At 40.6% G+C, this 230,686-nt stretch carries 223 protein-coding genes, 8 tRNA genes and 2 pseudogenes (2 of these 233 running past the window's edge); 135 read left to right on the forward strand and 98 right to left on the reverse strand.

Going from position 1 to position 230,686, the window contains the following annotated elements:
• Together LBC_RS01595 and LBC_RS01600 are read left to right on the forward strand one after the other, a co-directional pair.
• A protein-coding gene (locus tag LBC_RS01595; protein WP_221254381.1) for a cytochrome-c peroxidase crosses the window boundary here: on the forward strand, positions 1-210 show its final stretch. 813 nt of this gene lie to the left of the window's left edge; only the last 210 of its 1,023 coding nucleotides appear in the window; the start codon falls outside the window, past its left edge; its stop codon occupies positions 208-210.
• Positions 207-2,639 carry an EAL domain-containing protein gene (locus tag LBC_RS01600; protein WP_260173420.1) on the forward strand — a complete coding sequence of 811 codons (2,433 nt, stop codon included), beginning with the start codon at positions 207-209 and terminating at the stop codon, positions 2,637-2,639. Before LBC_RS01595 ends, LBC_RS01600 begins: the two co-directional genes overlap by 4 nt.
• A gap of 826 nt (positions 2,640-3,465) precedes the next feature.
• Here the strand turns inward: LBC_RS01600 and LBC_RS01605 are convergent.
• Positions 3,466-3,540, reverse strand: a tRNA-Glu gene (locus LBC_RS01605).
• Positions 3,541-3,687: 147 nt separating this feature from the next.
• Here LBC_RS01605 and LBC_RS01610 point away from each other — a divergent pair.
• From LBC_RS01610 to LBC_RS01630, 5 genes are read left to right on the forward strand one after another with little or no spacing between them, the layout of a single operon-like run.
• Positions 3,688-4,164, forward strand: a complete 477-nt coding sequence (locus LBC_RS01610) for a hypothetical protein (protein ID WP_221254382.1) — start codon at positions 3,688-3,690, stop codon at positions 4,162-4,164.
• Positions 4,161-5,009 (forward strand): deoxyribonuclease IV, encoded by an 849-nt coding sequence (gene nfo / locus LBC_RS01615; RefSeq protein ID WP_221254383.1) that lies wholly within the window; start codon positions 4,161-4,163, stop codon positions 5,007-5,009. Before LBC_RS01610 ends, nfo begins: the two co-directional genes overlap by 4 nt.
• On the forward strand, positions 5,009-6,298 hold the full coding sequence (locus LBC_RS01620) for an OmpP1/FadL family transporter (RefSeq protein WP_221254384.1): 1,290 nt from the start codon (positions 5,009-5,011) through the stop codon (positions 6,296-6,298). Before nfo ends, LBC_RS01620 begins: the two co-directional genes overlap by 1 nt.
• An 8-nt stretch (positions 6,299-6,306) precedes the next feature.
• On the forward strand, positions 6,307-7,926 hold the full coding sequence (locus tag LBC_RS01625) for a long-chain-fatty-acid--CoA ligase (protein ID WP_221254385.1): 1,620 nt from the start codon (positions 6,307-6,309) through the stop codon (positions 7,924-7,926).
• Positions 7,926-9,635, forward strand: a complete 1,710-nt coding sequence (locus LBC_RS01630) for an ATP-binding protein (protein WP_221254386.1) — start codon at positions 7,926-7,928, stop codon at positions 9,633-9,635. Before LBC_RS01625 ends, LBC_RS01630 begins: the two co-directional genes overlap by 1 nt.
• A 150-nt stretch (positions 9,636-9,785) precedes the next feature.
• Here LBC_RS01630 and LBC_RS01635 read toward each other — a convergent pair whose 3' ends face one another.
• On the reverse strand, positions 9,786-13,124 hold the full coding sequence (locus LBC_RS01635; protein ID WP_221254387.1) for a hypothetical protein: 3,339 nt from the start codon (positions 13,122-13,124) through the stop codon (positions 9,786-9,788).
• Between the two features lie 82 nt (positions 13,125-13,206).
• Between LBC_RS01635 and LBC_RS01640 the strand changes: the two genes are divergently transcribed.
• On the forward strand, positions 13,207-13,398 hold the full coding sequence (locus LBC_RS01640; RefSeq protein ID WP_221254388.1) for a hypothetical protein: 192 nt from the start codon (positions 13,207-13,209) through the stop codon (positions 13,396-13,398).
• 357 nt (positions 13,399-13,755) lie between these two features.
• Here the strand turns inward: LBC_RS01640 and LBC_RS01645 are convergent, their stop codons facing one another.
• Together LBC_RS01645 and LBC_RS01650 are read right to left on the reverse strand one after the other, a co-directional pair.
• Positions 13,756-13,902, reverse strand: a complete 147-nt coding sequence (locus LBC_RS01645) for a hypothetical protein (protein WP_221254389.1) — start codon at positions 13,900-13,902, stop codon at positions 13,756-13,758.
• 130 nt (positions 13,903-14,032) lie between these two features.
• Entirely contained in the window at positions 14,033-14,578 is a 546-nt protein-coding gene (locus LBC_RS01650; RefSeq protein ID WP_221254390.1) for a BON domain-containing protein, read from the reverse strand.
• Between the two features lie 120 nt (positions 14,579-14,698).
• On the opposite strand from LBC_RS01650, the gene LBC_RS01655 reads away from it, so the two are divergent.
• The 3 genes from LBC_RS01655 (at position 14,699) to LBC_RS01665 (ending at position 15,684) form a co-directional block, all read left to right on the forward strand.
• Positions 14,699-14,797, forward strand: a tRNA-Sec gene (locus LBC_RS01655).
• A 92-nt stretch (positions 14,798-14,889) separates the two neighbouring features.
• Positions 14,890-15,399 (forward strand): hypothetical protein, encoded by a 510-nt coding sequence (locus LBC_RS01660; protein WP_221254391.1) that lies wholly within the window; start codon positions 14,890-14,892, stop codon positions 15,397-15,399.
• Between the two features lie 135 nt (positions 15,400-15,534).
• The gene (locus LBC_RS01665) at positions 15,535-15,684 is read left to right on the forward strand and encodes a hypothetical protein (RefSeq protein WP_221254392.1); all 150 of its coding nucleotides are present in this window, start codon (positions 15,535-15,537) and stop codon (positions 15,682-15,684) included.
• Between the two features lie 357 nt (positions 15,685-16,041).
• On the opposite strand, the gene LBC_RS01670 is transcribed toward LBC_RS01665, so the two are convergent.
• The gene (locus tag LBC_RS01670; protein WP_221254388.1) at positions 16,042-16,233 is read right to left on the reverse strand and encodes a hypothetical protein; all 192 of its coding nucleotides are present in this window, start codon (positions 16,231-16,233) and stop codon (positions 16,042-16,044) included.
• Between the two features lie 82 nt (positions 16,234-16,315).
• On the opposite strand from LBC_RS01670, the gene LBC_RS01675 reads away from it, so the two are divergent.
• Positions 16,316-18,991, forward strand: a complete 2,676-nt coding sequence (locus LBC_RS01675) for a hypothetical protein (RefSeq protein WP_221254393.1) — start codon at positions 16,316-16,318, stop codon at positions 18,989-18,991.
• A gap of 551 nt (positions 18,992-19,542) precedes the next feature.
• Here LBC_RS01675 and LBC_RS01680 read toward each other — a convergent pair.
• Positions 19,543-20,814: an aminotransferase class V-fold PLP-dependent enzyme gene (locus LBC_RS01680; RefSeq protein ID WP_260173451.1), complete on the reverse strand. Its 1,272-nt coding sequence runs from the start codon at positions 20,812-20,814 to the stop codon at positions 19,543-19,545.
• Between the two features lie 52 nt (positions 20,815-20,866).
• Between LBC_RS01680 and LBC_RS01685 the strand changes: the two genes are divergently transcribed.
• From LBC_RS01685 to LBC_RS01695, 3 genes are all read left to right on the forward strand, one after another.
• Positions 20,867-21,757, forward strand: coding sequence for a DUF234 domain-containing protein (locus LBC_RS01685; RefSeq protein ID WP_221254395.1), 891 nt, complete (start codon positions 20,867-20,869; stop codon positions 21,755-21,757).
• Positions 21,754-22,755 carry a PAS domain-containing sensor histidine kinase gene (locus LBC_RS01690; RefSeq protein WP_221254396.1) on the forward strand — a complete coding sequence of 334 codons (1,002 nt, stop codon included), beginning with the start codon at positions 21,754-21,756 and terminating at the stop codon, positions 22,753-22,755. The genes LBC_RS01685 and LBC_RS01690 overlap by 4 nt, the downstream gene beginning before the upstream one ends.
• A 186-nt stretch (positions 22,756-22,941) precedes the next feature.
• Complete coding sequence (locus LBC_RS01695) at positions 22,942-24,627, forward strand: methyl-accepting chemotaxis protein (RefSeq protein WP_221254397.1); 1,686 nt, start codon at positions 22,942-22,944, stop codon at positions 24,625-24,627.
• Between the two features lie 261 nt (positions 24,628-24,888).
• On the opposite strand, the gene LBC_RS01700 is transcribed toward LBC_RS01695, so the two are convergent.
• From LBC_RS01700 to gltX (LBC_RS01725), 6 genes are all read right to left on the reverse strand, one after another.
• A complete protein-coding gene (locus tag LBC_RS01700) occupies positions 24,889-26,574 on the reverse strand; it encodes a methyl-accepting chemotaxis protein (protein ID WP_221254398.1) in 1,686 nt (561 codons plus the stop codon).
• 314 nt (positions 26,575-26,888) lie between these two features.
• Positions 26,889-27,572 (reverse strand): MqnA/MqnD/SBP family protein, encoded by a 684-nt coding sequence (locus LBC_RS01705; protein ID WP_221254399.1) that lies wholly within the window; start codon positions 27,570-27,572, stop codon positions 26,889-26,891.
• 2 nt (positions 27,573-27,574) lie between these two features.
• Positions 27,575-28,108 (reverse strand): NAD(P)H-dependent oxidoreductase, encoded by a 534-nt coding sequence (locus LBC_RS01710; RefSeq protein WP_221254400.1) that lies wholly within the window; start codon positions 28,106-28,108, stop codon positions 27,575-27,577.
• A 10-nt stretch (positions 28,109-28,118) separates the two neighbouring features.
• On the reverse strand, positions 28,119-28,748 hold the full coding sequence (gene upp, locus LBC_RS01715; RefSeq protein WP_221254401.1) for a uracil phosphoribosyltransferase: 630 nt from the start codon (positions 28,746-28,748) through the stop codon (positions 28,119-28,121).
• Entirely contained in the window at positions 28,745-30,004 is a 1,260-nt protein-coding gene (locus tag LBC_RS01720) for a malic enzyme-like NAD(P)-binding protein (RefSeq protein ID WP_221254402.1), read from the reverse strand. Before LBC_RS01720 ends, upp begins: the two co-directional genes overlap by 4 nt.
• 2 nt (positions 30,005-30,006) lie before the next feature.
• A complete protein-coding gene (gltX, locus tag LBC_RS01725) occupies positions 30,007-31,389 on the reverse strand; it encodes a glutamate--tRNA ligase (RefSeq protein ID WP_221254403.1) in 1,383 nt (460 codons plus the stop codon).
• A 62-nt stretch (positions 31,390-31,451) separates the two neighbouring features.
• Here gltX (LBC_RS01725) and LBC_RS01730 point away from each other — a divergent pair, with 62 nt between their 5' ends.
• Positions 31,452-32,282, forward strand: a complete 831-nt coding sequence (locus LBC_RS01730) for a peptidyl-prolyl cis-trans isomerase (protein WP_221254404.1) — start codon at positions 31,452-31,454, stop codon at positions 32,280-32,282.
• A gap of 1,201 nt (positions 32,283-33,483) precedes the next feature.
• Here the strand turns inward: LBC_RS01730 and mnmA are convergent.
• From mnmA to aroQ, 11 genes are read right to left on the reverse strand one after another with little or no spacing between them, the layout of a single operon-like run.
• Complete coding sequence (mnmA, locus tag LBC_RS01735; RefSeq protein ID WP_260173452.1) at positions 33,484-34,539, reverse strand: tRNA 2-thiouridine(34) synthase MnmA; 1,056 nt, start codon at positions 34,537-34,539, stop codon at positions 33,484-33,486.
• 17 nt (positions 34,540-34,556) lie between these two features.
• Positions 34,557-35,096 carry a TIGR00730 family Rossman fold protein gene (locus LBC_RS01740; RefSeq protein ID WP_221254921.1) on the reverse strand — a complete coding sequence of 180 codons (540 nt, stop codon included), beginning with the start codon at positions 35,094-35,096 and terminating at the stop codon, positions 34,557-34,559.
• 58 nt (positions 35,097-35,154) lie between these two features.
• Positions 35,155-35,997: a flagellar motor switch protein FliY gene (gene fliY / locus LBC_RS01745; protein WP_221254922.1), complete on the reverse strand. Its 843-nt coding sequence runs from the start codon at positions 35,995-35,997 to the stop codon at positions 35,155-35,157.
• Positions 35,978-37,084 carry a flagellar motor switch protein FliM gene (fliM, locus tag LBC_RS01750; RefSeq protein ID WP_221254406.1) on the reverse strand — a complete coding sequence of 369 codons (1,107 nt, stop codon included), beginning with the start codon at positions 37,082-37,084 and terminating at the stop codon, positions 35,978-35,980. The genes fliY and fliM overlap by 20 nt, the downstream gene beginning before the upstream one ends.
• Positions 37,084-37,785, reverse strand: a complete 702-nt coding sequence (locus LBC_RS01755; protein WP_221254407.1) for an RNA polymerase sigma factor FliA — start codon at positions 37,783-37,785, stop codon at positions 37,084-37,086. The genes fliM and LBC_RS01755 overlap by 1 nt, the downstream gene beginning before the upstream one ends.
• Positions 37,760-38,113 carry a hypothetical protein gene (locus LBC_RS01760; protein ID WP_221254408.1) on the reverse strand — a complete coding sequence of 118 codons (354 nt, stop codon included), beginning with the start codon at positions 38,111-38,113 and terminating at the stop codon, positions 37,760-37,762. The genes LBC_RS01755 and LBC_RS01760 overlap by 26 nt, the downstream gene beginning before the upstream one ends.
• 13 nt (positions 38,114-38,126) lie before the next feature.
• Complete coding sequence (locus LBC_RS01765) at positions 38,127-39,002, reverse strand: P-loop NTPase (RefSeq protein WP_221254409.1); 876 nt, start codon at positions 39,000-39,002, stop codon at positions 38,127-38,129.
• Positions 38,999-40,318 carry a flagellar biosynthesis protein FlhF gene (gene flhF / locus LBC_RS01770; protein ID WP_221254410.1) on the reverse strand — a complete coding sequence of 440 codons (1,320 nt, stop codon included), beginning with the start codon at positions 40,316-40,318 and terminating at the stop codon, positions 38,999-39,001. The genes LBC_RS01765 and flhF overlap by 4 nt, the downstream gene beginning before the upstream one ends.
• A 2-nt stretch (positions 40,319-40,320) precedes the next feature.
• Complete coding sequence (gene folK / locus LBC_RS01775; protein ID WP_221254411.1) at positions 40,321-40,797, reverse strand: 2-amino-4-hydroxy-6-hydroxymethyldihydropteridine diphosphokinase; 477 nt, start codon at positions 40,795-40,797, stop codon at positions 40,321-40,323.
• Positions 40,798-41,823: an aminopeptidase P family protein gene (locus LBC_RS01780; protein WP_221254412.1), complete on the reverse strand. Its 1,026-nt coding sequence runs from the start codon at positions 41,821-41,823 to the stop codon at positions 40,798-40,800.
• A complete protein-coding gene (gene aroQ / locus LBC_RS01785; protein WP_221254413.1) occupies positions 41,816-42,286 on the reverse strand; it encodes a type II 3-dehydroquinate dehydratase in 471 nt (156 codons plus the stop codon). Before aroQ ends, LBC_RS01780 begins: the two co-directional genes overlap by 8 nt.
• Positions 42,287-42,371: 85 nt before the next feature.
• Here aroQ and LBC_RS01790 point away from each other — a divergent pair, with 85 nt between their 5' ends.
• A complete protein-coding gene (locus LBC_RS01790) occupies positions 42,372-43,580 on the forward strand; it encodes an aminofutalosine deaminase family hydrolase (RefSeq protein WP_221254414.1) in 1,209 nt (402 codons plus the stop codon).
• Positions 43,581-44,884: 1,304 nt separating this feature from the next.
• On the opposite strand, the gene LBC_RS01795 is transcribed toward LBC_RS01790, so the two are convergent.
• Positions 44,885-45,622 (reverse strand): DUF3944 domain-containing protein, encoded by a 738-nt coding sequence (locus LBC_RS01795; RefSeq protein ID WP_221254923.1) that lies wholly within the window; start codon positions 45,620-45,622, stop codon positions 44,885-44,887.
• A gap of 529 nt (positions 45,623-46,151) precedes the next feature.
• Here LBC_RS01795 and LBC_RS01800 point away from each other — a divergent pair.
• Entirely contained in the window at positions 46,152-47,054 is a 903-nt protein-coding gene (locus LBC_RS01800; RefSeq protein ID WP_260173422.1) for a methylenetetrahydrofolate reductase, read from the forward strand.
• Here the strand turns inward: LBC_RS01800 and LBC_RS01805 are convergent, their stop codons facing one another.
• From LBC_RS01805 to LBC_RS01840, 9 genes are all read right to left on the reverse strand, one after another.
• Entirely contained in the window at positions 47,055-47,765 is a 711-nt protein-coding gene (locus LBC_RS01805) for a histidine kinase (RefSeq protein ID WP_221254415.1), read from the reverse strand.
• Positions 47,766-47,836: 71 nt separating this feature from the next.
• The gene (gene selB / locus LBC_RS01810; protein ID WP_221254416.1) at positions 47,837-49,651 is read right to left on the reverse strand and encodes a selenocysteine-specific translation elongation factor; all 1,815 of its coding nucleotides are present in this window, start codon (positions 49,649-49,651) and stop codon (positions 47,837-47,839) included.
• Complete coding sequence (selA, locus tag LBC_RS01815; RefSeq protein ID WP_221254417.1) at positions 49,648-50,976, reverse strand: L-seryl-tRNA(Sec) selenium transferase; 1,329 nt, start codon at positions 50,974-50,976, stop codon at positions 49,648-49,650. Before selA ends, selB begins: the two co-directional genes overlap by 4 nt.
• A gap of 144 nt (positions 50,977-51,120) precedes the next feature.
• Positions 51,121-51,312, reverse strand: coding sequence for a CrcB family protein (locus LBC_RS01820; RefSeq protein ID WP_221254418.1), 192 nt, complete (start codon positions 51,310-51,312; stop codon positions 51,121-51,123).
• A gap of 34 nt (positions 51,313-51,346) precedes the next feature.
• Positions 51,347-51,799 (reverse strand): helix-hairpin-helix domain-containing protein, encoded by a 453-nt coding sequence (locus tag LBC_RS09160; RefSeq protein WP_221254419.1) that lies wholly within the window; start codon positions 51,797-51,799, stop codon positions 51,347-51,349.
• Positions 51,800-51,810: 11 nt separating this feature from the next.
• Positions 51,811-52,098, reverse strand: a complete 288-nt coding sequence (locus tag LBC_RS09100) for a nitroreductase family protein (protein ID WP_311721254.1) — start codon at positions 52,096-52,098, stop codon at positions 51,811-51,813.
• Positions 52,082-52,438, reverse strand: a complete 357-nt coding sequence (locus tag LBC_RS09105; RefSeq protein ID WP_311721042.1) for a nitroreductase family protein — start codon at positions 52,436-52,438, stop codon at positions 52,082-52,084. The genes LBC_RS09100 and LBC_RS09105 overlap by 17 nt, the downstream gene beginning before the upstream one ends.
• 119 nt (positions 52,439-52,557) lie before the next feature.
• Positions 52,558-52,989: a hypothetical protein gene (locus LBC_RS01835; protein WP_221254420.1), complete on the reverse strand. Its 432-nt coding sequence runs from the start codon at positions 52,987-52,989 to the stop codon at positions 52,558-52,560.
• 17 nt (positions 52,990-53,006) lie between these two features.
• Entirely contained in the window at positions 53,007-54,245 is a 1,239-nt protein-coding gene (locus LBC_RS01840; RefSeq protein ID WP_221254421.1) for a saccharopine dehydrogenase family protein, read from the reverse strand.
• A gap of 160 nt (positions 54,246-54,405) precedes the next feature.
• Between LBC_RS01840 and LBC_RS01845 the strand changes: the two genes are divergently transcribed.
• Positions 54,406-54,816 carry a hypothetical protein gene (locus LBC_RS01845; protein ID WP_221254422.1) on the forward strand — a complete coding sequence of 137 codons (411 nt, stop codon included), beginning with the start codon at positions 54,406-54,408 and terminating at the stop codon, positions 54,814-54,816.
• A 490-nt stretch (positions 54,817-55,306) separates the two neighbouring features.
• On the opposite strand, the gene LBC_RS01850 is transcribed toward LBC_RS01845, so the two are convergent.
• The 6 genes from LBC_RS01850 to LBC_RS01875 form a co-directional block, all read right to left on the reverse strand.
• Complete coding sequence (locus tag LBC_RS01850; RefSeq protein ID WP_221254423.1) at positions 55,307-56,299, reverse strand: beta-ketoacyl-ACP synthase III; 993 nt, start codon at positions 56,297-56,299, stop codon at positions 55,307-55,309.
• Positions 56,292-57,293, reverse strand: a complete 1,002-nt coding sequence (gene plsX, locus LBC_RS01855; protein WP_221254424.1) for a phosphate acyltransferase PlsX — start codon at positions 57,291-57,293, stop codon at positions 56,292-56,294. The genes LBC_RS01850 and plsX overlap by 8 nt, the downstream gene beginning before the upstream one ends.
• 5 nt (positions 57,294-57,298) lie before the next feature.
• Positions 57,299-57,445: a 50S ribosomal protein L32 gene (rpmF, locus tag LBC_RS01860; RefSeq protein WP_221254425.1), complete on the reverse strand. Its 147-nt coding sequence runs from the start codon at positions 57,443-57,445 to the stop codon at positions 57,299-57,301.
• Between the two features lie 10 nt (positions 57,446-57,455).
• Positions 57,456-57,818, reverse strand: a complete 363-nt coding sequence (locus LBC_RS01865; protein ID WP_221254426.1) for a DUF177 domain-containing protein — start codon at positions 57,816-57,818, stop codon at positions 57,456-57,458.
• Between the two features lie 3 nt (positions 57,819-57,821).
• A complete protein-coding gene (gene ndk, locus LBC_RS01870) occupies positions 57,822-58,235 on the reverse strand; it encodes a nucleoside-diphosphate kinase (RefSeq protein ID WP_221254427.1) in 414 nt (137 codons plus the stop codon).
• A 101-nt stretch (positions 58,236-58,336) separates the two neighbouring features.
• Positions 58,337-58,621, reverse strand: a complete 285-nt coding sequence (locus LBC_RS01875; protein ID WP_221254428.1) for an NADH-quinone oxidoreductase subunit I — start codon at positions 58,619-58,621, stop codon at positions 58,337-58,339.
• Between the two features lie 111 nt (positions 58,622-58,732).
• Between LBC_RS01875 and ybaK the strand changes: the two genes are divergently transcribed.
• Positions 58,733-59,218: a Cys-tRNA(Pro) deacylase gene (ybaK, locus tag LBC_RS01880; RefSeq protein WP_221254429.1), complete on the forward strand. Its 486-nt coding sequence runs from the start codon at positions 58,733-58,735 to the stop codon at positions 59,216-59,218.
• Here ybaK and modB read toward each other — a convergent pair.
• The 4 genes from modB to LBC_RS01900 all read right to left on the reverse strand — a co-directional run bounded on the left by modB (position 59,211) and on the right by LBC_RS01900 (position 63,512).
• Complete coding sequence (gene modB, locus LBC_RS01885; RefSeq protein ID WP_260173423.1) at positions 59,211-59,891, reverse strand: molybdate ABC transporter permease subunit; 681 nt, start codon at positions 59,889-59,891, stop codon at positions 59,211-59,213. The genes ybaK and modB overlap by 8 nt on opposite strands.
• A gap of 63 nt (positions 59,892-59,954) precedes the next feature.
• The gene (locus LBC_RS01890; protein ID WP_260173424.1) at positions 59,955-62,213 is read right to left on the reverse strand and encodes an RND family transporter; all 2,259 of its coding nucleotides are present in this window, start codon (positions 62,211-62,213) and stop codon (positions 59,955-59,957) included.
• Positions 62,214-62,254: 41 nt separating this feature from the next.
• The gene (locus tag LBC_RS01895) at positions 62,255-62,821 is read right to left on the reverse strand and encodes a phospholipid-binding protein MlaC (RefSeq protein WP_221254430.1); all 567 of its coding nucleotides are present in this window, start codon (positions 62,819-62,821) and stop codon (positions 62,255-62,257) included.
• Between the two features lies 1 nt (position 62,822).
• On the reverse strand, positions 62,823-63,512 hold the full coding sequence (locus LBC_RS01900) for a VacJ family lipoprotein (protein WP_221254431.1): 690 nt from the start codon (positions 63,510-63,512) through the stop codon (positions 62,823-62,825).
• Positions 63,513-63,685: 173 nt separating this feature from the next.
• Between LBC_RS01900 and LBC_RS01905 the strand changes: the two genes are divergently transcribed.
• The 4 genes from LBC_RS01905 to LBC_RS01920 are packed head-to-tail and all read left to right on the forward strand — an operon-like array spanning position 63,686 to position 66,447.
• Positions 63,686-64,450 carry a TOBE domain-containing protein gene (locus LBC_RS01905; RefSeq protein ID WP_221254432.1) on the forward strand — a complete coding sequence of 255 codons (765 nt, stop codon included), beginning with the start codon at positions 63,686-63,688 and terminating at the stop codon, positions 64,448-64,450.
• A gap of 1 nt (position 64,451) precedes the next feature.
• Complete coding sequence (modA, locus tag LBC_RS01910) at positions 64,452-65,201, forward strand: molybdate ABC transporter substrate-binding protein (RefSeq protein ID WP_221254433.1); 750 nt, start codon at positions 64,452-64,454, stop codon at positions 65,199-65,201.
• The gene (locus LBC_RS01915; protein WP_221254434.1) at positions 65,201-65,590 is read left to right on the forward strand and encodes a molybdopterin-binding protein; all 390 of its coding nucleotides are present in this window, start codon (positions 65,201-65,203) and stop codon (positions 65,588-65,590) included. The genes modA and LBC_RS01915 overlap by 1 nt, the downstream gene beginning before the upstream one ends.
• Entirely contained in the window at positions 65,587-66,447 is an 861-nt protein-coding gene (locus tag LBC_RS01920; RefSeq protein ID WP_221254435.1) for an ATP-binding cassette domain-containing protein, read from the forward strand. Before LBC_RS01915 ends, LBC_RS01920 begins: the two co-directional genes overlap by 4 nt.
• A gap of 775 nt (positions 66,448-67,222) precedes the next feature.
• On the opposite strand, the gene LBC_RS01925 is transcribed toward LBC_RS01920, so the two are convergent.
• The 5 genes from LBC_RS01925 to LBC_RS01945 form a co-directional block, all read right to left on the reverse strand.
• Positions 67,223-68,260: a cytochrome-c peroxidase gene (locus LBC_RS01925; RefSeq protein ID WP_221254436.1), complete on the reverse strand. Its 1,038-nt coding sequence runs from the start codon at positions 68,258-68,260 to the stop codon at positions 67,223-67,225.
• Positions 68,261-68,635: 375 nt separating this feature from the next.
• Complete coding sequence (locus LBC_RS01930; RefSeq protein ID WP_221254437.1) at positions 68,636-69,469, reverse strand: cysteine ABC transporter substrate-binding protein; 834 nt, start codon at positions 69,467-69,469, stop codon at positions 68,636-68,638.
• A 96-nt stretch (positions 69,470-69,565) separates the two neighbouring features.
• A complete protein-coding gene (locus LBC_RS01935; protein WP_260173425.1) occupies positions 69,566-70,306 on the reverse strand; it encodes an amino acid ABC transporter ATP-binding protein in 741 nt (246 codons plus the stop codon).
• Positions 70,306-70,968 carry an amino acid ABC transporter permease gene (locus LBC_RS01940; protein ID WP_221254438.1) on the reverse strand — a complete coding sequence of 221 codons (663 nt, stop codon included), beginning with the start codon at positions 70,966-70,968 and terminating at the stop codon, positions 70,306-70,308. Before LBC_RS01940 ends, LBC_RS01935 begins: the two co-directional genes overlap by 1 nt.
• Entirely contained in the window at positions 70,955-71,608 is a 654-nt protein-coding gene (locus LBC_RS01945) for an amino acid ABC transporter permease (protein ID WP_221254439.1), read from the reverse strand. Before LBC_RS01945 ends, LBC_RS01940 begins: the two co-directional genes overlap by 14 nt.
• A gap of 116 nt (positions 71,609-71,724) precedes the next feature.
• Here LBC_RS01945 and nadC point away from each other — a divergent pair, with 116 nt between their 5' ends.
• Genes nadC through LBC_RS01960 form a run of 3 tightly spaced genes read left to right on the forward strand, consistent with a single transcriptional unit; the run spans position 71,725 to position 74,777 of the window.
• Complete coding sequence (nadC, locus tag LBC_RS01950) at positions 71,725-72,540, forward strand: carboxylating nicotinate-nucleotide diphosphorylase (protein ID WP_221254440.1); 816 nt, start codon at positions 71,725-71,727, stop codon at positions 72,538-72,540.
• Between the two features lie 9 nt (positions 72,541-72,549).
• A complete protein-coding gene (flhB, locus tag LBC_RS01955; protein ID WP_221254441.1) occupies positions 72,550-73,623 on the forward strand; it encodes a flagellar biosynthesis protein FlhB in 1,074 nt (357 codons plus the stop codon).
• Positions 73,624-73,649: 26 nt separating this feature from the next.
• Complete coding sequence (locus LBC_RS01960) at positions 73,650-74,777, forward strand: hypothetical protein (RefSeq protein WP_221254442.1); 1,128 nt, start codon at positions 73,650-73,652, stop codon at positions 74,775-74,777.
• Between the two features lie 456 nt (positions 74,778-75,233).
• Here the strand turns inward: LBC_RS01960 and ggt are convergent, their stop codons facing one another.
• Positions 75,234-76,958 (reverse strand): gamma-glutamyltransferase, encoded by a 1,725-nt coding sequence (gene ggt, locus LBC_RS01965; RefSeq protein WP_221254443.1) that lies wholly within the window; start codon positions 76,956-76,958, stop codon positions 75,234-75,236.
• 531 nt (positions 76,959-77,489) lie between these two features.
• On the opposite strand from ggt, the gene LBC_RS01970 reads away from it, so the two are divergent.
• On the forward strand, positions 77,490-81,212 hold the full coding sequence (locus LBC_RS01970; protein ID WP_221254444.1) for a hypothetical protein: 3,723 nt from the start codon (positions 77,490-77,492) through the stop codon (positions 81,210-81,212).
• Positions 81,213-81,545: 333 nt separating this feature from the next.
• Here the strand turns inward: LBC_RS01970 and LBC_RS01975 are convergent, their stop codons facing one another.
• Complete coding sequence (locus tag LBC_RS01975) at positions 81,546-82,238, reverse strand: Sir2 family NAD-dependent protein deacetylase (RefSeq protein ID WP_221254445.1); 693 nt, start codon at positions 82,236-82,238, stop codon at positions 81,546-81,548.
• Between the two features lie 355 nt (positions 82,239-82,593).
• Here LBC_RS01975 and LBC_RS01980 point away from each other — a divergent pair, with 355 nt between their 5' ends.
• From LBC_RS01980 to LBC_RS01995, 4 genes are read left to right on the forward strand one after another with little or no spacing between them, the layout of a single operon-like run.
• The gene (locus tag LBC_RS01980) at positions 82,594-83,523 is read left to right on the forward strand and encodes a CsgG/HfaB family protein (RefSeq protein ID WP_221254446.1); all 930 of its coding nucleotides are present in this window, start codon (positions 82,594-82,596) and stop codon (positions 83,521-83,523) included.
• Positions 83,498-83,809 (forward strand): hypothetical protein, encoded by a 312-nt coding sequence (locus LBC_RS01985; RefSeq protein ID WP_221254447.1) that lies wholly within the window; start codon positions 83,498-83,500, stop codon positions 83,807-83,809. Before LBC_RS01980 ends, LBC_RS01985 begins: the two co-directional genes overlap by 26 nt.
• Positions 83,810-83,811: 2 nt before the next feature.
• Complete coding sequence (locus tag LBC_RS01990) at positions 83,812-84,147, forward strand: DUF4810 domain-containing protein (protein ID WP_221254448.1); 336 nt, start codon at positions 83,812-83,814, stop codon at positions 84,145-84,147.
• Positions 84,144-84,989 (forward strand): GNA1162 family protein, encoded by an 846-nt coding sequence (locus LBC_RS01995; RefSeq protein WP_221254449.1) that lies wholly within the window; start codon positions 84,144-84,146, stop codon positions 84,987-84,989. The genes LBC_RS01990 and LBC_RS01995 overlap by 4 nt, the downstream gene beginning before the upstream one ends.
• A 119-nt stretch (positions 84,990-85,108) precedes the next feature.
• Here LBC_RS01995 and LBC_RS02000 read toward each other — a convergent pair whose 3' ends face one another.
• Positions 85,109-85,534 carry a DUF302 domain-containing protein gene (locus tag LBC_RS02000; protein WP_221254450.1) on the reverse strand — a complete coding sequence of 142 codons (426 nt, stop codon included), beginning with the start codon at positions 85,532-85,534 and terminating at the stop codon, positions 85,109-85,111.
• 48 nt (positions 85,535-85,582) lie between these two features.
• Between LBC_RS02000 and LBC_RS02005 the strand changes: the two genes are divergently transcribed.
• The 33 genes from LBC_RS02005 to LBC_RS02165 all read left to right on the forward strand — a co-directional run bounded on the left by LBC_RS02005 (position 85,583) and on the right by LBC_RS02165 (position 113,845).
• A complete protein-coding gene (locus tag LBC_RS02005; protein WP_221254451.1) occupies positions 85,583-87,163 on the forward strand; it encodes an ABC transporter permease/substrate-binding protein in 1,581 nt (526 codons plus the stop codon).
• On the forward strand, positions 87,156-87,872 hold the full coding sequence (locus LBC_RS02010) for an ATP-binding cassette domain-containing protein (protein ID WP_260173453.1): 717 nt from the start codon (positions 87,156-87,158) through the stop codon (positions 87,870-87,872). Before LBC_RS02005 ends, LBC_RS02010 begins: the two co-directional genes overlap by 8 nt.
• Before the next feature lie 108 nt (positions 87,873-87,980).
• Positions 87,981-88,295 carry a 50S ribosomal protein L21 gene (rplU, locus tag LBC_RS02015; protein ID WP_221254453.1) on the forward strand — a complete coding sequence of 105 codons (315 nt, stop codon included), beginning with the start codon at positions 87,981-87,983 and terminating at the stop codon, positions 88,293-88,295.
• Between the two features lie 10 nt (positions 88,296-88,305).
• Entirely contained in the window at positions 88,306-88,560 is a 255-nt protein-coding gene (gene rpmA, locus LBC_RS02020; protein ID WP_221254454.1) for a 50S ribosomal protein L27, read from the forward strand.
• 751 nt (positions 88,561-89,311) lie between these two features.
• Positions 89,312-90,355 carry a GTPase ObgE gene (gene obgE / locus LBC_RS02025; protein WP_221254455.1) on the forward strand — a complete coding sequence of 348 codons (1,044 nt, stop codon included), beginning with the start codon at positions 89,312-89,314 and terminating at the stop codon, positions 90,353-90,355.
• Entirely contained in the window at positions 90,352-91,314 is a 963-nt protein-coding gene (fmt, locus tag LBC_RS02030; RefSeq protein ID WP_221254456.1) for a methionyl-tRNA formyltransferase, read from the forward strand. Before obgE ends, fmt begins: the two co-directional genes overlap by 4 nt.
• Entirely contained in the window at positions 91,295-91,930 is a 636-nt protein-coding gene (locus LBC_RS02035; RefSeq protein ID WP_221254457.1) for a biotin--[acetyl-CoA-carboxylase] ligase, read from the forward strand. Before fmt ends, LBC_RS02035 begins: the two co-directional genes overlap by 20 nt.
• Positions 91,931-91,933: 3 nt before the next feature.
• Entirely contained in the window at positions 91,934-93,070 is a 1,137-nt protein-coding gene (locus tag LBC_RS02040; protein WP_221254458.1) for a GGDEF domain-containing protein, read from the forward strand.
• Positions 93,067-94,167: a diguanylate cyclase gene (locus LBC_RS02045; protein ID WP_221254459.1), complete on the forward strand. Its 1,101-nt coding sequence runs from the start codon at positions 93,067-93,069 to the stop codon at positions 94,165-94,167. The genes LBC_RS02040 and LBC_RS02045 overlap by 4 nt, the downstream gene beginning before the upstream one ends.
• A 57-nt stretch (positions 94,168-94,224) precedes the next feature.
• On the forward strand, positions 94,225-95,007 hold the full coding sequence (locus LBC_RS02050) for a ParA family protein (RefSeq protein ID WP_221254460.1): 783 nt from the start codon (positions 94,225-94,227) through the stop codon (positions 95,005-95,007).
• Positions 95,008-95,009: 2 nt separating this feature from the next.
• A complete protein-coding gene (locus LBC_RS02055; protein ID WP_221254461.1) occupies positions 95,010-95,873 on the forward strand; it encodes a ParB/RepB/Spo0J family partition protein in 864 nt (287 codons plus the stop codon).
• A gap of 75 nt (positions 95,874-95,948) precedes the next feature.
• Positions 95,949-96,371, forward strand: a complete 423-nt coding sequence (locus tag LBC_RS02060) for a FoF1 ATP synthase subunit B' (RefSeq protein WP_221254462.1) — start codon at positions 95,949-95,951, stop codon at positions 96,369-96,371.
• A 9-nt stretch (positions 96,372-96,380) separates the two neighbouring features.
• Positions 96,381-96,899 carry a F0F1 ATP synthase subunit B gene (locus tag LBC_RS02065; RefSeq protein ID WP_221254463.1) on the forward strand — a complete coding sequence of 173 codons (519 nt, stop codon included), beginning with the start codon at positions 96,381-96,383 and terminating at the stop codon, positions 96,897-96,899.
• Entirely contained in the window at positions 96,899-97,429 is a 531-nt protein-coding gene (locus tag LBC_RS02070) for a F0F1 ATP synthase subunit delta (RefSeq protein ID WP_221254464.1), read from the forward strand. The genes LBC_RS02065 and LBC_RS02070 overlap by 1 nt, the downstream gene beginning before the upstream one ends.
• A 10-nt stretch (positions 97,430-97,439) precedes the next feature.
• Positions 97,440-98,954, forward strand: a complete 1,515-nt coding sequence (gene atpA / locus LBC_RS02075) for a F0F1 ATP synthase subunit alpha (RefSeq protein ID WP_221254465.1) — start codon at positions 97,440-97,442, stop codon at positions 98,952-98,954.
• A gap of 10 nt (positions 98,955-98,964) precedes the next feature.
• Positions 98,965-99,855, forward strand: a complete 891-nt coding sequence (atpG, locus tag LBC_RS02080; RefSeq protein ID WP_221254466.1) for an ATP synthase F1 subunit gamma — start codon at positions 98,965-98,967, stop codon at positions 99,853-99,855.
• A 10-nt stretch (positions 99,856-99,865) separates the two neighbouring features.
• Positions 99,866-101,263, forward strand: coding sequence for a F0F1 ATP synthase subunit beta (gene atpD, locus LBC_RS02085; RefSeq protein WP_221254467.1), 1,398 nt, complete (start codon positions 99,866-99,868; stop codon positions 101,261-101,263).
• A gap of 10 nt (positions 101,264-101,273) precedes the next feature.
• Complete coding sequence (atpC, locus tag LBC_RS02090) at positions 101,274-101,666, forward strand: ATP synthase F1 subunit epsilon (protein WP_221254468.1); 393 nt, start codon at positions 101,274-101,276, stop codon at positions 101,664-101,666.
• A 2-nt stretch (positions 101,667-101,668) separates the two neighbouring features.
• Complete coding sequence (locus tag LBC_RS02095) at positions 101,669-102,259, forward strand: MotA/TolQ/ExbB proton channel family protein (protein ID WP_221254469.1); 591 nt, start codon at positions 101,669-101,671, stop codon at positions 102,257-102,259.
• A complete protein-coding gene (locus tag LBC_RS02100; RefSeq protein ID WP_221254470.1) occupies positions 102,252-102,647 on the forward strand; it encodes a biopolymer transporter ExbD in 396 nt (131 codons plus the stop codon). Before LBC_RS02095 ends, LBC_RS02100 begins: the two co-directional genes overlap by 8 nt.
• Positions 102,647-103,462, forward strand: a complete 816-nt coding sequence (locus tag LBC_RS02105; protein ID WP_221254471.1) for a TonB C-terminal domain-containing protein — start codon at positions 102,647-102,649, stop codon at positions 103,460-103,462. Before LBC_RS02100 ends, LBC_RS02105 begins: the two co-directional genes overlap by 1 nt.
• Positions 103,463-103,484: 22 nt before the next feature.
• Positions 103,485-104,705: a Tol-Pal system protein TolB gene (gene tolB, locus LBC_RS02110; RefSeq protein ID WP_221254472.1), complete on the forward strand. Its 1,221-nt coding sequence runs from the start codon at positions 103,485-103,487 to the stop codon at positions 104,703-104,705.
• Positions 104,706-104,756: 51 nt separating this feature from the next.
• Positions 104,757-105,266 (forward strand): OmpA family protein, encoded by a 510-nt coding sequence (locus LBC_RS02115; protein ID WP_221254473.1) that lies wholly within the window; start codon positions 104,757-104,759, stop codon positions 105,264-105,266.
• A gap of 3 nt (positions 105,267-105,269) precedes the next feature.
• Complete coding sequence (locus LBC_RS02120) at positions 105,270-106,097, forward strand: tol-pal system YbgF family protein (RefSeq protein WP_221254474.1); 828 nt, start codon at positions 105,270-105,272, stop codon at positions 106,095-106,097.
• 175 nt (positions 106,098-106,272) lie between these two features.
• Positions 106,273-106,872 (forward strand): peptidylprolyl isomerase, encoded by a 600-nt coding sequence (locus LBC_RS02125; protein ID WP_221254475.1) that lies wholly within the window; start codon positions 106,273-106,275, stop codon positions 106,870-106,872.
• A gap of 9 nt (positions 106,873-106,881) precedes the next feature.
• Complete coding sequence (gene fabD / locus LBC_RS02130; RefSeq protein WP_221254476.1) at positions 106,882-107,808, forward strand: ACP S-malonyltransferase; 927 nt, start codon at positions 106,882-106,884, stop codon at positions 107,806-107,808.
• A complete protein-coding gene (locus LBC_RS02135) occupies positions 107,805-108,488 on the forward strand; it encodes a 5'-methylthioadenosine/adenosylhomocysteine nucleosidase (RefSeq protein ID WP_221254477.1) in 684 nt (227 codons plus the stop codon). Before fabD ends, LBC_RS02135 begins: the two co-directional genes overlap by 4 nt.
• On the forward strand, positions 108,485-109,270 hold the full coding sequence (locus LBC_RS02140) for a tRNA 2-thiocytidine biosynthesis TtcA family protein (protein ID WP_221254478.1): 786 nt from the start codon (positions 108,485-108,487) through the stop codon (positions 109,268-109,270). The genes LBC_RS02135 and LBC_RS02140 overlap by 4 nt, the downstream gene beginning before the upstream one ends.
• Positions 109,267-109,881 (forward strand): glycerol-3-phosphate 1-O-acyltransferase PlsY, encoded by a 615-nt coding sequence (gene plsY / locus LBC_RS02145; protein WP_221254479.1) that lies wholly within the window; start codon positions 109,267-109,269, stop codon positions 109,879-109,881. The genes LBC_RS02140 and plsY overlap by 4 nt, the downstream gene beginning before the upstream one ends.
• Positions 109,878-110,201 (forward strand): dihydroneopterin aldolase, encoded by a 324-nt coding sequence (locus LBC_RS02150; RefSeq protein ID WP_221254480.1) that lies wholly within the window; start codon positions 109,878-109,880, stop codon positions 110,199-110,201. Before plsY ends, LBC_RS02150 begins: the two co-directional genes overlap by 4 nt.
• A 211-nt stretch (positions 110,202-110,412) precedes the next feature.
• Positions 110,413-111,084, forward strand: a complete 672-nt coding sequence (gene hsrA / locus LBC_RS02155; RefSeq protein ID WP_221254481.1) for a homeostatic response regulator transcription factor HsrA — start codon at positions 110,413-110,415, stop codon at positions 111,082-111,084.
• A 38-nt stretch (positions 111,085-111,122) separates the two neighbouring features.
• Positions 111,123-112,349 carry a HAMP domain-containing sensor histidine kinase gene (locus LBC_RS02160; RefSeq protein WP_221254928.1) on the forward strand — a complete coding sequence of 409 codons (1,227 nt, stop codon included), beginning with the start codon at positions 111,123-111,125 and terminating at the stop codon, positions 112,347-112,349.
• Positions 112,349-113,845, forward strand: a complete 1,497-nt coding sequence (locus LBC_RS02165; RefSeq protein WP_221254482.1) for a Ppx/GppA phosphatase family protein — start codon at positions 112,349-112,351, stop codon at positions 113,843-113,845. Before LBC_RS02160 ends, LBC_RS02165 begins: the two co-directional genes overlap by 1 nt.
• On the opposite strand, the pseudogene LBC_RS09165 reads toward LBC_RS02165, so the two are convergent.
• From LBC_RS09165 to LBC_RS02180, 3 genes and pseudogenes are all read right to left on the reverse strand, one after another.
• Positions 113,829-114,038: pseudogene (locus tag LBC_RS09165) on the reverse strand (phenylalanine--tRNA ligase subunit alpha); the annotation flags it as partial. The gene LBC_RS02165 and the pseudogene LBC_RS09165 sit on opposite strands and share 17 nt — an antisense overlap.
• Before the next feature lie 561 nt (positions 114,039-114,599).
• Positions 114,600-115,874 (reverse strand): amidohydrolase, encoded by a 1,275-nt coding sequence (locus LBC_RS02175; protein ID WP_221254483.1) that lies wholly within the window; start codon positions 115,872-115,874, stop codon positions 114,600-114,602.
• A complete protein-coding gene (locus LBC_RS02180; protein WP_221254484.1) occupies positions 115,843-117,165 on the reverse strand; it encodes a dicarboxylate/amino acid:cation symporter in 1,323 nt (440 codons plus the stop codon). Before LBC_RS02180 ends, LBC_RS02175 begins: the two co-directional genes overlap by 32 nt.
• A 139-nt stretch (positions 117,166-117,304) precedes the next feature.
• Here LBC_RS02180 and argH point away from each other — a divergent pair, with 139 nt between their 5' ends.
• The gene (gene argH / locus LBC_RS02185; protein WP_221254485.1) at positions 117,305-118,705 is read left to right on the forward strand and encodes an argininosuccinate lyase; all 1,401 of its coding nucleotides are present in this window, start codon (positions 117,305-117,307) and stop codon (positions 118,703-118,705) included.
• On the opposite strand, the gene LBC_RS02190 is transcribed toward argH, so the two are convergent.
• Together LBC_RS02190 and LBC_RS02195 are read right to left on the reverse strand one after the other, a co-directional pair.
• The gene (locus LBC_RS02190; RefSeq protein ID WP_221254486.1) at positions 118,686-118,823 is read right to left on the reverse strand and encodes a hypothetical protein; all 138 of its coding nucleotides are present in this window, start codon (positions 118,821-118,823) and stop codon (positions 118,686-118,688) included. The genes argH and LBC_RS02190 overlap by 20 nt on opposite strands.
• Before the next feature lie 326 nt (positions 118,824-119,149).
• Positions 119,150-119,395, reverse strand: a complete 246-nt coding sequence (locus LBC_RS02195; protein WP_260173426.1) for a SelT/SelW/SelH family (seleno)protein — start codon at positions 119,393-119,395, stop codon at positions 119,150-119,152.
• Positions 119,396-119,502: 107 nt separating this feature from the next.
• Here LBC_RS02195 and LBC_RS02200 point away from each other — a divergent pair, with 107 nt between their 5' ends.
• The 3 genes from LBC_RS02200 (at position 119,503) to LBC_RS02210 (ending at position 121,146) form a co-directional block, all read left to right on the forward strand.
• Positions 119,503-120,051 (forward strand): DJ-1 family glyoxalase III, encoded by a 549-nt coding sequence (locus LBC_RS02200; protein ID WP_221254487.1) that lies wholly within the window; start codon positions 119,503-119,505, stop codon positions 120,049-120,051.
• 132 nt (positions 120,052-120,183) lie between these two features.
• The gene (locus tag LBC_RS02205; protein WP_221254488.1) at positions 120,184-120,660 is read left to right on the forward strand and encodes a hypothetical protein; all 477 of its coding nucleotides are present in this window, start codon (positions 120,184-120,186) and stop codon (positions 120,658-120,660) included.
• A 15-nt stretch (positions 120,661-120,675) separates the two neighbouring features.
• Positions 120,676-121,146 carry a hypothetical protein gene (locus LBC_RS02210; protein WP_221254489.1) on the forward strand — a complete coding sequence of 157 codons (471 nt, stop codon included), beginning with the start codon at positions 120,676-120,678 and terminating at the stop codon, positions 121,144-121,146.
• A gap of 861 nt (positions 121,147-122,007) precedes the next feature.
• Here LBC_RS02210 and lepA read toward each other — a convergent pair.
• From lepA to pheS, 12 genes are all read right to left on the reverse strand, one after another.
• Positions 122,008-123,798, reverse strand: coding sequence for a translation elongation factor 4 (gene lepA / locus LBC_RS02215; protein ID WP_221254490.1), 1,791 nt, complete (start codon positions 123,796-123,798; stop codon positions 122,008-122,010).
• Positions 123,799-123,937: 139 nt separating this feature from the next.
• Entirely contained in the window at positions 123,938-124,921 is a 984-nt protein-coding gene (locus LBC_RS02220) for an alpha/beta hydrolase (RefSeq protein WP_221254491.1), read from the reverse strand.
• Between the two features lie 368 nt (positions 124,922-125,289).
• The gene (gene efp / locus LBC_RS02225) at positions 125,290-125,856 is read right to left on the reverse strand and encodes an elongation factor P (RefSeq protein WP_221254492.1); all 567 of its coding nucleotides are present in this window, start codon (positions 125,854-125,856) and stop codon (positions 125,290-125,292) included.
• An 87-nt stretch (positions 125,857-125,943) separates the two neighbouring features.
• Entirely contained in the window at positions 125,944-127,521 is a 1,578-nt protein-coding gene (gene serA / locus LBC_RS02230; protein ID WP_221254493.1) for a phosphoglycerate dehydrogenase, read from the reverse strand.
• Complete coding sequence (locus LBC_RS02235; RefSeq protein WP_221254494.1) at positions 127,518-128,003, reverse strand: hypothetical protein; 486 nt, start codon at positions 128,001-128,003, stop codon at positions 127,518-127,520. The genes serA and LBC_RS02235 overlap by 4 nt, the downstream gene beginning before the upstream one ends.
• Positions 128,004-128,010: 7 nt before the next feature.
• Positions 128,011-129,678: a 30S ribosomal protein S1 gene (locus LBC_RS02240; protein ID WP_221254495.1), complete on the reverse strand. Its 1,668-nt coding sequence runs from the start codon at positions 129,676-129,678 to the stop codon at positions 128,011-128,013.
• 106 nt (positions 129,679-129,784) lie between these two features.
• Entirely contained in the window at positions 129,785-130,078 is a 294-nt protein-coding gene (locus LBC_RS02245; RefSeq protein WP_221254496.1) for a hypothetical protein, read from the reverse strand.
• Positions 130,079-130,088: 10 nt separating this feature from the next.
• Positions 130,089-131,333 carry a hypothetical protein gene (locus LBC_RS02250; protein ID WP_221254497.1) on the reverse strand — a complete coding sequence of 415 codons (1,245 nt, stop codon included), beginning with the start codon at positions 131,331-131,333 and terminating at the stop codon, positions 130,089-130,091.
• 274 nt (positions 131,334-131,607) lie between these two features.
• A complete protein-coding gene (locus LBC_RS02255) occupies positions 131,608-132,435 on the reverse strand; it encodes a 4-hydroxy-3-methylbut-2-enyl diphosphate reductase (protein ID WP_221254498.1) in 828 nt (275 codons plus the stop codon).
• On the reverse strand, positions 132,425-133,762 hold the full coding sequence (aroA, locus tag LBC_RS02260; RefSeq protein WP_221254499.1) for a 3-phosphoshikimate 1-carboxyvinyltransferase: 1,338 nt from the start codon (positions 133,760-133,762) through the stop codon (positions 132,425-132,427). Before aroA ends, LBC_RS02255 begins: the two co-directional genes overlap by 11 nt.
• Positions 133,759-136,083 carry a phenylalanine--tRNA ligase subunit beta gene (gene pheT, locus LBC_RS02265; protein WP_221254500.1) on the reverse strand — a complete coding sequence of 775 codons (2,325 nt, stop codon included), beginning with the start codon at positions 136,081-136,083 and terminating at the stop codon, positions 133,759-133,761. Before pheT ends, aroA begins: the two co-directional genes overlap by 4 nt.
• A complete protein-coding gene (gene pheS, locus LBC_RS02270) occupies positions 136,080-137,072 on the reverse strand; it encodes a phenylalanine--tRNA ligase subunit alpha (protein WP_260173427.1) in 993 nt (330 codons plus the stop codon). Before pheS ends, pheT begins: the two co-directional genes overlap by 4 nt.
• A gap of 95 nt (positions 137,073-137,167) precedes the next feature.
• Between pheS and LBC_RS02275 the strand changes: the two genes are divergently transcribed.
• The gene (locus LBC_RS02275; RefSeq protein WP_221254501.1) at positions 137,168-137,530 is read left to right on the forward strand and encodes a histidine triad nucleotide-binding protein; all 363 of its coding nucleotides are present in this window, start codon (positions 137,168-137,170) and stop codon (positions 137,528-137,530) included.
• 30 nt (positions 137,531-137,560) lie between these two features.
• Here LBC_RS02275 and LBC_RS02280 read toward each other — a convergent pair whose 3' ends face one another.
• The 5 genes from LBC_RS02280 to dcuC form a co-directional block, all read right to left on the reverse strand.
• Entirely contained in the window at positions 137,561-138,124 is a 564-nt protein-coding gene (locus LBC_RS02280; protein ID WP_221254502.1) for a hypothetical protein, read from the reverse strand.
• A gap of 2 nt (positions 138,125-138,126) precedes the next feature.
• On the reverse strand, positions 138,127-139,050 hold the full coding sequence (locus tag LBC_RS02285; protein ID WP_221254503.1) for an MlaD family protein: 924 nt from the start codon (positions 139,048-139,050) through the stop codon (positions 138,127-138,129).
• Positions 139,043-139,786 carry an ABC transporter ATP-binding protein gene (locus LBC_RS02290; protein ID WP_221254504.1) on the reverse strand — a complete coding sequence of 248 codons (744 nt, stop codon included), beginning with the start codon at positions 139,784-139,786 and terminating at the stop codon, positions 139,043-139,045. The genes LBC_RS02285 and LBC_RS02290 overlap by 8 nt, the downstream gene beginning before the upstream one ends.
• Complete coding sequence (locus LBC_RS02295) at positions 139,783-140,853, reverse strand: ABC transporter permease (protein ID WP_221254505.1); 1,071 nt, start codon at positions 140,851-140,853, stop codon at positions 139,783-139,785. Before LBC_RS02295 ends, LBC_RS02290 begins: the two co-directional genes overlap by 4 nt.
• Before the next feature lie 94 nt (positions 140,854-140,947).
• Complete coding sequence (dcuC, locus tag LBC_RS02300; protein ID WP_221254506.1) at positions 140,948-142,258, reverse strand: C4-dicarboxylate transporter DcuC; 1,311 nt, start codon at positions 142,256-142,258, stop codon at positions 140,948-140,950.
• A gap of 190 nt (positions 142,259-142,448) precedes the next feature.
• Between dcuC and LBC_RS02305 the strand changes: the two genes are divergently transcribed.
• Positions 142,449-143,378, forward strand: coding sequence for a ribose-phosphate pyrophosphokinase (locus LBC_RS02305; RefSeq protein ID WP_221254507.1), 930 nt, complete (start codon positions 142,449-142,451; stop codon positions 143,376-143,378).
• A 184-nt stretch (positions 143,379-143,562) separates the two neighbouring features.
• Here LBC_RS02305 and LBC_RS02310 read toward each other — a convergent pair whose 3' ends face one another.
• A complete protein-coding gene (locus LBC_RS02310) occupies positions 143,563-143,997 on the reverse strand; it encodes a DNA starvation/stationary phase protection protein (protein ID WP_221254508.1) in 435 nt (144 codons plus the stop codon).
• Between the two features lie 369 nt (positions 143,998-144,366).
• Here LBC_RS02310 and LBC_RS02315 point away from each other — a divergent pair, with 369 nt between their 5' ends.
• On the forward strand, positions 144,367-145,296 hold the full coding sequence (locus tag LBC_RS02315) for a Dyp-type peroxidase (protein WP_221254509.1): 930 nt from the start codon (positions 144,367-144,369) through the stop codon (positions 145,294-145,296).
• Between the two features lie 9 nt (positions 145,297-145,305).
• Positions 145,306-145,857, forward strand: coding sequence for an isochorismatase family protein (locus LBC_RS02320; RefSeq protein ID WP_221254510.1), 552 nt, complete (start codon positions 145,306-145,308; stop codon positions 145,855-145,857).
• Positions 145,858-146,301: 444 nt separating this feature from the next.
• Here the strand turns inward: LBC_RS02320 and LBC_RS02325 are convergent.
• The 6 genes and pseudogenes from LBC_RS02325 to ribA all read right to left on the reverse strand — a co-directional run.
• Positions 146,302-146,526: pseudogene (locus LBC_RS02325) on the reverse strand (50S ribosomal protein L11); the annotation flags it as partial.
• A gap of 549 nt (positions 146,527-147,075) precedes the next feature.
• On the reverse strand, positions 147,076-147,501 hold the full coding sequence (locus tag LBC_RS02330) for a hypothetical protein (RefSeq protein WP_221254511.1): 426 nt from the start codon (positions 147,499-147,501) through the stop codon (positions 147,076-147,078).
• Positions 147,502-147,510: 9 nt separating this feature from the next.
• On the reverse strand, positions 147,511-147,957 hold the full coding sequence (locus tag LBC_RS02335; RefSeq protein ID WP_221254512.1) for a hypothetical protein: 447 nt from the start codon (positions 147,955-147,957) through the stop codon (positions 147,511-147,513).
• Positions 147,954-148,148 carry a hypothetical protein gene (locus tag LBC_RS02340; protein ID WP_221254513.1) on the reverse strand — a complete coding sequence of 65 codons (195 nt, stop codon included), beginning with the start codon at positions 148,146-148,148 and terminating at the stop codon, positions 147,954-147,956. The genes LBC_RS02335 and LBC_RS02340 overlap by 4 nt, the downstream gene beginning before the upstream one ends.
• Positions 148,145-148,711 carry a 16S rRNA (guanine(527)-N(7))-methyltransferase RsmG gene (gene rsmG, locus LBC_RS02345; protein WP_221254514.1) on the reverse strand — a complete coding sequence of 189 codons (567 nt, stop codon included), beginning with the start codon at positions 148,709-148,711 and terminating at the stop codon, positions 148,145-148,147. The genes LBC_RS02340 and rsmG overlap by 4 nt, the downstream gene beginning before the upstream one ends.
• Positions 148,704-149,270, reverse strand: coding sequence for a GTP cyclohydrolase II (ribA, locus tag LBC_RS02350; protein ID WP_221254515.1), 567 nt, complete (start codon positions 149,268-149,270; stop codon positions 148,704-148,706). Before ribA ends, rsmG begins: the two co-directional genes overlap by 8 nt.
• 58 nt (positions 149,271-149,328) lie before the next feature.
• Here ribA and hemB point away from each other — a divergent pair, with 58 nt between their 5' ends.
• The 27 genes from hemB (at position 149,329) to rpoC (ending at position 177,573) form a co-directional block, all read left to right on the forward strand.
• Positions 149,329-150,300 (forward strand): porphobilinogen synthase, encoded by a 972-nt coding sequence (hemB, locus tag LBC_RS02355; RefSeq protein WP_221254516.1) that lies wholly within the window; start codon positions 149,329-149,331, stop codon positions 150,298-150,300.
• Positions 150,297-151,220 carry an ornithine carbamoyltransferase gene (gene argF, locus LBC_RS02360; RefSeq protein ID WP_221254517.1) on the forward strand — a complete coding sequence of 308 codons (924 nt, stop codon included), beginning with the start codon at positions 150,297-150,299 and terminating at the stop codon, positions 151,218-151,220. The genes hemB and argF overlap by 4 nt, the downstream gene beginning before the upstream one ends.
• On the forward strand, positions 151,213-151,665 hold the full coding sequence (locus LBC_RS02365; protein WP_221254518.1) for a DUF2603 domain-containing protein: 453 nt from the start codon (positions 151,213-151,215) through the stop codon (positions 151,663-151,665). Before argF ends, LBC_RS02365 begins: the two co-directional genes overlap by 8 nt.
• A 2-nt stretch (positions 151,666-151,667) precedes the next feature.
• A complete protein-coding gene (gene hemN, locus LBC_RS02370) occupies positions 151,668-153,029 on the forward strand; it encodes an oxygen-independent coproporphyrinogen III oxidase (RefSeq protein WP_221254519.1) in 1,362 nt (453 codons plus the stop codon).
• Positions 153,030-153,039: 10 nt separating this feature from the next.
• The gene (locus LBC_RS02375) at positions 153,040-154,317 is read left to right on the forward strand and encodes a (Fe-S)-binding protein (RefSeq protein WP_221254520.1); all 1,278 of its coding nucleotides are present in this window, start codon (positions 153,040-153,042) and stop codon (positions 154,315-154,317) included.
• A 113-nt stretch (positions 154,318-154,430) separates the two neighbouring features.
• Positions 154,431-156,200: a TolC family outer membrane protein gene (locus LBC_RS02380; RefSeq protein ID WP_221254521.1), complete on the forward strand. Its 1,770-nt coding sequence runs from the start codon at positions 154,431-154,433 to the stop codon at positions 156,198-156,200.
• Between the two features lie 7 nt (positions 156,201-156,207).
• Positions 156,208-156,870 carry a transglutaminase-like cysteine peptidase gene (locus tag LBC_RS02385; protein ID WP_221254522.1) on the forward strand — a complete coding sequence of 221 codons (663 nt, stop codon included), beginning with the start codon at positions 156,208-156,210 and terminating at the stop codon, positions 156,868-156,870.
• On the forward strand, positions 156,867-158,813 hold the full coding sequence (locus LBC_RS02390) for a LapD/MoxY N-terminal periplasmic domain-containing protein (protein ID WP_221254523.1): 1,947 nt from the start codon (positions 156,867-156,869) through the stop codon (positions 158,811-158,813). Before LBC_RS02385 ends, LBC_RS02390 begins: the two co-directional genes overlap by 4 nt.
• A gap of 4 nt (positions 158,814-158,817) precedes the next feature.
• A complete protein-coding gene (locus LBC_RS02395) occupies positions 158,818-160,962 on the forward strand; it encodes a type I secretion system permease/ATPase (RefSeq protein WP_221254524.1) in 2,145 nt (714 codons plus the stop codon).
• 8 nt (positions 160,963-160,970) lie between these two features.
• Entirely contained in the window at positions 160,971-162,431 is a 1,461-nt protein-coding gene (locus tag LBC_RS02400; RefSeq protein WP_221254525.1) for an HlyD family type I secretion periplasmic adaptor subunit, read from the forward strand.
• Entirely contained in the window at positions 162,431-163,030 is a 600-nt protein-coding gene (locus tag LBC_RS02405; RefSeq protein ID WP_221254526.1) for a hypothetical protein, read from the forward strand. Before LBC_RS02400 ends, LBC_RS02405 begins: the two co-directional genes overlap by 1 nt.
• The gene (locus tag LBC_RS02410; protein WP_221254527.1) at positions 163,031-163,648 is read left to right on the forward strand and encodes a response regulator transcription factor; all 618 of its coding nucleotides are present in this window, start codon (positions 163,031-163,033) and stop codon (positions 163,646-163,648) included.
• 183 nt (positions 163,649-163,831) lie between these two features.
• Positions 163,832-163,907, forward strand: a tRNA-Thr gene (locus tag LBC_RS02415).
• A gap of 54 nt (positions 163,908-163,961) precedes the next feature.
• Positions 163,962-164,046 (forward strand) — tRNA-Tyr (locus tag LBC_RS02420).
• Between the two features lie 9 nt (positions 164,047-164,055).
• Positions 164,056-164,132 (forward strand) — tRNA-Gly (locus tag LBC_RS02425).
• Between the two features lie 104 nt (positions 164,133-164,236).
• Positions 164,237-164,311: transfer RNA gene (locus tag LBC_RS02430), tRNA-Thr, on the forward strand.
• A gap of 59 nt (positions 164,312-164,370) precedes the next feature.
• Positions 164,371-165,570, forward strand: a complete 1,200-nt coding sequence (tuf, locus tag LBC_RS02435) for an elongation factor Tu (RefSeq protein ID WP_221254528.1) — start codon at positions 164,371-164,373, stop codon at positions 165,568-165,570.
• A gap of 65 nt (positions 165,571-165,635) precedes the next feature.
• Complete coding sequence (gene rpmG / locus LBC_RS02440) at positions 165,636-165,794, forward strand: 50S ribosomal protein L33 (protein ID WP_221254529.1); 159 nt, start codon at positions 165,636-165,638, stop codon at positions 165,792-165,794.
• 12 nt (positions 165,795-165,806) lie between these two features.
• Positions 165,807-165,882, forward strand: a tRNA-Trp gene (locus LBC_RS02445).
• A gap of 15 nt (positions 165,883-165,897) precedes the next feature.
• Entirely contained in the window at positions 165,898-166,077 is a 180-nt protein-coding gene (gene secE / locus LBC_RS02450; protein ID WP_221254530.1) for a preprotein translocase subunit SecE, read from the forward strand.
• 9 nt (positions 166,078-166,086) lie between these two features.
• On the forward strand, positions 166,087-166,617 hold the full coding sequence (gene nusG / locus LBC_RS02455) for a transcription termination/antitermination protein NusG (protein ID WP_221254531.1): 531 nt from the start codon (positions 166,087-166,089) through the stop codon (positions 166,615-166,617).
• A gap of 11 nt (positions 166,618-166,628) precedes the next feature.
• On the forward strand, positions 166,629-167,054 hold the full coding sequence (gene rplK, locus LBC_RS02460) for a 50S ribosomal protein L11 (RefSeq protein WP_221254532.1): 426 nt from the start codon (positions 166,629-166,631) through the stop codon (positions 167,052-167,054).
• Positions 167,055-167,115: 61 nt separating this feature from the next.
• Complete coding sequence (gene rplA, locus LBC_RS02465) at positions 167,116-167,817, forward strand: 50S ribosomal protein L1 (RefSeq protein WP_221254533.1); 702 nt, start codon at positions 167,116-167,118, stop codon at positions 167,815-167,817.
• Positions 167,818-167,931: 114 nt separating this feature from the next.
• Entirely contained in the window at positions 167,932-168,417 is a 486-nt protein-coding gene (rplJ, locus tag LBC_RS02470) for a 50S ribosomal protein L10 (protein ID WP_221254534.1), read from the forward strand.
• 24 nt (positions 168,418-168,441) lie between these two features.
• Positions 168,442-168,816 carry a 50S ribosomal protein L7/L12 gene (rplL, locus tag LBC_RS02475; RefSeq protein ID WP_221254535.1) on the forward strand — a complete coding sequence of 125 codons (375 nt, stop codon included), beginning with the start codon at positions 168,442-168,444 and terminating at the stop codon, positions 168,814-168,816.
• A 119-nt stretch (positions 168,817-168,935) separates the two neighbouring features.
• Entirely contained in the window at positions 168,936-173,075 is a 4,140-nt protein-coding gene (gene rpoB, locus LBC_RS02480) for a DNA-directed RNA polymerase subunit beta (protein ID WP_221254536.1), read from the forward strand.
• On the forward strand, positions 173,068-177,573 hold the full coding sequence (gene rpoC / locus LBC_RS02485; RefSeq protein ID WP_221254537.1) for a DNA-directed RNA polymerase subunit beta': 4,506 nt from the start codon (positions 173,068-173,070) through the stop codon (positions 177,571-177,573). Before rpoB ends, rpoC begins: the two co-directional genes overlap by 8 nt.
• A 452-nt stretch (positions 177,574-178,025) precedes the next feature.
• Here rpoC and LBC_RS02490 read toward each other — a convergent pair whose 3' ends face one another.
• Both LBC_RS02490 and LBC_RS02495 read right to left on the reverse strand, forming a co-directional pair.
• Positions 178,026-178,223 (reverse strand): hypothetical protein, encoded by a 198-nt coding sequence (locus tag LBC_RS02490; RefSeq protein WP_221254538.1) that lies wholly within the window; start codon positions 178,221-178,223, stop codon positions 178,026-178,028.
• Between the two features lie 314 nt (positions 178,224-178,537).
• Positions 178,538-178,726, reverse strand: a complete 189-nt coding sequence (locus LBC_RS02495) for a hypothetical protein (RefSeq protein ID WP_221254539.1) — start codon at positions 178,724-178,726, stop codon at positions 178,538-178,540.
• Between the two features lie 373 nt (positions 178,727-179,099).
• On the opposite strand from LBC_RS02495, the gene LBC_RS02500 reads away from it, so the two are divergent.
• Genes LBC_RS02500 through LBC_RS02540 form a run of 9 tightly spaced genes read left to right on the forward strand, consistent with a single transcriptional unit; the run spans position 179,100 to position 189,034 of the window.
• The gene (locus LBC_RS02500) at positions 179,100-181,925 is read left to right on the forward strand and encodes an FAD-binding and (Fe-S)-binding domain-containing protein (RefSeq protein ID WP_221254540.1); all 2,826 of its coding nucleotides are present in this window, start codon (positions 179,100-179,102) and stop codon (positions 181,923-181,925) included.
• Between the two features lie 58 nt (positions 181,926-181,983).
• Complete coding sequence (locus LBC_RS02505) at positions 181,984-183,519, forward strand: amino acid adenylation domain-containing protein (RefSeq protein ID WP_221254541.1); 1,536 nt, start codon at positions 181,984-181,986, stop codon at positions 183,517-183,519.
• Complete coding sequence (locus LBC_RS02510; protein WP_221254542.1) at positions 183,512-184,318, forward strand: formyltransferase family protein; 807 nt, start codon at positions 183,512-183,514, stop codon at positions 184,316-184,318. The genes LBC_RS02505 and LBC_RS02510 overlap by 8 nt, the downstream gene beginning before the upstream one ends.
• Entirely contained in the window at positions 184,290-185,297 is a 1,008-nt protein-coding gene (locus LBC_RS02515; protein ID WP_221254543.1) for a hypothetical protein, read from the forward strand. Before LBC_RS02510 ends, LBC_RS02515 begins: the two co-directional genes overlap by 29 nt.
• 27 nt (positions 185,298-185,324) lie before the next feature.
• A complete protein-coding gene (locus LBC_RS02520; RefSeq protein ID WP_221254544.1) occupies positions 185,325-186,665 on the forward strand; it encodes a DUF4910 domain-containing protein in 1,341 nt (446 codons plus the stop codon).
• Complete coding sequence (locus LBC_RS02525; protein ID WP_221254545.1) at positions 186,662-186,886, forward strand: phosphopantetheine-binding protein; 225 nt, start codon at positions 186,662-186,664, stop codon at positions 186,884-186,886. The genes LBC_RS02520 and LBC_RS02525 overlap by 4 nt, the downstream gene beginning before the upstream one ends.
• Positions 186,886-187,674, forward strand: a complete 789-nt coding sequence (locus tag LBC_RS02530) for an AAC(3) family N-acetyltransferase (RefSeq protein ID WP_221254546.1) — start codon at positions 186,886-186,888, stop codon at positions 187,672-187,674. Before LBC_RS02525 ends, LBC_RS02530 begins: the two co-directional genes overlap by 1 nt.
• A 52-nt stretch (positions 187,675-187,726) precedes the next feature.
• Positions 187,727-188,425 carry a hypothetical protein gene (locus tag LBC_RS02535; protein ID WP_221254547.1) on the forward strand — a complete coding sequence of 233 codons (699 nt, stop codon included), beginning with the start codon at positions 187,727-187,729 and terminating at the stop codon, positions 188,423-188,425.
• On the forward strand, positions 188,426-189,034 hold the full coding sequence (locus LBC_RS02540; protein WP_221254548.1) for a ComF family protein: 609 nt from the start codon (positions 188,426-188,428) through the stop codon (positions 189,032-189,034). It begins immediately after the preceding gene.
• Between the two features lie 482 nt (positions 189,035-189,516).
• Here LBC_RS02540 and LBC_RS02545 read toward each other — a convergent pair whose 3' ends face one another.
• The 5 genes from LBC_RS02545 to mobB are packed head-to-tail and all read right to left on the reverse strand — an operon-like array spanning position 189,517 to position 194,034.
• A complete protein-coding gene (locus LBC_RS02545; protein WP_221254549.1) occupies positions 189,517-190,596 on the reverse strand; it encodes a hypothetical protein in 1,080 nt (359 codons plus the stop codon).
• On the reverse strand, positions 190,597-192,507 hold the full coding sequence (metG, locus tag LBC_RS02550; protein ID WP_221254550.1) for a methionine--tRNA ligase: 1,911 nt from the start codon (positions 192,505-192,507) through the stop codon (positions 190,597-190,599).
• Positions 192,508-192,521: 14 nt separating this feature from the next.
• Positions 192,522-192,716 (reverse strand): hypothetical protein, encoded by a 195-nt coding sequence (locus LBC_RS02555; protein ID WP_221254551.1) that lies wholly within the window; start codon positions 192,714-192,716, stop codon positions 192,522-192,524.
• Entirely contained in the window at positions 192,713-193,555 is an 843-nt protein-coding gene (locus tag LBC_RS02560) for a class 1 fructose-bisphosphatase (protein WP_221254552.1), read from the reverse strand. The genes LBC_RS02555 and LBC_RS02560 overlap by 4 nt, the downstream gene beginning before the upstream one ends.
• On the reverse strand, positions 193,555-194,034 hold the full coding sequence (mobB, locus tag LBC_RS02565; RefSeq protein WP_221254553.1) for a molybdopterin-guanine dinucleotide biosynthesis protein B: 480 nt from the start codon (positions 194,032-194,034) through the stop codon (positions 193,555-193,557). Before mobB ends, LBC_RS02560 begins: the two co-directional genes overlap by 1 nt.
• A 115-nt stretch (positions 194,035-194,149) precedes the next feature.
• On the opposite strand from mobB, the gene LBC_RS02570 reads away from it, so the two are divergent.
• Complete coding sequence (locus LBC_RS02570; protein ID WP_221254554.1) at positions 194,150-194,608, forward strand: hypothetical protein; 459 nt, start codon at positions 194,150-194,152, stop codon at positions 194,606-194,608.
• Here LBC_RS02570 and LBC_RS02575 read toward each other — a convergent pair.
• Genes LBC_RS02575 through gltX (LBC_RS02585) form a run of 3 tightly spaced genes read right to left on the reverse strand, consistent with a single transcriptional unit; the run spans position 194,553 to position 197,772 of the window.
• Positions 194,553-196,166, reverse strand: coding sequence for a transglycosylase SLT domain-containing protein (locus tag LBC_RS02575; RefSeq protein ID WP_221254555.1), 1,614 nt, complete (start codon positions 196,164-196,166; stop codon positions 194,553-194,555). The two genes, LBC_RS02570 and LBC_RS02575, sit on opposite strands and share 56 nt — an antisense overlap.
• On the reverse strand, positions 196,163-196,456 hold the full coding sequence (locus LBC_RS02580) for a YggT family protein (protein ID WP_221254556.1): 294 nt from the start codon (positions 196,454-196,456) through the stop codon (positions 196,163-196,165). The genes LBC_RS02575 and LBC_RS02580 overlap by 4 nt, the downstream gene beginning before the upstream one ends.
• Positions 196,453-197,772, reverse strand: a complete 1,320-nt coding sequence (gene gltX, locus LBC_RS02585; RefSeq protein ID WP_221254557.1) for a glutamate--tRNA ligase — start codon at positions 197,770-197,772, stop codon at positions 196,453-196,455. The genes LBC_RS02580 and gltX (LBC_RS02585) overlap by 4 nt, the downstream gene beginning before the upstream one ends.
• 134 nt (positions 197,773-197,906) lie before the next feature.
• Here gltX (LBC_RS02585) and mscL point away from each other — a divergent pair, with 134 nt between their 5' ends.
• The 4 genes from mscL to LBC_RS02605 all read left to right on the forward strand — a co-directional run bounded on the left by mscL (position 197,907) and on the right by LBC_RS02605 (position 201,030).
• A complete protein-coding gene (mscL, locus tag LBC_RS02590) occupies positions 197,907-198,308 on the forward strand; it encodes a large-conductance mechanosensitive channel protein MscL (protein ID WP_221254558.1) in 402 nt (133 codons plus the stop codon).
• Entirely contained in the window at positions 198,308-198,946 is a 639-nt protein-coding gene (locus LBC_RS02595) for a Crp/Fnr family transcriptional regulator (RefSeq protein ID WP_221254559.1), read from the forward strand. The genes mscL and LBC_RS02595 overlap by 1 nt, the downstream gene beginning before the upstream one ends.
• Positions 198,947-199,074: 128 nt before the next feature.
• Positions 199,075-199,644, forward strand: coding sequence for a NapC/NirT family cytochrome c (locus LBC_RS02600; RefSeq protein WP_221254560.1), 570 nt, complete (start codon positions 199,075-199,077; stop codon positions 199,642-199,644).
• A 9-nt stretch (positions 199,645-199,653) separates the two neighbouring features.
• Positions 199,654-201,030, forward strand: coding sequence for a multiheme c-type cytochrome (locus LBC_RS02605; protein WP_221254561.1), 1,377 nt, complete (start codon positions 199,654-199,656; stop codon positions 201,028-201,030).
• Positions 201,031-202,089: 1,059 nt separating this feature from the next.
• Here the strand turns inward: LBC_RS02605 and LBC_RS02610 are convergent.
• On the reverse strand, positions 202,090-202,737 hold the full coding sequence (locus LBC_RS02610; protein ID WP_221254562.1) for a hypothetical protein: 648 nt from the start codon (positions 202,735-202,737) through the stop codon (positions 202,090-202,092).
• Positions 202,738-203,260: 523 nt separating this feature from the next.
• The gene (rho, locus tag LBC_RS02615) at positions 203,261-204,583 is read right to left on the reverse strand and encodes a transcription termination factor Rho (RefSeq protein ID WP_221254563.1); all 1,323 of its coding nucleotides are present in this window, start codon (positions 204,581-204,583) and stop codon (positions 203,261-203,263) included.
• Between the two features lie 147 nt (positions 204,584-204,730).
• Here rho and LBC_RS02620 point away from each other — a divergent pair, with 147 nt between their 5' ends.
• From LBC_RS02620 to LBC_RS02660, 9 genes are all read left to right on the forward strand, one after another.
• The gene (locus LBC_RS02620; RefSeq protein WP_221254564.1) at positions 204,731-205,777 is read left to right on the forward strand and encodes a TRAP transporter substrate-binding protein; all 1,047 of its coding nucleotides are present in this window, start codon (positions 204,731-204,733) and stop codon (positions 205,775-205,777) included.
• Positions 205,778-205,883: 106 nt separating this feature from the next.
• Complete coding sequence (gyrA, locus tag LBC_RS02625; protein ID WP_221254565.1) at positions 205,884-208,490, forward strand: DNA gyrase subunit A; 2,607 nt, start codon at positions 205,884-205,886, stop codon at positions 208,488-208,490.
• Positions 208,491-208,542: 52 nt separating this feature from the next.
• On the forward strand, positions 208,543-209,031 hold the full coding sequence (locus LBC_RS02630) for a lipoprotein required for motility (protein WP_221254566.1): 489 nt from the start codon (positions 208,543-208,545) through the stop codon (positions 209,029-209,031).
• Positions 209,007-209,450, forward strand: a complete 444-nt coding sequence (locus tag LBC_RS02635; protein ID WP_221254567.1) for a hypothetical protein — start codon at positions 209,007-209,009, stop codon at positions 209,448-209,450. Before LBC_RS02630 ends, LBC_RS02635 begins: the two co-directional genes overlap by 25 nt.
• A gap of 10 nt (positions 209,451-209,460) precedes the next feature.
• Positions 209,461-210,642: a sigma-54 dependent transcriptional regulator gene (locus LBC_RS02640; RefSeq protein WP_221254568.1), complete on the forward strand. Its 1,182-nt coding sequence runs from the start codon at positions 209,461-209,463 to the stop codon at positions 210,640-210,642.
• 76 nt (positions 210,643-210,718) lie between these two features.
• Entirely contained in the window at positions 210,719-211,747 is a 1,029-nt protein-coding gene (locus LBC_RS02645) for an aspartate-semialdehyde dehydrogenase (protein WP_221254569.1), read from the forward strand.
• Between the two features lies 1 nt (position 211,748).
• Positions 211,749-214,439 carry an N-6 DNA methylase gene (locus LBC_RS02650; protein ID WP_221254931.1) on the forward strand — a complete coding sequence of 897 codons (2,691 nt, stop codon included), beginning with the start codon at positions 211,749-211,751 and terminating at the stop codon, positions 214,437-214,439.
• A gap of 47 nt (positions 214,440-214,486) precedes the next feature.
• Positions 214,487-214,870, forward strand: coding sequence for a restriction endonuclease subunit S (locus LBC_RS02655; protein ID WP_260173455.1), 384 nt, complete (start codon positions 214,487-214,489; stop codon positions 214,868-214,870).
• A gap of 133 nt (positions 214,871-215,003) precedes the next feature.
• Positions 215,004-215,510: a YqhA family protein gene (locus tag LBC_RS02660; protein ID WP_221254570.1), complete on the forward strand. Its 507-nt coding sequence runs from the start codon at positions 215,004-215,006 to the stop codon at positions 215,508-215,510.
• Between the two features lie 104 nt (positions 215,511-215,614).
• On the opposite strand, the gene LBC_RS02665 is transcribed toward LBC_RS02660, so the two are convergent.
• Positions 215,615-215,689 (reverse strand) — tRNA-Asn (locus LBC_RS02665).
• A gap of 153 nt (positions 215,690-215,842) precedes the next feature.
• On the opposite strand from LBC_RS02665, the gene LBC_RS02670 reads away from it, so the two are divergent.
• The 3 genes from LBC_RS02670 to LBC_RS02680 are packed head-to-tail and all read left to right on the forward strand — an operon-like array spanning position 215,843 to position 218,175.
• A complete protein-coding gene (locus LBC_RS02670; protein WP_221254571.1) occupies positions 215,843-216,976 on the forward strand; it encodes a metallophosphoesterase in 1,134 nt (377 codons plus the stop codon).
• Positions 216,977-217,768: a phosphatidylserine decarboxylase gene (locus LBC_RS02675; RefSeq protein WP_221254572.1), complete on the forward strand. Its 792-nt coding sequence runs from the start codon at positions 216,977-216,979 to the stop codon at positions 217,766-217,768.
• On the forward strand, positions 217,765-218,175 hold the full coding sequence (locus LBC_RS02680) for a hypothetical protein (RefSeq protein ID WP_221254573.1): 411 nt from the start codon (positions 217,765-217,767) through the stop codon (positions 218,173-218,175). Before LBC_RS02675 ends, LBC_RS02680 begins: the two co-directional genes overlap by 4 nt.
• Before the next feature lie 536 nt (positions 218,176-218,711).
• Here the strand turns inward: LBC_RS02680 and ppa are convergent.
• From ppa to aspS, 5 genes are all read right to left on the reverse strand, one after another.
• The gene (gene ppa / locus LBC_RS02685; RefSeq protein ID WP_221254574.1) at positions 218,712-219,230 is read right to left on the reverse strand and encodes an inorganic diphosphatase; all 519 of its coding nucleotides are present in this window, start codon (positions 219,228-219,230) and stop codon (positions 218,712-218,714) included.
• Entirely contained in the window at positions 219,221-219,619 is a 399-nt protein-coding gene (locus LBC_RS02690) for a hypothetical protein (protein WP_221254575.1), read from the reverse strand. The genes ppa and LBC_RS02690 overlap by 10 nt, the downstream gene beginning before the upstream one ends.
• Positions 219,616-220,062, reverse strand: a complete 447-nt coding sequence (locus LBC_RS02695; protein ID WP_221254576.1) for a low molecular weight protein-tyrosine-phosphatase — start codon at positions 220,060-220,062, stop codon at positions 219,616-219,618. Before LBC_RS02695 ends, LBC_RS02690 begins: the two co-directional genes overlap by 4 nt.
• A gap of 271 nt (positions 220,063-220,333) precedes the next feature.
• Positions 220,334-220,900: an adenylate kinase gene (locus tag LBC_RS02700; RefSeq protein WP_221254577.1), complete on the reverse strand. Its 567-nt coding sequence runs from the start codon at positions 220,898-220,900 to the stop codon at positions 220,334-220,336.
• Between the two features lie 5 nt (positions 220,901-220,905).
• The gene (aspS, locus tag LBC_RS02705; protein WP_221254578.1) at positions 220,906-222,660 is read right to left on the reverse strand and encodes an aspartate--tRNA ligase; all 1,755 of its coding nucleotides are present in this window, start codon (positions 222,658-222,660) and stop codon (positions 220,906-220,908) included.
• A 92-nt stretch (positions 222,661-222,752) separates the two neighbouring features.
• Between aspS and LBC_RS02710 the strand changes: the two genes are divergently transcribed.
• The 9 genes from LBC_RS02710 to LBC_RS02750 form a co-directional block, all read left to right on the forward strand.
• The gene (locus tag LBC_RS02710) at positions 222,753-223,622 is read left to right on the forward strand and encodes an NAD(+) kinase (protein ID WP_221254579.1); all 870 of its coding nucleotides are present in this window, start codon (positions 222,753-222,755) and stop codon (positions 223,620-223,622) included.
• Positions 223,619-225,145 (forward strand): AAA family ATPase, encoded by a 1,527-nt coding sequence (locus tag LBC_RS02715; RefSeq protein ID WP_221254580.1) that lies wholly within the window; start codon positions 223,619-223,621, stop codon positions 225,143-225,145. The genes LBC_RS02710 and LBC_RS02715 overlap by 4 nt, the downstream gene beginning before the upstream one ends.
• A gap of 70 nt (positions 225,146-225,215) precedes the next feature.
• Complete coding sequence (locus LBC_RS02720; RefSeq protein ID WP_221254581.1) at positions 225,216-226,481, forward strand: diguanylate cyclase; 1,266 nt, start codon at positions 225,216-225,218, stop codon at positions 226,479-226,481.
• Positions 226,478-227,269, forward strand: a complete 792-nt coding sequence (locus LBC_RS02725) for a TatD family hydrolase (protein ID WP_221254582.1) — start codon at positions 226,478-226,480, stop codon at positions 227,267-227,269. The genes LBC_RS02720 and LBC_RS02725 overlap by 4 nt, the downstream gene beginning before the upstream one ends.
• Positions 227,266-228,417 (forward strand): lytic transglycosylase domain-containing protein, encoded by a 1,152-nt coding sequence (locus tag LBC_RS02730; RefSeq protein WP_221254583.1) that lies wholly within the window; start codon positions 227,266-227,268, stop codon positions 228,415-228,417. The genes LBC_RS02725 and LBC_RS02730 overlap by 4 nt, the downstream gene beginning before the upstream one ends.
• A gap of 82 nt (positions 228,418-228,499) precedes the next feature.
• Entirely contained in the window at positions 228,500-229,270 is a 771-nt protein-coding gene (locus LBC_RS02735; RefSeq protein WP_409240989.1) for a septal ring lytic transglycosylase RlpA family protein, read from the forward strand.
• A 2-nt stretch (positions 229,271-229,272) separates the two neighbouring features.
• The gene (gene hisB / locus LBC_RS02740) at positions 229,273-229,848 is read left to right on the forward strand and encodes an imidazoleglycerol-phosphate dehydratase HisB (RefSeq protein ID WP_221254584.1); all 576 of its coding nucleotides are present in this window, start codon (positions 229,273-229,275) and stop codon (positions 229,846-229,848) included.
• The gene (locus tag LBC_RS02745) at positions 229,845-230,333 is read left to right on the forward strand and encodes an HAD family hydrolase (RefSeq protein WP_221254585.1); all 489 of its coding nucleotides are present in this window, start codon (positions 229,845-229,847) and stop codon (positions 230,331-230,333) included. The genes hisB and LBC_RS02745 overlap by 4 nt, the downstream gene beginning before the upstream one ends.
• Positions 230,324-230,686, forward strand: the 5' portion of a protein-coding gene (locus tag LBC_RS02750; RefSeq protein WP_221254586.1) for an LPS export ABC transporter periplasmic protein LptC. It continues 153 nt past the right edge of the window; only the first 363 of its 516 coding nucleotides appear in the window; it begins with the start codon at positions 230,324-230,326; its stop codon lies off the right edge, out of view. Before LBC_RS02745 ends, LBC_RS02750 begins: the two co-directional genes overlap by 10 nt.

The following is a 230,686-nucleotide window of genomic DNA, read 5'->3' on the forward strand; positions in this document are numbered from 1 at the left end:
CCAAGACTTGATTTTATGCGAATACCGCCTTTAAGAAATATAGCACGCACTAGACCATATTATCGCTGCGGTAAAAAAACGAGCCTGCAGCAGACTATACAAGATATGAGTAAGATACAGTTAAATTATGATTTAAGTGATGATGATGCGGAGCTTATATATAAATTTTTACTCTCTCTTGATGGTGAGATTCCTAGGATATTAAAATGATGAAATTAACCAGCGTAAAGGTTTTGTCGCTACTTTTTGGGCTTGGACTGATGTTTGGGCTTTTTTTGGTAGGGCAGCTAAATAGCGTAATGCTAAAAAGCAGTGAATCAAGCAACGCTATAATAAATTTAAAGCTTTTAAATAAAGAGATAGCTTTTGATTTTAAGGATAATCTTTTTAATATAAATTATGATCGTACTTATAAAACACTTGATGAGTTTCAGAAAAATCTCGATGTATTAAGGCAACTTCAAGGCTCTTCAATAATCTCAAATATATACTCAAAAGGGTTAAATATAAGCAAGGTTGAGGAGATTTTTGAGCAAAAAAGACGATTGATTGATTATTTTAATTTTATAAGCTCTGGTGCTATTACATTTTTAATAGAGAGTGAATATAAAACTAAAAATATGAAAGGCATAGATGATATAAAAGATCTACTTTTACGTATTAGGGGGACAAATTTCTTAGATAAAGATGCTATTGCTAGCGTGGAAGAGGAACTTGCAAAGCTTGCTTTAAAGTATTCAAAGCAAGGTAGCGAAGCCTATGCTCTACTTCAAAAATCGGCATATGTAGTAAGAGCATATACACAGATGCAACAGACGTATTATGAAAATATGCAGCTAAATTTAAAGGACGTCCTAGACGATCTGTCTAAAAACTACGAGGATAAATATGATGATATTATAAGCTTTTTACAAAGAGTGTCTGTGCTTACTATATTTATCTTTATCTGTTTGCTTGCTTTTATAATATACCAAAGTAAAAAAAGCCTCGCTGATAAAAAGGAGATAGCTCAGCTTCGTCTAGCGCTTGATAATGACTTTAGCTCTATTATATTTACTGATAATAATAATTTAATAACATATGTTAACAAATCCTTTGAGTATACTACAGGATATAAATTTGAGGATATTGTTGGTAAATCCCCTAGCTTTTTAAAATCTTACGCTCACAGCAATAGCTTTTATGAGGAGATAGGTGAGTATGTCAAAAATCGCAAAGAGTGGTGTACGCAAGAGATAGTTAGCAAAAGCGCTGATGATAAGTTTATCTATGAAAGGGCAAATTTTATTCCATTTGATTTTGACGGCGAGTCTGCTGGATATATTGGTATAAAGCTAAATCGCACAAGCGAAAACGTAATGCTAAATGAGTTAAAAATCAAAAATAATCAGATAAAAACCCAGTCTATCACAGATAAACTTACAGGCTTTGGTAACTATTTTGCGATGACTGAGAGACTTGATGCAAATGATTATGGCACAATTATTTGCATCACTATTAAAAACTTTGTAAATTTAAACTTTTTTTATCAGACAAAAATAATCGAAGCCATACTAAAATCTTTCGCCTCTACGCTTAAGCTTTACGTTGACACCTATAATATACGTGCAGAGCTTTTTAGATTTCAAGACGATAGCTTTTATATATGGTATAGCGGACAGTCGCTAGAGGCAGACATCGCACACATTAGGGATTATTTTAACTTTAGCTCGCTTAAAATCACAGTCGACGGTAAGGAGGATACTTTCCCAGGGCTTAAAATTTTAATCGGTGTAAGTCTGTCAAACGACACCCCACAAACTAGCCGTTTAATGCAGTCAGTCCTAGCAAATCAAGAAGCAGCAAACACTGGGCTTGGAATTTATTATTACAAAGAAAATGACGCCATAGAGGGTAAATATTACAACAATCAATCAGTTACCCAACTCATTGAGTACGCCCTAGAAAACGATACTGTCATAGTTGAGTGTCAGGGGATTTTTAACATCGAGGAGGATGAAAAAGAGGCGAAAATTTATGAAGTACTTGTGCGCTTAATAGACCAAAACGGTAAAATCCGCTACCCAGGCGAGTTTTTAGACATTGCGGTAAAAGCCCAGCTTTACACCCAGATAACCAAAAAAGTCATTGAGCGCGCCTTCTCGCTTGTTGAGCATTATACGGATTATACATTCTCTGTTAACCTCTCAAGCCTTGATATGAGCGATATTTCGGTGCGCGAGCTGCTTGAGACAAAGCTTGCAAACTGCTCATCGCCTGAGAGAGTAATATTTGAGATGCTAGAAAGCGCTGATATAAACGATTATGATTTAGTCAACAGCTTTATTAAGCGCATCAAAAGCTACGGCTCAAAAATCTCCATAGATGACTTTGGCTCTGGCTACTCAAACTACTATCGAATCCTAGAACTTGATATAGATAATATAAAAATTGACGGCTCAATCATCAAAAAGCTACCAACCGATCAAAACGCTCGTGATATGGTGGACATGATTACGCGTTTTGCAGCTAAGAAAAACTATAAAATAGTGGCTGAATTTGTAAGCTCGCCTGAGATTTTAGAGCAGGTTAAGCACTTTGGGATCCGCTACGGACAAGGCTTTTTGCTAGGCAAGCCAAAGAGCATGGATATACTTTAATATTGACTTTGCTTTATTTAAGCCAGCTTGTCTCGTGAGCCTTTTTTTTACAAACTTCGGGGCTCACATACTATTAGTATGCTTCTCCCATCACCGCCGCAAAGCGTCGGCTCTTAGTTTGCAAAAAATCATCTCACGATACTTCGTATTCTCCGCTCGATCATACAGAACAAAATTTAAAACATTAGAAAAAGATAGAGCTTTTGCAGTTTGCTTGTATCTTAGAGTAACATATTCGCTTGCTTATGGCATATGAACGTACTCAAGCCACACACTGGCTTATCAGGGCAACTTTTTGTTGTGTGCATCAAACGAAGTGCGGTTTCTTTAAAACAATGTGTAGTGGTAGTTTTTAAAGAAATATCGTTTTATTTAGGGCTCTATTTTCTACGCTACTTTGCGTTATAAACTCATCAAAAGCCTAGCAAACTATATCGTAAGTGATATAATCCATATAAAAGCAGTAGGCTTTCTAAACTTTAACATTGGAGTAAATTAGCAGTCTTACAAGGGGGCTTAAATTTAAAATACTATTCTTTTAAAGAGCTAAATTTTAAGCATAGTGCGTGGAGGAGGTATGTGATGACTGTATGTAGCTTTGCTTTGCCAAAGAAAGTTTTATTTATTTGCCGTTTTTTGGATTAAAACTGCTTAGCCTCGGTGTAGTGAGCTACTTGTAATATGGATGGCGTCATGTCTGTAAAAAGGGATTTTTAGCAAAGTAATACCGGAAAGAAAAATATTGCATAAGAAATTTAAATTAATAAATAGTTTTGCAAAGTTAGCAAATAAAAAATGAAATTTTAAAAAAGAGATAATAAAAGGATGGTGACCCATACGAGACTCGAACTCGTGTTACCGCCGTGAAAGGGCGATGTCCTAACCGCTAGACGAATGGGCCATCTGCGTTGTTGAGCTCGAATTATAATATGTAGTTACTTAAAATATACTTAAAATTTAAAAAAATAATAAAAATACCCATTTTTTGCTAAATTTGCATAAAATATATTATAATGCAGGCTTTTAAAAACGACAAAAAGAGTATGCAATGTATAAATTTATCCGTGTGCTTTTGCTAGGCGCGTTTGCTTTTTTGCTGGCTAGCTGTACCATATCTCCTGCGCCAAATGAGAGCCTCCGCCCCATAAAAGCGACTATCGTTTCGCCGTTACTTAGATTAAGTGATGCTGGGTTTGTTCATAGTTATAAGCGTTTTAGCGTGCTTCAAATTTACTCTAGCGGCGTGGCTATTGCGCAGCTAAAAACTGGCAAAAATATCTGCATAAATGGCGCTTGCTATACTCCAAGCGCATTTAATGAAAAATTTTTTAAAAATGCCTACTACGATGGCTTGCTTGATGATATATTAAATGCAAGGCAAATATTTAATGGCATAAATTTAACAAAAAATGAATGTGGATTTTACCAAGATGTAAGCAAGTTTTCAATACGATATTTAGTTTGTAACGATACGGTTGAATTTAAAGATAAGACAACAAAAATAATAATTAAAGAGTTAAGATGAAATATGTCGGAGCACACACAAGTGCGAGTGGCGGCGTGCAAAATGCGCCCATAAATGCCCAAAATATAGGCGCAAATGCCTTTGCATTATTTGTCAAAAATCAAAGGCAGTGGAGCGCAAAGCCACTTGATGATAACGTGATAGCGCAGTTTAAGGCAAATTGCGAAAAAGCTGGTATTTTGCCTCGTCATATCCTGCCTCATGATAGCTATTTGATAAATTTAGGACACCCTGATAAAGACGCTAGGGAAAAATCATACGTAGCGTTTTTGGATGAGATTAATAGGGTATCAGCGCTGGGGCTTGAGCTATTAAACTTTCACCCTGGTTCGCATTTAAATCAAATAAGCGAAACTGAATGCTTAGATAACATAGCTGATTGTATAAACGCCGCTTTAAAAGCCACAAGTGGCGTAAAGCTCGTAATAGAAAACACCGCAGGGCAGGGCAGCAATCTAGGCTATAAATTCGAACATCTTGCCTATTTAATACAAAAGTGCGAGGATAAAAGCAGAATAGGCGTTTGTATAGATACTTGTCACCTCTTTGCCGCTGGATATGACATCAGGGATAAGACCGCGTATTTGCGTACTATGAAAGAATTTGATGAGGTAGTGGGGTATAAATTCTTAGCTGGAATGCACCTAAATGATAGCAAAAACGAGCTAGGAAGTCGTAAAGACCGCCACGAGTGCATAGGGCGTGGCAGTATCGGCGAAGAGGGTTTTAGGTGTATTATGCAAGACCCAAATATCAGCGATATACCTATGATTTTAGAGACGATTGATGAAAGTATTTGGGCTAGCGAAATAATAATGCTAAAGAATATGCAAAAGGAAGGATAATGAATAAAATTTTAATTTCGTCTATGCTAGCAGCGACGCTGGCATTTGGGGCTGGTTATAAGATACCAGAGCAGAGTACGGACTCCATAGGGCTAGCTGCTTCAAACGTGGCTAAGAGTTTTGGCGCAGACGCGGCTTATTTTAACCCAGCAAATATGCCTTTTTTAGAGGATAGGATCTACCTTGAGAGCATGGTAAGCTATTTTAAAACCAGCCAAGCTACCTTTAACGGCGATGGCAGCAGCACCTACCGCTCAGAGCCTTATAGCACTGCCGGAGGTACTTTTCATGCAGTTTCAAATGATTTAGGCGGCTTTAGGCTTGGCTTTAGTGCGTATGTACCAGCTGGGCTTGAAATGCGTTGGAATGACGCTCCACAGGATATATCTAGGCATTTTAACCTTAATATAATAGGACTAAATCCAAGTATAGCTTATGCTATAAACGACCAGCTTTCAGTTGCTTTTGGGCTAAACGCCTACTATATAAGGGGCGAAACTAGTGGAGAGTTTTACCGCTTTTCTCGCCAGGGCTTGCCTGTCGTACCAAGCCGTCATATGAAAGGGCATGGTTGGGCTTTTGGCTATAATCTAGCACTTGCTTATAAACCGCTTGAAAATCTCTCATTTGGGCTTACTTACAGAAGCCGAGTAAACTTTAACATCAAAGGACATGCCGAGATAAAAGGCTTTCCTGATTTAAGCGCAGCAGGGCAGCCAAATTTTGCAAATTTATTAAACTATAGTGGCAAGGCAAAGGTAACGGGGCTTATTGTGCCAGCTTCTTTGGTAGTAGGCACTGCGTGGGACGTTACGCCTGATACTACGCTGCTTTTTGCGGTTGAGCGGACGTTTTGGTCTAAGCTAAAGGGTTATGATTTTGAATTTGGCGACGCTAGTGCAAGGCATAATAATCCAGCATTTTTAAATAGCTTTGATGCGCCAACAAAGAGAAGCTTTAAAGACTCAAACGTCTATCGTGTAGGAGTTCATCATAAATTTAATCAAAAGTGGCGAGGAATGCTGGGCTTTGCCTACGATGAGGGCGCGGCGGCTGATTTAGAGACTGTAAGCTTTGAAATACCTGATACAAAGGCTTATGTTTACTCTGTGGGGCTAGCGTATGCTCCAAGCCAAAATCTTGAGTTTGGGCTAGGGTATATCTATCAAGACAGAAAAAGTGCTAGAGCAAAAGTCGAAGTTGCAGGTGGGGCTAGCACGCACGAGACTGGCGGCTTTAAAAGGGCTAGCATACAGATAATGGGTGCGTCTGTAAAGTATAAATTCTAAGGTAAAATATGGGGCAGGGGCAGTATAATTTATATGAAATTCTAAGCCAAATCGCTAGTACAAATGGCTCAAGAATCGCCATTTTTGACGATAAGGCTCGCATAAGCTATAAGGGGCTTTTTAATAGCGTAGGGACTTTGGCTGGGCATTTGCAAGCTATGGGTGTGAGCAAGGGCGATAGAGTGGCTATGGTGGTGGCAAACTCAAGCGAGTTTGTAATCTCCTATCTAGCCATCACAGCTACAGCAGCGGTGGCAGTGCCTATAAATACCTTTTTAAAATCCGAAGAGATAGCCTATATCCTAAAAGACTGCGAGGCTAGGGTGCTATTTGCTTCAGCGTCTTTGCGTACAGAGATAGTAAAAGCCTCTAAAAGCTTAAATTTAGAGCATATCATCTACATAGGCGCAAATGACGAGGTGGCAAGCACTACAGCAAGCGTGGATCAAATGGGCGCAGTGGGCGAGAGCATGTATCTAGATATGCCTGAGGATGTGTATGCAAAGGTGCTAAGCTATGAATCGCTCTTAACCTCCCCCTCAAAGCTCATTCCGCCTATTGCGATGAGTAAAGAGGATTTAGTGCATATTATCTACACTTCAGGTACGACTGGCAAGCCAAAGGGTGCTATGATAAGCTATCGTAATATAATCTCAAATATAAACGGCGCTCACGAGCAGTTTGTGGTTAGGGGTAGCGATAGATTTTTGGTATTTTTGCCTATGTTTCACAGCTTTACTCTTACAGCCATGGTGCTTTTGCCGCTGGTTTGTGGGGCGAGTATTATTATCATGCGCTCTATTTTTCCATTCTCAAATGTCCTAAAGCAAGCCCTTTTAAAGCGAGCTACCATATTTTTAGGCGTGCCAGCTATTTATACAGCCATAGGCAAGGCAAAAATTCCATGGTATTTTAGCTGGTTTAATAAAATTCGTCTTTTTATCTGTGGAGGCGCACCTTTGGCTAAGCAGACTATTGATGATTTTAAGCTTAAATTTCCACGAGCAAAGCTTATCGAGGGCTATGGACTAAGCGAATGCTCACCTATCGTATCTGCAAATCCACTTAAAAAGCAAAAGCCCCTAAGCGTAGGCGTACCTCTAGCTGGATATAGCGTGAAAATAGTCGATGATGAGATGATAGAGCGTGCTAGGGGCGAGATAGGCGAGATTATAGTTAGCGGAGATTGCGTGATGCAGGGGTATTTGGGTATGCCAGCAGCAAGCGATGAGACCATTATAAACGGCTGGCTTCGCACGGGTGATTTAGGTTATATGGATGATGAAGGCTATATCTACATCGTCGATCGTAAAAAAGACCTAATAATCTCAAAAGGCATAAATATCTACCCTCGTGAGATAGAGGAGGCGATTTTAAAGATAGACGAAGTCGAAGCCGCTGCGGTTATTGGGGTAAGAGACGAGCATGCTGATGAGGAGGTTGTGGCTTTTATTCAGCTTAAAGATGAAGCAAATATAAGCGAGGCTATGATAAGGAAGTTTTTAAAACAGCACCTAGCAAATTTTAAAATTCCAAAGAGCATACACTTTCGCAACGACTTACCTAAAAACGCTACTGGCAAGGTGCTAAAGCGTGTACTAAAAGACGAGATAAACTCAGATAAATAATGCAAAAATTTATAGAATTCATAGAAAAAAATCTAAAAGGCGAGGGGATAAAGTCCCCTGTAAAAGCCTCTGCTAGCGAGGCTTTGATACTGCAAAACTTAGCACGCAGTTATGCGCAAGGCTCGCCGTCTATGGGTGTGTATGAGCTTTTAGCTAGCCATTATGACACGGCAAGTTATGAGCATTTGGCGCATTTAAACGACATCGCACTTCTTATTCGAGCAGGCTGGGTGGTGCAGACTTTGGGCGCCTTTAAGAGCGATTTAAAAGAGAGTGGGCTTTTGGGGCTTTTGCATAGTGAAGTAAGCCTATCGTCCAGCTTTTTGGGGCTTTTAGAGTATGGCGAAAGACCGCTAGTGCTACCAAATTTATCCGCATATGAGGATCATCTTGAGTATTTGCAAGATCAGTTTGGGCGGGTTGAAATTTACAAAGAGCTTTCATTTTTAGAAGCTGGTAGCGAGGCAAAAGAGCGATTAAGCGCAAGCTTAAGTGAGCTTGAAAATCGCATAAAAGATCGTATAAATCTGAGCAAACAGCCCATAAAAATAGAGCAAATTTTTAAAGAAAACTCTCTAAATAGCGCAGAGCAGATTATATTTTTAGCTCTACTTAAGGAGGAGTATGCTGGCGATTTTGATGGCGGACGAGATTTAAATGCGCTTATAAACTTAACAAGCTCCTCAGAGCTTGAACGAATAAAAAACCGCTCACTTTTAGAGGAGGGTGGTAGGCTGCTTGAGGCCGGATTAATCGATTATGACGAGGTTTTAAACGCATTTGGTAGTATAAGTCGCAACTTTTTTATCACGGAGGACGTCCTTCATTCTATCATGCACCCAAAGGATAAAGCTGGCAAAAAAAGCCTGCTTGCTTCTGTGATTAAAGAGCAAGAAATTTTTGAGCTAATTGAGCCAAGCACGAGTATGGATGATGTGGTGCTAAATGCCGCTACAAAGGAGCTTTTGGATACGATTTTAAAGCAAACAAGCAAAAAAGTCATAGACCGCCTTTCTAGTTGGGGGATAAAGCGTAGGCGAGGCGTGGACGCAAAGGTGCTATTTTACGGAGAGGCTGGTACTGGCAAGACCATGAGTGCGGTAAGCCTAGCTAAAAGCCTAAAAAAGCAGGTTTTAAGCTTTGATTGCTCTAAAATTCTAAGCAAATATGTGGGCGAAAGCGAGCAAAATGTCAGGAAAATTTTTGACGTTTATAAGGATATTTGTGCTCGCACAAAAAGTGAACCAGTGCTACTTTTAAACGAGGCAGATCAGTTTTTAAGCACCCGCGTGCAGGGCTTTAGTGGCAGTGAGAAAATGCACAATCAAATGCAAAATATCTTTTTAGAGCAGATTGAGAAATTTAGTGGCGTGCTGGTGGCTACGACAAATTTTATGGAAAGTCTTGATCCTGCGTTTTCTAGGCGGTTTGATTATAAGATCGAGTTTAAACGCCCTGGCTTTAGCGAACGACTTGCCATTTGGCGGCGCGTGCTACCTGAAAATGCGGTCTATGAGGATGGCTTTAGCATAGAAAGTCTAGCCGAGTACGCCCTAAGTGGCGCACAAATTGTGCTCGTGATGAAAAACACAGCCTTAAAGGTTGCGCTTCGCGAGGAGGCTATTTTTAGCTTAGAGGATTTTAGGGCAAGCATCACTAGAGAGCTAAATAGCTCATTTGGCGAGAGTAAAAAAGTAGGGCTTTTGTAGCGATATTTTGGGTGTTTTGACGCTTAAATTTAAACCACGAAAGCTTTAGTTTATTTTTACGCTATAACTTTTCTAACAATCTTAAAAAGTTTAAATTTATCATAAAGCACAGGCTTTGGGCGAGTTAGCCCCAAGCCTATTTGCGTTTAATTAGTAGCTGTTTAGAAGTTGATCCTCCAATATTATGCGTACGTTTTGGTTATCGTTTGTAGTGGTGCTGTACTCATTTATAGCGCTATGATCAAATTCTGCGCTTGGCGATACGCTATTTGGATCACCATTTACGGTTAGGCTATTGCGACTATCAGTCATACCTATGACATCATTTACACTTAAATTTAGATGAGAGCCATCATCGTTACTAACTTCTAGGGTTTCTATATTTTTTACCGCGCTTAGGTCTATTTGCTGGTTAACTAGGCTTAGCTTATCATTATCTGGCACACTTGTGTCGTTTCCATCGCCGTCTATTTTGCCTGTGATAGTTGAGCTGTTTAAGGTAATGCTATCTTGCCCCGCTCCACCAGAAACATCTCCTCTTACCGTTGAGCTTGATACACTTATCGTATCATTGCCTTCAAGACCTCGGACGTTTTTATTTACTATTGAGTCTGATATATTAATCTTATCAACGCCAGTGCTACCCAAAACTTCACCGACGTTTGATTCATCTAAGACGTTAATAGTATTTTCATTGCCATATCCAGTTTGAATTCTTTCAGTTACTGTAGAGTGCGAAATAGAAATGGTATCACTACCATTACTACCGTCAACAACGGAAGCACTTGAGTCTGAGACGGCAATAATATCATTACCAGAATTGCCTTGAACCAATTTTACATTTGAATTTGCTACGGTTATAATATCGTTCCCTGCGCTACCATCGATATTTTTAATGATAGACCCATCATCAGGTATATTATTAAGCACTTTAATAATGTCATTTCCAACACCACCAACAATACTAGCTGCCTTTGAGTTATCCTTGACAGTTATGCTATCATTTCCCTTTTCGCCATCAATTAAAACGGATACTTTTGAGCTTGATACAGTGATAGTGTCATCACCCTCTTTACCTAATATATTACTAACAGTTGAGTTTAAGACGTTTATTTTATCATCACCCTCATCGCCGACAATAATATTTGTATTTGATTTTTGAATGTCGATAATGTCATTATCGTTACCGCCAGAAACTTTCCCTACGTTTGAGCCGTTTTTTATACTGATATTGTCAATACCATCCGCGCCAGCGACCTCTCCAATCGTTCCGGTTATATTTGAGCCGTCTACGATTATAGTATCGTCTCCTGCTTCGCCGTTTATTCTATCTAGGCTTGAGTCATTTTCTACCATGATAGTGTCATTGTCGCCACCGCCTTGGATATTATTGGCTTGTGTGTTTGATAGAGTGATAGTATCGTTGCCAGTATCACCTCTGACATCTTGGCTTATGTGTGAGTTTGATATATTTATATAATCATCACCTCCACTACCAAAAACACTTTTATTTACGGTTGAGTCTGATATGTTAATCCTATCAACTACATTGCTACCAATAACTTCACCGACATTTGAGTTATTTGAGATGTTGATAGTATGTTCATTGCCGCCATCAACGTTAATTCTTTCAATTATCGTAGAGTGTGAAACAGAGATGGTGTTATTACCATTAAAGCCGTCAATTGTATAAGCCCTTGAGTCTGAGACAGTGATAGTATTGTCGCCAGAAGCGTCTTGAACTAAATTTACATTTGAATTTGTTACTGTTATATTATCATTTCCTTTATTACCATAGATATTATTAACGGTTGTCTTATTAGACCCATCATCAGGCATATTATTAAGCACCTTGATAGTGTCATTTCCATCACCGCCTGAAATTTGATTATTTACCCTTGAATTATCTTTAACAGTTATTGTATCGTTGCCTGCACCTGCATCTACACTTCCTACAGTTGATTTTTCAGTTATAGATATTGTATCATCACCCCTGCTACCAGCGACACTATTAGCGGTTGAATTTATCAAGCTAATATTATGACCTTCGCCCCCAGCACCATTAACAGCGGCTACCGTTGAATCTGAGACTACTACGGTATCACTACCGCCGTCAGTCTGAAGTGCTTCAGTGATATTTGAGCCGTTTGAGACATTAATTGTATCATCACCTATTCCGCCGTGAACAAATTCTGCTTGCGATTTTGATACAGTGATATTGTCATTGCCGTGATTACCACCAATTGTGTAAACGTTTGATTCTGATACCCTGATGGCGTCATCACCTTTGCCGTCATCAATCGCTGATACTTGTTGCGTTTTTGAGACAGATATATTATCATCTCCATCGCCACCTTTTACCGTCATTATTTTTAAGTTGTATGATGGATTAAGATTATCATCATCTGATACACTGATATTGTCATTATCAGCACCACCATCGACAATAGAAATTTGCGAGTTTAATGCGGTTATTTTATCAGCACCTGCCTCACCTAAAATAGAGTTGAGGGTAGATGAATTATTAATATTTAACTCATCATCTCCCTCCCCTAAAAGCACAGCTCTTTTTAAATTTGAGCCTTCTATATTTACCTTGTCATTTCCTGCGCCTGCGTTTATGTTATAAATTTCTTGTCCACTATCCGCTAAAGCATCGTGCGGATCTTTAAAATCACTATTTTTAGCGTTAAGCTTATCATCACCATCACCTAGATTCACAAAGCCTATACCACCCATGCCTAGCTCATCTATCTTGGCTTCGTCTATACTTACAGTGTCGTTGCCAGCTTCTGTGTAGATACCAACCACAGAAGCACCGCCATTTAATACCACACTATCATCGCCATCACCCAGATATACACCACCAGCTTGAGTGCCACCTAAAATTTCTACTCTATCATCACCAGCTTCTGAGAATACAAGCTCACTCACGGCATTTTTATCCAACACCACAGCATCATCACCACTTCCAGTATCTATCACAACTGCACCAGAAGGCATTTCGCCGTTTTCGTCGCCGATGACTTTTACATCATCATCTCCCTTTCCAGTTAATAAATTTGCCACAACTACGCCATCTATTAGTATTTCAGTATTGCCGTTGCCGCCGTAAATGCTATCTATTATTCCTCCACCTCTTGGGTCATCTGCTTGACTAGTTATGACAAATGCGTCTGGCTCGCTTTGAATATAGCTATCAACCTTATCAGCCGAGGTTACAATTAGCTTTGCCGAACTATCAGTGCCTATATATATGCCACTATCTGCGTTATAAAACCAACCTTTGTTATACTCAAAAAATCCGCTTGAGTTATCTACCTCAGTTACTCCAGGAGCAGTTGTATTTAGCGCTATGCCATTATTATCAAATAGGCTTTTTGAATTTTCAAAGGCTTGATTAAAGCTGTTTAAATCATCGCCATTTCTGTGATTTTCTTCGACTCTTAAGCCTAGATTGATACCACCATAGGCCTCTTTATTATACACTGAATCAGGTAGTATAAATTTAGTCGTATCCACAACAACTGGCGGAGTTACAGGGGCTGGGTCAACTGGCGGATTTGTCGGAGTGGTTGGATTTGTATTATTAGGCTCGTTTGTATTACCAGGCTGTTCTGGTGTGCTTGGCTCTGGAGTATTAGGGTCTGTTGGCGTGCTTGGATTATCAGACTCATTTGGATTATTTGGCTCACTTGGCTGGCTAGGCTGGTTTGTATTATCAGGCTGGGCTGGATTACTTGGCTGGCTAGGAGTAGCTTGATTATCCGTAGTATCAGCTGTTGTTGGATTTCCTGCAGTTACATTTGTGGCTGTTACGTTTGAAGTATCAGTAGAGCTTAGATTTCTAGTATTGGCATTTACATTGCTTTCGTGTCCGCCCTCATCAAAGCCAGCAGCTCCTAGGCTTATGCCGTCTCCACCTGCACCAGGTGCTCCACCACCAGCTGCGGTAGCTTGTAAATCGCTTAGGTCTTCGCCGTTTAGTATGGCTTGTTGGAGTGAGTTTGCGTCTGCTATGTTTGTTACGTCAGGGTCGAATGAATTTGTTTGTAGTGTGCTTAAATCAAGCTTTAAAGTATCGTTTGATAGGAGGGTTATATCTTTGCCGTTTTCTAGCTCAAGTGTGGCTGCGCCCCCCCCCTATGGCTGTTTTTACGATTTCACCATTATCTAGGCTATCGCCTACTTTTAGTTCTCGTCTTTGTCCGTTTTTGTCTATTGCGTAAGCTTTTATGCTTAAGCTTTTAACTGTCGCTGATGACATTTAGTCTCCTTTGGATTGAATTAGTGTGGAGCAATTTTATCTAAATATTATGATTTTTTATATTGTACCAAGGGGCAAAGTTGATTACACTTTTAAATTTAAATCAAAATAAGCAAAAATGCCTTTAAGATTAGTTAATGACCTGTAAAAATGAGTAGACATTATCCACGCCGTCTATGTGCTTAGCAAACCATATGGCGCTGCTTTCTTGATTTTTGCTAGCCACCACGCCAGTAAAGACTACATCGCACCCCACTATGCTTACTCTCACAGCCGTACCCTCTACGTTGCTAGCACCGAATAAATCCGCCTTTAACTGGCTAAAAATAGCAGCGTGTGAGCAGTTATAGTTTGGCTGTTTTATCTTTATGTAGGTATGAATTTTGCCATTTTTTATCTCATTTTTTGCTAGCGATAGGAGTTTTTTATATGCCTTTTTATCCTCTACTAACCCCACTAAATACACCTGCGAGTAAAACACGCCCACGTCTATGTCCCAGTTGCTTATGCCCTTGCTTTTTAGGATTGCGGATTGAATTTTTAGCTTTTTTATCTTATCGGAGGCTATTGTGATGATACCTCTTTTATCGCGCGATATGGAGTAGATGTCGTATACTGTTAGCGCGTTTGAAATAGGAGAGATGACGCTAATGCAGCCTGAGAACAAAATAGCCATTATTACCCAAGATATAAGCCTATTTATCGGTGTTTCCTTGACTTTTGTGCTTTTGGGATTTTAGTTAAGTTTTGCTAAAATTAAGATAAATTTGATTATAATTTGCCCCTGCTTTATTTTGGAGGGTATGGCGTTCTGGTGGCGCTCGCGGGCTTCAAACCCGAATGGTGGGGCGGTTGACCGTCTCGCGGGGAGTTCGATTCTCTCACCCTCTCGCCAAATTTATATTTTACCCTAAAGTACAATATCCTTTACCCCATATTTTTGCTATAATCTACATAAAAATAATAAAAAATAATTAGGAGCAGTAAATGCCAGTGGCAACGGTATCTGAAATAAACTCAAAAGCCTTTTTAGTAGATGAAAATGGAGATAAAAAAGAGCTAAGCTTAGGTGATAATCTAGAGGCTAATGAGCTTATAATAACAGCCAGTAGCGATGAGGTTGCGGCGCTTAAGCTTTTGCTAAGCAATGGTAAAGGTCTCACGCTTCAAGGCGATGATATGTTAAGGTTGGATAGTAGCGTAACGCAAGATAGCTCTTTTGACACTGATGAGAGCGTGGTGCATAGTGCGGTTGATTTGAGTGCGCTTTTATCCCATGAGCTTGATTTAGCTATGCCTGATTTTGCTAGTTTTTATGATATTAGGGTTGATGAGGAAGTAAGCGCTAATAATACAGAGGAATTAAAACTCAGTACAGATGATGTATTAAGTGTAAAGGATATAATGGGCGAAAAAGATAGCGCAAGTAGCGAATATAGCGTAAGTGAGCATAGTCACAATATGTCTACTTTTATCATCGAGCCAGAGCAGGTGTAGGCTTAGCGCTTACCTTGCCTGATAGTTTAAATTTTAAAATTTGTAATATAATAAATTTACCCTTTAGTACAATATCCAAACCCACTTTATCTTGATATAATCACTCCGATACAAAAAACAAACTAAGGAGACTAAATGTCATCAGCGACAGTTAAAAGCTTAAGCATAAAAGCTTACGCAATAGACAAAAACGGACAAAGACGAGAACTAAAAGTAGGCGATAGCCTAGATAATGGTGAAATCGTAAAAACAGCCATAGGGGGGGGGGGGCGCAGCCACACTTGAGCTAGAAAACGGCAAAGATATAACCCTCCTATCAAACGATACTTTAAAGCTTGATTTAAGCACACTACAAACAAATTCATTCGACCCTGACGTAACAAACATAGCAGACGCAAACTCACTCCAACAAGCCATACTAAACGGCGAAGACCTAAGCGATTTACAAGCTACCGCAGCTGGTGGTGGAGCACCTGGTGCAGGTGGAGACGGCATAAGCCTAGGAGCTGCTGGCTTTGATGAGGGCGGACACGAAAGCAATGTAAATGCCAATACTAGAAATCTAAGCTCTACTGATACTTCAAACGTAACAGCCACAAATGTAACTGCAGGAAATCCAACAACAGCTGATACTACGGATAATCAAGCTACTCCTAGCCAGCCAAGTAATCCAGCCCAGCCTGATAATACAAACCAGCCTAGCCAGCCAAGTGAGCCAAATAATCCAAATGAGTCTGATAATCCAAGCACGCCAACAGACCCTAATACTCCAGAGCCAAGCACACCAGAACAGCCTGGTAATACAAACGAGCCTAATAATACAAATCCAACCACTCCGACAAATCCGCCAGTTGACCCAGCCCCTGTAACTCCGCCAGTTGTTGTGGATACGACTAAATTTATACTACCTGATTCAGTGTATAATAAAGAGGCCTATGGTGGTATCAATCTAGGCTTAAGAGTCGAAGAAAATCACAGAAATGGCGATGATTTAAACAGCTTTAATCAAGCCTTTGAAAATTCAAAAAGCCTATTTGATAATAATGGCATAGCGCTAAATACAACTGCTCCTGGAGTAACTGAGGTAGATAACTCAAGCGGATTTTTTGAGTATAACAAAGGTTGGTTTTATAACGCAGATAGTGGCATATATATAGGCACTGATAGTTCGGCAAAGCTAATTGTAACCTCGGCTGATAAGGTTGATAGCTATATTCAAAGCGAGCCAGACGCATTTGTCATAACTAGTCAAGCAGATGACCCAAGAGGTGGAGGAATAATAGATAGCATTTACGGCGGCAACGGCAATACTGAAATACTAATAGATGGCGTAGTTGTGGCAAATTTATTAACTGGAAAGGGAGATGATGATGTAAAAGTCATCGGCGACGAAAACGGCGAAATGCCTTCTGGTGCAGTTGTGATAGATACTGGAAGTGGTGATGATGCTGTGGTGTTGGATAAAAATGCCGTGAGTGAGCTTGTATTCTCAGAAGCTGGTGATGATAGAGTAGAAATTTTAGGTGGCACTCAAGCTGGTGGTGTATATCTGGGTGATGGCGATGATAGTGTGGTATTAAATGGCGGTGCTTCTGTGGTTGGTATCTACACAGAAGCTGGCAACGACACTGTAAGTATAGACGAAGCCAAGATAGATGAGCTAGGCATGGGTGGTATAGGCTTTGTGAATCTAGGTGATGGTGATGATAAGCTTAACGCTAAAAATAGTGATTTTAAAGATCCGCACGATGCTTTAGCGGATAGTGGACAAGAAATTTATAACATAAACGCAGGCGCAGGAAATGACAAGGTAAATATAGAAGGCTCAAATTTAAAAAGAGCTGTACTTTTAGGGGAGGGAGATGATGAGTTAAATGTCAAAAACTCTACGTCTCTACACCCAGAAGCTGAGAGAAACCCAAATGAGAGTGATGTGTTGTTTAAATTTCAAAATGCCATAGGAGCTGGTGCTGGAGATGATGATATAACTCTGGAAAACTTTAATACAGATAGATACGTTGCTTTAGGGGAAGGCAACGATAGCTTGTGGGTTACAAATAACTCTGCAGTAAATGCTATCTTTGGCGAAGCTGGAGATGATACTATCGATATTAGCAATGCTTCAAAAGTGCAAAATATTGCAGCCGGCGTAGGTGATGATACCATAAATGTAACTGACGCAGGTACTGTGGTGAGCGGCGTGATAAAAGGAGGTAATGCTGCTGATGACGGTGCTGAAAGTGGAGCTGATACATTTAGAATAGAAAATGGAGCTAATGTAAATGTTATAAAAAGCAGTGCTGGCGCCATGAATAATTACGTATATGTCGGCGGTGCTGAAGTAGGCTCTATACATATGGGTAGTACTCAAGAAGCAAGCACTGGAGAGAATATGATAACTGTAACAAACGAGGCTATCGTTATAGGGGACATACTGGCTGGTCGTGGTGTGGATAATATCGAAATAAGCGAAGGCGCAAGGGTAGTAGGCATAGTCGCTGGAGAGGGCTATGAGGACGTAAGGGCTAATCTAGGTGCAAATGATGTAATCACGGTAAGAAATGCAGAGGCTGGCTTTGTCCAAGGTGGCGCAGGCGATGACACCTTAACAATCAGTTATGGCGCGCATATAAATGGTAGTGTAACACTATCTGATGGCACAGTTATAAAAGGTTACGTCTCAGGACAGCAAGGAAACGATACCATAGTAATAACTGGTAAAGAGACCATTGTAGACGGTGTTGTTAGGGGTGCTGAAGAAGCTTCTGTGCAAAGCGACACTATAACAGTATCTAATGAGGCAACCGTAAAAGGCAATGTAACCGGAAGTGCTGGAAATGATGATATAACTATAAATAACGCAAACGTTGAGAGTTTTATTAGAGGCTATGCAGGAGATGATGATATCACGGTAGAAAATGGCGCAAATGTAAGTGGTGCCATAAATGCTGACGTGGGTAATGATACCGTGTCTATACAAAACTCCAGCGTGGGTGGCTTTGTGTCTGGGTATACTGGAAATGATGAGATAAATATATCAGGCTCTAGCATTAGCGGTATAATCGAGGGTGGCGACGGAAATGACAGTATATCTATAAATGAAAGCTCAAACGTACAAAACGTAAATGCAGGCAATGGCAATGACGCTATATCTATAGAAAACTCAACAGCTAGCGGCTGGATTTGGGGTTTTGGTGGCGATAATGAAATTAGTGTGTCAAACTCAAGCGTAAATCAAATTTTTGGTGGGGATGGCAATGATGATATTACGCTAGAAAATTCAAGTGCAAATTTAATTGACACACAGGCTGGTAATGACAAACTAACCCTAAATAACGAGCCAAATATAAATTTAAATACGGTAAAAAATATAGAAACGCTAGAAGTGCGTAACAATGACGGCGCTAAGCTAGAACTAAGCGCAAAAGACGTTATAGATATGACTGATAATCGCAATAGCCTAAATATCGTGGGTGAAAAAGATAGCTCAGGCGTAGAGTTAAGCCATGAATTTACCCAAAAAGATGGCTCGCAGGAGTACAGTGCTACAGATAGCTCTGTAACATTTATAATCGAACCAGATCAGCAGTAAGGGCTACTTGGTTAAACGCAAATAGGCTTTGGGTGGCTTAATCCAAAGCCTGCGCTTTAGTGTAAATTTAAACTTCTTAAACATAGCTCGTATCGTAGCGGTATACTCGCTCCACCTTTACTTGTGGCAAAGTAGTGCATGCAAGCCAAAAGCGGCTTAGCAGAGCAAATGCTTGTCAACGTTTATTTTTGGTTTTTTATTTCAAGTTGCGCAAGACGCTAAAATCGTGCCGACAATATAAAGTAGCTACGCCTACACTTAAGAGTACTAGCGCAAATTAGCGGCGTGTGGTCATTGGCTGGGTGCCGCTAGTGTGTATAAAATTTGTATTAGCGCTCTTAAGACACAAGCCTAGCAGTAGGGCTAAGCTTGTCCTTCCTGAGTGAATTTAGTAATTTTGTAAAACTGGCGTTAGCTAGTACCGCCCAAAGATACTATCGATTAATCAGTCGCTCATATATGCGGCTTTTAAATTTGCAATCAATAGCATTGTTTAAAAAGCAACAATCAAACAAAATAAATTTTTGCGGTTTAATGATTTGCCTTTAAATTTAAACAAAGTCTTTAATGCACTCTTTTAAGCTTTCTATAAAATAATCAATATCAGCCTTTGTGTGCGTATAATGCACGCTTGCTCTAAGCCAGCCTGGTTTTTGCTCTAGCGGTGCGTCGTCTACTAATCCCAAAAGCTCATGCCCATATGGTCCAGCGCACGCACATCCTGCCCTAGTTTGTATGCCGTATCGCTCTGATAGAGCATTTGCTAGCTCATAAGGGCTAATGCCAGCTATGTTAAAGGCAAAAATTCCAAGTCGGCGTTGATTGCGTGGGCAGTAGTTGATTAAATTTGGCACTTTTTCAAGCCTAGCTGTAAAGTACTGCTTTAGCTCGGTTTCAGTCCGCTCTATACGCTCAAGCCCCACCTCCTCACGCAGTGCATACGCTAGCCACGCACGCACTAGCTGGGTAATAGGCGGAGTGCCACCCTCCTCAAGCCTCTCAGGCTGGGCTATAAATTTATGCGAGTTTCTGCTTACGTAGCTTACTGTCCCTCCAGCTGCAAATGTTGGCTTTTCAAATCCAAAAAGCCCCTTTCTTACAGCGAGCAATCCGCAGCTGCCTACACCACCAAGGAGCTTGTGTGGACTTAGATAAAGTGCGTCAAAATAGCGTGCAGCAATTTGCATATACGGACTTGCAGCGGCTGCGTCGTATGCCATTATCCCGCCTGCTTCACGCACGAGTGCTGAGATTTTGGCGTATTCGGCGATGACGCCTGTTACGTTTGAGGCTAGGCTAAAGCTAGCGATTATTTCACGATTTTGCGCTTTTGCTGCGCTTAGTACGCTTTTTAGCTCGTTTAAATTTATCCCTCCTCTGTCGTTTAGTCCTATTCGCACGACCTCGCAAAGCCCACTGCGCCAGCTTACTTCATTTGAGTGATGCTCAAACGCTCCGACTATGACTAGGGGCAGATTTTCTGGGCGCACCATGCCTAGGCGACGCCTTGTAGCTGGAGGGATATAAATGCCAAGGAGTTCTTGAAACTTCTTTATCGCCGCGCTTGAGCCATGCCCTGTAGCCATGAGATAAAACTCATCTCCTAGCCCAAGCAGTCGCTTTAGCTCGCTTTTGGCATGTTCATATAGCTTTTGAGTTTTTATGGAGTTTGAGGAGCTTTCAGAGTGGGTGTTTGCATACTCGGGTAGCATATCTGCTATGCGCTTTTCTATGGGTGCATAGGCTAAGCCAGAGGCGGTAAAGTCAAAATAATGCACGCCCTGCTTTAGTATGATATTTTCCCTTATTTGCGATAAGCTTATCACTTTTACTCCTTAAATTTAGCCCATTATTATACCTATTTTGGCTAAAAATATGCTACAATCACGCACAAATCACATACAAAAAAGGCATAATATCTATACTCTAAGTAGCTTTTATAAGCGTATGCCGCACCTTGATATAGGCGAGCTTATACGTTTTTATTTTGTATTTGACGCTCTTATGATAAAGGGCGCTTATTATGATATTTTTGAGGCGATTTATGAGGAGATTTTACCTAGGGCTGGGGAGATTTCGATAGCTTTAAATTTATCCCAAGATGAGCGTGCTGTCTTATGCAAACTAGCAAGGGGTGATAGACGTTATTTTAGTGCTTATAAACTCATGCTAAAGCAAGACGCCGCAAGGGCTTATGCTTCGCTTTTAGGGGGAGAGTATCTTTTTATCGAGCCAACCTTTGAAGTCCGTCCAAAGCGTGATAAACGCCAAAAACTCCCACGCTATCAAAGGCGCAGACTCATACAAAATAAGCTTCATTTTTGCACCCATTTTCTGCGCTTTTTCTTTTATTTTATTGAGCCAAATTTAAAGCTTTTAATGGCTGGCAAAAAAGATGAAGTAATGGCTATGATAAAGCGTGAGTTTGATGTATTTTGTTCTTTGGGCTTTGAGAGGTTAAGTTGCGAGCTAGTGGCTAAAAAGCTAGGCGCAAAATGCACGCTTCAAAGCCTTTGGGTGGATAAGACTGAGATTGATATATTTGGATTTTGCGAGCAGGGTGCTGTGGCTGCGGAGGCAAAATACAGAGGCAAAAAGGTCTGCAAAAGCGTGCTAAGCCAGCTAGAAAATAAATGCAAAGCTTTAGGTGTTTTGCCATATCATTTGGGCATAGTCTCGGCTTGCGGCTTTAGCAATGAGCTTTTAAGGCTTAAAAGCGAGCGTGTGGGGCTTTATGATTTGGAGGATTTTAAGGAGCTTTTATGAGTGATTTAAGCATACAAGACGGCTTAAAAAGCCTGATAGAAAAGACCTATATAATAGAGGCAGAATACGAGCGGTTAAATGCCTCGTATGCGTCTTTGCGCCAGATGATAGGGGGCGTAATAGACGCAATACCTGATGCGCTTTGGGTATTAAATTCTAACAAGAGCCTTTTTTTATCAAATTCAAAAGCCTCAAATAAAGATGAGCTTTTACGTGCAGTAATCGCTGGGCTTGGTGAGGAGAGTAACAGCACTGAGGTTGAGTTTAATGGAGGAGTATATCTAGCAAAACTCGTAAAAAGTGGCGATAAAATTATCATCACGGCCACAGATATAACAGTACAAAAGCGCACAGAAAGGCTTGTGTCAATGGGACAAGTCGCAGCTCATCTAGCGCATGAGATACGAAATCCCATAGGCTCGCTCTCTCTCCTAGCTAGCTCATTGCCTCGCTATGTAAGTGGCAAGGGAGAAATCCTAGCCCAGCAGATGCAAAAAGCCATATGGCGTGTGGAGCGGATTATAAAGGCGACTTTGCTATTTACTAAAGGGGTAAAAACTACGCCGAAGCAGTTTAAATTTAGCTCTCTTGCAAAGGAGTGCACAGAGGCGATAGAGTATTATGAGTATTCAAAGCAGATTGAATTTAATCTAGATTTTGGTGATATGAGCTATGTTGGGGATGCGGATTTAATCGCCATGGTATTTGATAATTTAATCTTTAATGCAATAGATGCGATTGAGGAGAGTGATGATGATGAGGGCGAGGTAAGGCTTTGGCATGAAAAAGAGGGTGATGAGCTTAAGTTTTATATTTATGATAGTGGAGTGAGCATAGCTGACACTGGAGCTATATTTGAACCTTTTAAGACAAGTAAGCTAAAGGGCAATGGGCTAGGGCTTGCCCTATGTGTACAAATCATAGCTGCACATGGCGGAAGCATAGAAATAGCGTTAAATCCAAAAACTTTTTGTGTGAGTTTGCCTTTGGCTAGATAGAGTCTTAAAGCCGGATAAAGATTTGTGTTATCAATTAGGGTAGTTTTTGCTTAATTTAAAATAAATTTTAAATTAAAATATAACTATTGATTTAATATATTAAATAAATTTATTGTATTTTAATTTACACTTTTGTAATAGACTATTAAATATAGTTTAAATTTATACCAAAACTAGGAGTTTATTATGAAGATTTCTTCTAAAATCGTGTCTATGCTAGTGATATCTTTGGGTTTATTGCTTACTGCTGTAGTTGTTGTAAACTCATTTATTAGCAAAGATACTACAAATTTCACTAAAAATAACATAGTGGATATTGTGCAAAAAGAGCGAGAGGATGCTCTTGTAGATCAGGTTAAGATACTTCGTTCTGTAGCAGATGCAATGTATACTGATGGCTTAAATGAGCAGATGAGCGATGAGGAAATACGAAGCTGGATGGCAGAGTATTTTTCTAAAATTAAGTGGGGTGAAAATGGCAGCGAATACGCTTACGTTATTGATTCAAAGGGAACTTTGATTTATCATCCTAGAGATGAGTTCATGGGTAAAAATAAGCTTGATTTTAAAGATCCAAACGGAGTGGAGCTTTATAAAGATATTATAAATAATGCCATGTCTGGCAAAAATGAATTTACTCGCTATACTCTTAAGCTAGATGGAAAAGACATACCTAGGCTTGGCTTCGGTCTTAAGATGAAGGATATAGACTGGATAGTTGCCTCTAAGGTGGATACTGATGATGTCCTTACTAAGGCGACTAAAAAAGCAGATGAATTAGATGACTTTATCTCCAAAGAAGAGAGCATATTCCTCCTTATCGCATCAGCTATAGTTATTGTATCTTTAATAGTTAGCATACTTTATACTAAAGCAAGTATCACTAAGCCACTTAACACCTTAATCGAAAGAGCTAAGAACTTAAGTAGTGGAGATGGCGATTTAACACGTAAGCTAGAAGTAAGTGGTAAAGATGAGACAGCCCTAGCAAGTGCAGCCATAAATGATTTTATAGAAAAGGTAAGAGTATTAATAAGTGATGCTAAGCACCTAAGTACTGAAAACTCAAGTGTAGCAAATGAGCTAAGCTCAACATCTTTACAAACTGGAAAGCGTGTAGAGGATAGTACAGCAATAGTAAATCGTGTAAATCAAAACTGCTCTGATATAGAGGAGAGCATGAAAGAATCAATTGCTAGAGCTCAAAGCGGCAAAGAGGATTTACAAAAGGCAACCACATATATAAATGAAGCCACTATGGCTATAGGAAACCTAGCTAATCAAATCTCACACTCAGCTCACACAGAGGCTGAAATGGCTAATAAAATAGAGCAGCTTAGCAAAGATGCAGAGCAGGTAAAATCAGTACTTGTTGTAATAAATGATATAGCAGATCAGACAAATTTACTTGCCCTTAATGCAGCTATTGAGGCAGCACGTGCTGGAGAGCATGGCAGGGGATTTGCAGTGGTTGCTGATGAGGTAAGAAATCTAGCAGAGCGTACTCAAAAATCTCTAACAGAGATAAATGCTACAATTAATGTAATAGTACAAGCCATAACTGAAAGTAGTGAGCAGATGAATGCAAACTCTAAGCAAATAGGCGAATTAAACGAAGTAGCTAGCAATGTAAGAAATACAATTGATGTAATGAGCGATGCAATAGGTAATGCTATAAGATTAAGTGATAGTACAGTAGAGGATTATATCCAAACTGGTAAAAATATCCAAAACATAACCAAAGGCATAGGTAGTATAAGCGAGCTATCAAGTGAAAATGCTAGAAGTGTAGAGGAGATTGCCTCTGCGGCTGAGCATCTAAATAAGATGACTGATACGTTAAATTCTAAACTAGGTGAGTTTAGGACGTAAGCGCAGTATCTATTAGCTTTTAAAAATAATTACTTCATTAACTGCTGGGCTTGATTTAAAATTTGGCTCAGCGGTACTTCAAATTTAATCAAATCATAAATTTTTATTTTATTAGCGTGTGTAAGTTAAGAGCCAAATACGTATGGCAACTGACGCAGATTTTTTGAATAAATACAAAAAAGAGAGAGGGGTGCTTTGATTTATTTAAATTTCTTGCAGCCTAGTCCGCACCCCAAAATCTAGACTAAATTTAAAACGACCTTACGTTCTAAACTCTCCAAGTTTAGAATTTAACGTATCAGTCATCTTATTTAGATGCTCAGCCGCAGAGGCAATCTCCTCTACACTTCTAGCATTTTCACTTGATAGCTCGCTTATACTACCTATGCCTTTGGTTATGTTTTGGATATTTTTACCAGTTTGGATATAATCCTCTACTGTACTATCACTTAATCTTATAGCATTACCTATTGCATCGCTCATTACATCAATTGTATTTCTTACATTGCTAGCTACTTCGTTTAATTCGCCTATTTGCTTAGAGTTTGCATTCATCTGCTCACTACTTTCAGTTATGGCTTGTACTATTACATTAATTGTAGCATTTATCTCTGTTAGAGATTTTTGAGTACGCTCTGCTAGATTTCTTACCTCATCAGCAACCACTGCAAATCCCCTGCCATGCTCTCCAGCACGTGCTGCCTCAATAGCTGCATTAAGGGCAAGTAAATTTGTCTGATCTGCTATATCATTTATTACAACAAGTACTGATTTTACCTGCTCTGCATCTTTGCTAAGCTGCTCTATTTTATTAGCCATTTCAGCCTCTGTGTGAGCTGAGTGTGAGATTTGATTAGCTAGGTTTCCTATAGCCATAGTGGCTTCATTTATATATGTGGTTGCCTTTTGTAAATCCTCTTTGCCGCTTTGAGCTCTAGCAATTGATTCTTTCATGCTCTCCTCTATATCAGAGCAGTTTTGATTTACACGATTTACTATTGCTGTACTATCCTCTACACGCTTTCCAGTTTGTAAAGATGTTGAGCTTAGCTCATTTGCTACACTTGAGTTTTCAGTACTTAGGTGCTTAGCATCACTTATTAATACTCTTACCTTTTCTATAAAATCATTTATGGCTGCACTTGCTAGGGCTGTCTCATCTTTACCACTTACTTCTAGCTTACGTGTTAAATCGCCATCTCCACTACTTAAGTTCTTAGCTCTTTCGATTAAGGTGTTAAGTGGCTTAGTGATACTTGCTTTAGTATAAAGTATGCTAACTATTAAAGATACAATAACTATAGCTGATGCGATAAGGAGGAATATGCTCTCTTCTTTGGAGATAAAGTCATCAAGCTCTGATGCTTTTTTACTTGATTGTACTGCTATGTCGTCGGTATCTATTTTGGATGCAACTATCCAGTCAACATTTTTCATTTTTAAACCAAAACCCAGTCTAGGTATCTCATGACCGTCAACCTTTAGGATATAGTGTGTAAAATCATTTTTATTTGATGTAGCATTTTTTATAATTTCTTGATAAATTTTTACCCCATTTGCATCTTGTAGGTCTATTTTATTATGCCCCATAAAGTCTTTTCTAGGGTGATAGATCAGGTTGCCTTTTGAGTCTAAGATATAAGCGTAGTTTGATTCGTTATCGCCCCAGCCTATCTTAGAGAAATACTCCGCCATCCATACTCTTATCATATTTTCACTCATATGCTCTTTAATTCCATCTGCATACATCGCATCAGCTACGGCACGAAGAATTTTTACTTCATTTATGAGTTCGGCTTCTCTTTCTTTTTGCATGATATTTATTATGCTATCTTTCGTAAAGCTTGTAGTCTCTTTGCTTATGAAAGAGTTTACAACCACAACAGATGTTAGCAGTAGCCCTAGGGAAACAACTAACATTAGGACAATCTTAGAAGAAATCTTCATTTCTTGTAGCTCCTTTTTAATTTTGAAATTTAAAATTTAGTTGAAGATTATCAGAATAGTATAAATTGAAAAATAACAAAAAAAAAAAAAAACGGTAAACAAGAAAAAATAGTTGTAAGCATATTAGATTGGGGATTTTGTAGCTATTGATTTTATTATTTATTATATTTAATTATTATTAAAAATATATTTATAAATTTATTTTTTAATTTATGGCTTGTTGTAAATTACACCAAGATAAGCTTAAATATTTAAACTTAATTAAAAATTTATTTTTATTTTGCATGTTATGTTATTTTTGGTTAAAATATAAATTATTTTTTTAAATTTTTTACTTGTTTTAGGAAAAGTTTTAGAGCTTTTTTCTCTTTCTTTCCTATGTGGTAGCTTATGAGTTTTAGATACTCTAGGATATCTTTTTGGCTGATTTGTCTGCTCTTTGAGTAGTTTTGCAGGATATATCTAGGGATTTTTATGCTGGCATTTTTTTGAGTTTTTAAAAAGCCTCTTACAAGGCGCTTGCAGGCTGATTTGTGCGATGTGTAGCAAAATCTAGCAAATACAAAACAAAGTCCGTTAGTGCGTTCGTGCCAAAGCTTTGCTAAGTCGATAAATTTATCCGCTCCCTCATTTATATAAGCCCTAAGTGCTCTATCACCTATTATGACCTCGCCATTTAGTCCAAGTACGGCGGCTAGGGCATTTGAGCTAGCACTTGCGGCGTCTTTTTGCGGAGGGCTATTTTTGCGTACTAGGACGCTTTTTACTTCGTGTTTTGCAACTATTCCAAAATCTAGACTCTTGTAGTTTTTGCGAGAGCTTTGCACGCTTGAGATTATAGCGGCGTCGACGCTTTTACGGCGTAGGGCTGTGTTTTGGCGGCTAGGTACGCCCTTTTTGTACTCTATCGCCGCCTTTTTGTAGCTACTAAGTGCACTACGCTTTAAATACACGTGAAAAGGCAATAAATTTAAATAATCAATCTTGCCAAACTTCACTTTCACTCCGAGTCTGTAAGCAGTGTTTTATACTCATCGCAAGCTAGCGTAAGCTCCTCGTCGCTCATGTTTAGCGCACCGCCTATAAATTTTATCTTATTAAATACCATGCCGCAGTAAGTTGCAGTAGAGTGAAATCCTAGTAAAATTTGCTCAATGCTTGATTTTACTGAGCCTTGTGGAGAATACTCAGCCTCGCCAGCCCCAGCGGTAACAACAAGTTGAAGCTCTTTGCCAATAAGCGCAGTGCCAGTACTTCCGTATGCCCAGCCACGTGTGAAAACAGCGTCTATGTAGGCTTTTAGCATGGCAGGCGAGTAAAACCAATAAAGTAGAAACTGAAGTACCACTCTATCAACACCCTCTATTAGAGCTTGCTCTGTTTTAGCGTCTATTTTGCTAGTATCTAAGCCATAAACCGCCTCTATGTGGCGCACTGATATATCGCCTCCTATGCTTGATGCGGTGCTAAAAAGAGCCTTGTTTACTCTTGAGTTTGCATAATTTGGATGTGAAAGTAGGACTAGGGTTTTCATAATTTTCTCCTTAATTTGTGGTGTTAAACACTCTATCGCCAGCATCTCCTAGACCTGGGACTATGTAATTTTTTTCATTTAGTCTCTCATCTATGCTGGCGGTAAAGACCTCTACATCTGGGTAGACCTCGCTAAATCTAGCAAGCCCTTCAGGTGCAGCTATGATGGCTATAAATTTTATATCCTTTACGCCTTTTTGTTTTAGGAATTTAACCGCATCGATTGCAGTTCCGCCAGTGGCAAACATGGGATCTATTATTATCGCAGTGCGCTCGCTTGCGTCATTTGGCAGCTTTGCGTAGAAAAACTCAGCCTGAGCTGTCTTTTCATCTCGTTGAAATCCTAAGAATCCAACACTCGCATCTGGAATTAGCTTGAAAACGCTATCAAGCATACCAAGCGCAGCTCGCAAAATAGGGCATATCATAAGCTTTGTGCCTAGCTTTTGCGCCTTTGTGCTAGCTACTGGGGTTTTGACCTCTATCTCACGTAGAGTTAGATCTCTAGTTGCTTCAAACATCATAAGATAGCTTATCTCATCAATTAGCATACGAAACTGAAATGGCTGGGTGCGCTCATCGCGCAGTATGGCTAGTTTGTGAGAGATTAGGGGATGCTCGATGAGCTTTATGTTTTTCATAAATTTGCCTCCTTTTCTAGCTTGCTTTTGTAGGCTTGCTCGTCAAATTCGCTCACTCTGGCTACGCCGTCTTTTACGGCGGCTTTTGCTACAGCTAGGCTCACCCATACAAAGGCACGGCGATCAAATGGCTTTGGTATGATGTAGTGCTGACCAAATTTTAGCTCGCTTACTCCGCTAGCGAGTAGTACATCATCTGGTACTGGCTCTTTTGCTAGCGCAGCAAGTGCTTCAGCTGCTGCTTTTTTCATATTTTCGGTGATTTTTTTAGCTCTCACGTCAAGTGCGCCACGGAAAATAAATGGAAAGCAAAGGACGTTGTTTACTTGATTGTTAAAGTCGCTTCTACCAGTGCCGACCATGGCGTGAGGGCGCACGCTTAGCACCTCATCTGGATAAATTTCAGGCACAGGGTTTGCTAGAGCAAATACGATAGGATAGGGCTTCATGGAGGCTATCATCTCCTTAGTTACTAGCCCTGGGCGCGAAAGCCCTAAAAACATATCCGCATCTTTTAGTGCATCAGCTAAGGTACGTTCATTGGTCGTAATTGCAAACTCTCTTTTTTGCTCGTTTAAATCATCTCTACCGCTATGCACTACGCCTCGACTATCGACCATTATTATGTTTTTTGCTCCCACGCTTTTATACATCTTAGCGCAGGCTATACCAGCAGCTCCAGCTCCGCTTACGACAATTTTCATATCTGGTATGTTTTTGCCTGCTATTTGGGCAGCATTTAGTAGTCCAGCTGTCGTGATGATAGCTGTGCCGTGCTGATCGTCATGCATTACTGGAATGTCGACGGCTTCTTGTAAGGCCGGCTCTATCTCAAAGCATTCAGGAGCTTTAATATCCTCTAAATTTATCCCACCAAAGCTAGGGGCTATCGCACGACAAATCTCAACTATCTTTGCTGGGTCAGTCTCGTCTATTTCTATATCCACCGCATCAACGCCAGCAAATTTTTTAAATAGCACTGCTTTGCCTTCCATTACAGGCTTAGACGCAAGTGCGCCTATATTACCAAGCCCAAGCACCGCAGTACCATTAGATATGACTGCTACTAGGTTTGATTTATTTGTGTATTTATAGGCCAGCCCTGCGTCTTCGGCTATTACCTTGCACGGCTCTGCGACACCTGGGCTATAGGCTAGGCTTAGGTCTTTAGATGAGGCTACTGGCACTTTTATGTGTGTGCCTATTTTACCACCTTCGTGGTATTTTAATGCTTCTTGTTGTAGTTCTTTGCTCACTTTTATCCTTTTATAAGTTTATTTATTCTATTTATTACTTCATTTTTACCGATTACTTGCATCACTTCAAATATCCCAGGACTCACGCTAGTGCCAGTCATTGCGATACGTAGCGGCTGGGCTAGGTCTTTTAGCTTCTTCTCACTCTGGCTTAAAAACTCATTCGTTAGCTCTTCAAACTCCTGTGCACTTGCTGCGTCGCTAGCACTCTCCAAAGCCACTTTAAACTTAGCTAAAAGCGCAAGTGCTTCATCGTTTATAAATTTATTTACCGCCTTTTCATCGTAGCTATTTGGTGCATTTACTATGCTCTTTGCGCTTGCTATCATATCTAAAAGCGTCTTGCTTCGCTCTCTTAAAATATCTAAAAGCAGCTCTTTATTTGGCACGCCTTCAAAGCTAAAGCCAAGCTCATCGCAAGCCGCCGCAAGCCTCTTATAAGGTAGAGTTTTGATGTAGTGAGCGTTTAGCCACTCAAGCTTGCTTGTATTATAGGTGCTTGCGCTTTTGCTGATGTGGGCTGGGTCAAAAAGACGCACCATATCGCTAAGGCTAAATATCTCATCATCGCCGTGGCTCCAGCCAAGCCGCACGAGAAAATTTAAAAGCGCCTCAGGCAGGTAGCCCATAGCCTTATACTCCATTACGTCTGTTGCGCTGTGGCGTTTGCTTAGCTTTTTGCCGTCCTCGCCGTTTATCATCGCAACGTGGTAAAACTTTGGCACGCTAAAGCCAAGCGCCTGGTAAAGGACTATCTGCTTTGGCGTGTTGCTTAGGTGATCATCGCCCCTGATTACGTCCGTTACGCCCATTAGTGCGTCATCAACCACGACGACGAAGTTATACGTAGGCGTGCCGTCGCTGCGAGCTATGATAAAATCATCAAGAATATCAGCGGCATTAAATTTGATCTCGCCCTTTATGCCATCATTAAATTTAATCTCCCCGCTAAGTGGCGCTTTAATGCGAATAACTGGCTCTATCCCAGCTGGTGGCGTGCCTGTAAAATCCCTATAACGCCCGTCATACCTAGCTCGCTCGCCACGTGCTTCTTGCTCAGCTCTAAGTGCGTCAAGCTCATCTTTACTCATATAGCAGCGATAGGCTAGCCCCCGCTCTAGCAGTGCGGCGATGTATTTTTTATAAATTTCAAACCGCTTTGACTGATACTCGACCTCTCCGTCATAATCCAGCCCACACCAAGCAAAGGCCTCGTGTATGGCACGCACCGCATCTTCGCTGTTTCGTTTTAAATCCGTATCCTCAATGCGCAGTAAAAACTTTCCGCCATTTTTACGTGCGTAAAGGTAGCTATAAAGCGCCGTCCTAAGCCCACCTATATGCAAATATCCAGTAGGAGAAGGGGCAAATCTGGTAACTATCATTATAAAGCCCTTAAATTTTTATGTTATAATGTTTGAAATTATACTTTATCAAAGGTTTTATTATGCTAAAACGCACTATTTTCATAGCGATTTTACTTTTATGCTTGTTTAATCCCCTAAAAGCCGAGACTGTAAACGCAATAGCGGCTATCGTGGATAACGAGCCTATTACGCTTTTTGACGTGGCGCAAACTAAGGCAAAGCTTAATCTAACAGATGCGGAGGCTTTGAATTTGCTCATAAAAGACCGTTTAGAGCAGGCTCAGATTAAAGCGATGGGGCTTAGCACATCTCAGTTTGAGATTAATGAGCGCATAGCTCAGTTAGCTGGTAAAAACGGCATGACTCCAGCGCAGTTTAGAAGCTTTATGGCTCAAAAAGGCGTAAATGCGGCTGATTTAAGCGAGGATGTAAGAAATGCAATACTGCAGGAAAAGCTTTACCGTGCGATAGCAGCAGGCAGTAGAAGTGTGAGTGAAGAGCGAGCAAAGGCTTATTATGAGGCTAATAAGAGCGAGTTTGAGGGGTATGCAAATGTCAAGGTGAGGGTTTTTCGTAGTACCGACGCTAGGGCTCTTGAGGCTAGGATAAATGGCGAAAATAGCCTCGCAAACGTTAGCGTAGCGGAGGAGGATATAGCAATAAGTGGGGCTAGACCCGAGCTAGTGGCTGTGCTAATGCAAACTTCTGATGGTGCTTACACGCCTATAATGCGCGCTCCAAGCGGCTTTGAGGTGATGCAGGTGCTTTCTAAATATGGGCGCGCGACACTGCCTTTTGATAGCGTAAAAGACGCACTTTTAACTCAGATGTTTAACGCTGAGAGAAATAAAACCTTAAATGATTATTTTGAAAAATTAAGAGCCAAGGCAAAAATAGAGATAATAAGATAGGCTCTGCTATTGACTTGGCTTTGCCTTAAAGCTAGCTGCCTCACTCTTTCTTTTTTTTTGGAGGCTTTGCTGGCTTTAGGCTAGCTTATTTGACGTGCTTTTTATGGGCTAGCTTTTGCAAAAACTTCGCTTATTTTAAAGTTCATGCGCTATATGCACACTCCGTTTTAAAATAGCTCACAACTATACCAAACGTATGCAAGCTATGAAAATGGTGCAAGCAAAAATCATCTTGCAATATTTTGTAATTTAACGCTTTTTCTTTTAGCGACCAGCTCATCTTGCTTTTCTACGCATCGTTGGATTTAAATTTTTACTCTTTTATTTATCTATATGAATGCTCAGTCGTAAGAATTTAAATCGTGATACTGCTGGCGTCGTTTTAAAGCGCTATAAGGACGCAGACTTAGCAAGCAATGGATAAATAAAATGGGGAAGGGCGTAAAATAAATTTAAATCAAAACCAAAGTTTTTTGGTTTAAAAATTAACTCAGGCAAATTAAAATATTGGCAACATCGTATGAGTGAATGGGTGTTGGTGAGTGAAATTTGGGATGACGATTGCTTATTGCGCACTAAGTAAGCGACTTTTTAAAACAAGCAATGAAGTTCAAAAACTCAGATAGCGTAAGCGATAAGCAAGGGCGAATATATTGCACGCAGAGGATTGAGGGTATAGCAAAGTAAAAAGTAAGTTTATTTAAATTAAGTCGTACGCTCGGTATAGCTGATGTTTACTAAAAAGTTTTGCAATCGATTGATAAACTATTAATTTGTTGTATTTTGGTTTGCTATGGAGAGCTTTTAGAGGTTAAATGGCTTAAAATTTATAGCGTAGCAGGAATGGAGGATTCGAATTATCACGTAGCTGGACAAGGCGTAGGAGTAAGCCACAAGAAGTATACGCCAAGTTTACAACCTCAGTGGCTGCAAACTTTGGCGTTGTAAGGTAAAGCAGGCTAAGTGGTTTAAAATAAAATGGCTTTATTTAAAGAGTGTTTCTTAGCTACAAGTCAAACACCTTTAATCCGTGCTAGAGGCTTTAGTATTACTGTATCGCTTTGCAGTGTTGGCATGATTTTGGCGGGTTGGCTTTCGTGCGCCCTTAAAATCGATGCTAAGCCACTCATCTCGCGGCACTGGCTTGGCAAAACTAAATTAAGCTTTAAAAAGCAATATTTTACAAAACAGAGCTAGTAAATTAAACTATAAAGCCGCTTGCAATTACCTGCGCCCCATCGCTACTATTTCGGTACGCCACGCAAAGTTGTCCACGCGCCACGCCATAAGCTGGCTCGCTTAACACGACCTTTGCTTGCTCGCCGTTTACTATTATTTTAGCTGGTAGAGCGTGGCTGCGGTAGCGGATTTTTACCTCTGCGTCAAATTCGCTCTCGTTTATGTATGAGTTTAGGCTGCTTAGTTCTATCTCGCTTTTTGCAAGGCTCTCTTTTTCTCCTACTATTATGCGGTTTTTGCTGGCTTCTATGTCAAGGACAAAGTGCGGCTCGTGTGCACCACGTACCTCAAAGCCACGTCGCTTGCCTACGGTGTAGTGCATGTAGCCTTGATGTTTGCCTACGACTTTGCCGCTTTCGTCTACGACTTCGCCTGGTAAATCAGTGTTGTAGTGTTTTTTTAGTACGTCAATGTAAGTAGTCTCAACAAAGCATATTTCACTGCTTTCAGCCTGCGTTCCAAACTCCGCTAGTACTGGTATTGCCTTTGCGGCTTCTTTTATGTCGGCTTTAAATTTATCCCCCAGCGGAAATATCATATCGCTTAGGATGTGCTTTGGGATTTGGGCGATAAAGTAGCTTTGATCTTTGCTAGGGTCGGTTGCAGTGGTGATAAGTCCATTTACAATCCGCACGTAATGCCCTGTGGCTAATTTTTCACAGCCGTTTTGCTTTGCAAAATCAAGCAGAGCGCCGAATTTAATAAAGCGATTGCAAAGTGCACATGGATTTGGCGTAAGCCCCTGTTTATAGCTATTTACAAATGGCATATAAACCATCTCGTTAAATTTGTCTCGCAAATCCAAAATATGCACCTTTATGCCCAAATAATCCGCCACTTTGTTTACTTTTCTGATATTTTCCTCGTGATAGCCGGGCTTATCGTGTAGTTTCATGTAGCAGCCCACTATCTCATGTCCTGCCTCTTTTAGCATTTTAGCGGTCATAGTACTATCCACGCCGCCGCTCATCGCTACCATTATTTTCATAATAACCTTTTCTTGAAGTAATAATAATATTATTATAGCTATTAAATTTAAATATGAGAAATTTTATCTTTTATAAATTCCAAATTATCTGTTACGCAGTAAAGCTCTAAATCCTCTTTGCTAATTAAGCCTTGGGCTTGTAAAGTATTTTTAATAAAGCTATCAAGCCCAGCCCAAAACTGCTCTCCATATAGGAAAATTGGAGATTTTTTAAAGCCAGTCTGAGTAAGCGTAAGCACCTCAAAAAGCTCATCAAGTGTACCAAAGCCACCCGGAAAAACTACAAAGGCAAGCGAGCTATCAATAAGCGCAAATTTACGCGAGGAGAAGCTTTTAAAGGTAAATTTATGAGAGACAAACTCATTTGTATCTTGCTCAAAAGGCAGCTTTATATTAAGCCCTATGCTGTGCGTATTTTTGCCTGCTGCGCCCTCATTTGCGGCCTTCATTATGCCGCCGCCTCCGCCGCTTAGTATGGAGTAGCCGCTACTTGCAAGCATGCTTGATAGCTCTTTTGCTTTTGCGTAGTAGGGGCTATTTTCGCTAAGCCTAGCTGAGCCAAATATACACACTAGCTTTTGTGGCATTTTAAAGCTAGAAAAGCCCTCTAAATCGCTTATGATGTCTTTCAAATTTGTCCTTTATCTATCTAAGCTGCTCAAGGCGCTCTTTTTTGCTGCCGATTTGCGTGATTTGTATGCCAAAATTTCCATCCACAATTACGACTTCGCCCATAGCTACGACCTTATCGCCGATTAAAATTTCAAGTGGATCGTTTGCTAGCTGATTTAGCTCTATAACTGAGCCTATATCCATGCTTAGCACGTCTTTTAGCAGCATTGATTTTGAGCCGATACGCACACGAATAGCAAGGCGCACATCCATGATAAGCCCAATATTTCGTATCTCCTCGGCGCTTAAATTATTCGCGCTAGCTCCAGCGCTTGCACTTGCCTCCTCAGCGCTTTCATCGCCTAGTCCTAGTATCGCAAGAAATGCGCTATCAACGGCGATTGCGATTTGTGAGCTTATAATATCTGGTATCTCAAGCGAAAATGAGTAAAGCTTGCTAAAGCTATTAAGCTCTATTGCACTATCAGGAGCTACAAAGCTTATGCCAGCTATATCAAAAGCAAGCTTTGGCAGGTGCTTTTGTGCGCCTAGAGTAGTGCTTAGTGCGCCTAGGATATTTGAGGTTATCTCCTTTGAGGAGTCTAGCTCGTCATCTCCTATATCCTCTTTGCCGCTTAACTCCTCCTCGCCTAACATGAGATCAAATAACCCGCTTGCAAGAAGCGCAGGCAGGATAAAGACCATCTTTGCATTTTGATTTACGCTTATGTTTGCTACGACGGCTGGAGCGTTTATGGCGGTTTGGCTTTGGGCTTCGTACTCGTTTGCCTCGCCTACTTTTGGGGCGTGTCCTATCAGTCCCTCTATTACCGCTTTTGTCTCTTGTGTGAATAGATTAAAAAACTCTTTCATCATCATCAAAATCCTCTTCTTTTTCTTTTTCAGCCTCTTCGTACGCCATCAATCTTGCCTTGCGCTCCTCCTCGTATCGCTCTAGTATCGATTTTGTCTCGTCACGATCTGAGCGTATGAGCTGTTCTATTTTTATAGATTTTCTAAAACGATGAAGTCCGACCTCGGCTAGGTAAAGCTCTTTTTTATCGATTGAAACAAGCGCTCTATCATCAGCAGCCCTATCAAGCCTTAAAATATCCCCCTCTTTAAGCTCTAAAAATTCATTCACGCTTATGTTTGCCTTGCCTAAAATCGCCTCAAATAGCACCTCTGCGCGACCTATTAGCGTCTTTAGCTCTTTGTTGCGACTTTTTTTAGCGCTCGTTTCGCCTAGCATTATGTCGCGGTTTGCTAGACGGCTTAGGATAGGCTCTAGATAGATGACTGGGTAGCAGATGTTTATCATGCCGCTTGAGTTTCCTACTATTATCTCCATTACAACCATTATTACGATTTCGTTTTGACTTACGATTTGTACGACGTTTGGGCTGCTCTCTTTGGCTTCGACATTTGGGTACATGTCTGTTATCATCGCCCAGGACTCTTTTAAGCGGCTCATTATCATTCTAAGTACCGCATCAAGTAAATTTATCTCAATGTCCGTTAATTCGCGGTTTGCCTCAAATCCATCGCCATTTCCGCCAAGGAGGCGGTCTATCATAGGAAAGGCTATACTAGGATTTATCTCAAGTACGCAGTTGCCATCAAGGGGCTTTATACTAAATACGTTAAAGCTAGTGGGGCTTGGCAGGGACATCAAAAACTCGCCATATGTCATCTGATCTACGCTATGTAGGCGTATCTCGACTATGCTGCGCATGACGCTTGAGATTTGGCTGGCTAGGTTGCGAGCTAGTTTATCGTGTATGCCTTTTATGGCACGCAGCTGCTCTTTGCTGACGCGGTTTGGACGCTTAAAATCATAAATGATAATCTGACGCTGCTCGCTCTCACTACCTTTATCAGAACCTATAGCAGAGGTGTCGCCATCCTCGTCCACTACTTCAAGTAGCGCATCGATTTCTTCTTGAGATAAAATATCAGCCATTATGCCCCCAAGCTTTCTTTAAGCTTATCTATTAGTTTTTTATGAATTTGCGAGACCCTGCTCTCTGAGATTTGCATAATCTCGCCTATCTCTTTTAGGCTAAGCTCCTCATAATAATAAAGCTGCATTAAAAGCTGATCTCTTTGCTTTAGCCCATTAAGTAGTTGCGTTATATGCTCTAATAAATCCTCTTGTTCAATCTGCATAAGTGTGTCATTTTCATCAAAGGCGGTAAGCTGTTCGTTAAGTGGAAGCACAGAGATGATAGCACCTGAGTTTCTAGCCTCTGCTATGCGCTCCTCATCCTCGCCTAAAAGCTTTGCCAAATAGGCATTATCGGGCTCTTCCTCGTGCTTATTAAAATATTCATCAACGGCTAAATTTATAGCTTTTATTAGCGTTCTATTTGCTCTACTTAGCACGTCCAAACTTCGTAAAAAGTCGAGCATCGCGCCATTTACGCGCTTTTTGGCAAAGCCCCAGAAATTATCATTTACCTCCCTGTCCCATCGCCTGCTTTGCTTTATCATCTCCTCAGCCCCAGCACTTATTAAATCATTTACGTCTATGCTAGCTGGCAGACGCTCTTTAAGCCTAAAAGCCATAGCTCTAAGCGCTGGCATATAGCTTATGACTATGTCGTCTTGTTCCTTTTTTTGGGCTTTGGCGTATGGGTTAGGCTGCTTTTGCTTTTCTTGCATTTTTCTTACCTAAGACTTGTGTGAGTTTTTCATTTTCGCTGGCTACTTGTAGCATTAAATTTTCCATTCTCTTTTCGCGTACGGCTAGTTCGCTTATGAGCTTGTCTCCTACAAATTCGTGATGTTCTTTATCAAATAGATCTTTGGCATCTTTTTTGGTGTCAATATAATTCATTATAATAATGTGCGAAATAAGGTAAAAAAAGAAGGTAACCAAAAGCGAAAAGACAAGCATTTCAAGCGGCGTGGAGGACTTAAACATACTAAAAACCATTCCTACAAAAAATCCACACACTGTAAAAAATGCTATAAAATTTTCCGCTCTCACCCTGCTGTCCTTGCTAAAATTGATCTATCAGTCTTTTGAAAAAACTGCTAAAACTATTCCTGTTTTGACCTATAAGCACTTTTTGTTCCATTTTGCGTAAAAGCACATTTGCTATCTCTGTTATCTGCACTGATGGTAGGCTAGCTGGTGTGTCAATGCTAAAAAGTGTGCGAGTTTTAATGCTTCTGCTAACTGCCTTATCGTGCGAAAGCGCGCCTATTAGCTCTAGCTTTAATCCAGAGCCTATATTACTGGCTGCGACCCTTTTTATGTTATTAAAAATTCTCTCTGCTTCGCTTTCGTTTTTTACCATGTTTAAAAGCATAAATTGCTCACTTTTAAAGCGTGAGGCTATCTTTATAACCGCATATGCGTCTGTAATAGCAGCAGGGTCTGGCACAGTTACAACTATAATCTCATCGGCTGCTTCTAGGAAAAGCTGAGTGTGTCCTCCTATGCCAGCACCAGTATCAATGATGATAAAATCAAGCCCATCAAGGATACTCGCCTCGCTTAAAAACCGCTCGTAGATAAATTTATCGTTAAATTTAAGTATCTCATCTCCGCTATCGCCTGGGATTAGGGTTAGATTTGGCGATATTTGTATGAGTATATCGCTTAGACTGCACTCGCCCTTTAGTACGTGCAGGAGATTTTTTCGCATTTTTACGTTTAGGATTACGTCTAGGTTTGCAAGTCCGATGTCTGCATCAAGTAGCCCCACCTTATATCCGCCTCGTGCTAGGACGCTGGCTAGATTTGCGCTTATAGTGCTTTTACCTACGCCGCCTTTGCCGCTTGTTATGGCTATAAAGTGCGTATTTTTCTCGCTATTTAGGCTTATGCTTTGAGCAGCTAGCTTGCGTAAATTTGCTGCTTGATCGTTCATTTACTATCTCCGCTAAAGCCGTCTAGTACGCATTTTGCCAAAAAATCACTCCTTGCTTCCATTATATCATCAGGAACATCCTGTCCCACGCAAAAGTAACTCACCGGAGTTTTTGTTTCATAAATAAGCGAAAATACATTGCCAAACATTCGTGTCTCATCAAATTTAGTGATTATTAGCGTATCTATATCTAAGAATGAAAAATTATTATATGTATCTATTAAATCCTCAACCTTTGCCACAGCTGAAAGCACAAGTGTAACATCTATATTTGCGCCGCTTTGTTTTAGAAATTTATCAAGTCGCAAAAGCTTTTCCTTATCGTGCTGACTGCTTCCGGTTGTGTCTATGAGTACGACATCGCAGTAGCTAAAGCTCTTTAATGCACTTTTAAAATCTTCAACCTCAAAAACATCTATCATCTCAACGTGCATTATGCGTGTATATTGTGCTAGTTGCTCGACTGCGCCTATGCGGTATGTATCTAGCGTTATAACGCCTGTTTTATAGCGCTTATCACTGTCTTGTCCGTGAGCAAATCTCCACGCAAGCTTTGCCAATGTCGTAGTCTTTCCCACTCCAGTAGGACCAACTAACATAATAATGCGCTGCTTTTGATTTTGTGCTGCTTTGCGACATGGTAGCATATTTCGCAAAAGTGAGTAAAAATACCTGCGCACAGCTGTTGGATTTGCTTTCATGCTGCTTGGCATATTTTCTATGGTTGCTCGCATTATAGCCTCTAAATGCTCGCTTTTCATTCCGCTTGCTTTGCTTGCTTTATAAATGCTTGCAAACTCAGGCGGTATAGGGAGATTATTTCTATTTGCAGCTAGGCTTTCCCACGTGATGTCTGAGATTATGTCGATTTGCTCTTTTATCTGCTTTATCTGCTTTGATAGGGTGTCAATATTTTGGGTGTTTGCGTTTACTGCAGTGGCTGCGGCTGAGATATTTGTGTGCGTGCTTAATTGATCATAAGCTCTGTTTATTAGGCTCTCAACGCCCTCGTCTGCTTCCTCAACTATAAATTTTTCACTCTGTTTGGAATTTTGAGAAAGTGAGGTGTAGGCTTTTAGCTTTGCGGCTGCGGCTGCGTGGGATTTGCTAAAAGCTTCATCTAGGCTTACTTTGGATTTTGGAGTATTGTTGACTTCGCCCTCAATAGCAAAAAGCACCTCATATTCAGCACTTTCTTTATTTGTTGCTGCTTTTATTTGCTTTGTGGTTACTACTATTATGTCCTCGCCATATTCAGCCATGGCCTTTTGCATGGCTTCTTGCGGAGTGCTGCCTGTAAAAGATACGTGAGCCATTGCTATCCTTTCATAATCCCTAATGGTACTATGACGCTTATTCTTCTGTCTGCGCCTTGATGAGGTAGTGTGAGTTTTTTGCTGTTTCTTGAGCGCCCACTGTAATAAAGCATATCAAGGTCAAGTGTCCTAGGGGCATTTTTAAAGCTTCTTTTGCGTTTAAATTTAATCTCATAATGCTGTAATATTTTTAATAAATTTAGTGCGCTTAAATTTGTCTTTATGCTTGTAACCGCATTTGTAAAATCAGCTTGATTAGTGTAGCCAAACGCCGCATTTATAAATAGCGGCGAAGTCTCTGCTACGCTTATGCGTCTGTCATCTTGCCACATTCGTAAAAGCCGTTTAAATATCACCGCACTATCTCCTATATTTCCGCCAAGTCCTATAATAGCACTGTATCGCCCATTAGAGCTTTTTATAAGTGGGAAAAATCGCGTCCTACTTAGAGCTTTTGCGCCTTTTAATTTTATAAACATTTATAGTATTTCGCACCCTGTTTTAGTTACCACTACGACGTCTTCTATCCTCACGCCAAATTCACCCTCGATATACACTCCAGGCTCCACGCTAAATACCATACCCTCTTTAAGCACCGTATTGCTTGCTTTGCTAATTCGTGGTAGCTCGTGAATGTCAAGTCCTACGCCATGTCCTGTTGAGTGGAAAAACTGCCTATCATAGCCAGCCTTTGCTATGACATTTCGTGCTACCGCGTCTACTTCGCTTGCTTTTATACCGGGTTTTATAGCTTCTATAGCAGCTTTTTGTGCGCTTAGGACTAGATTATAAATTTCTTGCTTTTTAGGGTCTTTAAAGCTTTGAGCCTTATCAAAGCTAAAACTCTCATTAAACTCCGCTGTACGAGTGCAATCAGAGCAGTATCCATCTATCCTAACCCCAGCATCAAGCAGCACCAAATCGCCCATTTTAAGCCGCTCATTACTAGGCAGAGCATGGGCTTTAGCTGCGTTTTTATTTATAGCTAAAATTGGGTTAAAGCTAAGCTCTCTGTCGCCATAATCACTAAAAATTTCAACCGCCTTTTTGTGTAGCTCTTTTTCTGTTTTACCATCGCCTTGAAGGCTTATATACTCAGCCATTTGCCTAAAGCACTCTTTGCCAACTTTAGCTGAGTGTTTTAGCTTAAGAAGCGCAAAAGCGTCCTTTACTTCTCGCATTTTTTGGGATAAATTTATAACAGGCTTAAAGCTCGCTTTACTTTTTTTGCTAAGTGCCTCAAAGCTAGCCACACTAAAGCTAGCGGGGTCAAACTCAAGTCTTTTTATTTTAAGCTTTCTTAAAAGCCCCCTCGCTGCGCTTTGCAAATCACTTGCGCAAATAACGCTAACGCCCCCATTTACTAGCTCTCTAGCCTCTATGTCATATCTTGCGTCTGTGATGAGATAGCCTGCGCCATTAAGCCTTAAAAATAGGGCATTATCGCAGGTATATCCGCACTCGTAAAGTATGGCGTTTTCGTTATTTAGTATGTAGTTAGGCATTTTGTTTTTGCGCTTCTTGAAGTGCCTTTATCTGCTCAAAAATTTGAAGCATGCCTATCATGGCTAGATGGTAGCCCACAGGCCCAAAGCCTACTATCTGTCCTGCTGTAACTGGCGCGATTAGGCTCTTTTGGCGAAACTCCTCACGTCTGTGAATGTTGCTAATATGCACTTCAATGGCTGGTATGCCAACTGCGCTTAGCGCATCGCGAATGGCGATTGAGGTGTGCGTGTATGCGGCTGGATTTATGATTATGCCGTTGCTATCGCCTAGGCATTCTTGAATTTTATCGACTATCTCGCCCTCTAAATTTGACTGGAAAAACTCTATATCCACTCCGTGCTGATCTGCTACTAACTTCATTTGTGCGTGGATTTCCTCCATTTTCATGGTGCCGTAAATGGCTGGGTCGCGAACCCCTAGCATATTTATATTTGGACCTTGAATTACCATTATTTTCATCTTTTTCCCTTTTGCGTAAAATATCGCAGATTATACATTTTTATACCTAAATTTTTGCTACAATTAGCCTAAAAAAGGACGAAAAATGCAAATTTTAAAACCAAAGCGGATACTAACTTGCGATGATGATTTTACTATTTTAAAGGACGTTTGCATTGCATTTAGCGACCAAATAGTAAAAATAGCGCCACTTAATGAGCTTAAAAAGCTATATCCTAATGCAAAATTCATCGATTTTAGCGATTGCGTGCTAGCTCCTGCTTTTGTAAATACGCACATACATTTTGAGTTTAGCTCTCATAAAGGACAGCTAAAATATGGCGATTTTCTGCCGTGGCTTGGTAGCATTATGGAGCATGGAAGCGAGGTTAGGGCGGACGAGGAGCGTGTAAAAAGTGCGATAAATTCGGTTTTAAAAAGTGGTACCGCTAGTGTTGGGGCGGTGTCTAGCTTTGGCGCAGAGCTTAATGCGCTTGTCGCCTCGCCACTAAGGAGCGTGATTTTTACCGAGGCTATCGGCTCAAGTGCTGAAAAAATTGAGCAGTCGTGGGGGTGGTTTATGTCCAGATTTGACGCTGTAAATGCGCTTAAAAGCGATAAATTTATCCCAGCCCTTAGCGTGCATTCGCCCTATTCGGTACATAAAGAGCTAGCAAAAAGGGTGATTAAACTAGCCAAAGAGTGCGATTTAATCTGCTGCTCGCATTTTATGGAAAGCCTAGCTGAAAGGCGCTGGCTAGAGCAGGCAAAGGGCGGCTTTGAGGCGCATTTAAAGCGATTTTCGCTAAACACCAAGCCACTTTATAGTGTAGATGAGTTTAAGTCCCTTTTTGACGGACTTCACACGCTTTTTACGCACTGCGTTTTTGTTAGGGATTTTAAAGAATTTGATAAAAGTCTGCATTTTATTACTCACTGTCCTGTCTCAAATAGACTGCTTGGTAAAAGAAGCTTAAGCTTAAATAAAATCGCACGTGCTGGGCTTTGTTTAAATATCGGCACAGACGGGCTTAGTTCAAACTTTAGCCTAAGTATGCTCGATGAGCTTCGCGCGGCTTTATTTATCCATTCTAGCACCGAGCTTAATACGCTTGCTAGGACGCTATTTCGCGCGGCGACAAGTGGCGGCGCTAGGGCGCTTAGGATAGACGCTGGAGAGATAGCACCTGCTAAGCTAGCTGATTTTGCACTTTTTAATGCGCCACTTTGTGAGGATTTCGAGCTAGCAGCAAAAATAATCCTAAATGAAAAAGAGGCTAGGGCGCTTTTTATAGGCGGAAGTAGGGTGTTTTAGGGGGTTTGCCGGCAGTATTATCGTCTTAAAACTCAGATAAAATTTTAAAAAACAATGCAGATTTTTACTTTGTCGTAGCTCTAATACTCTTTAAATATGCAAAGCATTAAAAATGGATTTAAATTTTTAATTTACTATTTTTGCTCGGAAAAGAGAGCTAAGGTCTTACTTTATCTATTTTATGGAATCCTTTTTATTATCGACATCGCCTAATTTCGCTTTACTTAGAGGCTTTATGGCGCAGTTACCACGCATTTAAGTAAAAAGATGTTTTAGATGTGGCATAGCAAAACTGTATATTTGAGCATTGTGATGTAATACAAGCCTCATAAAAGTAACGGCTTGCTAGGGCTTGTTTACTGATAAGGTTAAAATTGAATTTATTTATTTTTTAAATTTGTTTTGTTGATTTAAGGGTAACGCTATCTTTGTAAAATAAAATTAAAATGGCGTTTACCATGCCGTGGGGAGGGGCGAATTGCTAGACTTGGCAAGTTTTTACTCTAGTATAAGCGATAAATAAGAGCCAAAAGGCTTTAAAAGAGGCGATATTTTTAAGTTTTCTTTTTGATATCGCTTAAAATTAAGGAGTTTTAATTTTTGTTTTTAAAGCTTTTTAAAGCAAAAAGCTATCCTGTAAATTTGATAATAAGTACCATAAAATAGCTTAAAAACTGTGCCAAAACAGAGCATTAATTAGCAAAGTTTTGCTGTTTTTCAAAGGCTTTTTTAAAGCATAATTACAAATTTAAACCGCAGTACAAGCCTGACTCGGCATTACCGCTATTACTTTGCAATGCTTGTGTGATTTTTGACGCTTTTGCAAGGGCTTAGCGCAAAAGTCATCACTAACTACTTATGTACGTTGCTAGGACTTGTCTTTGAAATTTGCAAAGTAATACTATTGCTTAAAATAGCCTTTTTAATAGCATGCGCGGCTAGTTTTACTTGCTGCGAGATAAATTTAAGTGCAATATTTTGGCTTAAATTAGGTCAAAATTCACGTTTTGCACGATAAAATAAAAATCAAGCTTCTAAATGCAAAAAGTACACAATAGATACAAAGGTTTGCTTAGTCTGCTAGCTAATAACGCTTTTGCGGGCGCAACTGAGGTTTTGCTTTTTAAGGTTAGGTGTGGGAAGTTTTATAAATTTAGTCATATTTAAGTTTTCGTGGTTTTTGGTGGCATTATATCGCATTTGGCGCTGGCTGCTGTTAGGCGAGCTGGGTAAAATGGCATAAGATTAATCGCAGGTTTAAGTTAAATTTTAGCAAGTGTCATTGCTATATGGCATTTAACCCATTAAGCTACTGCGTCAATTGAAAACTTGCTCCTTAAAAGCGCTATTTGAAACACCGCTGGCACCGTAACTCTGTAGGCTGGTCCAGTTATATTTATGGCTTTTTGAGGGGAGGTTAGCATCCAGTTTATTGGTACGATGATTCCATCGAGTGCTTGGACTGGGTGAGTGTTGTCTACTATACTTAGACTGTGCCTAAAAATGGCAATCCAAACAGCATTTACCACAGCAAGAGTTAGGCAGTATGAGATTATTCCGCCGCGATTTAGTATCTCGTTGCTACCATTTGCATCAAGCTTTTCATAGGGTATGGCTATGTTTTGACTTTTAAATTCGATGTTTAGCTCTTTTACCTGTGTTTTATCAGCATTTAAAATTGCATTTGAAAGTACAAAGGCAACAAGCCTGCGTTCAATGGTTTGTACGCTTTCATTTTGTGAGTAACCAACGCCAATACTATCGCATATGTCTTTTAAGATTTCCTCGTATCTTACGCCCATGCCACCACGCAAAAATGAGACCAAAGAGTCTGCGCCAAACGTCTGTAATTCCTGTGCTATGCGCTTCCAGTATTTTGCATAATCATCGCCGTATCTGCGGTATTCAGCACTTACATTTAATGACTGTGTTAGGCGTAGGTTTCCATCTTTATTATACATTAAGCAACGCACTAAATCTGCAAGATCAACAGAGTTCATAGAGCCTAGAAATTCCAAATCATCGTCTTTGCGATATGGCATAGATATCCTTTTGTTTACTTTTGTTAAAAGTATAGCCCTCTTAAGTAAATAAAAGATAAATAATATTAATTTTTATTAAATATAAAATAAATATTATTACTAAATAAAATCTATGTTTTAGTATAGTTTAAACTTTTATTTATATTAAATTTAATATATTATTAGGATAGTTAATAATAAAAGGTTCTTTTAAACAATAGTATTGTTTTATAAATTTCAAAGGCGGTGCTTAGCTATGTGCATGAGTGGTTTAGTGGGATAAACTGCTTACTGTACGTGCATTAGGCTATTAAAATGAATGAAGTATAAGGTATCTAAGTGAAGCAAAGCTGTGTATCTCTTGTGGTGCTAGCCGTGTAAAAACAGCTGGGCTGATATTTTAAAATGGTTAAAAATCGTGCCAACATTGCTAGATAATGGCTGTGATGTCTTTCATTGCCAGTGGCTTTGGTCTAGTGCCTAGATTAAAATTTGCAACTAAAAAACAATACTATGATTTAAAAGAGCCTAATAAAATCAAAGGATAAAAGTGGGACTAAGTGAAAAAATAAGGGCAAATCAGGCTGGAATTTTACTCTATGGCATGACTCCGCCAAAGTCCACAAATGAACCAGCTAGGATAGATGAGATAGCAAAAAGGGCACTTGTACGGATAAAAAATGCTCCAATAGATGGCATCGTGCTTTATGATTTACAGGACGAATCAGCGCGCAATAGCGAGGAGCGGACTTTTGAATTTATTAAAACAATCTCGCCACAGGAGTATTACCGTAAATATTTTGCACTTGAGACGGATGCTGTGATTTATCAGGCGGTAGGTCAGTATGATAAGGAGGAGCTTGAGGGATTTTTTGACACGATTAGTTCGCGTGAGAGCGTGGTACTAGTGGGCGCTAGTAGTAAAAACTCAAGGGTAAAAACAAGACTCGGAGAGGCTTATGATATTTACCGTAAAAGTGGGGCTAAGAGCGCACTTGGCGGCATTTGCATACCAGAGCGACACACCTTAAAGCATGATGAGCACTTAAAAGTCGCCGCAAAAGTCGCCGCTGGATGCAGATTTTTTATATCTCAGGCGGTTTATGATTTAGCGGCGGCTAAGAAATTTATAGATGATTATGCCTCTTTGGGCTGCGAGCGGGTGCCGCTTATTTTTACATTTACGCCATGTGGTAGCGAGCGTACGTTAGAATTTATGCGCTGGCTTGGTATTTGCGTGCCTGATTTTTTGGCTAATAGGCTAAAAAATAGCGATGATATGCTTAGCGCATCTTGCGAGCTTTGTCTGGAGATGTTTAAATTTTTATTTGTCTATGGTAGATTAAAGGGCATAAGCGTGGGGGCAAACGTAGAGAGCGTGTCGACTAGGCTTGTGGAGATTGAGGCTGCAAATGAGCTTTTAAAAAACATCGCAGCCTATCTTGGGCGGTGATTACTCCGCCATTATCTTATAAGGTACGCTTTTTAACCCAGCTTGGAAATACTTGCTCCTTAGCTCCTCAAGGCGTGCTACTTCAGCATCGCTAACGCTACCTTTTTCTACCTTTGCTGATGGGGCGTAGTATTTTCTCATTATTTTTACCTTTTCGCTATCGCTTTTTGCTTTTGCTACCTCTTTGTATATTAGGGCCGCTTTTTCAAGAGCTGAGCGGTCATGCACTGGAGTAAGTACCATTTTTAGGTTTTTATCCTTAAGCTCTTGCTCAATTCTAGCTAGCTCAGCACGGCAGTAAGGGCATTCTGGATCTGTAAACATATACTCAGTTGGTTTTTTAGGATCATTTCCTACGCTTATGATATACTCTTTTTTCTCGGCTTTTAAAAGTGGAAGCAGGCTCTGGCTTGATAGAGCCTTTTGGGCTTGATCTTTTAGTGAGCTGCCATCTTTTAGGCTTATTATATCAGGAGCAAAAAAGTCGCCATTTGTAAAGATTATATCTTTTTGGCTTACCTCTTTACCGTCCATTTGCCCTTTTATTTCAAAGGTAACCTGCTCAAAACCGTTACCGACATCTTTTTTAGAGATGATATTAAAGCTCGCATCTGGTGGGAGAATTTTGCTGAAAAAGTCTGCTATTTGTGCGTCTGTTGCGCCAAAGGCTAGGCTTGTGAATGCCGCTATTGATAGTAAGGTTTTTTTCATTTTTTATCCTTTTAAAAATTTTTTATTATTATAGTAGCAAATTATACTTTAAATTTTCTGTTGTTTTGCATTTATTTTTCACTTTTTAGAACTCTTTTATCAGATAGTTTTATTATATCAGGCTCTAAGTCCAGCCTTTCAAGGTAGGCTATGGCGTATTTTCGGCTTAGATTAAGCTCCTCCTTGACCTCTTGCACTCCCACGCCAGCCTCTTTTTTGGCTAGGGTTTTTAGTGTATTTAGGGCTTTTTCAAGCTCGGTTTTAGCTACAAAAAGATTATGTGCTAGGCGTATTACTTGATTGTTTTTGGTTAGCTTTTTTAAAGCGTTATCGCCGCTTACTCTATCTATTTCTAGTTCATCATATATATTATATGGTGCTCGCGGAGTTAGTCCTGCATCTTTTATGATTGAATAAATTTCATTTTCTAGCTTGATTTTTATCTGGCTAAAATCAGCCCCTCGCTTAAAATACACGCCATTTTCGCACTCTAAAATTTTATTGCTTTCTAGCTCGTCTATGGCTTTTTGGGCTAAAAGCGCACTTGCCCAACCAAGTTTTAAGGCTACGCTTGTAGCCGAGAGTAGTGCGTTTTGGTTTTTGGAGATTATAAAACTTATAAATTCTTTAACCCTGCTTACTGTACTTAGTGGATAGATATTAAGCATCTTTTCATCGACAAAGCTATCATCTAGCGTGTTTGCGATTTGCAGTGCTTTTGTGTGGGTTAGCCCAAATCTTTGATATGAGCTTATTATCCCAAAGCCATTTTTATGAGCATTTTTTAAAATTTCAAATGCGGATTTAAGGTCGTCTTTGGCAAGTGCTTTTAAAAGTTCGATTTTAAGTGGCTTTTTAAGAGGTTCTATGATAGGATTTAGCACTCGTCCGCCCCCTATTAGCCTGCCGTTTCTTAGTACGATAAAAGGATCTTTAAATTTTAAAAATAGCTGAGATTTAAATTTAAAACTTACTAGCTTTTGCCCGTCTTTATCGCTTAGGATAAAGGCTTTTGCTCCTACTTGCCTACTTCCCACACAAAAAAGCACGTCCGATAGGTGGCTAATCTCGCCTAAAAATAGGCAATCAGCCTCATAAAATCCCCGCAGTAGCCCCTTTTTGCTTAATAGCATTCCCTTGCTTAGTCCGCTTACTCCGACTAAATTTAATGCCGCCCTCTCTCCAGCTAGCGCCCTAGTTATCTCACGCTCATGGGTTTGTACCTGCCTTACGTTTGCGTCCTTTCCTAAATCACACACCCACACTCTATCGCCTGCGCCAACGCTACCCTCAAGCACCGTCCCAGCCACTATCTGCCCTACGCCTTTTATGCTAAAGCAGCGATCTATATAGCAGCGAAACATATCATTTATCTGCTTTGGTTTTGGCTGTAGCTTTAGCAGGTATTCTTTAAGCTCGCTTATGCTTTGTTCTGTTTTTGTGCTGGTAAAAAATGTACTTAATAGCCTTAGTCCAAGCGTACTAAGCTCATCATGCACGCTTTTTGCTACCTCTTGCGCTCGCTCTTTGCTTGTTAAATCGCACTTATTTACAGCTAGGATTACATCTTTTAGCCCAAGCAGGCTAAGCACTCTCATATGCTCCTTGCTTTGAGGCATTATGCCATCATCTGCTGCTACGACTAATAGTGCCGCATCAAAGCCAAATGCACCAGAGACCATGGTTTTTACCAGGCTTTCATGTCCTGGGACGTCTATAAAGCTTACCTCGTTTTCGCCCTGTTTTAAATTTGAAAAGCTTAACTCTATCGTAATGCCGCGACTTTTCTCAGCCTCAGTGCTATCGCCATCAAAGCCATTCATTGCCCTCACAAGTGAAGTCTTGCCGTGATCTACGTGTCCTATTATGCCTAGTATGACGCTCATTTTTCCTCTTTTTGGATTAAATTTATAGCCATTATTAGCTCATCTATCTCTTTGTGTGAGACCGCTTTTAAATCGAGCAAAAACTCACCATTTTCTATTCGCCCTATGACGCCTAGGGTTCTAAATTTATCCTGCAATCTCTCTGCATCGCCTTGTAGGGCTAGAGCTATGGTTTTTATTGCTTTATTTGGCAGGCTTCCGCCCCCAGCGTAGGTGCTGGTGCGCCTTAGCTTTAGCTTTTGCAAAAGTCCTTCATTTATCTTATTAGCCATAGCTATAAGCTCCTTGTCTTTGCGGTGTAAAAACTCAAGCGCAGGCAGGGCTTTATAGTCTTTTTCTAAGTAGGCCTCTAAACTTAGAGCGAGGAGGTTTAGCGTGATTTTATCGACCCTTAACATTCTTAAAAGCTGGTTTTTGCGGAGTTTATCTATGAGGGCTTTATCGCCTAGGATTATGCCACACTGCACGCTTCCAAAGAGCTTATCGCCGCTAAAGCTTAATAAATTTACCCCACTAAGCAGTAGCTCCTGTACGCTTGGTTCGTCCTTTTCTAGATGCTCTGGTAGCCTGCTTGCGTAGCCGCTACCTAAATCGTAATAGCTAATTATGCCATGCTCTTTTGCTAGGTTTGCTATGCTTTTTATATCGACACTTTGGCTAAAGCCGACTATGTCAAAATTTGATCTATGCACCTTTAGGATTAGCCTTGTATCCTCTGTGATGGCGTCTTTGTAATCTTGTAAATTTGTCCTATTTGTTGTGCCTACTTCGACTAATTCTGTGCCAGCTTCTTTCATCACTTCAGGCACTCTAAAGCTGCCTCCTATCTCGACTAGCTCGCCCCTGCTTACTATGCTTTTAAAATTTTTAGCTAGGGTGTTTAGCACTAAAAATACAGCAGCTGCATTATTATTTACCACTAGCGCATCATCGCAGCCGCTTAGGCTTTGAAAGAGGCTTTTTACATATGCGTATCTATCGCCTCGTCTGCCAGTTTGAGTATCAAACTCTAAATCCGAATATCCACAAATATTTTCCTTTGCAAGCTCATAAATTTTTTCAGATAGAGGTGCCCTGCCTAGGTTTGTGTGTAGGATTACGCCTGTGGCATTGATTAGCTTTTTTGGCTTTTTTTGGCTTTTTTCATACTCTTGTGTGATTTTTTTGATTATTTCATCCTCGCTTGAGGCGGTTGCACCATTTGCTATATTTTCTCTTTCATTTTGTATTACTTTACTAGCGATTTGTGATAGAAGTTTTTTATTTGGGTAGGGCAGAATTTGTGTGATTTTGCCTATTTGTGGTAGCTTTTGATATTCGTTCATAAAATCTCCAAGTAAGTTGTTTTACTGGGCTTGATTTTATCATATTTGGCTTAAAATGACGCTATTTTAGCCCCAATCGCACAAGCTATAAATGAGCCTACTACACAAATTATGGTATTTATTGCTGCATTTATGTATCTGCCGTCATTTACTAAAGCTAGAAAATGTCGTAAGACCACCGAGTAATCCTGTAATAATAAGAGCTTTAAGTTGTGGATTGTTATTTGGGATTATGACTATGGCAATGCCAGCTAAAAATGAGCCTATTAAATTTACGACAAGCACATATTGCTGTGATAAAACAAGCGAGAGAGCGTATCTAACGCCCGCTCCCACACCACCTCCAAAGTTGCAGCCAAAAGCTCGAGCATTATTTACTAGTAGCTTTATCCAGCTTTTGCTTTAGCTTATCTTTGTCCTTGCTTGCCTTTTTTTCTAAGTCTAGTTTTGTCTTTTCTTTTTTGCTTTCTATTTTTGAGCTTATCTCTTTTTTGCTCTCTTTTGCTGTACTACTTGCTTTATCTTTTAGCTCGCTAGTTTTTGCGCTTAGTTTTTCTTTTGCACTTTGGCTTATGCTAGTAGTTCCAGTTGTGCTTAGCTCGCTTTTAAAGCTATCAAAGTTTTTATCGCCTATGCCAGGGACGTTTTTAAGGTCATCTATACTTTTAAATTTATTGTTTTTTCTGTATTCTATGATAGCCTCAGCCTTTGCCTTACCTATGCCTTTTAAGCTCATAAGTTCCTCTTTTGTTGCTGTGTTTATATTTATAGACGCCATTGCAAATCCAGCAAATATCGCACTAAGAAGTAGTTTTTTAAACATTATTTTTCCTTTTATTTTATATATTCTACGATTTGGTTAAGCTCGTGTCTTGATTTTACACTAGCCTCACGCACTCTATAACCAAATGGCAACACGAGTGCTACTTTATAAAGTGCCTTATCTATGCCTAAAATTTCAAGCACCTTATCCTCCTCAAAGCCCTCAATAGGGCAACTATCAATGCCAAGAAGTGCTGCTTGCGTCATCATATTTTGCGCCGCTAAAAAGCATTGTGCCTTGCTCCAGCCAAAAAGCTTGTCTTTATTATTAGCTATATTTGCGTCAAAAAAAGCCCTTATATCTAGCTAGATAAGCCTCATGTTGCTCTTTTGTTTTGTCGCCTTTTGCGGTCGTTTTTAGTATGTACTCGCTATTTGGCATAAGCTCATTTATGCGCGCTAGGACTATGACTAGCTTTGAGGCAGTTGTGATTTGCGCTTGATTCCAGCACACCGCTCTTAGCTTGCTTCTAAGCTCTGGATTTTCTACTACTAAAAGCTTCCAATGTTGCAAACCAAACGAGCTAGGCGAAAGTCTAGCCGCCTCTAATATGTCGTTAAAATCAGCCTCGCTTATGCTTTTGCTTTCATCAAATACTTTACAAGCGTGGCGAAAGGTTAAGCTCTCTTTAAACGTCATTGCTATCCTTTAAATTTATCATCTACGCTTAAAAAGCCAGCCAGTATAGCGTTGGCTTAATTAAGAGTAGTGTTTGGTTTATTCTATCCCTAGAGTGTAAATTTAATTACAATATCTTTTTAATATTTGCCTTTTAGGGTTTTGCCGTCAAATTCGTAGTAAATGTTTACCTTGCCTGAGATTTGGCGGTTTTTTCTTATTACATTTGCTGAAAATGTCCCTATTTGGCTTAGCTCTTTTTTAGTGATGGCGCGAGTCCCAGTTAAAATCGCCTCTATCCCCCTTGAAAAGGCAGAAACCTCCACGCTTGTGATTAGATTTTTAAACTTAGCCTTTATCTCATCTGCGTCTTTTTTAGACTGCAAATCCTGCTCGTCTAGGTAATTTTTTAAATCACTAGGGATGCTTTGTTCTATTTTTTGCTGTACTTGCTCTGTGCTTTGGGCTTGAGCTTGTTCTGTTTTTGTTTGAGCCTGCTCTTTTGTTGGGGTTTGCGTACTAGCGCAACCTACAATAAATAAAGCCGCTATTATTAGTGCAAATTTTTTCATTTTTTATCCTTTGATTTTTAATACCCCGCCACTCTATCCACGTCGCCACGCTCATATCGCTCGCCTGGGGTCATTTCTATTATCTTGTAAGGCAAGCCCTGGCTCATTAGCTCATCCATAAATGGCTTAGCGTCAAATTCTTCCATATTAAACACGCCCTTGCCGTCCCAAATGCCCTTTGCCACGAGCTTTGCGCCTATCATTGCAGGCACGCCTGTGGTGTAGCTTACCGCCTGCGCACCAGTTTCGGCGTAGCATTTTTCGTGGTCGCAGACATTATAGATATACACTTGCCGCTCCTTGCCGTCCTTTTTCCCACGTATGACGCAGCCGATATTCGTTAGCCCCTTTGTGCGAGCCCCAAGGCTAGCTGGGTCTGGCAGCAGGGTCTTTAAAAACTGAATAGGCACGATTTTATTGCCCTGATGCTCTACTTCATCGATGCGTAGTAGCCCCACGTTTTCTAGGCACTTCATATGCGTTAAATAGCTCGCCCCAAAGGTCATAAAAAAGCGAATTCGCTTTAGCCCTTTTATGTTTTTAACCAGGCTTTCAAGCTCCTCGTGATAAAGCAGGTAGCTATCCTTTACGCCCACTTCTGGATACTCCCATTTAAAGCCAATCTGCATAGGGCGGGTCTCTATCCACTCGCCATCCTGCCAGTATCTGCCCTTGCTGCTTACTTCTCGCAGGTTGATTTCTGGGTTAAAATTCGTCGCAAATGCGTATCCGTGGTCGCCCGCGTTACAATCAAGTATGTCAATCTCGTTTATTTCATCGAATAAATTCTGCTGTGCGTAGGCGCAAAATACGTTGGTAACGCCTGGGTCAAAGCCGCTGCCAAGAAGTGCCATAGTGCCAGCTTTTTTAAACGCTTCGTCCTTTGCCCACTGAAGCTTGTATTCAAACTTAGCCGTGTCTGGGTGTTCGTAGTTTGCGGTGTCGATGTATGGTATGCCAGCACGGACGCAAGCGTCCATTAGCGTTAGGTCTTGATAGGGCAGAGCGACGTTTAGCAGTAAATCTGCGCCAGTTTTTTTAATTAGTGCCACGACTGCGTCCGTATCGTCTGCGTCGATAGCGGCGGTATCTATCGCTACTCCCAAGCGGTCTTTTATAAAGGCTGCTATCTCGTCGCACTTACTTTTGGTGCGGCTTGCTAGGGTGATGTGGGTAAATGTGTCTGCGTTCATTGCGCATTTTGTGGTCGCCACACGGCTGACTCCACCTGCGCCGATGATTAGGATATGTGCCATTTTTGTCCTTTTTAAGCTTAAATTTAATGTGCGATTATAACAAAAAAGTGAATAATTTTAGCTTTATTAGGGGCTAGCTTTAGGTGGTAAAGGTTTTAAAATTTATTTAAATTTATATGATGTTGGGCTGATTTGGAGCGATTTTTGCTTTTTGACTTTTATGAAATATTTTTTTATTTTACTTTTAGCTATAGCACCTCTAAGTAGTCAAAATCCTCCGCCAATTTCGCCAGCAGCTAAGTATGCAGATTATTATCATAAACGCCTGCCTTATAGGATTGATGAATATACAGAGCTTGTGGACTTGTTAGATATTAGCAATAGGCTTTTTTACCGCTATCATATCAACGACACAAAGCGCTCCGCCCCAAGTCGCTTTAATAACGAGGAGCTAAAGCAGTACTCGCAAAAGCTGTACCAAAGTGCGTTAACGCAGGTGTGTGCTGATGGCGAGGTGTGGCAGATGTTTGAGCAAGGTGTGTTGCTTTGGCATGGGTTTTATACGCAAAATGGCAGGTTGCTTTTTGATTTTAAAATAAGTAAGCTTGAGTGCGAAAAGTATAGAAAATAGCTTTTTTATAATATAGTACTGTTTATAAAACATTATATTGCTAGCTTGATAATTTCTTAACAAACATTTTATTGAAAGCGCAAAACCTATGAATAGTTTTCCTTATTGGTAGCTACGCTGTGCTGGCTAAAACACGCTAAACAAGCAAGCAACTAATTTTTATGCTACGTGCATAGCTTGCGTGGCACATGCAATATTTTAAGTGCAAATTTATAGCATGCTTTAAATCCAAATGGCTTTATCTGAATTTTTAAATTTAAAAAAGCTATTTTTGTGATTAAAATTTAAAGGCTTTAAGATGGATAAAAAGTATTTTTTGGCTTAGTTTAATTTACGATAAGTCAGATTAAACCAGTCTAAGGAGCCGCGACAAACAATATCTGCTATACTTATTATTTTGTGGAATATTTGAGTGTATGAAAGATTAATAGTGTAGAATTTATTATTGTTTGTTTTAGGGATTGAAGCTTCTGGGATTTTAGGCTTAAGTCTATTTTCCACCAAATTTAAGTAAAGCAGACCCCCACGTAAAGCCACCGCCAAAGGCATCAAGTAGCATTAGTGAGCCATTTTTTAATTTACCGCTTTCATAGGCTTCATTTATTGCCATGGGTATTGATGCACTGCTTGTATTACCGTATTTATCGACCGTTAACACGCACTGTTCGCTTGTGAAATTTAGTCTTTGCTTGACTGCATCAATGATTCTTAAATTTGCCTGATGAGGTATGAAAAGATCGATTTGCTCGCTTGAGATTTTGTTTTTTTGCATTATCTCAACTACATCACGCGTTAGTGTTTGTACGGCTATTTTGAATACTTCGTTGCCAGACATGTGTAGGTAGTTAAGGCGTTTTTCAAAGGTAAGCGGATCGCTTGATGGATAGACGCTACCGCAACCTGGAGTGATTAGTAAATCTCCGTATTTGCCGTCGCTTGCTGTATGTACGTCGATTATCTCGTTTTCTTCGTTTGCGCCTATTACTGCCGCGCCTGCGCCATCACCAAATAATACGCAAGTACTTCTGTCGGTGTAGTCTATTATGGAGCTTAATTTTTCTGCGCCTACTATTAGGACATATTTTTTTGCACCGCTTTCAACCAAGCTTTTAGCTAGCTCTAATAGGTAGATAAAGCCAGTACAAGCCGCACTTATATCAAATGCTGTTATGCCGCTTTTTAACCCTATACGATGGGCTATTGCGGTTGCAGTTGATGGCATACAGAAAAAATCAGGCGAAATACTAGCGCAGATAATGGCGTCTATTTGCTCTTTTTGTATGCCTGCTCTTAGGATAGCCTGCTCGGCTGCTTTTGCGCCTAGTTCACTGGTTACTTCATTTTCGGCTATTCTACGTTCTTTTATTCCTGTGCGCTTTAATATCCACTCATCGCTTGTATCTACTAGCTTTTCAAGATCTGCATTTGTAAGAATTTTTGGTGGAGCGTATGCTCCTATTGATAGCATTGAGGCTTTAGGCATTTTGGCTCTTAAAGTCTTTGAGTTCTTGCTCGATAGTCTTATTTATATCAGAGCTTGCAAAATTTATAGCCTGAAATATAGCATTTTTTATCGCTTTGGCGTTGCTTTTGCCGTGGCTTATTATCACATAGCCATTGACCCCTAAAAGTGGAGCACCGCCGTATTCATCGTAGCTTATCTGCTTTTTAAGCCCTTTAAATACACTTCTCATTAGTAACGCACCAAGTGTTGCAATAAGAGATGACTTCACGCTTTTTTTGATTATGGTGCTTATGGCCTCTGCCACACCCTCGCTAGTTTTTAGTAAGATATTGCCTATAAAACCATCGCAAACCACGACATCAACGCTACCGTCAAATACCTGTCCGCCCTCAGCATTGCCTGTGAAGTTTTGTATTTTTTTAAGTAACTCAAACGCCTCTTTACTTACGTCGTTTCCTTTGCTACTTTCTTCACCATTTGACAAAAGACCGACTTTAGGTTTTTGTCTGGCCATTACGCATTTAGCATAGGCATTTCCCATTACGCCAAACTGAAATAGATGCTCAGCTTTACAGTCTACATTTGCCCCTACATCAAGCACAAGTGAGGTGCTAGCATTAGAAGTAGGCATGAGTGTGGCTATCGCAGGGCGCAAAACCCCATCTATTCTACCTATTTTAAGTGTGGCTAGGCTCATGGTAGCTCCGCTGTGTCCAGCCGAAACCACTGCGTCAGCTTCGCCATTTTTAGCTAGTTCTATTGCTTTATATATAGTGCTATCTTTGCGTTTTAGTGCGTCTGTTGCACCTTCGTGCATCTGTATAACGTCGCTAGTTTTTACAAATTTAACCCTATCTTTAAATTTATCCCCTATTAAGGGTTTTAGCACATCGCTATCTCCAACTAAAATAGCCTCAAAATCGGCTCTCTCGCTTAATGCTTTAAGGGCACCGTCTATAATAGGCTCGGCACCAAAGTCGCCACCCATAGCGTCAATAGCGATACGCAACATAGTTTTTAGTATTGACCTGTTGTTTTGTTAACGCGGTGAGGCATCTTCCAAGAGCCGTCTTTATCTTTTACTGGTATAGGTAGAGTAACTTTGTAGTGTGTTCTTCTCTTTGCTGCACGTGTGTGGCTCACTCTTCGCTTAGGTACTGCCATTTTATATCCTTTATATTAAATTTGATTTGCATTTATCACAATAAAAATAATCGCTTTTGTATGACTCAATCTCGCTTAAAAGTACTTCGTCAAGATCTATAAAGCCGTTAAAAAACTCTATTACATCCGCTAGTTCTCCCTCGCTATCTTGGTACTCGCCATCGCTTAGTAATAGTGATATTTGCTCGTTTAAATCAAGCATTATATCAGCACCACACCTATCACAGCTGTGCTCTATCTTGCCTTGTATCTTTCCGTAGCATTTTATTAAAGAGTGATTTTTGCGTGATAAAGTCCCTATAAATTTAACGCCATCTTTTTCTATCTCAAAAGGGGTAGGAGTTGGAGCTATTTTTAAAAAGGCTATCTTCAAGGCTTAAAAAATCTCTCTTTTTGCAAAGAAAAATGCAATTTCTATCTTAGCATTTTCATCGCTATCACTTCCGTGTACGGCATTAGCGTCTATGCTATCAGCAAAATCAGCTCTTATCGTGCCAGCGGCAGCTTCTTTTGGATTAGTCGCACCCATTAATTCGCGATTTTTTACTACCGCATTTTCACCCTCAAGCACCATGACTACGACCTCTCCGCTACTCATAAATTCGACTAAATCCTTAAAAAACGGTCTATCTTTATGTACTTCATAAAATTTAGCCGCATCGTCCTTGCTTAGGCGAAGTTTTTTCATAGCTGCTATACGTAGTCCATTGCATTCAAATCTGTCTATTATTTTACCTATAACACCTTTTTTGACTGCGTCAGGTTTTATGATAGATAGTGTTTGTTGCATTTAATGTCCTTAAAGAGGTTTAAAAGTGGTTTGAATATGCGATTATAATAAAAAAAATAAAAAAAGTCAAAAGTAGGCTAAAGATAGCCTACTTTCAGTGATTAGCCGATTACTGGAGTTGAGCCAGTTCTCATATCAGCGCCGATTTCATCGCGTGATGGCTGACCTGCATATGGAGCATCCCATACTATACAGCCATCGGTAGGACAGGCTGAAGCACAGGCTGGCTCGTCGTTATAGCCAACGCACTCTACGCATTTGTCTGCATATACATAATATGCGTCTGCACCTGTTGGGTTATCGCTATCGTCTACGATTGCGCTTACTGGGCATTCATCTATGCATGAGCCACAGGCTATGCAAATATCTGTGATTTTTACTGACATTGAAGTCTCCTTTTATCAAAATAGAGCTTAAGCTTATCAAATTTTATCTTAAAAGTTCGATAAATTTTATCTGATTTTGATAAAATTACAAAAAAATTTTAAGGAAAAATTATGTCAAAAAGGCAAAATATACAAAAAACAAACGCTGCACGCGAGCTAGATAGGCTAAAAATCGTGTATGAAATGCACGAATATGAAGTCGATGAGAGCGATTTAAGCGCGGTGCATGTGGCTAGCGTTGTGGGCAAGGATATAGCTATGGTTTATAAAACCATCGTGTGCCAATCTGATGATAAGTATGTGGTGGCATGCTTGCGGGGGGATTTGGAGCTTGATTTAAAGGCTTTAGCTGTGGCGGCTGGTTTAAAGCGTTGTTCGCTTCTTGCTTTGAAGGATTTAGAGAGAGTTACTGGCTATATTAGGGGTGGCTGCTCGCCGCTAGCGATGAAAAAACATTTTAGCACTTTTATTGATGAGCGTGCTCTTAAAATGGATAAAATTCTAATAAGTGCTGGAGTTAGGGGTAAGCAGATAGAGCTTTGTGTAAAGGATTTGGCTCTTGCGACTAGGGCGAGCTTTGCTGGTATAGCTAGATAGCTTTAGTGTTTTTTGTTAGATACATGGTAAAAAGCACTAAAAAACTAATAGCTAGCAGTATAAATGAGTAAAAGTGTGCCGTTTTAAAATCAAGCATCTCGACCGCTTCAAATATAGCAATGCTGGCGACTTTTGTCTGATTTTCCACGCTACCACCTATTAGCAAAACCACTCCAAATTCGCCCATAGTATGCGCAAAAGTAATAACGAGGGCAGATAAAATACTAGGCTTTATGCTGGGTAGGGCTACGTGTATTAGGGTGTTTAGGCGGCTTTTGCCTAGTGAGTAGCTAGCTTCAAAAAGGCTCTTTGGTAGGCTTTGAAAGCCTGCTATTAGAGGCTGAAGCATAAATGGCAGTGAGTATATGCAGCTAGCCACCACTAGACCAGAAAAGCTAAAGACTAATCTAATATTAAAAGCGCCTTCTAAAAATGCGCCAAGTGCCGAGTAGGGCGAAAAGATAATGAGCAAGTAAAAGCCAAGCACTGAAGGCGGCATGACTATGGGCAGGGATAATAGCGCAAGAACTATGCTTTTGCCTTTAAAATTTGTTCTAGCTAGAGCGTATGATGGTATTATAAGGATTAAAAAAAGCATCACAGTTGTGATAAAAGATAACTTTATAGATAGATAAAATGGCTCTAAATTTATACCCAAAAGCGGCTCTAGCACGAGGTTTCCTTAGTATAGACTTTTATATTTAGCAAAAGTATATCTAAAAGTGCTTAAGCCACCCTAAGCTTTAAATTTATAAAGCATGGCGGGCAATAAAGTAAGGGCTGAGACTAGCATGACTACCATAACAAGACATATAAGTCCACCAAAGTAAACAGTCGGCACAAACTCACTACTCATCATCACGCCAAACCCCACGAAAATAGCCGCAGAGGTGTAAAACATGGCACTTCCTATGCCTTTACTTGCTCTTTTTATGGAGGTTTTAATATCGTGGCTAGCACGCTCGCTTAGGTATCTGTGTATGTAGTGGATTATGTCATCTACGCCTATTCCGTAAGCGATGGCGGCTATGGTAATACTCATCACATCAAGCGGTATATCAAGCGCCCCCATAATGCCAAACACAAGCACGAGTGGAATTAGGTTGCTGATTATGGCTATTATGGCTATTTTAAGCGATTTAAACACAAAAATAAATAGAACAAATAGCGCCAATATGGTTATTAAAATAGTCTCTAGTTGGCTTTTTACAAGGCTTTGCAGGACGTTATTATAAAGTATCATTGCGCCAAGTACTTCTATTTTTACATTCTCTTTTTGCGCTATCTCGTCTAGTCCTAGTTTTAGGTTTTTTATAAATTCATTTCGTCTTAGACTAGGGTCACTGTCCTTTACTCTTACGCTAAATCTAAGCTCGCCTTTATCAATATTTACGTAGGGGTCTAGTAGGATTTTTGCGTAATTTTGCGGCATATTTTCTTTCATCGCAGCCAGGATAAATCCACTAGCCTTGCCCTCAAGCTCGATAATTATATTTACGATTGTATTAAGCGATAGCACAGAGCCTATAAATTTATTAAAAGCTAGATATTCATGCACCTCTTTTGCTACTCTTACACGTTTTGCGTTAAACCAGTATTTATCGTCGTTATCGCTAAACTCATCTTCAAATTCATTCTCGCTTTGGCTTGTATTTTTACTATCTTGCTTAAATTTAACAACCACATCAAGTGGTATTGTCCCACCTAAATCATTATCTATTATTAGCATTCCTTTTGAGATTTCAGTGTCTTTTGAAAAATACGAGATAAAGCTATTTTCAGCCCTTAACTGGCTAATACCCCATGCGCTAAAAGCCAGCGTAAAAAAGCATATCATAAAGATAAAAGTCGGACTTTTAATAGCTATGCTTGAGGCTTTTTGGGTAAAGTTTTGTAGGGATAATCCACTGCTTGTCCTAGCTTTTAAAGTTGGCAAAAGCGCACAAATCGCCCCAAAAAGCAAAAAAGATAGTACAAGCGACATAGCTACGCTTAAACTCATCATAACCCCAAGCATCATCACAGGCTTTATATCTGAAATGCAAAGCGAAGCAAATCCTACAACGGTGGTGAATATCGCCCAAAATGACGGACTTGCCTTTTTTTGCAGGGTTAGGTAGGTTAGGGCTTTTGCGCTTAGGCTAGGGTGCAGGCGGGAGATCTCGTTGTAGGTGCAGATTAGATGGATTATTATTGAGATTGTAATGATTAATTCAATTGCGATAAAATTTGAGCTAACAGCTGTTATTTGCCAGCCAGCCATAGCAAATGCCCCAGCCGAGAAAATTACCGAAGCTGTGCAGATAAATATAGCCAGCCACACCCAGCGTATTCGTTTAAAAAATAGCCACAAACAAATAGCCAAAAGCACGCTTAACGCGATAGCATAGACCTTTAAATCGCGGCTAATAAACTCTATCATATCGTTTGCTATCATGCTAGCCCCACCTAGATAAAGCTTATCTTGAGGGTTAAAATTTGCTAGCACGGCTCTTACATTTGATATTAGGTTTGCCTGTTCTTGCCTGCTTAGATTTGGCTTTAAATTTAAAATAATAGCGGTGGTTTTTAAATCTTTGCTTACTATATTATTTGTATAAATAGGACTATTTTCTAGCTCAAGTCTTGCTTGTTGTTTATTTATGTCTTTATCTTTTAGGCTTTTTATGCCATTTAAAAGCCCACTTACTCCGCCTTTTACGCTTTTTAAAAGTGGGACTGTAAGTATCGAGGTTACGCCTTTGGTGCCGTCTATTTTTGATAATTCATCACTTATTTGAGCTATTGTGTTTAGGCTCTCATTACTTAATAAGTCTGATTTTGGTGAGTAGGCTATGACTAAAAAGTCATTTAGCGTATAGTGCTTACTCATCTCCTGCCAAGCTTTTAAGTCTGGGTCTGCCTCTTTTAGGAGTGTCTGGCTTGAGGCGTCTATACCAAGGCGTGTGGCATAAAACGCCATTACTGCGCCAATTATCGCAAAAGCTATAAGCACTATCGCAGCTTTTGAGACAATAAATTTAAAGATATTTTTAATCACTGAGCTTTTAGGGCTTCAATTACTGCGTTTATGCCGCCGTTTTTTAGCACATCTGCAAACTGTCCTTTATAGGTTTGCACAATAGAGACACCAACAATCTCAACATCATACACCAGCCAACCTCGCTCGTTTGCGTTGTAATATTTATACGTGACGTCATAGCGCTTGCCCTTGCTTTGTAGGTGCGCATTTAGCACTGCTCTTTGAGGCTTTGGCTGTTCGAGTGAGTCTATGATAAACTCCTCATCTGTGTAATCTTTTAGCCTTGAGGCATATATGCGCTTTAGCATTTGGCTGAAATTTTTTACGTATGCACTTTGCTCCTCTTTATTTAGTGCATCGTAATTTTTAAACCCAAGGCTAATTTTGGCCATTAATTCATAGTCAAATATAGGGTCAAACTGCGCTACCACCGCATTTTGCTTTGCGTTTTCATCTAGGCTTTTATCATTTAAAATTTTTATGCTATTTTCTACTCTTTTTGCTACATCGTCTTTTATCTCGTTTATTTCTACTCCAAAAGCTAGCGAAAAAGCCAGTAGGATAGATAGTATAATTTTCATTTTATTCCTTTATTTTATGGGCTCTGTTTTGCTCGTAAGCATCCCTTATCATAGGGTATAAAGATACGCTATCTTTTTTAAATTTATCATACTCGTTTGGATTTAGGCTTAGGTTGTTAAAATCTCTATAAACAGCCGCTCCTAAGCCAGCTTCGCTAGGGTCTACATAATATAGCGGAGAGGTAAACATATCTCCCACAAAGCCCACCATATCTCTTAAATTTGAAGGCCCTAAAATAGGCAAGACTACGTGAAATCCACTGCCTATGCCCCAAGCCCCCAGTGTCTGTCCAAAATCCTCATCGTGGCGTGGTATGTGATAGTACGAGGTTGCCACGTCTGTAAAGCCAGCAAAGCCTATTATGGTATTTGCTATAAAGCGCCTAGTCTCATCCCAAGCGCCTTGAAATTTAAACTGAAGTAGGTTATTTATTAGTCTTATAGGGAATTTTAAATTGTCAAAAAAATTACTTATTACATTTCGTCCAGTCTCTGGCACGACTGCTGCATAGCCCTTTGCAGTGGGAATAAATATGTTTGTATACATAAAATCATTAAAGCTTGTCATCATTTTATTATAACCACTAAGAGGGTCAAATACGCTTTGAGGCTGCTTAAATTCGCTCTCAAAATCATTTGTGCTTGCAAATCCTATACTAATAGCAAAAAATAGAGCTAAAAAAATTCTCAACATATAGCCTTTTTAATGAAAATGCAAAGGTTATATTATATGTTTTAAAGCTTTAAAATTTATTAAAAATATATATTAATTATTATGACGGAATAGCCTAATTTTAAGCAAACTTATATATATAACACAATATACTTCATAAATTAAATTTATTATATTTAAGGTGAAATTTCGTGAAAGCTGATGTGAGTTTGGGTATATTTTTAAAGGATAAAGCAAAGCTGTTTTCAAAGCATGTAAAGCTGTTAAAAGCCGTAGATGAGACTAGATCTATTACAAAAGCGGCAGAAAAAATAGGCGTATCGTATAAAACGGCGTGGGATACTTTAGACATGTTAAATAATAAAAGCCCGCTTCCGCTGTTAGAACGGGCGGAGGGGAGTAAGAAAAATAGTGGCACGAGGCTTAGTGAGTATGCGCTTGAGCTTATAGATACCTTTGAAAAGCTCCTAATTGTGCAACAAAGCTTCCTTGAAAGAGTGCTTGAAAGCGGCATAGATGCAAAAAAGCTAGCAGCACTAAGTGGGCTAAATATCGCCCTAAGCGCTAGAAATCAGCTAAGTGGCGTAATCGAACAAATAGCAGAGCTTGAGCTTTTAAGCTTAATTAGTGTAAGGCTAAGTAGTGGCGATATGCTAAGGGCTAAAATCACAGCAAGCAGCCAAAAGGCGCTAAATTTACAAATCGGTTCAAACGTCGTAATGATATTTAAATCTCCAGTCGTAAGTCTAAGCAAGAAGGCGAATGAGGGTGAAAATATCATAGGCGGCACACTATCACAGCTAATGATAAATAAAACTCAAGCTGAGGTGCTTTTGCATGTGTCAGATGGTTTAAATTTAACAGCTACAGTAAGCGCGGACGAGGCTAGTGCGCTAAAAGTGGGCGATACGGTGTATGCTAAAATAGATGAAAATGACATTATAATAGGGGTATAAAATGAATAAATTTATTTTTAAGGCGGCTTTTGCGGCTTTAATGGCGCTTAGCTTGCAGGCTAAAGAGGTGGTGGTTTACGCAGCGGCAAATACGACGTATGCTTTTCCTGAGCTTATAAAGAAATTTAATACTCATCACAAAGATACACAAATAAAGCTCACTCTAGGTTCAAGCGGTGCGCTTAGTACGCAGATAAGAAACGGTGCAAATGCCGATATATTCCTAGCGGCTAATATGGATTTTGTAAATAAACTAGCAGATGATGGCTTTAGTGAAACTAAGCCTGTGGTGTATGCTAGGGGTAAGCTTGCGCTTTTTAGTCTTGAGCGGATTGCACTTAATGATGGCATAAAATCCGTGTTAAACGCAAAAAGCATAAGCATAGCAAACCCAAAAACAGCCCCATACGGAACAGCCAGCATAGAGGCGCTTAAAAATGCTAAAATTTTAACAAAAGTAGAGCCTAAAATAATCTATGCGCAAAAAATTTCTGAGACTTTATCGCAGGCTCTAAGCGCTGCTGATGTCGGATTTATCGCGGCTAGCGCACTATATAGCCCAAAAATGACACAGTATAAAGAGGGGGTAAATTATATCTTTATAAACTCAGAACTTTACTCGCCTATAGACCAAGGCATTGTGCTTTTAAACCACGCCAAAGATAGCAAAGAAGCGCGCGAGTTTTATGAGTTTTTGCTAGGCGATGAGGCTAGGGCTATATTTGCTAAGTTTGGCTACGATTTGCCATAATGCTAGCCACTGTAAAAAGCGTAAAAAGCACCAAAGGGGCGAGCTTTTACGAGCTTATTGGTGCTAATGCAAAGCTAAAAATGCTAATCATAGGCGATAATGGCGCCTTAATCCCAAATGAGCGCATAAGGATTAGCGTAAAAAGTAGCGACGTAGCCGTAGCCTTATCGCCTATTTGTGATATATCCATTTCAAATTGCCTAAAATGCGAGGTTGTAGGTTTAAATGTGGGTGAGATTTTGGCTACAGTTACGCTTAGATTAGATGATGAAAGCTTGATTGAGAGCATTATTACGGCTAGTTCTGCGAGGGGTTTAAATTTGAGCATAGGGCTTAGGGTATATGCGCTTATAAAGGCCACAAGTCTTTTTGTGAAAGAGAGAATTTGATAAATTTAGAGTGCGAAAAACGGCTAAATGGCGGTGATGGTAGCTTTTTGCTTGAAGCAAATATGAGCGTCAATGAGGGCGAGATAGTCGCGCTTTATGGGCGTTCTGGAAGTGGAAAGACCACTATTTTGCGCCTTTTAGCAGGCTTTGAAACCCCTGATAGTGGGCGTATTAGTGTGGGTGGGGAGGTGTTTTATGATAGCAAGGCTGGTATTAATATCCCTCCGCAAAGGAGAAATATAGGCTTTTTGTTTCAAAATTATGCCCTTTTTGATAATATGAATGTCGAGCAAAACCTTCTTTACGCACAAAATGATAAAAAGCTCTGCTCCTATTTGCTTGAAATTTTAGAGCTTAAAGATCTAGCACGTGCTAGTATAGAGAGCCTAAGCGGTGGACAAAAGCAGCGCGTAGCAATAGCTAGGGCTTTGATGCGCCACCCTAGGATTTTGCTACTTGATGAGCCGCTTTCTGCGCTTGATAACGCCATGAGGGAGAAATTGCAGGATTTCTTGCTCACTCTTTATGAGGAGTTTAAATTTACCTGCATACTGATAAGCCATGATATAGGCGAGATTTATAGGCTTTGTGGTCGAGTTTTTAGCGTGGATTGTGGCAAGATTAGCCAAGCGAGTGTGCAGCAGAAATTTTTAGGTTTTAATGAAGGGTTAAATTTAAACCTTCACGCAAAGATTGTCGATATTAGCGAGATTGATGGGGCTTTTGTGGTGGTTTTTAGTTTAGGACAACAGCTTTCTAGGGTGCTTTTAAGCAAAAGTGAAGTCTTTGGATTGAAAGTGGGCGATAGGATTAGACTAAGCACAGAGGCATTTAGCCTAAGGGTAAACAAGGCTTGAAATTCGCTTTTTAAGCCTTGTTTGGATAGAAATTATAAAAACTTAAACAAAAGTTTTTGGGCTTTGATTGTTTTGCAAAAGTGCTATAAATAAATCTCAAATATATTTTGTAAAGTTTTTGTTTATCGCTTTGCTAAGTCATGTAAAGAATTTGCGTTAGCTATGAAATGCCATAACGTAATATTACTCGCATAAGTGGCTTTTTGCGGTTTTTATAGGCTAGTACTTTCATTTTGAAGTTGTTGAAATAAATTTAAATCCTAAAAACTTTGATTTTATTTTATCGGTGTTTTAAATTTATCATCCCTTTTAAACAATAACAATCTTAAGGCAAGCTCTAGCCACGTATGAGCGACTTATTAATCGCTCGTGCATGGTAAGACTTGCACTACGAGGAGTTTGTTATAAAGTGCTAAAATCCGCTGGTAAAAAGGCTTTATTACGAAGCCATCCCCTTAGCTTTATCAATGTCGACACTTTAGTTTAAAACCTACTTTGACACAACAAAGCTATATCAAAGGAGTGTATGTGGACTACGGTATCTTTGCGGCAACTACTTGCCGTGTGCCAATAAATCACACTGGTAAATTATTTTATGCCTTGCATTAAATTTAAAAGTCTAAGTCGTAATAGCATTTTTGATAATACTTTTAAAAAAAGTCAAATTTAAATCCAAGTCCATCTTATTACGCTAGGTAATTGTGCGCTATTTTATAGTGTTAAATTTGCGCCATTTGGCTTCTTAAATCAAGAAGCCAAAATGTCTGTAAAACACTCAGTAGTCAAGCTCTGGCTTTGGAGTGGCATCTGTGCTAACTGGCAGCATAGGGTAGCTTATATTTTCAAGTTTGCCTGTTAGAGATTTTAAAAATGCCACTATATCAGCTGCTTCTTTGTCGTTTATGTCTACGCCAAGCTGCACGCTTCCCATGGTTTTTACAGCCTCTGCTAATGACCAAATCACGCCATTGTGAAAATACGGCGCAGTAAGCTCTACGTTGCGCAAAGTAGGGGCTTTTACCATGCCATTTGCGTCGCCCTTAAAGTCACCGACACTGGCAAATTTATACTTATTTGCCACCTCAAACGGAGCTAGAGTGCCGCCTAGATTTATTCCGCCGTGGCAGGTTACACAGCCTTTGTCTAAAAATAGCTTAAGCCCAGCTTTTTCTTGCGTATTTAGGGCGCTTTCTTTGCCTTCTAAAAACTCATCAAACCTACTAGGAGTTACAAGTGTTCGCTCAAATATTCCTATCGTCGTAGCTACAAGCGCAAAATCGATCTTTACATTTTCGCCGTAAGCTTTTTTAAAGAGTTTGGCGTATTCTGGCATGCTTTTTACCCTAGCTTCGACCAAATCAGGGGTTGCCGCCATTTCTGGGCTTGCTTGAATTGGGCCTTGAGCTTGATCTGCTAGGTGGGCTGCTCTGCCGTCCCAAAACTGCGCAGAGTTAAAGACTGAGTTTAGCACGGTTGGGGCGTTTAGATGGTGTGGATTTGGTGTCCATTTATGCCCTGTGCTAGCTGGTACACCGTCGCTGCCGCCAAGACCCAGGTTATGACAGGTGTTGCAGCTTATTATTCCGCTTCTTGATATTCTAGGATCAAAATAAAGCGCCTTGCCAAGCTCTACTCGTTCGGTGGTTGTGGGGTACTTTAGCGAGTCTGGTGCTGCTTCGTTTATTAGCTTTGCAAGCTCTTTTTTATCCGTTGGTATGGGTGTTAGTCCAGCCTCTTTTGCCTCATCTATTAGCTTGCTGGCTGATAAAGAGCTAATAAGTACAGCCGAGAGTGCTATACTGCGAAGTTTCATTTTATCTCCTTTTTTTGTAAATACAAATTGAATGATATGCTTTTTTTAATTAAAAAGAGATAAAATTTATTAAATTATTATTTTTATATAATTTTAAGATATATTAGTTAAGAAATGCTATACCTTTATGGATTAAATTTATTAGTCTAAGTGTTAAATTTGGCTATATTATAAAATAGTTCTAGCTTTATAAAATGCCTTTTTTACGGAGGAATGTTTGCGATAAAAGTATAGTTAGCTTGTGCTGTGCTGTTTATATTTATTAGTTGTTTTGGTAAATTTATAAGGCTTTTGTGGTTAAATTAAAGTTCCCCCTGCTTTTTTATAGCTTAAAGGCTAAAAGCAGGGGATATACCACAAAAATTGGGGCTAAATTTACTCGCTATAAACCACGGTCTCAGGCTTTACGCTATCGCCGTAAAATGGCTTAAGCGTAGCCTCATAATCATCATAGAAAAACTTCTCGCTATAAAGCTTTTTCATCTCGTCATTTAGCCATGATAAAAGTTCAGGCTTACCCTTTTTTACGGCTGGTGCGATAACGTCTATGTTGCCTAGTTCTGCCATGCCAACCTCAAAGCCAGGATTTTCTCTAACCCAAGCAAAAAGTAGGGCGTTATCATGGCTTAGCGCAGCTCCGCGACCGTCCAATAAGGCGTTAAAAGTCTCTGTATTTTGGTCGTATTTTAAAAGGCTGATATTTGGATAGTTTTTGGTAAAAAACGCATCAGCTGTTGTGCCTTTATTTACGATTAAAAGCTTGTCTTTTAGCTCATCGATATTTGTAATTAGCGCATTTTTAGGGCTTACTATACCAAGGGCTACTTTCATATAAGGCAGCGCAAAGTCCACAACTTCGGCTCTTTCAGGAGTTTTTGTGAAATTTGCTAGTATTATATCTACCTTATCGGCTAGCAAAAACTCAACACGGCTTGCCGCCTCGACAATTACGTACTCTACTTTATTTTCATCGCCTAGTAGGTCTTTTGCAAGACGCTTTGCTAGGTAGATGTCATAGCCTTGATTTACGCCATTTTTATCGACATATCCAAATGGAGGCTTATCTCCAAATACGCCTATTCTAACGACGCCTCGCGCTTTTATCTCATCAAGTGAGTTTGTGCTTTTAGGGTTTTCCGCTTCACCGCAACCAGCGACAAATGCCGCAAGCGCAAAAGCACCTATAAATTTAAGAAAGCCTCTTCTCATTTTTATCCTTTTAATAAAATATTATTAGTATAATATTAAATTTATCATAAAAATTTAATATTATACTTTTATTAATCTTATAATTTAAGTTAAAATTTAAGCTTTAAATTCAAACATATTTAAAAACTTCTTAGCCCTTTCGCTCTTTGGCGAGGTAAAAAACTCCTCAGGCTCAGAAATTTCGACTATCTCACCCTTATCCATGAAAACTATCCTATCAGCCACCGCCCTAGCAAATGCCATTTCGTGTGTAACGATTAGCATGGTTCTGCCCTCTTTGGCAAGCTCGAGCATGACATCAAGAACCTCTCTTACAATCTCAGGGTCAAGTGCAGCCGTAACCTCATCAAATAGCATAATTTCAGGATTTATGCAAAGCGCTCTTACTATGGCTATGCGCTGTTTTTGCCCTCCGCTTAGCTCTTTTGGGTAGGCGTCTTTTTTGTCAGCTAGCCCAACTCTCTCAAGCCATAAAAGCGCCTCTGCTTCGGCTTTTGTTCTATCTTGGTGCTGCACTTTTATGGGGGCTAGAAGGATATTTTGCATTACACTTAAGTGGTCGAAAAGTTCATAGTGCTGAAAGACCATACCTACCTTAGCACCCCTTACTTGTTGCCAGTCTTTAAAGTCTTTATCGATTTTAAGGCTATCTATTATAATCTCTCCGCTTGCTATTTTCTCAAGCCCATTTATACAGCGCAAAGTCGTGCTTTTACCGCATCCAGATGGTCCTAAAAGAACGACGACTTCGCCTTTTTGCACACTTAAATTTATATCTTTTAGCGCGTGCATGTTAGAGTAGAATTTATTTATATTTTTAAGCTCTAAAATAGCCATTATCCCCACTTCCTTTCGAGTGTTTTTGAGTATAGCGATACAGGGTAGCATATCGCAAAATAGATTAAAAATATACTACCATATACAAAAAATGGAGTATAGTTATATTCAAAAAGATTGCTCTCAATTACCATCTGTCCTACTTTTAAAAGCTCCACAACACCGATTAGTACGACAATAGGCGTGGTTTTTACGATACGGCTGAATAAATTTATAGCTCCTGGTACTAGCCTTCTAGTAGCAAGTGGCAAAATGATATAAATATAAATTTGAAATTTGCTAAAGCCAAGTGCGGCAGCTGATTCAAATTGTGATTTTGGAATGCTCTCGATGGCTCCGCGCACTAAATCCATCATCTCAAACACACCCCAAATACTAAAGACTATCACACTGGCACTAAAGGCTGAGATGTGGATATTTAGGGCTTTTGAAAGTCCAAAATAGACGATAAAAAGCCAGACAAGCTGAGGCATGACGCGCACGATTTCAAGTCCTAGTTTTAAAGTTAGCTTTATAAATTTATTCCCCGCATTCATAGCTACCCCCAGCATTAGCCCGCCAAAAAGCGAGATAATCATAGATAAAAATGAAATTTCAAGCGTTACTAAAAGCCCCTGCGCTAGTCTAGGTAGAGACTGGGATAAAATTTCAAGCCCTTGCATAATTTAGCCTTTTTTCTAAATATGAAAGCCCAAGTGATACAGGCAAAATGATAATAAGATACGACGCCACTAGCAAAAATAGAGCCTCGTTTGTGCGGTAATAAAGCCCTATTATGTCCTTTGTTGCGTAGACTAAATCAGCCAGTGCGATGACGCTTACGACTGAGGTTTCTTTTATTAAAAATATCACATTTGCCGATATTGATGGCAGGCTTATACGTAGGGCTTGTGGGAGTATGACGTATCGTAGAGCACTTGCTTTGCTAAGCCCTAGCGAGAGCGCTGACTCATACTGTGCGCACCTAATGGCTTCAAGTCCTAGCCTAAAGCTCTCAGCCATGTAGCCTCCGCCTAAAAATATAAGCGCGATTAAGGCGCATGTAAATGAACTTATGTGTATGCCTATCTTTGGTAGACCATAATATAAAAAGAAAAGCTGTATTAAAAGCGGCGTGTTGCGAGAAAGCTCTATATAGCAGCTTACTATCTTACTTAGTATTGGGCGGTTAAAATAGTAGCTTATCGCACAAGCTAGCCCTAAAGCTAGCGAGGCTATGATACCAAGTGTTGCTAGCTTTATGGTAAGCCAGCCCGCCTGCGCATACATAGGCACAAATCTCAAAATAAAATCAAAATCCATAAAATACCTAAAAATTTTCTTTAAAAGTTCTAATTATACTTTGCAAATTTTAAACAATACTTAGATATAATCTATGAATAAAATTTACAAAATAATATGAATAAAAGGATTTAAATTTGTTTGAGAGTTTGATTAAAAAAGCGTATGATGAGGATATAGGGCGGGGGGATCTTTTTTCATTAGTCTCGTCTGGCAGCGTAAAAGAGGCAAGTATAAAGGCAAAGCAAGATGGCGTTTTTGCTGGAGAAGTGGCGCTAAGAGAAGCCTGCGAGATGGCGCAAATTGAGCTTAGTGTGTTTAAATTTGATGGCGATGGGATAAAAAGTGGCGACGAGATAGCTAGACTAAGGGCTGATGAGCGTGTGCTTTTACGCTGGGAGAGGACTATTTTAAATTTTATCCAGCACGCAAGCGGAATAGCCACGATGACGGCTAAGTTTGTAAAGCAAATTAGTGGCAGTGGCGCTGGACTGCTTGATACTAGAAAGACGCGTCCAGGGCTTAGAGTGTATGAAAAATACGCCGTACGCTGTGGTGGTGGGAGTAATCACAGACTAGGGCTTGATGATGCTTTAATGCTAAAGGATAGCCATTTAGATGGCGTGGCTGACTGGGCTTTATTTTTTAGCGAGGCTAGGAAAAAGATGCCATTTACCACAAAAATCGAAGTCGAGTGTGATAATTTCGAGCAAGCAAGCAAGGCTATGGCAGCGGGAGCTGATATAATAATGTGCGATAATATGGGCTTTGATGAGATAGCTAGGATTAAAAAGCTGCGTGATGAGAGCTATCCTGCGGTACTGCTTGAAGCTAGTGGAAATATCTCACTAGCTACCGCAAGAGATTATGCCTTTAGCGGAGTGGATGCTATTAGCACAGGAAGCACCATCCATCAGGCGGTTTGGCTTGATTTTTCCATGAGGCTTGCGTAAGGATAAAGCGTGGCTGACGATCAGGAAAAGACCGAAGAGCCCTCGTCTAAGAAAATAGACGACGCCAAAAAGGATGGAAACGTCCCTAAAAGCCAGGATATTAGCGGCTTTTTCACGCTTAGTGTGGGGATTGCATTGCTTCTTGCTATGCTTGGCTTTATGAAAGAGGAGGTTATTAGACTTTACCATTTTTATCAGAGCTTTATAGGCGTAGAGCTAACCGTAAGTGTGGCTCATCAAATAGTTATAAATACCCTTTTTCGTGGGCTATTAATGATACTTCCTATTTGCATTTGTGTGGCTATTGCTGGGGTGATTGCAAATGTTATGCAGTTTGGTTTTATTTTTACGACTAAGCCTATTACACCAGATTTAAATAAAATAAACCCCCTAAAAGGGCTTAAAAATTTATTCTCAATGAAAAAGCTAATTGATAGCGTAAAAATAGTGGCAAAAGTTGCCATTGTTTTTGGCGTGGCGTTTATCTTTTTTCTTAAATTTATTACTGAGCTTCCACACGTGCTGCTTTTTAGTATGTTTGACCAGCTTGAGTGGCTCGAGCGAAAAATGCTAATCCTTGTTGCTGTCATGCTTGCTATTTTATTTGTCATAGCCATAATTGATCTGCTTTTAGTGCGATTTCAGTATTTTAAGGGGCTTAGAATGAGCAAACAAGAGCTAAAAGACGAATACAAGCAAATGGAGGGCGATCCTCAGGTAAAAGGGCGCATACGCCAGCTACAAATGCAAGCAGCCAAAAAGCGTATGATGTCCGCAGTTCCACAAGCTGATGTGGTAATCACTAACCCAACCCACTACGCAGTAGCCCTGCGCTATGATAAGGAGGCTGAGGGCGTACCAGTAGTACTAGCAAAGGGTGTGGATAATCTAGCCATGCAAATTAGAAAAATAGCCACCGCCCATGAGATAGAAATAGTGGAAAATCCGCCCCTTGCAAGGCAGCTTTATCGTATGTGCGAGGCTGGAGACACGATACCTTCAAATATGTTTAAAGCAGTCGCAGACGTGCTTCGCTTTGTTTATACAAATAACAAAGAAAAATTCAAAAATAAACTAAAGTAAAATAAATTCTAACCGATATTGTAAGTATGGTAATCTCAAACTATACTATAAATATGGGTGCTACTTCTATAAAGACGCTATCTTTAAAATCGACTCAGCAAGAAGAGCAAAGTAGCACAAAAGAACAAGCAAGCCTAAGTGCAGTAAGAAGTACTGAGCTAAGAGAGGCTAAAGGCAACTGGGAGGCGCTAAAAAAGAGCCTTACAAAGGAGGTTATAGTGCATATAGCTAGAAAAACCGACCCAGTGCTTAACGGCTTTGAGGAGTTTTATAGCGCAAGCGAGCTAAGCTATCAAATGCAAGCAAAAGTGCAGACTGATGAGGGTATGATTGAGCTAAGCCTTGAGATAAATTTAAAATCAAGCTTTACAAGACGTCGCTTATTAAGCTCTAGATTTACAGACCCTCTTGCCATATCATTTAATGGCTCAGCAGTTGGTTTAAGCGGTAAAAAGATAAGCTTTGATATAGACGCAGACGGCAGAGTCGATGAGATAAGTGCGTTAAAGCGAGGGCAGGGCTATTTAGCACTTGATAAAAACGAAAACGGCAAGATAGACGACGCGAGCGAGCTTTTTGGCGCTTTTAGTGGGGACGGCTTTTCTGATTTGGCTAAATTTGACGATGATAAAAATGGCTTTATCGATAAAAATGACAGCATTTTTTCTAAGCTTAGGGTATGGGAAAACGACGGCGAGCGTTCTCGGCTTTTAGCTCTTGGCGAGGTGGGCGTGGGAGCCATTTATCTAGGTAGCATAAAGAGTGATTATGAGTTTAGAAATAGCTTTAATAACGAGCTTTTAGGGGCGGTTAGATCAAGCGGCTTTGCCATTAGCGAGCGTGGCGAGACTATGCATGTGGCGCAGGTTGATTTGGCTAAATTTCCGCCTTCTACGAGTATAGAATTTGTCGCCAAAAAGCTTAATGAGCGCCTATCGGGTGGCATTAAAAATTTAAAAATAAAACGTACGTCGTTTGAGGAGTTTGCTCTTAATGTCTTTGGTAAGGATGATGCGCGTAATAAGCTGCTTCGTGAGATAGCAAAGCACAATCAAAAGCTGGCTCAAACCACAGATGGTGTGCAAAAGCAGGAGATTAAAGCGCGGATTTCTGCGGCTAAATTAAAGCTTGCTGAGCTAAATATAATGGTCTGATTTTACTTTTATGGTACGGTAATCGCTAAACTGTGTGGTATTTTTTTATGTTTAAATTTGGATATTTTTTAGCTTTGCTTCAAGCTTCAAAAATTAAGCAAGTCATATACAGAGAAAATATGCACTAAGTACCTTTGTTGCCTAGAAAACGTCTTGTAAATTTTATTTAGAAATATAAAGGGTTTTAAGCTTTATATTTTGCCAAAGTTAAAAACTTTACAGATATTAGTCAAAATTCTACGTTGCCATTTTTTGCATGCTTTTTAAATTCAAAAATTTTTTGATTTAAATTTAAGCTTAATATGTGCATTTGTTTTTTGTCTGTTAAATTTACGATATGCAATTTTTGCTTAGACAAAAAGGGTTTTGCAAAAGGAGTTAACGTTTAGGTTTTGCGTTATTCTAAAACAAAACTCCACCAATACTAGCTACAAACCCTTTTTATTCAGTTTACAATCAATCTCCAAGCACCACGCCCTCTCTGCGTGGATCGGCTCCGCCCTCAAGCACGCCGTCTTTTATTAAAATAGCCTGCACGCCTGAGTTTAGCTCCCTGATTTGGGTTTTAAAGCCAAGCCCAGCCAGTTCACTCTCGTGCTTGCTAGCTGCTGTGCCGACTTCTAGCTCGTAAGTGCCAAAGCGGTTTAGCACATTTGGGTAGCTAATTGCCGCTTGCACGTCTAGCCCCCAGTCTACGTGGGCGATTATGGTTTTGGCTACGTAGCCTATTATGCGACTTCCGCCCGGAGAGCCTACGCTCATATATGGCTTGCCATTAAGCAGCACTATAGTTGGTGCCATAGACGAGCGGGGGCGTTTGTGTGGGGCTGGGCTGTTTGCCACTATGCCAGCCTCATTTCTAGGCACAAATGAAAAATCGGTCAGCTCATTATTTAGCAAGTAGCCGTTTGCCATTAGGGTTGAGCCAAATGCGTTTTCAATCGATGTTGTCATAGATAGGACGTTGCCATAGCTATCTACTATGCTAATATGGCTGGTTGATGGCAGCTCAAGTGCGGTGCTGGGCGCATAGGCAAGCCCCGCTATCTCGCCAGCTGGAGCGTCTGCTAGGGCCTGCTTGCTACCTGCTAGCTTTGCACGCTCGTCTAGGTAGCTGCTTGATAGTAGGGCTTGGTATGGCACATTGATAAAGTCCGGATCGCCCATAAATTTATTCCTATCGGCAAATGCCAGCCTTGAGGCATCTCCTAGGAGCTTTAGCCCCCTTAGTTCTCCTGCTTGGCTTGGCTCAAATCGCCCCATAATGCCTAAAATCTGCCCCACAGCCACACCGCCGCTACTTGCTCCGCCCATACCGCAGACTTCAAATTCCCTATACTGCGCACAAACCGGCTCACGCTCGATCACTTTGTAGCTTGCAAAGTCATTTTGGCTTATTTTGGCCTTGTGATTGCTTGCTTGGGCTACGGATGTGCTGATATTTTGGGCTAGCTTGCCGCTATAAAATGGCTCTGCGCCCTCTTTGGCTAGGGTTTTTAGGGCGTTTGCGTATGCTTTGTTTTTTAGAATTTGTCCTTCACGCAGCCCCTTGCCATTTGGCATAAAATATTCGGCCGCTGTTTTGTTTTTGGCTAGATTTTCTGCGTTTTGCTCTATGCTTTTTGCTAGGCGGTTTGATACTTTAAAGCCGTTTTGGGCTAAATTTATTGGATATTTTAAGATCTTTTCTAGCTTTAAGCTGCCATATCTTTTATGAAGGTATTCAATCATTCTAGGCACGCCCGGCACTCCTACCGATATGCCGCCAACGACTGCGTCCATAAACTCAAGCTCCTTGCCTCTAGCGTCCAAAAATCGCTCAGGCGTGGTGCTGGCCGGGGCTATCTCTCTAGCGTCAAAGCTTGTTAGCTTTTTGCTTTTTGAGTCATAATAAAGCACAAAAGCCCCGCCTCCAAGCCCAGATGACTGCGGTTCGGTAAGCCCAAGTGTGGCTTGCGCTGCTATCATCGCATCTATGGCGTTTCCGCCGGCTTTTAGCACCTCATAGCCTGCCTGGCTTGCGTGAGGATTTGCCGTGGCTATCATAAATTTATTTGCCTTTACTAGGCTTTGCTTGCTTAGTCCGCTCGCCCTTTCTGGGGCTGTGGCGTCTGCGCCAGTTGGCTGGCTTTGGGCTATGGCTAGACTTGCTGCTAGTGCTAGGTAGATTAGCTTTTTCATACTTTATCCTTTAATATTTGTTTAGTAATATTATCATTTATTAATGAAAATAAAATTTTAAAAAAATAGTAATTTTGTGGTTTAAATTTTTATCTGTATTTGTTGATGGTAAATAGTTGCTAGAAATGATGATTAAAAATGGCAGAATTTAACTAAGATTATAAGCACCGCAAGGGTGATTCGCCATTTTTGCATAAGATTACCAATATTATAAAATTTGTTTAGTATTTTTAAATTTGGATTTAAATGGGTTATTAATGAACATTTTATACATATAGATATGTTTTGTTATTTTAATAACCATCTATCGATTATTATCCTTTTTAGCTAATTTTTGATGTTAACTGATATATACATGTGTGCTACTCCAAATTTTATTTTTGATTTTGGGTTGGCTATTTTTAATCAAAAACTAGTATAAAAAATACAGCAAAAATTAATATTTATCCAATTTATAATAAAATTACCTTTTATTAATAAACTTTTATTACTATAACAAAAAATTCAAAAAGCCAATCCAAGGAGGCAAAGATGAAAACGATAGAGCTGATAAGAAAATATGAAAACGCTCAAAAGCAGTTTGAAGACAGCCTAAGTGCAGCTAGCTCAGCCAGCGTGCAACGAGCTAAGCAGGCTTTTGACGCAGCTTATGACGCGACTAAATTTTCTTTAGTGGGCGTGTCAAAGTATAAGCAGAGCCTTGAGTCTTTGCTAAAAAGCTACACCCAAAAGGCGAGCAAGGGCGAGCTAAGCCCAGCCGAGCGTGGCGAGCTAAAAGCGGTGCTAGAGCCTAAGATTTATGACTTTTACGACAAGGCTTATACCAAGCTTTCAAGCAAGCTTTATAACGGCGTAAATGCCGATGAAAAGGCGGTCTTTTCGCAGACGAAGATGCTAAATGATATGGGCGTGCTAGATCATGGCGGACGCTGTTTGCCACTAGCAAAGATGTACCTAGTCGCCGTTGCAAACGACAAACTACCGCAGCTTTTTTCAAATTTGGAGTTTGAATCACAAAGGCACCCAGCCGAGCTAGCCCACACCCTGCACGAGCTACACGCCAAAACTCCGCACGCTACGACGCTTTCGGGTAGCTATGGCTTTGAGGAGATAGCCCAGCTTTTAGCCAGCGGCGACGATGCGGGCTATTTGCTAAACACACCTACCCACTCTATGGCGGTGGCGAAAAAGGGCGGGGAGTATTACTTTTTTGATCCAAATTCAATATCGGCTAAATTTTCAAGCGTGGATAAGCTAAAGGTAGCTTTAAGCAAGTATCTTGGCGGCGAGTATGGCGAGATTTTGGGTCTTAGTGGAGTCAAAAATGCGAGCTTTAACGACGTGCTAAAGCTAGATACCGCAGCTTATAGCGGCGAGAAGATCGCCACTTTGCCAAATGGGGCTAGTGTGAAATTTGACGATATACTAAGCGATGATGGCATAGTCGCTTCGGCTGCTAAAAACGGCTATGAGCTAGCTACAAATTTGCCAGAACACGCCCTAAGCAACACCAACAACAACGCAGTCGATGAGCTACCAGCGCTTCGCATTAGCCCTGCTAGTCTGCTTAGCGACGATGATGTGCCTGTTTTGTCAAACAAAATTTCAAGCCGTCAGGATGCCGTAAAGATGATAGACGTAATCAAAAATGCCCTATCAAACGAGAGCGATGGCGGCTACTGGCTAAGCCAAATAAACGGCGTGAATGTGCTTTTAAGCGATAGTGAGATCGGCTCTGATTTGGCCAAATTTAGCACCTTTGTGCAAAGCCACAAGGAAAGCGGGGTGGATGATTTTATCTACGTGCTAAAAAGCAAGGGCGAGGTAAAGCTTTTAAGCTTTGGGGTTAATGAGGCCTTGGGGCTAGATTTGGACGATACTTCTAGCCTTAGCTCGGCCTTTTCTGACGATGGGAGTATAAATTCTCTCTTAAGCAAGGCTGGTGTGAGCGATGATAGCTTTAGCCTAAGTGGGGTCAGTCTAAATTTAGATGAGCCAGATGGGCTTGGGGCATTTTTAGACGGCGAAGATGGCTATATTTTTCGCTTGCAGGGCGACGATGATGGGGTGAAATTGCTTGGTGCGCTTGGCAAGTATAAAGTCGCCGATTTGGGTGCTGGGCTAGTGGGCGTGGCTAGATACATAGCAGCCGCCGCTACAGGTGATACTTCAAGCGACGAGGGCAGGGCAGGCGTGGCGAGCTCGTCAGTTTCAGCCATAAGCTCTGGCACAGACGTGGCGAGCATAGCTTTAAATTTAGCTGGCGTAAATGGCAAGGGCGTCATAGCTCTGGGCTCATCAAGTGGCGTGCTAAATGCGATAAGCAACTTTATCACCATAGGGGTGATGTCGGCTCAGTTTAAAGACCTAGATCAAAAGTCGCAAATAGCCGCTGGCGTGGAGCTGGGGCTAAAAGTGGCTGGTAGTCTTGGTATGGCTAGTGCTGGGGTGAGTGCTGGGGTACTAGCGGCAAAACAGGTAGTCTCGTCTTTGCCTGGGCTAGCCACAGCAGCTGCGGCAGTAAGCCTAGCTATAAGCCCGCTTACGATAATGGAGATACTAAATCAGCAAGATAGAGCTAATGCTATAAGGGATTTAGCGGATGTGATGAAAAAGGCTGGCTACGCAGGCGATAGCGTGCTAGCTGAGCTTTTGGGCGATAAGCTGGGCTTAGATGCTAGCTACGCTGGGCTAGGTATGGGCTTTGGAGTGGCTGGTGCTGCTGTTTCAGCTGCGGCTGCAGCTAGCGTGGTGGGAGCACCAGTGGCTGCGGTAGCTGGGCTAACCACTGGAGTGATACTGGGTATGCTAGAAGCGACAAAGCAGCCCATACTAGAAGGCATAGCGGCTAAATATAAAGCCAAAATCGATCAGCTAGGCGGAGCCGAAAAGCTCTTTGAAAGCGGACTTAAGGCTGAGTTTAAAATCGAGATAGAGGCTATGAAAGCCGAGCTTAAGGGCTTAGAGCAGACTTATGGGGCGGATTATGTCGTCGCTGCTAGCGGAGTAAAGGCGAGCGAAAGCATGATAGAACTAGCCGCCATAACCAAAACCACAGCCGATATGCAAACGGCTACAAATCTGGCTACTAAGGTAAAAGATGGCGTTGCTTTAGATGAGCAAAAAGTTTTGCTAGATAATGAAAAAGGCACCTTGCAAATTCAAAGCCAAAATGGCGATACGGCCTTGGTTTCATTTACCACGCCACTTTTTGCCCCTGGAGTGGAGCAAAGCGCACGCACGCAAACAGGCAAAAACTCCTACTACACCAAGCTCGTGCTAAACGCTCCAAAAGACGGCTATAAGCTAATAGGCGATGCTGGAGCTGAGATATTTAGGCTAGAGGATAAATACGCCAGCGTGCTAATAAGCGGCGATAAGGTCGAGCACAAAATCGAGCTAAGCATAGACGCAAAGGGCGGCGATGATAAACTAATCGCAGATGGGGGCTTTTTTAAATTTGACGGCGGAGACGGAGTGGATGCGGCTATTTATGGCAACGAGACAATCTCAAAAGTCATCGTCATAGGCAAAGATAGCGGTAGTGGCGAATACAGCGTCATAAAGCAGCTAGACAACGCTCCAGTCGCCACTGATACCACAGGCGTAAAAGACGTGCAGTACGGCAAGCGAAGCGAGAGCGTGGAGTATCGTGATATAAAGATTAAGCCAAGCACCTACACCGCTGTTGATGAGCTAAAAAATGTCGAGAGCATAGTGGGCAGCAAGGGCGATGACGATATGAGCGGCACTAGCGGGGCTGATGTGTTTATCGGGCTTGGGGGCGATGATATGCTTGAGGGTAGAGATGGCGATGATGTGTTAGTAGGTGGCGCTGGCAATGATACTTTAAGGGGTGGCGCTGGCAATGACATATTAATCGGCGGCAGCGGCTTTAATACCTTAGAAGGTGGCGACGGCGATGATACCTATGTCGTGGGTGCTGGTGGGGCAAATTTGATCTTTGACACGCACGGAGATAATAAAATATTAATCAATGATGATAAGTCTAGCTTTTTATTGTCTCGTACGAGCGATGATATGATATTTATGCAGTTTGGCGATGGTAGCTACACTATCGCTAGCCCAAATACGCAAGTGTATGCTATGCTATCGCCAAATCAGAGCGAGCAAGTCAGCCAAAATGGCATCTACGTCCATCAAGACGACGGCTTGTATCGCATCGCCACCGATGATACGCCTGTTGATTTGGAGCTTTTAGGCTTTAATCCCTTTAGCCCAGACATAGCCTAGCTGCATAGCCTAGCCTGGCAAATTTACTTTGCTAGGCTAGCTGTTGTGATGGGCTTGTGTTTTATGATACAAAATGCTATTTATGACGGCCAATAAGCTTTGTTTGGCAGATATGCCTATGCTCCAGTATGGCTCATTAAAGCTCTATTGTCGTTTCAAAGCAGCATTTAACAGCTCCTTTGAAGTGGATTTTACCATTTTTTAGAGCATGCTTAGATATTTTGGCTTCTTTTTATCTGAGCATTAAATTGTTTTAATAATGTCCAGTGCTCTAGGTTAAAATTAATTGTACTTATCATAAAATTTATTATTCTTTGCTATAGTTTATTATGCTTAATCCTTTCTTAAAAACTCCTCTATATCACGAGCGATTTTATCCACTGCATTCACTGCTGACTCTATGTAAAGTGTGTCGAAGTGCCGATCTAGACGGCTTTTCTCAAGATTATTTAGTATAGAATACGGCGCACGCTTTGCAAAGCTGGCTATGTCGATTACCTCGCCACTTGTGCCTATGGCGATAAATAGCGTACACTCACTTGCCTCACGATACATTCTCTCATATTCAGGCGCCATCTCGCCAAACATCACAACATCGTGGCGTAGTCTGCTACTAGCGCATTTTGGGCATATTTTATCCCTTATGCTATCATATCCCACTCGCCAAATTTCCCCACAGCTTTCGCAGCGTAAATTTGGTAAAAATCCGTGCAAGTGCACCACATCAGCGCACCCAGCTCGTTCTAATAAATCATCGATATTTTGCGTGATCACTACTATTTGCTCACCGTATTTTGCCTTTAGCTCGGCGATTTTTATGTGTGCGTAATTTGGAGTGGCAGCGGCAAGCTCTGCGCGTCTAGCGTCATAAAAATCAAGTACTTTTTGTCTATTTCTCATAAAGCCCTCAGTTGAACAAATCTCCATTACATCGTGATTTTCCCAAAGTCCGTCGCTATCTCTAAATGTCTTTATTCCACTTGCTGCGCTTAGTCCAGCACCGCTTATGATTAGCACTTTTTTCACTTTTGTTCCTCTGAAATTTTATTTTTACGTCAAGGAAAAGAGCTTTTGTTACGAAGTCGCCCCCCCTTCTATTCCATTTACTCATTGCTTGCATTGCAGAGTGATATGCTCACTCGCTTACGGCAAGGTCAACGAGCAGTCGTCGTCCTAGGCTTTGTCTCGCACGTATGCGGTGTCTCTATCCTTTAAACAGTATGCTAAGCCTTAGTTTGTGCTTGATATTTAAATTTAAAAACTACAAACCACAAAACCAAACTAAATTATGCCATAAAACCTACCATAAAAATTGCACTTGATTTTTTTTTTTTTTTTTCTGTTATAATTTTATTTTAATTTTTAATCTTAAGGAGAAAGCATGAAAAAATACCTAGGCATTGCGGCTACTTCTGTGCTGCTTGCTGGGTGTGCTGGGGTTGTGATTGAACCAAGTGTGAAAAGCACCCCATCAAGCAAAGCTCAAAACATCGCGCCAGAGTATCACGGACTAAAGCGAAAAGTTGCAATTGCGCGCTTTGGCACAGAGAGCAAGTACGGCAACAGCTCACTTTTTGGCGTAAGTTATGATGTGAGCAAACAGGCTACGGATATTCTTTCGGCTAAGCTAAGCGAGAGTGGGAAGTTTATTTTGCTTGAAAGAAGCGATTTAAGCTTAATTCAAAATGAACAAAGTTATAGCGGTATAAATCCAGCTACGATAGGGGCTGATTATCTGCTAGTTGGCTCAATTACGGAGTTTGGTAGGAAGGAAAAATCAGATGTGGCGATTTTTTCACGTACAAGATATCAAACTGCCTACGCCGGAGTATCTGTGCGTATAGTCGACACTGCCACAGGTCAGGTGATATATGGCACGCAGGGGCAGGGTGAAGCTACAAGCGAAGCAGGCTCAACTTTTGGCGTGGGTACTCATCAAGGCTATGACGCTACGCTAAATGATAAGGCAATATCGGCAGCATTTGATAACGTGATAAATAAAATCATGCAAAATCTACTTGATAAGCCATGGAAAAGCTACGTCCTAAGTGTAGAAGGCGATAGTATAGTAATGGGTGGCGGCGCTAGGCAGAATGTAAAAATCGGTGATGAGTTTGGTGTGTATAAAAAGGGAAAAATGGTAAAAAATCCACAAACTGGAGCTATGATAGAACTACCTGGCACAAAGATAGCAAGCGTGAGAGTCATATCGCAATTTGGTAGCAACTACACCGATGAAGGCTCGGTAGCTAGCGTGATAAGTGGAAGTATAAAGGGGATAAAAAATGATGAAATTTACATCGCTAAGTAAATTTATAGCAGGCATTTTGGCTAGCTTAGCACTTGTTGGGTGCTCTTATAAAACGAGTGTGGATAGCAATGCTGGGGATTTTGCATATTTGAAATTTATTACTAAAAGCACACTGGATGTTAGTGTTGATGGGGCTGAGAGCTTTAAGGCAAGTGGGGGAAATTATCGTTTGTATAAGATAAAAAGCGGCAAAAGCCACGTAAAAGCCTACGCAAATGGCGAACTGGTGATAGATAAAGACATATATGTAGGCGCAAATAGTACGTATACTTTTGATGTGAGGTGAGAATGAAAAAGGTAGCGATATTTCTTGTAACAGTGCTATTTTTAGCAGGGTGCGGTGGGGCTAGCAAGAGCCTTTATGCGATGCGCTCGCATGACGTTAAGCTTTATGAGTACTCAAAAACAGCTGACACAAAGGCGACTTTGGCCGAGCTTGATGCGGTGATAAAGGCTAATCCTAAGCGCGTCCCACCTGGAGTATATGCGGAGTATGGCTATTTGCTTTTAAAGCAAAAAGAAGCAGCAAGTGCGGTGGAGTATTTTAAAAAAGAGATGGCACTTTATCCAGAGAGCGCTAAATTTATGCAACGTATGATAGCTATAGCAGGGGGCGAGAGATGAGAAGGTTTGGCTATTTTTTGATTGTGGCGTTTGGGCTTATTCTAGCAGGTTGTGGTAGTAGTACATATTTTTCTACTCCAGCCGACAGGTATCCAAATTTAAAAAACTATGCACCAAATACGATTTTAGTACTTCCTCCTGTTAATAAAACAAGTGCAGCCGATGCGCCACTTTATGCTATGGCGGCATTTTCTGAGCCATTTATCCAGCAAGGATACTATCTCATACCTCCTAGCCTTAGTACTGCGTTTTTCGCTAGCGAAAACCTAAGCGACCCAGCCCAAATCGCTACAATAGCTCCAGAAAAGCTAGGCGATATATTTGGCGCTGATATTATAGTTTATCCTGTGATTTGGGCTTGGGATACGGATTATAGCGTGCTTAGTAGCAGAGTTGGGGTAGGGCTAAGCCTAAAGCTAGTGCATGCAAAAATGGGGCATATTTTATATCAAGATAGTGGATATTACGCCAAAGAAAATGCAAAATCAAATAACGGTGGCTTGCTCGACTTAGTCGCAAACGCCATAACTGCGGCAATAAATACAGCGAGCGATTATTTTCCTATTGCGCAAAATGCGACAAATCAGATTATTTTATCAAAGCCAGTTGGCAAATATCATCCAGACTACACCACACAGTGGAGTACAAAGGGTGAGTTTATAAGTTTATTTAGTCTTGAAGGCGATAAGCTTTATACTCAACAAGAGTATGCGCCATATTATGACGGAGCTAAGCCATTTTTCCTAAATGACGGAAAAAGGGTTTATATCATAGATGAGCTTAAAAAAGATGGCAAACGATACTATTACCCCGTGCTTTCAGTGGTAGATTTGGGGAGATAAGCTTAAAAATTAAATTAAACCTTGAAAGACTTGATATTACTTTAATAAAATCGCCAAAACTCAATATTAAATTCCGTGTTTTGGCGACTGTTTAAATTTATTAATTAATTTTTGCTACTTTACTTGCTGGTTGCAATAGTGGCTATTTTTTTAAGCATTTCGCTCATTTTCCCTAGTATTGGTGTGCTATTTTTTAGCTCATATTTATACTCGTTTGGATCTTCATAACTTATATATGTTTTGCTATTTTGATTAAAAATGGCTAATTTTAGTGGTAGCTTTAGTGAGATTTTTGCGTCATCGACCATTAGGTTTGTTCCAACCTTTGGCTTACCAAAGACTATAACGCTAGCCTCACTCATTTTTAGTCCCACGTCTGTTGCTTCCGCTTTGTGGTCAAACTCGGCAAAAATTTTATTTCCATTTGCAACTATGGCTGTTTTTGCTTTTTCTAATGTCGTGCTAAAGTCATTTTGGCTAGGTAGCGTTATTTGTTCAGCTATCACAACAGAGGCTAGGAGTGCAAAAAGTGCTAATTTTTTCATATTTTTCCTTTAAATTTTTTATATTATGGTAGATATTTTACCATTATTTTGATAAAATTTTTGCATTATTTGGGGGTAAATTTATCAAATTTATGCTACCCTAGTGGGATGTTTAAAGAAATTTATGAGCTTTTTATAAGCCGCGGTGAGTTTTTTGCTTGCCTTATTATCCAGCATCTATTTTTATCGCTGCTTAGTATTATTATCGCCTCTATTTTGGGGCTTGTTTTAGCAGTGCTTGCCTTTGGTGTGTCTAGACTGCGCCCTTATATTTTAGGCTTTGCTAGCCTTATTTATGTAGTGCCATCAATCTCGCTTTTAGGACTTTTAATACCATTTAGCGGAGTTGGGGACACGACCGCTTTAATAGCCCTTAGCCTATATGCACTCCTGCCTATGATACGCACGACATATACGGCAATATCTAGCACCGAAAAAAGCCTAATCGAAGCCGCTACCGCACTTGGGGCTAGCTGGGCGAATACGCTATTTTTAGTTAGGCTTCCGCTTGGGCTAGTTCAGATAATATCAGCCATTAAAACTATGAGCGTGATGACTATCTCGCTAGCTGGCATTGCCGCATTTATCGGCGCTGGTGGGCTTGGCGTGGCGATATATCGTGGCATTAGCACAAACAATCAAGCCCTAATCATCGCAGGTAGCCTGCTAATAGCTCTGCTTGCACTGTTTTTTGAGGGTTTTGTGGGCTTGCTTGGCTGGCTTATCCGCACAAAAAGGCAGACTTTGGCGTTTGTGCTTGCTTTTGTCGTATCTGTGTCTGTTTTGGGCGCAAAACTATACGAGCCAAAAGATAGGGGCATAGTCATAGCAAGCAAGCCTATGAGTGAGCAGTTTATCATAGCAAACGCCATTGCGCTACTTATCGAACAAGACCTTGGCGAGAGAGTAAGCCTAGTGCTTGGTGTGGGTGGAGGCACGTCAAATATCCAGCCAGCTATGCTAAGCGGGGAGTTTGACATCTATCCCGAATACACGGGTACGGCGTGGTCGGCTGTACTGGGTAAAAAAGAGCCTTATAAGGATGATAAATTTAACGAGCTTTTAAGTGAGTATGCTAATAAATTTGACTTTTCTTTGTTGGCTCCGCTTGGCTTTAATAATACCTTTTCGCTTGCTATTAGACAAGATGTAGCAAACAAATATAGGCTTAAGACTTTTAGTGATTTGGCTAGGGTTTCTCCACTTTTAAGTCTGGGTGCAGAGCCTGATTTTTACGAGAGGGATGACGGATATAGGGGGCTTAAGTGGGCTTATGGTATGCGCTTTAGAGCCAAGAAAGAGATCGATATAGGGCTAAAGTATAGTGCCATAATTGCTGGTAAAATAGATGCTATAAATACTTTTAGTACCGACGCTAGGCTTGCAAGTGATAGTCTCGTGCGATTAAGGGATGATTTGGGTTTTTATCCTTCTTATAAGGCTATTTTGATTGTTAGAAACGAAACGCTTAAAAGGTACAAAGGATTAGAAAATAGCCTTAAGAAGCTAGAAAATTTAATTGATGATAAAACAATGAGTGCGCTAAATGCCAAAGTCGAACTAGATGGGCAGAGTCCAAAAGATGTGGCGGCGGAGTTTTTAAGGCAAAAGGGGCTGCTTGATGATTGAGATAACCCAAATTTATAAAAGCTATGAAAAAGCGGTGCTAAAAAACGTAAGCCTAAGCGTGAAAAAGGGCGATTTTGTCGCTCTTTTGGGACGTTCAGGAAGTGGCAAAAGTACGCTTTTAAAGATGATAAATGCTCTTGTTTATCCAGACGGCGGCGAGATTAGGGTGTTTGGTAAAAATTTAAGCGATTTAAGCGGACGTGAGTTAATGTTTTTAAGGCGTAAAATAGGCTATGTTATGCAAGATGCTGGGCTTTTTCCACACTTAAAAGTGGGTGAGAATATAGCTTTTGTTTCAAAGCTTACAAGGGTACAACATGCAAAGCAAAAGGTGCGCAAGCTATCTTGTATGCTTGGCATCGAGGCTTTGCTAGATAGATACCCAGATGAGTTAAGCGGCGGGCAGCGCCAAAGGGTCGGCATTGCTAGGGCTTTGTTTAACGAGCCTGAGATTTTGCTATTTGATGAGCCTTTTTCGGCGCTTGATAGCGTGCTAAAGCGTGAGTTGCAAAGCGAGATAAAAGGACTTGCAAGTCACAAGGCTTGCGTGTTTGTAACGCACGATGTAAGCGAGGCTATGTTTTTGGCTAACCGTATCGTGGTGCTTGAAAAGGGAGAGATAGTTTTTGACGATAGCGCCGATAAAATCGCACTTAGTGAGGATAAATTTATCCGAGGGCTTTTTAGGGATCATTCAAGGCGTGATTAAATTTAGCTTATTTTTATAAATTTATGGCTATAATCACAGCCTTTTAACCAAAAAGTTCCGTAAGTCTTTTTAAAGCACTTTTTGGGATCTTACCAACAAGGACAAAATATGTCAAAATATGCTATTATCAAGCATTCTGGCAAGCAGTATAAAGTGAGCGAGGGCGAGTTTTTAAAGCTTGACCGCTTTGAAGCTGAGCCAAAATCACAAGTCGAAGTTACCGAAGTGCTAGCACTTGGTGGCGATGAAACAAAGGTAGGTGCGCCGTTTGTAAGTGGTGCAAAAGTCGTCTTAGAAGTAGTAAATCTAGGTAAAGATAAAAAAATCGTTATCTACAAAAAGCGAAGAAGAAAAGACTCAAAGCTTAAGCGAGGCTTTAGAAGACAATTCACTCGCGTAAAAGTCGTAAGCATACAAGGTTAAGGAGTAAGATATGGCACACAAGAAAGGTCAAGGTTCAACCCAGAATAACCGAGATTCTATCGGACGACGCTTAGGCGTTAAGAAATTTGGTGGCGAGTTCGTAAGAGCTGGTAATATCATAATCCGCCAGCGTGGCACTGCTACTCACGCAGGAAACGGCGTGGGAATGGGAAAAGATCACACTATCTTTGCTCTTATTGACGGCTACGTGAAATTTGAAAGAAAAGACAAAAACCGCAAGAAAGTTTCTGTCTATCCAGCGTAATTTCGCTGGGCTTTATGGTGGATTGCCTGCGTAAAATGGGTGGCTAATCCACGTTTTTATCTTTTGCAAGCCTACTAAAAGCTTGCTTTTTAAATCCTACTTTGAGCCTTTGTAAAGCAAATTTACAAGCGGTCTTAAAATCCAAAATAAATTTAAAGGCATTTTATGGGTAGTGCGATTTTAACCATACTCATAATAGGCGTCATTGTCTATATTATGAAAAAGCGAGGCTGACTATCTTGCTAGGTGCTAGGCTAGCACAAATTTGATGTATTTTGGGTTTTGTCTTTATTTTTGATGAGTATTTTTTTGCTATTAGCGTTTTAAAGTAATTGTGCCGCACTAAGATATTTTGTATTTATAATGTGTAATAAATTATGATTTTGGATTATTTGGTTATTTTTTAATGCAAGATGGGTTAGAAAAAGTCATAAAATAATCACCAAAAATGTCTCTAGACCATGCAAGTAAAAGGGATTATTTCCAGCTTGGGTTATCTAGTAGGAATAGAGCATAAATCAGTGAGCCTGATTTTGCTTGTTAAGATAAATTTAAAAGGCATGTATTTTAACATACTACATTTACTTTTAATTTCAAAATTCTAAACGCAAAAATCTCTAATTTTTTTGTTGGATTTGATGGGACTAAAGGCTAACAAGTACCTTTTTTATACAAGCTAGGATCAGACTACAATTTAAATTTAATAATTATTTAGATATAATCTAGCAAAAACTAAATTTGGACTTAAAGTATGTTTATAGATAGCGTGAGTTTTAGGGTCTCATCAGGGCACGGCGGTGCTGGTGCGGTGAGCTTTCGGCGTGAGAAGCACGTCATAATGGGCGGACCAGACGGCGGTGACGGCGGTGACGGCGGTGATGTGTATTTTTTAGTGGATAATAACACCCACACCCTAGCCGCATACAAGGGCAAACGCCACCTAAAGGCTCAGAATGGCGAAGCTGGTATGCCAAAGCGAATGACTGGTAAAAAGGGCGAGAGCCTAACGCTCGTCGTCCCACCTGGTACGGCTGTGTATGACGCTGATAGCGGCGAGCTTTTGGCGGATTTGACCCAGCAGGGGCAAAGAGTGCTATTTTTAAAAGGTGGCAAGGGTGGGCTAGGCAACACCCACTTTAAAACTTCGGTTAATCAAGCCCCCCAGCACGCTCAGCCAGGCCTGCCTGAGGAGAGCGTAAATGTCAGGCTTGAATTAAAGCTAATTGCTGATGTGGGGCTTGTGGGCTTTCCAAATGTGGGCAAAAGCACGCTCATTTCGACTATTTCAAATGCCAAGCCGCAGATTGCAAATTATGAATTTACCACGCTCACGCCAAAGCTGGGGCTTGTCGAAGTCGATGAGTATAGTGGCTTTATTATGGCGGACATTCCTGGTATTATCGAGGGTGCGAGCGACGGCAGGGGGCTTGGAATTCAGTTTTTAAAGCATATCGAACGCACTAAAGTGCTGCTTTATATGATAGATTTGGCTAATTACAGAGAGCTGGGTGAGCAGTATGCGACGCTAAAAAGCGAAGTGCAGAAATTTTCACCCCTGCTTGCCACTCGTCGCTACGCCATAGCCCTTACTAGGGCTGATGCCTGCGATGATATGGGCAAGGTGGCGGAGTTTATCGCTGGCTTGGGGCTTGGCGATGGTGGTGAGTATTTGCAGGATATTTATGAGTATGATGAGAGCTTGCCGTTTTTTGTGCTGCCTATCTCATCGGCGACTGGCGAGAATATTTCTAGGCTTAAATTTGAGCTTTTAAAGCTGGTTAAGGACGAGCAGTGAGAGTCGTTTTTATGGGCACGCCTGAGTATGCCACGAGCGTGCTAAAGGCGTTAAATGAGTGCGAGCAGGTCGAGCTTGTGGGCGTTTTTACCCGCCCTGATAAGCCAGTCGGACGCAAGCAAATCCTAACCCCACCGCACGTTAAGGCGTGGGTTTTAAATAGCGGGCTAAACGTGCCTATTTTTCAGCCACGCACGCTAAAGGATGAGAGCGTCCAAGCCGAGATTAGTGGGCTAAAGCCTGATTTTATCGTCGTGGCGGCTTATGGGCAGATTTTACCGCAGGCCGTGCTTGACATCGCACCTTGTATAAATTTACACGCTAGCATTTTGCCAAAATATCGTGGCGCAAGCCCCATTCAGGCTGCGATAATGGCTGGCGAGAGCGAGACTGGCGTAACGGCTATGCTAATGGACGCTGGGCTTGACACTGGCGATATGCTGGGCTTTGTGCGGACTGGCTGCGTGGATAAAATGGCGGCTGAGCTTTTTGGCGAGCTGGCTAGTTTGGCTGGCAGGCTGGCTGTGGATACGCTTTTAAGCTTTAAATCCATCACGCCTATTGCTCAGGACAATGCCGCCGCGTCGCATTGTGCGAAGATAAAAAAGGAGCTGGGGCTTGTTAGCTTTAGCGAGAGTGCAAAGGTGATTTGGGATAAATTTAGAGCGCTCACGCCTTGGCCTGGGCTGTTTTTGGGTAGTGGGCTAAAGCTGCTTGAGCTTGAGCTAGCTAGCAGCGGGGAAGGCGGAGTGGCTAGCGATAGCGACACAAGCGAGCCTAACGCAAAAAGCACGGCAAAGCCTGGCGAGATAGTGGCGGCTCAAAATGACGGCGTCATCGTGGCTTGTGGCAGTGGCGAGCTAAGGCTAAAAGTGGTGCAAGCCGCTGGTAAAAAGCCTGTGAGTGCGAAAGATTATATAAACGGCAAAAGGCTAGGCGTTGGAAATCAAATTTATTGATGAGTGCAGCTCAACGCACCTTTGCCTAATAGACGCGCTGAAGCAGGGCGAGATCGTAGTGCCTGTGGCACTTTGTGCGAAGTCGCAAACAAATGGGGTTGGAAGTCGAGGAAATAGCTGGCAAAGCTTGGCTGGAGGGCTATTTTTGTCTATGGCGGTAGATAAAAATAGCCTACCAAAGGATCTGCCTATGGTTTCTATAGCGATTTATTTTGCTATGGTGATTAAGCAAATTTTATCGAGCCACGGTTCGCTTGTATGGGTGAAATGGCCAAATGATCTTTATGTTAATGATAAAAAGGTTGGTGGGCTTATCAGCACTTTTGTGGGAGATTATTGCGTTATAAGCGTTGGTATAAATTTATGCCTTGCTCCAAACGACGCCTCGTCACTTGATATAGATATGGATGCTGATTTATTGGCTTTAAAGATATGTGGTAGTTTTGATTTTCTTCCTAGCTGGGGGGATATTTTTACTCTTTTTAAGGCCGAATTTGAAAAAAGCCGTGCGTTTTGTTCGCATGCTAAGAGTAGGGTGTATGACCTTTCTTGTGCGGAGTTGTTAAATGACGGTTCGTTAAAAATAGGAGATGAGCGAATCTATTCGCTAAGATAAATTATGAAAAAAATAGAACAATTACGACACAATATGACATCGCTAAAATCAGAGTTATCTCATATAATATCTACAAATAAGCTTTTTAGCATAAAGCAGGGTGTTACTGTTTTTATGCTATTTTTCTCTTTTTTGATACTTTTATTTACGATTTTATATATTAAATTTAATGAGTACGACTCAGCAATCGTCTCTGGAGTATCATTCTTTCTTACATATTATCTAATCATAAGCAGATATAATAGCCCAAACTACGCTAAAGTCTTAGTAGGATGGTTTTATATTTTTATATTTTCTCTTAGTGTTGTGCTTATTATGCTTTTTGGTTGGCAGAGCGGAGGTGCTCTTTTTATTATTACATTGATGAGCTTTAATTACTTTTTAAGTATTAATAATAAATATAGAGTTATTGCTATAGCATTAGCTGAGGTGCTATTTTATGTGCCATTTTTTTATTTTTGTTTTGAGTATTTGCCAAATGGAATATACACTCCAAGCAGTGATTTTCTTACATTTTTATTTTTACTTATTTGTTTTTCAAATTTTGCAGGGCTTATGTTTTGTGTATTTTTATATTCTTGTATAGTTTCAAATTCTATTAAAAAGTTAGAAAGCGAGAACGAAGACCTAGCAAACAGAGCAAAGTATGACTATCTCACAGGACTGCTTAATAGACGCACTATAGAGGAGCTTATTGCTCTTGAAAATCTCCAAAAACGTGGAGTAAACTCATTTGCTTTAATCATCGGCGATGTTGACCATTTTAAACAGATAAATGATACATATAGCCATGATTGTGGGGATTTGGTGCTTAAGCAAATAGCTAAGAATTTGTTAAAAACTTTTAGAGTAAGTGATAAAGTCTGTCGCTGGGGTGGAGAGGAGTTTATGGTTTTTTGCGAAAATGTAACATTTGAGCATGCCCATATTCTGCTAGAACGTACTAGAAAAAATATCCTGTCTCAAAAGATAAGCTATGAAGAGGAGTTTGTGCAAGTATCTATAACATTTGGTGCGGTCTTTTGTGATGATTTGTCAAAATATAATAAAGCAGAGCTTATAAAGCAGGCTGATTTGCTCCTTTATGAGGGTAAAAAGCAAGGTAGAAATCGCGTAGTATTTAAAAGGGCAAATCTATGAACTACATAGCAACGCATAGCTTTGGCGCTCGAAACGCTAGAAAAACTCATGTTATAGCCACTATGGTTTTAATGCTCATTCATATTGTTTTTGTGGTTTTATTTGCCTTTACGGGGATTAAATTTTTAGCCAACGTAAATCTAGTCTTAATAGTCATTTATGCGCTTGTAGCTGTTTTAGTGCATTTTGGGTATCTTGCGCTATCAGCTAGTATTTCTCATATTTTAATTATAGTTTACTCTTTTTTAAGCGTGCTGGTATTTGGCTGGGGGTATGGATTTGAATATTATATTTTTGGGCTATTTTTATTATTGTTTTTTGATTCTAAAAGTATAACAAAAGCCGCATATTTAGTTAGCTTTTTTGAATTTTTACTATTTATAGGTCTTTATTTTTATACTAAGTTTTGTACTTTTGAGTTTGCAAAAGATATACTGCCTTATGATGTTGAGCATTGGCAAGGCTTGATGCTTGCTTTAAATTTATTTATAGTTTGCCTATTTTTGACTGTGTATCAGCACCTTTTTAATATAGATGCAGATGTTAGGCTGATAGAGCTAAATACACAGAGAAATTATTATGAAAAGCTGGCGAATTATGACTCATTAACAGGCGTATTAAATAGACACTCTTTTTCTCAAATTATCAAAAAAAGATACGAGAGTGATTATCCGCTAAAGACAGCAGTACTTGTAATAGATATAGACTTTTTTAAGCAGATTAACGATCGTTTTGGTCATGATAGAGGCGATAGTGTACTTATGCAGGTAGCAAATATCTTAAGTAGTATAGGCGGAGAGTCAAATTTAGTCTGTCGTTGGGGCGGAGAGGAGTTTGTTATGGATGTTTATGATGTCTTTAGCTCCGTACAACTACAAAAATATGCAGATTTTATCATATCATCGGTTTTGGAGCATAACTTTGAAGGAATTTTAGAGCCTATAAGCGTAAGCATAGGTGGCTGTTTTAGTGCACGTACAAATTTAAGCGAGAACGATTATTTTAATATGCTTCACATGGCAGATTTAAATTTATACGAATGCAAGACTTCTGGTAGAGGTATGGCAAAGGCGACTGATTTTACTAAACCAGAGTAAACTTTTATAAAGTAATTTTTTTGTAAAATACACTCTAATAAAACTTTAGGGAAAATTATGTGTGAAGTCATAACGATAGCAAATCAAAAAGGCGGTGTAGGAAAAACAACCACTGCTGTAAATCTAGCCGCATCTCTTGCTGTTGCTGAAAAACGGGTACTTTTAATCGATATTGATCCACAGGCAAATGCAACCACTGGAATGGGTTTTAACAGAAGCGATTATGAGTACAACATCTACCACGTTTTAACAGGCAGAAAAAAGCTCTCTGATATAGTTTTAAAAACCGATATACCCACCCTTTTTCTAGCGCCTTCAAATTTGGGCTTAGTAGGCATAGAACAAGAACTAAGCGACAGAGGAAAAGAGCAAAAACTAATATTAAAGAACAAAATAAAAGAGGTTTTAAGCGATTATGACTTTATTATTATAGATAGTCCTCCAGCCCTAGGTTCAATCACTATTAACGCCCTAGGTGCAAGCGATAGCGTGATAATACCTATTCAATGCGAGTTTTACGCCCTTGAGGGACTTGCGTTAATCCTCAATACAGTAAAAGTAATAAAAAAGACCATTAATCCAAAGCTAAATATAAAAGGCTTTTTACCAACTATGTATAGCTCGCAAAATAATCTAGCTAAAGAGACCGTGGCAAATTTACGTCAGCATTTTAAACAAAAACTCTTTACAAGTAAGGGCAACAGCGATGACTTAGTCATCATACCGCGCAATGTAAAGCTTGCCGAAAGCCCTAGCTTTGGTAAACCCGTGATACTTTATGATATAAAATCTCCTGGCTCAATAGCCTATCAAAATTTAGCGCATTCAATTTTGGGGTAATTATGGCTAAGAAATCTTTAGGAAAAATGCTAGATAGCGTATTAAATGACGTCGAGCAAGAATATGAAAGGCAGTTTGATATATTAGGTATAGATATGGACGTGGTTAAGGAGATAGATATAGATGAGATCTCTGCAAATCCATACCAACCAAGAAAGCACTTTGACCCAGAGGCACTAGAGGAGCTAAGTCAAAGCATTAAAAAGCATGGGCTTATTCAGCCTATTATTGTAATTGCAAAGGATAATGGCTTTGTTCTAATAGCTGGAGAGAGGCGCTTAAGGGCTGCTAAAATGGCTGGGCTTGAGCGAATTCGTGCGGTTATAATGGAGGTTGGCGAGCAGAATATGCGCGAGCTGGCTCTTATTGAAAATATCCAAAGAGCCGATTTAAATCCTATAGAGCTTGCAAATTCGTACAAAGAGCTAATAAACGAGCATCAAATCACCCAAGAGGAACTTGCTGGTATAATACACAAATCACGCGCACAAATTACAAACACAATGCGTCTTTTAAGCCTGAGTAAAAATACACAACGCCTAATAGAGGAAGGTAGGCTTACGCAAGGGCATGCAAAGGTAATGGTTGGTTTAAACGCAAGCGATGAAAATGTAGTAGTGGATACCATATTGGGACAGAAGTTAAATGTAAGAGACACAGAGGCTCTTATAAAAAAGCTAAAATCCAATCCTAGTGAGAAAAAATCTCTAAATTTAATAGTAGATGAAAAATACTCAAAAAACTTAAACTTATTAAAAGATAAACTTAATGAATTAAAAATAAATTCTAAGCTAAAAGGTAAAAAAATCGTCTTAGAATTTGAAAATTCGGATATTATTCTTACTTTTTTGAAAAAAATAAGTTAAATTTATTTTAAATTTTTATTTTTTATTGTACAATCCAAAGACAAATGACATTAATTTTTTTCAAAAGGAGAGTAGATGCTAGAAATACATACCGATTTGATGGTATTTACGGCTATTGTCTTCCTAGCTCTTATCTATCTTTTAAACACGATGCTTTATAAGCCTATGCTTAAATTTATGGACGATAGAGAGCACTCTATAAGATCTAGTGAAAAAAGCATAGCGTCTACGGCGGGTGATTTAAGCATTACCGAGTCCGAGATAGAAGCAGTCTTGTCAAAAGCTAGAGAAGAGGCGGCGAGAATAAAGTCTGATGCTTTAAATCTTGCTAAGGAAGAAGCAGACAAACAGATAGCTGCTAAAAGGGCTGAGTTGGAGGCAAAATATAGTGAGTTTAGCGCCCAACTAGCCACTAAAAGAACCGAGCTAAAGTCTAGCTTAGAGTCTCAAGCGCCAGAGTTTAAATCTGCTTTACTTGTCAAACTGGCAAAAATTTAAGGAGAGATAATGAGAGGTATTTTACTGTTTCTTATCCCAGCTTTTGCGATTGCGTCTACTTCCGCGGATGCTGCGCACAATCCAGACTATGATATAGTCGAGAGGATTATAAACTTTGTTATATTTTTCTCTATACTTTATTATTTAGCGGCAAAACCGTTAAAGGCGCTTTATCAGTCTAGGATAGACTCTATTGCTGGCAGGCTTAAAAGTACAGAGGAAAAGCTAAAGGCTTCAAATTCTAAAAAAGAGGAGGCTCTGCGTCGTTTGCAAAATGCAAAAACCTCTGCAGCTGAGCTTGTTGAGATGGCTAAAAAAGAGACGGAACTTATCCGCGATAAAGTAGCCAAAGAGACGCAGGCTGAGATAGAGAGTATGCAAAGAAGCTTTGACGCTTCCTGTGAATTTGAGACTAGAAGAATGTCAAAAACCGTTGTTAGCGAGGTGTTAGATGACGTGTTAGACCCTAAAAATTTGCAAATCGAACAAAAAGAGCTTATAAATATAATACTTAAGAAGGTTAGCTAATGAGTTTGGCAATATCTAAAAAATATGTAAAAGCCATTATAGCAAGTAGTGATGATGCCGAGCTTGAGGTCTTATCGTCTTGTTTGCTTGATTTGGCTGGTTGTTTTAAGAGCCAAAAGCTAAAAAACATCATATCATTTCCAGGGGTTAAACCTGAGGAAAAAGTCGGTTTTTTACTGAGTTTGATTGATTGTAAAAATGACAAGGTAAAAAATTTAATAAATTTGCTAGCTCAGAATAAAAGATTAGGGCTAATCCCAGAGATAGCAAAGTCTCTTTTAGATCAGATAAGTGCCAAAAAAGGTGAATATATCGGCAATGTCTATACTCAAAAATCACTTAGTGAAGCTGAGTTAAACGACCTTGCTAAGAAGTTTTCGCAGCATTTTAAATCTGATATAAAGTTATCTGGTGCGACTGATAAATTTAATGGAGCAAAGGTCGAGCTAGATGGACTTGGTGTGGAAGTTAGCTTTAGCGTAGATAGATTTAAATCGCAGCTTAGTGAATATATTTTAAAAGCAATTTAAAGGAGATAGAGTGAGTGCAAAAATCAGAGCTGATGAAATCAGCGCTATCATAAAAGAGCGAATCGAGGGCTTTGAGCTAAAAGTCGATATAGAAGAGACTGGCAAGGTCATATCAGTAGCCGACGGCGTTGCAAACGTCTATGGGCTTAAAAACGTTATGGCTGGTGAGATGGTTGAGTTTGAAAGTGGTGAAAAGGGTATGGCGCTAAACCTAGAAGAGAGCAGCGTCGGTATCGTTATCCTTGGCAAGACCGATAAAATCACAGAAGGCAGCTCCGTAAAACGCCTAGGCAAGCTTTTGCGAGTGCCTGTTGGGGACGCTATGATAGGCAGGGTTGTAAATTCACTCGGCGAGCCGCTTGATGGCAAGGGCGCGATAAACGCCACTGAAACACGCTTTGTCGAAGAAAAGGCAAAGGGCATAATGGCTAGAAAGAGCGTGCACGAGCCACTTCAGACTGGACTAAAGGCGATTGACTCCCTAGTGCCAATCGGCAGGGGACAGCGTGAGCTAATCATCGGCGACCGCCAAACAGGTAAAACCACTGTTGCAATCGATACCATAATAAACCAAAAAGGGCAAGACGTCGTCTGTATTTACGTTGCTATCGGGCAGAAGCAATCAACCGTCGCTCAGGTGGTAAAAAAGCTAGAAGAATTTGGAGCGATGGAGTATACCATAGTCGTAAATGCTGGTGCTAGCGACGCAGCCGCACTTCAGTATCTAGCCCCATACGCTGGCGTAACAATGGGCGAGTATTTCCGTGATAACTCACGACACGCCCTAATCATCTATGATGATCTAAGCAAGCACGCCGTGGCATATCGTGAGATGAGCCTCATCCTTCGCCGTCCGCCAGGTCGTGAGGCGTATCCAGGCGACGTATTTTACCTACACTCAAGACTTCTTGAAAGAGCGAGCAAGCTAAATGACAAGCTAGGCGGCGGCTCACTTACGGCTCTGCCTATTATCGAGACGCAAGCGGGCGACGTTTCAGCCTATATCCCGACAAACGTCATCTCAATTACCGACGGACAAATTTTCCTAGAAAGCGACCTATTTAACTCAGGTATCCGCCCAGCGATAAACGTGGGTCTATCGGTATCTCGTGTGGGTGGTGCGGCTCAGATTAAGGCTATTAAGCAAGTCTCTGGAAATCTCCGTCTAGACCTAGCGCAGTATCGTGAGCTTCAGGCCTTTGCTCAGTTTGCCTCAGATCTTGATGAGAGTAGCCGAAAGCAGCTAGAGCGTGGGCAAAAAATGGTCGAAGTCCTAAAGCAGCCTCCATACTCTCCGCTTGCGATTGAAAAGCAAGTCGTGATTATCTTTGCTGGCACAAAGGGCTATTTAGACGATGTCCCAACAGCTAGCGTGGGTAAATTTGAAAACGAGCTTTATCCTTTTATAGAAGTAAAATACCCTGAAATTTACGAGCAAATCAGGACAGCTAAAGCTTTGGGCGAAGACAGCGAAAGTCTGCTGCATAAAGCACTTAAGGACTTTAAGGCAACCTTTGTTGCATAAAGGCTAGACTATGTCAAATTTAAAAGATATAAAAAGAAAGATAAAAAGCGTCCAAAACACCCAAAAGACGACACGGGCGATGAAGCTAGTCTCGACTGCAAAGCTACGCAAAGCAGAAGAGGCAGCCCGCCAGTCAAGGGTGTATGCGCTTAAGATAAACGAGGTGCTAAGCGAAATTGCGTTTAAAATAAACCAATACGCATCAGTGGCTACGCAGAGTAAATTTTTTGACACCAAAGCGCCTGTAAAAGTGGTCGATATTATTTTCGTTACCGCTGATAAGGGGCTTTGTGGCGGCTTTAACGTCCAGACTATCAAGGTCGTGCGTAATATGATAAACAAATACGCCACCCAAGATATAAAAGTCAGGCTAAGGGCAGTCGGCAAAAAGGGAATGGAGTTTTTTACTTTTCAAAATCTTGAAATTCTAAAAAGCTACACAGGCGTTAGCTCATCGCCAAGCTACGAAAAGGCTAGCGAGCTTATAAGAGACGCGATAGAGGACTTTAAAGCTGGCGTTACGGATAAAGTCGTCGTCGTGCATAATGGCTATAAAAATATGATCTCTCAGGAGATTAGGGTAAATGACGTCGTCCCAGTCGAGCCGCCAAAAGCAGAAGAGACGATAGATAGCACCTCTATGATGGAGTTTGAGCCAAGCGATGATGATACAAAGATACTTGAAGAGCTACTTAGCAAGTATTTTGAGTATAGTATGTATTATTCGCTTGTCGATAGCCTAGCAGCCGAGCATAGTGCGAGAATGCAAGCTATGGATAATGCCACAAACAACGCAAAAGAGAGAGTCAGAGAGCTAAACCTAGCCTACAACAAAGCAAGACAAGAATCAATCACCACAGAGCTAATCGAAATCATAAGTGGTGTCGAGTCAATGAAATAAAGGAGAGTATATGAAAGGCATAATATCTCAGGTAATGGGACCGGTAGTCGATGTCGATTTTGCCGAGTATCTACCAAAAATCAACGAAGCTATTGAAGTAAATTTTGAAGTCGAAGGCGTAAAAAACAGACTAATCCTAGAAGTCGCCGCCCACCTAGGCGATGGCAGGGTGCGAACGATTGCTATGGATATGAGTGAGGGGCTTACTAGGGGGCTTAGTGCGACTGCGTTAGGAAGCCCGATAAAAGTGCCTGTGGGCGAAAAGGTGCTGGGACGAATTTTTAACGTCGTGGGCGATTTGATAGACGAGGGCGAGGGCGTTGATTTTGACAAGCACTGGTCTATCCACAGAGATCCGCCACCATTTGAAGAGCAAAGCACAAAAAGCGAAGTCTTTGAAACTGGAATTAAGGTAGTCGATCTGCTTGCCCCATACGCAAAGGGCGGTAAAGTCGGACTATTCGGCGGTGCTGGCGTTGGTAAGACGGTTGTTATTATGGAGCTAATCCACAACGTCGCCTTTAAGCACAGCGGCTACTCAGTATTTGCTGGTGTTGGTGAAAGGACAAGGGAGGGTAATGACCTTTATCACGAGATGAAAGAGAGTAACGTCCTTGACAAAGTCGCCCTATGCTACGGACAGATGAACGAGCCACCAGGGGCGAGAAACAGGATTGCGCTTACTGGTCTTACTATGGCTGAGTACTTCCGTGATGAGATGGGGCTAGACGTGCTTATGTTTATCGATAACATTTTCCGTTTCTCTCAAAGTGGTGCGGAGATGTCAGCGCTTTTAGGACGTATCCCAAGTGCCGTGGGCTATCAGCCGACTCTTGCTAGCGAGATGGGTAAATTCCAAGAGCGTATCACATCGACTAAAAAGGGCTCTATTACATCAGTTCAGGCTGTTTATGTGCCAGCTGATGACCTTACAGACCCAGCGCCTGCGACCGTTTTTGCTCACCTTGACGCTACAACGGTTCTAAACAGAGCCATTGCTGAGAAGGGAATTTATCCAGCCGTTGATCCACTCGATAGCACATCAAGAATGCTTGATCCAAACATACTAGGCGAAGAGCATTATAAGATAGCTCGTGGCGTGCAAGCCGTGCTTCAAAAATACAAAGACTTGCAAGATATTATCGCCATTTTGGGTATGGACGAGCTAAGCGAAGAGGATAAACTAGTAGTCGATAGAGCTAGAAAGATAGAAAAATTCCTATCTCAGCCGTTTTTCGTCGCCGAAGTCTTTACTGGCGTTAAGGGCAAGTATGTAAGCCTAGAAGAGAGCATCGCTGGCTTTAAAGGCATACTTGAAGGCAAATACGACCACCTGCCAGAAGCGGCGTTTTATATGGTGGGCGGCATAGACGAGGCGATAGCAAAAGCTGAGAAACTAAAAGCCTAAAGGAGCTAAAATGGATAAGCTTCACTTAGAGATAGTAACACCTGAGGGGCTTGTTTTCTCAGGCGATGTTGCTAGCGTGGTTTTGCCTGGTAGTGATGGGGAGTTTGGCGTTTTACCACGCCACGCTGCTCTTATATCGCTGCTGCAAGCTGGCGTTATTGACATCACTGGGCTTGAGAATAAGCGAGACGTAGTCGCCATAAACTGGGGCTATGCCGAAGTAGATGAGCATAAAGTAACCGTTTTAGCTGATGGTGCAGTCTATTTGCATGGTTCGGACGATAGCGAATTAGCTATTAATTTAACAAAAGCAAAAGAGCTAATTAGCGCCGCAAGTAGTGAGACTACCGCTTTTGCTGCTACGATAGCAAAGCTTGATGACATGGCAAGATCTAGGCGATAGTAGTGGGCGCAGTTGATATTATTTTAAACTACTTTTCAAGAAGTAGTATAGTAAGCATAGTAGTCCTTGGCTGGCTATCTTTATATTTTATATTAAGTTTTAGCATATTGCTTTCACGCATGAGTGGCTTATCTTTATGGTATAAAGCAGAAAGGGATTCGCTTGAGAGCCTTGTAAGAGGCTCTATACGCCCTAGCATTGGCTCTTCACTTTCAAAGTGCGCAAATAGTGGCGAAAACATAAATGAAAAAAAACTTAGAATTTGTCTTTTAATGGCTCAAAAGCGCGCCACAAGTGGACTTGCGTGGCTTTCAGTTATAGCCTCCACTTCGCCTTTTATTGGTCTTTTTGGCACGGTTGTATCCATACTTGAGACCTTTGCTGGGCTTGGAAATGGAGCAAATTCATCATTATCTGTGATAGCGCCAGCTATTTCTGAGGCTTTAGTTGCTACGGCTGCTGGTATTTTGGTGGCTATTCCAGCCTATAGCTTTAATATACTCTTAAAGCGCCGATCATATGAGCTAGTAAGTGTTATTGAGCAACAAGTAGACCTTTTAAGTGTGCGCGGAAAAAGTGAGTTAGATGCTTAAATTTGACGATGATGCACCTGAGCTAAATATCACCCCATTAGTCGATATTATGCTTGTTTTGCTTGCTATTTTAATGGTAACAGCACCAGCTATAACATACGATGAGGATATAGCCTTACCTAGTGGTTCGCAAAGTAAGGCTACAGCAGTAAAACTTGAGGATTTAGTCGTATTTATAAACAAAGAGCGAAAGGTGCGTGTGGGGCAGAGCCTTTTTGATATAAATGAATTTCCTGATAATATGATACTTTTAGCTCCTAAATTTAATAAATCATCGACCGTTTATCTACGAGCTGATAAGAGCTTAAGATACGAGGATGTTATGTTTGTGCTTAAAAGTATCAAAAACGCTGGATTTACAAAAGTCGCCTTACAGACGGACGCCTAATGCCTCGTTTTCCAACGATTAGCTCGTTTTTTGTAGCTATTTTTATATACATTGCTTTGGTTTTTGGAATATTTTTCGCACTATTAGATTCTAATGAGCGTGCTAAAAAATATACAGATGACAAAGACGCTTTTATGGATGTTATTATAGACTTGCCAGAGGTCTCGCCTGAGATAACTCAATCTAAAAAATCAGAGGAGCTAAAGGATGAGATAAAGCAGGACACATCACAAAAAGAGCCTGAAATTTTAAAAGACGAGCCAAAGCCAGAGCTTGAAATTCCAAAACTAGAGCCATTGCCGCCTAAGCCGCAAGAACAGCCAAAACCCCAAGAAATACCAGAGCCAAAATTAGAGGAGCCAAAAGAGCAAAAGCCTGATTTAAAGGAGCTTTTTGGCAGTATTGATACTACTAAATTTAAGCCAGAACCAAAGCCAAAGCCCCAGCCGAAAGAAAAGCCTCAAAAGCCAAGCAATGAAGCTAGTAAGATAGTAAACAGCCTAAAGCTGGATAAAAGTGCAAAGGCTCCAAAATCTCAAAAAACTGGCATCTATAATCCACTTTATGGAGCCATCGAAAAGCAAATCCAGCGCAAGTGGCAAAGCTATAAGGCTGATTCAAACAATGAGGCTAAAGTGCGCGTTAGCATAGATGCAAATGGGCGGTTTAGCTATGAAATTATCGCCCTACCTTATGATGAGACATTTAATTCAAAGGTCAAAGAGTGTTTGCAAGCCCTTACTTTAGAGACTTTTGCTCATGGAAGTAGCGTAATTACTTTAGATTTAACTTTAGTTGATAAACTTTTCAGATGAGAAAAATTTTAAGGAGAAAAAGTTGAAAAAACTAATTCTAGCCGCTCTGCTTTGCGTTTATTCGTTTGCAGCAGATGCGACCATTTCTGTTATAAATCAGGCCATTGCGCTACCTCGTATAGCCATAGAGGACATCTCAAGCATACAAGATAGCACACTAAAAGCTAAATTTGCAAAAATTATGCAAGGTGATGTTAGGGTAAGCTCTGATTTTGAGATAGTAGATGGCGAGGGTGCCAAGGAGCGTTCCGAGCTTGTATTAAGGTATGCTCTAAGTGAGCAAGCGGGTGTTTTAAGCCTTGATACTTGGCTTATAAACTCAGCCACTGGGGTTATAAAATCTCAGCATCAATACAGCATAAATGATAGGGCGAAATATCCATTTTTAGCCCACAAAAGCGTGGTTGATTTAGTAGTGGAGCTAGGACTTCCTCCAGTTGGCTGGATGGATAAATTTATAGTCTTTTCTAGATATACTGCGCCTCATAAAAGTGAGATTGTAGTAGGAGATTATACTTTAACATATCAAAAAGTAGTTGTTAGTGGAGATTTAAATATTTTCCCAAAATGGGCGGGGGCTAGCCAGCAGGATTTTTACTATACTCACATAAAAGATGGAAGCGACCCTGTACTTTATAAATTTAATTTATCTAGCGGTAAAAAGAGTAAGGTTATATCCGGACGTGGTATGCTTGTAGCTTCTGATGTGAGCCTTGATGGAGCTAAAATCCTCCTAACAATGGCGCCAAAAGACCAGCCAGACATATTCATATATGATACTCGCTCAAAGCAGCTTTCTCAGGTTACTAATTATGCCGGTATAGATGTAAATGCAAACTTTGTCGATGATGATACTAAGGTGGTTTTTGTCTCAGATCGTATGGGCTATCCAAATGTTTTTTCAACAAGCATAAATGGCGGTGCAGTAGAGCAGCTTGTATTTAGCGGTAAAAATAATAGCTCTGTTAGCACTTTTGGCAACTATATAGTCTACTCAAGCCGTGAAGATAGTAGCTTTGGCAGAGCTTTTAATATATATCTAATCTCAACAAAGACAGATTTCATAAGGCAGCTTACAGCAAGTGGGAAAAATACTTATCCTAGATTTTCAAGTGATGGCGGAAGCGTCGTCTTTATCAAAGAAGTGGGTGCACAAACAAGCCTTGGTGTTATTAGACTAAATGAAAATAGAAGCTTTCAATTTCCTCTAAAAGTAGGAAAAATTCAGTCGATTGACTGGTAAATTAATTAAATTTGTGGTATAATCCGCACAATTTTTTACAAAGGAATAAAAATGAATAAAGTTCTACTTGGCTCATTAGTTGCTGGCGCTTTAGTTATCGCTGGTTGTGGCTCTAAAACCCCTGAAGCTTCGACTGAAACTGTAGTCGTTGATGAGGTTGTAGCTCCTGTTATTGGGCCTAGCGATGCAGAAGTCCTAGCTGCTTTAATTTCAAGCATAAACGGTAGTTTAGGTAGCGTACATTTTGACTTTGATAAATTTAATATCAAAGCAGATCAGCAAGGCATAGTAAGTCAAAATGCTAGTATATTAAATGGCAAAGACGCAAGCGCATTTAATATTAAAGTAGAGGGCAACTGTGATGAGTGGGGTAGCGATGAGTACAACTATGCTCTAGGACTTAAGCGTGCAAAAAGTGCAAAAGACGCCCTAGTAAGCCGTGGTATAGCTGCTGAGCGTGTCTCTGTAGTTAGCTATGGCGAGAGCAACCCAGTATGTACAGAACACAGCAAAGCTTGCGATGCTCAAAATCGTCGCGCTGATTTTAAAGTGCTTCAGTAATTTATGCTAAAAAAAGCCATTTTACTAGCGGGGGCTATGACCCTCGCTTTAAATTCTGCTGAAACTTCAGTATTTGAGGCTGGGAATTTAGAAAATGCAAACCCTTATGGACTAACAGATAGCGAAAAGGCAGTCCTTAAAAATCGTCGTAATGTCCAAAATGTTGAGTCAAATTTAAGTGTATTAACAGAGCAAGTACAGGGACTTTCTAGTATAGTCGAGGGGTTAAGTGCTAGAATGCAAAAAATAGAGCAAAGGCTAAATGAGTTAGAAGCTAGGGTAAATGGCGATACAGACTCCACAACTTTAAGCCTAACATCTATAAAAGAGTACTCAGAAGAGACTAGACGATTACAGGAAAAGAACTTTGATAAGATAAATAAAGCTTTAAACAAGCTTGGTGCTTTAATAGATAAGGGTGGCGCAAAAGCGCAAAGTGCATCTAATCAAGAGGCAAGTTCGGCTGATAAATTTAAAGGTAAAAATAAAGCAGATTTACTATCTCAAGCTAAAGATATGCTTTCAAAAGATAGCAAAGGCGCAATAGAGAGACTTGAGTATTTAATATCTCAAAATTACAAGCCTGCAATGTCAAATTTTTACCTAGGTGAGAGTTATTATTTTTCAAAATCATATCAAAGTGCTATAAAGTATTATCAAAAATCAATAGAGCTTTATGATAAAGCCGATTATATACCAAAGCTACTATACCATACTGCTATTAGCTTTGATAAAATAGGCGATACAGCAAGTGCTAATAAATTCTATAAGGCTTTAAAAGTTGGCTATCCAGACTCAAAAGAGGCTCAAGCTGCTCCAAGTAGAGAGTAGTTTGACTCTTTATTATTTTAAATTCATTAAATTTAACAATTTCTATACATCTTAACTGTATTTACGTTTTAACAGCCCTTAAGTAGCTTTTTGTATTTAAAATTTATCCAAAAATCGGAGTAGTTTAAACTTTATTTCGCTATAATCTACCTTATTTTTTAATAAGGAGAATTACGTGAGAAAAGATCAAGTCATAACTATGTTTTATGAGTTAAAAGATGCAAAAACTGGTGAGGTTTTAGAATCAAATATGGCTTCAGGTGAGCCTGTGGCGTTTATAACTGGTAAAAATCAGGTGTTAAATAAGCTAGAAGAGGCTCTAAGCGAGCTAGAAACTGGCGCAAAGACAAAAGTAGAGATACCTTGCGCTGACGCATTAGGGGAATATGACGCTAACGCCATTCAACAAGTGCATATTGAGCAGTTTGCTGGTATTGAGCTAAAAGAAGGAATGGAGCTATTCGGACAGGGCGAGGACGGCGCTACCGTAAGAGTAACTGTAAAAGCTATTGGTGAAAATGAGGTAATGGTGGATTTTAACCACCCATATGCTGGTAAAGATCTGCTTTTTGACGTAGACATAATGGAGTCAAGACCTGCTACTGATGACGAGCTTTTAAGTGGTATGGTAGGCGGTGGACATAGCTGCGGTTGCGGTGGCGGCGGACATCACCATCACGATCACGACCATCATCATGGTGGAGGTGGCTGCTGCGGAGGCGGTGGCAAGCACAAGCATGGCGGTGGCGGCTGCTGCGGCGGACATCACCACTAAGAGGCATTTATGAGATATGCACTGATATTTGCAGGGCAGGGCTCTCAAAGTGTAGGAATGGGAAAGGAGTTTTATGACTCTATCCCAGCTGCTAAGGCGCTGCTTGATGATGCGAGCTTACGACTCGGCATAGATTTTAAAAGCCTGCTTTTTGAGCCAAATGATGATCTTAGTAAGAGCGAGTTTACCCAGCCAGCTATAGTGTTAAATTCTTTAATGGCTTATGAGGCACTGCGTTCTCGCATGAGCCTAAATCCTGTTTTTGCCTTGGGGCATTCTTTGGGTGAGTTTTCTGCGCTTGCTGTAAGCGGAGCTTTTGGCTTTGTTGATGCTATTGGGCTAGTAAATTTACGTGGAAAACTAATGCAAAAAGACTGCGACGGCAAAGGTGCTGGCATGATGGTGGTGCTTGGATTAGATGATCAAAGCGTAAGCAGAATATGTGAACAAGCCAGAGGTGAGGGTAAGCAGGTATATGCTGCAAATTTTAACTGCGATGGACAGGTTGTTATAGCGGGGCTTAGAGATGATTTAGCAAGTTGCGAGAGTGTCTTTAAGCAATCTGGAGCAAAGCGTGCTATGCTACTTGATATGAGCGTGGCTAGCCACTGTCCATTATTAGATACCGCTAGTAAGACTCTTGTAGGTGAGCTTGAAAAAGTCATGGCTGGCGAGTTTTCGCCTGTGATTTCAAATGTAACCGCATGCGCTTACAGTGATAAGGCAAAAGCCCTTGAGTTACTAAAAGCTCAGCTAGTAAGCCCTGTGCTTTATAAGCAGAGCATTCAAAACGTACAAGATGAAGTTGATGTATTTATAGAACTAGGCGCAAGTGTGCTAAAAGGTATAAATAAAAAAATCACAAATAAGCCAACGTTAAGCATAACAGATATCGCAAGCCTTGATGCGGCACTTGTTGAGTTGGAGGGTGCATGATAGCTATACTAGGGGCTATGCAGGAGGAGATTGAGCCGATACTTAAAAGCGTAAAAGAGTATAAAGAGATAGAGTATGCTAAGAATAAATTCTATCTAGCTAATTACGCTAGCAATGAGCTTGTTATAGCTTATTCAAAAATCGGTAAGGTAAACGCGGCCATAACAGCCACTGTGATGATTGAGAAATTTAATGCTAGTAGACTTCTTTTTACAGGTGTGGCTGGGGCTTTAAGCCATGGGCTTAAGATAGGGGATTTGATGTTTGCTACCTCTTTGCTTCAGCATGATTTAGATATTACTGCTTTTGGACATCCACACGGCTATGTTCCAGGTATTGAAATTTTTACAAAAACAGATAGTGATTTAAACGATATAGCTAAACAAACAGCTGAGCAAAAAGGCTTGATCCTAAAAAGTGGCATAATAGCAACTGGAGATATTTTTGTCTGCGAAGCTAGCAAAAAAGAGTGGATAAAAGATACTTTTAAAGCCGATGTCGTCGAGATGGAGGGTGCTAGTGTGGCTCAGGTGTGCAGTCAGCTTGGCGTGCCATTTTTTGTACTTCGTGCTATTAGCGATGAGGCTGGCGGTGGAGCTGAGTTTGATTTTGATGAGTTTTTGGCTAGCTCGGCTAAGGTAAGTGCTGATTTTGTGCTAAGCATGGTTGAAAAACTATGATAGATTTAAGCAAAAAGCTCCTAAGCACCGTAGGCAGGACAAACGCTAAATATAAAATGATTCAAGGCGGAGACAGGATACTTTTAGGGCTTAGTGGTGGCAAAGATAGCCTAGCGCTAGCTCACGTGCTAAAGCATATGCAGCGAGTAACCCCTGAAAAGTTTGAATTTAAAGCAGTGACTCTAAGCTACGGAATGGGCGAGGATTTTAGCTACCTTAGAGACCACTGCGATGAGCATGGCATAGACTGGGAGGGGATAGATAGTACGATATTTGAGACATCAAAGGAAAAAATACGTAAAAACTCCAGCTTTTGCAGCTTTTTTAGCCGTATGCGTAGAGGCTATCTTTATACGTACGCCTTAGAGCATGGCTATAATAAACTAGCCATAGGGCACCATTTAGATGACGCAGTTGAGAGCTTTTTTATGAACTTTACTTACAATGGTGCACTCCGTACCCTAGCTCCAAAATATCGAGCTAAAAACGGTATAGAAGTCATTCGTCCTTTTATATTTGTGCGAGAGCGACAATTACGTGAGAATGCTGTACGAAACGGGCTAAGCGTAGTGGGTGATGAGGCGTGTCCTGCAATGAGATTTGATGTTAAAATGCCTCATGCACGAGCTGAGACAAAAGAGCTTTTAAGTGAACTAGAAAAGCAAAATCCAAAGCTTTTTATATCACTAAAAGCCGCTTTTGAAAATATCCACTTGGGTACGTTTTTTGCACCTGAGTATCTAAATAAAAACATAGACGGAATGAGCGAGGAGGAGCTTTGAGTACGAATTTAATCTTATACGCGGTTGCTTACCTGCTGGGGGCTATACCGTTTGGGCTTATTTTGGCTAGGGTTTTTGCTAAAGTTGATATAAAAAATAGCGGTAGCAAGAGCATAGGGGCAACAAATGTCCTTCGAGTGGTAAAGCAGGAAAATCCTCGACTTGCTAAAATTTTATCAGTTATGACCGTTGTGCTTGACGCTTTAAAAGGTGTTGCACCTATACTGGTGGCTAGATATATGGGCTTTGATGATAGCGTGCAGTGGGCTATGGCGGTACTTGCGGTTCTTGGACACTGTTACTCTCCGTACCTTGGCTTTGAGGGTGGCAAAGGCATAGCCACAGGCGCTGGCGTACTAGCATGCTTTTTGCCGCTTTGTGTTGGTATTGCGCTTATTGCTTGGTTTTTGGTGGGTAGGCTTTTAAAGGTAAGCTCTCTTGCTAGTCTTACCGCTTTGACCACACTTTTGGTTTCGTCTTTTTTGCTAAATCCTAGCCTTAGTGGATTAAACACGCAAGCTCCAGTATTAATAATAGCGTTTTTAGTCGTTTATAAGCACATACCAAATATAAAACGGCTCTTTTGCGGAGAAGAAAAAGCTGTAATATGATAACAGTTTTTATAAAAGAGCTTAAATTTAAAGCCATTATCGGACTTTTGGATTTTGAGCGAGTAGACGAGCAAGAAGTCGTAATGTCGGCAAATATGAGCTCTTTTAACGGCGAGTTTATAGATTACGCTATTGCTTGTGAGATTATTAAAAAAACTGTGCAAAATGGGCGGTTTGAGACAGTTGAAGAGGCACTTAGCGAGTGTGCTAAAAATTTAAAATCAAGCTTTAGTTTTCTTAAAAGCTTAAGGCTTGAAATTTCAAAGCCAAATATACTGCCAAATACCGTTGTGGGCGCAAAAATAGAGCTTGAGTTTTAAAAGCCTATTTTAGCCTGTTTTTTAATTTTTAAATAACTAATCTTATTTTTAGAATTTCGTCCTCTGTTTTTAGTCTTTGTCGTTTATCTTTCCCATAGTTTGCCACTTTTGTTAATGTGCAGATATTTTATTTTAAAAAAACATTAAAATATCTTGAAATATTGCTTAAACTATGCTATAATCCGCCTTAAATTTTTAAAAGGATATTAAAATGCGAATCTTGATAGTCGAGGACGAAACAACACTTGGCAAGACGATAGCTGAAGGACTTGGGGAGTTTGGCTACCAAACTGATAGCTCAGAAAATTTTAAAGACGCTGAGTATTATATAGGTATACGAAATTATGATCTAGTTTTAACTGACTGGATGCTTCCTGATGGGGATGGAGTTGATTTAATTAATACAATAAAGCAAAAATCTCCTCGCACAGCTGTTGTAGTAATCTCTGCAAAAGATGACAGGGATAGTGAAATAAAGGCACTTCGTGCTGGAGCTGATGATTATATTAAAAAGCCATTTGATTTTGATGTATTAGTGGCTCGCATAGAGGCTAGGCTTCGCTTTGGTGGCACAAATACCATTAAAATTGATGATCTAATTATCGACCCAGATGAGGAGAAAATCACCTATAAAGGGCAAGATATAGAGCTAAAAGGTAAGCCGTTTGAGGTGCTTACACACTTAGCTCGCCACTCAGATCAAATAGTGAGCAAAGAGCAGCTTCTTGATGCGATTTGGGAGGAGCCAGAGCTTGTAACTCCAAATGTAATCGAAGTTGCTATCAATCAAATTCGCCAAAAAATGGATAAGCCTCTAGGCATATCTACAATCGAAACGGTAAGAAGACGCGGATATAGATTTTGCTTTCCGAAAAAAGCCTAAGACTTAGATTTATTCTCCAGCTAGCCTCAGCTTCTATGATGCTGGTGGCTATCATAACGGTAATGCTTTATTATTATATTCGCGTTACCATTTATGAAAGTGTGGTGCAGGAGCTTAAATTTAATGCTGAAATTTTAACCAAGCAGATAAATCTAGAGCCTCCTATGGCTGGGCATTTTACCCTTAGTACTCTAAGTGATGGTAGCACTGATGTTGAGATTGTTGCTGGAGTGCTGGCCCAGTCTAAGCCACACTATAAATTTTATGAATCAGGTGGGCGCAATTACCTCGTGCTTTACCACCCTTATGTAAGTGGTAAATACTTAAGACTAAGCAGAGACGCTACTTTGCAAAAACGCCTAATAGATCAAATTCTTGTAGATATTATTATAGTTAGTGCGTCTGCGCTTTTTCTTATTGTATTTTACGCTCTATTTTTATCCAGGATGCTGCTCGTGCCAGTTAGGCTTTTATCTGCTAGAATAGTAAATATAAACGAGCATTTTTTACAAGAAATAGACCTAAAGGGGCTTCCTGTAGAATTTAAACCTCTTGGCAAAAGCATAAATAAGCTAATCGGCAGGATTAAGACATTTGTCGGCTATCAAAAAGAGCTTTTTATAGGTGTTGCGCATGAGCTAAAGACGCCGCTAGCTGTAATGAAAACCAAAAACGAAGTAACGCTAATAAAGCCACGCGAAAGCGAAAAATACATAGAGGCTTTGCGTGCAAATAACGAGGCTATAAATTCGATGAATGCCATGATAGGCTCGATTTTAGAGATAGGGAGGCAAGAGGGCGCACAGTTTGAGGAGCCTAGAGAGATTGATATAGTTGCATTTTTAACAGAAATGGCAAATAATTTTAAAATCCTAGCTCATCAGGAAAAAAAGCATATCAAACTAGAGCTAATGCCTTCTAAATTAAAGGTGCTGATTCAGCCGACACTCTTAATGCATATAATACAAAATTTCGTCCAAAATGCTATTAAATTTTCCCCAGAACAAAGCGATATAATCATAAAAAGCTCTTTAGTGGGTGATGAGTTTAGGGTAATGGTGCTTGATAATGGTAAGGGGATAGATGAGAGTGCGGATTTATTTGCGCCGTTTAAAAGATACGGCAACAAGCCTGGTGCTGGGCTTGGGCTTTTTTTGGCTAAGGGTGCAGCTGATGCGCTAGGTGCCACGGTGTCTTTGAAAAATAGAAAAGATAGTAATGGTGCAGAGGCAACATTAATCATAAATATACAAAGGGCAAATTAATGGCAAAACGCACGGCGGTGATAGATTTAGGCTCAAATTCAATGCGACTTGCGATTTATGAGCGTACGAGTCGTTGGGCGTTTTTTACCCTTGCTGAGTTTAAGACAAAGGTGCGTTTAGCGTCTGGTGGATATAATAGCGCTGGGGAAATTTCAAAGGCGAGCATGCAGCGTGCGATTGATGGTTTTTGCGAGTTTGCCCAAATAGCTAAGGCTCATAAATGCCATAAAATTTATGCAGTCGGCACTTCTGCTTTGCGTGATGCTCCAAATTCAAGTGAGCTTATATCAGCAGTAAAGCGCGAATGCAATATAAATTTAAAGGTAATAGACGGCAAAATGGAGGCTATACTTGGCGCGACGGCTGCGGCAAATTTATTAGCACCATTTAAAAAGGGCGTTACCATAGATATAGGTGGTGGTAGTACCGAGCTTGCTCTTGTTGAAAACGGACGAATATGCAAGGCAATATCTTTAAATTTAGGCACGGTTCGCCTAAAAGAGCTATTTTTTGACAATAAAAACACAGCAAATTTAAAATCATTTTTAGCAGACGCGATAAAGGGCGTGATAGATGATTTTCGCTGTGAAAACATCATAGCCATAGGTGGCAGCCTACGTGCGCTTAGTAGCGCTATAATCTCAAGAGAACGCTACCCTATAAGTACGCTTCATAATTTTGAATATAAGCTTAGCGTGCATGAGGAGTATCTAAGTTCGGTTGCAAATTCTACAGTTTTGGGGCTTGAGCGACTGAGCATTAAAAAAGAGCGCTTTGACACTATTAGAGAGGGGGCACATATATTTTTAGCTGTAGCTAAAGCCCTTGGAGTAAAAAGAGTAATAACCAGCGGCGTGGGCGTGCGCGAGGGCGTGTTTTTAAATGATTTTTTAGGGCTTTATCTTAATAAAAGAGCTGAGGTAAAAAGTGGTGAACTTGGGTTAATGCTCGCTAAGTTTGCAAATGGGTTAAATCCTGGACTAAAATCCCTAATAGACCGTTTTAACGTAAATCCTAATAGAAATATCAAAAACTACGCAAAAGCGATTTTTGAGGCACTTTCGCCAGTGCATAAGCTCGAAAATTGCTATATTCAAGAGCTTTTAACTGCGTCAAAGCTCATAAACATAGGCTCAAATATAGGCTTTTATAATGATCACAAAAACTCAGCTTATATAGTTTTAAATTCCTTAAACTACGGCTATACTCACGAGCAAAAAGCTCTCATAGCCGCGATAATCGGCACAAACGGCAAAAAAAGCGTATACGAATATGATAAGCTAGAAAAGCTCCTGCCCCCTGCTTATGTGGTGCGATGGCTTAGCTTTATGCTCTATTTGGCTCGTGCGCTTGATATATCTTGCGCTGGGGCAAAGCTCGAGTTTACCTACGAAAATCAAGCTCTTAGCATCATAGGTGGCAGAGGGCTAAGCCTAGCTAAAGATGAGATAAAAAAGCTAGCAAAGCCAGATACTTTTGCTATTTCGTTTGTGTAGTTAAATTTATTCTAAACATACTTACATCTACTGCACTTGCCCTCATGGCAGCGTCTATTTCAGCCTGTTCTAGCTGCGATTTTTTCTCCTCTATAAGCTCAGAGAGAGTATCTCTAAGAGCGTTTAGCTTTGCTGCTTGCTCTTTTTTCTTGTCCCCTTCTAGGCTTTTTAGTTGCGCAAAAGTAGTGGTTAAAAAGCCCTTTTTTACATCTTTACAATATAGTTACTATTTTTAGCTATTGCAAAGCTTGATATAAAATTTGGAAAATACTCTAAATAAAGCCTGCTAGTTTTTATGCGGCTAATTGCAGGCGGATATATTTGTCTACTCCATTTTGCTAGGCTTTGTCTGATACTTTTAATAAACATCGACTACGCTGACCGTATACGCTCGTTTTAAATAAACTGCACTTCGTTTGTTTTTGTAGAAGCTACGTCTTAAAGAAGCTCGCTTTAGCTTTATGTGTGCAAGCGCAGCTACCCTGCTAGGGTAATATAATACGTAGTATTTTTGTAAACTAAAGAGTAGCTTTATTAAATAAGCGAAACCAGACATCGTGCTGCAATATGAGCGATTAATAAGCCACTTATATGCACGGCGCATAGCCTATAAATTTCATAATCGCACGCATGAGGCAGATTTTGCGTGAGTTAAGTTTATCATATTTAGCCTGGTTAGGTTAGGTTGTTATTAGAATTTAATAAAGCAGCTAAAGCCCTCTGGGGCGAGCGCTAGATTAAAGCCTATCATAGTCTAAGTCAAAAGCTTTAAAAGTAGCTTTTGATACAGCATTACCCCGCTTTCTAAAACCCCCTCGTCAAAGTCAAAATCGCTGCTATGATGCCCTGCTTTTATATCAGCCCCTAGGATAAAATAGCATGCCTTGCCTCCGCATTCTTGTACTCGGCGGATAAGCAGTGTAGCGTCCTCGCTAGCGTTAAATTCTCTCGTTTTAATTACAGTGCTAAAGCGATTTTTAAGCTCCTTGTCATCTTTTAAAACCCCATCTAAAAGCTCTGTCAACTCTTTTGAGTTTTCTAATTCGCACGCTTCGCCTACGATTTGTATGTCGCACTCCACATCCCACGCCTGCGCGCTAGAAAGAGCGATTGCGCGCACCCTTTCTAGCATATAGGCGTTTATTTGACTTGTCTCACCCCTTACTTCTATTTCTAGTTTTGCACTATCTGCTATGACGTTTCGTCCGCTTCCAGCCTCAATGCGTCCCACATTTATGCGACTCATTCCAGCGCCGTGCCTTGAGATTGCGTGCATTTGTGTTACAGCAAAGCAAGCAGCCAGTAGGGCGTTTTTGCCCTCATTTGGGCTTGCGCCAGCATGCGATGCCAAGCCTTTAAATTTAACGTCAACCTTGCTCGTGCATAAGAAATTTGTCGGATTTATCACTATCTCGCCACTTTTTGCACAAAATCCAATATGACATGCCATAAGATAGTCTAAATCATCTAGCACGCCGCTATTCGCCACTGCTGCCCCGCCTCTTACGCCCTCTTCGGCTGGTTGAAAAATGAGCTTTATTTTGCCGTTTAGCAGGTGCTTATTTTGGCTTATAAATTTCGCCACCCCAAGCCCTATACTAATATGCCCATCATGTCCGCATGAGTGCATTCTGCCTTCGTTTTTAGAGGCAAATCCAAGCTTTTGTGGTGCGTGCGACGGGTTTTTACTCTCGCTTACACACACGCAGTCTATATCAAATCTAAGCCCAATACTAGCCCCAGCTCTACCACTGTCAAAGACGCACACACAGCCAGTTATCTCTCCTAGTGCGTCAATAATTTCCTCTTTTGCTCCGTTTTTAAGCGCCATTTGCCTGCTTGCCTTTACGGCGTCTACGTCTCGTCCACGTAAAAAGCTCTCGTTTATGCACTCTTTTTGGGTTAGAATTTCAAAGCAGTCAAGCTCTTTTACGTATTCAATAATCTTTGCTGTAGTGTAAAACTCCTCCCATCCTGCCTCAGGATAAGCATGAAATTCACGCCTGAGCCTGCTTAAGCACTCTTTCATTTTCATCACTCCATTTTGACATATCTATGCTATTTTGGCTCTTTGCTATAGCCAAAGTCCCCATTATATCGCCTGTTACATTCATGCTTGTTCGTCCCATATCAAGAAGTGCGTCAATGCCTAGTATCATGCCATAAGCCACCGCTATTGTGCTATTTGCTTCTACCTTTAGCCCTATACTCTCAAGCACCATAATAAGCATTATAGCCCCAGCCCCTGGTACTCCAGCTGTACCTATGGAGGCGAGTAGGGAGGTTAGGATTATGCTTATATATGCGCTTGCATTTAGTTCTATGCCAGCTAAATTTGCTATAAATGTTACGCAAACTCCTAAACATATGGTGGTTCCGTCCATGTTTATTGTAGCCCCAAGTGGTAGGGTGAAGCTCGAAAGATGGCGTGAGATACCCATTCGTTCTTGCGCTGTTTGAATTGATATGGGTATGCTAGTGGCTGATGAGCGCGTGATAAAGGCTGTAAGCATGGGTAGTCTTACTTTTTTGATAAATTTAATCGGATTTAGCTTAAGAAAAAGACAGATGCCAAAATAGACTATGGCTATTTGGGCTATAAAACCAGCATACACAGTCATAGTCATATCAGCAAGAGTACCAAATGCCTCTTTTCCATTTTTGGCAAATACTACAAAAATAAGCGAAAATACCCCTATGGGCGCATACTGCATGACCCATCCCACTATTTTAAAAATAACTGCGCTTATGCCTTCAAAGAATTTAAAAACCAGCCCAGACGCCTCTTTTATACTCGCATCCTTGCTGTTTTTACAAAATGCCAGCGCTATGCCAAAAATTGCACAGAAAAATACGCTAGGCAGGACTTCTTGGTGGGCTATGGTGTTAAAGGGGTTTGTTGGGATTAGGCTTAAAAGCACGGAAAGGAGGTTTGGCATTTGAGGGTTTGGACTCGGAGCTTCGTGGATTTGCAAGTCTACGTTAGCGCCTGTTGCTAGTAGCGCTGATATACCAAGCCCTATGATTATGGCGCATATTGATGTAAGTGTATAAAAGGCTATGATTTTTATGCCTATTTTGCCTATATTAGAGGGCAAAATGCTTGCCATTCCTACTATCAAAGAGCAGGAAACTACGGGCATTACGAGCATTTTTAAAAGCCTGATAAAGATATCTCCTAGTGTTGAGAATATATCAAGAGCCATACTTATGCCCTGCTGATTTGGGAAAATAAGCCCACAAATGAGCCCTAGTACAAGTGCTATGAGAATTCTTAAAAGTAAATTTGTCCTGATATAGATTTTAAAAATTTCACTCATGGGATTTTATATCTTTCATTTAGGCTTTATTTTTTATTTATAATATTACATTAACTAAAATTAAACAAGACTTATCTATTTGCCTGTTTTAAGCACAAACTCGCTAAAATGGTGCTTTAAATTTAAAAAAGGAATACATATGTCAAAGATGTGGGCGGGTAGATTTAGCCAAGCAAGCGATGCGCTGCTTGAGGAGTTTAATGCCTCGATTAAATTTGATAAAAGGCTTTATAAAGAGGATATAGCTGGCAGTATCGCCCATAGCGCTATGCTAGCAAGTTGTGGCATTATAAGCCAAGCTGAGGCGGCATCTATGAAAGCTGGGCTAGAGCAGATTTTGGGCGAGATTGAGCGAGGGGAGTTTAGCTTTTTAATAGCTGATGAGGATATACATATGGCAGTTGAGAAGCGTTTGGGGCAGATAGTGGGGGTTGATATTGCAGGTAGGCTTCACACCGCAAGAAGCAGAAACGACCAAGTCGCACTCGATTTTCGTCTTTATACCCAAAAGTCAAATTTAAGCATTAGAGGGCGGCTTTATACGTTAATTCACACCCTTTTTGAGATAGCGCGCGAGCATACCCTTAGTCTTATGCCGGGATTTACACATCTTCAGCACGCTCAGCCAGTTAGCCTAGCGTATCACCTTTGTGCTTATATTTTTATGTTTATGCGAGATTTTGACAGGCTAAAATCAAGCTATGATAGAGCCAACCTCTGCCCCCTTGGCTCAGCAGCACTAGCAGGTACTCCGCACCCCATTGATAGAGCGCAGACCGCTGCGGCTTTGGGCTTTAGCGCGCCTACATTTAATGCCATGGATAGCGTGAGCGATCGTGATTTTGCGCTTGAGATGCTTTTTAATATAGCGACCATTTTTACGCACACTTCTAGGCTTTGTGAAGAGATCGTGCTGTGGTGCTCTAGCGAGTTTGGATTTATGAAGCTAAGTGATAAATTCTCCACCGGCAGCTCCATAATGCCGCAAAAGAAAAATCCAGACGTAGCCGAGCTAATACGTGGCAAAACTGGGCGTGTGTATGGGAATCTAATCGCACTTTTGACGACTCTAAAATCCCTACCGCTAGCTTATAATAAAGACATGCAAGAGGATAAAGAGGGGCTTTTTGATAGCGTTGATACGGCGCTTATCTCGCTTGAGATATTAGCAAAAATGCTAAAAAGCTCAAGCTTTGATAAGGGCGCAATGATGAATGCTTGCAAAAAAGGACATTTAAGCGCAACTGATTTGGCTGATTATTTGGTTAAAAGCTGCGGCGTGCCATTTAGGCAGGCTCATCACATCACTGGGCGGGCTGTGGCACTAGCTGAGAGCCTTGGCAAGGACCTAAGTGAGCTAAGCAAGACCGAGCTATCAAGCGTCGATGAGGTACTAAATAGTGACGAGGCTTTAAGCGCGTTAAGTCTTGCGGCGTCTATGCAGGCTAGGCGCTCATATGGCGGAACGTCCGAAACAAGCGTGCAGTCTCAGCTTGATATGATAAGTGCATGGTTGGACACTAATTTTTCTTTGTCTTAAATCCAGCCCGTCTTGTTTTGCTATGTTTCGTTGGATTTAAATTTTTGCTCTCACGCTGTCTGTATACTTGGTCGTAAAAATTTAAATCCGCCTTGCCAAGACGAGCGATACTTCGCATTCTCTGCTTAATGCCGCAGAATAAATTCTAAACGTCGAGATTTAAAAATTTGACGCAGACAAATTTTAAATAATAGCGACCCTGTTGGGTTAGAAAAAAAGGGGGAGGGGTGCTACTTTCGTAATTCAAGCTTCTTTCCCCCTGGCGTAAAAAAGAAAAACTATGTGCGTAAAATAAAAACATAAAAATAAATGCAATTCACAAACCAAAATAATCCAAAGTTTCTGCGGTTTTGTAGCGGTAGCTCGTTTCTTGATAAAAATAAAAGTATTATTTGCGTATTAAATTTAAAAGTAGGGGAGCAAAATGCAACCCCTATGCTTGAATTAAGCTTTCGCTTCGTTTATTAAGCGAGTAATCTCGCCGCCAGTTGGAAATCTAGGCTCGCTTGTGCCTATTAAATCCTTTTTTGAAAAAACGACTTTGCCGTCAACCTCAACGATGAAGTTTCCTCCACTGCCTATTACTTTCTCAACACTTGCACCATCGAAGTTTTGCTTTATCTCATCCTCTACCCTAGAGGCTACTGGTCGATAGTTTCAAGAGTTGCAGTATGTGATTTTTACACGCATTGCAATGCTCCTTTGTTTGATTTGGATTTTGATTTTATCGTAAAAAGATTAAATTTATATTATTATTACGCTATATTTTTGATAAAAGCTGCAAAAAAGGAGATTTTATGAAAGTGGCTGTGATTTTGGCTGAAGGGTTTGAGGAGATAGAGGCGATAAGCTGCGTAGATGTGCTGCGTCGTGCTGGGATAGAGGTGAGCGTGGCAGGGCTTGCTAGCGCTGAGGTATCAGGCGCTCACGGTGTAAGGGTGGTGGCTGATACCACGCTAGGAGAGCTTAGGGCGGAGGATTTAAGTGCAGTTGTTTTACCAGGTGGCTTGCCAGGGGCGGAGCATTTAGCAAACTCAAGTGCTTTAAAAAGCCTGCTGGTAAAAATGAAAAATGCGGGCAAAATAGTAGCCGCAATCTGCGCCGCGCCCATGGCACTTGAAGCAGCTGGCGTGCTTAGTGAGAGCTTTGTGTGCTATCCTGGCTTTGAGGAGAATGTGCGTGCTAGTGCAAGCGGATACGTGCCTAATTGCGATGTTTTGGTCTCTAATGGCGTCATAACTGGTAAGGGGCCTGCGCTTTCAATGAAATTTGCACTGGAGATAGTGTGCGCCCTAAAAGGCGATGAGTGCGCGCGCGAAGTGGCAGCTGGCTTGCTTTTTGCTTAACCCACTATCCTTATTCTGGCGTTATTTAGTAGGGCGTCAAAACTACATTTTCTAGCTTTTGCCTCTCTTTAATCGAAAATTAAGGGGGGGGGGTAGAATATCGGCGTTTTTATTTTATTTTAAGGAGACGCTATGACTGATTATGCTAAGTCAGTTTTTTCTAACCGTGAGCTTCTAGAGCAAAAGCTAGCCATCTACCTAGATGACGCAAACGACGCTAAAAAGCTAGCCCCGACATTTGAGAAATTTTTCAAAGCAGGCGGTGGGGTAAGGCTAAAATTTAAGCCTTCTTGGACTTGGTGGGGGCTTTTTACCTTTGGGTTTTTATTTAGATACAAGCTTTATTTTGATTTTTCAGTAGTGTTTATAGCGTGGATTATATCTTTATTTGTCAATGACGCTCTAAACTCTGCTATTTCTACTGCTATTTTGTTTACAACAATGTATACTTCTAAATTTAATATGGCAAAACGCTTTGAAAAAGCCCTAGATAGCGGCGATGACGCTGCTTTAAAAGGCGGCAAAAACCCTATGTGGCTAAGCGTGGTGGTGTTTTTTGCTGTAAATATAGTGCTAAATACTATATTTGGTCTTATGTTAAAAAGATAAAACTAGGAGCGCAAAATGAAAAAATTTGCTTTTAGTATGGCGGCTGGGTTTGCTCTATTTTTGACTGGTTGTAGTGATGATTATGACTGCGCTAGCAATGATATGTTTTTTAGCGCAATGGCGATAAAAGGCGGATATAGTGCCGATGAAAACGGCTTTTATGAGTACATAGATTTACTTGAGAAAAATATAGATAATATAAAAATAGACCTAACCAAAATGGACGATACCAACAAACGTTCCTACTGTACTGCCTATTATAGCTACAAAAAAGATATGAGCGAAGAGGATTTTATTAAAATCTCAAAAACAATAACTAACACACAGTCGCCATTGGCTGACGCTATCTTTAGACGGGCGTTATCCGAGCTTAAAGAAGTGGCAAGGCAGAAAAATACGACGTGGCAAGAAACCATAAACCAGCAAAAACTAACATACTCTGCGTATGATAACGGCAGAGGTGAAATTTATATCGAAGTAGAATAAATTTACGCAAGATTTTACCGCTAAAATACGCTAAAAAGCCAAATTTAGCGGTAAATTTGACTGGATAAAAGCTAGGGCGAGTTTATTTCGCAGTAAATAGCATTGTGCCCTTTCTTGTTGGTAGGACTATTTATAAAATTTTTTCGCACTCATAATTCGCAGCAATCCTGACGCTATCTCCATAATCTAGCGTACTAAGCCTATTATCTGTGAGGCTTTTTAGATTTTTTGCGTGTATGCGGCGTAGTATCCGCGATTTATTTTGGCTGTCTCGCTTGCGCCATTCATAAACAAAGATAGCACGCCCAAAATGACGCTCTGCTATATTGCGCCATATTTTGGTGGTATAATTTGGCGCTTTGTTCCAGCCATAAAGCCTACATTTACCCTTATTTACGCTAATTTTTGAGTACTCTATCTTAAGCGTGTATTTATCCCCCCCCCTTTTTTTGGCTAGGTGTGGTAGATTGATAGGCTTATATTTTGGGGCTTAAATTATCGGAGTATGGGGCAAAACCGCAGAAACTTTGGATTATTTTGGTTTGTGGCTTGAATTTAAATTTATTTTTATATTTATGATTTTTCTTTTTACGTTAAGGGCTAAGTTTGCTTAACGCTACAGCTTTCTTTTTGCGCTAAGGGAAAATGGGATGAGTTACGAAGTCGATCCCCCTAGTAACCCTCTAGCCCAAACGACGTTAGAAAGGTTACTATTATTTAAAAATTTGTCTGTGTCAAATTTTTAAATCGCAATGGCTGGAGATTGCTTCGCAAGGACTAGCTGTATGCAAAGTATCGTGAGATAGTCGGAATAGGGCGAAGTCAAGCGAAAGTGAGATGAGTTGGTTTCTAGAGTTAAGCCTAATCAATCTTCAGTACGCTTAAAAATGCTTCTTGTGGTAGATGTACCTTGCCTATGGCTTTCATTCGCTTTTTACCCTCTTTTTGCTTTTCTAGGAGCTTTCGTTTTCTGGTGATGTCGCCGCCGTAGCATTTGGCTGTTACGTTTTTACCCATTGATTTTACATTTTCGCGGGCGATGACCTTATTTCCTATGCTGGCCTGTATGGCTACTTCAAAAAGCTGGCGAGGGACGATTTCCTTCATGGCCTTTACTAGCTCCCTGCCACGGCTTGCAGCTTTGGCTTCTGGCACTATGATTGAGAGAGCATCTACTGCCTCACCAGCTACTTTTATATCGAGCTTTACAAGCTCTCCAGCCCTGTAATCGCTAGGCTCATAATCAAAGCTAGCGTAGCCCTTTGTGGCTGATTTTAGCTTATCGTAAAAGTCCATCACTATTTCATTTAGCGGCACGTCATATTCTAGCAGCACCCGCTCTGGCGTGATGTAGTCCATCTTAGTTTGCACGGCTCGGCGGTTATTTAAAAGCGTGATAATGTTACCTAAATACTCACTTGGAGTGATTATGGTGGCTTTTACGTATGGCTCTTTTATCACCTCTATCTTATTTACAGGTGGTAACTCGCTAGGATTTGTTACGTTTATTGCCGTTCCATCGGTTTGAATGACTTTATAGGTAACACTCGGAGCTGTGGCGATTAGGTCAAGATTAAACTCTCGCTCGAGCCGCTCTTTTATCACTTCCATATGCAGTAAGCCCAAAAAGCCCACCCTAAAGCCAAAGCCAAGTGCTGCCGAAGTCTCAGGCTCGTAGCTAATCGAGCTATCATTTAGCCGCAGCTTATCAAGCGCATCTCGCAGCTCTTCAAACCTATCCGTCTCAATCGGATAAAGCCCAGCAAAGACAAAGGGCTTAGCCCGCTCAAAGCCACCCACAGGCTCACTCGCTCTATTTTTAGCTAGCGTTATCGTATCACCCACGCTCACATCGCTTACGTTTTTTAGCCCAAGCACAATTATGCCCACTTCGCCGCTTTTTAGGCTAGCAGTCTTTATGGGTGCAAGCGGATTTGGATACATCAGATCAAGCACCATATGACGCTTATCAGTCCCCATTACCAGTACTTCATCACCCTTTTTCACCGCCCCATCATATAGGCGCACCAGAGCAAGCGCCCCCAGATAGTTATCAAACCAGCTATCATAAATGAGCGCTTTTAGGGGCTTTGCTTCGTTAGTTTTTGGTGCTGGCACTCGCTCGATTATGGCTTCAATGAGCTCCTTTATGCCCACACCAGTCTTTGCGCTTACTTCGATCGCACCGCTACAATCGATGCCGATGATATGCTCTATCTCGTCCTTTACCCGCTGCGGATCAGCTGATGGCAGGTCGATTTTATTTATCACTGGTATTATCTCAAGATTATGCTCAAGCGCGATATAGACGTTTGCGATGGTCTGCGCTTCCACGCCTTGAGTGGCATCGACTACTAGCAGCGCGCCCTCGCAGCTGGCTAGACTGCGACTTACTTCGTAGCTAAAATCCACGTGCCCTGGGGTGTCTATTAAATTTAACACATAAGGCGCGCCGTTAAGCGTATAATCAAGCCGCACGGACTGCGCTTTTATCGTTATTCCACGCTCTTGTTCTATCTCCATAGTATCCATCATCTGCTTTTTCATCAGGCGTTCTTCGATTGCGCCGCACTCGCTTATTATGCGGTCAGCCAAGGTGCTTTTGCCGTGGTCTATGTGGGCTATAATGCTAAAGTTTCGTATATTATTCATCTTTTGCTTTCGTTTAAATTTAAAGGCTTGATTTTATCAAAAAAGAGTTAAAAACTTAATAAACATGTAAGATTGCAGGTAGTTTGTGCCATTTAGCCACGCATAAATACATAGTCTTGCGCGGCTTGACGCAAAAAAGTTAGTTTAAAATTTTATCTATCGCCTTATCCCTTGTGCGGATAAACTCGGCACTTAGTGGACTATTTGGCATAATGTGCTCGTATGCGTGCAAAAAGTTAGGTAAGACAAAAAGCTGCGTTTGCACGCCGCTAGCTAAGAGCCTTCTAGCGTATTCTATGTCTTCATCAGCAAATAGATCAAGCCCGCCGACCATTATAAGCGCACGTGGCAAGCCATGTAAATCGCTGGCGTATGATGGAGAGAAATAGCCAAGCTCTTTTTGTGATAAATTCTTGCCACCCTTTAAAACCTCCCATGCAAAGCGATTTGAGCCAGCAGTCCAGATAAACTCCCCAGCTAGCGGCGATTTAGGCGCAGCTGTGGTGTAATCAAGCATAGGATAGATGAGTATCTGCGCAAGTGGGCTAAACTCACCCATATCTCTAGCGTATAGCGCAAGTGCGGCGGCTAGATTGCCCCCAGCGCTCTCGCCCATAATGGCTATGCGGCTGCTGTCTATGCCAAGCAGGGCAGCGTGGGTAAAGACATAGCTAAGCCCAGCATAAGCGTCATCTAGTTGCGCTGGAAAGGGCGCAGTAGTAGATAGGCGGTACTCCAGGCTGATGATGACGGCATTTACGCTATTTGCCAGTGCGTAAAATGCGTCACCACCACTGAGTGCTGAGCCTACTAAATATCCGCCGCCGTGGATAAAGAAAATGGCTGGCAGGGGCTTGTCACTTTTTGCGCTAGGCAGGTAAAAGTATAAGCTTACATCAGGCGCACCTGCTAGCTTTGCCTTGCGTGCAAAGTCTGGCTTGCGTGCGCTTTTTGCTTGCTCTAGCATGTAGTTTTGCCACTCTTTGACCTGTTCTAGACTTGATATGTCGCTAGCCCAGTCTTTTGCGATTGGCTTAAATTCCTGCGGGAGATACTTGAAGCTTTTAAATTCTGACGCATTTAAAAGTAGGCTAAAAAGGGCTAAAAGTAGGAGCTTTTTCATATTTTATCCTTATCTTGTGAAAATGTAAAATCAGGGGTGGGGTGGGTAAGTCCCCCATTTGATTATTAAAAGGCTCTGTTTTTGTCGGTGTCGGCTTTGCTTATATTATGCGCACAAAGGTAAAGCTTTTGTAAAATTTATTGCTATAGATCACACACTGCAAAATCAAAAGCAAGCCTTAAACTATGCTTAAACATTAACAATCCCTGCTAAAAATACCTTTGGGTGGCAGGGATAAATTTAAAGTGTGTTAAAGCTTAATCAAGCCCAAATAGCCGCGCAGCTTGCGTTTTTAGTTTGATTAAACTTCTAGCTAAAACAGGCGCAAATTTATCAAATCATTAAATATATGCGCCTGTTTAAATTTATTATTTGCTTGCGCGCTCGATATACTCCCCACGCTGTGTATCCACACGGATAACTTCGCCTTCAAGGACGTGAAATGGAATCTGCACCACTGCACCACTTTCAAGCGTGGCTGGCTTCTTGCCGCCTTGGCTGTCACCTTTGAAATTTGGCGGAGTCTCGACGATTTTTAGCTCGACAACTTGTGGGACTTCAACGCCGATGGCCTTGCCGTTGTGAAACAAAATATCCACCATCATTCCATCAATCATCCATTTTTTAACGTCCCCCACGTCCTCATCAGCAATTGCGACTTGCTCGTAGGTAACGGTGTCCATAAACTGGCAGTACTCGCCATCATCATAAAGGTATTGCATCTGCTTTTCTTCTAGATTTGGCTGTTCGCACTTATCGCCCGCGTGAAATGTCTTTTCAAGTACCTTGCCGTCTACGAATGATTTGATTTTAGCACGCACAAACGCTGCTCCCTTACCTGGTTTTACGTGCTGGTACTCCACGATTTTATACGGCACACCGTCGATTTCGATTTTTAGACCCTTTTTAAGGTCGCCCATTGAATATGAAGCCATTTTTTCTCCTTTGTTAAATTTAAAATCTGCCAAAAGCCCAAAAAGACAGTTGGCTGTTTTGCGACTTGTATTTTATAAAATCAAGCCTTAAATTACTGCGTATTTTGCCCAAATACAAGTCTCAAGTGCATTTAATGCCTCAAGTGTATGCTTATCTACGCTTTCATCGACTAGAATAACTGCAAGCGCACTACCGCCCTCGCCACGCCCTAGTCTAAAATCTGCTATGTTGATGTTTGCTTTTGCTAGTATGCTTGCAACTTGGGCGATGACGCCTGGGACGTCGTTATTTTTGAAAAATATCATCTTGCCTTTTGGCTTAAAGTCTGTTTTAAAGCCGTTTATATCGACTATACGCTGTTCTCGTTCATCAAAGACTGTTCCGCCTATGCTAATGACGTCTGTTTCGGTTGCGACTTTTACTGTGATTTTGCTTTTATAGCCGCTTTCTGGGGCGCTGTGGGCTTCTGTGATGATGCCTTTTTCATCGGCTAGAAATTTGGCATTTACATAGTTGATTTTCTCGCCTGCTATCTCTTTTAAAGCCCCAACAATGGCAAAGGTGATGAGCGAGTCTTTGTGCTCATTTATCTCTCCCTCACACTCAAGCCTGACTGATTTTATTACGCCTTTATTTAGCTGCGCAGCTAGGAAGGATATCTTGCTAGTAAGCTCTATGTAAGGCTCAAGATACGGTGGCAGGTCGTCTGCTTTGATAGGTAAATTTAAGGCATTTGGATAGGTTATACCACGAGCCGCGCTTATGGCTGCCTCCACTGCTTGTATGGCTATGTTTTTTTGTGATTCTAAGGTGTTTGCGCCAAGGTGTGGTGTAACGCTTACGTTATCTAGGTCTAAAAGGGGGTGATTAGTGGCTGGTTCTTTATTAAACACATCTATTCCAGCAAAGGCGACTTTGCCACTTTTTAGCGCCGCTTCAAGAGCTGCTTCGTTATAAAGTCCTCCACGCGCGCAGTTTATAAGCCTCACTCCATCTTTCATTTTTGCTATTTGAGCTTCGTCTATCATGTTGATAGTTTCGCTATTTTTTGGGGTGTGAATGGTGATAAAATCACAAGCCAAAATATCATCAAAATTTTTAGTGTACTCTCCGCCCATATCGATGACTTTGGCTGGGTTTATGTATGGGTCGTAGGCTATAATCTCCATGCCAAACGCCTTTGCACGGGCGGCGACTCTTGAGCCGATATTTCCAAAGCCTATAACGCCTAGCTTTTTGCCAAAAAGCTCCACGCCGTACCATTTTTCACGCTTCCAAATTCTATCTTGTTTTAAGTCGTTGTGTGCATAAACGAAGCTTCTAGCGGCAGTTAAAAGGTGTGCCATGGTAAGCTCAACGGCGGCTATGGTATTAGCTGTTGGCACATTCATCACTATAATGCCTCTGCGAGAGCATTCATTTATGTCTACATTATCCACGCCAACACCTGCGCGTACGATAGCTTTTATTTTTTTGGCTGAGTGGATAAATTTATCATCCACATCGGTTGAGCTTCTTGTGATTGCAACATCAGCATCAGCCAAAAGCGGCAAAAGCTCATTTTTTGGTACTTTTATGGCATTTATGACATTTATATCGCTCTCTTTGGCTAGTAGTTCTAGCCCTGCTTCATGTATAGCGTCGCAAACTATTATGGTTTTCACAGTCTAACCTCCCTCACTTTTGAATGTATATCGTAGTTTTTAAGCTCCTGTATTACGCGCTTTAAGAGCTTGTCATCTTTTGTATTTAGGTATATTTGGCTTTTAAGTATATCTTTAACTATTGTAAAATCCACTCCAGCTCCATTTAAAACCTCTCTTATGCAAAATAGTGAGTATATGTCATTTTTATCTATTAAAAGCAGATATGCTTCACGAGTTGTTTGTGCTTTTGGTGTGCGAATAAATTCGATAAAGATTTCATTAACAGGTAGAGTGAGGTTCGGTTTTTTGACATTTGCTAGCTGCGATACCCAGTCTGAGCTATCGCTATTTTGTTGCTGTATAAGGATTGGGGTCTCGTTGGATATGCTTTGACTAGTCTCAAATATACCTATATTTGCGTATTTATATAAGGCAAAGCCACACGCCCCAAGTATAATAAGTAGAGTGATTATTATAGCTAAGAGTATGTGGCGCCCCATAGACGTCTTACTTTAGTTGCTCTTTTATAAGATCGCCTAAAGTCATCTTGTCATCGCCGTTTATCTCGTTTAGAGTTTCTCTCTCTTTTTGGCGAGCTAGGCGGCGTACGCTTAGGCGTATGCGATTTTTCTTTTCATCTATAAAAGCAATGGCAGCTTCTATATCGTCACCTACTTTTAAGCTAGCCTCATCAGTTTCGCCTAGATCCTCTTTGCGAATTAATGCATCTATGCCTCCATCAAGCTCGACAAATACACCAAAGTCTTTGATGTCGCGGATTTTGCCTTTTACTATATCGCCTACTTTAAAATTCTGGGCAAACTCCCCAGCCGGGCTTTGTTGTAGGTCTTTTAGACTAAGGCTAAATTTCTGTTCTTTTGAGTCTATTTTTATGATTTTTGCCTCTACTATATCGCCTACTTTAAAGCTATCTTTGCAACGTACCGCTCTATCCCAAGAGGCGTCCTCATTGTGCAAAAGCCCTTCTACTGCGCCAACTTTTACAAATGCACCAAAATTTGTGATAGTCGTTATTTCGCCTTTTACCACATCGCCTTCTTTGTATTTTGCGCTAAATTCATCAAATGGCTTTGGCAGTAAGCTTTTTAGACTTACTCTTAGTCTGCGAGCTTTTGCATCTATTTCGATGACTTCGACATCTATCTCATCACCCTCGTTTATATGCTCTTTTGGATTTTTGATATTTTTATCCCAGCTTATTTCACTAATATGCAAAAAGCCCTCTATGTCGTTGCCAAGGTCGACAAAAGCACCGTATGGCTCGACATTGCTTACTACGACTTTTATCGTATCGCCCACATCTAGTCCGTCTTTTATCTCTTCCCAAGGATCAGGCATTGCTGCTTTAATCGATAGTGATAAGTGTCTTTTTTCATTGTCATAGTTTATGACTTTAACAGCTACTGTATCGCCCTCTTTGTATATATTTCCTGGGTTTACTGGTCCTTTGTAGCTTATCTCACTATAATGCACAAGTCCATCAATGCCACCAACATCTACAAACATACCATAGGTTGTGATTTTTTTAATTACGCCCTCTATAATCTCTTCGCTACCTACTACGCTTGCTAGAGCCTCTTTTCTCTTGCGGCGTTCATCGTCTAGTATGCGTTTTCTTGAGACTATTACGCTTTGTTCGTCTGCGTCTACTTTTATGACTTTTACTTTGTATGTTTTACCGACTATATCATTTGAGTTTTTAAACCCAGACTGAGTTTTTGGTAGGAAAAATTCCACACCATTTTCATCAAGCCCCACAAAGCCACCTCTATTTTTACCGACTATTTTAATGTCAAACGGCTCATTTGCCGCCTCTGGATCATAGGCTGCGATATAGGCTTTTACCTTCTCTTTTTGCAGTGCCTTTTTATGAGATAACGTAGGTCTACCGCCTCTTGAGCCAGTGATGACTACTTTGATGTTGTCGCCTATTTTGTAGGTTGCATTGCCGTTTGCGTCTAAAATTTCTTCTAGTGGCAGTATGCCTTCTGATTTTTTGCCAACATCGACAAATACCTCATCGCCCTCGATTTTTACGATAGCACCTTCGCTGTCTTCTTCAGTTTTTTTGAAAGACTCCTCGAGCAATGCAGCAAAATCTACATCTTCTATCTCGTCTATTTTGTTTAGTGAAACGCCCTTGTTCACAGCCATCTGATGGTCCTTTTTTATTTTTATTAAGCTCTTTTTAGAGTAAAGCCCCAAATTATACTTAAATACTGCTTAATATAAGCTTCAAATTTTATAATGAATTTTAAATTTAATCCTTATCTTTTTTATTCTTGGCTATTTTACTGCCTAAAAATGCCCCAGCTATACCAACTGCTGCCATACCAAAAATAGAGCCTAAAGAGGAGTAATTTGTGCTACTGTTTTCCTCTTTATATTCGGCTACCTTTACACAAGATATTATTTTAGCTTTGCCGTTGTGTCTGGCTTTTATTTTGTTTTTCGCTTCTAAAACTCCAGTTGCTAAAACTCTCCTATCTGTGTAAAAATGCCCATTGGCACTTCCTTGTAGAGTGTATTTAACCTCAAAATAGTATTTTTTCATTTTACATCCTTTATTTTAGTTTTTCTATTAGCCAGTATCTATTTTCTAGTAAAAAATTTTCGACCGTTGAAAGATTGACAAAAATTCTAATCGGTGCAGGCAATATGCCGTGGATAATGCTAGCAACCCTTAGGATAACTGCGTCGTTGTTTAATGCCGCTGCTGTTACCATAATGCCGTTATCTTTTAGTTTAGAAAGCACCCCATCTTTATTAGTGGATATGAAATTATTTAAAGCTGCTAGCATTTTGCTTTCGCTTTTTGGCTTATCTGCTTTCGCTTTTTGAAGATTTATGGCTTGGGTTTTTAAAATATCTAGCTCGCTATCATCTATGACTGGTAGTATTATTGCATTTTGCAAAAAGCCAGCTATGGTGCTGTCATCTAGGGGTTTATCTTCGTCGTCTGCGCTAAATTCTTCTATGATTTTTTCCACAGTTATTTCTGTATCAAATATCTCATTTAGTAGTCTTAAAAACTCATCTTTTAAACAAGAATATGGCTTAATAAAGGCTTTAAATTTATCAAGGCTTTTAGCGTCTAGCTCATTGTCTAATTCCGCATTAGCAATTTTATCCATCAAGCTTTCCAGTTCATTATTTAGTCTTAAATATAACGCTAAGTAATTTTCTTTATCATATTTGAATGGCTCCCAAAATATACCACTTTTCATAGAGTATAAAATAACCATAATTGCCATTGCAGAATTTTTCAAATATTCTGCGCATTCTATAAGCTCATCTATGCAGGTGCTTTCTTGCTCTGTGGTTTCATCTATCTCTTGCCCTATTTCTTGCTCTTGGGCTTTTAGCTCCTCTTCTTTTTTGTCTTCGGATATTGCATTTATGAGTTTATTTACATAATCAGCAAGTTTTGTGAAGTCATCTTTATTACCTAAGGTTAGCTTAAATTTATAATCTTTAATAAAACCATCGCTATATTTTTCGCTTAATATAATCCCACTATCAGTAAAGGATTTTTCAAATTTTATGCCACAAAAATCATCAAAATAAAAAGCCACTCCACCAGTTCCAAAAATACCATCAAGAACAAAAAACATACCATCTTTTGCGCTTCCAAAAACTGTATCATCAACTAACATCATAATCTGGCTTGGCTTTACATCTGTGTCTTTTGCGTAGCTTGCTATTGCATTTTTTGCCTTATTTTCTGGTATATTTGGCCAGATATAAACAGACATATCTGAAAACTTAGGAGGGTTTTTTAAAAGCTCGGTTGTTCTAGGAAACTCCATCTTAAATCCTTAGAAAATAAATTTAAAACAGGAGCAATTTTACAAAAAAAAAAAAAAACGCAAGGGCAGGGCGGGTTATGGTAAATAGCCCTGCTTGTGGTAGGATTTTTTAGTTTAGTGGAGCAGTTTTGGTTAATTTGTTTAGCATAAATTTACTGAATTCTAAAATACGTGCAAATATTTCGCTTCTTAAAAGGTTTTGCAGAGAGCTATTGGATATGTTTTAAGTATTAATATTATCTTTTAAACAATGTTTATAAAATAGAGCTTAAATTTAAAATGTTTTTATCTTATCAATTACTTTTTGGATAATCCAATCGGGTGTGCTAGCCCCAGCGCTTATGCCGCACAGCTTTTTTTCATTAAACCAGCTAGCGTCAAGCTCGCTTTCGCTTTCTATTAGATAGCTGTGGGTGCAGTTTGCCTTGCTGATTAGATAAAGTTGCTTTGTATTTGAGCTATTTTTGCCGCCTATTATTACCATCACATCGGCTCGTTTTGATAGCTCGGCGACGGCCTCTTGATTTTCAAAAGTGGCATTGCAAATAGTGTTAAAAACCCTCACCTCTTTTACGCGAAGCATGAGGTTCGAGGCGATTTGCATAAATTTATCTACTTTTTTAGTAGTTTGGCTTACTAAGGCTACCTTTTGTCCTAGTTTTAATCCGTCTAGTTCGCTTGTCTCTTGCACGACGTGGACTTTGCCATCTTTGGCGTAGGATTTTACCCCTTTTACCTCAGGGTGATTTTCATCTCCAAATATCACTATCGTGTATCCCTCGTCGCTCATTTGCTCGCAAATTTGCTGAGGTTTTGTTACAAATGGGCAGGTTGCGTCTATGACGTCAATGCCTGTGGATTTTAGCTTTGCTAAGTCGCCTTTTGTAATGCCGTGAGTACGGATTATGGCTTGTTTTTCGTTGCTTAGTTCGCTTATGTTTTGTAGGGTCTTTACGTTAAAGTTCTCTTTTAGGCGATTTATTTCTTCGTTGTTGTGTATTAATGGCCCTATCGTCGAGCCCCCTGGGGTATTTTCAGCGATTTTTATGGCGCGCTTTACCCCAAAACAAAAGCCATAACTACTAGCTAACTCAATCTTCAACACTTGCTCCTAAGTCTCGTAAAATCTCACTAAAGTTTGGAAAAGAGGTGGCTATAAACTCACTCTTTTTAATCTCCATGCCGCATAAAAGCCCAAGAATGGCAAAGCTCATGGCTATGCGATGATCTCCGTGGCTGTCTATTATACTCTGTTTTGGGCGCCCACCAGTTACCATAAAACCGTCCTCTAGCTCGCTAGCTTCTATCCCACAAGCCCTAAGTCCAGCTACGCTCACAGCTATTCTGTCGCTTTCTTTTACCCTAAGCTCTTTTGCATTTGTAAGCTCGCTTGTACCGTCTGCACAGGCAAATGCTATGGCAAGCGCTGGGGCTTCGTCTATAAGCCATGAGATATTTTCGCTCACTTTTACGGCTTTAAGCGGCGCATAAGCCACCTCTATGTCGCCTATGCTTTCATATTTTGTGCTTGTTTGGACAAATTTTATCTTTGCGCCCATTTTTTCAAGCACTTTATAAGCCTCTATGCGTGTTTTGTTTAAAAGCATGTTTTTTAGTACGATTTTTGCATCTGGGATTATAGCGGCTGCAACTGCGTAAAAAAACGCCGAGCTAGGGTCGTTTGGTACCTCTATCTCGAGTGGTTTTAGGGCGGTTTTTAGTGGGCTTACTGCAATTTCTGAATTCTCTTTTATTTTTATAGGAGCTTGCATGCCAAGGAGCATTTTTTCGGTGTGATCTCGGCTTAGCTCACTCTCACTAAACTCACATCCTTCACTTAAAAGCCCAGCCAAAATAAGAGCTGTTTTTACCTGTGCGGATGAGATTTGGCTTTTAAATTTAAAATACTTTAACTTATCCCCTCTAATGCTAATGGGTGCTCGCTCACCATCATCTCTACCGTCAATTTTAGCTCCAACTTGAGTAAGCGGCGCACTTACTCTTTTCATGGGGCGAGTGTTTAAAAATTCATCTCCACTTAGGATAAAATGCCCTTTGCAAGCGGACAAAAGCCCTAAAAATAGCCTCATGGCCGTGCCTGAGTTTCCGCATTCAAGTACGCAGGCAGGCTCTTTTATCTGCTCTGGCGGAGTAATTATAAGCTCATTTATATAAAGCCCTTTTAGCTTTAAGCTATCTCCTAGTTTTAGTTCTCTTAAAGCGCCATTTTCATGCACTTCTACCTTGGCGCCTAGGGCTATTATGATGTTTAGGGTATTTAGTGTATCCTCTGCGCTTAGGTAGTTTTTTATTCGGCTTGCTTTATTGCAAAGTAGTGAAAAAATCGCGCATCTATGAGATATTGATTTATCCGAAGCAATTTGGGAAAGCTCTGCGGAAAACGGCTTTTTAAGTGGCTTTACTATCATCTAATGCCAATCCCAAGTTCGCTATTTAAGGATGATAAAATTTTATCCATAAGCTCGGCTACCTCTTCGTCTAAAAGCGTTCTTTCGTTATTTTGGAATGTAAATTTAACGCTTACGCTATTATTATCGCCTAGCTTTTCATCGCTATAAATATCAACTATGTTAAACTCTTTTAGATCGGGTATTTTTAGTGATTTTATGCACTCCGTTACACGAGAAAACTCAAGATTTTTAGGTATAACGAGGCTTAAATCCCTGCTAATGCTAGGAAATTTAGAGTATGGCTTGGCTAGTTTTTTATCAAATTTAAGCGCGTCAAAATCTATCTCGGCTACGTAGGTACGCTCTAAATCACGCTTAGTCTCAACAGCCATATTAATCCGTCCTAAATATCCCACGCATTCACCATTTTGGTGTATGTATGCTTGTTCATATGGGCTTAAAAAGCCGTATTCTTTACTCGGCTTTAGCTCTATTTCGCCTATTACAGTTTGGAGTGAATTTGCAAAACCAAATAGATCAAACTCAGCTGGTTTTGCCCCACTTACTAGCCCTGCTTCGTTTATTTGTCCGCTCGCTATAAAGCCTATTTTTTCTCTTTGTTCACCTTTTTGGCTAAAGACACTGCCTAGCTCAAAAAGCTTTACGCAACGTCTTTGGTTTTTTAAATTTCTTTCAGCGGATTTTAACAAATGATTTATTAAAGTCGTGCGAAGCTCGTCCAATTCGGCATTTATAGGATTTGCTATTTTTTGTTCGCAAAGTTCAAAACCAAGCTCGGCAAGCTCTTTGCCACTATCAAATATATAATGTACGCTTTCAAAAAAGCCCACGCTTGCCGCTTTCTGGCGTAAATTTAGCGCATTTTTATAGCGAGTGTAGGCCGGATTTATGCGACTGGCTTCTAAAAATAGCAGCGCTTTTGCTTTTATTTGGTCTATACCTATTATGCGTACGACCTCTTCGCATATGTCTTGAATATTTACTATATCATGTCTAAAATTAGGCACGCGCACACTCATGGACTCAGCCTCTGTGCTAAAATCTATCTCAAAGCCTAGCTTTTTAAGTATCCTTATGACTTCGTTTTTGCTGACTTCTTGCCCTATTATGGCTTCAATTTCAGCAAGGCTTACATGCACGCTTTTTTGATCCGGCACTTTTATGCTTTGTTGCGCTCCAGCATAAACCATGGCTCCACGGTCATGGATAAAATTTAAAAGCATATCAAGCCCTAAAGATAGCTCAGGCTCGCTACCACGGCTAGAGCGATATAACTCGTCGGTTTTTTGTTTAGAACTCTGGGCTATGCGTGAGGTTAGATCTGGGTCTTGATAGCTGGCTTGTATTATGATTGTATTTGAGTTATCGTCTGCTAGGCACTCTTTGGTTTTATATATGCCTACTGTGCCTAAATTTACCCCGTGTGCTAGTATCGAGGTAGCGCCATTTGCTTCTAATTTTAGCTCAATGCTTGCCTTTTCGTCGCTGGTGGCTAGCTTAGAATAATCATAAGCGCAAAGCAGTACACCTGTTTGATAGGTAAAGTATTCACAAAGCTGCTCTGGCGCGCTTTTTGCCTCTGTGCCTATTAGGGCAAGCCTAAGGCGCATTAATAGTGGTAGAGAAAGAGGCTTTGGTAGCTCAAATGCACGGTAAGATAGCGAAGCCTGAGAGCTTTCTGCGCCTTTTAGAGATAAAATTCGTCCTATGCCTAGCCCATTTTCAGGCTCTTTTAGCCCCTGTATCTCTTTTAATCCCACGTCAAAAGCTGCGCTTAAATCCCTGGCTATGCCATGTAGGCTCTGGCAGTCGCCTCTATTTGGGGTTATATCTACTTCGATGACGTCGTCATTTAGGGCGGCAAAATCGCAAAGGCTCTTGCCTAAAACAAGCTCTCCTATGCTATCATCAAGTGGCAAAATGCCGTCATTTAGTTTAGGTAATCCAAGCTCAGCAGCCGAGCATATCATACCGCAGCTCTCTATTCCACGCAGCTTTGCACGCTTTATTTCAAGCCCATTTGGCATGAGTGTGCCGATGGTGGCTACTGGTACGTATTGCCCTGCGGCTACGTTTGGTGCACCACAGACTATTTGCAGTACTTCGCTGCCTATATCTACTTCGCAGACGTTTAGCTTGTCTGCGTCAGGGTGCTTTTCTACATTTTTGACAAATCCAACCACTACGCCTTTTGGCATAGCAAGCTTTGTATGGCTGTCGACTTCGAGTCCTATTGAGTTTAGTTTTTTTACTAACTCGTCGGCACTAAATGCCAAAATATCTATAAATTCATTAATCCACTGCTTTAAAGTAATCATCTAAACTGCTCCAAAAGTCGTAAATCTCCCTCAAAAAGCGAACGCAAATCAGGCACTCTATGTAGCAGCATAGCAAAACGCTCCACCCCAAGCCCAAAGGCGTATCCGCTCACGTCCTTATAGCCCACAGCTTTAAAGACATTTGGGTCCACCACACCACAGCCTAGCACCTCAAGCCAGCCTGTGTGCTTACAGACGCGACAACCATCGCCACCGCAGAAAATACAGCTAATATCAGCCTCTGCGCTAGGTTCTGTAAAAGGAAAAAAGCTAGGGCGAAAGCGTACCCTTATATCGCCAAACATATGCTTTAAAAAACCCTCAAGCATATGTTTTAAATTTGAAAAGCTAACCTCTGCTGCTCCTTGTACGACAAGTCCCTCTACTTGATGAAACATTGGCGTATGAGTAAGGTCAAAATCACGACGAAAAACAGTTCCTGGCGCTATCATGCGAATAGGAGGCTTTTGGCTTAACATAGTGCGTATTTGCACCGGGCTAGTATGCGTACGAAGTACTCTAAAATCTTTTAGGTAAAATGTGTCTTGCATATCTCTAGCTGGGTGGTATGATGGCAAATTTAACGCTTCGAAGTTATGAAAATCATCCTCTATTAAAGGTCCAGTTTCTAATGCAAAATTCTGAGATATAAAATACTCTATAATTTTATCCATAACGGCCATAACAGGGTGTAAAGCCCCAGCTTGACTGTTTTGTTTAAACATACTCACATCTACTGCACTTGCCCTCATAGCAACGTCTATTTCAGCCTGTTCTAGCTGCGATTTTTTCTCCTCTATAAGCTCAGAGAGAGTATCTCTAAGAGCATTTAGCTTTGCTGCTTGCTCTTTTTTCTTGTCTCCTTCTAGGCTTTTTAGCTCCGCAAAAGCAGTGGTTAAAAAGCCCTTTTTGCCGAAAACCTCCACTCTAACCCGCTCAAGCTCAGCCATACTCTTACAAGCACGAATGCTACCATCAAAATCCTGCAATTGCTACCCTTTGAAAATTTTTTACGCTGATTTTATTAAATTTTTGATTAATTTTCCCATAATTTGATATAATTTAAAGGATTAAAGGAGATAAAATGACAGTGTTTGAAAAAATTGTAGCAGGCGAAATACCTGCAAATAAGGTGCTTGAGAATGAGGATTTTTTGGCTTTTAGGGATATAAATCCGCGAGCGCCCATACATATATTAGTAATTCCAAAAAAGCATTTTAAAAATATACAGGAATTTGAGCCAGCTTTAATGGCAAAAATGCTTGAGTTTATCCAAGAGCTCGCTAGATTGCTAGGAGTAGATAAGAGCGGATATAAACTCGTTACAAACTGCGGTGAGGGCGCAGGGCAGGAGGTAATGCACCTACATTTTCATCTGCTTTCTGGTATGAGCCTAAAGCCAGAGCTAAAAGCACCTGTTGCAAACGATCCACTAGCTGGATTTTAATAAATTTAAGGGGCAAATTTAACTTGCTCCTTAAATATTTTGTGCCTTAGAAATCTCTAAAAGCACCTTATTGACGCTATCATTTGCTGCTTCGTTAAAGGCTTTAACTAGGCTTTTTGCGCTTTTATCATCGCTTTTATTTGCGCTATTTATTACACCTGTTTTTATTACGCTTCCAGCTTTAGTTAGGGTAAAAAGTAGGCTTATGTTTGCTTTCTCATCATCAGCATAAAACTCAAGCACTCTTAAATCAAGCTGCATATCGCTAGCTATGCGTGCTCCGCTAGGGCTAAACTCGCAGCTTTTGCCAAGTGCACCAATCATCATTTTTACTAGCATATCTGTGTAAAATAGGTCAAATTTAGCCCCAGCTAGCCTAGTGAGTCTATCACCGTTTTTTACAAAGATAAATTTATTATCATCGTTTGAATCGGCTCTTACAAACACACTGCTTTTTAGTCTTTGTATGCAGACCTCTTGGTTTTTAATTGCATTATACTTTAGCGAATAAGTCTCCTGTGCTGGCGCACTTTTTGCTAGGCAGCCGCTTAGTAAAATCGCTAAAAAAGTACCAAAAATCATATAAATTTTCATTCTTACTCCTTTATATCTTTAAAGAAAAACTCATACGGATTATCCTCTAGTCTATCAAGAGCGGCATCAACCTGCTTTAACGTGCGCTTAAAACTTGCCAAGGTATCGTCAAATTCACTAAGACTAGGGTAGAGGATTTTTTGTAGATTATATTCATTAGATCCTAGCTTTGCCGCAAGTGCTTTTATCTCATTTAGTGTGCTAGGTAGCTCTTTGCTTGAGATTATCTTTAGAGCGTTTGCGCTTTGATTTAATCTATTAATCGCCTCATTAAAGGCATTTGCATTTTTTTCATTTAGCGCTATTTTGCTAAATTCATCAAGTCTTTTTATGGTTTGCCCTAGACTTTTTGCGCCGCCGCTTTTTTCTATTTCGCTGGATATACTTGCTAATGATGATAAAAGCGTCGCAAGGCTTTGTCTGTTTTTCTCATCTAGTATGTATTCTACGCTAGTTAGCACTGAGCTTGCCTGGTCGCTTAGACTCTTTGCGCGCTCTCCAAATTTACTCAGCAAACTCTCCTCTAGCTTGATAATAGCGTGCTCATCAGGGGCAAAAAGCGGCGAGGTGGGCGAGCCCCTAGTGATATTTAAATAGGCTATGCCGCTTATGCCTTGCAGCTCAACAACCGCCATACTATCGTGCCTTATGGGGAGATTTTTCTTTATTTTTAGCTCTATTTCTATGGTCGCGTTTTTGTCATCGCTAAAGGATATTTTATCCACTACGCCAGCGTCTACGCCGATAAATTTAACAACAGACCCGTCCTTTAGTCCTGTTGGCAAGGCTGTGGTACTTATGTAGTATGAGCGGTAGTTTGCGCCCTTTGAGTCGCCTCCTTGCATAAACCACATAAAAAGCCCAGCTGCACCTATGCAAATTACTAAAAAAATTCCAACCACAAGGTAAGTTTTTTTATTATCCATTATGTTTCCTATGTTCTATGATTTCAGCGAGCGGATTATTTTCAAGCTTTTCAAATTCATCGATATTCCCCTCAAAGGCTATTTTTTTATTATCAAGAACCAAAAACCTATCAAGCGCACCAGTTATAGTGTCTACATCGTGAGTTACCATAACTACGCTAATGCCAAGCATCTGCTTAAGCTGTACTACAAGTGCGTCAAACTCCCTTGCGCTTATGGGGTCAAGCCCAGATGTCGGCTCGTCTAAAAATAGCACCCTAGGGCTAAGCACCAAAGCCCTAGCTAGTGCTGCGCGCTTTTTCATGCCTCCGCTTAGCTCATCTGGCATAAGTCTAGCGGCCTGTTCCTTTAGCCCCACCTTTAATAGCCAAAACATCGCTATCTCGTCTATTTCGCTCTCTTTTATGTCGCTGTATTCCCTAAGCAGCACTCCTATATTTTCTAGCACGCTCATACCAGAAAAAAGTGCGCCAAACTGAAACATCACGCCTGTTTTTAGCTTTAGTTTTAGCCTATCTTTTTCGCACTTTAATCGCCAAATGTCCTCACCAAGCACCTTTACTACGCCACTTTTTGGCTTTTTTAGATAAATTAGCGTCTTTAATAGCGTGGTCTTTCCGCTCCCACTAGTGCCTAGTATGCCATAAATTTCTCGCTCTCTTACGCCAAAGCTAACCCCATCATGAAGCAGCCTATCGCCATATGTCGTAACTAAATCTTTAACTTCTACTATCATATGCCAATCTCTAAAAATATAATAGCAAAAAGCGCATCAAGCGCGATGACTAAAAATGTGGCGCTTACTACGCTTTTGGTAGTATGAGTGCCTATGTTTTCAGCGCTGCTATTTAGCCCATTTATGCAGCCTATCATAGCGATGACTGCTCCAAAAAATGGAGCTTTTATAAGTCCGACAAAGAAGTTATTTAGCCCCACAGCCTCTCTAAATCTGTAGATGTATTCAGTGAAGTTAAATCCAAAGAATTTATTCGCCACTATCATCTGTCCTAGCACACTAGCTGCATCGGCTGCTATAATGATAAGCGGCATTGCCACAATCATAGCAAGCACGCGTGGCAAGGTGATAAAATAAAATGGCTCAAATCCCATAGTAGACATGGCGTCTATCTCCTCATTTACACGCATAGCCCCTATTGACGCAGTAAAGCTACTCGCACTCTGCCCAGCCACAACAATGGCTGCAAGTAGTGGCGCTACTTCCCTTAGGCTGATTATGCCCATTATATCTATAATGTAGCTACTGGCGCCAAATTGAGAGAGCATATCTGCGCCTATGTAGGCCAGGACTATGCCTATCATAAAACTAGTAACACAAACTGTAGTGAGTGAGCCTATGCCACTTGTGGCTATGATATTTGATATGGCTCGTAGGCGAAGTTTGCTGGGTTTTAAAAGTACAGCTAGCGAGCGTACAAAAGTCTCACCTAAAAAGGCACACATATTTAAAATAACGCAGGATTGAGCGAGTATAAAATCAGCTAATTTTTGCGCTATATTATGGTGTTTAATAGGTGGAGGAGTGTGAGCTGTGCGGATAAATTTAAAAATATCAGTAAATTTTGCCTCGTTTATCTGGCAGCTTTGCCCCATTTTTGCCTTTAAATCATCAAGTAGCATTGCCGCAGCATAATCAAGCCTATCGCAGCCGCTAAGGTCTATGATTAGGCTTTTTTCTTTTTGCAGAGATAAAAGCAACTTAGGTGGCAATGAGTCGTATTTGACGTCACCAGTGAGCGTAAGCGTGGTGGCGTGGCTATTTTTGGTGAGTTTATAGTTATTCAAACACTGTCCTAGCTTTGACTTTTGGGCAAATTCTATCTTAAAATTGTAAATAAATTTACGCTTTTAAAGATAGAATTTATTCGCGCGTCTAAAATCAAAGCATAGAAATTTGAAAAATAGCTAAAAATGCCGTCGCTGCTATCATACCTATGGCTGTTCTTTTTACCACTTCAACAGGGCTAGTCATCGCAAGTCCAGCGCAGACTATCGCAGCCCCAGCCAGCGGAGATGCGGTCCTGCCAAGTGCGCCAGCTGTAGCCGCAGCTAAGCCCAAATCGCTCATATCATATCCAAGCAGATTTGCGTGCGGGGTAACAGCTTCGTTAAATGCCATAGCAGCCGCATCTCCAGAACCAGTCATCACGCCCATTAAAAATGGCCCAAATGTCCCACCCCAGCGGACAAATTCATTTGAGTCTTTTAGCCAATCAATGGCTGAGCTTATAGCTCCAGTTGCACTAAGTCCAGCAACAAACACGCTAGCAGCTATGATAATCCCCATAACCTCAGCATAAGCCTGCCCCATACCGCTAAAGAACTCTTTTGTAATCTTTTCTGGGTTGGTTAGGGTTACTATAATGGTTAGGACTGTGCCTATTAGCATGGCTTGCGGTACACCCATTTTACTCCAGGCTAGGTATGGATTTTCAGATAGGCTGGTGCCGCCTACTATGAGTATGGCTAGAGGAATTAGAGGCATAAGTGCGTAGATAGGATTTGCCTTTGTTATGGCGTCATTTTGTACGCCCTCATGGCTAAAATCATGCCCCTTGACATAATCTTTAAAAATAAAGCCCATAATACATAAAAATGTTACAGCTGGTATTAAAGCGCCCACGGTGTAAGGAAGCTGGGCTATAATCATATCGGTTACGGTTTTGCTAACTCCAGTTTGTTTTGTAACCACCTCAGCCACAAAGGCGTTGTGCGAGCTACCTGGACTTAGCATAGAGCCAAATGTCCCACAAAATACAGCCGCTGCAGCCATCGCAGGGCGCACACCAGAGGCCATTAATACAGGTATTAGCGTCCCGCCCACAGCTGCCGAACAGCCAGCTGCGCTCGGTATTGCGATATTTATGAAAAATGTAAGTGCTGTCGTAAGCGGAATAAGAAAAAATCCAAGCCCACGCAAAGGCACTGTAAGAATCCTGACTAGATGCTGGTCGCATTTGGTATAGCGCATGACGTAAGCAAAGCCCATGGAGGCGCAAATCGCCATTATAAGCCCACCACTTGTCATTCTCTTTGCAAACGCATCAAACGCACTAAGTGGCGCAAGTGAGAAAAGGCAGAGTATAAAACCGACACAAATTAGTACTGTTTTGGTTTCGTGCTTTTTTACGAGTAGGTAGATTGCGCTTAAAATTCCAAGTAGCGCAAGAGCGAGCTTAAAAGCAGCCATGGCTAGCTCCTTTAGAAAAACTTAAAGTGGTATTATAAATTTGATTTAATTAAAAGTATCTGAAAAATAAATATTTTTTAAATTTAAATATGTAATAAAAATTACCTAGTGCAAAAAATCAAAATTAAAGCACAAATTTAACCCCCATTAGCTAAAATGCCTAAAAAACTTAACCTAACAAGGATAAAAAATGCGAGGATACAAGATCTTCTCCGGCACCGCAAATGTCGAATTTTCAAAAAAAATAGCACAATATCTATCTCTGCCTTTAAGTGAAGCCAGTATTAAAAGATTTAGCGATGGTGAGATAAGCGTGCAAATAGGCGAGAGCGTGCGTGGAAAAGATGTGTTTGTAATCCAGCCTACCTGTGCGCCTGCAAATGAAAATTTAATGGAGCTTTTAATCCTCACTGACGCACTCCGCAGAAGTTCGGCTAGCTCGATAACTGCGGTGGTACCTTATTTTGGCTATGCTAGACAAGATAGAAAGGCAGCTCCGCGCGTGCCGATAACTGCTAAGCTTGTGGCAAATATGATGCAAACTGCTGGCATAAATCGCGTGGTTACTATGGATTTACACGCAGGGCAAATCCAGGGCTTTTTTGATATTCCGGTAGATAATTTATATGGTACGATAGTATTTAATGAGTACGTAAGGCAAAAAAATCTACCAAATCCGATAGTCGCTAGCCCAGATGTGGGTGGAGTAGCGCGTGCTAGGGCTTTGGCAAAGACTCTCGGGCTTGATATGGTAATAGTTGATAAGCGCCGAGAAAAGGCAAATGAGAGCGAAGTAATGAATATCATAGGCGACGTAAATGGCAAGGATGTTATATTAATAGATGATATGATAGATACTGCCGGGACGATAGTAAAGGCAGCGCAAGTCTTTAAGGAAAGAGGTGCAACTAGCGTCATGGCGTTTTGTACTCATCCTGTATTAAGTGGACCAGCATATGAAAGGCTAAAAAATGGTGCACTTGATGAGCTAGTGGTAACTGATACTATACCGTTAAAAGAGCAGATGTCTTGCATAAAAGTTCTAAGCGTGTCTCAGCTATTTGGTGAGGTAATAAGGCGTGTTTATCACAATGAAAGTGTAAATAATCTTTTTGGGTAGGTTAAATTAAAATAGCGTAGGCTCTATTGTGGGGCTTGCTCTGTTTTTTATTTGATTAATTGTTTAAATTTGCAGTGTCTTTGGATTTAGGACGGCTAGTAAAATTTGAAAATTCTTATTTAAAATAATTATGTGGATAAAAGGCGAGCCAAAAGCCCGCCAAAAATATTAAATTTATTTAGAATTACTTGCCTAAAGTAGCATTTAGCATCCAGATTGCTTTTTCATATTTAGCTATCTGATCTTGAGCATACATTTGAGTTGTACTGTCGCCTTCTGCAAGTTCATCAAGTTTTTTAAACTCATCAAGTAGGTGTTTGTACTCGGCTAGGACTATTTCTAGTACCTCGGTTGGAGTGTAGCTTGCTTTTACTTCGTGTTTTATGTGAGATTTTTTAGCAAGTTCATCAACGCTGACTACCGGACGTCCACCTAACATTATAGCGCGCTCAGCTACATCGTCAAATATTTCGCTCATATATTCGTAAGCTTTTTCTGTGTACTCATGTACGCTAAAAAACTGTATGCCTTTTACATGCCAGTGTAGGTCGTGGAATTTAACGAATAGTCCGTGAGCGTCTGCTTGGATTTGATTTAGTTGTTCTATTACTTTTGACATTTTGTCTCCTTTTTTGAATTTCAGGTGAAATTATACAATGCTTTTATTAAATTTATTTTTAATGATATAAAAAATATTATCTAATAAAAATTATTGTTTAATATTCTTAAATTTTTTATATTACTATGTTATAGTAAATTTATATGGATAAATAAATATGGTCTTTATTGAAAATATAAATTTAATATTTAATATTTTAGATTAAGTTTGTGTTATCTCATTTTTATAAATTTATATTAATTCATATAAATGCTTTTTAAAGTTGTAGTTGTAAAAGTCCCTGTTATTTTGCTATTAAATAAAATTTAGTAAAATAGATTAATTTTTTACCAAAATAAAATCATATTTATATTAATTTTAAAAGGAGAAATGATGCATCAAGATATTTTAAGCAATCCAAACAAAAACACTATTTTTTTAGTTTATAATTTTAAGCAAAATGCAAGCTTATCGGATAAAAAGGCCGCCTTTGCCAAAACCTGTAAGCTTGTTTTAAATTTAAACAACTCAGCTGCTGCTAGGATGCTAGAGGCGCGCACTAAAAGCAGTGTTGTACTTGGTGTTGGCGTAGAGGCTTGGGATGAGCTTGGACTTGGGGCAAAGCCAGAGCAGTTTGAGAAATTTGAGGAGATAAAAGGCGCAAAACACACAGCTGTAAGCACTCGTGGGGATTTGCACTTTCATATACGTAGTGAGGAATTTAGCCTCTGTATAGATATGGCGACTCATATTGCAAACACTCTTGAGGGTGTGGCTGATAGGGTTGAGGAGGTGCATGGCTTTAGGTATTGGGACGGCAGGAGTATACTTGGCTTTGTGGACGGTACGGAAAATCCGCAAGGCGAGGATAGGGCTAGGTTTGGTGTGATTAGTGAGCCTGGATTTGAGGGGGCGAGCTATCTTTTTGTTCAAAAATATATCCACGACATGAAAAGCTGGAATGCTATGGGCGTGGAAGCGCAGGAAAAAGTCATCGGCAGAAGCAAGGCTGATGATATAGAGATGAGCGATGATGTAAAGCCTACAAATTCTCACTCAGCGCGCGCAAACGTAGGTGATGATAATAAAATAGTGCGCGACAATATGCCTTTTAGAAATCCAGACACTGCAGAGATAGGGACGTATTTTATCTCGTATGCTAGCTCGTTTAAGGTTACAAAAATGATGCTAACTAGCATGTTTGTCGGCGTGCCTGAGGGCAATTATGACCGCATTTTGGACTTTAGTACGCCAAAGACCGGGACGCTATTTTTAGCTCCTAGTCTTGAGATGCTTGATGGCTTTTCGGAGCTTGCGTAAGTGAGGCAGGTGGTAGTAATTGATGCTCAAAATGACTTTATCTCAGGCTCTTTGGCGCCTATTTGTGCTGAGGATGTGGCTGATAAGATAGTGCTATTTTTAAGCGGACTTACCCCAGATGATAAAGTTTTTTATACCCAGGATTGGCATGATGATGGGCATTGTAGCTTTTTAAAAAATGGCGGAGAGTGGCAGACGCACTGCTTAGCAGGTAGTCATGGAGCTAGCATTTATGGCGGATTTTCTGGGGTGATGCACTCTCCAAATTTAAACAACAGCTTTAAAAAAGCCAGGCATAATGATAAGGAGGAGTATTCTTGTTTTTATGCCTCAAATGAGGCTGGAGTTAAATTTCATCAGGCTTTAGATAGGGACACTGATGTCGAGTTGGTGGGTTTTGTGAGCGAGTATTGTGTGCTAAATAGCGCCCTTGCTCTTATTGAGGCTGGCTTTAGGGTGGTGGTTTATGAAAATCTTTGCGCCTATATAAGCAGAGACGGTCATAAGGATGCACTAAAACAGCTAAGGGACGCTGGCGCAAGGCTAGGGTGCGTGATATGAGTTTAATCCTATGCTGCTTTGTGGGCGGCTAAAACCCAGGCGGCTTTATTTGGGTTTTTGATTTATTAAATTTGCAGTGCAGACTTTAAGTATTTAGCAGGCTGGCACCGCATGTGCAAGATTGCTACACGTGCATCGTTTGGATATGAGTAATGTCTAAAGCATGGTTTAAATTTTAAAGAAGTGGCAAAACCTCGAAATCTTTGGCTTTGAATTTGCCACGGCTTAAATTTGTCTTTTTTAAGGATAATGTTTTAAATTATAGAGCAATTTTAGCGACACTAATTAATACCAGCGGTTCTAATATTACTGCTTATATTATAAATTCTATCTGTATCTACCTTTTTAAGTAGCTCTTGAAATCTTTTAGTGTTTTTTGACATTATTCTCTCCGCATTCTAAAGTGCTTCCGCCTTCTGTCTAGCAACCCGGCGGTAAGGGTTATTAGTCTATTACTTCAACACCCATAGAACGAGCAGAGCCAGCGATTATTTTAGCGGCTTGCTCTTTATCTTTTGTGTTTAAATCAGCAATTTTTTTATCAACTATCTCAAGAACTTGAGCTTTTGTTAATTTACCAACTTTGTTTTTTAATGGATTATCTGTACCTTTTGATATACCAGCTGCCTTTTTAATTAGGTCGCTTGCTGGTGGCTGTTTGGTGATAAATATTTTGCGACATCATCACGATTTTTATCGTTTTATAAAGCTAAATGCAAAAATCTATGGAAGCCATCCCTTTTAGGGCGTAGTTTTAGTAAGCTTGCTGCTTTGTTATGGCAAATGGGTGCTGATATTTTAAATTAGCTTGCGTTAAATTTTAGATTTTGACGCTTAATTAATGCACGAGGTTTGAATTTGAGCTGTTTAAAGTTTGTTTTGCTTTTTCTATTTTATATTTGAAAGCAGACCGCTTACTTTGCGTGCATTAAGCTAAAGAAAAAGGAAAACTGTCATATCATAACGCAATATAAGCCGCATAAAGCATTTATCTGTTTTGTTGCTTTAAATTTCATTTAGGTTAAGATTTAAAGAGCGATTTGTGCTGATTTTTAAATTTTATTCATTTGCTTGCGTATGCTGTGTTGGCGCTTTTTGTCTTAGGATTTATTTAAAGGGCTTTATGCTCTATTTACAGCAACATGGCAAGTAGCAGGGGGGGGGGGGGTGGATGTAATCCCTGCAAAGCTTGCTTAAATTTATGGTAAATCCGTGCTATTAAATTTCAAATAAAGGTGCTGGACTATCCGTCCTAAGCGCCTTTAACTCTATTTGATAGCTATCACTTATGGTATCTTGCAGTTTGCTCATCAGACTTTTTGCGTCAGTGCCGTCATCTGGGTAGGTTACTATCACATCAGCTGGTCGCTCATCTAAAAACTCCTGAATCCCACTAAGCAGATCAACTCCACCGTTCCAGTCAGTGCCAACTAGCATTGCTATGTAATGCTCGCCGTCGATAAACAGTGCGTCTGTTTTTCTTAATATGCGCTTAAATATTTCACCGCCGGCTGCGCCATTTTTTACTGGGAAATAAATCAGCGCAAATGGAGCCTCGTTTGCCATGTTAAATCTTTCTAAAATCGCTATGTGATGGTCTATTAAAGACTTTATATCATTTATATTAAATACTATACTTGCCATTTTTTCTCCTTAGTTTATGATAGCGTTTTTTAAAATTGCTGCATCCACTCCAGCCTCTGCAAGCTCGCTAAGCCCATCAAGGCTATCTATAACGCAAGCTATTTTTGCGTCAAATAGATAATACTCTGCAAGCCTAACCGCCTCCTTTGCTTGGCTTAATGGCACGATGATAAGGCTAGCCTTTAGCGCATTTGCGAGCAGGATTTCCTTTATATCGGCGCAAAATATTGCCATTCTAGCGCCCACGCTTTGGGCTTTTTTTATCAGGGCTTTATTAAATTTAAACCCAACTATCGCCTCAAGCCTAGTTCCGCTTAGTGGCAAATTTATAGGAGAGTGCGCTACTTTTGTCTGCTCTTTTTTTGCGTGCGCAATTATTGCCTCATCGATTTTTTCGGTTGAGTTTGCCATGTAAATGGGATCAAATTTGATTAGCTCATCGCCTATTATTATCATGACTTTTCCTTTTGGCAGTTTTGACAAAGCCCATTTTTTAGGCTAGTCTCATCTACAAATACCCCACATTTTTTGCACGCCACAAAGCTCTCCTCGTCCTTTTGGGGGCTATTTTGTATCCTGTTTTTTCGCTTAAAAAACAGCGAGTAAAGCACATATACTACAAGCAAAGCTACTATTGTTTTAATCACGTTAAGCCTCCAACTAGCGCATAAATTCTTGCTTCATTGCCGCTTTTAAGCTCTATTTTTGCGTTTTTAAATTTATCCTTTAAAGCCTCTATCTCGTCTTTATATTCAGAGCCTTTATAGAGCAAAAAAAGCGTGCTAGAATCGTAAAATCCACTGCAAAGCTCAATCAAGGCATTTGCGTTTGTAAGCGCTCTTGAGGTGATTAAATCGGCTTTAAATTTATCCGAAGTTTCGATTTTTTGGCTATTTATTTTTACGTTTTTTAGCCCAAGACTCGCCACGCAGTAGCTTAAAAAGCTCGCCTTTTTTGCAATAGGCTCATAAAGGCTCCACTCACACTGTGACATTTTAGCCGCTAAAAATAACGCAGGTAGCCCCGCTCCGCTGCCCACATCAATAGCCCTTTTTGCCTCAGTTAAGTCGCAAAAAAGCTCAAGTGGCAGCACGCTATCGGCAATTTGAGTTTTTAGCTCGTCTGCTTTATATCTGCTTAGACTATGCACGCGGTTAAATTTATCAAGTATCCTCGCATACTCCTCGCAAAAAAGCTTAAAATCACTCATCTAGCATATGCCCCATTTGCTCTTTTTTGACCCGCAAATAGCCTTCGTTAAATTCATTCGGCGTTATCTGTATCGGTATGCGATTTACTATTTTTGCCTTTAGTGCGGAGAGTTTTTCTGGGTTGTTTGTAAGCAGATTTATCTGTGTGATGCCAAAATGCGCTAGGATAAAATCGACTATCTCGTAAGTTCTTAAATCCGCCTTAAAGCCAAGCTGATGGTTTGCTTGTATGGTGTCAAAGCCAAGATCTTGCAGATGGTAGGCGTTTATTTTATTTAAAAGCCCGATATTTCGCCCCTCTTGACGTAGATATATTACCATTCCGCCGTGCTGCTCGATATATTTTAGTGCCGCCTCAAGCTGATCGCGGCAGTCGCATTTTAGACTGCCTATCGCATCGCCTGTTAGGCACTCTGAATGCACTCTGACGTTTATTACGCCGTTTAAATCGCCCTTATAAATTGCAAGATGCTCTTTCTCGCCCTCTTTAAATGCCATTACTTTATACTGTCCAAAACGTGAAGGCAGGTTCGCCTCATCTGAAATTTCTATTTTCATTTTAAATTTACTCCAAATATGCTAAAATCAAACATTTTATCAGATTAAAGGCAAAAATATGTTTAAACGATTTAGAAGATTAAGAAGTAGTGAGAATTTACGCTCTTTAGTTAGGGAGACTAGGCTTTGTGTCGATGATTTGATTTATCCGCTTTTTGTCGTACCAGGAAGTGGGGTAAGAAATGAAATATCCTCTATGCCAGGGGTGTTTCAGTTAAGTCTTGATGAGATATTAAAAGAGTGCGCAGAGGTCGTAAAGCTCGGCATAAAATCGATAATTTTATTTGGAATTCCAAGTCTAAAAGATAGCGTTGGTAGCGACGCATTAAGCGATGATGGTATCATCGCCACTGCTGTAAGGGCGATAAAAAAAGCCTACCCAGATTTAATAGTAATAACTGATCTTTGCTTTTGTGAGTACACAGACCATGGACACTGTGGCATACTCTGTGGACATAGCGTGGATAACGACGCTACACTTGAAATCTCGGCTAAGCAAGCCCTGGTACACGCTAGAGCGGGCGCTGACATCATCGCGCCAAGTGGTATGATGGATGGAATTATTGCCACACTTAGGGACGCACTTGATGGGGCTGGGTATGAAAACCTACCTATAATGTCATATTCGACTAAATTTGCCTCAGCCTATTACGGGCCATTTCGAGATGTGGCGCAGAGTGCACCTAGCTTTGGCGATCGCAGGAGTTATCAAATGGACGTAGCAAATATCCGTGAAGCTATATCTGAGAGCCTAGAGGATGAGATGCAAGGTGCTGATATACTCATGGTAAAGCCAGCTCTTGCCTATCTAGACGTGATAAAAGAGATAAAAGAGCGCACTCTAGCCCCACTTTGTGCATATAATGTAAGTGGGGAGTACGCTATGCTAAAAGCAGCTGGGGCTGCTGGAGTGATAGATTATGAGCGCGTGATGATGGAGACTTTGCTGGCGTTTAAGCGTGCTGGAGCAGACCTAATAATCACCTATCACGCTAAAGAGGCAGCGGCTATTTTAGGCAGGGCGATATGAGACATTGTCTTAGCTTGGATGATTTTTCTCGTGATGAAATTTTGCAGATTTTAGACCTATCTGCTAGCCTAAAATCTGAGCGTAAAAACGGCGTTAAAAAGCCCTACCTTGAGGGGATAAATTTAGCCATGATATTTGAGAAAAACTCAACTCGCACTAGGGTTAGCTTTGAGGTTGGCATAAACGAGCTAGGTGGCAGGGGGCTATTTTTATCAAGTAAGGACTTGCAGCTTGGGCGTGGAGAGCCAATAAAAGACACAGCTAGGGTTATAGGCAGGATGTGCGATATGGCTATGTTGCGTGTAAATTGCCACGAGGATTTGGTGGAATTTGCAAGGTACGCAAACGTGCCAGTTATTAATGGCTTAAGCGACAAATTTCATCCAGTGCAGCTTTTGGCTGATTATCTTAGCATGGTTGAATCTGGCAAGGCTGACGCAAAAATAGCCTATGTTGGAGATGGTAATAACATAGCCCATAGCTGGCTTATGCTAGCTAGTAAGCTAGGGCTAAGTCTAAATATCGCTACACCAAAGGGCTATGAGGTAAGCTCTGAAGTACTAGAAAAAGCAAAACAAAATGCAAAAATAAGTGGCGCGAAAATTTCTATTTTTGACGACCCAAAAGAGGCGGTTTGTGGTGCTAGCGTGGTAAGCACTGATACGTGGGTGTCTATGGGGCAAGAGGAGCAAAAGGCAAAAAAGCTTGCTGATTTTGCTGGATTTTGCGTAGATAGCGCATTAATGAGCTTAGCCAAGCCAGATGCTATGTTTTTACACTGCTTGCCAGCTTATCGTGGATATGAGGTGAGCGAGGAGGTTTTTGAGGCGCATGCTGATGAAATTTTTAACGAAGCTGAAAATAGATTGCATGCCCAAAAGGGGCTTATGCTATGGCTTTTAAGGCACAAGAATGAATAAAATCGATCAAAAAATAGAGCAAGCAAGTGCTGATTTGGGTATTAAAAAAGATGGCAGGGTTGTGCTTGAGATGAGTGCTTGCGATGATGAAAATAGCAGACTTATAAGCCTAAAAAGCGGTGCGTGGGATATGGATACGCCGTGGTTTGTGCTAGATGATGGCGAGCCTAGGGTAATGATGGGGCTTGGTGAGCTTATGGCTATGGCTCAAAGCTATAAAGAGGTACAAAAAGAGTGCTTTGAGCTAAAGCTTGAAAAGAGCATTTGGCAAAATATTCCTGCAGATTTTAGTGATGTCTGGGCTGTGGCTATGGATAAAGTAAAAAGACAAAAGCCGTCAAATATAGCAAGCATAAGCTCAATAGACACAGACAAGCTAGTAAGATGTATAAAAAAAGACCACCCAAATTTATTTGTAGATATGAATGAAATTATGAAGGAGTAGTGATGATTGATTTTTCGGCATATGTGAAGTACTCTCGCCCAGGACCGCGTTATACTAGCTATCCTACTGCGCCAGAGTTTAGCGATAAATTTAGCTATGAGGATTATATAAATGAGCTAAAAAGCAGGGACTCCTCTCGACCACTATCGCTTTACCTTCATTTGCCATTTTGTCGTTCGGCGTGCTATTTTTGCGGCTGTAACGTCATTTATACAAGCAAAGAGGACAAAAAGACGCGGTATATGGAGTATTTAGAGCGTGAGCTGGATATTTTATCTAGCACTTTAGATACGAGCGCACCTGTCCTTCAGATGCACTTTGGGGGTGGTACTCCGACTTTTTACTCAGCTAAGCAGCTTGATGCCATTATAGGTATGATTAAGGATAAATTTAAAAACTTTCGAGATGACGCTGAGGTAAGTTGCGAGATAGACCCTAGATTTTTAAACGCAGAGCAGCTTGATGTGTTAGTATCTCATGGCTTTAACCGTATTAGCTACGGAGTGCAGGATTTTGACTCTAGGGTGCAGGAGGAGATACACCGTATCCAGCCATTTGAGCTTACGCAAAATGCCGTAAAAATGGCAAGAGAGCGTGGTATAAATTCCATAAACATGGATCTAATCTATGGGCTTCCCTACCAAAGCCTAGAAAGCTTTAAGCGTACATTAAGCCTTGCAAAGGAGCTTGACCCAGATAGGCTTGCGGTGTTTAACTACGCTCACGTGCCATGGCTTAAAAAGTCCATGCGTAAATTTGATGAGGCTACGTTACCAAGCCCTCAAACAAAGCTTGAAATTTTAAAATATACTGCCGATTTTCTTACTCAAAATGGCTATAACATGATAGGCATGGATCACTTCGCAAAGCCTAGTGATGAGCTTTTTGCGGCGCTAAATGACGGCACTTTGCATAGAAATTTCCAAGGCTACACTACTAAGGGTGGGGCAGATTTAGTCGGTATCGGACTTACTAGCATAGGCGAGGGCGTGCGGTACTATGCGCAAAATCACAAGGATATGAGCGAGTATGAAGCAGCACTTGATGCGGGCAGATTGCCTTATCATAGAGGAATTTATCTAAGCGATGAGGATCTACTAAGAAAGAGTGTGATAATGAGCCTGATGAGTAATTTTGCGCTTGATAAAAGGAGCATAGAGGCTAGATTTGGGATTAAATTTGATGAGCATTTTAAAAGCGAGCTTGAAGCGCTTAAGCAGTTTGATGAGCTTGTAAGTATTAGTGATGAAGCGATAAAGGTAAGCCAAACAGGAAGCCTTGTCATACGCAATATTGCTATGTGCTTTGACGAGTACCTAAGCGCCATTCCAGAGGAGAAAAGGCGCTTTTCAAAGACCATTTAAAGAGTGCAAAATGTTTGATTTTAGCCAGATTAGCGACGCATGTGTAAAGTGCGGTAGGTGCATTCAAGTATGCACCATCTATAGCGTAAACCGTGATGAGGCGACAAGTCCGCGTGGATTTTTGGATTTAGTGGGTGCGTACAGCAGAGGCGAGCTAGGGCTAGATAAGGGCGCAAAGCGCATATTTGAGAGCTGCTTTTTGTGTACAAACTGTGTCGAAGTATGTCCTAAAAATTTACGTGTTGATACGGCTATTGAATTTATCCGCGCAGACATCGCCAAAAAGCACGGCATAGCGTGGTATAAGAGGGCGTTTTTCTTTTTGCTTAGGCACAGGTGGGCTATGGATTTTTGCGCGAAGCTAGGCTTTGTCTTTCAAAGTTGCGCATTTAAGTTACGTCAGGGTGGCATGAGCGCACGCTTTAGTCTGCCGATGATAAAAAAGGGGCGATTTTTACCTTCTGCTAAGCGCAAAAGCTTTTTAAACTCGCACCCAAAAATCATACCAGCAAGTACGCAAAACCCACGCAAAATCGGGCTTTTTATAGGTTGTATGGCAAATTATGCCTACACTGAAGTGGGCGAGAGTATCATAGCCATAGCTAGGGCGCTAAATCTTGAGCTAAATTTAATGAAAAAGCAGGCCTGTTGCGGTGCGCCTGCTTATTTTACAGGGGATTTAGCCACAGCTAAAGAGCTAGCAAAGAAAAATATAGCCTACTTTGAAAGCTTGCTAAATGAGGGCGGTCTTGAGGCTATTATAATTCCAGAGGCGACATGCTCTGCTATGATAAAAGTCGATTACGAGCATCTTTTTGAGGCTGGCAGCCAGTGGCAAAATAGGTTAAAAGTCATAAAAGACAGGGTGTTTATGGCGACTGAGTTTTTGAATAATTTTACAAATTTAAAAGAGCTTTTAAAAAGCCACAATGGTTTAATTGAGGATGTAAAAATCACCTATCACGACCCATGTCATGCTAGAAAAATGCAGGGGATTTGGCGTGAGCCACGAGAAATTTTAAGCCAAAAATTTATCATTAATGAGATGAGTGACTCAAACGCCTGTTGCGGATTTGGAGGGGTTAGTTTGCAGTCTGAGCGCAGAGATTTAGTCGAGGCAGTAGGGGCTAAAAAAGCCCAGATGGTAGGCTTAAGCGGTGCCGAGATAGTAAGTGCTGAGTGTAGTGCGTGTCGTATGCAAATCTCAGACGCTTTGGTAGCAAATGGGGTAAATGCTAGGTTTAAAAATCCGCTTGAGTTAATCGCCCAGAGCTTAAAAAACGATTAATTTAAAGCAAAATTAATGCAAACTTATGTAAAATAACCTAAAATAATCTTATTATACCCCCCCCCACTAAGGTATAATAGTTTAATATTTTCACAGAAAAAGGATTTAAAATCATGAAAAAGTTGATTGCTATTAGCGCATTAGCCGCTACTGTAATAACGGCAAATGCTGCAGATAGGAGTTATAGAATTTATCTAGGCGCTTTCTCTGACGCTACAAGTCAAGCGACACTGGATAAGCTAAGCTCAAATATCAAGGATGAACTAAAAGGGAGCAAGATAGCTGAAGTATCTAGCTATGCATCTGGTGCGAATAAGATACTATACCTTGATACAGAGGCTATTTCACAGGCTGAAGCAGATGAGCTTTTAGGCAAGGTAAAATCTATAAATTCAAATACAAAAACCGCATTTATGCGCCCTAAAAAATCATACATAGCTAGTGCCGAAACTATATCTGAAAATAATCCAGTAGTAACTGTATCAAATGATGATGCAAGCGTTGTTGCTACTGAGGAAAAGGCGCAAGATAGTGTTGCAAATTTACCAGCACTTGATGAGAAGCCTGTTGTTTCTAGCAATGATGAGGTCGAGGATAGCTTTACTTTAACGCTATCAGAGGCTGTAAAGCAGACCCTAGACACAAATCCTAGTCTAAAGAGCATGGAATTTAATTATCTGCAAGTCGGAAAAGATTTAAATATCTCTAAAAATGCCTACTATCCGACACTTGATTTAATCGCTACCGGTGGATATTCAAAGCAGCGTAAGAGAGAAAATGATGGACCAAGATTAAAAGATGGTGGCTTGACATCTGATGTACAGTTGGTATTAACGCAAAATATATATAATGGCGGCGCTGATGAAAATCGCATAAACTCTCAAAGTGCACGTATGGATTCTGCTGCTTATAGCGTGGCTCAAACAGCCGATAGATTGACTTTAAGCTTAGTAAATGCTTATTTGGAAGTTTTAAAAACTAAGCGTATTGTTGATGTTGAAAGAGAGAGTGTAAAAAGCCATGAATTAATCTATAACCAAATAAAAGATCGTGCAGATGCCGGGTTTGGCGTTGCCTCTGAAGAGCGTCAGGCTGGTAGCCGCTATACTCTAGCCCAATCGAATTTAATAGCAGCGCAAAATAACTATGAGGATGCATTAAGTACATTTGAAAAGCTTTATGGGCAAAAAGTCGAGGCCTCATCTTTGGTAACTCCAAATTTTGAAGTAATATTACCAACTAGCCAACAAGAAGTATATGCAAAAGCTATGCAGTGTAATCCTAGCATACTTGTGCAGCGTGCTAATATAGCCATGGCTGAATCTGTCGTAAAAGAGAAAAATGCTGCATTTTTACCAAAGCTTGATTTAGAGCTATCTGGCACTTATGAGACAAGTAAGGTATTTTACGACCACTATGACAATGAGGCTTTAAATGCGCTTGTCAAACTTAGATATAACCTTTACAACAAAGGTGCTGATAAGCTAGACAAAGAAAAAAGCCAGCTAGCAACTCAGCAAGAACAAAGAACACTTGATGAACTTGTACGTGAACTAAGCGAGAGCCTTAAGTTTTCGTGGCAGTCATATGTGCTAGAGCAGAAAAAAATGGAGTATCTAAACGAACATATAGATTATGCTAGAGCTACTCTTGACTCTTATCAGGATGAGTTTAGAATAGGACGCAGAGATCTTATAAATTTGCTTGATGCAGAGAATGAATATAACACGGCTTTAAAAGAGATAGTAAGTACTGAAACGGCGCTTTTATATGCAAAGTATAGACTACTTGATAATATGGGTATGATCTCTGATAGCTTTGAGCCAGGATTTGCTAAACGCTATATCCAAGGCGCTTGCAGTATTCAAAACGACTTAAGATAATTTAAAAATGACCGTTTTTAGGGTCGCTAAATTTATAGCAGCAGCTTTAATTAGTTGCTGCTTGCTTTATACATGGCTGGGTGCTGCTGACCAGATAAGTCAGGCCACTATTGATAAAATGGCTAAAGTTTATGGTGATGGCGGAAAACGACGAACCATAGCTTTAAATAAACTTATGGCAGAGTTAAGAGGGGCTAGTGATCTTGAAAAGCTAAAAAGAGTAAATGACTTTTTTAATCTCATACGCTGGACTGATGATATGAGCGTTTGGGGGAAAAAGGATTACTGGGCAACTAGGATGGAATTTTTGGGTAAAGGCGCAGGTGATTGTGAGGATTATGTAACTGCTAAGTATTTTACACTAAAGCAGCTTGGTGTCCCTACTAGCAAATTATACTTTACCTATGTTAAAGCTTTAAAATACAATCAAGCCCACATGGTACTATCATATTACGAAACACCAAAATCAATACCACTTATTTTAGATAACATTAATGGAAGAATTATGGTTGCAACTCAAAGGAAGGATTTGCTACCAGTTTATAGCTTTAACGGTGATTCGCTTTATCTGGCTAAGCAGGAGGGCTTAGGTCAGATAGTACCAGGTGGGAACAAGAAAAATCCAAAATGGCTAGAACTAGCCGATAAAATGAAAAAAGAGGGACTATGACACTTTTTAAACAGATGATGATAGCTGTTGGTAGCTTTGTTTTGCTTATTTTTGTTGCTGTTGCTTATTTAAATTTTAACAGCTTAAATAGCTACATAAACGCTCAGCTAGGCACAAATGCTCGGCACACGGCAAATTCAATGGGCTTGGCGATAAAATCAGTTGCTGAGTTTCAAGACCCCTCAGCCATAGAGACTATAATAAATTCCATGTTTGACAGCGGATATTATCAGATGATACGCTTTGATGATATAGACGGCAAAACCGTCGCCGAGAGCAAGCAGCTACCAGTCATAGATGGTATACCGTCGTGGTTTATAAGTTTTGCTAAATTTGAAGCACCAGTGGAGAGCAGCGAGATAATGAGCGGCTGGAGCAAGTTTGGTACGCTTTATGTACAGAGTAATCCAGGGCTTGCATATTATGAGCTTTATACAAATATGAAGGACGTTTTTTATACGCTTTTAATAATGATGGCAGTTGCGCTTGTTGCTACATATTTAGGCTTAAAAATCATTTTAGCACCCCTTGCTAGAGTACAAGACCAAGCGGAGGCCATACTCGATAATAAATTTATAATACAGGAAAAAATTCCATTTACTACCGATATGCGCCAGATGGTTTTGGCTATGAATTCCATGGTTAGTAAAGTAAAAGATGTCTTTGAAAGAGAGGCAAAAACGCTTGATAAATATCAGGAATTGCTTTATAAAGATAGCATGAGCGGGCTTTATAATCGTAGATATTTTCAGACTAAATTTAGCGAATATGCATCAAGTGAGGAGTATTCAAGCGGAGTTATGTTGCTTGTTAGCTTTAAAGAGCTTATAAATTTAAAAAAGACTTTGGGTTTTGAAAAATGGCAAAGTCTCGTGCTAAAAATCGCTGAAATGCTAAATAATGCAAGTAGTGAGAGTAAGTATAGTGCCACTCTTTGTCGTCTAAATGAAAATGACTTTGCCCTTCTTATTCCGAGTGCTAGCGCAGAGAGCTTGCAAGGGCTTGCGGCTGGGATTATGAAGCGAACTGCTGCTATGTTTGGTACCTTTGGTATCGGTGATGGAGAATGTGAGGCAAATGCCGTTATAGTTGATTATAAGCACGGAGGGGATTTAAAGACGCTTTTAACAACTGCCGATGTTACGCTAGCATCTGCTAGGGCGGCTGGAAATTATGAATACCGAACTTATAAAGACGGCTCAAACACCCTAATTCTAGGCAAAGAGCAGTATAAAGATTTAATTATAAATTCAATGAAAAATGATAAGTTTAAATTTGCGTCTCAAAAAGTCATTTCTGAAGATGGTAGCTTTACCCAAGAGGAGCTTTATTTACGCCTTGTCGATGATGAGGGCAGATGGCAAATGGCTGGATATTTTATGCCTATGGTAAATGAGCTTGATTTTGGTAGGGAGCTTGATATTTACGTACTTGAGCGTGTTGCAAAGATGGTCTTAAATGGCGCTTTTGCAAGTATTCCTGTAGCGGTTAATCTGGGCAAAGATTTGCTTGTTTCTACGGATGCTTTAAATAAACTTGATGTAATTCTTAAGCAGCTTAGCCTTACGAAGCATAAAATTTATATAGAAATACCAAATAAGGACGATATAAGCTTGCAAAACATTGAAGTTTTGGATAAAAAACTAAAAGAAAACTCATTGGGATTTGGGATTGACCACTTTGGACTAGATGCCAAAAGCATAGATAAACTTAAGGTCATAAGCCCTGATTATGTCAAAATCCAAGCCGCAAATTTAATCGATTTCTTTAGCGATAACACCACAGAACATACTAAGCGCTCATTAGACGTTATACTTGAGTCAAAGGGCATCAAGCTTGTTGCAATAGGAGTTGAAAACGAGGAGCAAAAGCAAAAACTCATCAGCTTTGGCATAAGTATCATGCAGGGCAATTACATAGACAACACTAAAAACGTAGGGTAATATTATGCAAGATAATGTTAAAAAAGATCAGCTTCTTGAGTGCTTGGTTATTTTTACCAAGCTTCACAATAATCCTTACAGCGCCGATGCACTTACAACGGGCTTGCCTGTTAAAGATGGTGAGGAGGTAGAGCTATTTTCGCTAAATAGCAAAAAATCCCTATTCACTCGTGCAGCCCAAAGAGCAGGCTTTGCTTCGACTTTGGTAAAAAAGAGCTTAAAGGATATATCTCCACTTGTTCTACCTTGCATTTTGATGCTAAAAGGAAAGAGGGCTTGCATACTCCAAAGTATTAGCGACGACCATAAATACGCCACTATTATAACCCCAGACATCCCAACTGGCTCGAGTAAAATAGAGCTAGAAAGTTTAGAGGGTGAGTATATAGGTTATGCTTATTATCTAAAGAGGGAATTTGTCCCAGATGAGAGCAATTCAAATAGTATGCACCTTATTGATGGTGGCAAGGAGCATTGGTTTTGGGGGACACTAAATCGCTCCAAAAAGATATATATTGACGTTTTGCTTGCAAGCTTTATTATAAATTTATTTGTGCTTGCCAGCCCACTTTTTACCATGAATGTCTATGACCGCGTTGTGCCAAATAACGCAGTTGAGACGCTTTGGGTGCTTGCTATTGGCGTGGCGGCGGTTTATATAATTGACCTATTTATGAAATTTATCCGCTCTTATTTTTTAGAGATGGCAGGCAAAAAATCAGATATTATAATGAGCTCGCTTTTATTTGAGCGCGTGCTTGATATGCAACTATCAAATAGACCAAAATCTATCGGAAGTTTTGCTCAAAATTTGAAAGAATTTGACACTGTGCGAGGCTTTTTTAGCTCGGTTTCCATCGCCGCTATTGTTGATTTGCCATTTACTGTAATTTTTCTTTTGACGGTTTATTTTATAGCAGGCTATATAGTTTGGGTACCGATAGTTATTATGTTAATTATTCTTTGCTATGCCCTGTTTTTAAAAGATCCGCTTCAAAAATCTATAGCCCAGACTTACGAAGCTTCAGCTATTAAAAATGGAATCTTAATAGAAAGCTTAAATGCACTTGAAACGATTAAAACTTTAGGAGCGAGTGGACGTGCGCAGTGGAGCTGGGAGGAGGCGACTGGTGAGATAGCAAACCGTAGTATAAAATCAAAAATCCTAACAAGCTCAATAGGCACTATAACGGCCTTTTTAATCCAGCTAAATACCGTATTTGTCGTAGTCCTTGGCGTATATATGATAAAAAATACTGAGCTTACCATGGGTGGGCTAATAGCAGCCGTTATCCTTTCATCTCGTGCTATTGCGCCTATTGGACAGTGCGCTGCTCTTATGTCAAATTTTGAGCAGACTAAGGCGGCTTATGAGAGCTTAAATAAGATTATGAATATGCCTGTGGAAAGACCGGATGGGAAAAAATTTGTCCGCCGTAATAAATTTGAGGGTAAAATCCAGTTTAAAAATGTCTTTTTTACATATCCAGAAAGCAGTACAAATTCAATTGACGGTATTAGTTTTACTATAAATCCTGGCGAAAAAGTAGGCATCATAGGGCGAAACGGAAGTGGTAAAACAACGATAGAAAAGCTGATTTTAGGACTTTATAAGCCAACAGATGGTGCGGTGCTAATAGACGGTATAGATATAAATCAAATCGACCCAGCCGACCTGCGTAAAAATATAGGCTACGTGCCACAAGATATAGTTTTATTTAAAGGCACTGTGCGGGAGAATATAGTCTACCGCGCGCCTTGGGTTGATGATATGCAAATTATTAAGGCCGCTAAGATTAGTGGAGTAGACGATTTTGTTAATATTCACCCACTGGGCTTTGATATGCCAGTTGGCGAAAGGGGTGACGGCATCAGCGGCGGCCAGCGTCAAAGTATCGCCGTGGCTAGAGCGTTTTTACTAGATAGCAGTATAGTGCTGCTTGATGAGCCAACAAATTCATTAGACAGTACAGCCGAGGCAAAGCTAACTAGAAATATTAAAGATAGCACGTCAAATCATACTCTCATTCTCATAACTCATAAAATGGGACTTCTTGAGCTTGTTGATAGGCTTATAGTAGTCGATAATGGCAAGATCGTGCTAGATGGTCCAAAACAAGTTGTATTAGATAAACTCTCTGGAAAGTGAGACGCAATATGCAAGAAAATCAAGAAAATTTAAATAGCACTAATGCTCCAAAAGAGGAGGCAAATCCTCAGCCAAAAGAGCCAGTCTCAAAAGACGAAGCAAAAGAGCTTAGTAAAGAGATAGGAGAGCGTATAAAATTTATAAGAACAAATGTCCAAAAAAAAGAGTATGATGCAAACGATCTGCGCTTTATGTCAAGCCTTTCTGAGGCCGTGCTTGCTAAATCCTCGTCGGCCTCAAGAAAGATACTTTATGTTATCTTTTTGGCGATTGCATGGCTTTTGATTTGGGCGAATTTTGCCGAGATTGATGAGATAACAAGAGGGCAGGGCAGCATCGTGCCATCTGGCAAAAATCAAGTCGTACAAAACCTAGAAGGCGGTATTGTCCAAGAGATTTTGGTTAAAGAGGGTGATGTAGTTAAAAAAGGACAAATTTTAATACGCATTGACAATAAAAGCTTTGAGTCAAGCTTTGGTGAGAGTGAGGTGCGTCAAAATGAACTTGAGGCTAAATTTGCAAGATTAAAAGCTGAGTCAAACGGCGAGGCTTTTGAGCTGGGCGAAAATCCAAATGACGCCATGCTTCATGAAAAAAGCCTTTATGATAGCAACCAAGCGCAGCTTGCACAGCAAGAAAATATAGTAAAAGAGCAAATTCGTCAAAAAGAGATAGAGCTTAATGAGCTAAATAGCAAAATAAACCAGCTAAAAAGCGCATACGCTCTTGTGGTTAAGGAGAAAAATATCACTGAGCCCCTGTTTAAAAAGGGGCTTGTAAGCGAGGTGGAATTCTTGCAGTTGCAAAGAAAGCTGTCTGATTTAAAGGGCGACTTAGACTCTTCTATTGTTTCAATTCCTAGGGCTCAAGCTGCCATAGCAGAGGCAAAAAATAAGCTAAGCGAGGTAAAGCTTGATTTTACAAACAAAGCAAAGAAAGAATTTAATGAAGTCTCAGCGGAGCTAGGGCGTTTGCGCCAGCAAAAAATCGGCATAGAGGATAGGGTTGATAGGACGTTGGTTCGCTCTCCTGTTAATGGCGTGGTAAGCAAGCTTTATATTCACACGGTATCAGGCGTTATAAAGCCAGGTGAAAATATAGCCGAGATAGTCCCACTTGAGGATAATCTAATAGCCGAAGTTAAGGTAAAGCCTTCAGATGTGGCTTTTTTAAGGCAGGGCTTGCCAGCTATGGTAAAGGTAACGGCATATGATTTTAGTATATATGGCGGTCTTGAGGGCGAAGTGGAGCAAATAAGTGCTGATACTGAGACTGATGAGCGCGGTAATAGCTGGTATTTGGTTAGGATTAAGACTTATAAAAATCACCTAGGCACCGACGCCAGACCGCTTCGTATTATAGTTGGTATGGTCGTTAGTGCAGATATTATTACGGGCAAAAAATCTGTACTTGATTATCTACTTAAGCCTATATTAAAAGTAAAGCAAGCTGCGCTTAGAGAGAGATGATGAGCGATATCAAATTTAGCGGCAAAACTAGCGAGTACACAGCTGCTATTTCTGCTAGCCTTGACGGCGCTATTATTATTAATGATAGCGTTTTTGAGCGAGACTATAGCAGAGTAATTACCGACCCTAATATAAATTTGATTTTTACAGATGGGGCTTTTAAGGCTGATGAGTTTTTAGTATCTGGTAAAAATACATTAGAGCTAGACGGGGTTTTGCCTTTTAAGAAAAAATTTAGTATAATGGAAAGCAATAGCCAGTATAAGCTGATTGAATTTGGTAAGCATGTCAATGTGGGGTTTGGCTCAAGAGATTGCGTGAGTTTGTCTATATTTGGCTACGATGAGCGTATGGATAGCATTATAATAGACACCAGTGCTATTTTAGATTATGTTGGATACAGTTATGCTATAGCTGATAGCTGTTTTAGCCTAAAGCTTACTGGAGTTATCGACAAAGAAATGCTTAGTAGATTGATTTTTAGCTGCGCTTGCGCGGTATATTGCGCCATAAATCGCCAGATAAAGGTAAGCATAAGCGTGGATTCTAGTTTAATCTTTTCTCAAGAGTATAATTGCGAAATCATAAGAGGGGTTTAGATGCAAATTTTACTTGTTTCAACCAAAAAGCAGATTTTAAAGCACCTTAATGAAATATTAAACAATCAAGCTCAAGAGTGCAGAGATATGTCTATGCTCGAACTCGCAATCTTTAAAGCGGCAAAAGACAACTCTATAATATGTATGGATGTTTCAAGTATGGGAGATGATGCTATTGATACTATTGAGCATTACCTTGCGCAATATCCCACCTTGCGTATCTTAGCGCTTTCGCAAAATCCAAATTTAATGGAAGGGTCTAAATTATTAGAAGTTGGCGTTAAAGGCTATGTTAATTCAAGGCTTTATGATACGCACTTAAAAGATGCGATAAAAGCTATTTCAGATGGTAATGTGTGGGTTTATCCTGAGTTTATATACTCAATGGTAAAAATGGTGTCAAAAAAAACAAATCCACAAAAAACCAATCTTGATATATTAACACCAAAAGAAAAAGATGTGGCAAATTTGGTGCTAGATGGGCTTAGCAATAAGCAAATAGCGCAGACAACGGGCGTTAGTGAGCGCACTGTAAAGGCTCATATCTCTAGCATTTATTCTAAATTCAATGTAAAAGATAGAATAGGTTTTGTCATAGCTATGGAGGATAAGGGCTAAACAAATACCGTATGATTAGCCTTTTTTTGATAAATTTATAATAATACTTTACTTTGTTCTTAAATTTTAATTTTCTAAGCCATTTTTGAATTTTTATAAAAATATCTATAAATTTTTATAAAATCTCTTGACAAACCTTTTAAAAAAAGCTATAATCCCAACTTCATTAAGACAATTTCGGATGCTGGTGTAGCTCAGTTGGTAGAGCTACTGCCTTGTAAGCAGTAGGTCGGCGGTTCAAGTCCGTTCACCAGCTCCATTTTATTTTAACAGTGTTTGACCAGATATAAAAGCATATTTTTTATTGTTAAAGGGTGAGATACTCAAGTGGCCAACGAGGGCAGACTGTAAATCTGCTGACTATGTCTTCCGTGGTTCGAATCCACGTCTCACCACCATTTGCTTATGCGGGAGTAGCTCAGTTGGCTAGAGCATCAGCCTTCCAAGCTGAGGGTCGCGGGTTCGAGCCCCGTTTCCCGCTCCACCTTTGGATACTAAACTGGGAGCTGTAATATTATTACTTATATTCGCAGTCATTTGGTTTCCATATTTTAGGTGTTTACATTGTTGCTTTCGTACCATCCTGACGCTCATATGGCTCAGAGGTAGAGCACTTCCTTGGTAAGGAAGAGGTCGCGGGTTCAAGTCCCGCTATGAGCTCCATGTCTTACGATAGTAAATAATGTAAATTAAAAAATGACAATACCACAACGGAGGAAAAGATGGCTAAAGAAAAATTTTCACGAAATAAGCCACATGTAAATATAGGCACCATTGGTCACGTTGACCATGGTAAAACAACTCTAACAGCTGCTATCTCTGCTGTTCTTTCACGCCGCGGTCTAGCTGAGCTAAAAGACTACGATAATATCGACAATGCTCCAGAGGAAAAAGAGCGTGGTATTACTATCGCTACTTCACACATCGAGTATGAAACAGAAAATCGCCACTATGCACACGTTGACTGCCCTGGCCACGCTGACTATGTTAAAAACATGATTACTGGTGCTGCTCAAATGGATGGTGCTATCCTAGTTGTTTCTGCTGCTGATGGTCCAATGCCACAAACTCGTGAGCATATCCTACTATCTCGCCAAGTTGGCGTTCCATACATCGTTGTTTTCATGAACAAAGCTGATATGGTTGATGACGCTGAGCTACTTGAGCTAGTTGAGATGGAGATCCGCGAACTACTAAGCGAGTATGACTTCCCAGGCGATGACACTCCTATTATTTCTGGTTCTGCGCTTAAAGCTCTTGATGAAGCTAAAGCTGGTACAGACGGCGAGTGGTCTGCTAAGGTTCTTGAGCTTATGGCTGCTGTTGATGATTATATCCCAACTCCAACTCGTGATACTGAAAAAGACTTCCTAATGCCAATTGAGGACGTATTCTCAATCTCTGGACGTGGAACCGTTGTTACAGGTAGAATCGAAAAGGGTGTTGTAAAAGTAGGTGATACAATCGAAATCGTAGGTATCCGCCCAACTCAAACAACAACCGTAACTGGCGTTGAAATGTTCCGCAAAGAGATGGATCAAGGCGAAGCTGGCGATAACGTAGGTGTATTGCTACGTGGTACTAAGAAAGAAGACGTTGAGCGTGGTATGGTTTTATGTAAGCCAAAATCAATCACTCCTCACACTAAATTTGAGGGCGAAGTTTATATCCTAACAAAAGAAGAGGGTGGACGCCATACCCCATTCTTTAACAACTATAGACCACAATTTTACGTAAGAACAACTGACGTTACAGGCTCAATCACTCTACCAGAAGGTACAGAGATGGTTATGCCAGGCGATAACGTAAGAATCACTGTTGAGCTAATCGCTCCAGTTGCTCTTGAAGAAGGAACACGTTTTGCGATCCGTGAGGGTGGTAGAACTGTTGGTTCAGGTGTTGTTACTAAAATACTTGCATAATTATAATTAAATTTATAATAGTGGAGAGTTAATTCTCTCCGCTTATTTTATAAGGAAGATTACAGATGAGAATTAAAGTTGGTTTAAAATGTGCTGAATGCGGTGATATAAACTATACAACAACAAAAAATAGCAAAACTATGACAGAAAAAATAGAGTTAAAAAAATACTGTCCTAGACTTAAAAAACATACTATTCATAAAGAAGTTAAACTAAAGAGCTAGTTTTGCACCATTAGGGCAATAGCTCCAACGGTAGAGCGCCGGATTCCAAATCCGATGGTTGGGGGTTCGAATCCCTCTTGCCCTGCCACTATAAGGTAATAAAATGGAAAAGATAATGAACTATTTTAAGCTTTCAAAACTTGAGCTATCAAAGGTTATATTTCCTACTAAAGAGCAAGTTAGAAACGCTTTTATAACAGTCTTTGTCGTGGTGGCAGTTGTATCTCTATTTTTAGCAATAGTAGATGCTCTTATGTCGTTTTCACTATCTAAGTTGATATAAGGAATAAAGATGGCGCACAAATGGTATGCGATACAGACTTATGCTGGTAGCGAAATGGCGGTTAAAAGAGCCATAGAAAACTTAGTAAAAGATCAAGGCATTGAAGAACAGCTAAAAGAGGTCATAGTCCCTACTGAAGATGTTATAGAGATAAAAAACGGAAAACAAAAGATAGTCGAAAGGACACTCTATCCAGGGTATGCTTTCGCTCATCTTGAGCTTGATGTGGCTCTTTGGCATAAAATTCAATTATTGCCAAAGGTAAGTAGATTTATTGGTGAATCAAAAAAACCTTCACCTTTAACTGATAAAGATATTAATACAATTCTTGAAAAAGTACAAAAGCGTGCTGCTCCTAAGCCAAAAATTTATTTTGAAGAGGGTGAGAGTGTACTTATTACAGAAGGACCTTTTGCGAATTTTACTGGAATCGTAGAAGAGTATGATATGGTTCACGGAAAGCTAAGATTAAATGTTTCTATCTTTGGTAGAAGCACCCCAGTTGAGATTTTGTATTCACAAGTTGAGAAGATAATTTAAGGAGATAGTTTATGGCTAAAAAGGTTATAGGCGAAATCAAGTTGCAAATAGCTGCAACAAAAGCAAATCCAAGTCCACCAGTTGGTCCAGCTCTTGGTCAGCAGGGCGTAAATATAATGGAGTTTTGTAAAGCATTTAATGAAAGAACAAAAGATATGGCTGGCTTTAATATTCCAGTTGTTATCACTGTTTATGCCGATAGAAGCTTCACATTTATCACCAAACAGCCACCAGCAAGCGACCTAATTAAAAAGGCAGCTGGTATATCAAAAGGTACAGATAATCCATTAAAAAACAAAGTTGGTAAATTAACAAAAGCTCAAGTTCTTGAGATAGTTGATAAAAAAATTGCTGATTTAAACACAAAAGATAAAGAGCAAGCCGCTAAAATAATCGCTGGCTCTGCTCGTTCTATGGGTGTTGAAGTAATAGACTAATAACCCTTACCGCCGGGTTGCTAGACAGAAGGCGGAAGCACTTTAGAATGCGGAGAGAATAATGTCAAAAAACACTAAAAGATTTCAAGAGCTACTTAAAAAGGTAGATACAGATAGAATTTATAATATAAGCGAAGCAATAGATACGGTAAAGACTTTAAAATCAGCTAAATTTGATGAAACTGTTGAAATCGCATTAAAATTAAACGTTGATCCAAGACACGCTGATCAAATGGTGCGCGGTTCTGTGGTTTTACCAGCTGGCACAGGCAAAAAGGTGCGTGTGGCCGTTATCGCAAAAGACGCTAAAGCTGATGAAGCCAAAGCAGCTAGTGCTGATATAGTGGGCGCTGAGGATTTAGTCGATGATATTAAAAAAGGTATTATGAATTTTGATGTACTAATTGCTACACCAAATTTAATGGGTCTGGTAGGTCAAGTTGGACGTATTTTAGGACCAAAAGGCTTAATGCCAAATCCAAAAACAGGTACAGTTACAATGGATGTGGCCCAAGCTGTAAATAACGCTAAAAGTGGTCAAGTAAATTTCCGTGTCGACAAACAGGGAAATATTCATGCAGGACTTGGTAAGTCAAGTTTCTCTAAAGAGCAGCTTTTAGAAAATATCTCAACTTTTATAAAAGCCATAAATAAACACAAGCCAGCCGCTGCTAAAGGACGTTATGTCAAGAATGCGGCGCTATCTTTAACAATGAGCCCATCTATTTTATTAGATACTCAAGAAGTTATGGATCTTAAATAAAACTGGGGGTTATATCCCCATTTTAGTATATCTTAGATTGGAGATAGCAGAGGCCCTTGGGCTTAATTGATTCGACCTACTCTGCTTGAAATCGCCGGTCGGAAAGGAGAAAAAGTGACTAGAACTCAAAAATCTGAAATCATAGCTACACTTGCTAATGAATTCCAAGCAGCTTCTGCAGTTATAGTTTGCGATTATCGTGGACTTGTAACAAAAAAACTTGAAGGCTTAAGAGATGCTGCTAGAGAAGCTGGTGTTAAAGTCAGAGTGGTTAAAAATACTCTTGCTAATATCGCACTTAAGCAAGCAAATAAAGAAGGTCTTGAGCTTAAAGATACAAACATTTATGTTTGGGGTGAAGATCAACTAGCTGTTACTAAGGTTGTGGCTAAATTTGAAGAGAGCAATGCCGAGTTTTTCAAAATTAAAACTGGACACGTTGATGGCGAAGTTGTTAGCGTTGAACATATCAAAGCTCTTTCAAAAATGCCAAGTCGCGACGAGCTTATTGCTATGTTGCTTCAAGTATGGAATGCGCCTATCCAAAATTTCACTATCGGATTAAATGCGCTTAAAGAGAAAAAAGAACAAACTGCATAATTTGCAGAAACTAGGAGAATTAAAATGGCAATCACTAAAGAAGACGTATTAGAGTTTATATCTAACCTTTCAGTTCTTGAACTAAGCGAATTAGTTAAAGAATTCGAAGAAAAATTTGGCGTAAGCGCTGCTCCAGTTATGGTAGCTGGTGCTGTTGCTGGCGGTGCGGCTGCTGCTGAAGAAGAAAAGACTGAGTTTAATATCGTGCTTGTTGATTCAGGCGATAAGAAAATCAACGTTATTAAAGTTGTTCGCGCTCTTACTGGCCTTGGCCTTAAAGAGGCTAAAGACGCTGTTGAAGGTACTCCATCAGTACTTAAAGAAGGCGTTAGCAAAGAGGAAGCTGAAGCAGCTAAGAAAGAGCTTGAAGAAGCTGGTGCTAAAGTCGAGCTTAAGTAATTCTTTTACTTTATTCAACCAAAAATGCAGAGAGGGCTTTTGCCCTCTCTTTTTAAATTTTGACGCCTTGTGAAAAGAGGCTTGATACTTTTCTTTCAAAATTACCACGAGGTAGATATATGTTAAATAGTTTATACTCGGGAAATCGTCTAAGGGTTGATTTCTCAAATGTTGTTAAAGAGATTGATGTTCCTAACCTACTGCAACTACAAAAAAAGAGTTTTGATCATTTTTTAAACCTTGATAATAAAAGCCATGAGAGTGGAATAGAAAAAGTTTTTAGATCTATCTTTCCTATTCATGATCCGCAAAATCGCCTGACTTTAGAGTATGTAAGCTCTGAGGTTGGAAAACCAAAATACACTATTAGAGAGTGTATCGAACGAGGACTTACTTATTCGGTAAATTTAAAAATCAAAATACGCCTTATCGCTCATGAAAAAGATGAGAAAACTGGTGAAAAAGTTGGCGTAAAAGATATAAAAGAACAAGAGATTTTTATACGTGAAATACCATTGATGACAGATAGAATTTCATTTATCATAAATGGCGTTGAGCGTGTAGTTGTTAATCAACTACATAGAAGCCCTGGGGTTATCTTTAAAGAGGAAGAAAGCTCCACTGTGGCGAATAAACTAATAAGCACAGCTCAAATCATACCGGATAGAGGTAGCTGGCTATACTTTGAATACGATGCAAAAGACGTACTTTATGTGCGTATTAATAAACGCAGAAAAGTGCCTGTAACAATACTATTTAGAGCGCTTGGATACAAAAAACAAGATATTTTAAAGCTATTTTATCCTATTCAGACGCTATTTGTTAAAAATAATAAATTCTTAACAGAGTTTAATCCCGATGATTATATGGGTAGGATTGAGTATGATATAAAAGACGAAAATGGAAATTTAATACATCAAGCAGGCAAGAGACTAACTAAGAAAAAGATTGATGAAATCACTAGCAAGGGCGTTAAATTTGTAGAATACCCTACCGAAATGCTTATAGGTAGATTTCTCTCAAGTCCTGTTGTAAATAAAGAAAGTGGCGAGGTTATATACGATACTCTAGCTCAACTTGACGAAAACAAACTGGTTAAAATTTTAAATGAACAAGAGAGTATTGAGATAGCAAATAACTCAGCTCCTGGTGTTGATGATGCAATTATAAATTCATTCTTAGCAGATAATGAAACGCTTAAGCTACTTAAGCAAACAGAGGGTATAGATGATGAAAACGATCTATCTGCGATTAGAATTTATAAGGTAATGCGCCCTGGTGAACCGGTAGTAAAAGACGCGGCAAAAAGCTTTGTAAATGATATTTTCTTTAATCCTGAAAGATATGACCTAACAAAAGTCGGCCGTATGAAAATGAATCATAAGCTAGGACTTGATGTGCCAGAGTACGTTACGGTTTTAACTAGTGAGGATATTATAAAAACGGCAAAATACCTCATAAAAGTTAAAAATGGACAAGGGCATATTGATGACCGCGATCACTTAGGCAATCGCCGCATCCGCTCAATAGGCGAGTTACTTACCAACGAGCTTCATTTAGGTTTTGTCAAAATGCAAAAGGCAATCCGTGATAAATTTACCAGCCTAAGCAACAATATTGATGAGATTATGCCGTATGATCTTATTAATCCAAAAATGATAACAGCTACCATCATGGAGTTTTTTACCAGCGGACAGCTAAGTCAGTTTATGGATCAGACCAACCCACTAAGCGAAGTAACACATAAGCGCCGTCTTTCGGCTCTTGGTGAGGGTGGATTAGTAAAAGAGCGAGCTGGCTTTGAGGTGCGTGACGTACACCCTACTCACTACGGACGAATTTGTCCTGTTGAGACTCCAGAGGGGCAAAATATCGGACTTATTAATACCCTTTCAACTTATGCGAAAGTAAATGATCTAGGCTTTATAGAGGCTCCGTATAAAAAGGTGGTAGATGGGGTAGTAACTGATGAAATAGTCTATCTTACTGCTACGCAAGAGGAGGGCAACGTCATAGCCCCAGCTTCAACTAAGCTCAATGATAAGGGTATGATTGAGGAGGATTTGCTAGAGGTCAGACGTGATGGCGAGATGGTGCTTGCGCGTAGAGAGGAGGTTACACTAATCGACCTTTGTTCTGGTATGATAGCTGGTGTAGCTGCCTCACTTATTCCATTTTTGGAGCACGATGACGCCAACCGCGCGCTAATGGGTTCAAACATGCAGCGTCAAGCTGTGCCACTTTTGCGAGCTACAGCTCCTATTGTTGGTACTGGCATGGAGAGTGTTGTTGCGCGTGATGTTTGGGAGAGCGTGAAAGCTAAACGTGGTGGCATAGTCGAAAAAGTAGACAATAAAAATATCTTTATCCTTGGCGAGGATGAGGCTGGTCCTTACATAGACCACTATTCGCTTGAGAAAAACTTACGAACAAACCAAAATACAACCTTTTCTCAACATCCGATAGTCAAAAAAGGCGATGAAGTAAAAGCAGGCGAAATCATAGCTGATGGTCCTAGCATGGAAAAAGGTGAGCTAGCTATAGGCAAAAACGCCCTAATCGCCTTTATGCCGTGGAATGGTTATAACTACGAAGACGCTATCGTAATCAGCGAGAAAATGATCCGTGAGGATGCCTTTACTAGCGTACATATCTACGAAAAAGAGATAGAGGCTCGTGAACTAAAAGACGGCGTTGAAGAGATAACAAAAGACATACCAAATATAAAAGAAGAAGACCTAATGCACCTTGATGAGAGTGGTATTATTAAAATAGGTACCGAAGTCAAGCCTGGTATGATACTTGTAGGCAAAGTCTCTCCAAAAGGTGAAGTCAAGCCTACTCCAGAGGAGCGTCTTTTAAGAGCGATATTTGGCGAAAAAGCGGGACACGTTGTAAATAAATCGCTTTACGCTGGTGCTAGCCTTGAGGGCGTTGTAGTAGATGTGAAAATTTTTACCAAAAAGGGTTACGAAAAAGACGCTAGGACAAATAAAGCCTACGAGGATGAAAAGGCTGCCCTAGAAAAAGAGCATCACGACCGCCTTTTAATGCTTGATAGGGAGGAGATGCTAAAAGTAACCTCTTTATTATGTAAAAATCCACTTTTAGTAGATATTGATATAAACAAAAAGCCTTATAAAAAAGGCGACAATATTGAAGTAAGCGATTTAGAAAGCGTAAATAGGTTTACTTTAAATTCAATCGTTAAAAGCTTTGATAAAGACGTGCAGAAGCGATATGACGAGCTTAAAAACTATTTCCAAAACGAAAAGAAAAAGCTAAAAGAGGAGCATGACTCCAAAATTGAGATAATAGAAAAAGATGACATCTTGCCAAGCGGAGTAGTCAAGCTAGTAAAAGTCTATATCGCTACTAAGCGAAAGCTAAAAGTGGGTGATAAGATGGCTGGACGCCACGGAAACAAGGGCATTGTCTCAAACATCGTCCCAGAAGTTGATATGCCGTATCTGCCAAGCGGTCAGATAGTCGACATCGTCCTAAACCCACTGGGTGTTCCTAGCCGTATGAATATCGGTCAAATTTTAGAAAGCCACCTAGGGCTTGTGGGATATCGCTTGGGCGAACAGATAAATGAAATTTTTGAAAATAAAAAGGGCGAGTGGGTCAAAGCACTACGTGAGAAAATGATAGAAATAGCTAGTGTCTCAAAGCTAATGGACGCTAAGGATGTCTTATGTAAGATGAGCGATGAGAAGCTAATCGAATATGCTAGAGACTGGAGCCGCGGGGTGAGATTTGCTACGCCTATTTTTGAGGGCGTTAAGGCTGAGGAATTTGCTAAGCTTTTTGAAATGGCAAAAATCGACATGGACGGTAAAACCGAGCTTTACGATGGGCGTACAGGCTCAAAGATAAGAGAACGCGTTAATGTCGGCTGCATGTATATGCTAAAACTGCACCACCTAGTCGATGAGAAAGTTCATGCTAGAAGCACTGGTCCATACAGCTTAGTTACACAGCAGCCAGTCGGCGGTAAGGCGTTATTTGGCGGACAGAGATTTGGAGAGATGGAGGTATGGGCGCTTGAAGCTTATGGTGCGGCTCATACGTTAAGAGAAATGCTAACTGTAAAATCAGACGATGTTGAGGGGCGTTTATCTGCCTATAAGGCGCTAACCCGCGGCGAAAATGTACCAGAAACAGGCATACCAGAGACGTTTTTTGTGCTTACAAACGAGCTAAAATCACTAGCTCTTGATGTTGAGATATATGACGAGGAAAAAACAGATGAGTGAGCTAAAACCGATAGAGATAAAAGAAGAGGCTAGACCTAGGGATTTTGAGGCGTTTCAGCTACGCCTTGCAAGTCCAGAAAAGATAAAATCATGGAGCTATGGAGAGGTTAAAAAGCCTGAGACCATCAACTACCGCACGCTAAAGCCTGAAAGGGATGGACTATTTTGTGCGAAAATTTTTGGGCCTATTAGGGATTATGAGTGCCTTTGCGGTAAGTATAAAAAGATGCGCTACAAGGGCATAAAGTGCGAAAAGTGTGGCGTTGAAGTAACGACTTCTAAAGTCCGCCGAAGCCGCATGGGGCATATCGAGCTAGTTACCCCGGTAGCTCACATCTGGTATGTAAATAGCCTTCCAAGCCGTATCGGCACGCTACTTGGCATAAAGATGAAAGACCTTGAGCGTGTACTTTATTATGAGGCGTATATAGTAGAAAATCCAGGTGAAGCCTTTTATGATAATGAAAATTCAAAAAAGGTCGAAAAATACGACGTGCTAAACGAAGAGCAATATCAAATGCTTATTCAAAGATACGATGAGAGCGGATTTGTCGCTCGCATGGGTGGAGAAGTCATACGTGATATGCTTGCAGAGCTTGATTTAACAGAAATTTTAATCCAGCTTAAAGACGAAATGCAAAGCACAAATTCAGAGGCAAAGAAAAAAAGCATAGTAAAACGTCTAAAAGTCGTTGAGAGCTTTTTAGTCTCTGGCAACCGCCCAGAGTGGATGATGATAACAAATTTACCAGTCCTGCCGCCTGATTTGCGTCCGCTTGTCAGCCTTGACGGGGGTAAATTTGCAGTTTCTGATGTCAATGACCTTTACCGCCGTGTGATAAACCGCAACAGCCGTCTTAAGCGACTAATGGAGCTTGACGCACCTGAGATTATCATACGAAACGAAAAGAGAATGCTACAAGAAGCAGTCGATGCACTTTTTGATAACGGCAGACGTGCAAATGCCGTAAAGGGTGCTAATAAACGCCCGCTAAAATCGCTTAGTGAGATAATCAAAGGCAAGCAGGGGCGCTTCCGTCAAAACCTGCTAGGCAAGCGTGTGGATTTCTCTGGCCGTTCAGTCATCGTCGTTGGACCAAAGCTAAGAATGGATCAGTGCGGCTTGCCAAAGAAAATGGCGCTTGAGCTATTTAAGCCGCACCTTTTAGCTCGCCTTGAAGAGAAGGGCTATGCAACCACAGTTAAGCAGGCTAAAAAGATGATAGAGGATAAGACAAATGAAGTCTGGGAGTGCCTTGAAGAGGTGGTAAAAGATCACCCTGTAATGCTAAACCGTGCGCCGACGCTTCACAAGCTTTCTATCCAGGCCTTTCACCCAGTGCTAGTTGAGGGCAAGGCTATCCAGCTTCATCCGCTAGTTTGTGCGGCATTTAACGCCGACTTTGACGGAGATCAGATGGCAGTACACGTCCCTCTAAGCCAAGAGGCTATTGCGGAGTGTAAAATTCTAATGCTAAGCTCCATGAATATCCTTCTACCTGCAAGTGGCAAGGCTATAACGGTACCAAGCCAGGATATGGTTTTGGGGCTTTATTATCTAAGCCTTGAGCGAGAGGGCAGCAAGGGTGAGAATAAAATTTTTGCTAGCGTTGATGAAGTAATGATAGCTGAGGAGGCAAACGCTCTAGGGCTTCACGCAAAAATCAAGACAAATATCGAAGGTAAGACCCTATTTACCACAGCTGGTAGGCTTATACTTCGCTCAGTGTTGCCTGATTTTGTGCCAGATGATATGTGGAATAAAATTCTAAAGAAAAAAGACATAGCCAACCTAGTTGATTATGTTTATAAAAATGGCGGACTTGAAGTAACGGCTGAATTCCTAGACAAGCTTAAAAATCTAGGCTTCCGCTACGCGACAAAAGCTGGTATTTCAATCTCGATTGCTGATATTATCGTGCCTGAAAATAAAGAGGAGCGTATAGACGAAGCCAAGAAAAAGGTGCGTGAAATTCAGCGCCAATATGGCTCTGGCCTATTAACAGATAGCGAAAGGTATAATAAAATCGTCGATATTTGGACGGATACAAATAACCAAGTAGCAAGCGAGATGATGGGGCTTATCAGAAATGACAAGGGTGGCTTTAACTCTATTTATATGATGGCAGATAGTGGTGCTAGGGGCTCTGCAGCTCAAATTCGTCAGCTAGCTGGTATGCGTGGCCTAATGGCCAAGCCAGATGGTTCAATTATCGAAACGCCAATCGTCTCAAACTTCCGCGAGGGGTTAAATATGATGGAGTACTTTATCTCCACTCACGGCGCACGTAAGGGTCTAGCCGATACTGCCTTAAAGACAGCAAACGCTGGTTATCTAACTCGTAAGCTAATTGACGTAGCGCAAAATGTTAAGGTTACCATTGATGATTGCGGCACTCACGAGGGCGTTGAGATAACAGAAATCACCGAAAACGGCGAGCTAATCGAAAGCCTAGAAGAGCGAGTACTAGGTCGCGTGCTAGCTGATGACGTGATAGATCCAATCACAAATGAAATTCTCTTTGCCGAAGGGACGCTAATCGACGAAGAAAAGGCAAAAATCTTAGGTGAGAGCGATATAAAATCAGTCAGCATCCGCACCCCAATCACGTGCAAGGCAGCCAAGGGCGTGTGTGCGAAGTGCTACGGCATAAACCTAGGCGAGGGCAAGCTTGTTAAGCCAGGTGAAGCTGTGGGCATTATCTCTGCTCAAAGTATCGGCGAGCCGGGTACACAGCTAACACTTAGGACTTTCCACATCGGTGGAACGGCAAGCACTGAACAGCAAGACCGCCAAGTCGTCGCAAGCAAAGAGGGCTTTATCCGCTATTATAACCTTAACACATACGAAAATGGTGGCAAGCACATCGTGGCAAATCGCCGTAATGCAGCCGTGCTTTTGGTTGAGCCAAAGATAAAATCGCCAATTGATGGGGTTATAAGTATAGATGTGGCTCATGAGGATATAAATATAACCATAACAGGTAAAAAAGAAAAGGTAAGCTACGTTTTACGCCGTGGAGATTTGGCTAAGCCAAACGAGCTAGCAGGCGTAAGTGGCAAAGTAGAAGGTAAAATTTATATTCCTTACTCAGATGGCGATAGTGTGAATGCAAACGAGAGCATAGCCGAGATTATAAAAGAGGGCTGGAACGTGCCAAATCGTATTCCGTTTGCCAGCGAGCTACGCATAGCCGACGGCGAGCCGGTAACGCAAAAAATCGTCTCAGGGGCTAGTGGGGTTATTAAATTCTTTATCCTAAAGGGCGATTATTTAGAGCGTGTTAAGGATATTAAAAAAGGCTATCAGGTAGAGGAGAAGGGGCTTTTTGTCGTCGTTTCTGATAAGGACGGTAGAGAGGCGGTACGCCACTACATACCACGCCACTCGATAATCGAGCTTGATGATAATAGTGCGGTTGAGTCAAGTAGTGTCATAGCTATGCCAAAAGAGGGTGCAAACTTAGTTGTGGCTGAGTGGGATCCATACTCTACGCCTATTATCGCTGAAGAAGCAGGCGTGGTGGCATTTGAGGATATTGAGCCAGGATATTCAGCAGCTGAGCAGTATGATGAGGCGACAGGGCAGAGCAGGCTAGTGATAAATGAGTACCTCCCAGGAGGCGTAAAACCAACTATCATTATAGCTACAAAATCAGGCACTATCCGATACCAGCTAGAGCCAAAGACGGCTATTTTCGTCTCTGATGGTGCTAGTGTGGCTCAGGCGGATTTGTTAGCCAAGACACCAAAAGCGGTGGCAAAATCAAAAGACATCACAGGTGGTCTACCTCGTGTTAGTGAGCTATTTGAGGCTAGAAAGCCAAAAAATACGGCGATTGTGGCTGAGATTGACGGCGTAGTACGCTTTGATAAGCCGCTTCGCTCAAAAGAGCGTATCATCATCACGGCTGAGGATGGCACCACATCTGAGTATCTAATAGATAAAACACGCCAAATTCAGGTTCGCGATGGGGAGTTTGTACATGCTGGCGAGAAGCTAACAGACGGTGTCATTTCTAGCCATGATGTGCTTAGAATTTTGGGCGAAAAGGCACTGCATTATTATCTAATCAGCGAGATTCAGCAGGTTTACCGCCGCCAGGGTGTTGCGATTTCGGATAAGCACATTGAGATTATCGTCTCTCAAATGCTCCGCCAGGTTAAAATCGTCGATAGTGGTAACACAAACTTTATCGTAGGCGATATGGTTTCTAGGGTTAAATTTAAAGAGGAGAATGAGCGCATTATGAAAATGGGTGGTGAGCCAGCCATTGCTGAGCCTGTTCTGCTGGGTGTTACTCGTGCTGCTATAGGTAGTGATAGCGTTATTTCGGCCGCTTCATTCCAAGAGACCACAAAGGTGCTTACAGAGGCGTCGATTGCGGCTAAATTTGATCACTTAGAGGATCTAAAAGAAAACGTCATCTTAGGGCGCATGATACCTGTTGGCACAGGGCTTTATAAAGATAAAAAGGTCAAAATAAAGCAGCTTTAGGTTTTTAAATTTTAAAAAGCTGACTTGCCTCGTTAGCGTATTTTAGGAGCTTTGCTTCGTCGCTTCGAGGCTTATACTAGTAAAATTTGGCTCGATAGATTATATGTCTAATCTATGCCAAATTTTACTTCTTAACATCATAAAATCATCTTTTAATACTTCGCATTTTAAAACAATCCAGCTTGTATTACTATTTTAAAATAAGGCATTTCATTTAAAAAGCTTTGCTTTTCATTGATTTTGTGGGTTAAATTAATTTAGTCATAGATAAAGTGATGTGGATTTAAAGCATTTAAATTCGTGCTAGCTATGGATTATGTTAGTAAAGCAAAGTTTTGTGCTTAAGCGTCTTATATAGGAGCAGATTGCATTAAATATGCAAATTTAAAGCATAAATTTATAAAATCCATCTAGACAAGCTCTAGTTGGGTTTTTGCTTTAAGGTAGCTAGTCTAGGCTAAATATTTTTTAAAAAATGGCACGATTTTCTCAAGAGCTTGTGAGGTAGTAGCTGGCTTGTAGTATAAATCATAGTGTGAATACCCTTTTATCACGACTAGTTCCTTGTCTTTTGAGGCGGCTTTGCGGATTATCTCGTAGCCATCGTGATATGAACCAAACTTGCCTACCACGTCGCCCACGATCGCCATTAAAGGCGTTTAATAACGCCTCGACTAGATTAAACGCATCACAAGCAAGCGCACCGCTGCTTAAAGAGTATTATATTTGTTACACAGTTTGGCTTTGAAACTCGGTTTGGATAATAAGTTGCATCAAAGTCAGCGTCAGATTTTTAGCTTCATCTACGCTATGGTATTTAATTCTCCTGCCCTTTTGGCTCAGCATTTCTAACCTTAAGCATATTCTCTAAAACACTGTTTTGGTCATATCCACTAAAGCGCTCTCTCTATAAAGCCTACCAAAATTCACCCCAGACACCGTAGCCACTGCACGAAAGCGCTTTTTACTCATTGCTGCATTTATAGCATATCCGCATTACGCCACAGACGCCAAGTGCTCCTATTTTATCACTATTTACAATTACATAATCACACACGTATTTAAAATCAAGCACCCTTAATGATGGCTCCTCTAGCCTACGTGGCTCGCCACCACTTTCTCCTTGAAATCCAGTGTCAAATGCCACCGCCACAAAGCCAGCCTTAGCTAGGGCTGTGGCATATACGTTGCCTGCGGTTTGCTCCTTGCAGCTGCCTATTGGATGGGTGCAGATGATGGCTGGATATTTTTTGCTATCGCTAAAGTCATCTGGGTAGTAAATGCTTGCTGAAATATCCCAAGCCAGGGATTTTATTTCATTTTTGCATTTAGTAAATTTTTAATTTTTATCTTTTGAATTATGCCCAAACTTATAAAAACATTTAAATTCTAAATTGGCGAGTGGATAATGTGTTTCCAAAAGCAACACATTTATAAATTTTTAAAGCCTTATCTATAAAATCCATAAAAAACGCAAGCAAAAATATTGTAAATTATGCAGATTAATTTATCCCCAAGGAGAGCACATGCAACACTTAAAGTGGTTTAAAGCAGACTACGTTAAGTTTAAAAATCTAGCAAAGGAGGTTTTAAAAGATAGGGTATATGACAGCTATTTGCTTCGTTACGCATATGGTATAGACGCTAGCTGTTATGCTTATACACCAAAGATAGTCGTTAAGGTTAAAAATGAAGCCGAAGTTATAGCTATACTTAAAATAGCCTCTGAGTGCTCTACTCCAGTTACGTTTCGTGCAGCTGGTAGCTCGCTATCTGGGCAGGCTTGTAGCGATAGCGTTTTAGTCGTGGCAAATGAGGGCTGGCGGGATTATGAGATAAAAGAAAATGGCAATCTAATAAGCCTAGCCCCAGGCGTCATAGGCGCAGATGCAAACGAGCGCTTAAAGCCATTTGGCACACGCATAGGACCAGACCCAGCCACGATAAATACCGCTATGATAGGTGGAATTTATAGCAATAACTCAAGCGGTATGTGCTGCGGCGTGGCGCAAAACAGCTATAATACCGTAAGGTCAGTTAGGGTGATTTTGCTTGATGGTTTTGTGCTAGATACGGCTGATGAGGCTAGTGTGGCGCAGTTTATGCAGACGCACTCTTATATGGTAAATGAGCTTTTAAATCTGCGCGAGGAGATAGTAAAAGACCCAGAGTTAAGCGCGCTAATAGCTAGAAAATACAAGATAAAAAACACCACAGGCTATGCGATAAACAGCTTGCTTGATTTTAGCGATATAAAAGAAATTTTAAATCATATATTCATAGGTGCAGAGGGGACGCTGGGATTTATTAGTAGGGTGGATTATGAGTGTGTGAGGCTTGCTGGTGCTACTGGGTGCGGACTTTTGTTTTATTCAAATTTAGATGACGCAGCCACAGCGGTTACTCGCCTAGCTGGGCTTAGTCGTGATGAGATAGCAGCAGCCGAGATGATGGATTATGCTAGCTTAAAGAGCTTAAAAGGCGTGCAGGGCATACCGCCTGAGCTGCTTGAGGTGCCAGTTGGGACAAGCTGCATACTAATCCAAAGTGAAGCAGATGATGAGGCTAGGCTTGATATAAATTTATCAAAAATAGAAAAGCTTTTAGCCGATATTCCAAGTGCAAAGCCAAATGCTTTTAGTAAAGATCCAGCAGTCTATGGTGTGTGGTGGAAAATACGTAAGGGGCTTTTGCCAATAGCTGCTGGATTTCGTAGACCAAGTGCGACAGTTATAACAGAGGATGTGTGCTTTAAGATAAATGATTTTTGCGCTGGCGTGGCGATGCTTAGTGAGCTTTTTAAAAAGTACGGCTTTAGTGATAATGCTATCATTTTTGGACACGCTTTGGCTGGAAATCTGCACTTTATCATCACGCCTGATTTTAACAACCCTAGTGAGTATAACGCTTTTGCGGATTTAGTTGAGGAGCTAAGTTATAAGGTATCAAAAATGGAAGGCTCCATAAAAGCAGAGCATGGTACTGGGCGCATGATAGCGCCTTTTGTCGAGCTTGAGTGGGGCGCTAAAGCATATGACATAAACCGCCGCATAAAGGCCATTTTTGACCCTGCAAATCTCTTAAATCCAGACGTAATAATCACAGATGATCCAGAAATTTATCGCAAAAATTTAAAAGCGATGAGTGAGATAGATGCACTTTATAACACCTGTATTGAGTGTGGGGCCTGTGAGCGAAACTGCCCAAGCCGCGACCTCACCCTTACTCCTCGCCAGCGCATAGGCTTGTTGCGTGAGATGGCGCGTCTTGAGCAAGCTGGAGATAGCGCACTTGTGGCTGAGCTTAAGGATGGGTATGATTATTATGGGCAGCAGACCTGTGCGGCTTGTTCTATGTGTTCTTTGCTTTGTCCTTTGGGGATTGACACGGCAAATATCGCGTTAAGCCTGCGTAAAAAAGCCTTTAAAAATACAGAAAAAATAGCCCAAAAAGTGGGTGCCGATATGGGTAAAACAGTTGCTGTTGCGCGCTTTGCTTTAGGTGTGGCTAGTGGGGTTAGCCGTGTGATAGGGGCTAAGAATTTAAGCCGTGTTACAAGTCTAGCTAGAAAGCTAAGTCAAAATTTGCCATATGCGCCAGAAGTCATGCCAAGTGCAAATAAATACGCCCTAAAAAGCCGAGAAAACGGCGGAGCTAAACGCGTGATTTACTTTAGCACCTGTATAAATCGTGCCTTTGCGCCAAACCCAAGCTTTGAGGATACTAGAAGCCTGCAAGAGGTCTTTGAGAGCATTTGCGCTAAGGCTGGGGTTAGTGTGATTTATCCAGATGGGATTAGTAAAATGTGCTGTGGTCTTGGCTTTGAAAATTATGAGGACATATCGCACAAAAAGGGCGATGAGCTAATATTGTGGCTAAAAGAGGCAAGTCAAAATGGCGAGATAGATATAGTTATGGATCACTCCGCCTGCTTTGCGCACACTATCACACATGCCGCAAAGGGTGCTGGGCTAAGAATTTATGAGCTTAGCGAGTATCTTTACTCTTTGTTACCGCTTCTTAGCATAAAGCCACGCGAGGCTGGGGTGCTGGTGCATAAGCAGTGTGAGCTAAAAAAGGTAAAAAAAGATGAATTTATCGAACTCATCGCCAAAGCTTGTGCTAGCAGAGTTTATAATATAGATAGCTTTGCTTGTTGTGGTTTTGCAGGGCAGAAGGGCTTTTTTACACCTGAATTAAATATAAGTGCTACAAAAGATCTAAAAAAAGAGGCTAAATTTAAGCTCATAACCATGGGTGTAAGCACCTCCTCAACCTGCGAGATAGGGTTAAGCAGTGCGGCTAATGTGCCATTTATAAATGTGGCATATCTGCTTGATAGCTGTTGCTAAAAAGGGGATAAATTTAAGATTTGTTATGTTATATTTTTATTTAAGTTAAAGGAAAAATATGCAAAATGAACTTTTTTATCCAAAATGTGTCAGCGACCTGCTAGATAGGGCGGCATTGCTATATCCAGATAATACTGCACTTATTTTTGGTGAGAGTTGCATTAGCTATGCAACTTATGCAGCTAGAGTGGACGCTTTAGCAAGTGAGCTTATTAGACGAGGGTTAAAAAAGCAGCCAGTTTTGGTGCTTTTGCCAAAGGGCATAGATGCGCTTGTGGCGTTTTTAGCTGTGGCAAAGAGCGGAAATTTTTACAGTGTGCTTGATGAGAAAACTCCTATTGATAGGGTGCTTGCGGTGTGCGATAAGCTAGCTCCAGCGCTAATTATTAGCGATGAGACTAGCTTTTCTAACTTTAAAGAGCTTGATAAAGAGGCGATATTTACCAGCGAATTTGAAAGCTTTACTGCCGATAGTGTGCTACTTAAAAATCGTGCTAGGGAGATTATTGATACGGATTTGGCTTACGTGCTTTTTACATCAGGTAGTACTGGAGTACCAAAGGGTGTTGCGATTACACATAAAAGTGTGATTGATTATACGTTTTGGGTGTGTAATAAATTTAATCTCTCAAGTAGCGACGTCTTTGCAAATCAGGCTCCATTTTACTTTGATAACTCCATTTTGGATATTTATTCGACCATAGCTGTGGGCGCAGGGCTTTTAATAGTGCCAAACGCACTCTTTGCCTTTCCTCTTAGAGTGCTTAGCTTGCTAGAGCAAAACGGCGTAAATAGTATATTTTGGGTGCCTTCTGTGCTAGTATATTTTGCAAATACAAATGCGCTTAATAGTATAAATTTAAAGCTTAAAAGGGTGCTATTTTGTGGCGAGGTAATGCCGACTAAGCAGCTAAATATATGGCGCACTCATGTCCCAGACGCGCTTTATGCAAATTTATACGGACCAACCGAGATAACGGACGTGTGTACGTTTTATATTGTAAATCGTGAGTTTGGCGACGATGAGATTTTGCCTATTGGTGGGGCGTGCGAAAATACCGAAGTGCTTGTGTTTGATGAAAATATGAAGCAGATAATGCCTCAAAATGCTGGTGAAAGAGGAGAGCTTTACGTCCGTGGTAGCGGGCTTAGCGTGGGGTATTATGATGATAAAGCTCGCACTGATGAGGTATTTATCCAAAATCCTCTGCAAAGCGCATACGCTGAGCGAATTTATCGAACTGGGGACGTGGTGGCGTTTAATGAGTTTGGTGAGCTTATCTGCTTTGGGCGGATTGATAGCCAGATAAAGCTAAAAGGACATCGCATAGAGCTAGGCGAAATAGAGGCGGTTGCAAGTGCGATTGATGGTGTAAAGCGTAGCGCATGTGTCTTTGATGGTAATAATTTGGCGCTTTTTTATGAAGCTAGTAGCGAGCTTGAGCTAAAGTCGGCGTTGAGCAAAAAGCTTGCTCCATACATGGTGCCGTCTTTAGTTTTTAGAGTGGATAAATTTATCCTAAATGCAAACGGCAAAATTGACCGCAAAGTACTTTTAGCCAGACTTAAGTCCATGGATGGTGCTCGTGTTTAGCGATATTATTGTCGTTGGCTTTTCGCGAGTGGCGAATGAATGCGCTAAGATAGCGAGTGAATTTTTTGCAAAAAGTGCGCTTAGGGTAAGTTTTAAAGAGGAGCTAGGGGCTAGCTTGGTGCTTAAAAAAGATGAGCGAGATAGCTATTTTAACTCCTTGCGTAATGCCTTGATAATAAGTGCAAATAACTTTTATATCTTTAAGCCTGAGTGCATACAAAATAACCTAATAATAAATTATCACAACGCGCTCCTTCCGAGACACAAGGGTGTAAATGCTCACGTTTGGGCGGTTTATGAGGGGGATGCTAGCGCTGGTATATCATGGCACATTGTAGACAGTGGCATAGATACAGGTGGCATCATATCGCAAAGGGCTTTGGAGCTTACGCGAGATATGAGCGCTGCAAGACTGCTTCTAGCCCAGCACACACTAGCTATTTCTAGCTTAAAAGAGACACTAGAAAGGCTAAAAGAGGCTAGTTATGATAGGGATAAATTTAAGCCAGCTAAGGGCGGAGAGTATCATGGGCTTAGGGATTTACCAGGTGGTGGAGTGCTTGATTTAAACGCCAGCTTTGATGAGATTAGGCGGCTTTTGCTAGCTTATGATGTGGGCGCATTTAGAGGTGCTTTGCCTAGGCTTAGGACGCAATATTTAGATAAACAAAGAGAGGTTTTATTTTACCAGATGGGCGAAGATGTAATTAATGTGAGCTTAAGCGATGATCTAAACGTAAAAATCGCAAAAAACTCCCAGAAAAATTGCCGTGAGGGGGGGGGTAGCACAGGGATTTAGTATTGAGGAGATTAGTATTGCCTTTGGCAGTGTTTATGAGAGTGCTAGTGAGGTTTTAGCTGGTTTAAATGAGATAAAAATTTCTCAGTTTTGTAAGACACACGGAATAAATGGGCATTATATCTGTGCTAGTGATGAGTTTGCTAGCGATTTGTGTTTAAGAGCGATAAGTGGGCTTAGTAGTGCTAGCGTGGCAGGCGCTGAGTGTTTAGTAGTGGCTACACATACGCCTGATTTTTTAGCTCCTGCTACTTCAAACCTCGTGCACAGGGCTTTGGGGCTTGATGAGAGGGTGGTATGCTTTGATTTGCAACTGTTTTGCTCTGGATTTGTTAAGGCTCTTTTTATGGCAAATCTTCTTTTGGATAAATTTAAAAGCGTCCTGCTTTGCTGCGTTTCGACTAAGTCAAAATCCCTAGATCCAGATAATCTAGCGCAAAAAGCAAGCATTAGCGACAGTGCATCAGCTTTGATAATAAGGCGCAAAGAGTGCGAAATTAAGCCAAGCTTTAGCGAGCTAAGTCTAAGTGAGCTAGCCTGCGTTGAGACTGCGCCATTTGGTGGGTATAATAAAATGGTAGCAAATGATTATGTAAGCCTTGATAATTCTAGCTTTTTTAATGAAGTCTTTGATAAATTTCCGCCATTTTTTAAGGACTTCACTGGCTCTTTGGGTGCGTATTTTAGCGATGATACGCCCTGTTTTTTTCACCTACCTAGTGAGTTTTTTGCTTCAAGATTAAAAGGAACGCTGGGGCTAAGCGACAATCAGTGTGTGAGCTTGTCTCTAAAAAAATACGCTAATACAGATATTAACAATATACCTTTAAATTTAGCCCTTTATGTGAAAAATCATGCAAGCATAAAACCAAAAAGCACTGCGCTTTTGGCAAGCTATGGCACAGGTATTAGCTTAAATTCGCTCTTTTGTGAGATTGAATTTAGTAAGATTAAGGCTAGTATTTTAGCCGAGAAATGATATAATCGCACCCAAAAAAGGAGAGAGATGCCAAAGATCAAACTAGATGATATCGGCGGTAGTTTATATGCTATGTGCGAGGAGCTTTTACCACTTCCACGCAGTATCACAGGGCAGGGCTTTCGTGATAGTGTTGCTTTGATTAATGAATATTTAGGTCATGGGGGGGGGTGCGACGATAAATTTAATCCAGCACTAAAGCTTCATAGTGTACCAAGTGGCACACAGGTATATGACTGGGTTGTGCCTGATGAGTGGGAGTGCGAGGAGGCTTATATCATCACGCCAGATGGTAAAAAGATATGTGATTTTAACGCTCATAGATTGCATGTGGTGGGGTATTCGACTGCAGTTGATGTTAGCCTTAGTCTTGAGGAGCTTAGCGAGCATATCTATAGCTTGCCCGATATGCCTGATGCTATACCATATATCACTAGCTATTATCAGAGTAGGTGGGGATTTTGCATGAGCGAAAATGAGCGTAAAAGCCTAAAACCAGGTACTTATAGAGCAGTCATTAAATCACGCCATTTTAAAGGTGAGCTAAACTACGCAGACTGTATTATAAAAGCAACCTCAAAAAGCAAGGGCGAGATACTAATATCAAGCTATCTTTGTCACCCTCAAATGGCAAACAACGAGCTAAGCGGTCCTACGGTACTTGCTGGCTTATTAGCATATGTCCGTGAGCTACCAGAGAGAAACTACGATTATCGTTTTGTTATCGTGCCTGAGACCATAGGCTCGATCTGCTATATTAATAAAAATTTAAACACCCTAAAAGAGCGCGTTAGGGCTGGTTTTGTGCTTACTTGCATAGGCGATGATAGAGCCTACTCCTACCTAGCAAGCCCAAGCGGCGATACCCTAGCTGATAGAGCTACAAAGCATGCACTGTCAATGATAGATAGTGGGTATAAAAGCTACGATTTTACCAGTCGTGGAAGCGATGAGAGGCAGTACTGCTCACCGCTTGTAAATTTACCAGTTTGTGATATAATGCGCTCAAAATACGGCTGCTATCCTGAGTATCATACCAGCCTTGATGCGCTAGGTAGTGTCGTAACTCCTAGTGGGCTTTTAGGCGGATTTAACGCTGTAAAAGACGCAGTGCTTGCGATCGAGGCAAATAAAATTTATGAGCCTTTGGTATTTTGCGAGCCAAATCTAGGTAAAAGAGGGCTTTATCCGACGCTCTCAAGTGCTTCAAATTCAAAAAGTGCTTATATATACCGTGATTTTTTAGCCTTTGTAGACGGCAAAAAAGACGTGATAGAAATAGCCAATATTTTAGGTATAAAGGCTAGCGAACTAAGAGAAATAGCCCAAAAATGTGAAGAAAAGGGACTGATAAAGGAGAGAGAATGAATGAGATAAAAGAGCTTTTTGCTGAGATAGGACGAGGTGATGTAAGTGCCGATGAGAGCGCATTAGTAAGCAGTGGCGTGATAGATAGCATGGATATAATGGCGCTTGTTGAAGCTATTGAAAAGCGCCATAAAAAGATGCTTGATGCTAAATTTATAGAGCTGCAAAACTTTGAAAGCTTTAGCGCGATTAGCGATATGCTAAAGCGAGCCTTTGGTTAATGGACGCGCTTTTTAGGCAGGGCGAGAGGGAGTTTGGTGCTAGTGACGTCCTAGCTGCTCTGCGTCGCCTTGGCGTTAAGCAAGGCGACACTATCTGCGTGCATTCAGAACTTATCTCATTTGGTGCGTTGCTTGTTAAAAAAGAGAAGTTTTTATCGCAGATTGTTGGTGCTTTAAAAAGTGCGGTGGGTGAGAGTGGTACTATAATAATTCCGACTTTTACTTATAGCTTTTGTAAAAATGAGCCTTATGACATGCTTAATTCAAGATCTACGGTGGGTGTTTTGGGTGAGTATTTTAGAAAGCTTAGTGGAGTTAGTCGCACAAGAGATCCTATATTTTCCTTTGCGGTATCTGGTGCAAAGAAAGAGATGTTTTTAATGCCTTCTAAGACCTGTTTAGGCAAGGGTAGCGTATATGACGTGCTAGCTCAAGTAGGCGGTAAAATTTTAATACTCGGCACAATGGAAAAGGGTTTTACGTTTACTCACTATGTCGAGGAGGAGGCTGGAGTTTCTTATAGATTTTATAAGGAATTTAAAGGCGAGATAATTGATGAGGCGCGCAGGGTTGGCGTGTGGAGCGTGCTTTATTATGTTAGGCATTTAGATAGACCCAGCGAGGCTGATTTAAATAAGCAAATAGAGCTTTTAAAGCAAAGTGATAATTTTTTGGTAGAAAATGTCGGTAATGCGCCTATTGTACTAATTGATGCAGCTAGATACAAGGATAAATTCCTAAGCGCAATAAGGGCTGATGAGATGGCTATTATAGCTACTAAGGAGTGAGTTTAAGGCGCAGTTTGATATAATTGTGCTTAAATTTATCAAAGGTTTACACATGCGATACGCTTTTATGTTTTTGATTTCTCTTATTTTTGCTGGTTGTTTTAGCTCCCCTGAGCCTTATGATGGAGTGATTTATAAGCCTAAAAATGATAGGGCAAGTAAGCTGATGTTTGAGCGTGTACTAAAAATACCCATAGACTGCTCGCCTGCGTCTAAAAACAGGGGTGATGTGGTCATAGACGGCGCTAAATATAGTAGTGCTGATGCGCTAAATCACTGTCTAAAGCGAAATCTCATAGATACCTCACTTACGCTAAAAAAGGTCTATATTCACCGTATCACCGATAATCGTTTAGACGTAAATGTGTTAAATTATATGAGCGATGAGGGTTTAAATAGCTTTTATGCTCCTAGATTTAGTCTTGAGGAGCTTTACTATCTATTTTTGCAAAGTGAGCTTAAAAGTCGCGGTATAATTGTACTTGATGAGCCAAGCCCAGCTTCTATTAGACTTGATTTTGAGGTGCGAACTTTAATAGGCTCATATCATCCATCAAACCGCATTTTAGAGCTTGGGATGGGCGGTAAACTAAGTCTAAACGGTTCTAGGGTAAACCGCCAGCGAGACATAGTCTCAACAGCCAAAGTAACAAGCTGTGGAGTGGGGTGCGATATGGACTTTTTTACTTCGCTTTTAATCAAGCAAGCTGCTATAAAAAGTGCGGATGAGGTTAGTCAAATAGGTAGATAAATGCGCTGCTATATGTGTGGCGCATTTAGTTTTAGGATTCTTTGCTCCACGTGCCGATTTGAGCTTGGCGAGCCTAGCGTTGGGGCTAGGCGGCTTGAGCTGGCTAGATTTGACGCAGTGAGTGCGGATAGTGCGGATAAATTTAACGTTTATTATTTTTACAACTACTCTGAAATAAAGCCCCTTATTTTAAGCAAACACAAGCTAGTTGGCTCTTTTGTACTAAAGGCTCTTGCAAATATTGCCTTTGGTAGGTTTAAGCGTGAGTTTGGCTTTCCTTGCCCTATAAATGCGATACCAATTGATGATAGGCTAAAGCACGGCTACTCTCACACAGCTATTTTAGCCCATGCGCTAAAATGCGAGCATATTCGCCCGCTTTATGCCGTGCTTCACTCAAGTAGCGACGTAGAGTATAGTGGCAAAAGCATGCAGTTTCGCCTAGAAAATCCTCGCAATTTTAAGCTACTTAAGCGCCCAAAAAATCCAGTAATATTAGTAGATGATGTGATAACCTCTGGGCTTACTATTTTGCAGGCTAGGAGGGTTTTAGTTGAGGCTGGCATTGATGTGCTTTTTGGGCTTGTTTTAGCTGATGCTAGGTACTAATTTTTAAATATTAAATTTTCTAAAAGTCGCTTTTTATTTATCTTTGTTAAACGATAAATTTATAGTATTCATATCTATACTATTTAATAAGGCACTAATTTTAAACTTAATATGTGTTATAAATTTAAAATGAAAGCCCATGACTGTATATAAGCGTCTTATTAATCGCTTGTGTTACGATACGACTTGCTGGCGTCCAGTTTCGCTTCAACTAGGATAGGCGAGTTTGTACCCACAAAATGGCGTAGTAGCAAAGCCTAGCAAAACTGTGCGTGGGTGAGCATGTCTATTATAAAATCAAATGGGCTTATCAGGCTTTGCTTGTTAACACTTTTTAAATTTTATGTCAAGCTTTGCTATGTGCTAAAAATATTGCTGTCATGAATTATTTGATTTTGTCTGCGGATTTTACCTCATCTTTAAGCTTTAATTAGGAAAACGCACTTTTTAAGTTAAATTTATCGCCTCCGCAAAGCCAAATTCTAAAAAAGGCTAACCTCTTGGTGGCTTTTGTAAGCTAAGTCTAGGGCATTTAGTATCTCGTCTTTGCTTGAGTTTATAATGACATATCTAAAATCAAGCCTAGCAATTCTCTGTCTAGTTTTTTCCTCCAAAAGCTCTGCATCCAGGCTTGCTTTGCCTTTTTGTGGAGTAAAAAGTGTTGGCTCTTTTGCCTCATCTTTGATTATGTTTTGCTCTTTTATCTTATCGATGCCAAGTGCAGTTTTTATAAACTCACTAGCCCCATACCGCCACACTATCGTATCGGGTGCTAGGCTAATTATCCTCTCTCCTACTAGCTTGAACAAGCTTGCGTCTGCTACTGCTATTAATGCTCTTTCACTTGTGCCAAACTCGACTGCACCTAATTTTGCGTTTATAAATACTGGCTCAAAATGAAAAAATGCCCTAAAATCCCCAAGTTTAAAAAATACCCCAAGCCTGCTTAAGCATGATATTAATGCGGCAAGCTCTGGTGCAAAGATCTCACTGATTTGCACGTTTGCATAAAATTTATCATCAACAATAAACGAGCTTGTAAAGATAGATGGGGTTTTAATAGGCTCAAAATCAGCTGTATTAACCCTAATATAATCCTCACTCACTCCGTTTATTAAAGTGGCGTCGCTTGTAAAGATAATCTCCTCTCCTTTAGCGTTTATCACGCAGTAAAAAAGCTCGTTTATATCCTTCGCTATGAGTGCTTTTGCCTGAGTGTTTATGTGGGCGAGTAAATTTAACTCAAGCGGTGTGGCAAGGATAAATTTAATCCTTAACGAAGCAGCAAAAAATCGTAAAAATCGAAATAGCGCTTGACGCATATTTTCCACTTTTAGGTAGGCTATTTCACTGTCTTTGTTTTGTGGATTATTTGCTGATATTATAGCGTAAGCCCCTGCGTTTATTGCAGCATTTATAACCACCCCATCATCATCTATAGCAAAAAACGCCGCACCTCTATTTACCTTTGAAAGAGAGGTGCAAAAGCTATTGACTGAGCTAACGCTAGGCTCGTTTAGCATTTTGGCGTTTAAAAGACGGGCCAGGTTTGAGATATTCATCTAGCCTATAATTGCCCCATTTTGCACCTTTGTAGGTGTGCTTAAAAGCGTAAGTTTGCCGTCATCATCCTTTGCGCTTAGTATCATGCCCTGGCTTAGCTGTTTCATGATTTTTCTAGGCTTTAGATTAGCTAGCACGCAGACTTGTTTGCCGATTAGCTCATTGGGGGTGTAGTATTTTGCTATACCTGAGAGTATTTGGCGTGGCTCTTTTTCGCCTAGGTCGATTTTAAATTTAAGCAACTTCTCGCTACCCTCTACCGCCTCGCACTCTAGTACGGTGCCAGCTTTTATGAGGCATTTGGCAAACTCATCTATGCTTATTTCATCAGCTTGCTCCTCATTTTGTGGCTCTGCTTGCACAGTGGTGGCTGGGCTAAATGCTTGCTTATCCTCGACTTTTTCAAAAAGTGCGGCTGTTTGAGAGGCTTTAAAGCTAATAAGCTCATCTTTTAAAATAAGCCTATTAAAACTGTTCGTGTCGATGCTAAAGCCGAGTGTAGTGGCTATTTTATCTGCGGTGCGCGGCATAGCAGGAGCGAGTAAAAGCGCTATGCGAGATAGTAGATTTGCGCATAGGGCTACTAGAGCGTTTGCTTTATCTTTTTCACCTTGTTTGATTAAATTCCAAGGCTCATATTTTGCAATAGCTGTATTTGCAAGTGCGACTATCTTAAAAATTTCCTCCAAATAGCGATTTGTAGAAAGCCCCTCAAGGCTGCTTAGAGCCGCATTTATGTGGGTTTTTGCCTCATTTAGCTCTGCATTATAAAGCTCCCTTGCGCCACTTTGCTTTATCTCGTAATCACTATATTTTGCACTCATTCCCACAGTGCGGCTTAGTAGGTTTCCAAGCCCATTTGCAAGCTCTGAGTTTATCCGCTCTACAAGCGCTCTTTCGCTAAAATCTCCATCTTGACCAAACGGCACCTCCCGAAGTAAAAAGTATCTAAATGCCTCAAGCCCATAAGTCTGCGCGGCTAGGTGTGGATTTACGACGTTGCCTTTGCTTTTGCTCATCTTTTCTCCGTCTTTTGTCCACCAGCCGTGAGCTGCGATACGCTTTGGTAGCGGCAATCCAAGGCTTAGCAAAAATGCAGGCCAGTAGACCGCGTGAAATCTTAAAATATCCTTGCCGACGATATGTGTGGTGTAGTCCCAAAAGCGCATTTTAGCGTCATTTTGTGCATATCCCAGCGTAGTTAGATAATTTATTAGCGCATCAAGCCACACATACATCACATGTTTTGGTTCGTTTAAGCTTTTTGGTAGCTTTACTCCCCAGTCAAAGCTAGTACGTGTAATAGAGAGATCTTTTAGCCCGCCTTTTACAAAGCTTACGACTTCGTTTTTCTTGCCTTTTGGCACTATGCACTCATCGTTTTCCTCATACCACTTTAGTAGTGCGTCCTCGTATTTTGATAGCGCAAAAAAGTAGCTCTCCTCTTTTACTACCGTAGTAGGGCGCCCGCAATCAGGACAGCAACCACCGTCAAGTAGCTGCGTTTGAGTGAAAAATGTCTCGCAACTAACGCAGTAAAAGCCCTCATATTCGCCTTTGTAAATGTCGCCTTTTTCATACATTTTCTCAAATGCAAGCTGGGCTGTTAGCTTGTGTGATTCATCAGTTGTTCTAATAAAATAATCATAGCTTATTTCAAATTCATCCCAAAGCTCTTTAAATTTAGCACTAATCTCATCTGCGTACTGCTTTGGACTTTTGCCTTTATTTGCTGCTGCTTGCTCTATCTTTTGACCATGCTCGTCAGTGCCAGTCATAAAGTAAGTCTCTGCCCCATTTAGCCTGTGATAGCGTGCTATGGTATCGGCTATTATTGTCGAGTATGCGTGTCCGATGTGTGGCACATCGTTTACATAATAAATCGGTGTAGTAACGTAAAATTTATCCATATTTTTTCCTAATTTTAAAAATCAAATCCGCCAGAAGCGCCCTTTGACATAGACGCATACACGGCATCTACGTAGGCTGAGCGGATCTTACAAGTAAATACCTGCTCACAATCCACACAGCTTCTTACTCCTAGTTTAGCATGACACTGCGTCAGCTCCTCTATCGTCTCATCTAGCCTTAGTTCGTATTCGTCTTTTTGCTCGTTCATAGGCTGTTTTTTACCTCGTTTATCTCGTATTTTGAGCCAAAATAGCAAGGGCTTGTTTGATGAAAGCTATTTACTTTTATATCCAAAAGCCTCGTCCCGTTTGCAGCTACGCCCTCTCCGCCAGCTCTTTCGTAAATAAGGGCAAAAGGCAGTACTTCAAAAAGAAGCCTTAGCTTGCCATTTGGTGCGTCTGTGGTGGCTGGATAGCTAAAAAGTCCGCCGCCTTTTAGCAGTATCTGGTGCAAATCAGCCACCATGGCTCCGCTATATCTTAGCCTGTAGCCTTCGTTAAATAAAGCTCGTACGAGCTTTGCGTGCGTTTCGCTCCAGCCTTTTTGTGTCGCTCCAGTGGCGTTTAGCTTGCCTTTTTGACTTAGTGCTATCTCTTTGACAAAGCCAAACTCACCGTCTTTGCCCAGCTGATAAAGCTTTACTGCCTCATTCTCCAGCGCACTTACTAGCTCAAGTCGTGCGCCATAAATGGTATAAACTGCTGCTTTTAAATTTGACGCTATAGCCTCGCCCTCATATATACCAAAAATAGAGCCAACTGAAAAATTCACATCCACCAAGCTACTTCCGTCAAGTGGGTCGTAAGCGACGATATACTTGCCGTTTGGATTTATCTCATCTGCGCCCTCTCTTTCCTCGCTTATGATGGCTTTTATGCTTTGGCATTTTTTAAGCTCGTTAAAGATTATCTCATCGCTTAAAATATCAAGCTTTAGCTGTCTGTCGCCTGTTTGATTTTCGCTTGTAGCGTAGCCTTTGTCTGCGTATTTTAGTGCGTCTGCTATTTTTGGTGCGGCTAGTTTTATAGCTTTTAAAATTTCATTCATCATACTACCTTTGCATTGTTTAAAATCCACTCACAAACTCTGTCTGTGTCGCCTAGGTCTATATTTTCTAAACCAAATGGGGTGACTTTTTCATATGTGGCTATGGCGTCTGAAAATGGCAAATAGCTCTCATCTATGCTATCTTTAAAGACGCTTATCCTAGGCAGTGGTAGGTTTTTTAGCCCCTCGACTAAAAGCACGTCAAAATCTGGTAGAATTTTTATCACGTCCTCTAGTTCGCTTTTTCTTTGGGAAAAATATGTCGTCCTGGTTGGGCTAAGGACTACGACATCTGCTCCAGTTTGGCTAAATTTATAGCTATCCTTGCCCTCAACGTCAAATTGCGCCTTGTCGGCTGGGTCGTGCTTTATGATAGCTACTTTTAGCCCACTTTTTATAAAATTTTCTGCTACTTTTAGTATTAGGGTGGTTTTACCGCTATTTGACGGTCCAGAAAACGCCACTGCTAAACGCCTCATTTAGATAAACCTTGCTTTAAATTTGGTGCAGATTATATCGCAATCTTGCTTTAAGAATTATGAGCATTTTAGGATAAAATGCTAAAATTACGATAATTAAATTTAAGGAAGCGTGATGAGATTTACTTTGGTGGTGGCTTTTTTTGTGGGATTATTTTTTTATGGTTGCGCCAGTGTAGATACGCCAGAGCAAGCGGCAAAAAACGAGCTTTTAGAGTATACCGATAAGGCAAGCTTTATATCAGAACAAGGAAGTGTTTTAGTCGTTGCTAGCTATTTAAACCCTGTAAAATATCCAAAAAAGCTAGATGAGGAGGTCTTTGGCGTGGCTGTATCGCCAGCTGGTGCTAGCTTTGATAGCGCTGTTTTAGAGGGTGTGGGTGCAGCGAGCATAGAGCGTACAAGCGATGAGGTGGCAAAGGGGCTTGGCTTTTATCTGCCGTGGGCAAGCTATTATATAGTAAAAGCCCCAGCCTTAGAGGCTAAAAGCCTCAGACTTGATTTGGGTGTTGGGGGATTTATTGCGAAATTAGACTTTGTAAAAGTGTCTCGGTCTTTATATTGGCACCGATGAGTCGCATGTATATTATATAGTTTGCTAGTACCTTTTTACCATAAATTCTACTCTCTGAATAAGGCACTAGCTCCATTGATAAAAATGGCTCAAACTCACCTGCTTTAAACATATGCTCTTTTGCCAGCATTCGCCTAGTAAACCCTATCCCACCGTTATATGCGTAGGCTATAAAAAGTGGATGAGGTAGGTATTTTTGCAAGTATGAGAGGTGGATATTTGCAAATTTAAAAGCCTGAGTATCGTCAAACATCTCATCTTGGTCAAATTTGCTTAGCTTTAGCTTTTGCTTTGCTATATCGTTTGCCAAAAATGGCATAAACTGCATAGTGCCTAGTGCAAATGATGATGAGATAGATGAGGGTATAAAATGGCTTTCTTGCCTAGCTAAGGCGTAAATAAGCGCTAGTCTCTCTGGGGCTAAGCCCTCAAGTGAGGTATTGCTTGGCATGGCAAAGTAGTTTTTATCCCAGCCCTTTGCATGTTGCATTAGGTAGATGTAAGCGCCTAGTGTTGCGTTTGAGTAAAAATTATTTGCCAGCTTTTCTAGCTCGTACTTATTTAGCCCTTTTGCCTTAGCTTTTAGCTCTTGCCATGCAAATGGATCTTTTTCGTTAAAGCCTTGTATAAATTTAAGCTCAGGCTTTGGTACTATTATCTCAAACTCATCGGCCTCTGTTAACTCTTTTGCAAGCAGACTGTAAATGTTTAAATTGCTACTTTTTGCTAGGCTTTTTAGCGCATTTTCATTATCGCCTAGCTTATACACCCAAAATAGCGCATTGTCTTGGCTAAATCCAGCCTCGTATGTCTTTGCTGCTTGGGCGAAAAATTCAAGTGCGATCTCTTTTTGTCCTAGGCTTAGTGCGTTTACGCCCAGCATAAATGCGCTATCTTTGGCTGTTGTTTCTGGGGAAATTTTTAAAAAATTTGCCCTAAACTCAGTCATGATTTGCTGGGTTGTAAGGCTTGTTAAGAGCGCTCTAAAGCCATTTTGCGAATAAAAGGCTTGCATAAATTCTTTTGGATATTCTTGCATAAATTCTTTGCTTTTGCTTTCCTCATCTAGGGTATTAAATAGCGATAAAAAGCTAGCCGTGTAGCCATTGTTTGCGTAAAAAAGCGAAGGCGAAGGCTCATTTAGCCCTAATAAAGTTTGCGCTTTTTTGGGGAATTTGTCGGCTATATTTTTAGCGATTTGCTCTCTAGTTTGCGGACTTAGCTTAAGTGCTCTTTGTATTGTGCTTAGTTTTGCTTGACACTCAGGACTTGCTTTTAGTATCTCACCTAGCTTTATGCCGTCACATTCTGATGGCTTTTGTGGGGTGGGTGGCAGGATTTTGGCTAGGAGTTTTTCTATTAAATTTGACTTCCTGCTTAGCTCTTTATTTAAAATTTGCGCCTGCTCTTTACTCACCTCTTTTGATTTTAAAAGCCTGTAAATGTAATAATCCTTTGCGTTTCCAGAAGGCTTATTAATAAGCTCATCAAATTCTATCACGCCAGCATTTAATATCCTAGCAAGGACTAATGTGGCAATTAGGCAAAAGGCTCTCATAATCCAGCAGCCACTTTATAAAGTAAGGTTATGGCAAATTGATCTATAAACTGAAGCCCAAGCAAAACAATAATAGGTGCTACATCAAATCCGCCAATAGCAGTCGGCACAACCCGTCTAACTAGCGCATACGCTGGCTCTGTGAGCCTATAAAGCAGCGATACTATGGGGTTAAAAGGATCAGGGCGCACCCAGCTAAGCAGGGCTGATATTATAATAACCCAGATGTAAATTTGAATAATGGAGTGAAATATATTTGCAAGTGCCATTAAAAATGTTGATACTATCATGCTTTTTCCTTTATTATGGCTTTTAGATCTTTCGAGATTATGGGGTATAGCTCGCTTAGTTCTGGGCCATGCTCACTGCCTGTTAGCAGTAGTCTAAGCGGTATAAAAAACGACTTTCCTTTTAAATTTGTCGCACCCATAAGCTGCTTTTTAAATTCATCATAATCTTTTGGCGCGCCAGTAGCCAGCATATCGTCTATTGAAGCTCTTATTTGGTTAATATTTGCTAGATGCTCGCTACTAAATTGCTTTTCATTATTATATATTAAATTTACCCTCTCTATAATCTCAGTTAAAAGTGAGCTTTCTTGCGTGTAAAATCGCACCAAGCTAAGCTTTGTTTCATCAGTAAAACCAGTAATCTCAGAAAGCCTCTTATTATTTGCTAGGCGAATGTGCTCTCTGTTTATCTGCTCTAGTTTTTTTATGTCAAATCTAGCTGGAGAGCGCGAGACATTTTTAATATCAAACCACTGCGCAGCTTCGCTCATGGTAAAAATTTCAACCGGAGTTTTATTGCCTAGTAGCACGAGATAATTTGTAATAGCCTCGGGTAAAAATCCGCTCTCAAGTAGCCATTTTACACTTGATGAGTTATCACGCTTGCTCATTTTTTTACCATCTTCGTTTAGGATTATGGGTAGGTGTGCGTAGCTTATGCGCTCATTGTATCCAAGTGCCTCTCTAATTAACTCTTGCTTTGGCGTGTTGCTGGTGTGATCTTCTCCGCGAATGACACAGGTAACACCTTCTAGCATATCATCAACAGCGCAGGCAAAATTATATGTCGGCGTCTTATCCGCACGCATAATTACAAAGCTATCAATCGCGTCTGGCTCAAAGCTAAGCTCGCCTTTTATTAAATCCGTAAAGCTCATCACCCGTTCCGGCTTTTTCATCCTAATGACAAATGGCTTTTCATTTTCCAGTACTTCGCTATCACTTAGCCTCTCGCAAGTGCCGTCATATCGGTATGCTTCGCCGCAGGCTTTGGCGGCTTCTTTTTTGGCTTCTAGTTCATCAGGTGTGCAAAAGCAGGCAAAGGCTTTTTTGTTTATGAGTAGCTGACTGGCTAGCTGGCGGTGGAATTTTAAATTTTCGCTTTGGATATATTCGGCGTCCCATTTTATGCCAAAAATGGCTAGGATTTTTTTTATCTCCTCGCCCTTTCCGTCTATGTTGCGCTCAGTGTCGGTGTCTTCTATGCGTAGTATAAAGCCACTTTTATCCTGTAATGAGCAGATGTAATTAAAAATAGCAGCCCTTAAATTTCCTATGTGCATATCTCCTGTTGGGGATGGTGCAAAGCGATACATTATATAAATCCTTTTGGTTTTTTAAGGCAAAATTATAGCTCATATTTATTTATAAAATACATAAATTTATCTATTATGAAGCTTATTTTGATAAAATCAGGCGCTTTAAATAAATCCAAGATTAAGGAAAAAATATGAGCTTTTTAAAAGAATTTAAAGAGTTTGCTGTAAAAGGTAATGTTGTCGATATGGCCGTTGGCGTCGTTATCGGTGGCGCGTTTGGCAAGATAGTAAGCTCGCTAGTAAGCGATATTATTATGCCAATTGTTGGTGCATTAACTGGCGGAGTTGATTTTAAAGATTTAAAACTCAGCATATCTGAGGGTATAGCAGGGCTACCACCAGTTACTATTAATTACGGTATGTTTATCCAAACCGTGGTCGATTTTTTAATCATAGCGTTTTGTATATTCTGTGTAATAAAGGGCATAAATTCATTCAAACGCAAGCAAGAAGAGGCTCCAGCAGAGCCTGAGAAGCCAGCTCCTGATATCGAGCTTTTAACAGAAATTCGTGATCTTCTTAAAAATAGATAATGTTTGAAAATCTCCCATTTTTTAACGGTCTTAGTTCCGATGAGCGCAAGCTTTTAAGCTCTATTAGCACTGTGCGTTCGTATAAAAGTGGGGAGTTTTTATTTATGGAGGGCGAGGAGCCAAGGTGGCTTTGCTATTTAATAAGCGGCTCTATACGCCTTTATAAAAGCACTCCAAAGGGTCGGGAGATATTTATGCACCAGCTTCCGCCTTTAAATTTCGTAGCAGAGCTTTGCAATTTTGAAAATATCCCATATCCAGCAAGTGCTGTTTTTACCCTAGGCGGAGAGGTGCTAAAGATTGATTATGAGAAATTTTGCGAGCATATTTTGAAAAATCCTCGCATAAGCTTAGCCATGATTCGCTCCCTTTCAGAAAAATTAAAAATAGCAAGTAATCTTTTACATCAGGAACTGGTGCTAACTTCTGAGGCAAAGGTTGCAAAATTTATAGTAGAGCATGAAGATTTGTTTAATAGCTTAAAGCATACAAAGATAGCCTCTATCTTGAATATAGCCCCAGAGACATTTTCTCGTATCCTCAATAAATTTAAATCCTCAAATTTAATCAACCTTGATGAGAATAACCAAGTTTTAGAGAAAAACGAACAGTTTTTATCCGATTTTTACCAAATTTAATACCCAATATCAACTAAAAATTAATTGATTTACCTCAATGAAATTTAAGAAAATTTTAAATACAATTCGCACTGATTTTTATTTTTGCTTAATTAGGAAAATTAGATTAAATTTAAAAGGAGGAACGATTGTCAGGTATTAAAAAGAAGTTTTTTGTTTGGACTTCTGTTCTTGTTGGCATCGTCATAGGTCTTTTTGCTTCTATGGGTATAGCTGATATTTTACACGCTACTGGTGGTGGTTGGATATGCACGGTGTGCCATACAATGCAGCCAGAAAATGAGGCGTATGCTAATGATGTCCACGGAGGCAATAATAAACTAGGCTTAAAAGCTCAGTGCGTCGCCTGTCATTTAGATCACACAAGTGCGTATACTTATGTGCTTACAAAAGCAAAGGTTACGATTAATGATGTCTATAAGACAATTTTTACCGACACCGATAAGATAGACTGGCAGAAAAAACGCGAACATAGAAGCCATTTTGTCTATGATAGTGGCTGTTTAAGTTGCCATGGAAATTTAAAAAATGTAATACAAGCTGGTAAGGCATTTTTACCACACAGGGAGTATTTTGTCCTAGGAAATCCAAATAAAAAATCCTGTGTAGACTGTCATACAAATGTAGGGCATAAAGATTTAGGCTTTCACATTGATAAATACGAAGCAAAACTAAAAGTAGAAAAATCAACCAAGTAAGGAGGATAGATGTTTAAAAAAGTTGCTATTTTATTAGCCTGTTTAGTCTCGTTTGCAGCTGCTGCAGATTCTGCTAGCACGTCAAACGCTAAATCTGACGGACTTAACTTAAATATGGTAAAAGTCGTTAAGATTGATAGAAATTTAACACCGCTTGCAAAAAGCTGTGTGGAGTGTCATGCTGAGAAAACCCCAGGTATCGTAGCTGATTGGAAAAATAGCCGTCACGCTCACGTAGGAGTAAGCTGTACAGACTGCCACTCCGTCCCAGCTGATAGCCCTATGGCGGGTAAAAATGTCCACCCTAAAGACTCAAATAATCACGTATCTATGCTAGTTAGCCCAAAAACTTGCGCTAAGTGCCATGATAAAGAGGTTGATGAGTTCTTAAAATCAGGACACAGTCGTGGAGCTATGCAGATGTATGCTAAGCCAGGTATGGTAAAATTAATGCATCACTTTGAAGGCGCAGATCACCCAGAATTTAAACTAGCCCCTGAAGTAACAGGCTGCGTGCAGTGCCACGGTACTATAATCAAGCTAGACGATAATAACAAACCTGTGAAAGAGAGCTGGCCAAACTACGGCATAGGCAATGTCTATCCTGACGGCGGTATCGGCGGTTGTAAGGCTTGCCACAGCGGACATAAGTTTAGTATAGCTGAGGCTAGAAAGCCAGCTGCATGCGCTAGCTGCCACCTAGGACCTGATCACCCAGATATTGAGATATTTAATAACTCAATGCACGGACATATTTACAACAGCGAGGCTGATACATGGAATTTCACAGCAGCTCCTGATACTTGGGATGTGCCTGATTTTAGAGCACCAACTTGTGCGGCTTGCCATATGAGTGGCGTGGGTGAAACTACCACAACGCACAACGTTTCAAGACGTTTGAAGTGGAATCTATGGGCTCCTAGAACAGAGCTTAGAACAGGCGGTTATGAGACAGCTCCATATGAGTACTGGAAAACTGGAAAAGAAAATGTCGGCAATGCAAAAGCAGGACACCCAGAAGGCCCAGAAGCAGCTCGCGCTGAAATGAAGCTAGTATGCAAGGCTTGCCATAGTACGCTACATACAGATAACTTCTTTGAGATGGCGGATAAGCAAGTGCAGCTTTATAACGTATATTTTGATGAAGCTAAGAAAATGCTTGATGATCTAAAAGCAAAAAATCTGCTAGAAGCGGATCCATGGAGTGATGAATTCCAAGAGATTTATTATCACCTATGGCACCATGAGGGACGCCGTATGAGACAGGGTGCGATGATGAATGCTCCTGATTATTCACACTGGCATGGAGTTTTTGAAGTAAAAGACGACATCAGAAAACTACGCAAAATCTATAAGCACAGAATCGAAACTGGCAAGATAGATTAAACTTTAAAGGCTAAGGCGTAAGCTTTAGCCTTTTTTAAATTTATTAGATTTATTCTTTATGGAATAAAGATAAATTTAAAGCCATAATAAATCCACTCTTATATCTTTTTTCATAATTTGCCCTTATTACAAAAAGCGTTATTGTTTAAACACTACGGCTTAATTTATGATTTGCCTATCAGATTTAAATATTAAGCAAAACGTGCTTACTTTTGTGCTTTGCTTAAAGTTAGAGGCGCAAGTTAATTAAAAAGGTTTAAATCCCTGATAAACTTTAAGCGCATCTTAGTCAAATTTAAAGCAAATTACCTGCTGGTAAAAGGGTGAGCCTAGATTTTCTAGATAGATAAAAGCTAGCGTTTTGCCGCATCAATTAAATAAAATGAGTTTTTACTCACATATTATTCGTTGTAAACTCCTCTGTGCCTATGCTTAAAATTTCAAATCCAGCATCTATATACATTTGCTTATCTCGCCTAAGCTAGGAAAATAATAGAGCATATTTTTGTGTGAGCTTCGGCCTATTGCAAAGGTGTTCTTGTCTATCTTCTTGCCATCTTTATACAGGTTATACTCTCTTATGTTTTAATTGTCAAATAGCCTGCCACCACTACTAAGCATTAAGCTACATTCGTTTAATATCTGCATGATGAGGTCTTTGTAATTTAGAAAAAACTCCAAAACAAATGGCACAGTCGACATTTTTTCCTACTAGGGATTTTATGCTGTGGGAGGGATGCCAAGCCAAAGTACTTTTACGCTACTAATGTTTTTACACCTTTTTTGCGTAATTTTCTGTACATTTTTCATTTATGTCTATGATAATAACAGCCTCTCTACTTATGGCAATTATCTGCGTGTGTCTGCCGTTCCACAGTCACAATTTATTACTTTTTAAATTTATACTTATAAATATCTAGTTAAATACTCATTTGGATATATCGTAAGCTGATTGCTTACGTGACTTTGCCACGCTTTGTATGCAGCAGTTTGGGCTGCTTTTGTTTTCTCATTCACCGTCTATCTTTTTAAATTTGCTCATTAAAATCTCCGTTTATGCTAGTCATAATCTATTGTGCCAAGCTCACGTTCTAAGGCTTTAAAATCAGGCGCTACGTATCGCCATCGTTTAATGATATCTTGCTTATAAAACTTTGGCTTAAAGCTAAACTCCTGACCCAACGCAAGCTTTACCCGCTCCTTAGCTATGTTTACCCCTGTTGTGAGTGTTACAAAATTTTTTGAGAGGCATTGTCCACTAGGGCGCAGAGCTATTTCTATGATAAATGGCGTACCATTTTCATCGATGGTTAAGTCTGTGTTTATTGGGCTATTTTTAAACTTAAAGCATCTACAGCGCACTACATATATTTTGTTACTTCTGGGATTTTTGGAGTGCTTGTGTTTGCCACGCACTAGCGATATGGAAATGGCGTGAGCACTTTTTTGCGCATTAGTATGTGATGATAAATTCCATTTAGCACGATTACCGCTTAGACCATATTTTGTGCCAAGGGCTAACTCCTTTATTAAAAAATCCTCATTTAAAATGTCGATATTTTTTAAGGCTTGTTTAAAATCATCAACGCTAAAAATTGTCACCACATCACGACTGCCGCTGCCAAAGCGAGGTTTTGTTATAAACTGGTAGGTTAAATTATCTAAGCTTGTGTCTTTGCTTAGTATCTCACGCTTAATCCTTCTCAAACTTCACCATTCTGGCTCGTTCTTGTTTGTGTTAATACCTCTCCCATGGAGGTTATTTTGCTGTGTTGGAGTTTTTAAATTTTGTAAGTGAGTGTTTTGTTAGAAGTGGTTGTATTCTCCTATATGGGTTTAAATTTATCATAGAATGCTTTTTGGTTTATTATTAAATATAAACTTATCCGTGCAGTCATTAATTGCTTCTAGGTCAGGATGCTCGAGTCCGTAGTAGTTGTTTATGGCTCCAGTTGTGCTTAGGTATCTATTTATAGGTACTGGCAGACGCAGAATAGATCAAATTTATTGTCATTTATCGCTTTTATTATTAATTTTGCGTCTTTTATATCTAGGATAAAGCGCTCGTTAGTCACCTTAAGTCCTGCTTGCATCTTTATTTGCGTCAAAAGCTACAACTTTAAGCCCAAGCCCTTGTGCTTGTTTTATGGCAAAGACGCTCTAGTTGCTAGCGCCTATTACCAAAACCACCTTTTGCGTTTTTGCTCCTTTTTTGAAATTTATCCGAGCTTTATTCGTTCATTATGGCTAAAAGCTCAGCATTATTTTGCGTTTTTAGCATCTTAGCATATAGGAATTTAAGCGCCTCCACATCATCCATAGAAGCGATTGCGGTGCGTAGCGCCCAAATTTTTTGCAAATCATCAGGTTTTTGCAAAAGCTCCTCTTTTCGTGTGCCTGATTTTAGTACGTTAATGGCTGGATAAATTCTGCGGTCAGCGATATTGCGGTCTAGGACTATCTCGCTGTTTCCAGTGCCTTTAAACTCCTCAAAAATCACCTCATCCATTCTTGAGCCAGTGTCGATTAGTGCGGTGGCAATTATCGTTAGGCTACCTCCATTTTCGATATTGCGTGCCGCTCCGAAAAATCGTTTTGGCTTATGTAGGGCGTTTGCATCCACGCCACCTGTTAGTACCTTGCCGCTTGGCGGAGTTACGGTGTTATAGGCTCTAGCTAGACGGGTGATGCTATCTAGGAGTATTATGACATCTTTGCCCATTTCGACTAGACGCTTTGCCTTTTCGATGACTAGCTCGGCTACTCGGACGTGATTAAGTGCTGGTAGGTCAAATGTTGAACTAAATACCTCGCCTTTTACACTACGCTGCATGTCCGTTACCTCCTCTGGGCGCTCATCGACTAGAAGCACCATCAAATGAGCTTCTGGGTGGTTGCGAGCAATACCGTGGGCTAGCTCTTTCATAAGCTCCGTTTTGCCACTTCGTGGCGGAGCTACAATTAGTCCGCGCTGACCTTTGCCTGTTGGAGTAAAAAGATCTAGTACTCGTCCAGTTAGCTTTAGTGGATCATACTCAAGCTTTAGCTTTTGAGTTGGAAAAAGTGGGGTTAAATTGTCAAATAGCGGACGCTCTTTCGCCTCTGCTAGCGGCATATAATTAACTGCTTCTATCTTTAAAAGTGCATAGTATTTTTCCTGATCTTTAGGCTCTCTTACCTGTCCTGTTACTATATCGCCCACACGTAGGGCAAATTTGCGGATTTGTGAATTTGAAACGTAAGCGTCATTTGAGCTATCTGAAAAATTTGCATCAACTGAGCGCAAAAATCCATATCCATCAGGCATAATCTCTAAAATTCCAGTAAATAGTATAAATCCGCCTTGCTTTGTCTGCGTCTTTAAAATTTCAAAAATGAGATCCTGGCGGCGAAACTCGCGTGGGTTTTCCACGCCTACTTTGTTTGCGATTTGCACTAAGCTATCTAAATCAAGCTGGCGTAAATCCTCAATCTTGTGTCCATCAACAGGTATGTGTGTACGCGAATTTTTGCGCTGTTTAGGCGTTTGTGCCTCTTGGGTTTGATTATCCATTATTCCTCTTTAAATCTTAAAATAGTGAAAGATATTGTGGATTTGAAGTATTTGGGGTATTGTATTAAAAATGTCCTAAAATGAAAATAAATCATAAGTTTTTCTGTGCTAAAATAGCAACTTTAAATTTTATAGTAAGGAGAGTTGATGAGGAAAATTTTATTAGCAAGCTTGCTTCTTGCTAGTGCACTTTTTGCTGGAGATAAGGTGTATAAGCTAAAGCTAGCTAGTACCTGGGAGAGCACGACGCCCGTATTTGGCGATGAGATGAGAGATTTTATAGAGATAACCGATAAGATGAGTGGCGGTAGGCTTAAGATAAAAGTAGACTATCCTAGTAAGCATAAATCGCCATTTGCTGTGCTTGATTTTGTAAAAACAGGACAGTATGACATGGGGTTTACATCTAGTTATTATTACAAGGGTAAAGACCCAAAGGCTATGTTTTTTACCGCGGTGCCTTTTGGTATGACAGCTGATGAGCAGCATGCTTGGTATGAATTTGGCGGTGGCAAGGAGCTGGAGGCTAAAGTCTATGATAAATACGGCATAGACGTTTACCGTGCCGGAAATACTGGCACGCAGATGGGTGGATGGTTTAAAAGACCGATAAATTCATTAGAAGATTTAAAGGGGTTAAAAATCCGAATACCTGGATTTGGCGGTGAGGTAATGGCAAAGGTGGGCGCAAGCGTTAGCACCATACCAACTGGAGAGCTTTATCTAGCACTTGAAACTGGTGCGATAGACGCTGTTGAGTGGGTAAGTCCAGCTTATGATATGGGTCTTGGTTTTTATAAGGTCGCAAAATATTACTATACAGGCTGGCAAGAACCAAACGGCGAGACGCAGTTTTTTGTTAATAAAAAATCAATGCAAAAGCTCCCAGAGGATCTGCAAGCCGTGCTAAAATCCGCAATGGCAGTAGTGGCTGAACGAGCGATGGTTGAGGGGTATTATGAAAATATCAAACTCTGGGCAAAGATGAAAAGCGAACACCCTGATATTGAGGTGCGCTCGTTTAATAAAGACATAATGGCTGCGCTTAAAAAGGCAAGCGATGAGCTATTAGACGAGGAAGCGGCAAAAGATCCGTTATTTAAAGAGATATTAGATTCTCAGCGTGCTTTTGTAAAAGAAGCTAGAGAGTGGAGCAAAATCTCGGTTGATGCTTATATTAGAACTGCTGAATAAATTTATCGCCTTCAAATTTGGAGGCGACCCCTACTTTTCATGCCTCACTTAGCTAGTTTTTAGTAAATTTTAGCTAAAATCAAAAAGCTATTTTTTAAGGATTTTAATGCAAGACGATATTTTTAGTGCAAATCAAGATATAGAAGTCATAGATATAGAGGACTCTATAAAAAGCAGCTACCTAGACTACTCTATGAGCGTCATCGTGGGGCGGGCTTTACCAAATGCTAGAGATGGGTTAAAGCCAGTACATAGGCGCATAATCTACGCTATGCACGATTTAAAGCTAAGCCCAGGAAGTGCGTATAAAAAGTCAGCTCGTATAGTCGGTGATGTCATCGGTAAATACCACCCACACGGCGATACGGCGGTTTATGATGCGCTTGTGCGTATGGCGCAGAGCTTTTCTATGCGTGAGCGTATAGTTGACGGACAGGGTAACTTCGGCTCTATCGACGGAGATAATGCCGCTGCGATGAGATATACTGAGGCTAGGATGACGCAGCTTAGCGTGGAGCTTTTGCGTGATATAGAAAAAGACACTGTGGATTTTGTCCCAAACTATGATGATAGCGATAAAGAGCCTGACATCCTACCTGCTCGTGTGCCAAATTTATTGTTAAACGGCAGCAGTGGTATCGCTGTGGGCATGGCGACAAATATCCCACCGCACAGCCTAGATGAGCTAATCGACGGACTTTTGTGCGTGCTTGAGGATAAAAATGCAAGCTTAGAGGAGATAATGACACATATAAAGGGGCCCGATTTTCCAACTGGGGGTATAATCTATGGTAAAAAGGGCATAGTGGAGGCGTATCGTACAGGTCGCGGACGTATAAAGCTACGTGCAAAAACTCACATAGAAAAAAAGGCAAATAAAGAGCTAATAGTCGTAGATGAACTGCCTTATCAGGTAAATAAGGCTAGGTTACATGAGCAAATTTCTGATCTTGTAAGAGATAAGCAAATAGATGGTATAAGTGCAGTTCAAGATGAGAGCGATAAGGACGGTATGCGCCTAGTCATAGAGCTAAAGCGCGATGCAATGAGTGAGATAGTGCTTAATAATCTTTTTAAATCCACGCCTATGGAGAGCACATTTGGCGTAATAATGCTTGCTATTGATAATAAAGAGCCTAAAATTTTTAATCTAATCGAATTACTTAAGCTATTTTTAAATCATCGCAAGACAGTCATAATTCGTCGTACTATTTTTGATCTTGATAAAGCAAAGGCAAGGGCGCATATTTTAGAGGGGCTAAAAATCGCTCTTGATAATATCGATGATGTTATCGCCATGATAAAGGAGAGCGCCGACACAGCTGCTGCTCGTGAGGGGCTTATGAGACGCTTTGGCTTAAGCGAGCTTCAATCAAACGCCATACTTGATATGCGTTTAAGCAAGCTTACTGGGCTTGAGCGAGAAAAGCTAGAAAATGAGCTAAAAGAGATAATGGCAGAAATCGAGCGCCTTGAGGCGATACTAAAAAGCGAGAGCTTGATTGAGCAAATCATAAAAGATGAGCTGCTTGAGATAAAGGCTAAATTTAGCGTTCCACGTATTACCGAAATAGTCGATGATTACGACGATATCGACATTGAGGATCTAATCCCAAATGAAAATATGGTCGTTACCATTACGCACAGGGGCTATATAAAGCGAGTGCCAAGCAAGCAGTATGAGAAGCAAAAGCGTGGCGGCAAGGGCAAGCTAGCGGTAACGACGTATGATGATGATTTTATCGAGAGCTTTTTTACCTGCAACAGCCACGATACGCTAATGTTTGTAACCGACCGCGGACAGCTATACTGGCTAAAAGTGTATAAAATCCCAGAAGGAAGCCGCACGGCAAAGGGCAAAGCGGTGGTAAATTTAATCCAGCTGCAGCCTGATGAAAAAATAATGGCAATAATCCCAACCACCGACTTTAGCCAGAGCAAGTCGCTGGCGTTTTTCACCAAAAATGGCATAGTCAAGCGAACAAATTTAAGCGAGTTTAAAAACATCCGCTCAATCGGCGTTAGGGCGATTAGCCTTGATGAGAATGACGATTTGGTCTCAGTGCTAATAGTGAGTGGGGACGAGGAATATATTGATAGCGAGCTAGAAAATAGCGATGAGAGCGGCGAGGAGCAAGCTCAAATGCTAGAGCCTATCGAAGCTAACGATAGCGATGATGAAAGCGTAGGCGAAATAGACAGCAACGAGACTATGCTATTTATCGTTACGAAAAAGGGAATGTGCCTTAAATTTAATGTAAGCAAAGTCCGACAAATGGGACGTTCGGCTCGGGGTGTAACTGGCATTAAATTTAAAGAAGCAGGCGATGAGGTCGTGGGTGCAGCGGTCATTGAAAGCAACGCCCAAGAGATACTAAGCATATCCGCAAAAGGCATAGGCAAGCGAACTACAGCCGATGAGTATCGCCTGACAAACCGAGGTGGCAAGGGCGTAATCTGTATGAAGCTAACCAGCCGCACAGGCGATTTAGTGGGCGTAACGATGGTCGATGATGAGATGGATTTAATGGCGCTAACCTCAAGCGGCAAGATGATACGCACCGATATGCAAAGCATACGCAAAGCAGGACGAAACACAAGCGGCGTCATCGTGGTAAATGTGGACGGCGAAGAGGTCGTAAGCATAGCCAAATGCCCTAAGGCCGGAGATGATGAGGATTTTGATGATGAGGGTGGTTTGCTTGAGGAGTAGGCTTAGGTTTGCTTATGAGGCATTTTGATAAATTTAAGATAAAGGATATAAAATGAGAGTTTTGGCTTTTGCTATCTTGGCTGGTATAGGGCTTGTTGGGTGTAGTTTTAATGGATTTTCGTCTGCTTCTGAGCCTAGTAAAGAGGTGGTGGTGCAAAAGGTTGATAGAGATGATATTATAAAGGTTATGAAGGAGGAGGGCTTTGCAAGCTCGCTCCCAGAGGAGGTAACTCTCACTGCCACTGGTGAGGGCATAGCTCCGCAAAAGGCTCTATCCATAGCTCAGGCAAAAATCCTAGCCAAGCACGCCGCACTAGCTGCTGCTCACGCAAACCTAGCTGGAAAGCTTTACGGAGTTAGAATTAATGGCGAGGATACAGTGCAAAATGCCATGCTGCAAAACTCAAGAGTAACGGCTAGGGTACAGGGGCTAGTTAAAAATGCGGCCATAATAGACGAGGGCTTTGCTGATGGAATTTATAAGGTTACCCTCCAGCTTAATGTAACTCAAGAAAAATGGCGCGAGGTATTTTCATACTAAAACGTGCCTTTATTTTTCGTACTTTTTTATCTTTCCTCCTGCTTTTAAGTACCCTTAAAAGCGAGGAGTATATCTTTTGGGCTAGGCTTGAGACGCATGATTTTATGCTAGATTTTAATGAGCTAAATATACTCCCAGCCATGAGTCAAACCTCGCACCCCACTTTAAAACAAATTTGTGTTATCTCTTTGCCAAGTGCCACTAATTTTACTACTGATAATAATCTCAGACTTGATATTTTAAATAGCAAAAAAGATGAAATTTTTAACTGTTTTTTAAGCCAACAAAGCAGGGTTAGCTCGTGGAGTGAGCTTTTAAATTTAAACGCGTCAAATAAGACTGAAATAATAATCCCTCCTGTTAGATTTGTGGCTGATTTTAAGGCTCATTACGTTATTATTTATTTAATATCAAAATAAGGATAAGGCTATGAATATTGCCATTGTAGAAGATGACATTAATATGCGAAAATCCCTAGAAATTGCACTTAGCGAGTATGATGAGTTAAATTTAAAGACATATAAATCGGCGGTCGAAGCGCTAAAAAAGCTAGATGAGAGCGTAGATTTAATCATCACTGATATTAATATGCCTCGCATGGATGGGCTTGAGTTTATTAAAGAGCTTAACGGACGCTATGACGTCATCATTATGACTGGCAATGCTACGCTAAATAGGGCGATTGAGAGTGTACGACTAGGGGTTAGGGATTTTCTTACAAAGCCTTTTGACGCAGACACATTGTATGCTGCAATAATGCGTATAGCAAAGCTAAAAGAGGTCGAAAGAGAGCTTGCTGATAATAGCAAAAAATCAAATCCCACAAACAATCCAGCCCCAAAGACTACAAATGGCGGGTTTATCGCTAGCTCAGAGGCCCTTGAGGCGACTAAAAACATAGCCTTAAAAGCTGCTAAAACCGACGTATCCATACTCCTAAACGGCGAAAGTGGCGTTGGTAAAGAGGTCTTTGCGCACTTTATTCACGATAATTCACCAAGAAAAGATGCTGCTTTTATTGCGCTAAATATGGCAGCCCTGCCTGAAAATTTAATCGAAAGCGAGCTTTTTGGCTATGAAAAAGGTGCTTTTACAGATGCTAGCGTGGCAAAACCAGGGCAGTTTGAGCTAGCAAATAATGGTACGCTTTTTTTAGATGAGATAGCTGAGATGCCTATGCCTTTGCAGGCAAAGCTATTGCGCGCTATTCAGGAGGGAGAGGCGTGTAGGCTTGGTGGAGTAAAGCCTGTAAAGTTTAACGTCAGGATAATAGCCGCTACAAACGCAAACCTAAAAGAGGCAATCGCAAATGGCAAATTTAGAGAGGATTTGTACTACCGTTTAGCCACGATACCTCTAGCCATACCGCCACTTAGAGAGCGCAAAGATGAGATATTAGGTATAGCAGATAGCGTGCTAAAATCAGCCTGCGATGAGTACTCACTAGGTGTAAAAACCATACAAAAAGAGGCTTGCGACGCACTTTTGGAGTACGAATATCCTGGTAATATTAGGGAGCTTATTTCAATCATAAAGCGCGCTGCTATATTAAGTGAAGGCGAATTTATCGGCGTAAACGATCTATTCTTAGACGCACGTAGAGCGAAATAATGAGCTTTAGTTAAACAAAATTTAAACGCATTTAAGTTAAAATCCAAAAATTTAAATTTAATCAAAAAGGGCAAAAATGAGAAAGTATAATATCGCTGTTGTGGGTGCGACTGGTGCTGTGGGTGAGGAGATTTTTAACGTCCTAGCTGAGCTTGACTTTCCAGTGGCGGACGTGCTGCCACTAGCAAGCAGCAAAAGTGCGGGCGAGAAAATCGAATTTAAAGGCAAAAGCTACGTGGTAAAGGAGCTGACTGAGAGTAGCTTTGAGGAGGCGGATATTGACATAGCGTTTTTCTCAGCGGGCGGGTCGGTGTCGGCTAAATTTGCTCCTCTTGCTGCTCAAAGTGGCGCGGTGGTGATAGATAATACGAGCCATTTTAGGATGGACGCTGATGTGCCACTAGTCGTGCCTGAGTGCAATCCTGAGGACATAGCGATGTGGCGTGAGCGTGGCATAATCGCAAATCCAAACTGCTCGACTATCCAGATGGTGCAGCTGCTTAAGCCGCTTGATGACGCCTTTGGTATAAGGCGTGTGGATGTGGCGACGTATCAGGCGGCAAGTGGCGCGGGCAAGGAGGGTATGGAGGAGCTGGTCGTGCAGATGCAGAAGTTTTTTGAGTTTAAGCTTGACGAGTGCGAGCCAAAGGTCTTTGCTCATCAGCTGGCTTTGAATTTAATCCCGCACATTGACGTTTTTAAAGAAAATGACTATACCAAAGAAGAGATGAAAATGGTAAATGAGACTCGCAAGATCCTGCACAAAGACATCGAAGTGAGCGCAACCTGCGTGCGTGTGCCTGTGCTTCGCAGCCACAGCGAGGCTATCACCATACACTTTGAGCGTCCAGTAAGAGCAGACGAAGCCAAAGCCGTGCTAGCAAAAGCCCCAAGCGTGGTGCTATACGATGAGCCAAGCGAGAAAAAATACCCTATGCCCCTAATCTCAAGTGACACAAACGACACCTACGTGGGACGCATTAGGAGCGATAACTTTGACGAGCGTATCTTGCACCTGTTTTGTGCCGCAGATCAGATCCGCGTGGGAGCCGCGACAAATGCTGTTAGAATAGCGATAAAGTGGGCGGAAAAATACGCAGAGTAAAATAATGAAATTTAAACTAGAAGACAATATTAATGATTATATTAAAGAGATATTAGGCAAATTGGGCTTAAAAAGCGATGCTGATTATGGCGTAGAAAGCCAGATGAGCCAGTATTTAAAAGATGCTTTAAGGGGTGGTGCAAAGACAAAAAATAAAACCAACTTCGGAAAGCCTGATTTTAATATAACCAAATACAAAGCCCCAGTAATCATGGAAAATAAGCTGGGACTTAAAAGGCTAGTAAATGCTAGTAAGGGCGGCATTAAATTTGATGAAGCTAGTATTAAAAAATACGCTGTTAATGGAGCTTTGCACTATGCACGTACGATGTTAGCTAGCACAAAATATAGCGAAGTCATAGCAATAGGTTGTGCCGCTGATGATAGAGAAAATGCTAAAATGGAGATTTATTATGTGTATGGCTCTGGCGAGAGAGATTATAAAAAGCTACCTATTGATAATTTAAATTTCTTAGAAAATGAAAAAAGTTTTAATGAGTTTTATAAAGACGCAATATTAAACGAAAGCGAAAAGCATGCGATACTCATAAAAACAAAAGATGAGTTAGCTGGGTATGCCAAAAAGCTCAATAAATTAATGCAAAATCATTCCATCACCGCTCCGCAACGTGTGCTTTATGTCTCTGGTATGCTGCTTGCCATGCAAGATGTTAGAAATAGCGATGGCGCTTTAATTCAAAAGGGACTTACTCCAGATGATTTAAAGGGGCTTCAAACAGATACAAACCGAGATGGTATAAAAATAAAAAATCAAATCGAAGAGTTTTTAAAATCTAAACAAATCAAGACAAATAAAATGCAGCTCATGCTTGCTTCATTTTCTGAGATATCAAAAGACCCTTATAGGGACGAGCTAGCTAGTCCTGATGATTTGGTTGGTAAAATTATAGAAGCGAAAGCTAGCATAAACAAACAAATTTTTGTCTATATTTATGAAAATATTTTTATGCAAATAGATCGTCTTGGCGGACATCTTGATATTATGGGTGAGCTTTATAGTGAGTTTTTAAAATACGCTCTAGGCGATGGTAAGGAGCTTGGCATTGTACTTACTCCACCATATGTTACAAAAATGATGAGTGAAATTTTAAATATAGATAAAGATAGTAGGGTTATGGACTTAGCCACTGGAAGTGCAGGTTTTTTAATAAGTGCGATGGAGTTAATGATAACTGATTGCGAAGCCAAACTAGCAAAAGGCTCGGCGGATTGCATCGAAAAGATAGAGCAGATTAAAAAATCTCAGCTTCTAGGCGTGGAGCTAAATGCTGAGATGTATGCGTTAGCGGCTACAAATATGATATTGAGAGGCGATGGTTCATCGTTAATGCAAAAGGCAAATGTCTTTGATACTCCGCCAGAGCTCTATTGCGACTTTAATGCTGATAGGGTACTTTTAAATCCACCTTTTAGCCATAAAGAAAACGGCATGCCTTTTATTGAATTTGGCTTAAACCATATGCAAAAAGGTGGACTTGGTGCTATTATAATCCAAGATAGCGCAGGTAGTGGCAAAGCGGTAGCCACAAATAAAAAAATACTAGCTAAGCATACCTTGTTAGCTAGTATAAAAATGCCAACCGACCTTTTTATGCCTATGGCTGGAGTGCAGACTAGCATTTATATTTTTAAAGCCAAAGAGCCTCACGATTTTGAAGTGCCTGTTAAATTTATAGACTTTAGAAACGATGGCTTTAAGCGTACAGAAAGAAGCACGGCTGAAATAGATGAACCAGAAAAGCGCTACGCCGATATAATAAGAATTTACAAATCAGGGCTAAATGCTAGGGTGGATGCTAGTTGGGATTTATCTAGCGCTTATGTGGAGGATTTCATAGCTTGTTTTGATAGCGATAATTGTGGAGCTGATTGGAACTTTGACCAGCATAAAAAGATAGACACAAAGCCAACTTTAAGCGATTTTAAAAAGAGCGTGAGTGATTATTTGGCTTGGGAAGTGAGTCAAATTTTAAAAAAGGAAAATCCCAGTCGCAAGTCATCTGTAAGTGAGCGTATAGCTAGGTTGGAGACTGAATTTATCACTAATGGCGTGGAGTGGAGAGAGTTTGAGCTAAGCGAGCTTTTTAAGAATGAAAATGGAAATTTTGATATTCAAAAAAAGCACATTAATGGCAGAGGAGAGCTTGTTATTACATCTGGGGAGAGCGATAGGGGTGTAATGGGCAGAAGCGATGTATCTGCAAAAATAATACATAAGCCTTGTTTGAGCATTGATATGTTTGGCAATTGCTTTGCTAGAAACTACCCATTTAAAATGGTAACTCATGCCAGGGTTTTTGCTGCTGTGCCTTTTATGGATATGGGTTTTAGGGTTTTAAATTTTATTGCAACAAATCTTTCTCATTTAAATAAAATTTATGGCTATAGCAATATGGCTACATGGGATAAGATTAAAGATATAAAAATCTCCCTTCCTTGCGATAGCAAGGGCGAAATAAATTTTTGCTTTATGGAAAAATTTATTTCAGAGCTCGAGAACGAGTACCTAGAAGAGCTAGAAAGCGAACGCCTCGAAGAGCTCGAGGCGTATCTTGCCGTAACTGGCTTAAAAGACTATGAGTTAAACCAAAAAGAAAAAGATGCATTGAAGAAATTTGATGCCATTTATGACCCTGAAAATGGGGGGTTAACTCCGCCCCTTGTAGCTTAGCAGAGTTTGAGCTTAGTAAATTATTTAATTTAAGGCGTGGAACAAGGATTGTTGTATCAAGACGAATTCGTGGAAATAGACCGCTGGTTACTGCTGGATATGAAAACTGCGGCGTTGCCGAATATATTAAGAATGATGAGCAGGAAATTTTTCCCAGCAATACAATTACGATAGATATGTTTGGTAATGTTTTTTATAGAGGATATGATTTTAGTGCCGATGATAATATTTTGGTGCTGTATTCAAAGGATAATATAGGTAGATATGAGAATTTATTTTTAACTTGTTCTATTTCAAGCAGCATAAGAGACAAATATTCATACGCAAAGCAATATCGTCAAAAAAGCTTTAATTCTACAAATATTATTATTCCAAGCAAAAATAATGAGCCAGATTTTAATTTTATGCGAGATTTTATAAGCGCCACTTAAAAGCTAGTCATAAAAGATGTTGTAATATGGAGTGAAAGAAAAATTAATGCCACAAAAAGAGTTGTGGGTGCTTAGTGCTTTAAATTTAAAGTCCATTTTGTTAAAATATTGGCTTTAAATTTAAAGGAGCCAAATGCTAGAAAAACTTTTTGAACGGCTAATGTGGAGCAGTCGTGTTTTTACGATTTTGCCTGTGATTTTTGGGCTTGTGGGGGCGGCGGTACTTTTTGCTATCGCTAGCTATGACGTCTGTGCGGTCATTTTTGACGTGTATCGCTACTTTTTTGCTGACTTTCACCCAGAGAGCTTTCACTCAGATGTGGTGGGCAGTATCATCGGAGCGGTGGATTTATACCTGATGGCGCTTGTGCTTTTTATCTTTAGTTTTGGAATTTATGAGCTGTTTATTAGCGAGATTGAGGCGATGAAAAGCTCAAAGCACGCCAAAGTTTTAGAGGTGCATAGCCTAGACGAGCTAAAGGATAAGCTGGCAAAGGTGATTATAATGGTGCTGATTGTAAATTTTTTCCAGCGAGTTTTGCACGCTAGCTTTACCACGCCACTTGAGATGCTCTATCTTGCGGTGTCTATTTTAGGGCTTTGCTTGGGGCTATATTTTCTGCATAGGGGCGAGCATTAGCGGCTTTGGCTAGTGCTTTCTGACCTTAGGCCAAAATATCTAAATGTTTGAAACCTATAAAATAAAAATAATACTTTTGGGATTTTAAAAAAGAGAGATAAAAGTGGCTCCGGATGCTGGATTCGAACCAGCGACCAATCGGTTAACAGCCGACTACTCTACCGCTGAGCTAATCCGGAATGTTTTAAAAATGAGTTGTGATTATAGTAAAAAATTTATGCTTTGTCAATTAAAATAAGCTTAAATTCTAAAAAATATCCAGAAAATAAAAATTTTATGCAAAAGTATCACTTTTATTAAGCCGCTAAGCATTTTTTGGTTATACTTAAATTATGAGTTATTACGTATTTTTGATTATTGCGCCATTGATTGCGTTGCTTTTTAATGTCTACGCCTATAAAAGGCTAATATGCAAAATCGGCTTTTTGTCTAAATTTAGACTTGTATTTTTTGTGATTTTTGCCTTACTAGCTATTTTTAGTGTGGTTTTTTTACTGTCTTTGCGTGTTTTTGAAGTGTCTCTTTGGGTTTATTTGGTGGGTGCGGCTAGCTTTGGGATGAGCTTTTTTCTAGCTAGCGCGACGCTGATTTATGATATTATCATCGCCGCTTCATCGAGAGTTATCTTAAAAGAACACTCTAAATCTAGGCGTAAATTTATACGCATGATGTTTGATTTTAGCTTTTTAATTATCTCATTTGGGCTGCTTTTACGTGGGCTTTTTAGCGCACTTAAGACGCCTGCTTTGCGTGAGGTGAGCGTAAATTTAAAAGGGCTTAGCGCTCCGCTTCGGCTAGCTGTGATAAGTGATGTGCATATAGGGGAGTTTTTGGGTGATGAGTTTATGCGTGATATTGTTAGGCGCATAAATACTCAAAATGTCGACGCGGTGCTGATAGTTGGGGATTTGCTAGATATTCCCGCCTCTATTGAGCATGGACTTTTGGCTTCTCTTAGCGAGCTTAGGTCAAAGTATGGCACGTTTTACGTTACTGGCAACCACGAGTTTTACCACGGTGCTATCGAAATTATCGCTCTTTTAAAAAGCTATGGCGTCAGGGTGCTAGAAAATGAAAGCGTGAGGGTTGGTGGGATAAATTTAGCCGGTGTTCACGATATAGCTGGTGCTAGAGATGGCATGGCGCCTGATGCTAAAGCCGCACTGGCTAGTATAGATGAGACGCTGCCTACTATTATTCTAGCGCATCAGCCTAGGTTTGTGCGCGTGCTTGATGAGATGGGGCTAGCGGATAGCGTTGATCTGCTTATTTGTGGGCATACTCATGCGGGGCAAATTTTTCCATTTTCGCTTTTGGTGCTTTTACAGCAGCCTTATTTGCATGGGCTTTATAGACATAGCGACAAGACGCAGGTGTATGTCAGCTCTGGGGCCGGATTTTGGGGACCGCCTGTGCGGGTGCTTGCGCCTAGCGAGATAGTTGTATTAAATTTAAAAGGAGAGTAAATGATATTAGCACATCAAATTTCACGTGCATTTGGTAGATTTGCGGCTTGTAAGTTTCGCTTTGGCTTACAAGGCTTGATAAATAGTGCTTATGTTAGGCTTTTTGGACTTGATATGAGCGAGTTTAGAAAGCCTTCAGGATATGATAGCTTGCTTGCTTTATTTACCAGAAAGCTAGAGGTGCCGCGCGCCATAGATGATAAAAATAACGTCTTTGTAAGCCCAAGTGATGGCAAAGTGCTATTTGCTGGAGTGGGCGAGGGCGATATGGCTATGAGTGTAAAGGGGTATACTTATAGCGCGCGAGAGCTAGTTGGTGGCGAGCTACCTGGCGAGTTTAGCTACGCAAATATCTATCTAAGCCCAAAAGATTACCATCACTATCATGCGCCTTGCGATCTTAGGCTTTTAAGCGCGTCTTACATACCTGGTGCGCTTTATAGCGTGAGTGAGCGTACGCTAAGCCACAAGCCAGAGCTTTATGCGCTTAATGAGCGTGTCGTACTTCGGTGTGAGAGTGCAAGTGGTGCGTGGATATATCTTGTCTTTGTTGGGGCAATAAATGTCGCTAAAATGCGCTTTAGCTTTGATAAAACGATACAGACAAATGCAAAAAGCGGCGCACCTAGTGAGCATAAATACAAGTGCCTTTATGTCAAAAAGGGCGAGGATTTGGGCTGCTTTGAGCTTGGCTCGACTGTGGTCGTTCTAGCAGATAGTTCTAGCGTACGATTTGATGAAATCAGCGGCAAAAGTGTCAAATTTGGTGAGCGCATAGGAGAGATAATATGAGCGAGAAAGCACAAATCGTAGCTCTAAATAATGACGAGGCTAGCAAATTTGCTTCATTTGTAGAGGTGGTTGGAGAGGATGCGACTGAGCTATCCAAGCACGTTATACAGGGCGATATAGCGGGTATTTGGGAGCATTGTGAGGATTTTGAAAAGCTCAGTGAAGCAACCATAAAGACAGTGGCGCACCTAAATGAGGAGCATATAAAACGTATGGCGCAGCAGCTAAATGCAAATAATGAAAAAATGCTAAATGCCACTTTTGAGGGCGTGAAGCGCCACCATAAAAAGCAGGTTGAAAAGCTGCAAAAGCGCTATAAACAGCGCATGATTATGGCATCTTTAGCGGCTTTTATGGCTGGGCTTGCTGTGGGCTGGCTGGTGTTTAAGTTGCCTTATTACGGTTAAAATTATCTGTGGCAGGGGCTGTTTTGGCTTTTTGCTATTTAAGCCAAAAGGCAAGCCGCCTTTTAATGCGGTTTAAAATCCGCAACACTTTGATGGCTACAAATTTGAATTGACTTACTATGGTTTGTGTGGTATGTTCGTATTTTAAATTTATTGTGCATGGGATTGGTTGCTGTATTGAGCACAAAATTACTAAATTTAAAGCTTAAGCTTGAGATAGACTAAGAATACGAGTGGATAAAATTTGGGTTGCATTTAAGTAAATTATCGTATAAAGGCAGGGTTGTTTAAATTTAAATATAAGTTGCAATTGAATTAAAGGCTAGACAAATTAAATTTATCCAGCCTTTAAAGCCCAAAAAAGCTCGCAGACTATTAAAGTAGTCTCAAAAACACAAAGCTAGTCCTACATTTAGTCCAGTCCCAGCCAGCTCATACAAGCCCATAGTCAGATTAGTACAAGCCAACAGCTCACTCCAGCTTCACGTAAATCTAGCACTCGCATAAGCCCACGCCATAGCCAAGCCTACAAAAGCTTATTTATACGCCTTTATCGCTTCGTCTAGGATTTTCTCAGCCGTCTTTGCGTCGGCGAAATCTTTAACCTTCACCCACTTGCCAGGTTCTAGCATTTTATAGGTTTCAAAGAAGTTTTTAATCCTATCAAGCGTGATTTTTGGCAGATCATCTAGGCTTTTTATGTTCTCATATCTAGGGTCGATTTTGCTTACTGGCACGGCTAGGAGCTTTTCGTCCATTCCGCTTTCATCCTCCATTATAAGCACGCCTATGAGCCTGCACGGCACGACGCTGCCAGCTTGAAGCGGATACTCATTTAGCACTAGCACGTCGGCTGGGTCGCCGTCGGCGGCTAGGGTGTTTGGGATAAAGCCGTAGTTGGCTGGGTAAAACATCGCCGAATACATCACACGATCTACCACGACTGCGCCGCTTTCTTTATCGATTTCGTATTTTATGTTTGAGCCGTATGGGATTTCGATGACGGCGTTTAGTTTATCTGGGTTTTGCCCCACCTTGATTTTGCTTATATCCATTGTTTCTCCTTTAAATTTAAAATAATTTCATCTGCTGTTTTTTGCACTATTTTGTCTAGTTCGTATGCGCCCTGGTTTATTTTGTTTGTGATTTTTAGGCCTGTTAGCGGCTTTTTGTCCTTGTCTATTATATCCACCTGCGCCACGTGTTTGGCGTAGCCGCCATTTTCAAGCCCCGTGTAGTAGATTAGCCCCCTGCCTGCGCCGCTAAACTCTAGGCTTTCGCACGCTAGGCTTATGCTATTTTGGCTTTTTAGCAGGGCTTTTAGCCTAGTTTCAAGCAGCTCATCTATCTCGTTTTGGCTGCATTTTGCGCTTATTTTGTGTGATATTTGATGGCTTGCACAGCCTGCTAAAAGGAGCAAAAAAGCCATTGCTAGGGCTTTCACAAATTTGCCTTTAAGCTTTGAATTAAATTTGCTACGCCAGCTTGGATTTCATTTAATGTGCGGTCAAACTCAAGCGTGTAGTATGGGTCATCTACGTCTTTGTCGTCTAGGAGTTTTATCATCTTTTCGGTAGTGCCAAAAATGGAGCGAAACTGGCGGACGTTGTTGCTATCCATCACGACAAATAGGTCAAAGTCGCTAAGCTCGCTAGCCTGCACCTGCCTGGCTCTGTGCGTTTTGACTAGTCCGTCTAGTCCGACGCTCTTAAGCGTGGCTAGGCTGCGTGGGTCTGGGGTGTGGCCTATCTCGTCACTACTTAGGGCGGCTGAGTGTATCTCGATTTTATCCGCTAGTCCAGCCTTTGCCACTTCGTGCTTTGCCACAGCTTCAGCCACAGGTGAGCGACAGATATTTCCGTGGCAGAGAAAGATGATTTTTTTCATTTTACCCCTTTTTAAAAGGGTGATTTTACACAAAGTTTGCTTTAAATTTAATTTTGCGGGCTTGCAGCAAGACGCAAATTATTAAGCGGAGCCGCTTAAACATTTTGGTTGGCTAATTTAGCGTTTTGTGAATTTTTAGGGTATTTAAAATTTCCTAGCCCTCTTTGTTAAGCTTATTTGCAAGACTTAGACTAAAAAAGCAGGGCTAGTTTTTTATTTTTTAAGCTATGACATTGCACCAGCTGGGGGGTAGTCCAGCTGGGGGGGCAGTTTACAGGCTATCGACTAGGTTTTTTAGGTCGGCTACTATCTCATCTATCGTGCGTTCGCCGTTAATCGTGTGAAGCAGCCCCTTTTTGCTGTAAAACTCACGTATGGCAGCAAGCGGCTCTGTATAGACTTTCATCCTATTATTAAAGACCTGCTCGTTATCATCAGCCCCCCTAGCACGTCCTAGCACTCGCTCGCGTGCCACGGCTTCGCTTACATCTACTTCTACCACGCCAGCTAGGCTGATAGCCTCTTGCTTGGCAAGCACGCTGTCAAGCTCGCTCATCTGCTCTACGCTTCGTGGGTAGCCGTCGATTAGAATTTTGCTTTTATCTGAGCCGTTGATCGCTGAGATTATGGTATTTACCACGACTTCAAGCGGCACTAGGTTGCCCTTTGAGATGAAGCTATCTATTAGCTTGCCTAGCTCGCTACCGCTTGCCACTTCGGCTCTTAGTAAATCGCCAGTTGAGTAGTGTGCGTAGCTTGCGTCGTTTTGTGCGATTAGGCTCGCGTCTGTGGTCTTGCCGCTGCCTGGGGCTCCGATGATTAAAAATAGCTTTTTCATTAAATTTAACTCTCCTTTTTGCTTTCTCTTATGCGTAGTCCTAGCTCTCTAAGCTGCTCTGGGCTTACTTCGCTAGGGGCTTTTGTCATAGCACACTGGGCACGTTGGGTTTTAGGGAATGCGATGACATCACGGATACTGCTAGATTTTGTTGCTAGCATTATAAGCCTATCAAAGCCTATGGCAATGCCCCCGTGCGGCGGCGCACCAAAGCTAAGCGCGTCTAGTAAAAAGCCAAATTTTTCACGCTGCTCGGCTTCGTCTATGCCAAGTTTAGCAAAGACCTTTTGCTGTATGTCGCTTTTGTGGATACGAATAGACCCGCCGCCTAGCTCAAAGCCGTTTAGCACGACGTCGTGGGCGATGCTTGTGATCTTTTCTAGATCTGGCTCGTCGATGTTGTTTGGCATTGTAAATGGATGGTGCATTGCTGAGTAGCTGCCGTCGTCGTTTTGCTCAAACATAGGAAAATCAAGCACCCATAAAAATTTCATCGCATTTTCATCGATGATACCCATCTGCTCGGCTAGATAAGCTCTAAACCGCCCCATATAATCAAGCACGACTTTTTTCTTGCCAGCTCCGAAAAATACGACATCGCCCACTTTTAGCTCGCAGCGGGCAATAATCTCATCAAGGTCGCTTGGCTCAAAAAATTTCTCAAGTGGCCCTTTTAAGCCCTCTTCTTTGACTTGCAAAAACGCAAGCCCTTGTGCGCCAAATTTACGCACATATTCTTCAAAGCTTTTCATCTGACGCTTGCTAAAAATATTATCCCCATTTGGCACTTTTAGGGCTTTTACTCGGTTGCGTTTATCCTTTGCGATCGAGCTAAAAATTTCATTATTGCTTCGCTCAAAAATATCATCAACGTCAATCATCGCTAAATCATAACGCAAATCAGGCTTGTCAGAGCCGTATTTTTCAGTCGCTTCAGCGTAGCTCATTCTAGGAAACGGCGTGGCTATGTCATATCCGCAAGCAGCAAAGACCTCTTTTAGCATACTCTCCGCCATATTTATAATGTCTTCTTGCGTTACAAAGCTCATTTCAACGTCGATTTGGGTAAATTCAGGCTGGCGGTCAGCACGCAGATCTTCATCCCTAAAGCACTTTGCTATTTGAAAATACTTATCAAAACCAGCACACATAAAAAGCTGTTTAAAAAGCTGTGGGCTTTGCGGTAGGGCGTAAAACTGCCCTGGATAAATTCGGCTTGGCACGAGATAGTCTCTCGCTCCTTCTGGCGTGGCCTTGGTTAAAACAGGCGTTTCAAATTCAATAAAGCCCATTTTATCAAGTGCGTTTCTAGCAGCTATGGCTGCTTTGGAACGGAGCATAAAAATTCGCTGCAAACGCTCGTTGCGTAGGTCTAAAAAGCGGTATTTTAGCCGCACATCTTCGCCCACGCTCTCATCACCTATCATAAACGGCAGCGCCGCACTTTCATTCTCCACTACTAGCTCATCGACGACGACTTCTATCTCGCCTGTTTTTAGCCTTGGATTTGCTAACCCAGCTCCACGAGCACGGACTTTGCCCTTTACTCTTAGGACGTATTCGTCCCTTACGTGGCTTGCTATTTCGTGGGCTTGCTTGCTATCTGCTGGGTCACAGACGAGTTGGATTAGCCCTGTGCGATCTCTTAGGTCAAAGAATATAACACCACCGTGATCTCGGTAGGTATTTACCCAGCCTGCTAGTTCGACGGTCTTACCGATGTCGTCTTTGCAAAGCTCGGCGCAATAATGACTTCGCATTTTTATTCCTTTTATAGTGAAAATTAGCGCGCATTTTACTAAATTTATGCTTTTTATTTGCTTTTGCGGGCGAATATGATAAAATCTGCGCCATGAAAAATGAAAATATAAATTTAAATGGTATAAAAAAAGTTGGGCTCGTAGTGCGCGAGGGCGAGAGCATGACGCACGATATGGACTTGATTTTTGATATTTTATCACGCTTTGGTGTGGAGGTTTTGTGTGAGCAAAAGGCGGCTTTAGCGGTTGGAAAAAATGGCTATTTACTAGATGAGCTAGCTAGGCAGTGTGCTTTGATTATTAGCCTTGGAGGGGATGGGACTTTGATATCTTTAGCTCGTAAAACCGCTGCTTTTGCTCCACTTTTACTTGGAATTCACACAGGTAGGCTTGGCTTTTTAACAGAGGCAACACTAGGCGAGGCAGATGAGCTTTTTAAAGAGCTTTTTAACAATAAATTTGTCATTGAAAGACCATATTTTTTACGTGTAGTAGTGGAGCAAAAAAACGGAAAAAATATGGAGCTTTTAGCGCTTAATGACGCTGTTATAATGAGACGTAGACCAGCAAGTACGGTAAATATCAAAGCTTATCTAGGCGGAAAGCATTTTAATTCATATTTTGGAGACGGCATAATAGCCTGTACTCCAACTGGCTCAACAGCTTATAATATGAGTGCTGGAGGGGCTTTGATATATCCGCTAAGTGCTGTTTTTTCGCTCACGCCTATCTGTTCGCATTCGCTTTCGCAGCGCCCACTTATCCTGCCTTTTAGCGAGACTGTAAGCCTAAGTGCAGATAGCAATAGTGAGCTAGTCATAGACGGACAAGAGAGCCTTAGTATGCAAGATGTCGCATGTGTTAAAGTCGGACTTGGTGATGTTAGGGCGCGATTTTTGCGGCGAGAGGGGCGCGATTATTTTCAAATTTTAAAGCAGAAACTACGTTGGGGCGATAAATGATAAGCAGAGTTTTTATTAAAGAGCATTTAGGCTTTGATAAGGTTGAGTTAAAATTTAAAGCAGGACTTAGCGTATTTACGGGTGCAAGTGGAGCCGGAAAGTCTGTGTTAATGGGGGCAATTATGAGTGCTTTTGCACTAAAAGATAGCGAAGCAAGGCTTGTGGAGGCTGACGTGGAGGCTAGCTTTGATATGAGCGAAGTTGGCATAGAAAATGAGCCTGTAAATAGCTTTAAAATGGCTAGGGAAAAGAGTGTTAGGTATTTTATAAACTCTCAATCAATTGCAAAAAAAAGCCTGAGTTTAATCGCAAGTGAGCATATAAAATATTTCGGCGCAAAGGGGCTTGGCGAGCTAAATGGAGATAGATTTTTACGTCTGCTTGACGCACTTGTAAAAGATAAAAATCATGAATTAAATTTAAAATCCGTAAGAGAGCTTTTTTTAGAATATGCAAAGGTAAAAAGCGAACTTGATGAGTTAAATGAGGCTGAGAGCAAGATAGAGGAACTTAAGGAATTTGCGGCTTTTGAGATAGAAAAAATAGAGGCAGTAAACCCAAAAGCTGGCGAATTTGACGAGCTTTTGGAGATTAAAAAAAAGCTTAGCAAAAAGGATAAAATAGAAGCTGCATGGCAAAAGGCACAGAGAATTTATGATCTAGAAGGCGCTGTGATAGATGCGCTTAATATAAGCGATTTAAATAGCGATTTTTTTACTGATGCGATAAATGAGCTACGTGTATTGCAAGAGGGCTTAAATATGGACTGGCTTGATGAGGTTGATGTTGAGGTGGTGCTTGATAGGATAGAGGCGCTTAATTCCTTGATAAAGCGTTATGGAAGCGAGGAGGAGGCGCTTTTGGTGCTTGAGAGTAAAAGGGCTGAGCTTAATAAATATGAAAACATAAGCTTTCAAAAAAGCGAGCTGGAGGCTAAATTTAATAAGCTTTATAATGACTTAAGCGGACTTTGTGTTAATATCACGAAGGCTAGAAAAGGCGCATTAGGCGAGCTTGAAAGCCTGCTAAATGGCTATTTAAGTGAGCTTTATATGCCAAGCTTAAAAGCAAGCTTAAGCGAAGCTAGCTTTGGCGAGAGCGGAGCTGATGTGCTAAGTTTTGAAGTGGCTGGGGTAAATTTAGGAAAAATAAGTAGTGGCGAGACAAATCGATTAAGGCTTGCATTTATAGCGAGTGAAACACAGGTGCTAAATCAAGGTTCTGGCGTGATAATCCTAGACGAAATTGATGCAAATTTAAGTGGTAAAGAGGCGATGAGCATAGCAAATGTGCTAGTAAAAATAGCCAAACGCTACCAAATTTTTGCCATTTCGCATCAGCCTCAGCTTTCAAGTCGTGCAGATGCTCATTTTTTAGTTGAAAAGACGCAAAACGGTTCAAGTGTAAGACAGCTTAAAGAAAGCGAAAGAGCGCCAGAGTTAGCTAGGATGATAAGTGGTGAGGTTGTGAGCGAGGAGGCTTTAAGCTTTGCTAAAGGTCTGCTTGAGAGCGCTAAAGCTTAAGATAAGTTTATAAAATTTTTTGATACAATGACAGATTAATTATCAAAAATCACGATTTTATGGATATTTTATGGCTTTAAAAACTCAAGAGAGAATATTAATAGTAGATGATAATAGAGCGCTTGCAAAGCTTATCGCGCGCAAAATGGAGAGCAATGTGGACATGATTGTCGATGTTGCTCATAGTTTTAGCCAAGCGCAAGATCTCATAGATGAACATGGGGAAAATTACTTCATAGCGCTGCTTGATCTAAATTTACCAGATGCGCCAGATGGGGAGATAGTTGATTATGTATTATCAAAAAATATTCTCGTCATTGTGCTTACTGGTAGTATTGATGTGCAGACAAAGGAGAGCTTTATCCACAAGCCTATCGTGGATTACGTTTATAAGGGCAATATAGCTGATGTAAACTATATATTTAATACCGTAAATAGACTAAGTAAAAATCGTGGTGTAGGTGTTATGGTAGTAGATGATAGCCAGCCTATGCGCACAGCTATTAAAAATATCTTAAAATCCCAGCTCTTTGATGTTTATGTCGCAGCTCACGGCGAGGAGGCTATGAACTACTTTGAGCAATATAAAAACATAAAACTCGTGCTTACTGATTATAAAATGCCAGTAATGGATGGGCTTGAGCTTACTAAAAATCTTCGTGAAAAATATCCAAAATCAGAACTAGGTATCATAGTTTTTACTGCTACTGATGATGAGGGTGCGGCAGCTACGTTTTTAAAAAGTGGGGCAAATGATTTTATTATAAAGCCCTTTGGTAGGGAGGAGCTAATAGTCCGCATAAATAACCACATAGAAAATATAGAAAATATAGAACTTATCACAAATTTTGCTAATCGGGATTTTCTAAGCGGCCTCTACAATCGCCGTTATTTTATGAGCTCGGCTAGAGAATATATACAAAGCATAAAAAATAGCACAGAAAGTTTTGCTATAGCTACCATAGACATAGACCATTTTAAGCGTATAAACGATACTTATGGGCATGATATAGGCGATGAGGCTATTAAATTTATCTCACATATTTTGCTTGATTCTTGTAAGGGTAGGGACTTAGTAGCTCGCTTTGGTGGTGAGGAGTTTTGCATGTTGCTTAAAAATATTTCAGCTGAAGATGCGGTTAAGTTTTTTGTAAGACTAAGAACAACGATAGCTAGTAAAGAGTTTGTGGTGGATAATGTTTCTCTTAAAATGACAGCATCTATTGGTGTTTGTATAGGCGATACTAAGACTGAGTTAAGTATGCTTCTTAGCAGGACCGATAAGGCTCTTTATAAGGCCAAAGAGGGCGGACGAAACCGCGTGGAAATGATATGATAATAGATACTCATTGTCATTTAAATGACGATAGATATAATGATGATTTTGCCGATATGCTAGCTAGGGCTAGTGAGGCTGGCGTGCGTGGGTATATCATACCTGGAGCCGATCCACGTGAGCTAGAAAAAGCCTGTAAAATAGCACATGAATTTGACGATGTTTATTTTGCTGCTGGTGTGCATCCTTATGACATAGAGTATTTTGACCTTGATTATTTGGTTAAATTTATGAGTGATAGTAAGTGCATAGCGGTTGGAGAGTGTGGGCTTGATTATTTTCGCTTTCCAAAAGATGAGGCGGCAAAGCAGAGCGAAAAATCGGAGCAAAAGCGAGTGTTTATCGCTCAAATAGAGCTTGCGATTAAATTTAATAAGCCCCTAATAGTTCATAGTCGTGAGGCAAATGAGGATACATACCAAATTCTAGCTCAATATGCAGATGACTTAAAGTCTGCTGTGCTTCACTGCTACAACTCAAGCCCAAGGCTTTTAGAGCTTGCAAATCTTGGGCATTTTTATTACGGCATAGGTGGAGTGCTTACATTTAAAAACGCAAAAAGTCTGGTTGAAATTCTACCACAAATTCCAAAAGACAGGCTTTTGATAGAAACAGACGCACCATATCTCACTCCTGAGCCATTTCGTGGACAGAGAAATGAGCCATCTTATACTGATTTGGTGGCTAAAAAGATAGGCGAGCTTTTAAATTTAAGCAAAGATGAAGTTTGCGAAATTACCACAGCAAACGCATACCGAGCCTTTGACGGCTTAAAAGGAGAAGCATGAGAATTTTAAAGATATTTTCTATTTTAACCTTTAGTATACAAATTCTACTAGCAAGCGCAAGCAGTGATTTAGAGCTTTTAAAGGAGCTTGATATAAATCCAGATTTTGCCAAAACTATATATTTTGAAGATATAAAAAACGACATAAAAGTTGGACACATTAGGGACTTTGACGAGTCTATACAAAATGCAAAATCATACATCGATATGCTAAAAAACACAGTGCAAAGCTCAGGGGTGCCTCCCACGCTATTTTATCTAGCTATGGTGGAGTCTGGGCTGTCAAATCGCGTAATCTCAGGGGCTAAGGCGGCTGGTATATGGCAGTTTATGGAATCAACTGCTAGGCTTTATGGCTTAAGAGTGGATAAATATGTGGATGAGCGAAAAGACCCACAGCGTTCAAGCCAGGCTGCGACAAAATATTTGCGCTCACTAAAGCGCGAATTTGGCAAGTGGTATCTAGCTATTTTGGCGTATAATTGTGGTAACACAAAGCTTAGAAAAGCTATCTCTCAGGCGGGTAGCGATGATTTGGCTGTGCTTTTAGACCCTAGCAAAAAGTATCTACCAAGCGAGACTAGGCGCTTTATAGGTAAAATTTTAAGACAAGCGATAATCGCCTCTGATTTGGGCTTTAGTGTAGCAAAAGAGGACAAGGCAAACTCACTAAAACTATCTAAAATAAGTGTCCCTGGAGGGACGAGTTTGGTAGAGGTAGCTGATAGCATAGGCGTGGGCGTAAATCGCCTTAAAGAGTATAATGCCCACATAAAGCTAGCCTTTACTCCGCCAAATTCTAAAAATTACCATCTTTATATACCGCAAAATCGTGTCGCGCTTTTTACTAAGAATTTTACCCCAAAAGGCGGTAAAAATGAGTTTTTTACTTATAAGGTAAAAAAGGGTGATACCCTGCTTTCTATAGCTGAAAAAACAGGGGTAAATACGCGTGCAATAAAGGATTATAATGAGTTAAGCACAAATAGTGTTGCGCTTAATCAATCGCTTGTAATCCCAAAGATAGTCCAGCCAAAGACGCTAAGTTCAGGCAGCGAGATTGTAAGGCTTGATATGGGGCGCAAAAAAGGCGAAATTTTAAACTCAAAAGAGGAAATAGCATCAGGAGAGCACATTGCTATACCGTAATATAATTTATCTATTTTTTTCAATCTTTGTGGTTGGGTGTAGTACCACGCAGTATCTACCAAGTCCATCAGGTAGCAGCGAGATAAAAAACTCCCCAGCTATGCACCGAGCGACTATGCGCCCATACACAGTAAATGGCAAAACTTACTACCCAACAGTGGTAAAAGTAGGGGAAAAGGCTAGTGGTACTGCTAGCTGGTATGGGCCAGATTTTCACGGTAAAAAGACATCAAATGGCGAGGTGTATAACATGCACGGATTTACCGCCGCGCACAAAACCCTACCTATGAATACTATGCTTAGAGTTACAAATTTAAAAAATAATCGCCAAGTTGTGGTTAGGGTAAATGACAGAGGGCCTTTTGTCTCAAACCGCATTATAGACCTCTCAAAAGGTGCGGCGAGTAAGATAGGAATGATAGGGGCTGGGACTGCTCCAGTACTGCTTGAGGTTATAGGATTTAATGCAAAAATAAGTGGCACTTCAAACATAGATACAGCAAGCAATACCCCTGCTAAAATAGAGCCGATAAATTCAAACATCAGTGCCAAATCCAGTGTAATAGTCATCTCTCCTATCTCAAAAAGCCAAGCCCAAAGTGAGGCTAGTGCTGATGAGGTCGTTGGAGGAGAGTTTATGGTACAAATCGGTTCTTTTAGTAGCTTAAGCGGCGCAAAAAGCTACCAAGTCCAGCATAAAAACGTAGGTGGCTACCAAAGCATAGTGCGTGAATTTAATGTAAGTGGAAGGCGCATTTTTAAGGTATTCGTAACTGGATTTAGAAGCGAGGACGAGGCTAGAGATTTTGCAAAGAGCGGACGATTTAATGGAGCATTTATAGTCAGGGGATAAATTTGAAAGAGCTAAGACGCACTACAAAAGAGACGGATATAATAGCAAGCCTAAGCCTATATGGTAGCGGCAAGGGCGAGATAGATACGGGCGTTGGATTTTTTGATCATATGCTAAGCGCATTTTGCAAGCACGCTTTGATAGACTTAAGCATAAAATGCGTGGGTGATACGTATGTTGATGCTCATCATAGTGTGGAGGATTGCGGTATAGTTATAGGACAGCTTTTAAAAGATGAAATTTATCCAGCCTCAAATATAGAGAGATTTTCAAATTCTATTGTAGTTATGGATGAGGCTGCTGTTGAGTGCGTTATGGATGTTAGCAATAGGTCGTTTTTAGTCTATGAATGCGATGTTGACAGGGATAAAGTAGGCGATTTTGACACTGAACTTAGCGAGGAGTTTTTTAGAGCCGTTGTGTTTAATGCTGGATTAAGCGTGCATATCATAAAGCAGCGTGGTAAAAACGCACACCACATCATTGAGGCGGCTTTTAAAGCGTTTGCAGTGGCACTTAGACGTGCAGTGGCTAAAAATGAGCGTACTGGAGATGCTAGTACAAAGGGTGTTTTATGATAGAGATTATTTTTTTAGACGTAGATGGTTGCTTGACTGATGGACGGATTACTTATGATAAGAATGGCGAGCTTTTTAAGGCTTTTAATGTAAAAGACGGCTACGCTATTGAAAGCTGGATAAAGCTTGGTAAAAAGGTGGCTATCATCACAGGCAGAAGTTCAGAAATAGTAGAGCGAAGGGCTGAGGATTTGGGGATTACGCACATCTATCAAGGTGTGGGCGATAAGCTAAGCGTGGCAAAACAGGTGCTTGAGTTTGAGGGGCTTAGCTTTGAAAATGCAGCAGCAATAGGCGATGATTATAATGATTATGGGCTACTTAATGCAGTTTCGCATAGCTTTAAGCCAAGAGATGCCATTAAAGAGCTTAAGGTGCATACTAGACTTAAGAGTAAAGGCGGCGCTGGAGCGGTTCGAGAGATGATAGAGATGCTCATAAAAAGTGAAAATTTATACGATGAATGGGCTAAGAGGTGGTTATAAAGCTTTTTTATACCCTAGTTGTGATATTTGGCGTAGCTATGGTTTTTGTCGTAGCTCAAGACCCATACATACAGGATGAATTTATACAAGATCCGTCTATTTCAAGCCTTGAGGTGCTTGACGCAACCACTTATGAGCTAAGTAGCACTCGCGTGGTTGGAGTTTATACATCAAGTCGGATAAATAGATATAAAGATCATGATGAGTTTAAGGATTTTAAGGCAAGCTATATAGCCAATGACCTAAAACACACTCTAAGCTCAAATATAGCGATAAAAAGAGAAAATGAGCTTGAGTTTAGAGGTGCGGTTTTTTATGAAAATAGTGATGATACTAGGCTAAATAGTGAGGTT

The sequence above is a fragment of the Campylobacter sp. 19-13652 genome (assembly GCF_019702925.1).
In the GTDB taxonomy this organism is placed as follows: domain Bacteria; phylum Campylobacterota; class Campylobacteria; order Campylobacterales; family Campylobacteraceae; genus Campylobacter_A.

What these genes read in the sequence shown, in the direction of transcription:
- LBC_RS02115 (WP_221254473.1), top strand. Translation starts at nt 104,757, where the DNA reads ATGAATAAAGTTCTACTTGGCTCATTAGTTGCTGGCGCTTTAGTTATC.
- rplA (WP_221254533.1), top strand. Translation starts at nt 167,116, where the DNA reads ATGTCAAAAAACACTAAAAGATTTCAAGAGCTACTTAAAAAGGTAGAT.
- LBC_RS02410 (WP_221254527.1), top strand. Translation starts at nt 163,031, where the DNA reads ATGCAAATTTTACTTGTTTCAACCAAAAAGCAGATTTTAAAGCACCTT.
- LBC_RS02725 (WP_221254582.1), top strand. Translation starts at nt 226,478, where the DNA reads ATGATAATAGATACTCATTGTCATTTAAATGACGATAGATATAATGAT.
- LBC_RS02120 (WP_221254474.1), top strand. Translation starts at nt 105,270, where the DNA reads ATGCTAAAAAAAGCCATTTTACTAGCGGGGGCTATGACCCTCGCTTTA.
- LBC_RS02660 (WP_221254570.1), top strand. Translation starts at nt 215,004, where the DNA reads ATGCTAGAAAAACTTTTTGAACGGCTAATGTGGAGCAGTCGTGTTTTT.
- LBC_RS01625 (WP_221254385.1), top strand. Translation starts at nt 6,307, where the DNA reads ATGGGGCAGGGGCAGTATAATTTATATGAAATTCTAAGCCAAATCGCT.
- LBC_RS02160 (WP_221254928.1), top strand. Translation starts at nt 111,123, where the DNA reads ATGCTGGTGGCTATCATAACGGTAATGCTTTATTATTATATTCGCGTT.
- fliY (WP_221254922.1), bottom strand. Translation starts at nt 35,997, where the DNA reads ATGATGAAAGAGTTTTTTAATCTATTCACACAAGAGACAAAAGCGGTA.
- ribA (WP_221254515.1), bottom strand. Translation starts at nt 149,270, where the DNA reads ATGAAAATAGAAATTTCAGATGAGGCGAACCTGCCTTCACGTTTTGGA.
- LBC_RS02285 (WP_221254503.1), bottom strand. Translation starts at nt 139,050, where the DNA reads ATGGATAATAAAAAAACTTACCTTGTGGTTGGAATTTTTTTAGTAATT.
- LBC_RS02580 (WP_221254556.1), bottom strand. Translation starts at nt 196,456, where the DNA reads ATGATAGTATCAACATTTTTAATGGCACTTGCAAATATATTTCACTCC.
- LBC_RS02045 (WP_221254459.1), top strand. Translation starts at nt 93,067, where the DNA reads ATGAACTACATAGCAACGCATAGCTTTGGCGCTCGAAACGCTAGAAAA.
- LBC_RS01990 (WP_221254448.1), top strand. Translation starts at nt 83,812, where the DNA reads ATGAAAAAGGTAGCGATATTTCTTGTAACAGTGCTATTTTTAGCAGGG.
- rpmF (WP_221254425.1), bottom strand. Translation starts at nt 57,445, where the DNA reads ATGGCAGTACCTAAGCGAAGAGTGAGCCACACACGTGCAGCAAAGAGA.
- LBC_RS01935 (WP_260173425.1), bottom strand. Translation starts at nt 70,306, where the DNA reads ATGGCTATTTTAGAGCTTAAAAATATAAATAAATTCTACTCTAACATG.
- gyrA (WP_221254565.1), top strand. Translation starts at nt 205,884, where the DNA reads ATGCAAGACGATATTTTTAGTGCAAATCAAGATATAGAAGTCATAGAT.
- rplU (WP_221254453.1), top strand. Translation starts at nt 87,981, where the DNA reads ATGTCAAAATATGCTATTATCAAGCATTCTGGCAAGCAGTATAAAGTG.
- rpmG (WP_221254529.1), top strand. Translation starts at nt 165,636, where the DNA reads ATGAGAATTAAAGTTGGTTTAAAATGTGCTGAATGCGGTGATATAAAC.
- LBC_RS02490 (WP_221254538.1), bottom strand. Translation starts at nt 178,223, where the DNA reads ATGGCGATCGTGGGCGACGTGGTAGGCAAGTTTGGTTCATATCACGAT.
- LBC_RS01685 (WP_221254395.1), top strand. Translation starts at nt 20,867, where the DNA reads ATGCTACAATCACGCACAAATCACATACAAAAAAGGCATAATATCTAT.
- LBC_RS01780 (WP_221254412.1), bottom strand. Translation starts at nt 41,823, where the DNA reads ATGCCTAACTACATACTAAATAACGAAAACGCCATACTTTACGAGTGC.
- ppa (WP_221254574.1), bottom strand. Translation starts at nt 219,230, where the DNA reads ATGGATATAAGCAAAATCAAGGTGGGGCAAAACCCAGATAAACTAAAC.
- selB (WP_221254416.1), bottom strand. Translation starts at nt 49,651, where the DNA reads ATGAGCGTCATACTAGGCATAATAGGACACGTAGATCACGGCAAGACT.
- ggt (WP_221254443.1), bottom strand. Translation starts at nt 76,958, where the DNA reads ATGAAAAAGCTAATCTACCTAGCACTAGCAGCAAGTCTAGCCATAGCC.
- LBC_RS01620 (WP_221254384.1), top strand. Translation starts at nt 5,009, where the DNA reads ATGAATAAAATTTTAATTTCGTCTATGCTAGCAGCGACGCTGGCATTT.
- obgE (WP_221254455.1), top strand. Translation starts at nt 89,312, where the DNA reads ATGTTTATAGATAGCGTGAGTTTTAGGGTCTCATCAGGGCACGGCGGT.
- LBC_RS02695 (WP_221254576.1), bottom strand. Translation starts at nt 220,062, where the DNA reads ATGAAAAAAATCATCTTTCTCTGCCACGGAAATATCTGTCGCTCACCT.
- LBC_RS02520 (WP_221254544.1), top strand. Translation starts at nt 185,325, where the DNA reads ATGCCAAAGATCAAACTAGATGATATCGGCGGTAGTTTATATGCTATG.
- LBC_RS02535 (WP_221254547.1), top strand. Translation starts at nt 187,727, where the DNA reads ATGCGATACGCTTTTATGTTTTTGATTTCTCTTATTTTTGCTGGTTGT.
- LBC_RS02395 (WP_221254524.1), top strand. Translation starts at nt 158,818, where the DNA reads ATGCAAGATAATGTTAAAAAAGATCAGCTTCTTGAGTGCTTGGTTATT.
- ndk (WP_221254427.1), bottom strand. Translation starts at nt 58,235, where the DNA reads ATGCAACAAACACTATCTATCATAAAACCTGACGCAGTCAAAAAAGGT.
- LBC_RS01630 (WP_221254386.1), top strand. Translation starts at nt 7,926, where the DNA reads ATGCAAAAATTTATAGAATTCATAGAAAAAAATCTAAAAGGCGAGGGG.
- LBC_RS02605 (WP_221254561.1), top strand. Translation starts at nt 199,654, where the DNA reads ATGTTTAAAAAAGTTGCTATTTTATTAGCCTGTTTAGTCTCGTTTGCA.
- LBC_RS02280 (WP_221254502.1), bottom strand. Translation starts at nt 138,124, where the DNA reads ATGAAAATTTATATGATTTTTGGTACTTTTTTAGCGATTTTACTAAGC.
- LBC_RS01835 (WP_221254420.1), bottom strand. Translation starts at nt 52,989, where the DNA reads ATGAAAAAATTTGCACTAATAATAGCGGCTTTATTTATTGTAGGTTGC.
- LBC_RS01805 (WP_221254415.1), bottom strand. Translation starts at nt 47,765, where the DNA reads ATGAAAAAAACCTTACTATCAATAGCGGCATTCACAAGCCTAGCCTTT.
- nfo (WP_221254383.1), top strand. Translation starts at nt 4,161, where the DNA reads ATGAAATATGTCGGAGCACACACAAGTGCGAGTGGCGGCGTGCAAAAT.
- LBC_RS01610 (WP_221254382.1), top strand. Translation starts at nt 3,688, where the DNA reads ATGTATAAATTTATCCGTGTGCTTTTGCTAGGCGCGTTTGCTTTTTTG.
- LBC_RS01600 (WP_260173420.1), top strand. Translation starts at nt 207, where the DNA reads ATGATGAAATTAACCAGCGTAAAGGTTTTGTCGCTACTTTTTGGGCTT.
- LBC_RS02500 (WP_221254540.1), top strand. Translation starts at nt 179,100, where the DNA reads ATGCAACACTTAAAGTGGTTTAAAGCAGACTACGTTAAGTTTAAAAAT.
- LBC_RS02375 (WP_221254520.1), top strand. Translation starts at nt 153,040, where the DNA reads ATGTTTGATTTTAGCCAGATTAGCGACGCATGTGTAAAGTGCGGTAGG.
- modA (WP_221254433.1), top strand. Translation starts at nt 64,452, where the DNA reads ATGAATAAATTTATTTTTAAGGCGGCTTTTGCGGCTTTAATGGCGCTT.
- secE (WP_221254530.1), top strand. Translation starts at nt 165,898, where the DNA reads ATGGAAAAGATAATGAACTATTTTAAGCTTTCAAAACTTGAGCTATCA.
- LBC_RS02010 (WP_260173453.1), top strand. Translation starts at nt 87,156, where the DNA reads ATGATTGAGATAACCCAAATTTATAAAAGCTATGAAAAAGCGGTGCTA.
- LBC_RS01700 (WP_221254398.1), bottom strand. Translation starts at nt 26,574, where the DNA reads ATGAAGATTTCTTCTAAGATTGTCCTAATGTTAGTTGTTTCCCTAGGG.
- LBC_RS02305 (WP_221254507.1), top strand. Translation starts at nt 142,449, where the DNA reads ATGCGAGGATACAAGATCTTCTCCGGCACCGCAAATGTCGAATTTTCA.
- tuf (WP_221254528.1), top strand. Translation starts at nt 164,371, where the DNA reads ATGGCTAAAGAAAAATTTTCACGAAATAAGCCACATGTAAATATAGGC.
- LBC_RS02400 (WP_221254525.1), top strand. Translation starts at nt 160,971, where the DNA reads ATGCAAGAAAATCAAGAAAATTTAAATAGCACTAATGCTCCAAAAGAG.
- LBC_RS01960 (WP_221254442.1), top strand. Translation starts at nt 73,650, where the DNA reads ATGGTAATCTCAAACTATACTATAAATATGGGTGCTACTTCTATAAAG.
- upp (WP_221254401.1), bottom strand. Translation starts at nt 28,748, where the DNA reads ATGAAAAACATAAAGCTCATCGAGCATCCCCTAATCTCTCACAAACTA.
- LBC_RS01795 (WP_221254923.1), bottom strand. Translation starts at nt 45,622, where the DNA reads ATGCCATATCGCAAAGACGATGATTTGGAATTTCTAGGCTCTATGAAC.
- hsrA (WP_221254481.1), top strand. Translation starts at nt 110,413, where the DNA reads ATGCGAATCTTGATAGTCGAGGACGAAACAACACTTGGCAAGACGATA.
- LBC_RS01995 (WP_221254449.1), top strand. Translation starts at nt 84,144, where the DNA reads ATGAGAAGGTTTGGCTATTTTTTGATTGTGGCGTTTGGGCTTATTCTA.
- metG (WP_221254550.1), bottom strand. Translation starts at nt 192,507, where the DNA reads ATGGATAAATTTTACGTTACTACACCGATTTATTATGTAAACGATGTG.
- LBC_RS01840 (WP_221254421.1), bottom strand. Translation starts at nt 54,245, where the DNA reads ATGGCACATATCCTAATCATCGGCGCAGGTGGAGTCAGCCGTGTGGCG.
- fabD (WP_221254476.1), top strand. Translation starts at nt 106,882, where the DNA reads ATGAGATATGCACTGATATTTGCAGGGCAGGGCTCTCAAAGTGTAGGA.
- LBC_RS02135 (WP_221254477.1), top strand. Translation starts at nt 107,805, where the DNA reads ATGATAGCTATACTAGGGGCTATGCAGGAGGAGATTGAGCCGATACTT.
- LBC_RS02570 (WP_221254554.1), top strand. Translation starts at nt 194,150, where the DNA reads ATGAGATTTACTTTGGTGGTGGCTTTTTTTGTGGGATTATTTTTTTAT.
- lepA (WP_221254490.1), bottom strand. Translation starts at nt 123,798, where the DNA reads ATGAATAATATACGAAACTTTAGCATTATAGCCCACATAGACCACGGC.
- LBC_RS01755 (WP_221254407.1), bottom strand. Translation starts at nt 37,785, where the DNA reads ATGCAAGAAAAGCAAAAGCAGCCTAACCCATACGCCAAAGCCCAAAAA.
- LBC_RS02635 (WP_221254567.1), top strand. Translation starts at nt 209,007, where the DNA reads ATGGCGCGAGGTATTTTCATACTAAAACGTGCCTTTATTTTTCGTACT.
- LBC_RS02245 (WP_221254496.1), bottom strand. Translation starts at nt 130,078, where the DNA reads ATGAAAAAATACTATTTTGAGGTTAAATACACTCTACAAGGAAGTGCC.
- LBC_RS02575 (WP_221254555.1), bottom strand. Translation starts at nt 196,166, where the DNA reads ATGAGAGCCTTTTGCCTAATTGCCACATTAGTCCTTGCTAGGATATTA.
- LBC_RS02745 (WP_221254585.1), top strand. Translation starts at nt 229,845, where the DNA reads ATGATAGAGATTATTTTTTTAGACGTAGATGGTTGCTTGACTGATGGA.
- LBC_RS02055 (WP_221254461.1), top strand. Translation starts at nt 95,010, where the DNA reads ATGGCTAAGAAATCTTTAGGAAAAATGCTAGATAGCGTATTAAATGAC.
- LBC_RS02040 (WP_221254458.1), top strand. Translation starts at nt 91,934, where the DNA reads ATGAAAAAAATAGAACAATTACGACACAATATGACATCGCTAAAATCA.
- LBC_RS02240 (WP_221254495.1), bottom strand. Translation starts at nt 129,678, where the DNA reads ATGGCTGTGAACAAGGGCGTTTCACTAAACAAAATAGACGAGATAGAA.
- LBC_RS01915 (WP_221254434.1), top strand. Translation starts at nt 65,201, where the DNA reads ATGCTAGCCACTGTAAAAAGCGTAAAAAGCACCAAAGGGGCGAGCTTT.
- LBC_RS01665 (WP_221254392.1), top strand. Translation starts at nt 15,535, where the DNA reads ATGTCATCAGCGACAGTTAAAAGCTTAAGCATAAAAGCTTACGCAATA.
- atpC (WP_221254468.1), top strand. Translation starts at nt 101,274, where the DNA reads ATGGATAAGCTTCACTTAGAGATAGTAACACCTGAGGGGCTTGTTTTC.
- LBC_RS02330 (WP_221254511.1), bottom strand. Translation starts at nt 147,501, where the DNA reads ATGGCAAGTATAGTATTTAATATAAATGATATAAAGTCTTTAATAGAC.
- LBC_RS01695 (WP_221254397.1), top strand. Translation starts at nt 22,942, where the DNA reads ATGAAGATTTCTTCTAAAATCGTGTCTATGCTAGTGATATCTTTGGGT.
- ybaK (WP_221254429.1), top strand. Translation starts at nt 58,733, where the DNA reads ATGTCAAAAAGGCAAAATATACAAAAAACAAACGCTGCACGCGAGCTA.
- LBC_RS02560 (WP_221254552.1), bottom strand. Translation starts at nt 193,555, where the DNA reads ATGAATGAAATTTTAAAAGCTATAAAACTAGCCGCACCAAAAATAGCA.
- LBC_RS02630 (WP_221254566.1), top strand. Translation starts at nt 208,543, where the DNA reads ATGAGAGTTTTGGCTTTTGCTATCTTGGCTGGTATAGGGCTTGTTGGG.
- LBC_RS01895 (WP_221254430.1), bottom strand. Translation starts at nt 62,821, where the DNA reads ATGAAAATTATACTATCTATCCTACTGGCTTTTTCGCTAGCTTTTGGA.
- gltX (WP_221254557.1), bottom strand. Translation starts at nt 197,772, where the DNA reads ATGTATCGCTTTGCACCATCCCCAACAGGAGATATGCACATAGGAAAT.
- mscL (WP_221254558.1), top strand. Translation starts at nt 197,907, where the DNA reads ATGAGCTTTTTAAAAGAATTTAAAGAGTTTGCTGTAAAAGGTAATGTT.
- rplK (WP_221254532.1), top strand. Translation starts at nt 166,629, where the DNA reads ATGGCTAAAAAGGTTATAGGCGAAATCAAGTTGCAAATAGCTGCAACA.
- mobB (WP_221254553.1), bottom strand. Translation starts at nt 194,034, where the DNA reads ATGAGGCGTTTAGCAGTGGCGTTTTCTGGACCGTCAAATAGCGGTAAA.
- LBC_RS02175 (WP_221254483.1), bottom strand. Translation starts at nt 115,874, where the DNA reads ATGAAAGAGTGCTTAAGCAGGCTCAGGCGTGAATTTCATGCTTATCCT.
- hemN (WP_221254519.1), top strand. Translation starts at nt 151,668, where the DNA reads ATGATTGATTTTTCGGCATATGTGAAGTACTCTCGCCCAGGACCGCGT.
- LBC_RS02700 (WP_221254577.1), bottom strand. Translation starts at nt 220,900, where the DNA reads ATGAAAAAGCTATTTTTAATCATCGGAGCCCCAGGCAGCGGCAAGACC.
- LBC_RS02000 (WP_221254450.1), bottom strand. Translation starts at nt 85,534, where the DNA reads ATGAAAAAATTAGCACTTTTTGCACTCCTAGCCTCTGTTGTGATAGCT.
- atpD (WP_221254467.1), top strand. Translation starts at nt 99,866, where the DNA reads ATGAAAGGCATAATATCTCAGGTAATGGGACCGGTAGTCGATGTCGAT.
- LBC_RS02165 (WP_221254482.1), top strand. Translation starts at nt 112,349, where the DNA reads ATGGCAAAACGCACGGCGGTGATAGATTTAGGCTCAAATTCAATGCGA.
- LBC_RS02050 (WP_221254460.1), top strand. Translation starts at nt 94,225, where the DNA reads ATGTGTGAAGTCATAACGATAGCAAATCAAAAAGGCGGTGTAGGAAAA.
- LBC_RS02105 (WP_221254471.1), top strand. Translation starts at nt 102,647, where the DNA reads ATGCCTCGTTTTCCAACGATTAGCTCGTTTTTTGTAGCTATTTTTATA.
- LBC_RS02365 (WP_221254518.1), top strand. Translation starts at nt 151,213, where the DNA reads ATGAATAAAATCGATCAAAAAATAGAGCAAGCAAGTGCTGATTTGGGT.
- argH (WP_221254485.1), top strand. Translation starts at nt 117,305, where the DNA reads ATGTCAAAGATGTGGGCGGGTAGATTTAGCCAAGCAAGCGATGCGCTG.
- LBC_RS01970 (WP_221254444.1), top strand. Translation starts at nt 77,490, where the DNA reads ATGAAAACGATAGAGCTGATAAGAAAATATGAAAACGCTCAAAAGCAG.
- fliM (WP_221254406.1), bottom strand. Translation starts at nt 37,084, where the DNA reads ATGGCTGATATTTTATCTCAAGAAGAAATCGATGCGCTACTTGAAGTA.
- LBC_RS02540 (WP_221254548.1), top strand. Translation starts at nt 188,426, where the DNA reads ATGCGCTGCTATATGTGTGGCGCATTTAGTTTTAGGATTCTTTGCTCC.
- hemB (WP_221254516.1), top strand. Translation starts at nt 149,329, where the DNA reads ATGTTTAAACGATTTAGAAGATTAAGAAGTAGTGAGAATTTACGCTCT.
- rho (WP_221254563.1), bottom strand. Translation starts at nt 204,583, where the DNA reads ATGGATAATCAAACCCAAGAGGCACAAACGCCTAAACAGCGCAAAAAT.
- LBC_RS02530 (WP_221254546.1), top strand. Translation starts at nt 186,886, where the DNA reads ATGGACGCGCTTTTTAGGCAGGGCGAGAGGGAGTTTGGTGCTAGTGAC.
- LBC_RS02680 (WP_221254573.1), top strand. Translation starts at nt 217,765, where the DNA reads ATGAGCGAGAAAGCACAAATCGTAGCTCTAAATAATGACGAGGCTAGC.
- LBC_RS01980 (WP_221254446.1), top strand. Translation starts at nt 82,594, where the DNA reads ATGAAAAAATACCTAGGCATTGCGGCTACTTCTGTGCTGCTTGCTGGG.
- LBC_RS02620 (WP_221254564.1), top strand. Translation starts at nt 204,731, where the DNA reads ATGAGGAAAATTTTATTAGCAAGCTTGCTTCTTGCTAGTGCACTTTTT.
- LBC_RS01985 (WP_221254447.1), top strand. Translation starts at nt 83,498, where the DNA reads ATGATGAAATTTACATCGCTAAGTAAATTTATAGCAGGCATTTTGGCT.
- flhF (WP_221254410.1), bottom strand. Translation starts at nt 40,318, where the DNA reads ATGGCTCACGTATCTTTTACAGGCAGCACTCCGCAAGAAGCCATGCAA.
- plsX (WP_221254424.1), bottom strand. Translation starts at nt 57,293, where the DNA reads ATGTTGCGTATCGCTATTGACGCTATGGGTGGCGACTTTGGTGCCGAG.
- LBC_RS02210 (WP_221254489.1), top strand. Translation starts at nt 120,676, where the DNA reads ATGAAAAAATTTGCTTTTAGTATGGCGGCTGGGTTTGCTCTATTTTTG.
- LBC_RS02715 (WP_221254580.1), top strand. Translation starts at nt 223,619, where the DNA reads ATGATAAGCAGAGTTTTTATTAAAGAGCATTTAGGCTTTGATAAGGTT.
- rpmA (WP_221254454.1), top strand. Translation starts at nt 88,306, where the DNA reads ATGGCACACAAGAAAGGTCAAGGTTCAACCCAGAATAACCGAGATTCT.
- LBC_RS01650 (WP_221254390.1), bottom strand. Translation starts at nt 14,578, where the DNA reads ATGGCTATTTTGTTCTCAGGCTGCATTAGCGTCATCTCTCCTATTTCA.
- LBC_RS01845 (WP_221254422.1), top strand. Translation starts at nt 54,406, where the DNA reads ATGAAATATTTTTTTATTTTACTTTTAGCTATAGCACCTCTAAGTAGT.
- aroQ (WP_221254413.1), bottom strand. Translation starts at nt 42,286, where the DNA reads ATGAAAATAATGGTAATTCAAGGTCCAAATATAAATATGCTAGGGGTT.
- LBC_RS01940 (WP_221254438.1), bottom strand. Translation starts at nt 70,968, where the DNA reads ATGCAAGGGCTTGAAATTTTATCCCAGTCTCTACCTAGACTAGCGCAG.
- LBC_RS02525 (WP_221254545.1), top strand. Translation starts at nt 186,662, where the DNA reads ATGAATGAGATAAAAGAGCTTTTTGCTGAGATAGGACGAGGTGATGTA.
- LBC_RS02290 (WP_221254504.1), bottom strand. Translation starts at nt 139,786, where the DNA reads ATGATAGTAGAAGTTAAAGATTTAGTTACGACATATGGCGATAGGCTG.
- LBC_RS01730 (WP_221254404.1), top strand. Translation starts at nt 31,452, where the DNA reads ATGCTAAAACGCACTATTTTCATAGCGATTTTACTTTTATGCTTGTTT.
- LBC_RS02200 (WP_221254487.1), top strand. Translation starts at nt 119,503, where the DNA reads ATGAAAGTGGCTGTGATTTTGGCTGAAGGGTTTGAGGAGATAGAGGCG.
- LBC_RS02390 (WP_221254523.1), top strand. Translation starts at nt 156,867, where the DNA reads ATGACACTTTTTAAACAGATGATGATAGCTGTTGGTAGCTTTGTTTTG.
- nusG (WP_221254531.1), top strand. Translation starts at nt 166,087, where the DNA reads ATGGCGCACAAATGGTATGCGATACAGACTTATGCTGGTAGCGAAATG.
- LBC_RS01645 (WP_221254389.1), bottom strand. Translation starts at nt 13,902, where the DNA reads ATGTCATCAGCGACAGTTAAAAGCTTAAGCATAAAAGCTTACGCAATA.
- LBC_RS02670 (WP_221254571.1), top strand. Translation starts at nt 215,843, where the DNA reads ATGAGTTATTACGTATTTTTGATTATTGCGCCATTGATTGCGTTGCTT.
- rpoC (WP_221254537.1), top strand. Translation starts at nt 173,068, where the DNA reads ATGAGTGAGCTAAAACCGATAGAGATAAAAGAAGAGGCTAGACCTAGG.
- LBC_RS01765 (WP_221254409.1), bottom strand. Translation starts at nt 39,002, where the DNA reads ATGAACGATCAAGCAGCAAATTTACGCAAGCTAGCTGCTCAAAGCATA.
- LBC_RS02235 (WP_221254494.1), bottom strand. Translation starts at nt 128,003, where the DNA reads ATGGGGCGCCACATACTCTTAGCTATAATAATCACTCTACTTATTATA.
- rpoB (WP_221254536.1), top strand. Translation starts at nt 168,936, where the DNA reads ATGTTAAATAGTTTATACTCGGGAAATCGTCTAAGGGTTGATTTCTCA.
- LBC_RS02545 (WP_221254549.1), bottom strand. Translation starts at nt 190,596, where the DNA reads ATGAATATCTCAAACCTGGCCCGTCTTTTAAACGCCAAAATGCTAAAC.
- LBC_RS02720 (WP_221254581.1), top strand. Translation starts at nt 225,216, where the DNA reads ATGGCTTTAAAAACTCAAGAGAGAATATTAATAGTAGATGATAATAGA.
- LBC_RS02060 (WP_221254462.1), top strand. Translation starts at nt 95,949, where the DNA reads ATGCTAGAAATACATACCGATTTGATGGTATTTACGGCTATTGTCTTC.
- aspS (WP_221254578.1), bottom strand. Translation starts at nt 222,660, where the DNA reads ATGCGAAGTCATTATTGCGCCGAGCTTTGCAAAGACGACATCGGTAAG.
- LBC_RS01850 (WP_221254423.1), bottom strand. Translation starts at nt 56,299, where the DNA reads ATGCCTAAAGCCTCAATGCTATCAATAGGAGCATACGCTCCACCAAAA.
- rsmG (WP_221254514.1), bottom strand. Translation starts at nt 148,711, where the DNA reads ATGAGTGATTTTAAGCTTTTTTGCGAGGAGTATGCGAGGATACTTGAT.
- LBC_RS02310 (WP_221254508.1), bottom strand. Translation starts at nt 143,997, where the DNA reads ATGTCAAAAGTAATAGAACAACTAAATCAAATCCAAGCAGACGCTCAC.
- efp (WP_221254492.1), bottom strand. Translation starts at nt 125,856, where the DNA reads ATGGCTTCATATTCAATGGGCGACCTTAAAAAGGGTCTAAAAATCGAA.
- LBC_RS02250 (WP_221254497.1), bottom strand. Translation starts at nt 131,333, where the DNA reads ATGGAGTTTCCTAGAACAACCGAGCTTTTAAAAAACCCTCCTAAGTTT.
- LBC_RS02150 (WP_221254480.1), top strand. Translation starts at nt 109,878, where the DNA reads ATGATAACAGTTTTTATAAAAGAGCTTAAATTTAAAGCCATTATCGGA.
- LBC_RS09160 (WP_221254419.1), bottom strand. Translation starts at nt 51,799, where the DNA reads ATGTTTAAAAAACTACTTCTTAGTGCGATATTTGCTGGATTTGCAATG.
- LBC_RS01930 (WP_221254437.1), bottom strand. Translation starts at nt 69,469, where the DNA reads ATGAGAAGAGGCTTTCTTAAATTTATAGGTGCTTTTGCGCTTGCGGCA.
- LBC_RS02405 (WP_221254526.1), top strand. Translation starts at nt 162,431, where the DNA reads ATGAGCGATATCAAATTTAGCGGCAAAACTAGCGAGTACACAGCTGCT.
- rplL (WP_221254535.1), top strand. Translation starts at nt 168,442, where the DNA reads ATGGCAATCACTAAAGAAGACGTATTAGAGTTTATATCTAACCTTTCA.
- LBC_RS02595 (WP_221254559.1), top strand. Translation starts at nt 198,308, where the DNA reads ATGTTTGAAAATCTCCCATTTTTTAACGGTCTTAGTTCCGATGAGCGC.
- LBC_RS02205 (WP_221254488.1), top strand. Translation starts at nt 120,184, where the DNA reads ATGACTGATTATGCTAAGTCAGTTTTTTCTAACCGTGAGCTTCTAGAG.
- folK (WP_221254411.1), bottom strand. Translation starts at nt 40,797, where the DNA reads ATGTTTATAAAATTAAAAGGCGCAAAAGCTCTAAGTAGGACGCGATTT.
- LBC_RS02645 (WP_221254569.1), top strand. Translation starts at nt 210,719, where the DNA reads ATGAGAAAGTATAATATCGCTGTTGTGGGTGCGACTGGTGCTGTGGGT.
- LBC_RS02380 (WP_221254521.1), top strand. Translation starts at nt 154,431, where the DNA reads ATGAAAAAGTTGATTGCTATTAGCGCATTAGCCGCTACTGTAATAACG.
- LBC_RS02065 (WP_221254463.1), top strand. Translation starts at nt 96,381, where the DNA reads ATGAGAGGTATTTTACTGTTTCTTATCCCAGCTTTTGCGATTGCGTCT.
- LBC_RS02315 (WP_221254509.1), top strand. Translation starts at nt 144,367, where the DNA reads ATGATGCATCAAGATATTTTAAGCAATCCAAACAAAAACACTATTTTT.
- LBC_RS02385 (WP_221254522.1), top strand. Translation starts at nt 156,208, where the DNA reads ATGACCGTTTTTAGGGTCGCTAAATTTATAGCAGCAGCTTTAATTAGT.
- LBC_RS02180 (WP_221254484.1), bottom strand. Translation starts at nt 117,165, where the DNA reads ATGAGTGAAATTTTTAAAATCTATATCAGGACAAATTTACTTTTAAGA.
- LBC_RS01710 (WP_221254400.1), bottom strand. Translation starts at nt 28,108, where the DNA reads ATGAAAACCCTAGTCCTACTTTCACATCCAAATTATGCAAACTCAAGA.
- LBC_RS01925 (WP_221254436.1), bottom strand. Translation starts at nt 68,260, where the DNA reads ATGAAACTTCGCAGTATAGCACTCTCGGCTGTACTTATTAGCTCTTTA.
- pheT (WP_221254500.1), bottom strand. Translation starts at nt 136,083, where the DNA reads ATGATTACTTTAAAGCAGTGGATTAATGAATTTATAGATATTTTGGCA.
- LBC_RS01740 (WP_221254921.1), bottom strand. Translation starts at nt 35,096, where the DNA reads ATGCCACAAAAGCTAGTGTGTATATTTGGCTCAGCTAGGCTTAGCGAA.
- LBC_RS01660 (WP_221254391.1), top strand. Translation starts at nt 14,890, where the DNA reads ATGCCAGTGGCAACGGTATCTGAAATAAACTCAAAAGCCTTTTTAGTA.
- LBC_RS09105 (WP_311721042.1), bottom strand. Translation starts at nt 52,438, where the DNA reads ATGACGTTTAAAGAGAGCTTAACCTTTCGCCACGCTTGTAAAGTATTT.
- aroA (WP_221254499.1), bottom strand. Translation starts at nt 133,762, where the DNA reads ATGATAGTAAAGCCACTTAAAAAGCCGTTTTCCGCAGAGCTTTCCCAA.
- selA (WP_221254417.1), bottom strand. Translation starts at nt 50,976, where the DNA reads ATGAACGAATATCAAAAGCTACCACAAATAGGCAAAATCACACAAATT.
- dcuC (WP_221254506.1), bottom strand. Translation starts at nt 142,258, where the DNA reads ATGGCTGCTTTTAAGCTCGCTCTTGCGCTACTTGGAATTTTAAGCGCA.
- LBC_RS01690 (WP_221254396.1), top strand. Translation starts at nt 21,754, where the DNA reads ATGAGTGATTTAAGCATACAAGACGGCTTAAAAAGCCTGATAGAAAAG.
- LBC_RS02190 (WP_221254486.1), bottom strand. Translation starts at nt 118,823, where the DNA reads ATGCGAAGTATCGCTCGTCTTGGCAAGGCGGATTTAAATTTTTACGAC.
- gltX (WP_221254403.1), bottom strand. Translation starts at nt 31,389, where the DNA reads ATGATAGTTACCAGATTTGCCCCTTCTCCTACTGGATATTTGCATATA.
- LBC_RS02100 (WP_221254470.1), top strand. Translation starts at nt 102,252, where the DNA reads ATGCTTAAATTTGACGATGATGCACCTGAGCTAAATATCACCCCATTA.
- LBC_RS02730 (WP_221254583.1), top strand. Translation starts at nt 227,266, where the DNA reads ATGAGAATTTTAAAGATATTTTCTATTTTAACCTTTAGTATACAAATT.
- LBC_RS02555 (WP_221254551.1), bottom strand. Translation starts at nt 192,716, where the DNA reads ATGAACGAGCAAAAAGACGAATACGAACTAAGGCTAGATGAGACGATA.
- LBC_RS01875 (WP_221254428.1), bottom strand. Translation starts at nt 58,621, where the DNA reads ATGTCAGTAAAAATCACAGATATTTGCATAGCCTGTGGCTCATGCATA.
- LBC_RS02505 (WP_221254541.1), top strand. Translation starts at nt 181,984, where the DNA reads ATGCAAAATGAACTTTTTTATCCAAAATGTGTCAGCGACCTGCTAGAT.
- LBC_RS02710 (WP_221254579.1), top strand. Translation starts at nt 222,753, where the DNA reads ATGAAAAATGAAAATATAAATTTAAATGGTATAAAAAAAGTTGGGCTC.
- LBC_RS01945 (WP_221254439.1), bottom strand. Translation starts at nt 71,608, where the DNA reads ATGGATTTTGATTTTATTTTGAGATTTGTGCCTATGTATGCGCAGGCG.
- LBC_RS01790 (WP_221254414.1), top strand. Translation starts at nt 42,372, where the DNA reads ATGCAAATTTTAAAACCAAAGCGGATACTAACTTGCGATGATGATTTT.
- LBC_RS02335 (WP_221254512.1), bottom strand. Translation starts at nt 147,957, where the DNA reads ATGATAATAATAGGCGATGAGCTAATCAAATTTGATCCCATTTACATG.
- atpG (WP_221254466.1), top strand. Translation starts at nt 98,965, where the DNA reads ATGTCAAATTTAAAAGATATAAAAAGAAAGATAAAAAGCGTCCAAAAC.
- LBC_RS02275 (WP_221254501.1), top strand. Translation starts at nt 137,168, where the DNA reads ATGACAGTGTTTGAAAAAATTGTAGCAGGCGAAATACCTGCAAATAAG.
- LBC_RS02675 (WP_221254572.1), top strand. Translation starts at nt 216,977, where the DNA reads ATGATATTAGCACATCAAATTTCACGTGCATTTGGTAGATTTGCGGCT.
- LBC_RS02220 (WP_221254491.1), bottom strand. Translation starts at nt 124,921, where the DNA reads ATGAAAAAGCTCCTACTTTTAGCCCTTTTTAGCCTACTTTTAAATGCG.
- LBC_RS02640 (WP_221254568.1), top strand. Translation starts at nt 209,461, where the DNA reads ATGAATATTGCCATTGTAGAAGATGACATTAATATGCGAAAATCCCTA.
- LBC_RS02140 (WP_221254478.1), top strand. Translation starts at nt 108,485, where the DNA reads ATGATAGATTTAAGCAAAAAGCTCCTAAGCACCGTAGGCAGGACAAAC.
- argF (WP_221254517.1), top strand. Translation starts at nt 150,297, where the DNA reads ATGAGACATTGTCTTAGCTTGGATGATTTTTCTCGTGATGAAATTTTG.
- LBC_RS02070 (WP_221254464.1), top strand. Translation starts at nt 96,899, where the DNA reads ATGAGTTTGGCAATATCTAAAAAATATGTAAAAGCCATTATAGCAAGT.